General features: G+C 62.2%; 191 protein-coding genes, 5 tRNA genes and 7 pseudogenes (1 of these 203 cut by a window edge). 100 read left to right on the top strand and 103 right to left on the bottom strand.

The features are described 5' to 3' along the window. Positions 1-1,112, bottom strand: partial view of a homogentisate 1,2-dioxygenase gene (gene hmgA / locus LJY18_RS16505; RefSeq protein ID WP_238042886.1) — the 5' portion only. Its footprint begins 193 nt before the window's first position; the window shows 1,112 of its 1,305 coding nt (coding positions 1-1,112); the start codon lies at positions 1,110-1,112; its stop codon lies off the left edge, out of view. A gap of 101 nt (positions 1,113-1,213) precedes the next feature. On the opposite strand from hmgA, the gene LJY18_RS16500 reads away from it, so the two are divergent. After that, a complete protein-coding gene (locus tag LJY18_RS16500; RefSeq protein WP_238042885.1) occupies positions 1,214-2,002 on the top strand; it encodes an IclR family transcriptional regulator in 789 nt (262 codons plus the stop codon). Positions 2,003-2,086: 84 nt separating this feature from the next. Here the strand turns inward: LJY18_RS16500 and hppD (LJY18_RS16495) are convergent, their stop codons facing one another. Together hppD (LJY18_RS16495) and maiA (LJY18_RS16490) are read right to left on the bottom strand one after the other, a co-directional pair. Further along, a complete protein-coding gene (hppD, locus tag LJY18_RS16495; RefSeq protein ID WP_238042884.1) occupies positions 2,087-3,163 on the bottom strand; it encodes a 4-hydroxyphenylpyruvate dioxygenase in 1,077 nt (358 codons plus the stop codon). 137 nt (positions 3,164-3,300) lie between these two features. Further along, positions 3,301-3,933, bottom strand: coding sequence for a maleylacetoacetate isomerase (maiA, locus tag LJY18_RS16490; protein WP_238042883.1), 633 nt, complete (start codon positions 3,931-3,933; stop codon positions 3,301-3,303). Positions 3,934-4,034: 101 nt separating this feature from the next. Between maiA (LJY18_RS16490) and LJY18_RS16485 the strand changes: the two are divergent. After that, positions 4,035-4,300: pseudogene (locus tag LJY18_RS16485) on the top strand (cbb3-type cytochrome c oxidase subunit I); the annotation flags it as partial. A 110-nt stretch (positions 4,301-4,410) separates the two neighbouring features. Here LJY18_RS16485 and LJY18_RS16480 read toward each other — a convergent pair. Beyond that, positions 4,411-4,828: pseudogene (locus LJY18_RS16480) on the bottom strand (DUF1850 domain-containing protein). A gap of 777 nt (positions 4,829-5,605) precedes the next feature. On the opposite strand from LJY18_RS16480, the gene LJY18_RS16475 reads away from it, so the two are divergent. Next, complete coding sequence (locus tag LJY18_RS16475) at positions 5,606-6,154, top strand: 3'-5' exonuclease (protein ID WP_238042882.1); 549 nt, start codon at positions 5,606-5,608, stop codon at positions 6,152-6,154. Here LJY18_RS16475 and LJY18_RS16470 read toward each other — a convergent pair. The 6 genes from LJY18_RS16470 to LJY18_RS16445 all read right to left on the bottom strand — a co-directional run bounded on the left by LJY18_RS16470 (position 6,151) and on the right by LJY18_RS16445 (position 15,681). After that, on the bottom strand, positions 6,151-6,642 hold the full coding sequence (locus LJY18_RS16470; RefSeq protein ID WP_238042881.1) for a Mov34/MPN/PAD-1 family protein: 492 nt from the start codon (positions 6,640-6,642) through the stop codon (positions 6,151-6,153). The genes LJY18_RS16475 and LJY18_RS16470 overlap by 4 nt on opposite strands. Continuing rightward, positions 6,639-8,114, bottom strand: coding sequence for a ThiF family adenylyltransferase (locus LJY18_RS16465; protein WP_330872775.1), 1,476 nt, complete (start codon positions 8,112-8,114; stop codon positions 6,639-6,641). The genes LJY18_RS16470 and LJY18_RS16465 overlap by 4 nt, the downstream gene beginning before the upstream one ends. A 292-nt stretch (positions 8,115-8,406) precedes the next feature. After that, a complete protein-coding gene (locus LJY18_RS16460) occupies positions 8,407-9,660 on the bottom strand; it encodes a nucleotidyltransferase domain-containing protein (RefSeq protein WP_238042879.1) in 1,254 nt (417 codons plus the stop codon). After that, entirely contained in the window at positions 9,660-10,856 is a 1,197-nt protein-coding gene (locus LJY18_RS16455; protein ID WP_238042878.1) for an SAVED domain-containing protein, read from the bottom strand. Before LJY18_RS16455 ends, LJY18_RS16460 begins: the two co-directional genes overlap by 1 nt. 309 nt (positions 10,857-11,165) lie before the next feature. Next, on the bottom strand, positions 11,166-12,416 hold the full coding sequence (locus LJY18_RS16450) for a ribonucleotide-diphosphate reductase subunit beta (RefSeq protein WP_238042877.1): 1,251 nt from the start codon (positions 12,414-12,416) through the stop codon (positions 11,166-11,168). A gap of 361 nt (positions 12,417-12,777) precedes the next feature. Next, a complete protein-coding gene (locus tag LJY18_RS16445) occupies positions 12,778-15,681 on the bottom strand; it encodes a ribonucleoside-diphosphate reductase subunit alpha (protein ID WP_238042876.1) in 2,904 nt (967 codons plus the stop codon). 749 nt (positions 15,682-16,430) lie between these two features. On the opposite strand from LJY18_RS16445, the gene LJY18_RS16440 reads away from it, so the two are divergent. Both LJY18_RS16440 and LJY18_RS16435 read left to right on the top strand, forming a co-directional pair. After that, positions 16,431-17,162, top strand: a complete 732-nt coding sequence (locus tag LJY18_RS16440) for a response regulator (RefSeq protein ID WP_238042875.1) — start codon at positions 16,431-16,433, stop codon at positions 17,160-17,162. 363 nt (positions 17,163-17,525) lie between these two features. Next, on the top strand, positions 17,526-19,130 hold the full coding sequence (locus tag LJY18_RS16435; RefSeq protein WP_238042874.1) for an ATP-binding protein: 1,605 nt from the start codon (positions 17,526-17,528) through the stop codon (positions 19,128-19,130). Between the two features lie 254 nt (positions 19,131-19,384). On the opposite strand, the gene LJY18_RS16430 is transcribed toward LJY18_RS16435, so the two are convergent. The 7 genes from LJY18_RS16430 to minC form a co-directional block, all read right to left on the bottom strand. Beyond that, positions 19,385-19,891: an Hsp20/alpha crystallin family protein gene (locus LJY18_RS16430; RefSeq protein WP_238042873.1), complete on the bottom strand. Its 507-nt coding sequence runs from the start codon at positions 19,889-19,891 to the stop codon at positions 19,385-19,387. A gap of 61 nt (positions 19,892-19,952) precedes the next feature. After that, positions 19,953-20,330 carry an Hsp20/alpha crystallin family protein gene (locus LJY18_RS16425; RefSeq protein ID WP_238042872.1) on the bottom strand — a complete coding sequence of 126 codons (378 nt, stop codon included), beginning with the start codon at positions 20,328-20,330 and terminating at the stop codon, positions 19,953-19,955. A 50-nt stretch (positions 20,331-20,380) separates the two neighbouring features. Beyond that, the gene (locus tag LJY18_RS16420; protein ID WP_238042871.1) at positions 20,381-20,833 is read right to left on the bottom strand and encodes an Hsp20/alpha crystallin family protein; all 453 of its coding nucleotides are present in this window, start codon (positions 20,831-20,833) and stop codon (positions 20,381-20,383) included. A gap of 236 nt (positions 20,834-21,069) precedes the next feature. Beyond that, positions 21,070-21,705: an RluA family pseudouridine synthase gene (locus LJY18_RS16415; protein WP_238042870.1), complete on the bottom strand. Its 636-nt coding sequence runs from the start codon at positions 21,703-21,705 to the stop codon at positions 21,070-21,072. A 95-nt stretch (positions 21,706-21,800) separates the two neighbouring features. Then, complete coding sequence (gene minE, locus LJY18_RS16410; protein WP_238042869.1) at positions 21,801-22,055, bottom strand: cell division topological specificity factor MinE; 255 nt, start codon at positions 22,053-22,055, stop codon at positions 21,801-21,803. Further along, positions 22,055-22,867 (bottom strand): septum site-determining protein MinD, encoded by an 813-nt coding sequence (gene minD / locus LJY18_RS16405; RefSeq protein ID WP_238042868.1) that lies wholly within the window; start codon positions 22,865-22,867, stop codon positions 22,055-22,057. Before minD ends, minE begins: the two co-directional genes overlap by 1 nt. 100 nt (positions 22,868-22,967) lie before the next feature. After that, entirely contained in the window at positions 22,968-23,708 is a 741-nt protein-coding gene (gene minC / locus LJY18_RS16400) for a septum site-determining protein MinC (protein ID WP_238042867.1), read from the bottom strand. Between the two features lie 555 nt (positions 23,709-24,263). Here minC and LJY18_RS16390 point away from each other — a divergent pair. The 10 genes from LJY18_RS16390 to ltaE all read left to right on the top strand — a co-directional run bounded on the left by LJY18_RS16390 (position 24,264) and on the right by ltaE (position 35,859). Next, complete coding sequence (locus LJY18_RS16390; RefSeq protein ID WP_238042866.1) at positions 24,264-25,193, top strand: lipid A biosynthesis lauroyl acyltransferase; 930 nt, start codon at positions 24,264-24,266, stop codon at positions 25,191-25,193. Between the two features lie 66 nt (positions 25,194-25,259). After that, positions 25,260-26,462: a patatin-like phospholipase family protein gene (locus LJY18_RS16385; protein WP_238042865.1), complete on the top strand. Its 1,203-nt coding sequence runs from the start codon at positions 25,260-25,262 to the stop codon at positions 26,460-26,462. A 416-nt stretch (positions 26,463-26,878) separates the two neighbouring features. After that, positions 26,879-28,099 (top strand): aspartate aminotransferase family protein, encoded by a 1,221-nt coding sequence (locus LJY18_RS16380; protein WP_238042864.1) that lies wholly within the window; start codon positions 26,879-26,881, stop codon positions 28,097-28,099. A gap of 181 nt (positions 28,100-28,280) precedes the next feature. Continuing rightward, positions 28,281-29,297 carry an arginine/ornithine succinyltransferase subunit alpha gene (gene aruF, locus LJY18_RS16375; RefSeq protein ID WP_238042863.1) on the top strand — a complete coding sequence of 339 codons (1,017 nt, stop codon included), beginning with the start codon at positions 28,281-28,283 and terminating at the stop codon, positions 29,295-29,297. An 11-nt stretch (positions 29,298-29,308) separates the two neighbouring features. Beyond that, positions 29,309-30,325, top strand: a complete 1,017-nt coding sequence (astA, locus tag LJY18_RS16370) for an arginine N-succinyltransferase (protein WP_238042862.1) — start codon at positions 29,309-29,311, stop codon at positions 30,323-30,325. A 96-nt stretch (positions 30,326-30,421) separates the two neighbouring features. Beyond that, positions 30,422-31,885, top strand: a complete 1,464-nt coding sequence (astD, locus tag LJY18_RS16365; RefSeq protein ID WP_238042861.1) for a succinylglutamate-semialdehyde dehydrogenase — start codon at positions 30,422-30,424, stop codon at positions 31,883-31,885. Then, complete coding sequence (astB, locus tag LJY18_RS16360; protein WP_238042860.1) at positions 31,885-33,231, top strand: N-succinylarginine dihydrolase; 1,347 nt, start codon at positions 31,885-31,887, stop codon at positions 33,229-33,231. The genes astD and astB overlap by 1 nt, the downstream gene beginning before the upstream one ends. Positions 33,232-33,311: 80 nt before the next feature. After that, positions 33,312-33,596: a topoisomerase II gene (locus LJY18_RS16355; RefSeq protein ID WP_238042859.1), complete on the top strand. Its 285-nt coding sequence runs from the start codon at positions 33,312-33,314 to the stop codon at positions 33,594-33,596. Between the two features lie 10 nt (positions 33,597-33,606). Beyond that, entirely contained in the window at positions 33,607-34,623 is a 1,017-nt protein-coding gene (gene astE / locus LJY18_RS16350) for a succinylglutamate desuccinylase (RefSeq protein ID WP_238042858.1), read from the top strand. 231 nt (positions 34,624-34,854) lie between these two features. After that, positions 34,855-35,859, top strand: coding sequence for a low-specificity L-threonine aldolase (gene ltaE, locus LJY18_RS16345; RefSeq protein ID WP_238042857.1), 1,005 nt, complete (start codon positions 34,855-34,857; stop codon positions 35,857-35,859). Between the two features lie 158 nt (positions 35,860-36,017). Here ltaE and LJY18_RS16340 read toward each other — a convergent pair whose 3' ends face one another. Further along, positions 36,018-37,451 carry a M48 family metalloprotease gene (locus LJY18_RS16340; RefSeq protein WP_238042856.1) on the bottom strand — a complete coding sequence of 478 codons (1,434 nt, stop codon included), beginning with the start codon at positions 37,449-37,451 and terminating at the stop codon, positions 36,018-36,020. 106 nt (positions 37,452-37,557) lie between these two features. Here LJY18_RS16340 and LJY18_RS16335 point away from each other — a divergent pair, with 106 nt between their 5' ends. Both LJY18_RS16335 and LJY18_RS16330 read left to right on the top strand, forming a co-directional pair. Beyond that, positions 37,558-37,809, top strand: a complete 252-nt coding sequence (locus LJY18_RS16335) for a sulfurtransferase TusA family protein (RefSeq protein WP_238042855.1) — start codon at positions 37,558-37,560, stop codon at positions 37,807-37,809. Positions 37,810-37,849: 40 nt separating this feature from the next. Beyond that, positions 37,850-38,917 (top strand): AI-2E family transporter, encoded by a 1,068-nt coding sequence (locus LJY18_RS16330; RefSeq protein WP_238042854.1) that lies wholly within the window; start codon positions 37,850-37,852, stop codon positions 38,915-38,917. Between the two features lie 95 nt (positions 38,918-39,012). On the opposite strand, the gene LJY18_RS16325 is transcribed toward LJY18_RS16330, so the two are convergent. After that, on the bottom strand, positions 39,013-39,486 hold the full coding sequence (locus LJY18_RS16325) for a peroxiredoxin (RefSeq protein ID WP_238042853.1): 474 nt from the start codon (positions 39,484-39,486) through the stop codon (positions 39,013-39,015). 10 nt (positions 39,487-39,496) lie between these two features. Beyond that, entirely contained in the window at positions 39,497-40,054 is a 558-nt protein-coding gene (locus tag LJY18_RS16320) for a glycine cleavage system protein R (RefSeq protein WP_238042852.1), read from the bottom strand. A 227-nt stretch (positions 40,055-40,281) separates the two neighbouring features. Here LJY18_RS16320 and dapA point away from each other — a divergent pair, with 227 nt between their 5' ends. The 5 genes from dapA to LJY18_RS16295 all read left to right on the top strand — a co-directional run bounded on the left by dapA (position 40,282) and on the right by LJY18_RS16295 (position 44,793). Then, positions 40,282-41,160, top strand: coding sequence for a 4-hydroxy-tetrahydrodipicolinate synthase (gene dapA, locus LJY18_RS16315; RefSeq protein ID WP_238042851.1), 879 nt, complete (start codon positions 40,282-40,284; stop codon positions 41,158-41,160). A gap of 17 nt (positions 41,161-41,177) precedes the next feature. Then, on the top strand, positions 41,178-42,296 hold the full coding sequence (gene bamC, locus LJY18_RS16310) for an outer membrane protein assembly factor BamC (protein WP_238042850.1): 1,119 nt from the start codon (positions 41,178-41,180) through the stop codon (positions 42,294-42,296). A gap of 86 nt (positions 42,297-42,382) precedes the next feature. Further along, positions 42,383-43,252, top strand: a complete 870-nt coding sequence (locus tag LJY18_RS16305; RefSeq protein ID WP_238042849.1) for a phosphoribosylaminoimidazolesuccinocarboxamide synthase — start codon at positions 42,383-42,385, stop codon at positions 43,250-43,252. Positions 43,253-43,519: 267 nt separating this feature from the next. Next, a tRNA-Ser gene (locus LJY18_RS16300) sits at positions 43,520-43,609 on the top strand. A 320-nt stretch (positions 43,610-43,929) separates the two neighbouring features. Further along, a complete protein-coding gene (locus LJY18_RS16295) occupies positions 43,930-44,793 on the top strand; it encodes a fumarylacetoacetate hydrolase family protein (protein WP_238042848.1) in 864 nt (287 codons plus the stop codon). Positions 44,794-45,279: 486 nt separating this feature from the next. Here LJY18_RS16295 and LJY18_RS16290 read toward each other — a convergent pair whose 3' ends face one another. From LJY18_RS16290 to LJY18_RS16275, 4 genes are all read right to left on the bottom strand, one after another. Then, positions 45,280-45,435, bottom strand: coding sequence for a hypothetical protein (locus LJY18_RS16290; RefSeq protein WP_238042847.1), 156 nt, complete (start codon positions 45,433-45,435; stop codon positions 45,280-45,282). A 407-nt stretch (positions 45,436-45,842) separates the two neighbouring features. After that, positions 45,843-46,187, bottom strand: a complete 345-nt coding sequence (locus LJY18_RS16285) for a YdbL family protein (RefSeq protein WP_238042846.1) — start codon at positions 46,185-46,187, stop codon at positions 45,843-45,845. 11 nt (positions 46,188-46,198) lie between these two features. Then, positions 46,199-46,390 (bottom strand): YnbE family lipoprotein, encoded by a 192-nt coding sequence (locus tag LJY18_RS16280; RefSeq protein ID WP_238042845.1) that lies wholly within the window; start codon positions 46,388-46,390, stop codon positions 46,199-46,201. Between the two features lie 15 nt (positions 46,391-46,405). Continuing rightward, positions 46,406-49,015, bottom strand: a complete 2,610-nt coding sequence (locus LJY18_RS16275) for an intermembrane phospholipid transport protein YdbH family protein (RefSeq protein ID WP_238042844.1) — start codon at positions 49,013-49,015, stop codon at positions 46,406-46,408. Positions 49,016-49,065: 50 nt separating this feature from the next. On the opposite strand from LJY18_RS16275, the gene LJY18_RS16270 reads away from it, so the two are divergent. The 3 genes from LJY18_RS16270 to rmuC all read left to right on the top strand — a co-directional run bounded on the left by LJY18_RS16270 (position 49,066) and on the right by rmuC (position 51,759). After that, complete coding sequence (locus LJY18_RS16270) at positions 49,066-49,275, top strand: hypothetical protein (protein WP_238042843.1); 210 nt, start codon at positions 49,066-49,068, stop codon at positions 49,273-49,275. 519 nt (positions 49,276-49,794) lie between these two features. Beyond that, complete coding sequence (locus LJY18_RS16265) at positions 49,795-50,202, top strand: tetratricopeptide repeat protein (protein WP_238042842.1); 408 nt, start codon at positions 49,795-49,797, stop codon at positions 50,200-50,202. A gap of 69 nt (positions 50,203-50,271) precedes the next feature. After that, entirely contained in the window at positions 50,272-51,759 is a 1,488-nt protein-coding gene (rmuC, locus tag LJY18_RS16260; RefSeq protein ID WP_238042841.1) for a DNA recombination protein RmuC, read from the top strand. An 83-nt stretch (positions 51,760-51,842) separates the two neighbouring features. On the opposite strand, the gene LJY18_RS16255 is transcribed toward rmuC, so the two are convergent. After that, on the bottom strand, positions 51,843-53,099 hold the full coding sequence (locus tag LJY18_RS16255; protein ID WP_238042840.1) for an MgtC/SapB family protein: 1,257 nt from the start codon (positions 53,097-53,099) through the stop codon (positions 51,843-51,845). Positions 53,100-53,293: 194 nt separating this feature from the next. Beyond that, positions 53,294-56,770 (bottom strand): hybrid sensor histidine kinase/response regulator, encoded by a 3,477-nt coding sequence (locus LJY18_RS16250; protein WP_238042839.1) that lies wholly within the window; start codon positions 56,768-56,770, stop codon positions 53,294-53,296. 248 nt (positions 56,771-57,018) lie between these two features. On the opposite strand from LJY18_RS16250, the gene LJY18_RS16245 reads away from it, so the two are divergent. The 5 genes from LJY18_RS16245 (at position 57,019) to LJY18_RS16225 (ending at position 61,933) form a co-directional block, all read left to right on the top strand. Then, the gene (locus tag LJY18_RS16245) at positions 57,019-57,588 is read left to right on the top strand and encodes a GNAT family N-acetyltransferase (RefSeq protein WP_238042838.1); all 570 of its coding nucleotides are present in this window, start codon (positions 57,019-57,021) and stop codon (positions 57,586-57,588) included. Positions 57,589-57,591: 3 nt separating this feature from the next. Beyond that, positions 57,592-58,437: an AraC family transcriptional regulator gene (locus LJY18_RS16240; RefSeq protein WP_238042837.1), complete on the top strand. Its 846-nt coding sequence runs from the start codon at positions 57,592-57,594 to the stop codon at positions 58,435-58,437. Between the two features lie 322 nt (positions 58,438-58,759). Then, entirely contained in the window at positions 58,760-59,470 is a 711-nt protein-coding gene (locus LJY18_RS16235) for an AzlC family ABC transporter permease (RefSeq protein ID WP_238042836.1), read from the top strand. Next, the gene (locus tag LJY18_RS16230; RefSeq protein WP_238042835.1) at positions 59,470-59,799 is read left to right on the top strand and encodes an AzlD domain-containing protein; all 330 of its coding nucleotides are present in this window, start codon (positions 59,470-59,472) and stop codon (positions 59,797-59,799) included. The genes LJY18_RS16235 and LJY18_RS16230 overlap by 1 nt, the downstream gene beginning before the upstream one ends. 256 nt (positions 59,800-60,055) lie before the next feature. Continuing rightward, entirely contained in the window at positions 60,056-61,933 is a 1,878-nt protein-coding gene (locus tag LJY18_RS16225) for an MFS transporter (protein ID WP_238042834.1), read from the top strand. Positions 61,934-61,942: 9 nt separating this feature from the next. Here the strand turns inward: LJY18_RS16225 and LJY18_RS16220 are convergent, their stop codons facing one another. Further along, a complete protein-coding gene (locus tag LJY18_RS16220; RefSeq protein WP_238043050.1) occupies positions 61,943-63,433 on the bottom strand; it encodes an MDR family MFS transporter in 1,491 nt (496 codons plus the stop codon). A 49-nt stretch (positions 63,434-63,482) separates the two neighbouring features. Beyond that, positions 63,483-64,532 carry an HlyD family secretion protein gene (locus LJY18_RS16215; RefSeq protein ID WP_238042833.1) on the bottom strand — a complete coding sequence of 350 codons (1,050 nt, stop codon included), beginning with the start codon at positions 64,530-64,532 and terminating at the stop codon, positions 63,483-63,485. 106 nt (positions 64,533-64,638) lie between these two features. On the opposite strand from LJY18_RS16215, the gene LJY18_RS16210 reads away from it, so the two are divergent. From LJY18_RS16210 to LJY18_RS16175, 8 genes are all read left to right on the top strand, one after another. After that, positions 64,639-65,559, top strand: a complete 921-nt coding sequence (locus tag LJY18_RS16210; RefSeq protein WP_238042832.1) for a LysR family transcriptional regulator — start codon at positions 64,639-64,641, stop codon at positions 65,557-65,559. A gap of 32 nt (positions 65,560-65,591) precedes the next feature. After that, a complete protein-coding gene (gltX, locus tag LJY18_RS16205; RefSeq protein WP_238042831.1) occupies positions 65,592-67,073 on the top strand; it encodes a glutamate--tRNA ligase in 1,482 nt (493 codons plus the stop codon). Between the two features lie 146 nt (positions 67,074-67,219). Continuing rightward, positions 67,220-67,295: transfer RNA gene (locus LJY18_RS16200), tRNA-Ala, on the top strand. A gap of 65 nt (positions 67,296-67,360) precedes the next feature. Then, positions 67,361-67,436, top strand: a tRNA-Glu gene (locus LJY18_RS16195). A gap of 51 nt (positions 67,437-67,487) precedes the next feature. Next, positions 67,488-67,563, top strand: a tRNA-Ala gene (locus LJY18_RS16190). A gap of 50 nt (positions 67,564-67,613) precedes the next feature. Further along, a tRNA-Glu gene (locus LJY18_RS16185) sits at positions 67,614-67,689 on the top strand. A gap of 170 nt (positions 67,690-67,859) precedes the next feature. Beyond that, a complete protein-coding gene (locus LJY18_RS16180; protein ID WP_238042830.1) occupies positions 67,860-68,399 on the top strand; it encodes a TetR/AcrR family transcriptional regulator in 540 nt (179 codons plus the stop codon). An 11-nt stretch (positions 68,400-68,410) separates the two neighbouring features. Beyond that, positions 68,411-69,250: an alpha/beta fold hydrolase gene (locus LJY18_RS16175; RefSeq protein WP_238042829.1), complete on the top strand. Its 840-nt coding sequence runs from the start codon at positions 68,411-68,413 to the stop codon at positions 69,248-69,250. On the opposite strand, the gene LJY18_RS16170 is transcribed toward LJY18_RS16175, so the two are convergent. Then, positions 69,220-71,079, bottom strand: coding sequence for a sensor domain-containing diguanylate cyclase (locus LJY18_RS16170; protein WP_238042828.1), 1,860 nt, complete (start codon positions 71,077-71,079; stop codon positions 69,220-69,222). The two genes, LJY18_RS16175 and LJY18_RS16170, sit on opposite strands and share 31 nt — an antisense overlap. A 363-nt stretch (positions 71,080-71,442) precedes the next feature. Here LJY18_RS16170 and LJY18_RS16165 point away from each other — a divergent pair, with 363 nt between their 5' ends. After that, on the top strand, positions 71,443-71,892 hold the full coding sequence (locus LJY18_RS16165) for an acyl-CoA thioesterase (protein WP_238042827.1): 450 nt from the start codon (positions 71,443-71,445) through the stop codon (positions 71,890-71,892). A gap of 9 nt (positions 71,893-71,901) precedes the next feature. Here the strand turns inward: LJY18_RS16165 and LJY18_RS16160 are convergent, their stop codons facing one another. Then, positions 71,902-72,291, bottom strand: coding sequence for a hypothetical protein (locus LJY18_RS16160; RefSeq protein ID WP_238042826.1), 390 nt, complete (start codon positions 72,289-72,291; stop codon positions 71,902-71,904). Between the two features lie 150 nt (positions 72,292-72,441). On the opposite strand from LJY18_RS16160, the gene LJY18_RS16155 reads away from it, so the two are divergent. After that, positions 72,442-73,425 carry a tRNA dihydrouridine synthase gene (locus LJY18_RS16155; RefSeq protein WP_238042825.1) on the top strand — a complete coding sequence of 328 codons (984 nt, stop codon included), beginning with the start codon at positions 72,442-72,444 and terminating at the stop codon, positions 73,423-73,425. Positions 73,426-73,486: 61 nt separating this feature from the next. Here the strand turns inward: LJY18_RS16155 and LJY18_RS16150 are convergent, their stop codons facing one another. The 3 genes from LJY18_RS16150 to LJY18_RS16140 form a co-directional block, all read right to left on the bottom strand. Beyond that, positions 73,487-74,233 (bottom strand): SDR family oxidoreductase, encoded by a 747-nt coding sequence (locus LJY18_RS16150; RefSeq protein ID WP_238042824.1) that lies wholly within the window; start codon positions 74,231-74,233, stop codon positions 73,487-73,489. 68 nt (positions 74,234-74,301) lie between these two features. After that, positions 74,302-77,979 carry a PAS domain S-box protein gene (locus LJY18_RS16145; protein WP_238042823.1) on the bottom strand — a complete coding sequence of 1,226 codons (3,678 nt, stop codon included), beginning with the start codon at positions 77,977-77,979 and terminating at the stop codon, positions 74,302-74,304. Between the two features lie 93 nt (positions 77,980-78,072). Then, complete coding sequence (locus LJY18_RS16140) at positions 78,073-78,978, bottom strand: LysR family transcriptional regulator (protein ID WP_238042822.1); 906 nt, start codon at positions 78,976-78,978, stop codon at positions 78,073-78,075. 212 nt (positions 78,979-79,190) lie between these two features. Here LJY18_RS16140 and leuC point away from each other — a divergent pair, with 212 nt between their 5' ends. The 14 genes from leuC to LJY18_RS16070 all read left to right on the top strand — a co-directional run bounded on the left by leuC (position 79,191) and on the right by LJY18_RS16070 (position 95,925). After that, complete coding sequence (leuC, locus tag LJY18_RS16135; protein WP_238042821.1) at positions 79,191-80,618, top strand: 3-isopropylmalate dehydratase large subunit; 1,428 nt, start codon at positions 79,191-79,193, stop codon at positions 80,616-80,618. An 11-nt stretch (positions 80,619-80,629) separates the two neighbouring features. Then, the gene (gene leuD, locus LJY18_RS16130; protein WP_238042820.1) at positions 80,630-81,277 is read left to right on the top strand and encodes a 3-isopropylmalate dehydratase small subunit; all 648 of its coding nucleotides are present in this window, start codon (positions 80,630-80,632) and stop codon (positions 81,275-81,277) included. Between the two features lie 87 nt (positions 81,278-81,364). Then, entirely contained in the window at positions 81,365-82,447 is a 1,083-nt protein-coding gene (gene leuB / locus LJY18_RS16125; RefSeq protein ID WP_238042819.1) for a 3-isopropylmalate dehydrogenase, read from the top strand. 55 nt (positions 82,448-82,502) lie between these two features. Beyond that, a complete protein-coding gene (asd, locus tag LJY18_RS16120; RefSeq protein WP_238042818.1) occupies positions 82,503-83,615 on the top strand; it encodes an aspartate-semialdehyde dehydrogenase in 1,113 nt (370 codons plus the stop codon). A 162-nt stretch (positions 83,616-83,777) separates the two neighbouring features. After that, complete coding sequence (locus tag LJY18_RS16115; protein WP_238042817.1) at positions 83,778-84,788, top strand: aspartate-semialdehyde dehydrogenase; 1,011 nt, start codon at positions 83,778-83,780, stop codon at positions 84,786-84,788. Positions 84,789-84,943: 155 nt separating this feature from the next. Then, the gene (locus LJY18_RS16110; protein WP_238042816.1) at positions 84,944-87,763 is read left to right on the top strand and encodes a FimV/HubP family polar landmark protein; all 2,820 of its coding nucleotides are present in this window, start codon (positions 84,944-84,946) and stop codon (positions 87,761-87,763) included. 3 nt (positions 87,764-87,766) lie between these two features. Then, positions 87,767-88,633, top strand: a complete 867-nt coding sequence (gene truA / locus LJY18_RS16105) for a tRNA pseudouridine(38-40) synthase TruA (protein ID WP_238042815.1) — start codon at positions 87,767-87,769, stop codon at positions 88,631-88,633. Between the two features lie 45 nt (positions 88,634-88,678). Then, positions 88,679-89,299 carry a phosphoribosylanthranilate isomerase gene (locus tag LJY18_RS16100; protein ID WP_238042814.1) on the top strand — a complete coding sequence of 207 codons (621 nt, stop codon included), beginning with the start codon at positions 88,679-88,681 and terminating at the stop codon, positions 89,297-89,299. A 221-nt stretch (positions 89,300-89,520) separates the two neighbouring features. Further along, positions 89,521-90,411: an acetyl-CoA carboxylase, carboxyltransferase subunit beta gene (accD, locus tag LJY18_RS16095; protein ID WP_238042813.1), complete on the top strand. Its 891-nt coding sequence runs from the start codon at positions 89,521-89,523 to the stop codon at positions 90,409-90,411. Next, entirely contained in the window at positions 90,408-91,715 is a 1,308-nt protein-coding gene (gene folC, locus LJY18_RS16090; RefSeq protein ID WP_238042812.1) for a bifunctional tetrahydrofolate synthase/dihydrofolate synthase, read from the top strand. Before accD ends, folC begins: the two co-directional genes overlap by 4 nt. Continuing rightward, a complete protein-coding gene (locus tag LJY18_RS16085; protein ID WP_238042811.1) occupies positions 91,699-92,298 on the top strand; it encodes an SPOR domain-containing protein in 600 nt (199 codons plus the stop codon). Before folC ends, LJY18_RS16085 begins: the two co-directional genes overlap by 17 nt. 221 nt (positions 92,299-92,519) lie before the next feature. After that, entirely contained in the window at positions 92,520-93,074 is a 555-nt protein-coding gene (locus LJY18_RS16080; protein WP_238042810.1) for a CvpA family protein, read from the top strand. A 46-nt stretch (positions 93,075-93,120) separates the two neighbouring features. Beyond that, positions 93,121-94,626: an amidophosphoribosyltransferase gene (purF, locus tag LJY18_RS16075; RefSeq protein WP_238042809.1), complete on the top strand. Its 1,506-nt coding sequence runs from the start codon at positions 93,121-93,123 to the stop codon at positions 94,624-94,626. An 87-nt stretch (positions 94,627-94,713) separates the two neighbouring features. After that, positions 94,714-95,925 carry an O-succinylhomoserine sulfhydrylase gene (locus LJY18_RS16070; protein WP_238042808.1) on the top strand — a complete coding sequence of 404 codons (1,212 nt, stop codon included), beginning with the start codon at positions 94,714-94,716 and terminating at the stop codon, positions 95,923-95,925. A 211-nt stretch (positions 95,926-96,136) separates the two neighbouring features. On the opposite strand, the gene LJY18_RS16065 is transcribed toward LJY18_RS16070, so the two are convergent. The 6 genes from LJY18_RS16065 to LJY18_RS16040 all read right to left on the bottom strand — a co-directional run bounded on the left by LJY18_RS16065 (position 96,137) and on the right by LJY18_RS16040 (position 101,420). Further along, entirely contained in the window at positions 96,137-96,790 is a 654-nt protein-coding gene (locus tag LJY18_RS16065; RefSeq protein ID WP_238042807.1) for an HAD family hydrolase, read from the bottom strand. Beyond that, complete coding sequence (locus LJY18_RS16060) at positions 96,790-97,779, bottom strand: ABC transporter ATP-binding protein (protein WP_238042806.1); 990 nt, start codon at positions 97,777-97,779, stop codon at positions 96,790-96,792. Before LJY18_RS16060 ends, LJY18_RS16065 begins: the two co-directional genes overlap by 1 nt. Further along, the gene (locus LJY18_RS16055; RefSeq protein WP_238042805.1) at positions 97,776-98,573 is read right to left on the bottom strand and encodes an ABC transporter permease; all 798 of its coding nucleotides are present in this window, start codon (positions 98,571-98,573) and stop codon (positions 97,776-97,778) included. Before LJY18_RS16055 ends, LJY18_RS16060 begins: the two co-directional genes overlap by 4 nt. Then, on the bottom strand, positions 98,560-99,474 hold the full coding sequence (locus LJY18_RS16050; protein ID WP_442964497.1) for an ABC transporter permease: 915 nt from the start codon (positions 99,472-99,474) through the stop codon (positions 98,560-98,562). The genes LJY18_RS16055 and LJY18_RS16050 overlap by 14 nt, the downstream gene beginning before the upstream one ends. Continuing rightward, positions 99,471-100,274 carry an alkaline phosphatase family protein gene (locus LJY18_RS16045; RefSeq protein ID WP_238042804.1) on the bottom strand — a complete coding sequence of 268 codons (804 nt, stop codon included), beginning with the start codon at positions 100,272-100,274 and terminating at the stop codon, positions 99,471-99,473. The genes LJY18_RS16050 and LJY18_RS16045 overlap by 4 nt, the downstream gene beginning before the upstream one ends. Before the next feature lie 87 nt (positions 100,275-100,361). Next, on the bottom strand, positions 100,362-101,420 hold the full coding sequence (locus tag LJY18_RS16040) for an ABC transporter substrate-binding protein (protein ID WP_238042803.1): 1,059 nt from the start codon (positions 101,418-101,420) through the stop codon (positions 100,362-100,364). A gap of 325 nt (positions 101,421-101,745) precedes the next feature. Here LJY18_RS16040 and LJY18_RS16035 point away from each other — a divergent pair, with 325 nt between their 5' ends. Further along, positions 101,746-102,462 carry a UTRA domain-containing protein gene (locus tag LJY18_RS16035; protein ID WP_238042802.1) on the top strand — a complete coding sequence of 239 codons (717 nt, stop codon included), beginning with the start codon at positions 101,746-101,748 and terminating at the stop codon, positions 102,460-102,462. A 37-nt stretch (positions 102,463-102,499) separates the two neighbouring features. Here LJY18_RS16035 and LJY18_RS16030 read toward each other — a convergent pair. The 4 genes and pseudogenes from LJY18_RS16030 to LJY18_RS16015 form a co-directional block, all read right to left on the bottom strand. Beyond that, positions 102,500-102,850 (bottom strand): annotated as a pseudogene (locus LJY18_RS16030) (GFA family protein). A gap of 2 nt (positions 102,851-102,852) precedes the next feature. Continuing rightward, complete coding sequence (locus tag LJY18_RS16025; protein ID WP_238042801.1) at positions 102,853-104,142, bottom strand: M18 family aminopeptidase; 1,290 nt, start codon at positions 104,140-104,142, stop codon at positions 102,853-102,855. A gap of 72 nt (positions 104,143-104,214) precedes the next feature. Continuing rightward, positions 104,215-104,925, bottom strand: coding sequence for a 4'-phosphopantetheinyl transferase family protein (locus tag LJY18_RS16020; protein WP_238043048.1), 711 nt, complete (start codon positions 104,923-104,925; stop codon positions 104,215-104,217). A 243-nt stretch (positions 104,926-105,168) separates the two neighbouring features. Continuing rightward, positions 105,169-105,378, bottom strand: coding sequence for a DUF6316 family protein (locus LJY18_RS16015; protein ID WP_238042800.1), 210 nt, complete (start codon positions 105,376-105,378; stop codon positions 105,169-105,171). A gap of 265 nt (positions 105,379-105,643) precedes the next feature. On the opposite strand from LJY18_RS16015, the gene LJY18_RS16010 reads away from it, so the two are divergent. Continuing rightward, positions 105,644-106,606 (top strand): DMT family transporter, encoded by a 963-nt coding sequence (locus tag LJY18_RS16010; RefSeq protein ID WP_238042799.1) that lies wholly within the window; start codon positions 105,644-105,646, stop codon positions 106,604-106,606. 42 nt (positions 106,607-106,648) lie between these two features. Here LJY18_RS16010 and LJY18_RS16005 read toward each other — a convergent pair whose 3' ends face one another. From LJY18_RS16005 to LJY18_RS15995, 3 genes are all read right to left on the bottom strand, one after another. Then, a complete protein-coding gene (locus LJY18_RS16005) occupies positions 106,649-107,269 on the bottom strand; it encodes an NAD(P)H-dependent oxidoreductase (protein ID WP_238042798.1) in 621 nt (206 codons plus the stop codon). Then, positions 107,262-108,656, bottom strand: coding sequence for a class II fumarate hydratase (locus LJY18_RS16000; protein ID WP_238042797.1), 1,395 nt, complete (start codon positions 108,654-108,656; stop codon positions 107,262-107,264). The genes LJY18_RS16005 and LJY18_RS16000 overlap by 8 nt, the downstream gene beginning before the upstream one ends. 113 nt (positions 108,657-108,769) lie before the next feature. Then, positions 108,770-109,780, bottom strand: a complete 1,011-nt coding sequence (locus LJY18_RS15995) for a DUF2804 domain-containing protein (RefSeq protein WP_238042796.1) — start codon at positions 109,778-109,780, stop codon at positions 108,770-108,772. A 248-nt stretch (positions 109,781-110,028) separates the two neighbouring features. Here LJY18_RS15995 and LJY18_RS15990 point away from each other — a divergent pair, with 248 nt between their 5' ends. The 5 genes from LJY18_RS15990 (at position 110,029) to LJY18_RS15970 (ending at position 114,490) form a co-directional block, all read left to right on the top strand. Next, the gene (locus LJY18_RS15990) at positions 110,029-110,529 is read left to right on the top strand and encodes a DUF2059 domain-containing protein (protein ID WP_238042795.1); all 501 of its coding nucleotides are present in this window, start codon (positions 110,029-110,031) and stop codon (positions 110,527-110,529) included. Between the two features lie 13 nt (positions 110,530-110,542). Beyond that, entirely contained in the window at positions 110,543-110,836 is a 294-nt protein-coding gene (locus LJY18_RS15985) for a BolA family protein (protein WP_238042794.1), read from the top strand. A gap of 308 nt (positions 110,837-111,144) precedes the next feature. Next, the gene (trhO, locus tag LJY18_RS15980) at positions 111,145-112,083 is read left to right on the top strand and encodes an oxygen-dependent tRNA uridine(34) hydroxylase TrhO (RefSeq protein ID WP_238042793.1); all 939 of its coding nucleotides are present in this window, start codon (positions 111,145-111,147) and stop codon (positions 112,081-112,083) included. A 3-nt stretch (positions 112,084-112,086) separates the two neighbouring features. Continuing rightward, entirely contained in the window at positions 112,087-112,719 is a 633-nt protein-coding gene (locus LJY18_RS15975; protein WP_238042792.1) for a DsbA family protein, read from the top strand. Beyond that, positions 112,712-114,490 (top strand): ABC transporter ATP-binding protein, encoded by a 1,779-nt coding sequence (locus LJY18_RS15970; protein ID WP_238042791.1) that lies wholly within the window; start codon positions 112,712-112,714, stop codon positions 114,488-114,490. Before LJY18_RS15975 ends, LJY18_RS15970 begins: the two co-directional genes overlap by 8 nt. Positions 114,491-114,551: 61 nt before the next feature. Here LJY18_RS15970 and LJY18_RS15965 read toward each other — a convergent pair whose 3' ends face one another. Genes LJY18_RS15965 through LJY18_RS15955 form a run of 3 tightly spaced genes read right to left on the bottom strand, consistent with a single transcriptional unit; the run spans position 114,552 to position 126,270 of the window. After that, on the bottom strand, positions 114,552-116,048 hold the full coding sequence (locus tag LJY18_RS15965) for a TolC family protein (RefSeq protein WP_238042790.1): 1,497 nt from the start codon (positions 116,046-116,048) through the stop codon (positions 114,552-114,554). Between the two features lie 60 nt (positions 116,049-116,108). Then, positions 116,109-125,375, bottom strand: coding sequence for a DUF4347 domain-containing protein (locus tag LJY18_RS15960; RefSeq protein WP_238043057.1), 9,267 nt, complete (start codon positions 125,373-125,375; stop codon positions 116,109-116,111). Positions 125,376-125,427: 52 nt separating this feature from the next. Further along, the gene (locus tag LJY18_RS15955) at positions 125,428-126,270 is read right to left on the bottom strand and encodes a sulfotransferase family protein (RefSeq protein ID WP_238042789.1); all 843 of its coding nucleotides are present in this window, start codon (positions 126,268-126,270) and stop codon (positions 125,428-125,430) included. 172 nt (positions 126,271-126,442) lie between these two features. Between LJY18_RS15955 and cysC the strand changes: the two genes are divergently transcribed. The 3 genes from cysC to LJY18_RS15940 all read left to right on the top strand — a co-directional run bounded on the left by cysC (position 126,443) and on the right by LJY18_RS15940 (position 128,239). Further along, positions 126,443-127,036 (top strand): adenylyl-sulfate kinase, encoded by a 594-nt coding sequence (cysC, locus tag LJY18_RS15950; protein WP_238042788.1) that lies wholly within the window; start codon positions 126,443-126,445, stop codon positions 127,034-127,036. Between the two features lie 260 nt (positions 127,037-127,296). After that, entirely contained in the window at positions 127,297-127,845 is a 549-nt protein-coding gene (locus LJY18_RS15945; RefSeq protein WP_238042787.1) for a phage tail protein, read from the top strand. Between the two features lie 73 nt (positions 127,846-127,918). After that, positions 127,919-128,239 carry a hypothetical protein gene (locus tag LJY18_RS15940; RefSeq protein ID WP_238042786.1) on the top strand — a complete coding sequence of 107 codons (321 nt, stop codon included), beginning with the start codon at positions 127,919-127,921 and terminating at the stop codon, positions 128,237-128,239. Here LJY18_RS15940 and LJY18_RS15935 read toward each other — a convergent pair. The 5 genes from LJY18_RS15935 to LJY18_RS15915 all read right to left on the bottom strand — a co-directional run bounded on the left by LJY18_RS15935 (position 128,232) and on the right by LJY18_RS15915 (position 133,777). Further along, entirely contained in the window at positions 128,232-128,735 is a 504-nt protein-coding gene (locus LJY18_RS15935) for a GNAT family N-acetyltransferase (protein WP_238042785.1), read from the bottom strand. The genes LJY18_RS15940 and LJY18_RS15935 overlap by 8 nt on opposite strands. Positions 128,736-128,801: 66 nt before the next feature. Next, positions 128,802-130,895 (bottom strand): HlyD family efflux transporter periplasmic adaptor subunit, encoded by a 2,094-nt coding sequence (locus LJY18_RS15930; protein WP_238042784.1) that lies wholly within the window; start codon positions 130,893-130,895, stop codon positions 128,802-128,804. Continuing rightward, positions 130,896-132,215: an efflux RND transporter periplasmic adaptor subunit gene (locus LJY18_RS15925; protein WP_238042783.1), complete on the bottom strand. Its 1,320-nt coding sequence runs from the start codon at positions 132,213-132,215 to the stop codon at positions 130,896-130,898. After that, positions 132,212-132,946: an efflux RND transporter periplasmic adaptor subunit gene (locus tag LJY18_RS15920; protein ID WP_238042782.1), complete on the bottom strand. Its 735-nt coding sequence runs from the start codon at positions 132,944-132,946 to the stop codon at positions 132,212-132,214. The genes LJY18_RS15925 and LJY18_RS15920 overlap by 4 nt, the downstream gene beginning before the upstream one ends. Positions 132,947-133,174: 228 nt before the next feature. Further along, entirely contained in the window at positions 133,175-133,777 is a 603-nt protein-coding gene (locus LJY18_RS15915) for a hypothetical protein (protein ID WP_238042781.1), read from the bottom strand. Between the two features lie 493 nt (positions 133,778-134,270). Between LJY18_RS15915 and hppD (LJY18_RS15910) the strand changes: the two genes are divergently transcribed. The 6 genes and pseudogenes from hppD (LJY18_RS15910) to LJY18_RS22755 all read left to right on the top strand — a co-directional run bounded on the left by hppD (LJY18_RS15910) (position 134,271) and on the right by LJY18_RS22755 (position 140,754). Next, positions 134,271-135,353, top strand: coding sequence for a 4-hydroxyphenylpyruvate dioxygenase (hppD, locus tag LJY18_RS15910; RefSeq protein WP_238042780.1), 1,083 nt, complete (start codon positions 134,271-134,273; stop codon positions 135,351-135,353). Between the two features lie 111 nt (positions 135,354-135,464). Then, complete coding sequence (locus LJY18_RS15905; RefSeq protein ID WP_238042779.1) at positions 135,465-136,601, top strand: homogentisate 1,2-dioxygenase; 1,137 nt, start codon at positions 135,465-135,467, stop codon at positions 136,599-136,601. An 81-nt stretch (positions 136,602-136,682) separates the two neighbouring features. Further along, positions 136,683-137,666: a fumarylacetoacetate hydrolase family protein gene (locus tag LJY18_RS15900; protein WP_238042778.1), complete on the top strand. Its 984-nt coding sequence runs from the start codon at positions 136,683-136,685 to the stop codon at positions 137,664-137,666. Further along, positions 137,656-138,315 carry a maleylacetoacetate isomerase gene (gene maiA / locus LJY18_RS15895; RefSeq protein WP_238042777.1) on the top strand — a complete coding sequence of 220 codons (660 nt, stop codon included), beginning with the start codon at positions 137,656-137,658 and terminating at the stop codon, positions 138,313-138,315. The genes LJY18_RS15900 and maiA (LJY18_RS15895) overlap by 11 nt, the downstream gene beginning before the upstream one ends. 360 nt (positions 138,316-138,675) lie before the next feature. Next, positions 138,676-139,896, top strand: a pseudogene (locus tag LJY18_RS22760) (HAMP domain-containing protein); the annotation flags it as partial. Then, the gene (locus tag LJY18_RS22755) at positions 139,873-140,754 is read left to right on the top strand and encodes a methyl-accepting chemotaxis protein (RefSeq protein ID WP_442964499.1); all 882 of its coding nucleotides are present in this window, start codon (positions 139,873-139,875) and stop codon (positions 140,752-140,754) included. The pseudogene LJY18_RS22760 and the gene LJY18_RS22755, both read left to right, overlap by 24 nt. Before the next feature lie 287 nt (positions 140,755-141,041). On the opposite strand, the gene LJY18_RS15885 is transcribed toward LJY18_RS22755, so the two are convergent. The 3 genes from LJY18_RS15885 to LJY18_RS15875 all read right to left on the bottom strand — a co-directional run bounded on the left by LJY18_RS15885 (position 141,042) and on the right by LJY18_RS15875 (position 144,670). Continuing rightward, positions 141,042-142,130, bottom strand: a complete 1,089-nt coding sequence (locus LJY18_RS15885; protein ID WP_238042775.1) for a metal-dependent hydrolase — start codon at positions 142,128-142,130, stop codon at positions 141,042-141,044. 106 nt (positions 142,131-142,236) lie between these two features. Beyond that, a complete protein-coding gene (locus LJY18_RS15880) occupies positions 142,237-144,147 on the bottom strand; it encodes a putative bifunctional diguanylate cyclase/phosphodiesterase (RefSeq protein ID WP_238042774.1) in 1,911 nt (636 codons plus the stop codon). Between the two features lie 4 nt (positions 144,148-144,151). Then, a complete protein-coding gene (locus LJY18_RS15875; RefSeq protein ID WP_238042773.1) occupies positions 144,152-144,670 on the bottom strand; it encodes a hypothetical protein in 519 nt (172 codons plus the stop codon). 258 nt (positions 144,671-144,928) lie between these two features. Here LJY18_RS15875 and arfB point away from each other — a divergent pair, with 258 nt between their 5' ends. Continuing rightward, positions 144,929-145,342, top strand: coding sequence for an alternative ribosome rescue aminoacyl-tRNA hydrolase ArfB (gene arfB, locus LJY18_RS15870; protein ID WP_238042772.1), 414 nt, complete (start codon positions 144,929-144,931; stop codon positions 145,340-145,342). A gap of 62 nt (positions 145,343-145,404) precedes the next feature. Here the strand turns inward: arfB and LJY18_RS22750 are convergent, their stop codons facing one another. Together LJY18_RS22750 and LJY18_RS22745 are read right to left on the bottom strand one after the other, a co-directional pair. Next, complete coding sequence (locus tag LJY18_RS22750) at positions 145,405-146,109, bottom strand: methyl-accepting chemotaxis protein (RefSeq protein WP_372867001.1); 705 nt, start codon at positions 146,107-146,109, stop codon at positions 145,405-145,407. 423 nt (positions 146,110-146,532) lie between these two features. After that, positions 146,533-147,042: pseudogene (locus LJY18_RS22745) on the bottom strand (MCP four helix bundle domain-containing protein); the annotation flags it as partial. 571 nt (positions 147,043-147,613) lie between these two features. Between LJY18_RS22745 and LJY18_RS15860 the strand changes: the two are divergent. Next, positions 147,614-148,510, top strand: coding sequence for a LysR substrate-binding domain-containing protein (locus tag LJY18_RS15860; protein ID WP_238042770.1), 897 nt, complete (start codon positions 147,614-147,616; stop codon positions 148,508-148,510). On the opposite strand, the gene LJY18_RS15855 is transcribed toward LJY18_RS15860, so the two are convergent. The 6 genes from LJY18_RS15855 to gap all read right to left on the bottom strand — a co-directional run bounded on the left by LJY18_RS15855 (position 148,507) and on the right by gap (position 153,059). Continuing rightward, positions 148,507-149,022: a DoxX family protein gene (locus LJY18_RS15855; protein WP_238042769.1), complete on the bottom strand. Its 516-nt coding sequence runs from the start codon at positions 149,020-149,022 to the stop codon at positions 148,507-148,509. The genes LJY18_RS15860 and LJY18_RS15855 overlap by 4 nt on opposite strands. Beyond that, complete coding sequence (locus tag LJY18_RS15850; RefSeq protein WP_238042768.1) at positions 149,019-149,798, bottom strand: HvfC/BufC N-terminal domain-containing protein; 780 nt, start codon at positions 149,796-149,798, stop codon at positions 149,019-149,021. Before LJY18_RS15850 ends, LJY18_RS15855 begins: the two co-directional genes overlap by 4 nt. Then, on the bottom strand, positions 149,795-150,700 hold the full coding sequence (gene bufB / locus LJY18_RS15845; protein WP_238042767.1) for an MNIO family bufferin maturase: 906 nt from the start codon (positions 150,698-150,700) through the stop codon (positions 149,795-149,797). Before bufB ends, LJY18_RS15850 begins: the two co-directional genes overlap by 4 nt. 123 nt (positions 150,701-150,823) lie before the next feature. Further along, positions 150,824-151,138: a BufA1 family periplasmic bufferin-type metallophore gene (locus LJY18_RS15840; protein WP_238042766.1), complete on the bottom strand. Its 315-nt coding sequence runs from the start codon at positions 151,136-151,138 to the stop codon at positions 150,824-150,826. A 307-nt stretch (positions 151,139-151,445) separates the two neighbouring features. Then, a complete protein-coding gene (locus tag LJY18_RS15835) occupies positions 151,446-151,910 on the bottom strand; it encodes a methylglyoxal synthase (RefSeq protein WP_238042765.1) in 465 nt (154 codons plus the stop codon). A gap of 147 nt (positions 151,911-152,057) precedes the next feature. Further along, positions 152,058-153,059 (bottom strand): type I glyceraldehyde-3-phosphate dehydrogenase, encoded by a 1,002-nt coding sequence (gap, locus tag LJY18_RS15830; RefSeq protein WP_238042764.1) that lies wholly within the window; start codon positions 153,057-153,059, stop codon positions 152,058-152,060. Between the two features lie 135 nt (positions 153,060-153,194). On the opposite strand from gap, the gene edd reads away from it, so the two are divergent. From edd to LJY18_RS15780, 10 genes are all read left to right on the top strand, one after another. Next, positions 153,195-155,021, top strand: coding sequence for a phosphogluconate dehydratase (edd, locus tag LJY18_RS15825; protein ID WP_238042763.1), 1,827 nt, complete (start codon positions 153,195-153,197; stop codon positions 155,019-155,021). Continuing rightward, complete coding sequence (locus LJY18_RS15820) at positions 155,018-155,974, top strand: glucokinase (RefSeq protein ID WP_238042762.1); 957 nt, start codon at positions 155,018-155,020, stop codon at positions 155,972-155,974. Before edd ends, LJY18_RS15820 begins: the two co-directional genes overlap by 4 nt. A gap of 78 nt (positions 155,975-156,052) precedes the next feature. After that, positions 156,053-156,781, top strand: a complete 729-nt coding sequence (locus LJY18_RS15815) for a response regulator (protein ID WP_238042761.1) — start codon at positions 156,053-156,055, stop codon at positions 156,779-156,781. Then, positions 156,774-158,219, top strand: coding sequence for an ATP-binding protein (locus LJY18_RS15810; RefSeq protein WP_269137850.1), 1,446 nt, complete (start codon positions 156,774-156,776; stop codon positions 158,217-158,219). The genes LJY18_RS15815 and LJY18_RS15810 overlap by 8 nt, the downstream gene beginning before the upstream one ends. Positions 158,220-158,379: 160 nt before the next feature. Next, positions 158,380-159,633, top strand: coding sequence for an ABC transporter substrate-binding protein (locus LJY18_RS15805; RefSeq protein ID WP_238042760.1), 1,254 nt, complete (start codon positions 158,380-158,382; stop codon positions 159,631-159,633). Positions 159,634-159,904: 271 nt separating this feature from the next. Beyond that, positions 159,905-160,813 carry a carbohydrate ABC transporter permease gene (locus LJY18_RS15800; protein ID WP_238042759.1) on the top strand — a complete coding sequence of 303 codons (909 nt, stop codon included), beginning with the start codon at positions 159,905-159,907 and terminating at the stop codon, positions 160,811-160,813. Beyond that, positions 160,806-161,642, top strand: a complete 837-nt coding sequence (locus LJY18_RS15795) for a carbohydrate ABC transporter permease (protein ID WP_238042758.1) — start codon at positions 160,806-160,808, stop codon at positions 161,640-161,642. Before LJY18_RS15800 ends, LJY18_RS15795 begins: the two co-directional genes overlap by 8 nt. Before the next feature lie 10 nt (positions 161,643-161,652). Next, positions 161,653-162,804, top strand: coding sequence for an ABC transporter ATP-binding protein (locus LJY18_RS15790; RefSeq protein ID WP_238042757.1), 1,152 nt, complete (start codon positions 161,653-161,655; stop codon positions 162,802-162,804). Positions 162,805-162,898: 94 nt separating this feature from the next. Beyond that, positions 162,899-164,167 carry a maltoporin gene (locus LJY18_RS15785; protein WP_238042756.1) on the top strand — a complete coding sequence of 423 codons (1,269 nt, stop codon included), beginning with the start codon at positions 162,899-162,901 and terminating at the stop codon, positions 164,165-164,167. A gap of 21 nt (positions 164,168-164,188) precedes the next feature. Beyond that, positions 164,189-165,094: a D-hexose-6-phosphate mutarotase gene (locus LJY18_RS15780; protein WP_238042755.1), complete on the top strand. Its 906-nt coding sequence runs from the start codon at positions 164,189-164,191 to the stop codon at positions 165,092-165,094. Between the two features lie 29 nt (positions 165,095-165,123). Here LJY18_RS15780 and LJY18_RS15775 read toward each other — a convergent pair whose 3' ends face one another. After that, positions 165,124-165,984, bottom strand: a complete 861-nt coding sequence (locus LJY18_RS15775) for a MurR/RpiR family transcriptional regulator (protein ID WP_238043046.1) — start codon at positions 165,982-165,984, stop codon at positions 165,124-165,126. A gap of 182 nt (positions 165,985-166,166) precedes the next feature. Here LJY18_RS15775 and zwf point away from each other — a divergent pair, with 182 nt between their 5' ends. From zwf to LJY18_RS15755, 4 genes are all read left to right on the top strand, one after another. Further along, positions 166,167-167,636, top strand: a complete 1,470-nt coding sequence (gene zwf / locus LJY18_RS15770; RefSeq protein ID WP_238042754.1) for a glucose-6-phosphate dehydrogenase — start codon at positions 166,167-166,169, stop codon at positions 167,634-167,636. Continuing rightward, entirely contained in the window at positions 167,623-168,336 is a 714-nt protein-coding gene (pgl, locus tag LJY18_RS15765; RefSeq protein ID WP_238042753.1) for a 6-phosphogluconolactonase, read from the top strand. Before zwf ends, pgl begins: the two co-directional genes overlap by 14 nt. A 19-nt stretch (positions 168,337-168,355) precedes the next feature. Then, positions 168,356-169,027: a bifunctional 4-hydroxy-2-oxoglutarate aldolase/2-dehydro-3-deoxy-phosphogluconate aldolase gene (locus LJY18_RS15760; RefSeq protein ID WP_238042752.1), complete on the top strand. Its 672-nt coding sequence runs from the start codon at positions 168,356-168,358 to the stop codon at positions 169,025-169,027. Positions 169,028-169,139: 112 nt separating this feature from the next. After that, a complete protein-coding gene (locus LJY18_RS15755) occupies positions 169,140-170,003 on the top strand; it encodes an aldo/keto reductase (RefSeq protein ID WP_238042751.1) in 864 nt (287 codons plus the stop codon). Between the two features lie 9 nt (positions 170,004-170,012). Here LJY18_RS15755 and LJY18_RS15750 read toward each other — a convergent pair whose 3' ends face one another. From LJY18_RS15750 to cls, 3 genes are all read right to left on the bottom strand, one after another. Next, positions 170,013-170,963, bottom strand: coding sequence for a bile acid:sodium symporter (locus LJY18_RS15750; protein ID WP_238042750.1), 951 nt, complete (start codon positions 170,961-170,963; stop codon positions 170,013-170,015). 137 nt (positions 170,964-171,100) lie between these two features. After that, positions 171,101-171,976: a hypothetical protein gene (locus tag LJY18_RS15745; RefSeq protein WP_238042749.1), complete on the bottom strand. Its 876-nt coding sequence runs from the start codon at positions 171,974-171,976 to the stop codon at positions 171,101-171,103. 29 nt (positions 171,977-172,005) lie between these two features. Continuing rightward, positions 172,006-173,394: a cardiolipin synthase gene (gene cls / locus LJY18_RS15740; RefSeq protein ID WP_238042748.1), complete on the bottom strand. Its 1,389-nt coding sequence runs from the start codon at positions 173,392-173,394 to the stop codon at positions 172,006-172,008. 284 nt (positions 173,395-173,678) lie between these two features. Between cls and LJY18_RS15735 the strand changes: the two genes are divergently transcribed. The 3 genes from LJY18_RS15735 to LJY18_RS15725 all read left to right on the top strand — a co-directional run bounded on the left by LJY18_RS15735 (position 173,679) and on the right by LJY18_RS15725 (position 175,647). After that, a complete protein-coding gene (locus tag LJY18_RS15735; RefSeq protein WP_238042747.1) occupies positions 173,679-173,837 on the top strand; it encodes a DUF3309 family protein in 159 nt (52 codons plus the stop codon). A gap of 204 nt (positions 173,838-174,041) precedes the next feature. Then, entirely contained in the window at positions 174,042-174,776 is a 735-nt protein-coding gene (locus tag LJY18_RS15730) for a Crp/Fnr family transcriptional regulator (RefSeq protein WP_238042746.1), read from the top strand. 163 nt (positions 174,777-174,939) lie between these two features. Then, positions 174,940-175,647, top strand: a complete 708-nt coding sequence (locus LJY18_RS15725) for a Crp/Fnr family transcriptional regulator (protein ID WP_238042745.1) — start codon at positions 174,940-174,942, stop codon at positions 175,645-175,647. Positions 175,648-175,694: 47 nt separating this feature from the next. Here LJY18_RS15725 and LJY18_RS15720 read toward each other — a convergent pair whose 3' ends face one another. Continuing rightward, positions 175,695-177,785, bottom strand: coding sequence for a putative bifunctional diguanylate cyclase/phosphodiesterase (locus LJY18_RS15720; protein WP_238042744.1), 2,091 nt, complete (start codon positions 177,783-177,785; stop codon positions 175,695-175,697). A gap of 88 nt (positions 177,786-177,873) precedes the next feature. Beyond that, on the bottom strand, positions 177,874-178,440 hold the full coding sequence (locus LJY18_RS15715; RefSeq protein ID WP_238042743.1) for a BON domain-containing protein: 567 nt from the start codon (positions 178,438-178,440) through the stop codon (positions 177,874-177,876). Between the two features lie 629 nt (positions 178,441-179,069). Between LJY18_RS15715 and pgm the strand changes: the two genes are divergently transcribed. Continuing rightward, entirely contained in the window at positions 179,070-180,722 is a 1,653-nt protein-coding gene (gene pgm, locus LJY18_RS15710; protein WP_269137848.1) for a phosphoglucomutase (alpha-D-glucose-1,6-bisphosphate-dependent), read from the top strand. Between the two features lie 271 nt (positions 180,723-180,993). Here pgm and LJY18_RS15705 read toward each other — a convergent pair whose 3' ends face one another. Then, positions 180,994-181,728 carry a S1 family peptidase gene (locus LJY18_RS15705; protein ID WP_238042742.1) on the bottom strand — a complete coding sequence of 245 codons (735 nt, stop codon included), beginning with the start codon at positions 181,726-181,728 and terminating at the stop codon, positions 180,994-180,996. Positions 181,729-182,269: 541 nt separating this feature from the next. Next, positions 182,270-183,460 (bottom strand): MFS transporter, encoded by a 1,191-nt coding sequence (locus tag LJY18_RS15700; protein ID WP_238042741.1) that lies wholly within the window; start codon positions 183,458-183,460, stop codon positions 182,270-182,272. Between the two features lie 321 nt (positions 183,461-183,781). On the opposite strand from LJY18_RS15700, the gene LJY18_RS15695 reads away from it, so the two are divergent. Beyond that, the gene (locus LJY18_RS15695) at positions 183,782-184,021 is read left to right on the top strand and encodes a hypothetical protein (RefSeq protein ID WP_238042740.1); all 240 of its coding nucleotides are present in this window, start codon (positions 183,782-183,784) and stop codon (positions 184,019-184,021) included. Between the two features lie 240 nt (positions 184,022-184,261). On the opposite strand, the gene LJY18_RS15690 is transcribed toward LJY18_RS15695, so the two are convergent. Genes LJY18_RS15690 through LJY18_RS15675 form a run of 4 tightly spaced genes read right to left on the bottom strand, consistent with a single transcriptional unit; the run spans position 184,262 to position 193,244 of the window. Then, entirely contained in the window at positions 184,262-190,030 is a 5,769-nt protein-coding gene (locus LJY18_RS15690; RefSeq protein WP_238042739.1) for an EAL domain-containing protein, read from the bottom strand. A gap of 43 nt (positions 190,031-190,073) precedes the next feature. Continuing rightward, positions 190,074-190,616: a response regulator gene (locus tag LJY18_RS15685; RefSeq protein WP_238042738.1), complete on the bottom strand. Its 543-nt coding sequence runs from the start codon at positions 190,614-190,616 to the stop codon at positions 190,074-190,076. Beyond that, positions 190,613-191,956: an HD domain-containing phosphohydrolase gene (locus LJY18_RS15680; protein WP_238042737.1), complete on the bottom strand. Its 1,344-nt coding sequence runs from the start codon at positions 191,954-191,956 to the stop codon at positions 190,613-190,615. The genes LJY18_RS15685 and LJY18_RS15680 overlap by 4 nt, the downstream gene beginning before the upstream one ends. Then, the gene (locus LJY18_RS15675; protein WP_238042736.1) at positions 191,949-193,244 is read right to left on the bottom strand and encodes an ATP-binding protein; all 1,296 of its coding nucleotides are present in this window, start codon (positions 193,242-193,244) and stop codon (positions 191,949-191,951) included. Before LJY18_RS15675 ends, LJY18_RS15680 begins: the two co-directional genes overlap by 8 nt. A gap of 157 nt (positions 193,245-193,401) precedes the next feature. Between LJY18_RS15675 and LJY18_RS15670 the strand changes: the two genes are divergently transcribed. After that, positions 193,402-194,100: a DUF6901 family protein gene (locus LJY18_RS15670; protein WP_238042735.1), complete on the top strand. Its 699-nt coding sequence runs from the start codon at positions 193,402-193,404 to the stop codon at positions 194,098-194,100. Positions 194,101-194,200: 100 nt separating this feature from the next. Here the strand turns inward: LJY18_RS15670 and LJY18_RS15665 are convergent, their stop codons facing one another. From LJY18_RS15665 to ccoN (LJY18_RS15585), 17 genes are all read right to left on the bottom strand, one after another. Further along, positions 194,201-195,019, bottom strand: coding sequence for an ion transporter (locus LJY18_RS15665; RefSeq protein WP_238042734.1), 819 nt, complete (start codon positions 195,017-195,019; stop codon positions 194,201-194,203). A gap of 2 nt (positions 195,020-195,021) precedes the next feature. Next, positions 195,022-195,570 (bottom strand): adenine phosphoribosyltransferase, encoded by a 549-nt coding sequence (locus LJY18_RS15660; protein WP_238042733.1) that lies wholly within the window; start codon positions 195,568-195,570, stop codon positions 195,022-195,024. A gap of 71 nt (positions 195,571-195,641) precedes the next feature. Further along, complete coding sequence (gene fnr, locus LJY18_RS15655; protein WP_238042732.1) at positions 195,642-196,376, bottom strand: fumarate/nitrate reduction transcriptional regulator Fnr; 735 nt, start codon at positions 196,374-196,376, stop codon at positions 195,642-195,644. Positions 196,377-196,540: 164 nt separating this feature from the next. Further along, positions 196,541-197,923, bottom strand: a complete 1,383-nt coding sequence (gene hemN, locus LJY18_RS15650) for an oxygen-independent coproporphyrinogen III oxidase (RefSeq protein WP_238042731.1) — start codon at positions 197,921-197,923, stop codon at positions 196,541-196,543. Positions 197,924-198,097: 174 nt separating this feature from the next. Further along, positions 198,098-198,781 (bottom strand): sulfite exporter TauE/SafE family protein, encoded by a 684-nt coding sequence (locus LJY18_RS15645; protein ID WP_238042730.1) that lies wholly within the window; start codon positions 198,779-198,781, stop codon positions 198,098-198,100. Then, positions 198,774-198,992, bottom strand: a complete 219-nt coding sequence (ccoS, locus tag LJY18_RS15640; RefSeq protein WP_238042729.1) for a cbb3-type cytochrome oxidase assembly protein CcoS — start codon at positions 198,990-198,992, stop codon at positions 198,774-198,776. The genes LJY18_RS15645 and ccoS overlap by 8 nt, the downstream gene beginning before the upstream one ends. A 96-nt stretch (positions 198,993-199,088) precedes the next feature. Then, complete coding sequence (locus LJY18_RS15635; protein ID WP_238042728.1) at positions 199,089-201,497, bottom strand: heavy metal translocating P-type ATPase; 2,409 nt, start codon at positions 201,495-201,497, stop codon at positions 199,089-199,091. 111 nt (positions 201,498-201,608) lie between these two features. Further along, positions 201,609-202,115, bottom strand: a complete 507-nt coding sequence (locus tag LJY18_RS15630; RefSeq protein ID WP_238042727.1) for a FixH family protein — start codon at positions 202,113-202,115, stop codon at positions 201,609-201,611. Between the two features lie 14 nt (positions 202,116-202,129). Next, positions 202,130-203,536: a cytochrome c oxidase accessory protein CcoG gene (gene ccoG, locus LJY18_RS15625; RefSeq protein WP_238042726.1), complete on the bottom strand. Its 1,407-nt coding sequence runs from the start codon at positions 203,534-203,536 to the stop codon at positions 202,130-202,132. A 137-nt stretch (positions 203,537-203,673) separates the two neighbouring features. Then, positions 203,674-204,660 (bottom strand): cytochrome-c oxidase, cbb3-type subunit III, encoded by a 987-nt coding sequence (gene ccoP, locus LJY18_RS15620; RefSeq protein WP_238042725.1) that lies wholly within the window; start codon positions 204,658-204,660, stop codon positions 203,674-203,676. Beyond that, the gene (locus tag LJY18_RS15615; RefSeq protein WP_238042724.1) at positions 204,657-204,842 is read right to left on the bottom strand and encodes a cbb3-type cytochrome oxidase subunit 3; all 186 of its coding nucleotides are present in this window, start codon (positions 204,840-204,842) and stop codon (positions 204,657-204,659) included. The genes ccoP (LJY18_RS15620) and LJY18_RS15615 overlap by 4 nt, the downstream gene beginning before the upstream one ends. A gap of 6 nt (positions 204,843-204,848) precedes the next feature. Further along, complete coding sequence (gene ccoO, locus LJY18_RS15610; RefSeq protein ID WP_238042723.1) at positions 204,849-205,457, bottom strand: cytochrome-c oxidase, cbb3-type subunit II; 609 nt, start codon at positions 205,455-205,457, stop codon at positions 204,849-204,851. Continuing rightward, positions 205,457-206,899 carry a cytochrome-c oxidase, cbb3-type subunit I gene (ccoN, locus tag LJY18_RS15605; protein ID WP_238042722.1) on the bottom strand — a complete coding sequence of 481 codons (1,443 nt, stop codon included), beginning with the start codon at positions 206,897-206,899 and terminating at the stop codon, positions 205,457-205,459. Before ccoN (LJY18_RS15605) ends, ccoO (LJY18_RS15610) begins: the two co-directional genes overlap by 1 nt. Before the next feature lie 355 nt (positions 206,900-207,254). Further along, positions 207,255-208,187, bottom strand: coding sequence for a cytochrome-c oxidase, cbb3-type subunit III (ccoP, locus tag LJY18_RS15600; RefSeq protein ID WP_238042721.1), 933 nt, complete (start codon positions 208,185-208,187; stop codon positions 207,255-207,257). Beyond that, positions 208,184-208,369 (bottom strand): cbb3-type cytochrome oxidase subunit 3, encoded by a 186-nt coding sequence (locus tag LJY18_RS15595; protein ID WP_238042720.1) that lies wholly within the window; start codon positions 208,367-208,369, stop codon positions 208,184-208,186. Before LJY18_RS15595 ends, ccoP (LJY18_RS15600) begins: the two co-directional genes overlap by 4 nt. 3 nt (positions 208,370-208,372) lie before the next feature. Next, entirely contained in the window at positions 208,373-208,981 is a 609-nt protein-coding gene (ccoO, locus tag LJY18_RS15590; protein ID WP_238042719.1) for a cytochrome-c oxidase, cbb3-type subunit II, read from the bottom strand. Beyond that, entirely contained in the window at positions 208,981-210,420 is a 1,440-nt protein-coding gene (gene ccoN, locus LJY18_RS15585; RefSeq protein ID WP_238042718.1) for a cytochrome-c oxidase, cbb3-type subunit I, read from the bottom strand. Before ccoN (LJY18_RS15585) ends, ccoO (LJY18_RS15590) begins: the two co-directional genes overlap by 1 nt. A gap of 104 nt (positions 210,421-210,524) precedes the next feature. Between ccoN (LJY18_RS15585) and LJY18_RS15580 the strand changes: the two genes are divergently transcribed. Next, the gene (locus LJY18_RS15580) at positions 210,525-211,205 is read left to right on the top strand and encodes an alpha/beta family hydrolase (RefSeq protein WP_238042717.1); all 681 of its coding nucleotides are present in this window, start codon (positions 210,525-210,527) and stop codon (positions 211,203-211,205) included. Positions 211,206-211,260: 55 nt separating this feature from the next. Here the strand turns inward: LJY18_RS15580 and LJY18_RS15575 are convergent, their stop codons facing one another. Continuing rightward, positions 211,261-212,199, bottom strand: a complete 939-nt coding sequence (locus LJY18_RS15575; RefSeq protein ID WP_238042716.1) for a DMT family transporter — start codon at positions 212,197-212,199, stop codon at positions 211,261-211,263. A gap of 203 nt (positions 212,200-212,402) precedes the next feature. On the opposite strand from LJY18_RS15575, the gene aceK reads away from it, so the two are divergent. Both aceK and LJY18_RS22575 read left to right on the top strand, forming a co-directional pair. Then, on the top strand, positions 212,403-214,127 hold the full coding sequence (gene aceK, locus LJY18_RS15570; protein ID WP_238042715.1) for a bifunctional isocitrate dehydrogenase kinase/phosphatase: 1,725 nt from the start codon (positions 212,403-212,405) through the stop codon (positions 214,125-214,127). Positions 214,128-214,299: 172 nt separating this feature from the next. Next, positions 214,300-214,434, top strand: coding sequence for a PA1414 family protein (locus LJY18_RS22575; RefSeq protein WP_300657094.1), 135 nt, complete (start codon positions 214,300-214,302; stop codon positions 214,432-214,434). A 77-nt stretch (positions 214,435-214,511) separates the two neighbouring features. Here the strand turns inward: LJY18_RS22575 and LJY18_RS15565 are convergent, their stop codons facing one another. The 5 genes from LJY18_RS15565 to speB all read right to left on the bottom strand — a co-directional run bounded on the left by LJY18_RS15565 (position 214,512) and on the right by speB (position 219,774). Beyond that, positions 214,512-215,246 carry an MBL fold metallo-hydrolase gene (locus LJY18_RS15565; RefSeq protein WP_238042714.1) on the bottom strand — a complete coding sequence of 245 codons (735 nt, stop codon included), beginning with the start codon at positions 215,244-215,246 and terminating at the stop codon, positions 214,512-214,514. A gap of 135 nt (positions 215,247-215,381) precedes the next feature. Continuing rightward, complete coding sequence (locus LJY18_RS15560) at positions 215,382-216,722, bottom strand: purine-cytosine permease family protein (protein ID WP_238042713.1); 1,341 nt, start codon at positions 216,720-216,722, stop codon at positions 215,382-215,384. An 81-nt stretch (positions 216,723-216,803) separates the two neighbouring features. Continuing rightward, on the bottom strand, positions 216,804-217,253 hold the full coding sequence (locus tag LJY18_RS15555; RefSeq protein WP_238042712.1) for a YybH family protein: 450 nt from the start codon (positions 217,251-217,253) through the stop codon (positions 216,804-216,806). 96 nt (positions 217,254-217,349) lie between these two features. Next, positions 217,350-218,744 (bottom strand): YjiH family protein, encoded by a 1,395-nt coding sequence (locus LJY18_RS15550; protein ID WP_238042711.1) that lies wholly within the window; start codon positions 218,742-218,744, stop codon positions 217,350-217,352. 70 nt (positions 218,745-218,814) lie between these two features. Continuing rightward, complete coding sequence (speB, locus tag LJY18_RS15545) at positions 218,815-219,774, bottom strand: agmatinase (protein WP_238042710.1); 960 nt, start codon at positions 219,772-219,774, stop codon at positions 218,815-218,817. Between the two features lie 189 nt (positions 219,775-219,963). On the opposite strand from speB, the gene LJY18_RS15540 reads away from it, so the two are divergent. The 4 genes and pseudogenes from LJY18_RS15540 (at position 219,964) to LJY18_RS15530 (ending at position 223,575) form a co-directional block, all read left to right on the top strand. After that, positions 219,964-220,857, top strand: coding sequence for a LysR family transcriptional regulator (locus tag LJY18_RS15540; protein WP_238042709.1), 894 nt, complete (start codon positions 219,964-219,966; stop codon positions 220,855-220,857). A 124-nt stretch (positions 220,858-220,981) separates the two neighbouring features. Further along, a pseudogene (locus tag LJY18_RS22740) lies at positions 220,982-221,257 on the top strand (PAS domain-containing protein); the annotation flags it as partial. Between the two features lie 309 nt (positions 221,258-221,566). Next, positions 221,567-222,547, top strand: a pseudogene (locus tag LJY18_RS22735) (methyl-accepting chemotaxis protein); the annotation flags it as partial. 425 nt (positions 222,548-222,972) lie between these two features. Then, positions 222,973-223,575 (top strand): tRNA-uridine aminocarboxypropyltransferase, encoded by a 603-nt coding sequence (locus LJY18_RS15530; protein WP_238042707.1) that lies wholly within the window; start codon positions 222,973-222,975, stop codon positions 223,573-223,575. Between the two features lie 231 nt (positions 223,576-223,806). Here the strand turns inward: LJY18_RS15530 and LJY18_RS15525 are convergent, their stop codons facing one another. From LJY18_RS15525 to LJY18_RS15515, 3 genes are read right to left on the bottom strand one after another with little or no spacing between them, the layout of a single operon-like run. After that, positions 223,807-225,165 carry an HlyD family type I secretion periplasmic adaptor subunit gene (locus tag LJY18_RS15525; RefSeq protein ID WP_238042706.1) on the bottom strand — a complete coding sequence of 453 codons (1,359 nt, stop codon included), beginning with the start codon at positions 225,163-225,165 and terminating at the stop codon, positions 223,807-223,809. A 10-nt stretch (positions 225,166-225,175) separates the two neighbouring features. Next, positions 225,176-227,326: a type I secretion system permease/ATPase gene (locus LJY18_RS15520; protein ID WP_238043044.1), complete on the bottom strand. Its 2,151-nt coding sequence runs from the start codon at positions 227,324-227,326 to the stop codon at positions 225,176-225,178. Between the two features lie 31 nt (positions 227,327-227,357). Continuing rightward, positions 227,358-228,713, bottom strand: coding sequence for a TolC family outer membrane protein (locus LJY18_RS15515; protein WP_238042705.1), 1,356 nt, complete (start codon positions 228,711-228,713; stop codon positions 227,358-227,360). A 461-nt stretch (positions 228,714-229,174) separates the two neighbouring features. On the opposite strand from LJY18_RS15515, the gene LJY18_RS15510 reads away from it, so the two are divergent. Continuing rightward, positions 229,175-230,686: retention module-containing protein (locus LJY18_RS15510; protein WP_238042704.1), on the top strand; the 1,512-nt coding region annotated here is incomplete at its 3' end.

Below are 230,686 nucleotides of genomic sequence, written 5' to 3'. Positions count from 1 at the left end.
TCTGGGCCGTGGGCGCTCATGCAGTTGTGCAGTGAGGCGCCGCCTGGCGAGAAGCCATCGGCCTTGGCGTCGTAGCAACCTTCGATCAGTCCCATGAATTCGTTCATGAGGTTGCGGTGGAACCATGGTGGACGGAAGGTGTTTTCCGCCACCATCCAGCGTGGCGGAAAGATCACGAAGTCCACATTGGCCTGACCTTGTACTGCACCCGGGGAAGTAAGCACGGTGAAGATCGATGGATCCGGATGGTCGTAGCTCACCGTGCCGATGGTATTGAAGCGGCGCAGATCGTATTTGTACGGCACGTTGTTGCCGTGCCACGCGACAACGTCGAAGGGCGAGTGCTCAAGCTGGGTGATCCACAGCTCGCCGAGGAACTTCTGTACCAACTCAGTTGGCTCGTCAGTGTCTTGGTAATGGGCGACCGGGGCGACGAAGTCGCGCGGGTTGGCCAGGCCATTGCTGCCGATCGGGCCCAGGTCGGGCAGGCGTAGCGCGCAGCCGTGATTCTCGCAGATGTAACCACGGGCGCTGGCGTCGAGCAGTTCGACCCGGAACTTCATGCCACGTGGCAAAACGGCAATTTCCTGCGGCTCCAGATCCAGCAAGCCCAGCTCGGTAACGACGCGCAGGCGGCCTTGCTGCGGTACCAGCAACCATTCGCCGTCGGCATTGAAGAAGGCCCGCTCCATTGAGGTATTGGCGCGGTAGAGGTGGATGCTTATGCCACTGGCTTGATCTGCCGCAGCGGTGGCGGCGAGAGTGATCAGGCCATCGACAAAGTCGGTGGGAGCTTGAGGTATGTCGAAGGCATCCCAGCGCAGCCGGTTGGGGTTGATTGGGCCGAGCTCCTGGCCCGTGATCTGTTTACCCAGGCGCTGAAAATGAGGATGTGCAGCCGACGGATTGATCCGATAGAGCCAGGTACGGCGTGACTCTGTGCGCGGTACGGTAAATGCCGTGCCGGAGAGCAGTTCGGCATAAAGACCATAGGGGGCTATCTGTGGCGAGTTCTGGCCGACGGGCAAAGCACCTGGCAGGGCCTCGCTGCTGAATTCATTGCCAAACCCGGATTGATAGGTAAGGGGTAGGGAATCAGGTCGTGAAAACATATCGCCACCGTTGCGCGTAATTAGATTACGCATAACGTAATTTGTGTTGCGCCTGACGTCAAGCTATAAAGCAGCCTTCTTACAGTGGGTCAGGGCTAGTCATGGCAAAGGAAATCGAGACTCCCGTAGGTGCGCGGCGACAAAAAGTGCAGGCGGCCGAAGTCGGCACCGACATCCTCAAGGGGCTGGCCGAATTGGCCCCGGCCACATCATTGACGAAACTCGCCGAGCATGTAGGCATGCCCGCAAGCAAGGTGCATCGCTATCTTCAGGCGCTGATCGCCAGCGGGTTCGCCGAACAGGATGTGCTGACCAACCATTACGGTCTTGGCCGGGAGGCGCTGCTAGTCGGTTTGGCTGCCCTGGGTCGATTGGATGTGGTGAAGGTCGCTACGCCGCGCCTGATCGAGTTGCGCGATGCGCTCAACGAGACCTGTTTTTTGGCCGTATGGGGCAACAAGGGACCAACTGTTGTACACGTGGAGCAGGCGCTGGGGGCTGTGACCCTGGTGACCCAGATCGGCTCGGTATTGCCGTTACTAGGGTCGTCGACGGGACTCGTATTCAATGCGTTTCTTCCGGAGCCTGAGACTTCGAAAATTCGCGAACAAGAGGTGGGTAAAGCCAGCGCTGAGCGCTCAGCCGATTTGCACAAGCAAATGGCGTTGATTCGCAAAGCCGGGCTGCATCAGGTGCATGGCTTACTAATGCCGGGCGTGAATGCCCTCTCGGCACCGGTATTTGCCGCCGGTCACAGGCTGGCCGGCGTGATCACGGTGGTAGGGGCGGCCACTGCATTCAGGGCCGACGCTCAAGGCTCCGCAGCTGAATTATTGGTGCAGGCAGCACAGGCAATGAGTTCCAGAATGGGTGGCGTAGCTCCTTCGTAGCGTGCGCATAAAAAACGACAAGCCGGCTATGCCTGTTAGGCAATGGCTGGCTTGTCGTGAGGTAACCGAGTTAAGCGAAGCGCTTTAGTCTGTAGCAAGAACCCCGCGGCGGACTTGATCGCGTTCAATCGATTCGAAAAGGGCCTTGAAGTTGCCTTCACCGAAACCATCATCACCCTTGCGCTGGATGAACTCGAAGAACACCGGCCCCATCAGGGTTTCGGAGAAGATCTGCAGCAGCAGTCGGCGTTCACCGTCGTCTGAGGTTCCATCGAGCAATATGCCGCGTGATTGCAGTTCGTTTATAGGCTCGCCGTGTCCCGGCAGGCGCCCTTCAAGCATTTCGTAATACGTGGCGGGTGGCGCGGTCATGAAGCGCATGCCGAGCGATTTGAGATGATCCCAGGTGCTCAGCAAGTCGTCGCTGAAGAACGCAACATGTTGAATGCCTTCGCCATTGAACTGCATCAAGAACTCTTCGATCTGTCCTGCACCCTTGGACGACTCTTCGTTCAGCGGGATGCGGATCATGCCGTCCGGTGCCGTCATGGCCTTGGAAGTCAGACCGGTGTATTCGCCTTTGATGTCGAAATAGCGAATCTCGCGGAAATTGAACAGCTTCTCGTAGAAGTCCGCCCAGTAGGCCATGCGCCCGCGGTACACGTTGTGGGTCAGGTGGTCGATGAGTTTCAGACCGGCGCCTTTGGGGTGACGATCAACGCCCTCGATAAAAGTGAAGTCGATGTCGTAGATCGAGGTTCCCTCGCCAAAGCGATCGATCAGGTACAGCGGCGCTCCGCCAATGCCCTTGATTGCTGGCAGACGCAACTCCATCGGGCCGGTGGCGATCTCGACAGGCTGTGCGCCTAATTCAAGCGCTCGTGCATAGGCTTTCTGAGCATCCTTGACGCGAAAGGCCATGCCGCATACAGACGGACCATGTTCTGCGGCGAAGTACGATGCAACGCTCGTTGGCTCGTTGTTCAGGATGAGGTTGATCTCGCCTTGGCGGTAAAGGGAGACGTTTTTCGAGCGATGGTTGGCCACTTTGCTGAAGCCCATCATCTCGAAGACAGGTTCAAGTGCATTCGGTGTAGGCGAGGCGAATTCAATGAACTCAAAGCCCATCAGGCCCATAGGGTTTTCAAATAGATCAGCCATTTTTGGCTCCTTTAATTCGAGTGGTGGAAGGCGTGTCAGCGGTCTAAGCCTTCTTTGGCGGAGCACAGGAAACACCCCGGACGCTGCGCGCCAGGAAGTCTCCAAAAATGAGTTGAAACCCCAGTACCTTCATCTGCTCACACAGGTTTGTCTGATTGCGCGTCGGGATGAGCTTTCAGGATTGCCGGGTGCTGCAGTCCCAATTTCTCTACGCGAAGAATCTTCGGATAGGCGGTGAGCTCGACCTTGAAGCGGCGCGCGGCATAGACCTGCGGCAGCAGGTATACATCAGCCAAGCCCGGCTCCTGAAAGCAGAACCTATGTTCGCCGATCAGTGCCTCGACCGCAGTGAAACCTTCGTGGATCCAGTGCGCAATCCAGGCCATGACCTCGGCTTCCTCGACCTGCAACTGACGCAGGCGGTTGAGGACCGCGACGTTGTGCAAGGGGTGGATATCGCAACCTATCAGTGCTGCAACACTGCGTTGCTTGGCCCGCTCGAATGGGTTGTTTGGCAGCAATGGGTATTGCGGGTAACGCTCCTCCAAGTATTCGATGATGGCTGGCGACTGGATAACGATGTCGCCGGCATCTGTACGCAGAGCAGGTACTCGGCCTTGCGGATTGAGCTCCCTGTATGCGGGCTGGCGGTGCTCGCCACCGTTGCTGAGCAGGTTGACCGGTACAGCGTTGTAATCCAGCCCTTTAAGGCCCAGCGCAATACGCACCCGGTAAGATGACGTTGAGCGGTAGTAGGTGTAGAGATTCATTGCGCTAACCGTGATTATTTGCGTAATTAGTTTACGTTTAGCGTAATTTGCTAGATAGGGGATGAGGTGTCAAGGGTATAGGCGATGTTTGGAGGTGCTCAGATGCGCTGTCACACTACACCGATTGGACTATTGGTCATGTGCACGCCGGTGCCCTGGGCTTGGTGGCGATGAGCACCTTCGGCTCGCTCTACCTACCCCCTTATTCCCAGAGTGTTCGGCCGCGCGGATGTTCAGCATCGCCCTAATCAACGCGCACTTCTGGCTGGCCTCCATCGTAACCGTGCTTTACATCGCCTCAATGTGGGTCAATGGCTGGCATCGCCCATTTTGGATTTTTGTGCAAATCCAAGGTAGTTCTGTTTATGGAGCCAGGGCGCTGGCTGCCGGCGCCCTTCGAGTTCCCCCGCCGGCCTGGTCGAACGGGGGCTCCTCTTGGTGCGGCCAGCGCTTGTGACGCTGGGAGCGAAAACGGCGTTAGCCGTTATTCACATCGTTGACCGACATTGGGGAGCCGAGCTCACAGCTCCAGAGTTCCAACGCCGGCCGGGTCGCTTGTGGCGGGCCGAGCCAGTCGCTCATTGAGCGACAACGCTGGTTGAAATACAGTTGGTAATCCCCTGCCTCGGGGGTTCGCCCCAAGCGCAGCGGTTGCAGGGCGCTAGCTGGCGTTGGTAGTGCCAGCTGCCCTCACGCATTTCGGAATCGGCAGGGATTTCCATGCCGGCACCAGACCACTTGATCCGCGCCTCGCCGAGCAACAAGCCCTCTGGCGTAACGCGGTAATCTTCTTCCACGCGTACTTTCTCAATGGTGTGCGTCCAGGCCAGGTGAAGGCCGGTACGGGCAGCTCAGCCCACACCACCCCGGCCAGGCCCATGCACAGTCCGATCACGCCATCGTCGCCTGGGCACGCCGGCCACGCCAAAAGTGCTGAGCGAGGTGCTGAGGATGATGCGTGCCAGGTTGCTCTGTGCCGCTGGGAGAGGGCGGCTGCGTATGAACGACTACAGTTGCGAATGCTCGCCCTCACTCAATACCAATTCGGCTTTCGGCCTGACCTCTACTTTTGGCGAGTGCTAAAAATGGGGGGATTACCGGCTTGCTATTGAGCTTGATATTGGAGCAGGTGATCCTGCAGGATCCAAGCTTTGGGCTACGTGGCGGTGTGAAACCAAAGCGTCGTTTACAAACCATCTTCTGGCAACAAATCCCGTGACGTGTGATTCAGAGCCTCGGCCGGGTAATTGAGGTAGATGTTGGAACGCGTAGCAGCCCAGCCCGGTGAGTGGTTCGATCAAGTACCCGGGCCGGCTTGGGCTCTGCGCTATTCTCCTGTGTTGCCGCTGTCTGCGGCCACTGAAGACCGGAAGGGTAGGTGCTTGTCTCTCCTTGCGGAAGAGCCGTGTCGCAGGGGTTTTCTCAGCCTCAACCCGCGACGTTTCGGTTGCCTCGATCTGCTCTTTACAATGGCGGGCTGAATCGCCGCATTGCATCGAGTTGCTGTCCGAGACGCAACTAAGCGCGAGCATCGTTGCCCTTGCTGAGGCGGTGGAGCCTGTATTTTGTTAACGTATCCGTAAGTATTGGCCCGTTCTGCTCGAGGGGCGGGGCGCTCTAGCGCGGACAGCTAGCACCGTGCGCCAACGAGCTTTGACTATAAGGAAATGGCATGACCAGTGATGAGCTTTATGTCTCCGTCGACGTCGAAACTTCCGGGCCGGTGCCGGGCATTTATAGCCTGCTTTCAATCGGGGCCTGTCTTGTTGCAGAACCTGCCAATTCTATTTATCTCGAGCTTCAGCCTGATGGTTCAAAGCATGATCCAGAGGCAGTGGCCGTGACAGGCCTTGATCTGAAAAGGCTGGAAAGCGAGGGGCTTAGTCCGCAGGTAGCGATGCTCAAACTTGAGCAATGGCTAACCCAGGCATGCCCAGCAGGGCAGAAAGCCATTTTCGTAGGCCTTAATGCTCCATTCGACTGGTCATTCATCAACTACTACTTCCACAAGTATGTTGGGGCAAACCCCTTTGGGTTCACTGCAGTCGACATAAAGGCGTATTACATGGGGGCTACGGGCTGCCGCTGGAAGGAAACTAAATCCTCCCTAATGACAGCTCGGCTCAAGCCCCAAAGCTCACCGAACCATAACGCATTAGACGACGCACGATTTCAGGCAGAGCTATTCGCGCTAATGCTGGCAGAGGGGCGCAATCGCTAATCTGGCCTGTTATCCCTGACAGCTTCAACATAGCGCCCCTCCCTGAAAGACCAAGCCTTTATGCCTTCAGGGCTGTTGGTGTTGCCCACGATGATTGCCATTGGATGTGGCAGATCCCGTGTGTAGCGCGCAGCAAACCTGGAAAAACTCCCGATATCGGTCGGGGAGATCATGGGAATGCTTTGCGGATGTGTATGCCAGTAACCCACCAGGCGGAGCCCTTCAGCGTTGGCACGCTCTATCTCATCCCGGCAGCGGCGGGCATTCAATTCCAGCCAAGTCCTTCCAGCCCGATCGTCTCCATGAGGGGGCGTGGCCAAGGCAAGCACCAATCCGGTTGAGCTAGAAGGGTCTACAAATAGCTGTCCCCCACGCTCCACATCAAACTTCCGTTGGCAATAGCGCTCTAGCAGGCTCGCGACGTCCTGCGATACCAACAGATGAGTGTCCACCCCAGGCCAGCCCCATCGCCAGGCAATTGCCGTCATTGAGCTTTCTCCATTTGCGCCGGCCAACCTCGCTCCAACTGGGCCTGCTGCATTCCAGCAGGTAACTCAGGCCCAAGGTACTTCCCTCCCAGAGTCGCCACATCGTGGGGTCTGTTGATGCTGCTGACCCAGACCGGACTTTCGATGTCACCACTCAATGCCCGTAACGCAGCTTGAGAAACCATAGAAGCAATGTTCACCATCCCCAGAGAACCTCCTGGGATGAAACTCTCTCCGCAGGCGGGAAGGGCGATGACGCCGCCTCCCGGCCATTCGGTGAACTTATGCCTAAAATCACCGTTCTCCATGAACATGTCTCGGGCATCGAATGCACCAGATGGGGCAAGCAGCACGTGTCCCACCTGCGTATGTGGCTCACTCCAGGCCTGGAGTAGGCACCATGAGGTGCCATTCGACTTGGATCTCCAGAGAGCCACCTCCGATGGCCAATCAGCAGTGGTGACCACCACCAAATCCGCTTGTTCGAATACCTCGGGATTCTTGTACATCACCACTTCAGCGAAGGTTGAGAATGCAGCGACCTCTGTGGTGGGTAAGTCTTTGCGGATTCGCTCGTGGAGCGCTTCGGCCTTTGCCCGCCCTAAGTCATCTGCCCCGAGAACATGCCTGCCAAGATTTGCCGACACCAGTTGGTCGTGATCAATGAGTGTCAGATGCCCAACCCCCGAGCGTGCCAACTGCAGGGCAACCGTACTACCCAGCGAGCCCACCCCGACACAAACTACGCGAGCACTTTCCAGGCTCTGGGCCACACCGCTGAGGTCGCGGGATAAAATCTCGGTCCGATCCAGCACGTCCAGTGTCGTTGCGCGGATGAGAACAGGGGAATAAGTGACCGCAACTGCTGGCCGGCGTCGCGCTGATCGCAAATAAAACTTTGACCCGCGATCCAGCTGAGGGCCGTGGGTGCGCACGTTGAGACAGTAGATCGGGGTACTGGCGTCTCCAGGAAGCTTCAAGGCGATCCAGCGGTTAGTTAGCGAACCTCGCTCATTGAACCAGGCCAACAGCTGCGCGCAATCATCGGGATCAAGATGAGGAGCGAGCCATGCGAGCAATAGTTCAGGGGCTGGAATGCGTAGATCTGGATAGCTTTGAAGCTTTGCATAGAAGCCAGGTGCCTCCGGCGCGCGCATGATCGGGGATCGGCCAATCGTTCGTGTGCAGTGCCTTTTTAGTGATGACACATCTGTCGCTAACCAGACTGTTTCTTGGCCAGACGGCAAAGCTTGGCGAGGATCACTTAAGGCAAATAGCCTTGAGGCCGCCTGAGGACGGTCCAGAAGGATGAGGTTCTGTAGCGATAGGCCGTGCTGTCTGGACCAGTAGGACGTGATTTCGCGTTGAAATTCGGCATCCCGAACAGCCGCGCATGATCCCATCCTGGACAAGTTCACGATCTTGCCTAATCGAGAGAAGCTATCTGCCACGACAGACTCAGGAGAGCCCATCACCGGGCGTTCCTGAAAGCCATGCAGGCACAGCCCAACTTCCATGGCGTGGGGCCATATAAGCCACGGCGAGGGCTCGACAATGAGCCTTAAGCCTGCGCGGGGAAAATTCGTCGGAAAGCTGATGCGCAGCCGCCGCTCTGTCCCCGTGTAGTCAACTGGCAGAGGAAAATAGTAGCTCGAAGCTTCGTCAGCCCGCGTGGGGGCAGGCTGAAGAAGTGCAAGTGCAGCGTCTTCACCGAGAGCGCCTCGCAGCGCGGCTATGCCCCGCTGCAGAAGCGTGTTTGCCTGATCAACCAAGACGCTCAACCGGCTTCACGTCCTCCTGAGAACTCGCTGTCCCACTGACACCTCCAAACAGTGCGCCCATTGACGTAGAGTTTCGGGTGGTTCCGTCCGAGCGGCCAGGCATCGTCCAGTTGGACGGAATTTCGCTGTTCACTGCCGAGATGAACGCTGGGCTCATGCCAAAGTTTTCCTTAACTGCCTTGGCAAAAGCCTCCGCGGAATCGAAGCTCTCAAGCCCCAAAGACACAGATGCGCTGGCATTCGAGTGCCAGTCTTGGAAAGCCCGACGGTAGCGATGCCCCTCACTCGGTCTATTCCATTTCTCAGCGAAGTTTTCACCGCTGTCTGCTGGGTTGCAGACCAAGCATTCGTTCCCCCGGTGTTTGACGTGATCCGGCATCCTCCGGACGATCTCGAGGATCGCATCCAGCGGGCTTAGCGGTTTCGACTGAGACTCTTTCGCCACGTCAAGGTAGGCGTGAGTGGCGAGTGTTGTGATGACTGCCGAAATAGGTCGGCAGTCCTCATTCTTCGTTCTGATGGCCCACTCATCACGATGCCGCTTCAGCAGCTTGATCGTTGCCCGAAGTGGGTCTTGATCGAGATACTCCTCATACTGAGGCAACGGATCCTGAGTGGCGGCATCAACGGTGCGCTGACTTTTCGCGACAGCCAGATGCTCCTCCAAGGAAATCGTCTGGGTTGAAGCGACCTGCAACCAATTGGAGTAGGGGATGGGGCTGCTCGCCTTCCATCCTGTCTCCCGGTCTGGAACTTCCAGCTTACCTTCGCCATTGCCTTGAGAGTTCCCATTGATGGCACGCGCTGGCGTGACATCGATATGGAATCCGGGGTTTTCGTCGGCATAGACGATCCGAATGCCGCGACGCAGCGGCTTGATTTCTTCCTGTACACGGCTACCAGCCCTGAATCGCTCCTCGATAGCATCCAGGACTTCTTGAGCTCCCGCCCCCTGGGCATGTGGAAGCCAAATGATGGCGTCCGCATCGATGGTGTCCAAATCTTCGGGAGCGCCAGAAACGGGTTTGATCGTCGTTTTCAGGCGCATGGAGCCCTGAACAAAAATATGCGCCTCCGCCAGTAGCAGATTGTCGGATGCAGAAAGGATCTTCTCCAACTGGGAGTATCGATCGTTGATCTTCTCGTACTGTGCTTCCGACAGTGAGATCTCCCTTGCTGCGCGGAGCAGAAAGTGTTCCCAACTCCCTCGCTTGGTCTGTTCATTGCTCATGGACATCAACGGACCTCCTGGGCCTGAAGGCCCAACTGTAGTGTTGGCGCGAACCTGTTTTGGTTGTCTTTATCTCGATCGAAAATCAGGTAAGGATGCTGGTGTTGCGTGGTAAGCAAGGCACCGAACTCAATCGCCAAAGCAGCTGGAATCGCCGCGAACACATGAATTGTGTCCGCCGTCGCGGCCTCAAGTCGGCTCAAGTGCATTTGTAGGGCGTCGCGAAAAGCGTGAATCACGCGACGGTTCTGAACCATCGCGTAACTGGGTTCTGGGATGCTTAGCTCTGCGATACGTGCGCCAGGTAGTGCCTCCTCGACGTCGCGAAGCGGGACCTGAGCGGAGATAGACAGTACCAGTGCAAGCGGGCCATCCCCAGCCGCCGGGGGGGTGAACAAAAACTCCGGCGGCTCAGCTGACTGATTAGGCCAACGTAGTTGATGCTCGCGATTGAAGGAAAAGAGCAGGCGTTTAGAGCGGTCGCCTATAGCCTGTCCCAATAGCATTAGCGCTGGGATATCAGCCACACCCACGACAGCCAGCGCAGGCGTGTCGCCATAAGTACCCCCACGGCGTTTCAGTTGCTGCTCCAGGTCGTGCTGGATGTCGTCCTTGATTTTCTGCCAATAGAACGCCTCCCTGCCACGAGGTCCGGGAGGCGGGAAAGTGATCTTGATGGGATGGTCGAAGGCCGTTAGTCCCTCGGAAGACATTGCAGTCAGCAGATCGCGAACGGAAATGTCATTGCTCGTCGCGAAGTGCTGGCTCTGAACGATTACGGGAATTGCCCGCCCGCCATCGGGCGTTGTAGCCGCGAGGCGGATGCGTTCGAGGTAGGCCTGGTGCAGGCCACTCAAGTCATTTTCCGGGTAGCCATCCGCGTCACGATCAATCTTGTCGTGGCAGCCCGGGCACAGGAGCATGAGGTTGGCGCAGTCGTTCGTGAGCCCCTGCGCCTTTGCTTCGTCATGAGCCTCACGCCCTCGCGGGCCTTGGGGGCTGGCCGGTAGGATGTGGGCAACCTCACCCCACCTCATCGGCTTGCCTGCGCGATAGTCGAACGTGAGATCGGTGCCGCATAGCTCGCAGTGGCCGGCAGCCTGAGTCCAGACGATTCGTTTCGTTTCGTCGTTGGTGTTGTAGCGCCCATTTACGGGCTTGAGCTTTCCTTGTTCGTCCAATTCGGCGTACCCCTGGTACATCGATATTCTTGGCTTGCAATGGCCAAACGGAATCAAACTTAGGTGGTTAGCTCCAAGGGGAGGGTTACGACAGCTTTTCCCCAAAGCGGAACTGCCCTGCTAGTAAAAAGGCCGCGAGCATTGCTCGCCGGCTCTGTTGTTTACTCTCTGATGTCTGGGGGCCAATGGTCTTGCCCTTTACCTCTGAGCCAGCCTTGATTGGCTGGCACCGCTGTCTCCCCAGGCAGTGGCGGCGCACCGTCTCGGTGCGCCGTTTCAACATTTAGTGAAAAAATTTCAATGTTTGTTGAAAACCTACGGACCCTGGAATCAATCCCAGCTCAACGCCCCACCGGTCTGATACTCAATCACCCGCGTCTCGAAGAAGTTCTTCTCCTTCTTCAGGTCCATGATCTCGCTCATCCACGGGAAGGGGTTGGTGGTGCCCGGGTACTCTTCCTTCAGGCCGATCTGGGTCAGGCGGCGGTTGGCGATGAATTTGAGGTAGTCCTCCATCATCGCGGCGTTCATGCCCAGTACACCGCGCGGCATGGTGTCGCGGGCGTATTCGATTTCCAGCTGGGTGCCTTCCAGGATCATCTGGGTGGCTTCGTCCTTCATCGCGGCATCCCACAGGTGCGGGTTTTCGATCTTGATCTGGTTGATCACGTCGATGCCGAAGTTCAGGTGCATGGATTCGTCGCGCAGGATGTATTGGAACTGCTCGGCGACGCCGGTCATCTTGTTGCGGCGGCCCATGGAGAGGATCTGGGTGAAGCCGCAATAGAAGAAGATGCCTTCCAGCACGCAGTAGTAGGCGATCAGGTTGCGCAGCAGTTCCTTGTCGGTCTCCACCGTGCCGGTTTCGAACTTCGGATCGGAGATCGAGCGGGTGTACTTCAGGCCCCAGGCGGCCTTCTTCGCCACCGAAGGGATCTCGTGGTACATGTTGAAGATCGCGCCTTCGTCCATGCCCAGCGATTCGATGCAGTACTGGTAGGCGTGGGTGTGGATCGCCTCTTCGAAGGCCTGGCGCAGGATGTACTGGCGGCACTCGGGGTTGGTGATCAGGCGGTAGACGGCCAGCACCAGGTTGTTGGCGACCAGGCTGTCGGCGGTGGAGAAGAAGCCGAGGTTGCGCATGACGATGCGGCGCTCGTCGTCGGTCAGGCCGTCGGTGCTCTTCCACAACGCGATGTCCGCGTTCATGTTCACTTCCTGGGGCATCCAGTGGTTGGCGCAACCATCCAGATACTTCTGCCAGGCCCAGTCGTACTTGAAGGGTACGAGCTGGTTGAGGTCGGCGCGGCAGTTGATCATGCGCTTCTCGTCGACCGCGACGCGGGCGGAGGCGCCTTCCAGCTCGGCCAGGCCTTCGGCGATGTCGAGTTGGTCGAGGGCGGCCTTGGCGCGGGCCACGGCGGCGCTGTCGTCAGCGGCGATGGCGCGTGCTTCGACCGCGGCGGCACCGCCGACCTGGTCGAGCTTGTCGATGTTCATGTCGGCGATTTGCGCGGTGGTGTTGCTGGCGACGGCTGCATCTGCGCCGTCTTCCTTGTCGAATTCGTCCCAGCTCAGCATGGCTTGGCTCCTGCTTCAGGGCGGTGAAATAACCGGCCTGTATGGATGTACAGTTAATTCTAGTCCGTTGTCGAGTGCACGCAAACGGCTTGTAATCTGGTGTTTTGATCATGTTTCGCGGGCGGGCTGTGGTTCGCCTCGTTCGCGAAATTTACCTATGCGCAGATTGATGGGTATCGCTGCGCTCAACCCATCCTACGAATTTATCCTTCACGCTTTGCACGCCCTTCGAGCGTGTAGCTGAGCGAGTGAGCGCTAGGCGCCGTGCGGGCCGGCCCCGGGAGTGTACGGCTGTACATGACCGGGGTCGGACCTTGCGGCAACAACGCGGGCGCCGCTCAGATCCACGCGCTGCCGAACACTATTGGCAGGCTTCGCAATCTGGTTCATCAATGGAACAGGCCTTTGGCACCGGTGCCGGGCCGGCGGACATTTCCACTTCCGGGGCCTTGGCCGGCGCTGCGCTGAGGCCGTCGTTGCCACCGTTGGACACGGCGTTGAGCTTGCTGGTGCTGACGGTGGACTTCTCGGTGCTGGTGGCGGCCAGGGCGCGGAGGTAGTAGGTGGTCTTCAGGCCGCGGTACCAGGCCATGCGGTAGGTCACGTCGAGCTTCTTGCCCGAGGCGCCGGCGATGTACAGGTTCAGCGACTGCGCCTGGTCGATCCACTTCTGGCGGCGGCTGGCGGCGTCGACGATCCACTTGGTGTCGACTTCGAAGGCGGTGGCGTAGAGGTCTTTCAACTCCTGCGGGATGCGCTCGATCTGCTGCACGGAACCGTCGTAGTACTTGAGGTCGTTGATCATGACCGAGTCCCACAGGCCGCGGGCCTTGAGGTCGCGAACCAGGTAGGGGTTGATCACGGTGAATTCGCCCGACAGGTTCGATTTCACGTAGAGGTTCTGGTAGGTCGGTTCGATCGACTGCGACACACCGGTGATGTTGGCGATGGTGGCGGTCGGGGCGATGGCCATGATGTTCGAGTTGCGGATGCCTTTCTGTACCCGGGCACGCACCGGCGCCCAGTCGAGGGACTCGGTCAGGTCGACGTCGATGTACTTCTGGCCGCGCTGCTCGATGAGGATCTGCTGCGAGTCGAGTGGCAGGATGCCTTGGCTCCACAGCGAACCCTGGAAGGTCTGGTAGGCGCCGCGCTCGTCGGCCAGGTCACAGGAGGCCTGGATGGCGTAGTAGCTGACCGCTTCCATGGACTTGTCGGCGAACTCGACCGCCGCGTCCGAGCCGTAGGGGATGTGCTGCAGGTACAGGGCGTCCTGGAAGCCCATGATGCCGAGGCCGACCGGGCGGTGCTTGAAGTTGGAGTTCTTCGCCTGCGGCACCGAGTAGTAGTTGATGTCGATGACGTTATCGAGCATGCGCACGGCAGTCTTGATGGTGCGCTCGAGCTTGGCGCGGTCGAGCTGGCCATCGACGATGTGGTTCGGCAGGTTGACCGAGCCCAGGTTGCACACGGCGATTTCGTCGGCGTTGGTGTTGAGGGTGATCTCGGTGCACAGGTTCGAGCTGTGCACGACGCCCACGTGCTGCTGCGGGCTGCGCAGGTTGCACGGATCCTTGAAGGTCAGCCATGGGTGGCCGGTTTCGAACAGCATGCTGAGCATCTTGCGCCACAGGTCTTTGGCCTGGATGGTCTTGAACAGCTTGATCTTGCCGTACTGGGTCAGGGCTTCGTAGTACTCGTAGCGCTCTTCAAAGGCGCGGCCGGTGAGGTCGTGCAGGTCCGGCACTTCGCTCGGGCTGAACAGGGTCCACTGGCCGTCGTCGAACACGCGCTTCATGAACAGGTCCGGGATCCAGTTGGCGGTGTTCATGTCGTGGGTGCGGCGACGGTCGTCACCGGTGTTCTTGCGCAGCTCGATGAACTCTTCGATGTCCATGTGCCAGGTTTCCAGGTAGGCGCAGACCGCGCCCTTGCGCTTGCCGCCCTGGTTGACCGCAACAGCGGTGTCGTTGACCACCTTGAGGAAGGGCACGACGCCCTGGGATTTGCCGTTGGTGCCCTTGATGTAGGCGCCGAGTGCGCGCACCGGGGTCCAGTCGTTGCCCAGGCCGCCGGCGAATTTGCTCAGCAGGGCGTTGTCGCGGATGGCGTCGTAGATGCCGCCCAGGTCGTCCGGCACTGTGGTCAGGTAGCATGACGACAGCTGCGGGCGCAGGGTGCCGGCGTTGAACAGGGTCGGGGTGGACGCCATGTAGTCGAACGACGACAGCAGGTTGTAGAACTCGATGGCGCGGTCTTCTTTCTGCTGCTCTTCGATCGCCAGGCCCATGGCCACGCGCATGAAGAAGATCTGCGGCAGTTCGAAGCGGGTACCGTCCTTGTGGATGAAGTAACGGTCGTAGAGGGTCTGCAGGCCGAGGTAGGTGAACTGCTGGTCGCGCTCGTGGTTGATCGCCCGGCCGAGTTTTTCCAGGTCGAAGGTTTTCAGCACGGGGTTGAGCAGTTCCAGCTCGATGCCCTTGTCGATGTAGGCCGGCAGGGCCTGGGCGTAGAAGTCGACCATCTCATGGTGGGTGGCGCTGGTGGCCACGCCGAGGAAGCCCAGGCCTTCGGCGCGGATGTTGTCCATCAGCAGGCGCGCGGTGACGTAGCTGTAGTTCGGCTCACGCTCGACCAGGGTGCGGGCGGTCATCACCAGGGCGGTGCTGACGTCGCTCTGGGCCACGCCGTCGTAGAGGTTCTTCAGGGTTTCTTTCTGGATCAGCGCGCCGTCGACTTCGGCCAGGCCTTCGCAGGCCTCGGTGACGATGGTGTTGAGGCGGCCCATGTCCAGCGGCGCCACGGTGCCGTCGAGGTGGGTCACGCGCAGGCTCGGGTGCGGCTCGGCGACGTCGTTGCCGCCGCGCTTGCGCTCCTGGCTGCGCGACTCGCGGTAGATCACGTAGTCGCGGGCAACTTTTTGCTCGCCGGCGCGCATCAGGGCCAGTTCGACCTGGTCCTGGATTTCTTCGATGTGGATGGTGCCGCCGGACGGCATGCGGCGCTTGAAGGTGGCGCTGACCTGTTCGGTCAGGCGCTCGACGGTTTCATGGATACGCGACGACGCGGCGGCGGTGCCGCCTTCTACTGCGAGAAACGCTTTGGTGATGGCGACGGTGATCTTGTCGTCGGTGTAGGGCACCACGGTGCCGTTCCGTTTGATCACACGCAACTGGCCCGGCGCGGTGGCGCTCAGGTCCAGGTTGCCATCGTTGGCCTGTGGCGCTTGGCCCTGCGAGTTCTCGCGAGTGGTGTCGGTATGCATGTATGCGTGTCTCCGTGATCTGTAATTTGTCGAGTCGGGCGCTTTGCGGTCTATCAACTGCCGTTCATCAGCTTTCAACAACGCCTGCACGCAGCCAGAGGCTGGGAGCAGGGGGCTTGCAAACTGGCTGGAAGGGTCTGAGTGAAAGCGCCTTCCTGGCTTCATGTCTTGTGTCGGCCATGGCCGGCACTACTAGATGTAGTGATAGGCGCGCAAGGGCTGCCTAGCGTTTGTATGGCTCTGGCAGGCAAGTCGCGCTGCTGGAGCAATGGTCGCTACGCGTGTGCGCGGGCCACCATGGAGGTTCTTTTGTTCACCAATGCGGCTTGGGGTCTAGACCTTTTATGGGCAATTGTGCTTGGGCCATTTTCGAGGTCAAAACCCAACATATAGGTGTTTGCTGCGCTGGAGATACAAGATAGTGCGGTCTTGGGGGGATGGCAAGTCCTCCGGCCTGTGGATAAAGCTGTGGGTTAACTTGGGGTAACTTACGCAAACCCGCGTGTTTGCTGGGGTGGGCCGCACTCTACCGTTCGTCGTTGTTACGCTTTTTTTTCACGTCCATGCGCGAGTTTTTAAGCCCGCCACAGAAACACAATATGTAGTTTTTTTTGTGGCGTTTTGGCCTGCTCTGTGCAGAGGCGCCGCGGCGCTTTTCACGGCTGTGCGGCAGACCTGCGCGGTGGCGTTCGGCATTGCTACAATCAGCGTCTTTTTCGTCGTCGTTGATCTGTCCCCCGGAGGCAGCCGTGCAGCAGCAAGACACCTGGCACATCCTTATCGTCGAAGACGACCAGCGTCTGGCCGAGCTGACCCGTGATTACCTGCAGGGCAATGGTCTGGAGGTGAGCATCGAGGGCGACGGCGCCCAGGCGGCCGCGCGCATCATCAAGGAGCAGCCGGATCTGGTGATTCTCGATTTGATGCTGCCGGGCGAAGACGGCCTGACGATCTGCCGCAAGGTGCGCGACCAGTACGACGGGCCGATCCTGATGCTGACCGCGCGCACCGACGACATGGACCAGGTGCTTGGCCTGGAAATGGGCGCCGATGACTACGTGTGCAAGCCGGTGCGCCCGCGGGTGCTGCTGGCGCGGATCCGGGCGCTGCTGCGGCGCCGCGAGGGCGTCGCGGCGGCTGTCGACGAAGGGCCGCGGCGCCTGGAGTTCGGCCCGCTGGTGGTCGACAGTGCGATGCGCGAGGCCTGGCTGGGCGAGCAGAGCATCGAGCTGACCAGCGCCGAGTTCGACCTGCTCTGGCTGCTGACGGCCAATGCCGGGCGGATTCTCTCGCGCGAGGAGATCTTCAATGCCTTGCGCGGGATCGAGTACGACGGCCAGGATCGCTCGATCGACGTGCGCATCTCGCGGATCCGGCCGAAGATCGGCGACGATCCCATGCATCCACGCCTGATCAAGACCGTGCGCAGCAAGGGCTATCTATTCGTCGCCGAGGCGGCCGAAGCGCTGGCAGGCTGTTGAAAAACTACCTGCGTTGCCGATGCGTTGTTAAAAACAGGCTCAAAATGCTCATTTACAACACGTAAACTGCGCTTTTTCGCCTGTTTTTGCCTGGCCTCGGCTGCCTCGCCTACGTTTTTCAACGGCCCGCTAGGGTCTGTTTAGGGTTAAGTCGTGACCGCGCCGGGCAAGGCATGAGGAGAGAAGTTTGTTCAGCACATCCATGTGCTTCACCCCTTCGGGGCTTGCGCGAAAAAAAGCTCCAGGGGTTTTTGTGGTCATTGCCAATGAACGACGAATAACGCAGCACCGGGCGATAACCGGCCCGGCCCATTGGGTTGCGCAGCAACGCGGCTCGCGACTAAGCCTCAACAGACCCCAACTATGAATTCGATCTTTCTGCGCATCTATGCCGGCATGCTGGCGGTGCTGGTGTTGGTGGCGCTGCTCGGCGTCGGCACCCTGCACCTGGTCAACGAGGTGCGCTCGGAGCAATACCGCGAGCGCCTGGCGCGTGGCACCTTCCGCCTGATGGCCGACAACTTGGCGCCGATGAGCGAGCTCGAGCGGCGGCGCTCCGTGGTGCTGTGGTCGCGCCTGCTGGGCATCCCGCTGACCCTTCAGCCGGTGGCCGAGGCCCCGCTCGATGGCGGTGAGCGCAAGCGTCTGATGCGCGGCCAGGTGCTGGTGCGGCAAACCGGCCCGCATGCGGCGACCGTCTATAGCCAGCTCGATGAACAGCAGCAACTGCTGCTGACCGGCGAGGTGCAGCAGATCAGCGAACAGCTGGCGCGGGCGACGGTTTTTCTGCTGATCGACGAGCTGATCCGTTATCCGCTGAGCGAGCAGCCGCAGCGCCTGGCCGAGCTCAAGGAGGCCAAGCAGTTCGGGTTCGATCTGCACCTGGTCAGCCTCGAGCAGGCGAACCTGGACATCGACCAGCGCCGGCGGGTGGAGGAGGGCGATACCGTGATGGCGCTGGGCAAGGGCGGCGACAGTATTCATGTGTTCTCCGGCATCGCCGGTTCATCCTGGGTGCTGGAAATCGGCCCGCTGTATCAGATGAGCCCCTACCCGCCGCAGCTGCTGGTGTTGATCGGGGCGCTGGGCCTGAGCCTGATCGGCTTGACCGTCTATCTACTGGTGCGGCGACTGGAGCAGCGCCTGGGCGATCTGGAGGGCGCCGCCACCCGCATCGCCAGTGGCAACCTGGATGCGCGGGTGCCCAGCCGCGGCACGGATTCGGTGGGACGGCTGGCGGCGGCCTTCAATGCCATGGCCGAGCACTTGCAGCGCTCCCTGAACATTCAGCGCGAGATGGTGCGCGCCGTGTCCCATGAGCTGCGCACGCCGGTGGCGCGCCTGCGCTTCGGCCTGGAGATGATCGGCGATGCCGAGAGCGAAGTGGCGCGGCGCAAATACATGGACGGCATGGACAGCGATATCCAGGACCTCGACAAGCTGGTCGACGAGATGCTGACCTACGCGCGCCTGGAACAGGGCGCGCCGGCGCTGAACTTCCAGCAGGTCAATCTCGGCCAGTTGATCGACCAGGTGATCGACGAACTGGCGCCGCTGCGCGCCGGCGTGCGGGTCGAGCGCGGCCCGGCACTGGACGCCCTGGATGGCAGCGGGGCGCTGGTCGAGGCGGAATTGCGCTACCTGCACCGCGCCCTGCAGAACCTGGTGAGCAACGCCATGCGTCACGCCGAATCGCGGGTGCGGGTGAGTTACCAGGTCGGCCAGCAGCGCTGCCGCGTGGATGTCGAGGATGACGGCCCCGGGGTGCCGGATGACGCCTGGGAACGCATCTTCAACCCCTTCCTGCGCCTGGACGACAGCCGGACCCGCGCCTCCGGCGGGCATGGTCTGGGCCTGTCGATCGTGCGCCGGATCATCTACTGGCACGGCGGCCGCGCCCAGATCAGCCACAGCGAAGCCCTGGGTGGGGCAAAGTTCAGCCTGGTATGGCCGCGCCAGCAGGCGTGAGTGACATGCGCCGGATTACCCGGGGTTGATTCGGGCTGCCGGCCTCAGGTGCAGGTCGGCGCGGTGCCTGTGCTTGTGGGCGGACGTTGTCCGCCATCGCCGCGGGGTGCGTGACCCACATGGATGTGGGAAATGCCGCAAGCCCGTCAGGAACGGGCGCGGCCCTCCTACAGGGAATGCGCTGTCCGTTGCTCTTCTCTTGTAGGAGGACCCGGGCGGCGTTCCGTACCCCGGCGCGATGCGTTGTTGGCGGGTCAGTCGCCGCGTACTTCGAGGCGCCGGCCGCTGGCCTGTTCCGTCTTGGGCAGTTCGATGCGCAGTACGCCGTTGCGGTAGCTGGCCGAGGCTTTGTCGGCCAGTACCGGCGCCGTCAGCGGGATGCTGCGGTGGAAGCTGCCGAAGGCGCATTGGCGGATACGGTACTGGCCGCTGCTGGACTCCTGTTCATAGCGTTTCTCGCCGCGCACGATCAGCATGTCGCTGCGCACTTCGATATCCAGGTCCTGCTTGTCCAGGCCAGGCACTTCGAGGCGTACCACGAACTTGTCGTTGTCCTCGAACAGGTCGCCGGCCAGCAAGGCCCAGTTGGCCGAGGGGAATTCGGCGGATGTCGGGGTTGTTTCCGGCGCCTTGTGGTTCTTGGCCAGCGGAGTGAAGCGGGTCAGGGCGCCGCTGGCACGCTCGCGCAGGTGGCGCCAGTCATCGCCGAGCGAGTGCCAGGTTTCCTCCAGGCTGTGTTTCAGTTCGGTGAACTTTTCCATGGGGTGATCTCCGGGTTGCGAGCGGCCGCGCGCTGCAACGGGGGGCGGCCGCTCAAGCGGTTCAGGCGACTTTGACCTCGATCTTGCGCGGTTGCGCATGGGCATGCTTGGGGATGCGCAGGTTGAGCACGCCATCGCGCAGCTGCGCGTCGATCCGCGCGGTATCCAGGTCGCTGCTCAGGCTGAAGGCCCGGCGGTAGCGCGACAGGCGCACCTCGGCATACACCGCTTCCATGTTTTCCGGGGTGTCGGGGGCAATGTTGCCTTCGATCAGCAGGGTGTTGTTGTCGATCCGCAGTTCGAGCTTGTCCTTGGGCACGCCCGGCATGTCGACGAGCAGCAGGATGCCGTCCTTGTCTTCGAAGACATCCACTTGCGGCAACAGCGTCTGCAGCTCTTCCTCGGATTCGCTGCGGCGGACTACTTGTTTCTCGTTCATCGCGGTTTCCTCCATCGAGACAGATTCGTGGCTTGGGTGTGACGGCCAGGTCACTGGATGTTGATGCGTTTCGGTTGTGCCGATTCCTGGCGCGCCACCGTGATGTGCAGCACGCCGTTGCGGTACTGCGCCTGGACCTTGTCCGGGTCGGCATCGCTGGGCAGGCTGACGGTGCGCTTGAAGCGGCCGGCGAAACGTTCGTTGGCATAGGTCGACAGGGTGCCGTTGTCTTGTGGCAGGGCGCTCTCGCGCTCGCCGCTGATCGACAGCAGGCCCTGGTGGATCTGCACATCCAGCTTGCTCGCGTCGAGACCCGGGGCGAAGGCATAGATCTCGATTGCCGAAGGGCTGCTGCCGACGTTGAGCGCCGGGAAGGCGCCGCTGGCCAGCGCGCGAATGCTGCCCGCTCGTCCCGGATTGGCAAACTCTTGCTGTAGCTCCTGCTGCAGCCGTTCGAACTCGGCGAGCAGTCCGCCGGGGAAGTTAAGCAGGGACTCGTACATCGCAAACCTCCTGTGGTGTATTGACCAGAGACTTGTTTGCGGTGCTCAAGGCCGGGCCTCAAGCCCCGCTACTGCTTATATGTTGGCGTTCGGCTGCGGCTTCAAGAGCCTGTTTAAGAACGTTATCGAATGATCTGCCGGCAGGTAATAAGCGTTGCGCCGGGTGGCGATCCTGCTCCTGCCTGCGCGGACAGGCAGCCCGGATTGCCTTCGGGCTGCCTGTGTGGCGCTGGTCGCTAGAACGGCGCGGGGCAGTCGAAGCGTAGGCGTTCGCCGCTTTGCGGGTGGCTCAGGCCGAGCATGCAGGCGTGCAGGCACAGGCGCGGGTAGGCGGCCAGGGCCTGGGGCGGGGCATAGAGGGCATCGCCGAGCAGCGGGTGGCCGATCGACAGCATGTGCACGCGCAGCTGGTGCGAGCGGCCGGTGATCGGGGTCAGTTCGACCCGGCAGTAATCGCCACAGCGCTCGAGCACGCGCCAGTGGGTCAGGGCGTGTTTGCCCTGCTCATGGTCGACCACATGTCGCGGCTTGGTCGGCGGGTCGTAGCGCAGCGGCAGGTCAATGCTGCCGCTGTCCTGCTCGGGCTGGCCCCAGCACAGGGCGATGTAGGCTTTTTCGGTTTCGCGGTCATGAAACTGGCGCGACAGCTCGCGGTGACTGTCGACGTCGCGCGCGAGGACGATGATGCCCGAGGTTTCCCAGTCCAGGCGATGGACGATGCGCGCTTCCGGAAAGCCGTTGTCCTGCAGGCGGGTGACCAGGCAATCCTTGTTGTCCTCGGCACGGCCGGGCACCGAGAGCAGCAGGGTGGGCTTGTTGATCACCAGCAGGGCGGCGTCCTGGTGGATAATTTCGATTTGGCTGAGCGGCATGGGGGCTTCCGGGAAACGCAATCGGCGACCGAGGTCGCCGATTCTGTGTGCAGTGGGTATCTCTGTAGGGCCAGTTGGCCCCTACAGCGTGCCGATCAGCGATCCGGCAGGGTGATGTTGAGTTCCAGGATCGAGCAGCTGCCTTGGCTTTCCAGGGCGACCTGCACTTGATCCGAGTCGATATTGACGTACTTGCGAATCACCTCGACCAGTTCCTGCTGCAGGGCCGGCAGGTAATCCGGCTGGCTGCGCTGGCCGCGCTCGTGGGCGACGATGATCTGCAGACGCTCTTTCGCAATGGACGCAGTAGGTTCCTTTTTGCGTTCACGAAAGAAGTCAAAAATATTCATTAGCGAGCTCCAAACAGGCGTTGCATGAGTCCTTTCTTCTGCACATCGAGAAAGCGATGGGTAACTTCCTTGCCGAGCAGACGGTCGACGGCATCGCTGTAGGCCTGACCGGCGTCGCTTTGGTCATCGAGAATGACCGGTACGCCCTGGTTGGAGGCTTTCAGCACCGCTTGCGATTCCGGGATCACACCGAGCAGGCGGATGGCGAGGATTTCCTCGACGTCTTCCACGCCGAGCATTTCGCCACGGGTCACGCGCTCGGGGTTGTAGCGAGTCAGCAGCAGGTGCTCCTTGATCGGCTCTTCGCCTTTCACGGCGCGGCGCGATTTGCTCGCCAGCAGGCCGAGCATGCGGTCGGAGTCGCGCACCGAGGAAACCTCGGGGTTGGTCACGACAATCGCCTCATCGGCGAAGTACATCGCCAGGTGCGCGCCTTTCTCGATACCGGCCGGCGAGTCGCAGACCACGTATTCGAAATCTTTGCGCAGTTCCTCGATGACCTTTTCCACGCCTTCTTCGGTCAGCGCGTCTTTGTCGCGGGTCTGGCTGGCGGCCAGCACGTAGAGGTTTTCCAGGCGCTTGTCCTTGATCAACGCCTGCTTCAGCGTGGCTTCGCCGTTGACCACGTTGACGAAGTCATACACCACGCGACGTTCGCAGCCCATGATCAGGTCGAGGTTACGCAAGCCGACGTCGAAGTCGACGATGACAGTCTTGTGCCCGCGCAGGGCGAGGCCGGTACCGATGGCGGCGCTGGTGGTGGTTTTACCCACGCCACCCTTGCCGGAAGTGACTACGAGGATCTTGGCCAAGGTGATTCACCCCAAAATGTGAAGAAAGACGGGAATCCGACAGCCATATGCGGCTTCCAGATGCCTTTGTTATGTCCCTGAAAATTGGCGGCAGTATCCGTTAAAGGCGGGTGATGTTCAACACGTCACCCGACAAGCTGACTTGTACCGGCTCGCCCCATAAAGGGTCACGGCGCAGGTCTTCGGCGACCTTGTATTGACCGGCGATGGACAGTAATTCCGCACCCATTTGCTGACAGAAGATGCGTGCCTTGGTGTTGCCCTTGATGCCAGCCAGGGCGCGACCGCGCATGGGCGCGTAAACATGGATGTTGCCATCGGCGAGAAGTTCCGCGCCGGAGCTGACCGGCGCGAGGACGATCAGGTCGCCGCCCTGAGCGTAGACCTGCTGGCCGCCGCGCACCGGGCTGGTGATGATCTTGCTCGGCCTGACCTCGGGCTCTGCGGGCTTTTCCGGTTTTTTTGGCGTGGCGCTACCGCCCGTCGGATCGACTGGACGCTCGCGGGCGCCGGAGGGCGGCAGCACCGGCAAATCCAGGGCGCCGGCGGCGGCGATGTCGTCTTCACGATTGGCGCGCACGGCCAGGGTGCGCAGGCCATGGTTACGGCATACGGCCATCAGCGCCGCCAGGTCGAGGCTGCCTTCGCCTTCCGGCAGCTTGTCCAGGGCCAACACCAGCGGGGTATTGCTGAAGAAATTCGGCGCCTGGGCGACTTTCGCCGCCAGTTGCTGGTCGAGGCGCTCGAGGTCGTTGTGCGCCAGTTCCATCACGGTGATGGCCAGCATGCTGCCCTTGAGCTGGAATACGGGGTCTTGCTCGAGTAGATCGGCTTGGCTCATGGTCTGCCTGATACGCCTTGTCGGTCGTGACGAAAGTAGCCCGGACTTATAGCGATAACCCCGCTGGGCTGCAAGCCGCGTCTGGGAGCCTATAAAATGCCGCGCGTTGTCGTTTGTGCGAAATGCGCCATGGACCGTCCTCGTTTTCGTGCCTATTTCCTGCATCCGCGTTTCTAGCTGTTGTGGCGGGGGCTGGCTCTGTTGCGGGTGATCGTGCAGTTGCCTTGCCGGGTGTCGCTCGTGTTGGGCCTACGCTGGGTGCGCCGATGTGCCGGTTTCCGGCAGCCAGCGGGGAGGCCGACAGCCTGTTGATCAATCGGTGGGTCGATCGGGCGATCGCGGGCTATTCCGAGCAGTACCTGGGGAGCCATCGGCGCAACAAGATGCGTCCTGGATCGCACGGGTCGCGCTCCCCTGAAGGCGGGCTTGCGGCATTGCCCCCATTCATGTGGGGCACGCGCCTCGCGGCGCTAGCGGGCAGTCTGACGCCGATGGATCGCAAGCCGGGCCGAGTCCTGTAGAATGCCGGCCTTTGTCGCTTGTGTGGAATCATCCGTGGATCGTCCTCGTTTTCGTGCCTACTTCCTCCATCCGCGCTTTTGGCTGCTGTGGCTGGGGCTCGGTGCGCTGTGGCTGGTTTCGTTGCTGCCTTACCGGGTGTTGATGTGGCTGGGGCGTCGGCTTGGTGGCTTGATGTTTCACCTGGCGCGTTCGCGCCGGCAGATCGCCGCGCGCAACCTGGAGCTGTGCTTCCCCGAGCTGTCGGCCGATGAGCTCGCCAGCTTGTTGCGGGAAAATTTCGCCTCGACCGGCATGACCTTCTTCGAGATGGCGATCAGTTGGTGGTGGCCGGCGGCGCGGCTGGCCAGGTTGGGGCAGGTCGAGGGGCTGGAGCATTTGCGTGCGGCCGAGGCCGAAGGGCAGGGTGTGCTGCTGATGGCCCTGCATTTCACCACCCTGGAAATGGGCGGCGGTCTGCTGGGCATGCGTCAGCACATGTATGGCATGTACCGCGAGCACAAGAATCCATTGTTCGACTATATCCAGCGCCGGGGGCGCGAGCAGCGGCTGCAGGGCGTGATCGAGCGTGACGATGTGCGTGGCATGCTCAAGTTGCTGCGCACCGGCCAGGTGGTCTGGTACGCGCCGGATCAGGACTATGGCGCGCAGCGCAGTGTGTTCGTGCCGCTGTTTGGCGTGCCGGCCGCGACGGTGACGGCGACCAGCAAGTTCGCTCGCCTGGGCCGGGCGCGGGTGATTCCCTTCACCCAGACACGACTGGCCGATGGCTCCGGCTATAAGGTGGTGGTGCACCCGCCGCTGGCTGATTTTCCCGGGGAGAGCGAGGAAGCCGACTGTTTGCGGGTCAATCAGTGGATCGAAGCGGCGATTCGTCAGCAGCCTGAGCAGTACCTGTGGGCGCACCGGCGTTTCAAGACGCGCCCGGCCGGTGAGGCGAAGATGTACCAGAAGCGCCGCGGTTAGGCGCCTGAGTGGCCCGTGGCGTGGTGCGCCCCGGCCAGCCCATCAAACGGACTTTCGGAACGCCCTATGACAGCCGACACCCCCTCCAACGAGCCGGTAACCGGGCTGATTCTCACTGGTGGTGGCGCGCGGGCGGCTTATCAGGTCGGAGTGCTGGCGGCGATTGCAGATTTGCTGCCGGATCCCGCGCAGAATCCCTTTCCGGTGATCGTCGGGACCTCGGCGGGGGCGATCAATGCGGTCGGCCTGGCGTGCGGGGCCTTGCATTTTGGTGACGCGGTTCGCCGGCTGACCGCTGTCTGGCAGGGTTTTCATGCGCATCAGGTGTATCGCAGCGACTGGCTGGGGGTGCTGCGTCAGGCCGCCCGCTTCATCGGTCACAGCTTGCTCGGCCTGGGTAGGGAGGTGCCGGTGGCGCTACTCGACAGTTCGCCGCTGGGCGAACTGATCCGGCGCGAACTGGATTTCTCCGGAATCGCGGCCGCAGTTCGCCAGCGCCAGTTGCGTGCCGTGGCGGTGACGGCCTTCGGCTACGAGTCCGAGCATGCCGTGACCTTCTATCAGGGGCGCGCCACCATCGACCCCTGGATGCGCCATCGCCGGGTCGGCGTACCGACCCGTTTGTCCGTCGAACATCTACTGGCCAGCTCTTCCATCCCGCTGCTGTTTCCGGCGGTGAAGATCAACCGCGAATACTTCGGCGACGGCGCCGTGCGCCAGTCCGCGCCTATCAGTCCGGCCCTGCACCTGGGCGCTAACCGGGTGTTGGTGGTTGGCGTCAGCCATAACCCACAGGCTGAGCACGGCAATGCTGTGATTGGGGCAGTACAGGCTGCCAAGCCGCCGAGCCTGGCGCAAATCGGCGGGCATATGCTCAACAGCACCTTTATCGACAGCCTGGAAGGCGACATCGAACTGCTCGAGCGGCTCAACCTGATGAGCAAGCTGATCCCGCCTGAGCAGCGCCCGCGGGGCCTGGGGCTCAATCCGGTGGAGGTGCTGGTGATCTCGCCGAGTCAGCCGCTGGATGTGATTGCCGCCCGCCATCGCCATGAGATGCCGGCAGCGGTGCGCCTGTTCCTGCGTGGACCGGGGGCGACCAAGGTCAGTGGTGCGGGTGTACTCAGCTATCTGCTGTTCGAGGCCGGCTATTGCAGCGAGCTGATCGAGCTGGGGTATCAGGATGCCATCGCGCAGAAAGTCGCCTTGAGCGATTTTCTCGGCCTGGCTCGCCCACCCGTGGCCCAGGGGCAGCCGATCACGGCTTAGCAGGCCGTTGAAACACGGCTGCGCGCTCACGGCCATCGGCGGGTGCAACGATTCATGCTCATGTGCCGCTCGCCCGCTACGTGCCAGTCCAGGCCGCTTGCCTGGCTGATTCCCCGCCTGGCCTTTGCAACGCTCCCTTTTTCACCGACCTGTTGGCCCGCGCTGCGTTGAATCAGGTGCAAAAACTGGTCGGTCAGCTTGTGGGGAAATTGCGCAAGTTGTACGCGTGTGGGGCGAACAGCATTTAAACTGCGCCTTCCCGACGCTTTCTGTCGCATTTGCGAAAGCTGCGGTTTTCCTCGGGTTGGCGCTATAAGAAGTTGTCGCATGGCGGCAATGCCAGGCCCGAATCAATCCCTACAATCCTTCCCATCGCCTGCCATTCAATGCAGGTGTTACTCGTCAGGAGAGTTCCGATGTCCGTTCAGCACGATCCGGTGCAACGCGCCGATTTCGACCAAGTCATGGTTCCCAACTACGCCCCGGCCAGCTTCATTCCGGTGCGCGGCGCGGGTTCCCGAGTCTGGGATCAAAGTGGTCGCGAGCTGATCGACTTCACCGGCGGCATCGCCGTGAATGCCCTGGGCCATTGCCATCCGGCCCTGGTCGCCGCGTTGACCGAGCAGGCCAACACCCTGTGGCACATTTCCAACGTGTTCACCAACGAGCCGGCCCTGCGCCTAGCGCACAAGCTGGTCGACGCCACCTTTGCCGAGCGGGTGTTCTTCTGCAACTCCGGCGCCGAAGCCAACGAGGCCGCCTTCAAGCTGGCCCGGCGGGTGGCGTTCGACAAGTTCGGCGAAGAGAAGTACGAAATCATCTCGGCGACCAACAGTTTTCACGGGCGCACCCTGTTTACCGTGAGTGTTGGCGGGCAACCCAAGTATTCCGATGGTTTCGGGCCGAAGATCCAGGGCATCAGCCATGTGCCGTACAACGATATCGAGGCGCTGAAAGCCGCGGTTTCCGCCAAGACCTGCGCCGTGGTGCTGGAGCCGATTCAGGGTGAGGGCGGCGTATTGCCGGCCGACCTGGCCTACCTGCAGGCGGCCCGCGAGCTGTGCGACCAGCACGATGCGATGCTGATCTTCGACGAAGTGCAGACCGGCATGGGCCGCAGCGGCTCGCTGTTCGCCTACCAGCATTTCGGCGTGACACCGGACATCCTCTCCAGCGCCAAGAGCCTGGGCGGTGGTTTCCCGATCGGCGCCATGCTCACCACCGAGGCGCTGGCCAAGCACCTGGTGGTTGGCACCCATGGCACCACCTACGGCGGCAACCCGCTGGCCTGTGCGGTGGCCGAGGCGGTGATCGACGTGATCAACACCCCGCAAGTGCTGGCTGGGGTGAAAGCCAAGCAGCAGCGCTTCACGACCACGCTGGAGCGGCTCGGTGAGCAGTACGGCGTGTTCAGTCAGGTGCGCGGCCTCGGTCTGTTGATCGGCGCGGTACTGACCGATGCCTGGAAAGGCAAGGCCAAGGTGATTCTCGATGCCGCCGTGGCGCAAGGCGTGATGGTGCTGCAAGCCGGTCCCGACGTGGTGCGTTTCGCCCCGAGCCTGGTGGTGGAAGATGTTGATATCGAAGAAGGCCTGGCCCGCTTCGAGCGTGCGCTGGTCCAGCTGACGCAAGCCTGAGTCGACAGTCCGGCGGCGACCCCCTTGCGGTCGCCACGGCTGCGCTTGCTCGGCTTATGGATAAGCCGAGCTACTTTCCAGGGATGACTGTCTCCGTGTGTGCTGTGGCCTTCGGGTTACGGTTTTTCCAGGCGGTTCGCGCTGAGCGGCCTGGGATTTTTATTGAGAAAGGAGTGACACCATGCTGGTGATGCGCCCCGCGCAAATGGCCGACCTGAATGAAGTGCAGCGTCTCGCCGCGGACAGCCCGGTTGGTGTGACTTCGCTGCCGGATGATGCCGGTCGCCTGCGCGACAAGATCGCGGCGTCGGAGGCCTCGCTGGCCGCCGAGGTGAGCTTCAATGGCGAAGAGAGCTATTTCTTCGTCCTCGAAGACAGCGACAGCGGACACCTGCTCGGCTGCTCCGGGATTGTCGCCTCGGCCGGCTATTCCGAACCCTTCTACAGCTTTCGCAATGAAACCTTCGTGCACAACTCCCGTGAGCTGAAGATCCACAACAAGATCCATGTGCTCTCGCTGTGCCATGACCTGACCGGTAACAGCCTGCTGACCAGTTTTTACGTCGAGCGGCCGTTGGTGGGCAGCATCTGGTCCGAGCTGAACTCGCGGGCGCGCTTGTTGTTCGTCGCCAATCATCCGGAGCGCTTCGCCGATGCGGTGGTGGTGGAGATTGTCGGCCACAGCGACGAGCACGGCGATTCGCCGTTCTGGGATGCCGTGGGGCGCAATTTCTTCGACATGAATTACGCCGAGGCCGAGCGCCTGTGCGGCTTGAAGAGCCGGACCTTTCTCGCCGAATTGATGCCGCATTACCCGATCTACGTGCCGTTGCTGCCCGATGCAGCGCAGGAGGCCATGGGTCAGGTGCATCCGCGGGCGCAGGTGACCTTCGACATCCTGATGCGCGAAGGCTTCGAGACCGACCATTACATCGATATTTTCGACGGCGGGCCGACCTTGCATGCACGGACCTCGGGGATTCGCTCCATTGCCCAGAGCCGCGTGGTGCCGGTCAGGATCGGCGAGCCGATCCAGGGAGGGCGTCCGTATCTGGTCAGCAATGGCCTGCTGCAGGACTTCCGCGCGATTGTCGCGGATCTGGATTGGGTGCCTGGCAAGCCGGTCACCCTCAGTCTTGAAGCTGCCGAAGCCCTCGGCGTCGGCGAGGGCGCCAGCGTGCGTCTGGTTGCGGTTTAAGGAGTTAGCGCATGATCGTTCGTCCCGTTCGCACAGCCGATCTTCCGGCCCTGATTGATCTGGCGCGCACTACCGGCGCCGGCTTGACCACCCTGCCAGCCAACGAGGAGCGCCTGGCGCACCGCGTCGGCTGGGCGGAGAAGACCTTCACCGGCAAGGCCGAACGTGCCGATGCCGACTATCTGTTCGTGCTGGAGAACGACGCGGGCCAGGTGGTGGGTATTTCCGCCGTGGCCGGCGCGGTCGGTATGCGTGAGCCCTGGTACAACTACCGTGTGGGGCTGACCGTCAGCGCCTCGCAGGAACTGAATATTCACCGGCAGATTCCCACCCTGTTTCTGGCCAACGACCTGACCGGCAACTCCGAGCTGTGCTCGCTGTTTCTGCGTGCCGATCACCGCACGGGGCTCAATGGTCGTCTGTTGTCCAAGGCGCGCATGCTGTTCATCGCCGAGTTCCGCGAGTTGTTCGGCGACAAGGTGATCGCCGAGATGCGCGGCATGTCAGACGAACAGGGGCGCTCGCCGTTCTGGGAAAGCCTGGGGCGACACTTCTTCAAGATGGAGTTCAGCCAGGCGGACTACCTGACCGGGGTCGGCAACAAGGCCTTCATCGCCGAGTTGATGCCCAAGTTCCCGCTCTACACCTGCTTTCTCTCCGAAGATGCGCGCAACATCATCGGCCGTGTTCACCCGGATACCGAGCCGGCGCTGGCCATGCTCAAGGGCGAAGGCTTCAGTTACCAGGGCTATGTCGACATCTTCGACGCCGGCCCGGCCATCGAGGCTGAAACCGCGAAAATCCGTGCGGTGCGCGACAGTCAGGCACTGGTACTGGCCATCGGCACGCCCGGCGATGACGCCACCAGCTTCCTGATTCACAACCGCAAGCGCGAAGACTGCCGTATTACCGTCGGCGCCGCCCGCCTGGCCGCCGGCACCCTGGTGGTCGATCCGTTGACCGCCAAGCGTTTGCAGTTGTCGGTTGGTGATCAGGTCAGAGCGGTACCGCTGTCGGCCCGCGGCTGAATACCCCGAACCGCCTGGAGCTGATCCGGGCCGTTCGCTCGAATAGTGCACCCGGCGCAACGCCGGTCATGAAATTGCTGGGAGTGATACAACAAGATGAGCACTCATTACATCGCCGGTAGCTGGCAGCTTGGTCAGGGCGAAGCCCTGGAATCGTTGAATCCGGTCACTCAGGCCGTGGTCTGGCGTGGCCAGGCGGCTTCTGCCGCCCAGGTCGAGGCGGCCGTGCAGGCCGCCCGCGCGGCATTCCCAGGCTGGGCTGCGTACTCCCTGGACGGGCGCATCGCCGTGCTGGAGCGCTTCGCCGTGGCCCTCAAGGCGCATGCCGACGAGCTGGCTCAGGCGATTGGCGAGGAAACCGGCAAGCCGCTGTGGGAGTCGGCCACCGAGGTGACCAGCATGGCCAACAAGGTCGCCATCTCGATCCAAAGCTATCGCGAACGCACCGGCGAGAAGAGTGGCCCGCTGGGCGACGCCACCGCGGTGCTGCGGCACAAGCCGCATGGCGTGGTGGCGGTGTTCGGCCCCTACAACTTCCCTGGTCACCTGCCCAACGGCCATATAGTGCCGGCGTTGCTGGCGGGCAACTGCGTGCTGTTCAAACCCAGCGAGTTGACGCCGAAAGTCGCCGAACTGACGCTCAAGTGCTGGATCGAAGCCGGTCTGCCGGCGGGCGTGCTCAACCTGCTGCAGGGCGCGCGGGAAACCGGCGTGGCCCTGGCCGGCAATCCCGGCATCGACGGCTTGTTCTTCACCGGCTCAAGCCGTACCGGCAATCTGCTGCACAGCCAGTTCGCCGGACGCCCGGACAAGATCCTCGCCCTGGAAATGGGCGGCAACAACCCGCTGATCGTCGATCAGGTCGCCGATGTCGATGCGGCGGTGTACACCATCGTGCAGTCGGCCTTCATCTCCGCCGGCCAGCGTTGCACCTGCGCGCGGCGTCTGCTGGTGCCGCTGGGCGAGTGGGGCGATGCCTTGCTCGCGCGCCTGGTTCAGGTCGCCGGGCAGCTCAAGGTCGGCCGTTATGACGACCAGCCGGCCCCCTTCATGGGCTCGGTGATTTCCCTGGCGGCAGCTGAACACCTGCTGCAGGCCCAGCAGCAGTTGCTCGGCAAGGGGGCCACGGCGCTGCTGGCGATGACCCAGCCGCTGCCCGGCGCCGCCTTGCTCACTCCAGGCATTATCGATGTGACCGCGGTGGCCGAGCGAGCGGACGAAGAGTTCTTCGGCCCGCTGCTGCAGGTCATCCGCTATGCCGATTTCGAAGGCGCGATCGCCGAGGCCAATAACACCCAGTTCGGTCTGGCCGCCGGTTTGCTGTCGGACTCCAGCGCGCGATACAAGCAGTTCTGGCTACACAGCCGCGCCGGCATCGTCAACTGGAACAAGCAGCTGACCGGCGCCGCCAGCACGGCGCCGTTCGGTGGCATCGGTGCATCCGGCAACCACCGCGCCAGTGCTTACTACGCGGCAGACTACTGCGCCTATCCGGTGGCCTCGCTGGAATGTGAAAGCCTGAGCCTGCCCGCCACCCTGACCCCAGGAGTAAGCCTGTAATGTCCGCGTATGAGATGAATTTCGACGGTTTGGTCGGCCCGACCCACAACTACGGTGGCCTGTCCTACGGCAACGTCGCTTCGCAGAGCAACAGTCAGGCCGCCTCCAACCCGAAAGAGGCCGCCAAGCAAGGTCTGGCGAAAATGAAGGCGCTGATGGAGATGGGCTTCAAGCAGGGCGTGCTGGCTCCGCAGGAGCGTCCGGATGTCGCGGTGCTGCGCCGCCTCGGCTTTACCGGCAGCGATGCCCAGGTCATCCAGCGGGCGGCAAAAGAAGCCATGCCGCTGCTGGTCGCCAGTTGCTCGGCCTCGAGCATGTGGACGGCCAACGCCTGCACCGTCAGCCCCAGCGCCGATACGGCCGATGGCCGGGTGCACTTCACCGCTGCCAACCTCAATTGCAAGTTTCACCGCAGCATCGAGCACCCGACCACCAGCCGCGTGCTCGGCGCCATGTTCGCCAACCAGCAGCATTTCGCCCATCACCCGGCGCTGCCGGCGGTCACCCAGTTCGGCGACGAGGGCGCGGCCAACCACACGCGCTTCTGTAACGGTTACGGCGAAGCCGGGGTGGAGTTCTTCGTGTTCGGTCGCAGCGCCTTCGACAGCCGCTACCCGGCGCCGCAACGCTACCCGGCGCGGCAGACCCTGGAAGCCTCGCAGGCCGTGGTGCGCCTGCACGGGTTGAGCGAGGCCGGGGTGGTCTATGCTCAGCAGAACCCGGCGGTGATCGATCAGGGTGTATTCCACAACGACGTGATCGCGGTGGGTAACGGCGAAGTGCTGTTCTATCACCAGGACGCCTTCCTCGAGACCGACAAGGTGCTGGCCGAGCTGGGCGACAAACTCGCTCGTCGGGGCGGCAACCTGCAGGCGGTGTGCGTACCGCGCGATGCTGTCACGGTCGAGGATGCGGTGAAGTCCTACCTGTTCAACAGCCAGCTGTTGTCACGCGCCGCTGGCGGCATGTTGCTGATCGTGCCGGAGGAGTGCCGCAACAACGCCAATGTGTGGAATTACCTGCAGCAGCTCACCAGCGGCAGCGGGCCGATTCGCGAGATCAAGGTGTTCGATCTCAAGCAAAGCATGCAGAACGGTGGCGGCCCGGCCTGCCTGCGTCTGCGCGTGGCGCTCAAGGACAATGAGCTGGCGGCGGTGAACCCGGGGGTGATCATGACCCCGCAGCTGTACGACACGCTCAACGTCTGGGTCGACAAGCACTACCGCGACAGCCTCAGCGAGAACGAATTGGCCGATCCGCAATTGCTGATTGAATGCCGCACGGCATTGGATGAATTGACCCAGATCCTTAAACTGGGCGCGGTTTATCCTTTCCAATTGAACTGAGCAGGCAAGCGACCAGCCTCAAGCGCACGCTTGGCGTTCTAAACTTGCTGCTTGTGGCTTATAGCGTGGAGCTTTGAATAATGTCCGATGTCCTGCAACTGATCCTCGAAGATGAAGATGGCACCCAGCTGGAAACGACCTGCACGCGCTTTGCGGTGATGTGGCAGGGCAAGGAAGTCTGGTTTCAGCAGGTGGGTAACGGTCAGTTGATGATCGGCGTGGACGTGGCGGAGGGTGACAGCGAGTACGCGAATCTGCTGCTGCGTCCGCTGGCCACCAATCTGGTCAGCCTGGAGCTGGAGATGGAAGCGGCCGAGCTTGGCGACGACGAGCACGTGCACGGCCCTGACTGCAATCACGATTGAGGTAACTCCTATGCTTGCCCTCGGCAAACTGCTTGAATTGACCCTGGCCGGCCACGAACCGGCAGCGAAGATCCAGCTGACGCCCGAGGGCGCGCGCATGCGCTGGCTGGCCGAGGGTGCGCTGGAAGTGACGCCGCCAGCGGCCAGTGATAACGGCCTGGATCTGCTGCTCTCGGCCGGCATCCACGGCAATGAAACCGCCCCCATCGAATTGCTCGACCGCCTGCTGCACGCCATTGCCCGTGGCGAGCTGAAGCCGCGCGCACGAATCCTCTTCCTGTTCGGCAACCCGCCGGCGATCCGCCGCGGCGAGCGCTATATCGAGCAGGACATCAATCGCCTGTTCAACGGCCAGCACGAACAGCATGCCGGGGCCGAGGCCATGCGTGCCTGCGATCTTGAACACCTGGCCGCCACATTCTTCAGCAAGCCCGAGCGCACGCGCCTGCACTACGACCTGCATACCGCGATCCGCGCCTCCAAAATCGAGCAGTTCGCCCTCTATCCCTGGCAGGAGGGTCGACCGCGCAGCCTGCGTGAGCTGGCCCGGCTGAATGCCGCGGGGATCGAGGCGGTGCTGCTGCACAACAAGAGCTCGATCACCTTCAGTGCCTACACCTACACGCAACTGGGGGCGGAGTCGTTCACCCTGGAGTTGGGCAAGGCGCGTGCCTTTGGCCAGAACCAGGGGGTCAATCTGGGGCGGCTCGAAGAGCGTCTGCAGCACATCATCGCCGGCTGCGAACCGGAGCCAGGGCAGCCAGGCACCGAGCTGGACGGGCTGCAATTGTTCGCCGTGGCGCGGGAAATCATCAAGCACAGCGATACCTTCAAGCTGCACCTGCCGGCGGATGTGGAAAACTTCAGCCAGCTGCCGGTCGGCTACCTGCTTGCCGAGGATCTGGCCGGCACTCGCTGGGTCGTGGAAGAGCCGGGTGCGCGGATCATCTTCCCCAACCCCAAGGTGAAAAACGGTCTGCGTGCCGCCATCCTCGTCGCCCCCGCCGAAGACGTGCAGCTGGCCTGAGCGGCGGTGAAAGGCGCTCGTCTACTGCGCCCGCTGCGGCGTGGCGCGCTTTGTGATGAACGGCTGGAGACAGTCTCGCGCCGGCACTCGCGATGTTCAGCGCCTCTGAGCGCTCATTTACCGACCCTGGGTGCCTGCGCAAGGTCTGCGACTGTTCCCGCAGAACTGTACCTTGTGTGCCCGTCACCGGCGCCTTAGCATCGGTTTTTTCGTCACTTCAAGGAACCCTCCATGCCCGTCATCGACTTGCGCAGCGATACCGTAACCCAGCCAACCTCGGGCATGCGCGAGGCCATGCTGGCGGCCGAACTGGGCGATGACGTCTACGGCGAGGATCCCACGGTCAACCGCCTGGAGCAGTACCTGGCGGCCGAACTGGGCTTTGCCCGCGCACTGTTCGTGCCGACCGGCACCATGAGCAACCTGCTCGGCCTGATGGCCCATTGCGAGCGCGGCGACGAATACATCGTCGGCCAGCAGGCGCACACCTATAAATACGAAGGCGGCGGCGCCGCAGTGCTGGGCTCGATCCAGCCGCAGCCGATCGAGGGCGAAGCGGATGGCTCGCTGGACCTGGCCAAGGTCGAGGCGGCAATCAAGCAGGACGACTTCCACTTCGCTCGCACTCGCCTGCTGGCGCTGGAGAACACCATGCAGGGCAAGGTCCTGCCGTTGACTTATCTGGCCGCTGCCCGCGAGCTGACCCGCAGGCGTGGCCTGGCCCTGCACCTGGACGGCGCGCGGCTGTACAACGCGGCGGTCAGGCAGGGCGTGCCGGCCAGGGACATCACCCGGCACTTCGATTCGGTTTCGGTCTGTTTGTCCAAGGGTCTGGGCGCGCCTGTGGGGTCGGTGCTGTGTGGCAGCGACGAACTGATCGGCAAGGCGCGGCGTTGGCGCAAGGTGGTGGGCGGCGGCATGCGCCAGTCCGGCGTGCTGGCTGCCGCCGGACTCTATGCCCTGGAGCATCAGGTGGCGCGCCTGGTCGAGGATCACGCCAATGCCGAACGCCTGGCAGACGGGCTACGCGGGTTGGGCTACGCGGTCGAGCCGGTGCAGACCAATATGGTCTATGCCCAGGTCGGCGAGCAGGCCGGCGCACTCCAGGCCTTCTGCGCCGAGCGCGGGATCAAGCTGACGGCCGCGTCGCGTCTGCGCATGGTCACGCATCTGGATGTCAGTGCCGAGGACATCGAGCGGGTGCTCGAGGCCTTTTCTGCCTTCGCGCGGGCCTGAGCGTTTTTTCACAACCTCTGGGCCGGTTCGCCAGGCCGTAGCTGCCGAGAGCTTGACTGTCTGCCATCCTGGGGGCGCCTGTGACTTCAGGTTCGCCCAGGTCGAGGGTGGCTCATCTCGGTGCTGTCCGCTCCGGCCGTGCAAGTGTTCCCGCCGGCCTAGCGCAGCATCTGCTCGATGATGCGCTGGTCTTCCAGCAGTTCGCGTTGCCGCGCGTCGATGCGTGAGGCGAGCGGGAAGTTGTTGGTCGCACGGCGTTTGGCGAAGTCGAGTTGTTCGATCGCCTGATCGTAGTCGCCGACCAGGGCGAAGTATTCCGCACGTGCCTGGTGCAGGCCGATGGTGTTGCCACTGAGGCCGCGCACTTCGGCGACCTGGTACCAGACGTCGGGGTCTTTCGGGCGGCTTTTCAGCAGCTCGTCGAGGGCGCGCTCGGCCTCCTGGGGGCGTGCCTGTTTCATCAGCACGTCGATGCGCGCCTGCTGCAGTGGGTAATTGTTCGGGTAGTTACTCATGAGTCGCTCGATGCGGCTCTGTGCTTCCGGCAGGTGGCTGGAGGCGCTGTCCAGTTCGATCTGGGCCAGGTTGTAGGCGATATTGTCGGGCTCCGCCTGCAGCAAGGGTTGCAGGCTCTCGCGGGCCTTCTGGTGCTGGCCGCTCTTGATCTGCGCCAGGGCCAGGCCGTAGCGGGCGGCGTGCAGTTTTGGGGTTTCATCGAGCAAGGCGCGAAAACGCTTGGCCGCCAGTCCCGGAGTATCTTCGTAGTTGAGCTGCACGCGGGCGCGCATCAACTGGTAGCGCGCGCTGTCGGTCACACCGCCGGCCTTGGTTTGTGCGGCGCGGTTGCGGGTGTCGGCGATGCGCGACTCGGATACCGGGTGGGTCAGGAGGAATTCCGGCGGCATGCGGTCGTAGCGATATTGGCGCATCAGGCGTTCGAACATGCTCGGCATGGCGCGGGGGTCGTAGCCGGCTTTCTCCAGATTGACCAGGCCAATCCGGTCCGCCTCCTGCTCATTCTGTCGGGAGAAGCGCCGCTGCTCTTGAATGGCTGCCGCCTGAGTCGAGGCGATGGCCGCTATGCCGACATCGCCTGCCCCTGCCGCCGCGGCCACGATCCCGGCGAGCATTGCGGCCATCAGCGGCAGTTGCATGCGCTGCTGGGCTTCCAGGCCGCGGGCAAAGTGGCGTTGCGACAGGTGGGCGAGTTCGTGGGTCATGACCGAGGCATATTCAGCTTCGGTCTGGGCATAGAGGAACAGGCCGCCGTTGACCCCGATGATTCCGCCGGGGGCGGCGAAGGCATTGATTTGCGGGCTGTCGAGCAGGACGAATTCCAGGCGCCGATCCTTCAGTTCGCTGGTTTCTCCCAGGCGATAGACACTGCTCTCGACGAAATCCTTGAGCTGCGGGTCCGACAGTTGGCGGGTCTGGCCGCGCAACAGGCTCAGCCAGGCACGGCCAAGCTGATGTTCTTGCTGGGGCGAGACAATCGCGGAGCTGGCGTCGCCGAGTGACGGTAGATCGCTGGCCAGGCCCGGCTGAGCGGTCAGGCAGGCGAGCGTCAACAGGATGGGGCGCAGAACATTCATGCACAGAGCTCTTGGCGAACAAAGTCGTTACTGTAGCCGGGCAAGCGCTCACCTGGCCAGGGTTGCACGGACTTGGGTATCCTTGGCGCTGTTTAGGAGGGCTCGAATGAACGATGGACAAGAGTGGGACGGTGCCTGCGACGCCGAGTTGGATGCCAGTGGATTGAATTGCCCGCTGCCGTTGCTCAAGGCCAAGCTGGAGTTGAATCGCCTGGCAAGCGGTGCAGTGCTCAAGGTCATTGCCACGGATGCCGGCTCGCAACGGGATTTTCGTGCCTTCGCCAGGCTCGCAGGCCACGGCCTGCTGCGTGAAGAGGAAGAGGCGGGTGTGTATCGCTATTGGTTGCGTAAAGCCTGACACGCGTTCTGCGTGGGCTGTTTCGATCTAAGGACTATTGATGATTAAGGTGTTACGCGGGTGGATGCACCGCTATTTTTCCGACGAACAGGCGGTGGTCCTTGCGGTGCTGCTGGTGCTTGGTTTCGCCGCCGTTCTGACCCTCGGTGGCATGCTGGCGCCGGTGTTGACCGGTCTGGTGCTGGCGTTTCTGATGCAAGGGCTGGTCAATGCCCTGGAGCGCCTGCGCCTGCCGCGGATGATGGCGGTGGCGCTGGTGTACCTGCTGTTCTTGAGCTCGCTGGTCTTGTTCCTGCTGGTGTTGATGCCGCTGATCTGGCGCCAGTTGAGCACCCTGTTCAACGAGCTGCCGCGCATGCTCGGCGAGTGGCAGGCGCTGTTTCTGCTGTTGCCGGAGCGTTACCCGAATCTGATCAGCGATGCCCAGGTGTTGCAGTTGACCGAGGCGATCAGCGGCGAGGCCGGTAAGTTCGGCCAGTGGGCGCTGTCGTTCTCCCTGTCCAGCCTGCCAATGTTGGCCGGGATCATGATCTACCTGGTGCTGGTACCGATCCTGGTGTTTTTCTTCCTCAAGGACCGCGAGGTGATAGGTACCTGGTTTCGCGGCTACCTGCCCCGTGAACGTACCCTGATTACCCAGGTCGCTCAGGAAATGAACCAGCAGATCGCCAACTACATTCGTGGCAAGTTCATCGAGATCATCATTTGCGGCGTCGTCACTTACATTGCCTTCGCCGCGCTGGGACTCAACTATGCGGCGCTGCTGGCGTTGCTAGTGGGGTTGTCGGTGGTGGTGCCGTACATCGGCGCGGTGGTGGTGACGGTGCCGGTGGCGCTAATCGGTCTGTTCCAGTGGGGCTTCGACGATCAGTTCCTCTACCTGATGGTGGTATATGGGGTGATCCAGGCGCTGGACGGCAACGTGCTGGTGCCGCTGCTGTTCTCCGAGGCGGTCAACCTGCACCCGGTGGCGATCATCTGCGCGGTATTGCTGTTCGGCGGCTTGTGGGGCTTCTGGGGGGTGTTCTTCGCCATTCCGCTGGCGACCCTGTTCAAGGCCGTGCTCAATGCCTGGCCGCGCAAGGAGCTGGCGTTGCGCGAGGAGTGAGGATGGCGCTTGTGGGATAGCCGGGCCAGGCGCGGCCGCAGCAAAAAGGCCGCTTGCGGGAACCCCGGCAAGCGGCCTTTTGCGTACGTGCGGCTTCAGTCGTTGTGCAGCGCCTGGGCGGCGGCCAGCACGGCCTCGACATGACCCGGTACTTTCACCCCACGCCATTCCTTGCGCAGCACACCGTGCTTGTCGATCAGGAAGGTGCTGCGGTCGACGCCCAGGTACTCCTTGCCGTAGAGCTTCTTCAGCTTGATCACGTCGAACAACTGGCAGAGCGCCTCATCCTTGTCCGTGATCAGCTCGAAGGGGAACTGCTGCTTGCCCTTGAAGTTCTCGTGGGACTTGAGGCTGTCCCGCGATACGCCGAACACCAGGGTGTTGGCGGCCTGGAAGTCCGGGTAGTGATCGCGAAAGCCCTGGCCTTCGGTGGTACAGCCAGGAGTGCTGTCCTTCGGATAGAAATAGATCACCACCTGCTGGCCTTGCAGTGCCGACAGCTGAACCTGCTGGCCGCTGGTAGCCGGTGCCTGGAAATCTTCAACCGGGGTGTCGAGTGCTACGGCCATGACAGCTTCCTTATGGGTTTTGTGGGCGCCAGGGTTCGATCAGGGCGTCCAGATTCAAGGCGTCGGAGAAATCGAGGAACTGATCGCGCAACCAGCTGATCTGGGTGCCAGCCGGCAGCGTCACGGTCAGCGTCGCATTGAGCATGGTGCCGCCGGTCTGCGGGGCCTGGTAGGTATCGCAGGTGAGGCTTTCCAGTTCGACGTTGTGGTCGATGAAGAACTGGCACAGCTCATTGAGGATATCCGGGCGGTAGGCCGAGCTGACATAGGCCACGTAGGGCAAGGCCTGGGGGCGATTCTCCGCCGCGGCACTGCGCGTCACGTTGACCGTGAAGGCGTGCTTCTTGGCCAGGGCAGGCAGGCTCGACTCCAGGCGCGCCAGGGCGTCCCAGCTGCCGGAGACCTGCAGCACCAGGGCGCTGAACTCGCCATGCCGGCTCAGGCGGGTGCTGACGACGGCGCAGCGGTTTTCATTGCTGGTGCGGCACAGCACATTGGTCAGCTCCATGGCGTTGGGGCCGAGTGCACTGATGACGAGGAATTGTTCGCGAACTGGGGGGGTGGACATGCAGCATTCCTAGAGCGATGAACGCTCGGCCCACAATGAGTACCGAGCAAAGCGGGAAGGGTAGCGAAAAGCGCAGCTCAGGGGAATGCCAGTCAATGGATGAGTGAAAGGAATAGCGGGCTGCTCGCCCAGTCACCGCGCTGGCCGATCGGCCTTTTCCTTCGCTTGTACAAGGTGGGTGGCGCCAGTACCATTACCGCTCTCTTTTTTCCGGCAGGAGTGGTTGCATGATTGCGGGCAGTATGGTGGCACTGGTCACGCCCATGGATGCACAAGGTGGTCTCGATTGGGACAGCCTGAGCAAACTGGTGGATTTCCACCTGCAAGAGGGCACCAACGCCATCGTCGCGGTCGGTACCACCGGCGAGTCGGCCACGTTGGAAGTTTCCGAGCACATCGAAGTGATCCGACGTGTGGTCGACCAGGTTGCCGGGCGCATCCCGGTCATCGCCGGCACGGGTGGCAATTCCACCCGCGAGTCGGTCGAACTGACGCGCGCCGCGAAGGATGTGGGCGCCGATGCGTGCCTGCTGGTCACGCCTTATTACAATAAGCCCACACAGGAAGGCCTGTATCTGCACTTCCGGCATATCGCCGAGTCAGTGGCCATCCCACAGATTCTCTACAACGTGCCGGGTCGCACCGTGTGCGACATGCTGCCAGAGACGGTCGAGCGTCTGGCGAAGATCGCCAACATCATCGGAATCAAGGAAGCCACTGGCGACCTGCAGCGCGGCCAGGAAGTCCTGGACCGGGTGAGCAAGGATTTTCTGGTGTATTCCGGCGATGACGCCACTGCCGTCGAGCTGATGCTGATGGGCGGCAAGGGCAATATCTCGGTGACCGCCAACGTTGCGCCGCGCGCCATGAGCGAGTTGTGTGCCGCTGCCATGGCTGGCGATGCCGTGACTGCGCGAGCCATCAACGATCGCCTGATGCCGCTGCACAAGGCCTTGTTTATCGAGTCCAACCCGATTCCGGTGAAGTTCGCCCTGCATGAAATGGGCATGATGCCGGACGGTATCCGTTTGCCGCTGACCTGGCTCAGCCCGCGTTGTCATGAACCGCTGCGTCAGGCCCTGCGCCAGTCCGGCGTTTTGGTTTAATTGAGGAAATACTACGCATGAAGCGACTGGGCGGACTCTCCGCACTTGCTCTGATCATCTCCAGTACCAGCGGTTGTGGCTGGATCTATGGTGAAGATGGCTATTTCCGTGATCGCGGCAGCGACTACCTCTTGGCTCGGCAAACCGCCCCCATGCAGTTGCCGGCGAACGTCGAGGCTAAGCGTCTCGATCCGTTGTTGCCGGTGCCGGCTCAGGTTGCCAGCAGCACGTCCGAGGGTGAATTCGAAGTCCCGCGCCCGCAGCCTCTGGCCGTACGTGCCGATGCCAGCGAGTTCAGCTTGCAGAAAAGCGGCGAATCACGCTGGCTGGTCGGCCAGCGCGTGCCGGGCGAAGTCTGGCCGATCGCACGCCAATTCTTCGAAGACAACGGTTTCAAGATTGCCAATGAGCGTCCGCAGATCGGCGAATTCGTCACCGCGTGGCAGCGCGTTGATCAGCTGTCTGCAGCCATGTCGCGGCGCCTGAGCAGTCGTGTCTCGGGCCTGGCGGCAGATGCCGAAACCCGCGTGCGGGTGCGTGTCGAGCCTGGCGTGCAGCGCAATACCAGCGAAGTCTTCGTGCTCAGTGCCGAGCGACCAGCTGGCAGCACTGCCGATGTGGCCTTCGCCAGTGGCAGCGGCAATGCCAGCCTGGAAGCCGCGCTGCTCGACGAAATGCTGGTGAGCATGGAGCGCAGTGCCGAGCAGGGCGGTTCCGTATCGCTGCTGGCTGCACGCGACTTTGATGCGCCGAGCCGCGTCAGCCTGTCGGAAGACGGTAACGGCAACCCGGTGTTGAACCTGGGTGCCGATTTCGATCGCGCCTGGTCCGGTGTCGGTCGTTCCCTGGAAGCGGCCGATGTGCGCATCGACGACCTCAATCGTAGCCTCGGTGTGTACTACATCAACCTGGCCGAAGGGGCGCAGAAGAAGGGCGAAGAGCCGGGCTTCTTCTCTAATCTGTTCGGTGGTAAGCCGGACAAGGAAGAAATCGATGCGCGTGCCGAGCGTTACCAGGTGCGCCTGACCGCCGTCGGCGACAGCGTCCAGGTTACCGTGGAAAAAGACCTGAACACCGTGGCGCCAGCCGATGTGGCACGTCGCATTCTGGAGCTGATTCAAGAGAACCTAGGCTAAGCCCTGGTTGTTCCTGCGTCGTAATACCGATAGGCGAAACCCACCGGGTTTCGCCTGTTTCGTTTGCTAAAGGCGGAAATCCCGACATGACCACTCCTGCAACCCTGAGCCTGAAGAAGATCTACTCGGGCAAAGTCCGCGACCTCTATGAAATCGACGACAAGCGCATGCTGATGGTCGCCACCGATCGCCTCTCGGCCTTCGACGTGATCCTCGCCGAGCCAATCCCGGACAAGGGCAAGATCCTCACCGCGATCTCCAATTTCTGGTTCGACAAACTGGCCGGCCTGGTGCCCAACCACTTCACCGGCGACAAGGTGGAAGACGTGGTGCCGGCCGCCGAATTGCCGCTGGTCGAGGGGCGCGCGGTAGTCGCCAAACGCCTCAAGCCGGTTGCCGTGGAAGCCATCGTGCGCGGATACATCGCCGGTTCCGGCTGGAAGGAATACCAGAACAGCGGCACCGTCTGCGGTATCCAGCTGCCAGCCGGGTTGCAGGAAGCCTCCAAGCTGCCGCAACCGATCTTCACTCCTTCGACCAAGGCCGCCGTTGGCGACCACGACGAGAACATCTCCTTCGAGCAGTGCGCCGCGATCATTGGCGACGAACTGGCGGCCAAGGTGCGTGACACCTCTATCGCCCTGTACAGCGCCGCCGTCGAGTACGCCGCCACCCGCGGCATCATCATTGCCGACACCAAGTTCGAGTTCGGTCTGGACGAAAACGGCACCCTGACCCTGATGGACGAAGTGCTGACCCCTGACTCCAGCCGCTTCTGGCCGGCCGACAGCTACGTCGAAGGCAAGAACCCGCCTAGCTTCGACAAGCAGTTCGTGCGCGACTGGCTGGAATCCACCGGCTGGAACAAAGAACCCCCGGCCCCGGCCGTACCGGCTGAGGTCGCGCAGAAAACCGCCGACAAGTACCGCGAAGCGCTGACTCGGCTGACCGCCTGATCGATTGCTGTGCGGCACAGGAGAGGCGCTTAGGCGCCTTTTCTGCTTGATGGGCGTTGTAAGCGTGTTGCATGGGGCATCTGTCCCCCTGTAGACCCGGAAGGGGTGCCTGGTCTTCATCCGCCAAGCATTGCTTCTCGATAGCGAGCGGGACGTTTCCGACCACGCGCACCCAGGGCACCAGCGCAAGCATCTGAATGTATGTGAAAAATTCTAGCATTTGGGCTTCGCCAAACGTGTTTGTGCTGCTATGATGCGCGCCGCCACGGGAAGATGCCGGAGTGGCCGAACGGGACGGATTCGAAATCCGTTGTGTTAGCGATAGCACCTAGGGTTCAAATCCCTATCTTCCCGCCATATGTGTAAACGCCAAGCCCCTGATTTCTCAAACGACTTCAGGGGCTTTTGCGTTTCTGGTGTGCCGGTCAGGCGAAAGCGGTGTTCTGCCGGCCGCTTCATTGCGGTCTGGACCTGCCTAAAGCCCATCATCCGCGAAACCACTTGCGCCAGGCGCTCCGCGTCCGGGATTAGTTGACCTCTACTGTGCCGTAGGCTGCCGTTCTCGGCGAGAATAGGCCGGCAGCTGGTCGTTCGACTGGAGCAGGAAGAGCGTTGACCCGGTTTGCCGGGGTTACTGAGTTCCGCTACATAGCGGGCATGAATTCAAGGGTGGTGTGATGAGGCTAGTAACTTTCCAAGCGGGCGAAAGGGTCGGGCTGGGCAAGGTTGTCGGTGATCGGGTTATTCCCCTGGCGGCGGCATTGCCAGACCTGCCTGGCAGCATGGCACGCCTGCTGGCGGCCGGCCCCGAGGCATTGGCGCGGGTCGCCGCGCTGCAGCCGGACAATGACAGCCTGGCGCTGGATCAGGTGCACCTGCTGGCGGCGGTGACCGATCCGCAGAAGTACCTGGCAATCGGCATGAACTATCGCGCCCACGCCGCCGAGGCCGAGCGTAACGGCGTGCCGATTCCCAAGTCGCAGCTGTGGTTCAACAAGCAGGTCTCCTGCCTCAACGGCCCTTATGATCCTATCGACCTGCCGAGGGTCTCGACCAAGCTCGATTACGAGGCCGAACTGGGCGTGGTCATTGGCAAGCGCTGCCGACATGTATCGGTGGAGGATGCGCCATCGGTGGTTGCCGGTTATCTGGTCGCTAACGACGTCAGCGTGCGTGACTGGCAGATGCGCAGCCCGACTTTCACCCTCGGCAAGTCCTTTGACAGTCACGGTCCTATTGGTCCGTGGCTGGTCACCGCCGATGAGGTGGCGGATCCCCATGCACTGATGATGCGGGCTTATGTGAACGGCGAAAAACGTCAGGAAACCAGTACCGGCGACATGATCTACAACATCTGGGAGCAGATCGCCTACCTGTCGACGGTGATGACCCTGGAGCCCGGCGATATCCTGGCTACCGGCACGCCGGCCGGGGTCGGCGTCGGCTTCACGCCCAAGCGCTTCCTCGTCGTAGGTGATGTGGTACGGATCGAGATCGACGGTCTCGGCCATATCGAGAACACCGTGGTCGCCGAGGCCTGAGAGGCGGGAAGAAAACGCCCGGCTATTGCGACCGCCGCCGATGTTGCACCAGGCAAGCAATGGGGCCATTCAGCTCTCTGGGCGCCGCCTGTTTTTTGCCTGGCAGCCGGTGGTCGGCGAACTGTTCGGTCAGGCTTGGCCTGTGTGCTCGATGGCGACTGAAAACGGCTGGCTGCAGTGCGCCGCTGCTCAGGCGGACGCCATGAGTGGCCGTGGCACGGCCTGGGGGAGAATCACGGCGAGCCATCGATCCGTCTTTCCGCTACCGACAGCGTTTGGCAGGGGCTTGAGCCTATGGATACGGCCACTGGCCACATTTTTGGCGGCCTGTTGATTGGCTGCGGGCTATTTCCGGTTCAGCTTGCAGTGACTTTCTGCTCCGGATATCTGACCAGGTTTGCGCCGTTTACTCGGGGCGTTAACGCAGAAAACCGGCAAATGCCGGTTTTCTGGAGTTGCGGATACTGCAGTCGATTCAATCGAATCTCAGCAGTTACCCTTTTTTCCTTGGCCAGGTGGGCAGTGGGAGGAGCCGCCACCACCATCGTGGCCGCCAACATCGACGCCGATGCCGGGTAAGCGCAGGCTACAGCCTGAGATCAGCAAGCCTGCAAAAACAACAGCCATGATACGTACTAACATTTAGCAATTCCCTTTCATACGATGCCCGGAGTGGGCAGAGGTGGACGCCATGACAGCGGCCACCAGGATTTTCAGCAGTACAACGCCTGCATGTGTCGTCCGCACCTGAACGCTTCGCGCTGGGGCGAGCCCAATCAAGGTTGGGTTTCTCATGGTGCATACGCCGCAAGTCACTAGGGGCAAGCGGGCGTAATGGATCTGGCGGGATGATTCAGGCGTAACCTTACACGAAGTAAGACAAGGTGCATCGTCACTCGTTCAGTAGCGGTCAAAAAACTTTGGCGAATATATGGGTGGACCGTTATGACTACCTGGATCTGTTCGGGGAATATCCCCGGCAAATTGAAAAACCCCTGAGGCGCTGGCCTCAGGGGTTTTGGTTTTGCGGTGCGGGCTTGTCCGTTTAGCTACTTGCGTCGCCACTGGCCTTGCCATTGGATGAACTGGCCGGGCGGGGTCTTGTCGATGGCTTTCTTTCCGGCGATGGCTTCCACGTCGCTGAGCTGGATACCATTCTGGGTCGCCAGCTTCTGGTATTCGGCGCGGCGGGCCTGGTTGATCAGGCGGGCGATTTCGTCCACCTCAGGGCCGGGCTTGACCACACCGAGGTAGCCGTTGGGCATTTCGCCGAGTTGGCCGCTGGCCTTGGCGTCGCCGAGGGCGGACATGGCTTCGTTGAGGTTCAGGGCCAGCACCGGCAGGCTCAGGCTGAGCAGCAGGAGCAGGCTGGCGATTCGTTTTGACAGGGTCATGGTGTGGCTCCTTAGAACAGTCCGCTGGACTCACTGAACATGCCGTCCAGCGCCTTATCCACCTTGATGTAGATTTCGTGCTCGATCTTCACGTTGAGGTTGATGTTGATCGGCTCGTTGGGCATCGCCAGCTGCACCGTCGGGGTGCAGGCTACGCTCATCAGGCCCATCAGCAGGGCCGCGAAACAACTACGCAAGCGCATGGCGCTTCTCCTTGATTAAGGCTCCTTCGGGGAGGCTGCATTGCGCCTCAGCATACGCTGTTGCACCCGCTGCTTGATGATCTCATTTACCTTATCGGTCAATTGCAAGCTGGCCAGCAGGGTCGGGATATCTTCCTCCAGGTTGATATTGAAGTTGATCGGGCGGCCCTGTTCAATCGCCGGGTTGCGGCCTTCCAAGCGCACGGCCAGGAGCAACTTGCCTTCGCGATCATAGTTGACCTGGCTGCTCAGTGTCGTGAACTGAAAGTTTTCCAAAGATTGCGTTACCAGTTGCATGGCTGGGTTGCTGCGACCCAGTGCCCTGATGCGCTCCGATTGAAATTCCAGGCGTCCGCCCGGCGCGCGCGCGAGCAGTTGTCCCTGTTCGATCTCGATGCCGGCGGGGCCGATGCTCAGCGGCAGTTGGCCGTCGATGAGGCCGCTGCCCGCCAGGCCCTCGGCCGGGTAGAGGGTAAAAAGCTGATTGAGGTCGAGGCCTTGCAGGTGCAGGGGAAACACCTGCGTGCTCTGCTGCAGATCCCACTGGCCGGGAGCGAGCCGGAGCATGCCGCCCATTACCGAGGCCTGGGCCTCTTGCACCTTGAGCAGCCCCAGGTCCGGTTGCATGCGGGCTGCCGTGTAGGTGCCGCGTAGCAGCGCCGGGCCGATGGGCATGCCCGGGTTGACTTGCTCCACACGCAGCTCGGTCAGGTCGAGATAGAGCTGGCGCTGATCGACGCGCAATTGCAGGCGCGTATCCAGACCGCTGATTTCGCTGCGGTCATAGATACCGGCCAGGCCTTTGCCGTTGAGCTTGAGTTGTATGTCGGGCGAGGTGCGGCCCGGGGCGAGGCTGAGGCTGGCGTTGCCGCTCAGGCGGCCGTTGTTGAAGTCGAGCAGCGCCGGCCAATCAGCCAGGGTTTTAGCCAGCGGATTGCCGGCACGCAGAAAGACTTCTGTCAGCTGCGCCTTCAACTGCAGGCCCTTGCTGCTGTTGTGTTGCAGTTGCACGGCCATCTGCAGATCGGCATCTGCCGACACCTGGCCGCTCAGGTCGAGCCGTTGCTGGCTGGCCGCTAACGTGCCCTGCCAGCGCCAGCCCTGCGGCTTGAGGGTCGCCTGCTCGAGACGTTGGGTTGCCAGCGTGGCGGGGCCGTGCAGATTCCACGTCTGCACGGTGCCGGCCTGGTGCTGCGCTTGCAGCTGCAAGTCCTGAGTGAGGGCGCTGACCTGCAGCAGACGCAGTTCTGCACCCTTCAGTTCGCCCAGTTCGAGTTGCGAGCCTTTGCTCAGGTCGAGGCGCAGTTGTTCAGTGTCCAGGTAACCGTTGAAGTTCAGCCTGGCTTGCAGGTCGCGCAGTTGCCAGTCGCCGACAGCAAAGCCAGGGCTGCTGACGCTGAGCTGCCCATTGCCCAGCTGTGCGGCCCAGGGCGGTGCGTTGGTCAGGGCCAGCGTGGCCTGCAGGTCGAGCTGGCTGGCGCCGCTGCTGGTCAGGCTGATCGCCAGTGGCAGCGAGTGCTCGGCCAGGTTGTCGGGAAGCTCGGCGAGTGGGCTTGTGGGTTGAATGCGCAGGTGCAACGAGTCGGGGTGCAGGGCTGGCGGCAGCTCGCTCAGCCACTGGGCGGGCAATCGATCCAGCTGCAGATCGGCCTCCAGGCGTTCGGCGAACCATTGGCCCGCGACGCCGCGGGCGGCGATACCAAAACTGCCTTGCACCTGGCCCGCGCCAGGGATTGGCCAGGGTTGCGGTAGGGAGGCGCTGGCGTCGAGCTGGCCACTGGCGCTGCGCAGTCGCTCCAGGCTCAGGGCGCCGGAGGCCAGCTGGAGTTGCCAGGTCGCCGAGAGTCGCGCGGCGCTCGGGGCGCTGGGCAGCCGAGCGTCAGGGGCAAGGGTCCACTCGCTGAGCCAGTCTTGCAAGGCCACGGCCTGGCTGAGGTCGGGGGCATCCAGCTTGCCGCTCCATACTGGTCCGGCAGGGCTGTTGCGCAGGCTGCTGTGCAGGCTCAGTTGGCTGTGTCCGTCGACTGCCAGGTTCAGGCGCAGGTCGGCCGCCTGAGCGTCGCCCTGCAGGTGTGCACGCCATGCCAGCTGTTGCTCGCGGTGTTGCAGGTTGAGCAGCAGTTCCAGTGCCCGCGGGGCATCTTGCGTCCGGTTCAGTTGCAGGTCGCCTTGCAGCGTACAGCGCCCGCTGGCGCAGGGCAGTTCGGCAGTGAGCTGCTCGATGTGCAGGCTGAGCGGCAGCCAGGCCAGCGCTGCTGCCAGTTGCTGCAGGTCGGGTGCAGTAGCGCTGGACTCCTGCTGGTTATCCTGTGCGGCGGGTTGCCAGGCAACGGCGAGACGCGCGAGGCGAATATGCTGCCAGAAGGGCGGCGTCAGGCTGAATTGCTGCCAGCCCAGATGCAGATCTTGCGCCGTGAGTTGGGTGCTGCCGGCACTGTCACGCTGCTCCAGGTCGAGACGAGCCAGGCCGATGCCGGTTAGCGACAGACGTGTTCCCTGCCAGTCGAGCCGGTGAATGGCGTGACGCTCCAGCAGGCGCAGCCAACTGAAGTAGCTATAACCGCCAAGCAGCGCCAGGAGTATGAGCACGCTGATGATTCGCAGCCCGGAACGCCGGCTGATCATGAGTACATTTCCATTGTGATAAAGGCAGGGTGCTGCCTGGACGTTAACCCATGAGCCTGGGGCTGCCAATCAGCTGCTGGCGGGTCGTTGCAAAAACCGTCGCATCGACCGGCGCGGTCCATGGCTATTGCGTGCGGTTGGTGGAAGGCCGCGACCATCAGTCGCAGCTCGATGAGCTGGCCAGCGTTGCCGCGTCAGGGTCAGGCGGACAGATCATAAGGCATGGCGTGTGCCTGTTGCCGGCGATAGCCGGTTTTTAGCCGCTATTTGCCTGAAAATACCCGGTAACTCGCTCAAAAATCACTGTCAGACGAGGTTGGTGAGGGGGTCGTGGCGGGCAATATTATCCTGGGCTGAAGACTCGGTTCCATTGGAACCCAGTGATTACTGCGCGACCGCTTGAGGCGTACGTCTTGGCCGGTAAATGCCCCTAAACAGGGCGTTCGGGCGCACCGGCGGAAAAACTTGTGCACATTTACGATGCACCTTGTCAAGGCTGAATTTGTGATTGCTGTAAATCCTTGATTCTGCATGGAGATTTTTTAAGTCAATGAAAAATATGGTTTTTTTGAGCTGGTGAAAAAATCATCAGTTTGACCTGAGGCCCCATGGCATAGGCGATCAGGCGTCTTGCGCCCATGTTATCCACTGAGTTATCCACAGCTTCTGTGGATTGTCGCAAGCGTTCGCTCTGGTCCGCTCTCGCGCGCATTTATCGGGGCTTTACCTCGGCGAAAAAAGGAGTAGAGTTCGCGCCTTTCCCGCTACAGCTGCTTCTTATGTCACGCGCATTGCCCCGTTTATCCACTGCAAAATCCCCTGCCAGTCCTCGCTTGCCAATACGTGTTGCGCTCTGGCTGCTGGACAGCCCGCGCTTCGGTCATGCGCCTAGCGTCAAACGCTTCGCCGGCCAGTTGCTCAAGCAGCCGGCGCGTGAGGGTGTGGTGCTGGCCCAGAGCCGGCTTGGGCAATTGCTCTGCCGCGACTGTGGCAATACCCGCGATCGGCGTATCGGCTTCGAATTGCTGCGCCAGGCTGCACGTTCCGGCGATCGCCGCGCCCAGCTGGAGCTGGGAAGGCTGTACAGCCAGCCGCGGCGCAATGAACCCTTGCAGGCGCGGCACTGGCTGGAGCTGGCAGCCGCACAGGGTTCGGCTGAAGCCAAGCAACTGCTGACCGGTCTCTGATCCCCGCCTGAGCGTTCTGCGCGGGGCCGGGCTGGGTATACTGCCCGGCAATCTTGCGCGGAGCCGCTTATGCCAATCGATTTCCCTTTCCAGCTGCCTGCGCTGCTACTCGGCTTGGCCGCTGCGGGCGTGCCGCTGCTGGCGCTGGCCTGGTCGCTGCAACGGCGTGCAGCCAGTGCGCAACTCGAATCCAGCCTCTTGCAGGAGCGCCTGAGTAGCGCGCAGTTGACTCAGGCTGGCCTGGGTGCGCAGCTCGATGAATGCCGCGAGGAGCTCGCCGAGATCAGCGAGATCAAGGCCGACCAGCAAGCCGAGCTGGCGGCCAAGCGGCGCGAGACCGAACTGCTGCAGCACGAACGGCAGATCGCCCGCGAGGCCGCGCTGGCCTGGCAACAGCAGCGTGAACAGCAGGAAGCCGAATTGCGTCGCCTGGGCGCCGAGCGGGCGGCCCTGAGTGCCGAGTTGCGCGAGCAGCAGGGTAACCACCAGCAACGCCTGGACGACCTGCAGGGCTCGCGCGATGAGCTGCGTGCGCAGTTCGCCGAGCTGGCCGGGAAGATCTTCGACGAACGCGAGCAGCGCTTTGCCGAGACCAGTCAGCAGCGCCTGGGTCAGTTGCTCGATCCGCTCAAGGAACGCATCCAGTCCTTCGAAAAACGCGTCGAGGAGAGCTACCAGCAGGAAGCCCGCGAGCGCTTCTCCCTGGGCAAGGAGCTCGAGCGCCTGCAGCAGCTCAATCAGCGTCTGGGTGATGAAGCGACCAACCTGACCCGCGCCCTGCAAGGGCAGAAGACCCAGGGCAACTGGGGTGAGCTGGTGCTGGAGCGGGTGCTGGAGCATGCCGGTCTGGAGAAGGGCCGCGAATACCAGACCCAAGTCAGCCTGAAGAGCGCCGACGGTCAGCGTTTCCAGCCCGATGTGCTGATCCAGTTGCCCGGCGAGCGGCAGGTGGTGGTAGATGCCAAGGTCAGCCTGACGGCCTATCAGCAATATATCGCCGGCGAAGACGAGCCAACCAGGCAGCAGGCCCTGAAGCAGCATGTGCTGTCGTTGCGTGGTCATTTGAAGGGGTTGTCGCTGAAGGATTACCAGCGCCTGGAAGGCCTGCACAGTCTGGATTTCGTGCTGTTGTTCGTGCCGATCGAGGCAGCCTTCGCCGCGGCACTGCAGGCCGACACCGGCCTGTTCCAGGAGGCCTTCGAGCAGAACATCGTGATCGTCAGCCCGACCACCCTGCTGGCGACCCTGCGGGTGATCGACAGCCTCTGGCGCCAGGAGCGACAGGGCCAGAACGCGCGCGAGATCGCCGAGCGCGCCGGGGCGCTGTACGACAAGTTCGTCGCGTTCATCCAGGATCTGGATGAAGTCGGCGCGCGCCTGCAGCAACTGGACAAGGCCTATGCCGCAGCGCGCAACAAGCTGTGCGACGGCCGCGGCAATATCATCAGTCGGGTGGAGAACCTCAAACTGCTCGGCGCCCGCGCGAGCAAGAGCCTGCCGCCCGAGTTGCTCGAACAGGCGGCCGGGGTGGCGGTGTTGGATGAGACGGCGCAGTAGGGCGTGTCTAACCTGTTCGGGGTTGCCTGAGCGTTCGCGGCTGAAGCGAAGCGCCGGCCGGGCGCTCCTGTGCGCGGTGTTGCTCAAACCAGCAGCAGTACTGTTGCACCCGCCAGCAGGCCGGCGGCCATCACCGGCAGGGTCCGCAGGGCCAGCTGACGGCCGCCGATCAGGGCGATCAGCAAGCCCTTGATCAGGCTGTTACTCAAGACCGCGAGGTAGATGCCATGCACCGCGACCTGGGGCGCCAGCTCGGCTTTGGCGCTGCGCGCCAGGGTCAGGGTGATGGGGTCCACGTCGGCAAGTCCGGAGAACAGCGCCACCAGATACACGCCCGCATCGCCAAGCCAGCGCCGGGCGCCTTCCGCGAGAAACAGGATCAGCACCAGCAGTGCAGCGAAGCGCAGCGCCGAGCCCAGCTCGAAGGGGTTCTTCAGGGGGGGGGCGGCGTTTTCCTCCGGCATGCTGCCGGCCAGGCGATAATAGGCCAGCGCGCCCCCGGCATAGATCAGGGCCGCCACGCCCAATGGCCAGAGCAGGCGCGGCAGCAATTGAGCATTGATCAGGCCGACTTCCAGCAGCACACGGGGAAACATCAGTGCCGAGGTTGCCAGCAGCCCGCAGGCCAGTATGGCGTGCAGGCCGCGCTGCTGGTTCAGGCGGGCGAGGGTGACGGTCATCGCGGTGGAGGAGACGATGCCGCCCAGTAGCGCGGTGATCAGCAGGCCATGGCGGGTGCCGACCAGGCGAATTGCCACATAGGCGGCGAAACCGAGGCCGGCGATCAATACCACCATCCACCAGGTGATATAGGGATTGAATACCTGCCAGGGGCCATAAGCCTGATTGGGCAGGGCAGGCAGTATTACCAGGGAGATGAACAGCAGCTGGAGCGCACCGGACAGTTCGAGCTCGCTCAGTTGCTGTAGCGAGTAGTGCATGACTCGCTTTAGGCTCAGCAGCAGAGCCACCGCCACGGCACCGGCAGCGGCAAGGGGCGGGTGTCCGGCGACTGCCAGGCTGCCGAGGATGAAGGTGATCAGCATCGCCACTTCGCTGGTCAGGCCGCGGTCGCCTAACTGCAGCAGGTCGCCGAAGTACGAGGCGAGTACCAGCGCGGCGAAACCGACGAAGATGACCGCCCAGGCGACCATGCCGAAGCGCTCGCCGAGAAACATGGCGAAGCCACCGAGCAACCCGGTCAAGGCAAAGGTGCGGATGCCGGCGACACGGCCGCCTTCCTCTACTTTGCGCTGGTGCCAGCCACGCTCGGCGCCGATCAACAGGCCGATGGCCAGAGCGCTGGCGAGGTTCAACAGGGTATCCAGAGTCTCGGGCATGCTGCGTCCTTGAGCGGGGCGGGTTGTTGGCAGTTTAGCCAGTGGGCGAGCGCGGCGCATTGCGGCAGGTCAGTGGGCGAGCGTCGCGGCCACTGGCAATCGTGGCTGAAGCCGCTTCCACGGGGAGCGCGCGTTACATCGAGCATTACATCTTGTGGGAGGGGCTTCAGCCGCGAGCGGTTCGCGCGGCCAGCCTAGCGCAGCGTCAGGTGGCGGCTGAGCAGGGCGCGCAAGGCTGCGGGTTTGACTGGCTTGGCCAAGTAATCGAGGCCTGCGGCGTGGACTTCGGCAATCACTTCGGGGCGGCCGTCGGCGCTGATCACCACACCGGGCACCGGCTCGCCCAGACGGGTGCGCAGCCAGGCCATCAACTCGGTGCCGGTTTCGCCTTCGTCGAGGTGGTAGTCGATCAGGGCCAGGTGCGGGCGGACGTCCTCGCTGAGCAGGTGTTCGCATTCCAGGCGATTGCGCGCAGTCCATACCTGGCAGCCCCAGCGTGACAGCAGGCTGTGCATGCCGGTGAGGATGCTGTCCTCGTTGTCGATGCACAGCACCTGACTGCCGGTCAGCAGCTGGCCGTTGAGTTCGGCGCTGGCCGGCTTGGGCTTGGCCACTGGAGTGCGGGCCAGTGGCACGGTGACGCTGAACATGCTGCCCTTGCCCGGCCAGGACTGCACCTCCAGCTTGTGCTCAAGCACCCGGCACAGGCCGTCAGCAATTGCCAGGCCGAGGCCGAGGCCTTTTTCGGCGCGGGTCTGGTGGCTGTCCAGGCGCTTGAATTCCTCGAAGATCACTTTGCGCTTGTCTTCCGGGATACCGGGGCCGCGATCCCAGACTTCCAGGCGCAGTTGCCCGCCTGAGCGGCGCACGCCCAGCAGCACGCGACCCTTGGCGTAGCGGAAGGCGTTGGTGAGAAAGTTCTGCAGCACCCGGCGCAGCAGTTTGCTGTCGCTGTCCACGCGCAGGTGACTGCCGCGCAGGCGGAAGTCGACGCCGCATTCGGCGGCCAGTACCTTGAATTCGGCGCCCAGGGTGTCGAACAGGTTGTTGAGGACGAAGGCGTTGCGGTCCGGGGTGATGCGGCCATTCTCCAGGCGCGAGATGTCCAGCAAGTCGCTGATCAGGTCTTCCGCCGAGCGCAGCGAGCTGTCCAGATGGCGCACCAGTTCCTTGGCTTCGCGCGGTAGCGCGTCCTCCTGATGGGAGAGTGCGGCGGAGAACAGCCGCGCGGCGTTCAGCGGCTGCATCAGGTCGTGGCTGACGGCGGCGAGAAAGCGGGTTTTCGATTGGTTGGCCGCCTCGGCCACGCCCTTGGCCTCGGTCAGCGCCTGGTTCAGTTGCGACAGTTCATGGGTGCGTTCGGCGACCCGCTGTTCCAGGCCTTCGTTGGCGTCCTTGAGCGCTCGCTCGGCTTCGCGGAACTCGGTGATGTCGGTGAAGCTCATGACGAAGCCGCCGCCGGGCATCGGGTTGCCGATCAGTTCGATCACCCGGCCATTGGGGAAGGTGCGCTCATAAGTGTGGGCGGTGCCCTGGCGCATCCAGTGCAGGCGCCTGGCGATGCTTTCCTCGACATCGCCGTCGCCGAGCATGCCGCGTTCGGCGTTGAAGCGGATGATCTCGGCAATCGGCCGGCCGACATAGATCAGGCCTTCCGGGTAGTCGAACAGCTCGACATACCGATGGTTCCAGGCCACCAGACGCAGCGCCTGGTCGACCACGCTGATGCCCTGGGTGATGTTCTCGATCGCACCTTGCAGCAGGGCGCGGTTGAACTGCAGCACCTCGCTGGCTTCGTCGACGATACGCACCACATCCTCGACCTGCATCTCGCGCCCCTCGATGGCCGCCTTGACCACCGCGCGGGTCGAGGAGGCGCCGAGTACCCCGGCGAGCAGGCGTTCGGTGTGGGCGATCCACTCGCTGTTGGCCGGCAGGTTGGGGTTGAAACTCTGGCCCTGGCGGTAGGCGCAGCGCATGAAGCTCTGTCGGGCGCGCTCCTCGCCGACGAAGCGGCTGGCGAGTATCAGCAAGTCGTTGACCTGAACCGCCAGCAGGCTGCGGTTGCTCGGTTTGGCACCGAAGTCGTGACCGATGAAACGGCCGGCTTGCCAGTGTTCGGAAACCCGCGTACGGGAGAAGTAGGACACCCAGGCGAACAGCAGGAAGTTGCCGGCCAGCGATAGCACCACGCCGCGAGTCAGGGGGTCGACCTCGAAGCCGATCGGCGCGTAGAGCAGGCCTTGTAGGCCTGGCAGGCTGTCCAGCGACCAGCCGAGGCCGCGTGCCACCAGCGGCATGATCAGGGTGTAGAACCAGATCAGTGCGCCGAGGGCCATTCCGGCAAATACGCCGCGGCGGTTGGCCTGCTTCCAGACCAGGGCGCCGAACATCGCCGGCGCCAACTGGCTGATGGCGGCGAACGAGACCTGGCCAATGGTTGCCAGGCTGGCGTTGGAGCCCAGCAGGCGGTAGCAGACATAGGCCAGCAGCAGGATCAGCACGATGCTCACCCGGCGCGCCGTGAGCATCCAGTGGCGGAAGGCCTCGAATGGCCGCTCGGTGTTCTGCCGATGCAACAGCCAGGGCAGCAGCATGTCGTTGGAGATCATGGTCGACAGAGCCACCGAGGCGACGATGACCATGCCGGTGGCGGCCGAGGCGCCACCGATGAAGGCCAGCACGGCGAGAGCCGGGTGCGCTTGGGCCAGCGGCAGGCTGATCACGAAGGAGTCTGGCGTCACGCCGGCCGGCAGAATCATCTGCCCGGCCAGGGCAATGGGTACGACGAACAGTGCGGCCAGCACCAGGTAGGCCGGAAATACCCAACGGGCCAGGCGCAGGTCCCGGGGTTCAATGTTTTCCACCACAGTGACGTGGAACTGTCGCGGCAGGCAGATGATAGCGATCATCGACATGCCGGTCAGCGTCATCATGGCTGGCCAGTTCACCGCCTCGGCCCAGAAATCGTCGAGTGCGGGGGTGCTGCGGGCCTGGTCGAACAGATCGCCGAAACCGTTATAGAGGCCGTAGGTGACGAACGCGCCGACAGCGAGAAAGGCCAGCAGTTTGACAATCGATTCGAAGGCGATCGCCAGCACCATGCCGCGGTGATGCTCGGTGACGTCCAGGTTGCGGGTGCCAAACAGGATGGTAAACAGCGCCAGAACCAGCGATACGATCAGCGCGGTGTCCTGCGCGCGGGTGCCCACGGAGTCGGCGCCAGCGCCGATCAGCAGGTTGACACCGAGGACGATGCCTTTGAGTTGCAGGGCAATATAGGGCAGCACACCCACCAGGCAGATCAGCGCCACGACTACCGCCAGGGCCTGGGATTTACCGTAGCGCGCCGCAATGAAGTCAGCGATCGAGGTGATGTTCTCCTCTTTGCTGATCATCACCATCTTCTGCAGCACCCAGGGGGCGAACAGCATGAGGATGATCGGCCCGAGGTAGATTGGCAGAAATGACCAGAGCTGCTCGGCAGCCTGGCCGACCGCGCCGAAGAAGGTCCAGCTGGTGCAGTAGACCGCCAGAGACAGGCTGTAGACCCAGGCGCGCATGCGCGGCGGCAAGGGCGCGCGGCGGCGGTCACCATAAAAGGCGATGGCGAATAGAATGGCCATATAGGTCAAGGCGACTGCAGCGATCAGTCCGCTGGACAACGACATGGGTACTCCGACAGCAAACTATATGGGACTTGCCCGGTCTTAATTCAGGTGCTGACTACAGCCCCTTTGAGACGAGACCATACTTCAAATGAATCCTCAGCAGTGTCGCAGTAAAGTGCCGTGCCGTCAGGCGCTACCAAGGTCGCAGGCCGGGACAACAACCAGTCGGCTGCTACCTCCTGGTAATTGTGGTCGGGCGTCTGCCCTGTTAGCGTGGCGCGCTTGCGTCTAGTCGGAGGAGGGACCCCATGTTCAAGCCGCAATTGATTACCCTGCAGCGCGGCGCGCTGCGTATCGAACCGATGCTCGATGCCGATATCCCGGCGTTGGTCGCCCTGGCCGAAGCCAATCGCCAGGAGCTGAACCACATGAGTGGCGCCCAGCGCCTGGATTGGTACCGCCAAGGCCTGATCGACCAGCGTGAAGGCAAGGCGCTGCCGTTCGTCATCCGCCTCGGCGACCAGCTGGTGGGCACGACCCGTTTCGGCGACTTCATGCCGGCGCTGCCCGCCACCGAAATCGGCTGGACCTGGCTCGATCACAGTCAGCACGGCACCGGCCTGAACCTCATGGTCAAGTACCTGATGCTGCGCCACGCCTTCGAGAATTGGCGCATGGTGCGCGTGCAGTTGAAAACCGCCGCCAGCAACCTGCGTTCGCAGCGTGCCATCGAAAAACTCGGTGCGCAACGCGAGGGCGTGCTGCGCAATCATCGCCGGCTGGCCGACGGGCGCCTGGACGACAGCGTGCTGTACAGCATCACCGATCAGCAATGGCCGTCGCTCAAGCAAGAGCTGGAGGCGCGTTTCGGTGCCTGACCCATGCAGCCGCTGACGGGAGAGGAGCGCGCACGCTTCAGTACCAGTGAAGATTTGCACGGGCTGGAGCTGTTGTCCGCGCGTTTTATCGAGCACCGTTTTGCTCCGCATGTGCATGACAGTCATGTGATCGCCGTGCTTGAAGCCGGTGCCGAACGTTATCGCTATCGCGGCGTCGAGCACCTGGCGGGTGCTGGCAGCATCGCCCTGCTCAACCCGGACGAAGTGCACACCGGCTCCAAGGGCGTCGAGCAGGGCTGGCAGTACCGGGTGTTCTACCCGCCGCCCGGTACGCTTGAGACGCTGTTGGTCGAACTCGATTTGCCCCATGCCGCGCCGCCAATGTTCCACGATGCCGTGCACCAGGACCCGGCTTTGGCGTCGCGTTTGAGTGCGCTGCACCGACTGCTGGAGGAGTCGCAGGCCTGCACCCTGCAGCGCCAGACCCTCTGGCGTGAAGTGATTCTCGAGTTGCTGCAGCGCTATGCGCGCCTACCGTCACCGGGAGGCGTCGCTCAGGAGCCGCGCGCCGTGGCGCTGGGCAAGGAACTATTGGCCAGTCAGTTGTGCGACCCGCCGTCGCTGGAGCAATTGGCGGCCGTGGTCAATCTCTCGCCGTTTCATTTCGCCCGGGTATTTCGTCGCGCCACCGGCTTGCCGCCGCATGCCTGGTTGATGCAGCGGCGCCTGGAGCGGGCGCGTGGCCTGCTGAAAACCGGCTGCGCGCCCCTGAGCGTGGCTATGCAGCTGGGCTTCGCCGACCAGAGCCACCTGAGCCGGCAATTCAAGCAGACCTATGGCGTCGGCCCGGGCGCCTACCGCAAGGCCTGCTGCGGCCTCCCCGCGTAGGGTGCGCTCTGCGCACCGTTGACGGGTATTTGGTGCGCGCGGCCTAGGCGGCCCCGCACACCCTACGGGTCGAAGTCATCCTGGCAATGATTTCGCGGTGGTTTTCTAGCGGCCTGTCCGAGAATGGCAATTGGCTGCAAATCGTAGGTTGGCGCTGAGAAACGAAGCCCAACAAAATAAGGGTGTTGGGCTTCGCGAAACTCAGCTTGCGCCGCCCGGCCGCTCAGGCCCCATGCAGGCGCCCCGTCACTGTTTGACTGCGCAAGATCGTTCAAGACCGTCTTCGAGCTGCGGTGTAACCTGCGCAGCCCAAGGAGGCTCCATGTCCCGTCAACACGAATTTGCCCAGGGCGCCCGCGACATGCTGCCGATGCTGCTTGGCGCCATGCCCTTCGGCATCATCTTCGGTAGCCTGGCCGGCGCCGCCGGCCTGAGCCCCTGGCAGACCCTCGGCATGTCGTTGCTGGTGTTCGCCGGTTCGGCGCAGTTCATCGCCATCAGCTTGCTTGGCGCCGGTACCGGCCTGGTCGTGTTGCTGCTCACCACCCTGGTGGTCAACCTGCGCCACGCCCTGTACAGCGCCAGCCTGCAGCCCTTTGTCCGTCATCTGCCCAAGCGTTGGCGCATGCCGCTGGCCTTCTGGCTGACCGACGAGGCCTACGCGGTGGTGCTCCAGCGCTACACCGCGGCGGACAGCTTGGCGCACAAGCACTGGTACTTTCTCGGGGCGGCCCTGGCCATGTACCTGAACTGGCAACTGTGCACCCTGATCGGCGTGCTGTTTGGCCAGCGCGTGCCGAACCTGGCCGCCTGGGGGTTGGACTTCGCCATGCTGGCGACCTTTATCGGCATCGTCGTCCCCATGTTGCGCAATCGCCCGCAAGTAGCGGCGGCGCTGGTGGCCGGTGCGGTGGCGCTGGCCTGCCATGCCTGGCCGTACAAGCTCGGCTTGCTGGCTGCGGCGTTCAGCGGGATCGTCGTGGGCGTGCTGCTGGAGCGGCGTAATGAACGGTTCGAAGAGGAGCTGGCCTGATGGATAACTGGTGGCTAATCCTCGGCATGTTGGCGATCACCTTTTCGATTCGCTACAGCCTGTTCGCCTTTCCCGATTTGCGCTTCCCGCCGTTGGTACGTCAGGGCCTGCATTTTGTGCCGACCGCGGTGCTGACCGCCATCGTGCTGCCGGGCATGTTGCTGCCGGATGGTCAGCACTGGGCGTTGCGCCTGGACAACGCCTACCTGTGGGCGGGGCTGGCGACTATCGCCATCGCCGCCATCACCCGGCATTTGCTGACGACCATCGGCGGCGGTCTGCTGCTGTTCTTCCTGATGCGCTGGGCCATGGGCCAGTTGCCGCTCTGAGCGCTGGTGAAAAAACACCCACCTACTGCGGCCGTCTGCAAACGTCCGCAGCGCGCCTTGCCGCGAACGCCTGGAGGTGGCCTCGCGTTGGCGCTCGATACTTTCACACCCGTTGCGGCGGTTTTGCCGCAAGCCTGGCAAAAGTCGTCGATCGTTGTGGCTTTGCCAGGGCTTGTTGCAGTCCAATGCTGGACCGGCGCCGAGGCGCTTGTGGAATTCCCGGCCCTGCACGGCCCTACTGCCAGGTACATGGACGATGACCCAACACTCGCAATTCAGCCTGCTCGGTACAAGGCGTTTCCTGCCGTTTTTCCTCACCCAGCTGCTGGGCGCCTTCAATGACAACATCTTCAAGCAGTCGCTGATCCTCGCCATCCTCTACAAGCTCAGCTCCAGCGCGGACAGCAGTCTGCTGGTCAATCTCTGCGCGCTGCTGTTCATCCTGCCGTTCTTCCTGTTTTCCGCGCTCGGCGGGCAGTTCGGTGAGAAGTTCGCCAAGGACAGCCTGATCCGGGCGATCAAGTTCGCCGAGATCCTGATCATGCTGGCCGGCGCCGCCGGGGTGCTGCTGGGCAACCTGCCGCTGATGCTCGCCGTGCTGTTCTGCATGGGCACCCAGTCGGCGCTGTTCGGTCCGGTGAAGTATTCGATCCTGCCGCAGCACCTGCACGAAGAGGAGTTGGTCGGCGGCAACGCGCTGGTCGAGATGGGCACCTTCCTGGCCATTCTCGCCGGCACCATCGGCGCCGGCATCATGATGGCCAACAGCGGCTACGCCAGCCTGGTCGCCGGTACCGTGGTCACGGTGGCGGTGCTTGGCTATCTGGCCAGTCGCGGCATTCCCCGCGCCCATGCGGCGCTGCCTGAGTTGATGCTGGACTGGAATATCTTCCGCCAGTCCTGGCGCATCATGCGCCTGGGCCTGGCCGAGCAACGCCCTTCGGTCTCGCGCTCGTTGGTCGGCAGCTCCTGGTTCTGGTTTCTCGGTGCGGTCTACCTGACCCAGATCCCGGCCTATGCCAAGCAGTGGCTGTACGGGGACGAAAGCGTGGTGACCCTGATTCTCACCGTGTTCTCGCTGGGCATCGCGCTGGGGTCGATGCTGTGCGAGCGCATGAGCGGGCACAAGGTGGAGATCGGCCTGGTGCCGTTCGGCTCGATCGGTCTGACCCTGTTCGGTGTGCTGCTCTGGTGGCACTCGGGCGGCTTTCCGCAGGGCATCCAGGCCCACGACTGGCTGGCGGTGCTGGGATACGGCCAGGCCTGGTGGGTACTTTCCTCGATTCTCGGTATCGGCCTGTTCGGCGGCTTCTACATAGTGCCGCTGTATGCGCTGATCCAGTCGCGCACCGCGGAACACGAGCGGGCGCGGGTGATTGCCGCGAACAACATCCTCAACGCGCTGTTCATGGTGGTTTCGGCGCTTGTCTCGATCCTCTTTCTCAGTGTCGCCGAGCTGTCGATTCCGCAATTGTTCCTGGCGATTTCCTTGATGAATGTCGCGGTCAACAGCTACATCTTCAAGCTCGTCCCCGAGTTCAGCATGCGCTTCCTGATCTGGCTGCTCGGTCACTCGATGTACCGGGTCGAGCATCAGGGGCTGGATGCCATCCCCGAGGAGGGTCCGGCGGTATTGGTGTGCAACCACGTGTCCTTCGTCGACGCGCTGCTGATCGGCGGGGCGGTACGCCGGCCGGTGCGCTTCGTCATGTACTACAAGATCTACAACCTGCCAGTGCTCAATTTCATCTTCCGCACCGCCGGCACCGTGCCGATTGCCGGGCGCAGTGAGGATCTGCTGATCTACGACGCGGCGTTCAAGAAAATTGCCGAATACCTGCGCAACGGCGAGTTGGTGTGCATCTTCCCGGAGGGCAAGTTGACCGCTGATGGCCAGATCAACGAGTTCAAGAGCGGCATCGAACGCATCCTCGAGGAAAATCCGGTGCCGGTGATTCCCATGGCGCTGCAAGGCCTGTGGGGCAGCTTTTTCAGTCGAGATCCGCACAAGCGCTTCTTCCGGCGTCTGTGGTCGCGGATCAAGCTGGTGGCGGGCGCGCCGCTCGGCGCCGAACAGGCCGACCGGCAGCTGTTGCAGGCACAGGTAGCGGCGTTGCGTGGCACTGTGCGCTGAACGCCAGGATCAATGCACCGCGCCACCGGTGGTGCCGGCAGGTAGGCGGCGGGTCAGCAACACGGCCAGCATGCTGGTGGCGAGGGCGATACCGATGCAGTGGAAGGCATCGTTGTAGGCCATGATCGCCGCCTGCTGATGGGTGATCTCGCTCAGTTCGGCCAAGGCCGCCTGCTCGCTGCCCAGTTTCTCGCTCAGCAGCGCCAGGCGCTCGGCGACCTGCGGGTTGCTCGGCACCAGGGCCTCGCGCAGGTAGTCGAAATAGACCTTGGCGCGGCTGTCGAGCAGGGTCGCCAGCAGGGCGATGCCGATGGCACCGCCGAGGTTGCGCAAGATGTTGAACAGGCTCGAGGCCGAGCCGGCATCCTGCGGCAGCACGTAGGCGGTGGCGATCAGCGAAATGGTCACCATCACCAGTGGCTGGCCGAGGGCGCGGATCAGCTGGATATGATTGAACTGCTCGCCGGCGAAGTCCGGATTGAGCACGCCGGAGGCGAAGCTGGCGGCGCCGAACAGGCCGAAACCCAGGGCGCAGAGCATCTTCGGCGTGACCACTTTCATCAGCAGTGGCACCAGGGGGATCAGGAATAACTGCGGAATGCCCATCCACATGATCACCTCGCCGATCTGCAGGGCGTTGTAGCCCTGGATCTGCGCCAGATACAGCGGCAGTACATAGATGGAACCGTACAGACCCATGCCCAGGCCGACGCTGGAGATGCTCGACAGGCCGAAGTTGCGCTCGCGCAGCACGCCGAGGTTGATCAACGGGTTGGGCCGCGAGACTTGTAGGATGATGAACAGCACCAGGCTGATTGCCGCGATGCTGCCGAGCCCGGCGATCAGGCTGGACCCCAGCCAATCCTTGCGATGGCCTTCCTCAAGAAACACCTGCAGGCAACCCAGGCCCAGGCCGAGGGTGAGAATGCCGGCATAGTCGCTGGTTTTCAGCAGCTCCCAGTGCGGCGCTTTCTTTTCCAGACCGTAGAGCAGCCCGGCGATCATCAGCAGGCCAGGCAGCACGTTGATATAGAAGATGTATTTCCAGCCGAAGTTTTCCGTGAGCCAGCCGCCCAGGGTCGGCCCGATGGACGGGGCGAAGGTCGCTGTCAGGGCGAACAGTGCCATGCCTTTGGCGCGATGGTGCTCGGGCAGTTTGATCAGGATCAGGGTGAACGCCAGGGGGATCAGTGCGCCGCCGGTAAAACCCTGCAGGGCGCGGAACACAATCATGCTCTCCAGGCTCCAGGCCATCGAGCAGAGCAGTGAGGCCGCCAGGAACCCTATGGATACCCACACCGCCAGGCGTCGCGCGGAGAGCAGCTGGACCAGCCAGGCGGTCATCGGAATCATGATGATTTCGGCAACCAGGTAGGAGGTGGAGATCCACGAGCCTTCCTCCAGGGTGGCCGACAACGCACCCTGGATATCCTTGAGCGAGGAGTTGGTGATCTGGATGTCCAGCACCGCCATGAAGGCGCCGAGCAGGGCGCTCATCACCGCGATCCAGTCGCGCCGGCTGGGTTCGCCAGTGGGGCGAATCAGCGCATCAGCCGCCATGCTGGAGGTCGGCCTGGATGTCGACCTTGACCTCTACCGACATGCCCGGACGAATCAGGCCCTGGAGCGGATTGTCCACGGCGAAGGTCAGTTTGATCGGGAAGCGCTGGACCACCTTGGTGAAGTTGCCGGTGGCGTTGTCCGGTGGCAGCAGGCTGAACTGGGCGCCCGAGGCGGCGAACAGGCTGTCGACCCGGGCCTCGATGGGGGTGTCGGGGAAGCTGTCGAAAGTCAGTTCGGCGCTTTGTCCAGCTCGCATGCGGCTGATCTGGGTCTCCTTGAAATTGGCTTGGACCCAGATGTCCTGGTCTGGCACCAGTGACAGCAGGTAGGCGCCAGGCTGCACGACCTGGCCGTTGCGTGCAGCACGCTGGCCGATAAAGCCGCTGATGGGGGCGTGGATCTCGGTACGCGCGAGGTTGAGTTCAGCCTGGGCCAGGTCGGCGCGGGCGCTGGCGATCTGCGCGTCCAGGCTCTTGATCTGGGCATCGAGGGTGTTGATTTGCTGGCGCTGGACCTCAAGGTCCGCCTGCGCCTTGCTCACCTGTGAGCGCGCTATGCGGCTGTCGGCGGCCAGGGTAGTCACCCGTTCTTCGGAGACATAGCCGGGTTTGCGCAGGGTCTGCGCCCGGTTCAGGTCGATCTGGGTCCGACTGAGGGTTGCTTGGCTGGCCGCGACATCGGCCTGACTGGAGGCGATCAGGCTTGCCTGCTGCTGGAGCTTGCTGCGGGCCTGGGCCAACTCCGCCTCGCGGGTGGCCAGGGTAGCGAGGGCGCGCTGCTGCGCCAGTTCGAAGTCGGCGCTTTCCAGAACCACCAGGAGGTCGCCTTGTGCCACGTGCTGGTTGTCCCGCACCAAGACCTGCTCTATGCGCGCGCCAAGCTGGCTGGAGACGCGGGTGATCTCACCCTGCACATAGGCATTGTCGGTGCTTTCGAGATAGCGCTCGACGAGCAGCCAGCGGGCGGAGAAGGCCGCAGTGATCAGGCCGAGTACGACCAGAAATATGAGGAGTCGACGTTGCAGTTGGGCAGGCATGGCAGGCGCTCGAAGCTCGGGCAAAAGTATCAGCGAATCTAGCAGCGTTCCTTTCCTGGCTGTAGTCGTTAGACTTCGGAAACTTTGTTGCTTATGGGGAACAATCATGGGGCTGGATGATGCGCTGATCTTTACCCGTGTGGTCGAGTGCCACAGCTTTACCCTGGCGGCCCAGGGATTGGGCATGCAGAAGTCCACTGTCAGCCGCCGCATCGCCCTGCTGGAGGAGCGACTCGGTGTACGTCTGCTCAATCGCACCACGCGCAAGTTGCGCCTGACCGAGGTCGGTCAAGCCTATTTCGAACGTTGTCGGCAGATCATGCTGGATTTCGCCGAAGCCGAGCAGGCGGTCATGCAGTTGCAACAGGCGCCGTCCGGCTTGTTGCGGATCAGTGCGCCGATTGAGTTCGGTCAGCTATTTCTCGGTCGGGTGTTGGGCAACTTCATGCGTCAGTACCCGCAGATCAGCGCGGAAGTGGAACTGACCTCGCGGCCTGTGGACCCGGTGGAGGAGGGGGTGGATATCGTCATCCTGGTAGGCCAGCCGCAAGACTCGACGCTGGTGGCGCGCAAGCTCTTCGAAACCGAGCGGGTACTGTGCGCCAGTCCAGACTACCTCGTCGATCATGGCACGCCGCTCACTGTGCTGGAGTTAGTCGATCACCGGGCTGTCCTGCTGCCACACGACTCGCCGCGTTACTGGCCGTTGCTTGGTGAGAGCATTCCCTGCCAGCGCGTACTGACAAGCAACAACATCACCTTTGCCCGCGAGGCAGTGCTGGCTGGTGCCGGAATTGCCGCGCTGCCGAGCATGATCTGTCAGGAGGCGCTGCAGGCTGGCCGTTTGGTGCAGTTGTTGCCGGCTGCTCGGCTGCCTGTCGGCGAACTCTATGCGGTCTATCCTTCCAGGCGGTTCCAGGCGATGAAGGTGAAAACCTTTCTCGATTTTCTAATGGCTTGCTTGCCGGTCGGACATGGGCTGCGGCTGGAGCCAGCAGCGGCAGGCCTGTTAATATCGGCGCCTTAATCGATTTCCGCTTCAATTCTTCGAGACTCTCCATGACCACCGTCCGCACCCGTATCGCGCCATCGCCCACCGGCGATCCGCATGTAGGCACTGCCTATATCGCCTTGTTCAACCTGTGCTTTGCCCGTCAGCACGGTGGCGAGTTCATTTTGCGTATCGAGGACACCGACCAGGTGCGTTCGACCCGCGAGTCGGAGCAGCAGATTTATGATGCCCTGCGCTGGCTCGGTATCGAATGGAGCGAAGGCCCGGATGTCGGCGGCCCGCACGGCCCGTATCGGCAGAGCGAGCGTGGGCATATCTACCAGAAGTACAGCGCCGAACTAGTGGCCAAGGGTCATGCCTTCCACTGTTTCTGCAGCGCCGAGCGCCTGGATCAGGTGCGTGCCGAGCAGATGGAAGCCAAGCAGACGCCGCGTTACGACGGTCACTGCATGCATTTGCCCGCTGATGAAGTGCAGCAGCGCCTGGCGGCTGGTGAGCCCAACGTGGTGCGCATGAAAGTGCCGACCGAGGGCGTCTGCGTGGTGCCGGACATGCTCCGCGGCGAGGTCGAAATCCCTTGGGATCGCATGGACATGCAGGTGCTGATGAAGACCGATGGCCTGCCGACCTACTTCCTGGCCAACGTGGTCGACGATCACCTGATGGGGATCACTCATGTATTGCGCGGTGAAGAGTGGTTGCCGTCGGCGCCCAAGCTGATCCTGCTCTACGAGTACTTCGGCTGGGAACAGCCGCAGCTGTGCTACATGCCGCTGCTGCGCAATCCTGACAAGAGCAAGCTGTCCAAGCGCAAGAACCCGACCTCGATCACTTTCTACGAACGCATGGGCTTTCTGCCCCAGGCGATGCTCAACTACCTCGGGCGCATGGGCTGGTCGATGCCCGACGAGCGTGAGAAGTTCAGCCTCGCCGAGATGATTGAACACTTCGATATCCAGCGGGTGTCCCTGGGTGGGCCGATCTTCGACCTGGAGAAGCTGTCCTGGCTCAATGGTCAGTGGATGCGCGAACTGAGCGTCGAGGAGTTTGCCGCTGGCGCGCAGCAGTGGGCATTCAACTCGGACTACATGATGAAGATCGCCCCGCACGTACAGGGACGGGTCGAGACCTTCAGTCAGATCGCGCCGCTGGCCAGTTTCTTCTTCGCCGGTGGCGTCAACCCCGACGCCAAGTTGTTCGAGCACAAGAAGCTGGCGCCAGACCAGGTGCGTCAGGTCATGCAGTTGATCCTGTGGAAGCTGGAGGCGCTGCGTCAGTGGGAAAAGGACAGGATCACCGCTTGCATCCAGGCGGTGGTCGAGCATCTGCAGCTGAAACTGCGTGACGCCATGCCGCTGATGTTCGCCGCGATAACCGGTCAGGCCAGCTCGGTATCGGTACTCGATGCGATGGAAATTATCGGCCCGGACCTCACCCGTTTCCGCCTGCGCCAGGCTATCGAGTTGCTCGGTGGTGTGTCGAAGAAGGAAAATAAGGAGTGGGAAAAGCTGCTGGCATCCATCGTCTAAGCAGCCTGTTATCCCGCTCGGACCGCCATGTTGTCGATTGAGATAGGGTAAGTGGTTGTTCTGTCAGCATAAAGAATGCAGCTATAGATAAAAATTTTGTTGACAGTAGAGGGGCGCGCTCTTAACATGCGCCCCGTCCTTGAGATGGGGCTATAGCTCAGCTGGGAGAGCGCTTGCATGGCATGCAAGAGGTCGACGGTTCGATCCCGTCTAGCTCCACCAATCTCAAAGCCGAAAGGCTTGCCACAGTCAGCTCTCGAGTTGGCTGAGTTTTGAAGGGTATTTGCGTCCCCTTCGTCTAGTGGCCTAGGACACCGCCCTTTCACGGCGGTAACAGGGGTTCGAGTCCCCTAGGGGACGCCACTATTTAAAAAGCAGCTCCGTTGGGGTTGTGAGCCGAGAGGCGATAAATCTGGGGGTATAGCTCAGCTGGGAGAGCGCTTGCATGGCATGCAAGAGGTCAACGGTTCGATCCCGTTTATCTCCACCAATTTCCACGATAAGGCCAGCGTAAAGCTGGCCTTATTCATCGAAGGTTACGTCCCCTTCGTCTAGTGGCCTAGGACACCGCCCTTTCACGGCGGTAACAGGGGTTCGAGTCCCCTAGGGGACGCCATTTTTGCCCGCTCTGCGGGACTTTAAAGGGTCATTCTTTGCGGAGTGGCCCTTTTGTTTTTTGGCTTCGGCTTTCCTTTCGATCATTCAGCCCGACCAGCGGTACGGTTTTCTGCTTGCTTAAATTTATTACGAGCATAATATTTCAATCGTAATATTTTGGAGGTGAGCATGAACGACAAGAAAGCCCAAACCCGTGAACGCATTCTTTCTGCGGCCAGTGCCGCATTGGTGCAGCGCGGCCCCGCCGAACCGAGTGTCGGTGAGGTGATGGGGGCTGCCGGGCTGACCGTGGGCGGTTTCTATGCGCACTTTGCGAGCAAGGATGCGCTGATGCTGGAAGCGTTCAGGCAGCTGCTCGGTCAGCGCCGCGAGTTGATTAAGCAGGTGGAGAGCGATCTGCCAGCCGACGAGCGGCGGGCGCTGATCGCAGCGTTCTACCTGTCACGCAAGCACCGCGATGCGACCGAGCATGCCTGCCCGCTACCGAGTTCGCTGGGCGAGCTGACGCGTCTACCCGAGGGCTTTCGTACGGCCCTGGCCGAGCATCTGGAGTTAATGGTGGCGCAATTGTCGGCAAGCCCCGAGGACGCTCCCCGCGTGCTTGCCGATATCGCCTTGATGGTTGGGGGGTTGGCGCTGGCGCGGGCGCTGGGTCCCGGCGAGTTGTCTGACCGCGTTCTGCGTGCCGCCAAGACGGCGATCGTTTGAGGAGAAGGGCAATGAGCAATTTGAGCTGGGTTCGTGGGTTCAATGCCACCGTCGGCTGGGTGGCGCCGCAGGCAGTGGCAAGCAAGATGCGTCGCCAGTTCATGACGCCGCGCGAGTTGCCGCCGCGGGATTGGGAGCTGCCGCTGCTGGCTCAGGCCGAGCGCATCACCCTGCGTTTCGGGCTTTCGGCATTGCGCTGGGGCAGTGGTCCGACGGTGCTGTTGATGCATGGCTGGGAAGGCCGGCCGACCCAGTTCGCCGAGCTGATCAAGGCCCTGGTGCAGGCCGGCTACGGTGTGGTTGCCCTGGATGCCCCCGCGCATGGACGCTCGCCGGGGCAGGAGGCAAATGTGGTGGTGTTCGCCCGCGCCCTGCTCGAGGCCGCCGGAGAATTGCCGCCACTGCAGGCGGTGATCGGCCATTCGATGGGCGGCGCCAGCGCCTTGCTGGCGACGCAGATGGGCTTGCGTGCCGGCGCCGTGGTCAGCATCGCGGCGCCGAGCCGGATTCTCACCATGCTGCGGCTTTTCGCCCGCTATATGGGCTTGCCTGCCCGGGCAGGGGCGCATTTCGTCCGCCTGGTCGAGGAAAAGGCCGGCATGCCGGCCGGGCATCTCGATGTGACGCGTTACCAGCTGGATTTTCCAGGGTTGATCGTGCACGCCGCCGATGACCCGGTTGTGCCCTATGGCGAGGCGCAGGCGATCCATGAGGCCTGGTTCGACAGCCGCTTGTTGCGTCTCGAGCAGGGCGGGCACCAGCGGGTCTTGTCTGACCCGCAGCTGGTGCAGGCGGTTATGCAGCTATTGGCGGCGCTGCGTCAGACCTCGTCAAGTGAGCTGGCTTCATAGCTTTCCACGCGATTGCGGCCGGCTGCCTTGGCGCGATAGAGGGCCTGGTCGGCCTGCTGTAGCAGCTGTTCGCTGTCCGCACTGGCGGGTAGCCCGGCCCACACCCCGATGCTGGTGGTCAGGTCGATGGTCTGGCCTTGATAGGTGCAGGGATGGCGGGCCAGATCAGCACGCAGCTGTTCCGCGAGGTCATGGGCGCCGGCCTGATCGGTATCGTTGAGTACGGCGACGAACTCTTCGCCGCCGAAACGGGCGAGCAGGTCGCCGGCGCGCAAGCGTTGCTGCAGGCGTTGGGCAGCGTGGTGTAGGCAGGCATCGCCGGCTAGATGGCCATAGTGATCGTTGATCTGCTTGAAGTGGTCAAGGTCCATCATCAGGATGGCCATAGGGCGCCGGCTGCGCACGGCCTGGGCCAGGCTTCGATGCAACTCTTCGTTGAGGGTCTGGCGGTTGAGCAGGCCGGTCAGGCTGTCCCGACGGTTCTGCTCGGACAGTTGCTGATGGGCGCCGGACAGTGCCTTCAGGGCTTGTTCCAGTTCCGCTGTGCGCTCCTTGACGCGGATCTCCAAGCCCTCGTTGAGCTGGCGTTGCAGGCTCAGGCTCCTGGCTTGTTCCACGCTCAGCTGTTGCTCCTGGGCGAGCAGTTGCGTCTGGGCCAGGCGTTGGGCGTGCTGCGCCTGACGGATGCGCACGGCCAGGGCGATGGAGAACACCACCAGCTCGATCAGTCCGCCGATCTGTTGTGCGTGCAGGGTCAGCAGCGAATTGGCGATCAAGCCGGTGCCGCTGAGGATGCTGAACAGGCTGGCGCTGATCAGCACGAACCAGCCGATGGCGAACAGGCGGGCGGGTTTATAGCCCTCGCGCCAGCGCAACAGGGTGAACAGGCAGGCGAGTGCGGCGCAGACGATGACCAGGGCGAAACCGCCGAACAGTGCCATCTGGTAGGGCGCGAACAAGGACAGGCCGATGACCAGCCAGGTGCAGCCCAGCAGCACGTGCACGATCTGCGTGTAGCGCGGCGATGCGTGCCGGAGGTCGAGCACGCCGTAGGCGAACAGGATTCCGAACAGGGTGGCCACTGCCGAGCTGAGCGGGAAACTCAGCTGGTGCCAGTCAAGCGCTTGCGGCCAGAGCCATTGCAGGGCGAAGCCGAGCTGGATGAACTGGTAGCCGCCGAAGCTGGCGACGAACAGGCTGTACCAGAGGTAGTCGCGGTCGCGGGTGATGACGAAGATCGACAGGTTGTAGACGAACAGCGCCGCCAGCGCGCCGAAGAACAGGCCCTGCAGGAGCAGCATGCGTTGTTCATGGCGGTCGAAGGTTGCGCTCGTCATCAGGCTGGCGCTGAGGTTGGCCGAACCTTCTGTCTGCATGCGCAGGATCAGTTCGCGGCTTTCCCCGGCGGCCAAGTGTAGCGGTAGCAGCAGTTGCCGGTGCTCGATCCAACGCGCGGCGAACGGACGCTGATCGCCAGCGCGGTAGACCTGCTCGCCATCCAGGCCATAGGCATCGAGGTAGTCCAGCAGCGGGTTAGCGATCAGCAGTACCCAGTCCATGTTGCGGGGTTCGGGGTTATGCAGTTGCAGGCGCAGCCAGTAGGCGCTGCCGCTGTAGCCGAAGCTGGCATCGCGGCGGGCAACCGGCTGCCAGGCTGAGTCGGGCAGGCTGCGTACATCATCAATATCTGCCTGCTTTTGCGGATCTTGCCAGACCTGCATGAAAGGCCCCGGCAGCACGACGTGCTCTGCAGCGGTCAGGGTCAGGACGCCCGCCTGGCTTAGGGTGGGCAGGAGTAACAACAGCAACAGGCGTAAGGTTGCAATCAAAGTGCACGGCTCTCGGGTCAGTGACGGTCTTGATGACGCGGCGCAGGTCGATGTCCACATGGCCTGCGGGGTCATAGCCTAGTGGCTTCGGCCGATTTACCAAAATACTTTAGGCCGATTAGTCGCGCGCAGGCTGTGGATTCTTTCAGGCACGCGGGGGAACTGGCGTGTGCGGCATGGAGTTGCTGCGCCTTTAGCGCCTAGAATGGGGCGCCAGCCAACCTGGCAGTCCATCATTTGAAGATTCAGGAGCAAGCCCATGAGCCCGATGGCGAGGATCAATCAAGCGCTGCCCGTGTGGGGCTGGCTGCCGTCTTTTGCCGTGCTTGCGTGCGCGCTGAGCGGCAATCCGGAGCAGTCGCGATGAGGTGGGACCTGGCTAATCCATTTGTGCTCGACGTCAACGTGGTTGCCGACGACATAGATGGCCTTGGGCATGTCAATAATGCGGTCTATGTCAGCTGGCTGGAGCGCTGCGCCTGGCGCCACTCGCAATACCTGGGCCTGGACCTGGCCGAATACCGGCGCCTCGACCGTGCCATGGCGGTGCTGCGCCATGAGATCGATTACCTGGCCAGCGCTTATGAGGATCAGGAGCTGCAGATGGCCACCTGGATCGTCGAGTCGGATCAGCGTCTGAAGATGGATCGGCGCTTTCAGTTGATCCGTCCAGCGGATGGCATCACCTTGTTGCGGGCCAAGACCACCTTTGTCTGCATCGAACTGTCCAGTGGCAAGCCCAAGCGCATGCCGGTCGAGTTCGTCGAAGGCTACGGCCGTGCTTTGCAGCTCCCCTTTCCGCTGGAGCTCTGACTCGCGCCGTTAGTGCAGTTGCGGGGCCAGGAACAATGCGTTGTTGTCGAGCATTACCAGGTACTGCCGGGTCTCTCCGGGTTCGAGCAGAACCGACTGGCCGCTGGCCAGGCCGGCTGCATCGCAATTGTCAGCTGGCTTCAGTCGAGCCCTGAGGTAGAGCGTGCCGGCCGGCACATCCAGGCTCACCGTTTTTCCGGTCGGCAGTTGTGCCACTGGCTTCTTCTCCACAAGCAGTTCGACAGCGCAGGCGTTCGGCACCTTGTGGTCGCGACCGATGATCAATTTGGCCATTTCTTCGGCTGCGGGCTGCTGTCCGGCTGCACCTGGCGCCAGTGCCTCTGCATGGCTCAGGCCGAGACTGCTGTACAGGCTGGCGAGCAGTATCAGGATGCGCATGTTCGTCCTCCGGGGCATTTTTGTGTCCCGATAGTGGACTCCCTGATACCGGCGGCGTTCCATCTCGCTGGGTGGTGCCTGTCTTGGCGGGCATTTCATTCAGGGCAATTCGCCGCGTAAACTACGCGACGTTTTTTCGAGAATGTTGCTATGCAGATCGCCCTTGCACCGATGGAAGGATTGGTCGATGAAATCCTTCGCGATGTGCTGACCCGGGTCGGCGGCATCGACTGGTGCGTGACCGAGTTTATTCGTGTCACCGAGCGGGTGCAGCCCGCCTCGACCTATCAGAAGCTGGCGCCGGAACTGTTCAGTGCTGCGCGAACGGCGGCCGGTACGCCAGTGCGTGTGCAGTTTCTTGGTTCTGATCCGCAGTGCCTGGCGGATAACGCCGCCTTTGCCTGTGGCCTCGGCGCGCCGGTGATCGACCTCAATTTCGGCTGCCCGGCGAAAACCGTGAACAAGTCCCGTGGCGGCGCGGTGTTATTGAAAGAGCCGGAACTGCTCCATGCCATCGTCCGCGAGGTGCGCCGTACGGTGCCGGCCGGGATTCCGGTAACGGCCAAGATGCGCCTGGGGTTCGATCACAAGGACTACGCCCTGGAGTGCGCCGAGGCCCTGGCCGAGGGCGGGGCCTCGCAGCTGGTGGTGCATGCGCGGACCAAGGTCGAGGGCTACAAGCCGCCGGCGCATTGGGAGTGGGTGGCGCGGGTGCAAGAGGTGGTCAAGGTGCCGGTGTTCGCCAATGGCGAGGTGTGGACGCTGGACGACTGGCGGCGCTGCCGTGAAATCAGTGGCGTCGAGAACATCATGCTCGGCCGCGGGCTGGTGGCGCGGCCGGACCTGGCCCGGCAGATCGCCGCGGCGCGGGCCGGACAGACCGTGGTTGCAATGGACTGGGCCGCGTTGCAGCCCTTGCTCGCCGATTTCTGGCAGCAGGCACGGCGCAAGATGTCCCCGCGCTATGCCCCGGGGCGCCTGAAGCAATGGCTGGCGATGCTTACCCGCAGCTATCCCGAGGCGTTCGCGTTGTTCAATTCGCTGCGTCGGGAGAACGATTGCCTGCGGATCGATGCCTTGCTTGGCGTCGATGTTCCGATTGCCTCGCGCCAGGAACAATGGACCATCGCTTGAGAACAAGGCGCCTGCAGGAACCAGCAAGTTGGCGCCTGCAGGACAGATGCTGGCGGCGTGCTCAGCGTCCGCCGCTGACATCCAGCAGGGCGCCGCTGGTGTAGGACGCCTGTTCGCTGGCCAGCCAGAGAATCGCCTGGGCGACTTCCTCGGCCAGGCCGCCGCGGCCCATGGGTACGCTCGGGCTGACCCGGGCGACCCGTGCCGGTTCGCCGCCGCTGGCGTGGATCTCGGTGTCGATCACCCCGGGGCGCACGGCATTGACCCGAATGCCGTCGCCGGCGACTTCCTTGGCCAGGCCCAGGGTCAGGCTGTCGATGGCGCCTTTGGCGGCGGCATAGTCGATGTATTCGCCGGGCGCGCCGAGGCGGGCGGCCACCGACGACAGGTTGACGATGGCACCGCCACTGCCGCCACGGCGGGTCGACATGCGATTCACCGCCTCGCGGGCACAGAGAAAGCTGCCGAATACGTTGACGGCGAAGACTCGCTGCCAGCGGCCGAGGTCCATCTGTTCGAGGCGCATCTGCTGCTCCAGTATGCCGGCGTTGTTGACCAGCACGTCGAGGCGGCCGAAGTGCCGGTCGAGGCTGGCGAACAGCCGCAGTACCTGAGCTTCATCGGCAACGTCGGCCTGCACGGCGATGGCCTGTCCGCCAGCCGCGACGATTTGGTCCGCCAGCGTCTCGGCGGCCTGGCTGTGCTGGTGGTAATTGAGGCAAAGGGCATAGCCCTGGGCCGCTGCCAGCCTGGCGGTGGCAGCACCGATGCCGCGGCTGGCGCCGGTGATCAGCATGACTTTACGCATAGGGCGGGTCTCCGGGGCGGTCTGGGCGCGGTCGGCGTCGTGGCGCAGGTGTTTCGCTGCGCGGCCCTTCAGGACGCCGCCGGACGCTGTCGAGTGTGTGCCAGCAGGGCACGGAATTCGGGCAATGGCAGCGGCTTGCTGAACAGGTAGCCCTGGTACAGGTGGCAGCCCTGTTGTTCGAGAAAATCCAGCTGTTCCTGTTGCTCGACGCCTTCGGCAATGATCTCCAGGCCCAGGCTGCGTGCCATGGCGACGATGGCGCGAATGATTTCAGCATCGTTGGCGTCATGGGGGGCGTCGCGGACGAAGGATTGGTCGATCTTCAGCAGGTCCACCGGCAGGCGTTTGAGGTAGGTCAGCGAGGAATAGCCCGTGCCAAAATCGTCCATGGCGAAGCTGACGCCGAGCTTCTTCAGGCGATTCATCTTGGCAATGGTGTCCTCGATGTTCTGGATGACAATGCCTTCGGTGATTTCCAGCTTGAGCATCGGTCTGGGTAAGGTGCTACTGCGCAGGCTGCATTCCACGCGCTCGACAAAGTCGTTATGGCGGAACTGGCGCGGGCTGATGTTGACGCACAGGCTGAAGTTCTGTGCATCGATCAGCCCTTCTTCGAGCAATTGCGCGCAGGCATGGCAGGCTTCGGCGAGCACCCAGCCACCCACTTCGAGGATCAATCCGCTTTCCTCCAGCACGTGGATGAACAGTGCCGGTGACTGCGGGCCAAGGGTTGGGTGGAGCCAGCGCAGGAGTACCTCGGCGCCGATGATCTGGCCGGAGCGGGCATCCGCCTGGGCCTGGAAATACAGCTCGAACTCGCCGCGCGCCAGAGCCTGGCGCAGGTCATTTTCCAGGCGTAACCGTTCGCTGGCGGCTTCCTGCATGGTCCGCCGGAACAGCTGGACGGTATTGCGCCCGGAGTCCTTGGCGCGATAGAGGGCGATGTCGGCGCGTTTCAGCAGGTCGGCCGGAGTGGCGCCGTGGTCAGGGATCAGGGCGATGCCGATGCTCGGTGTGACCTGCAGGCGATGGCCGTCGATGAGCATGGGTTCGGCCAGCAGCTTGCGCAGTTTCTCCGCGACCATGTGGGCCTGGCGGGTGACGGCCGAGCGTTTGCCCTCGAGGCCGGAGAGCAGGATAACGAACTCGTCACCGCCGAGGCGGGCGACCGTATCTTCCAAGCGTACGCTGGCTTCCAGGCGAGCGGTGATCAGTTTGAGCACGCTGTCGCCGACCGGGTGGCCGAGCGAGTCGTTGATGTGCTTGAAGTGGTCGAGATCGAGAAACAGCAGGGCGCCGCGCAGGTCGTGGCGCTTGAGCAGGGCGATCTGCTGGGTCAGGCGGTCCATGAGTAGGGCGCGGTTGGGCAGGTTGGTCAGCGAGTCGTGGTAGGCCAGGTGCTGGATCTGCGCCTGGGCTTCCTTCAGCAAGCTGATATCGCGGGCGGTCAGCAGCAGGCAATCGAGGCCGTTCAGGTCAATCGGCTCGACCGAGACCTCCACCGTCTTGATACTGCCGTCGCGGTGTTTGCCGAACATTTCCCGGTGCGTTATGCGGCCGTCACGCTGGAGCGTTTCGAGCATCTCCAGGCGCTGTCTGGGCTCGGCCCAGATATTCAGCTCCAGGGCCGAGTGACCGATGACCTCCTCGGCGCGGTAGCCGGTGAGGCGGAAGAAGCCCTCGTTGACCTCGATGTAGCGAGCCGTATCGCGCTCGGTGATGGTGATGGCGTCGGGGCTGGAGTGAAAGGCCTTGGCGAATTTTTCCTGGCTGGCCTTGAGTGCTGCCTCGGCTTGCAGGCGTTCGCTGACGTCGCGGAAGGTGGAGAGGATGCACAGCTGGCGGTCGACCCGGATGTAACGGCAGGACACCACGCAGGTCAGCTCATCGCCCGTCCGGGTACGGTAACGGGCCTGCTCGTTGTCCAGGCCCTGGTGCGCGGCGAGCTTGTCGTACAGGCGCCGGCGTTCGTCGCAGTCGATCCAGAAGCCGGCCTCCGGGCCGCTGCGGCCGACGATCTGCTCGGGTGTCCAGCCGAAGGTCTGGCTGAAGCTGTCGTTGATTTCGACGAATACGCCGTCGCGGATGCGCGACACGCAGATAGGGTCGGGGCTGGCCTGGAACAGGGTGGCGAATTTCTCTTCCGAGGCCGACAGGCGTTGTTCGCGCTGCACCCGTTCACTGATGTCGATGAGAATGCCGGCCATGCGCAAGGGCTTGCCTTGTTCGTCGCGGTAGAGCTTGGCGGTGCTCTCGAGAAAGTGCACTTTGCCATTGCCATAGGTTGCTCGGTAGGTGACCTGGGAGTCCTGGCCAGTACCTTCTACCAGCTCGCGGTAGGACTGGCGCATGGCCAGCCGGTCGTCCATGGGGACATGGCCGAAGAACTCGCGAAAATCACCATGAAAGGGCGCCTGGCTGAAGCCGTGCAGCGTTGAGGCGCGGGCCGAGGCAAACAGCATGTTGCTGGGGATGTGCCAGTCCCAGGTGCCCAGGTCGGCGGACTCCAGGGCCAGGGTCAGGCGTTCCTGGCTGTTTTTAAGGGCCTGCTCCTGGGCGCGCTGCTGGGTGATGTCGCGTACTGTCAGCACCAGGCAGGTGTGTCCGTCCAGCTCGATTTCGCCGCCGAACAGCAGGTTGTCGCTGACGCTGCCATCGCGGCTGTGCAGGCGTACCTCCAACTCGTCCAGGCGACCTTGATGCACCGCCTCAAGCATCCGCTGGCGGTCCTTGGGATCGGCCCAGATACCCAGCTCCAGCGAGGTGAGCCCCAGGGTTTCGCTATTGTTCCAGCCGAATTGCCGTTCGAAAGCCGGGTTGACCTCGATAAAGCGCCCGGTTTCCTTGTCGGTGATCACTACCGCGTCGGGGGTGTGGCAGAACGCTTGGGCGAATTTCTCCTCGCTGCTGCGTAGCGCCGCTTCGATGCGCTTGCGTTCGCTGGTATCGAGAAAGGTGCTGAGCAGAAAGGCTTGACCGTCCAGCTCGATGTACTGGCTGGACATCACGCCGTCGAGAATGCGCCCGTCGCGGGTACGCATCTGCACTTCCTGGGTGGCCGGTTCACGGCTGTTCGGCGCCGTGCGGCGCAGATAGTCGCGCTGCTGCTCATGCACCCAGAGGTTCAGGTCGAGGGTCGAGCGGCCAACGGCCTCGTCGACCGGCCAGCCGAAGATGCTGGCGAAATGCTGGTTGGCCTCTGTGATCAGGCTGTCGGCGAAACGCACCAGCAGGATCGCGTCCGGGCTGAGGTGAAACAGAGTGGAGAAGCGCTGTTCTGAGTTGAGCAGCGCCTGGGCGCGCTGCTGTTGTGCGGTGATGTCGCGGATGACGCCGAACATCTGTTGCTTGCCACTGTCATCGATCTGCAGGCTGCCGCTGATCTCCAGCCAGTGCAGGCTGCCGTCCGGCCAGCGAATGCGATGCTGCAGGGCATGGCTGCTGGGTACGCCGTCGAGCACGGCCTGGAACATCTGCAGGACTTGGTGGCGGTCTTCCTCCGGGATCAGTTCGATGTAGTCGACCCGGGTGCGCAAGGGGCGGCTCGGGTCCAGGCCGAACAAGGCCTGGGCGCCCCGCGACCAACTGACCTGGCCGCTTGGCACATCCCAGTACCAGGCGCCCAGTTGCGCGCCGTTGAGTGCCGCCAGCAGGCGCGGGGCGTCGTTCCAGGTGTTCTCGAACACGACCGGATCCAGGGCAGGAATGTGCGGCAGCGGTGGCCGGTTGTCACTGGCGTTGGCCATTGGCAGCCTTTTGGTTATGGGATGAGCTGTGCTGGGTAGTGAAATGATAGTGGTTCAGGGTCATGTAACGGGCCCTTTTTTATCGTTATCCGGTCACGTTAGCCTTTGCGCAGGCGCCTGTGCAAGGTCGTCGCGCTGGGCATCGAGCAGCTGCATGAAGGCGCGTGCGGCATTCGATAAGGTGCGCTCGGTGTGCGAGATGTAGCCGAGTTGCCGCGACAGCTGGATACCGGGCAGCGGCAGACGGGCGACCTGCTCGTCGAGCATGGTACGGGGTAATACGCTCCAGGCCAGGCCGATCGACACCATCATCTTGATGGTTTCCAGATAGTTGGTGCTCATGGCGATATTCGGCGTCAGTCCCTGGGCTTCGAACAGGCGCCGCACGATGTGGTGGGTAAAGGTATTGCCGCCCGGAAATACTGCCGGGTGCAGGGCTACGTCGGCCAGGCTGATCGCTTCGCTGCGTGCCAGCGGGTGTTCGGGCGCTGCAACGAAATCCAGGGGGTCGTCCCACACCGCGACCGCATGTACCGGTTCGCGGGTGTCCGGGGCCAGGGTGATCACCGCCAGCTCGGCGCGCCCGTGGAGGACTTCTTCGTAGGCCACTTCGGAATCGAGAAACTGGATGTCCAGCTTCACCTGCGGGTGCTCACGGGTGAAGGCGCGCAGCAAGGGCGGCAAACGATGCAGGCCGATATGGTGGCTGGTGGCCAACGTCAGCCGGCCGCTGACTTCGCCGCTGAGGTTGGTCAGGGCGCGGCGGGTATCGTCCAGCACATTGAGAATCTGGTAGGCACGTGGCAGCAGGGCGCGGCCGGCCTCGGTCAGGCTCACCTCACGACCCAGGCGGTCGAACAGGCGCACATTCAATTGCTGCTCCAGGCTGGCGATGCGTTTGCTCACGGCCGGCTGGGTCAGGTGCAAGCGTTCGGCGGCCTCGGAGAAGCTGCCAAGCTCGGCGATGGCGATAAAGGCATTGAGGGTGGCGAGATCCATGGCAATAGCTCCAGGCGGTGGGCCTTGCGCGGCAAGGGCAAGCAGTGAGCCCTTGCTTGCGGTCCAAGGGTTATAGTGTATCTCTATTCCCTAAAGGAATCCTTTGGATAAAAAATATGAATTTGAGTAATTCAATCCAAGCTCATAGGATCACCATATAAATAAAGGGCTATCCGTCCTTGAATAGAAACACGCTGATGAGGGAATCGCTGATGGCCGGCAAAACGCTCTACGACAAGCTCTGGGAAATGCATGAGGTGAAGCGCCGTGACGATGGTTCGTCGCTGATCTACATCGACCGCCATATCCTCCACGAAGTGACCTCGCCGCAGGCCTTCGAAGGGCTGCGTCTGGCGGGTCGCAAGCCGTGGCGCATCGATGCCAACATCGCCACCCCGGATCACAATGTGCCGACCACCAAGGCCGAGCGCCAGGGCGGTCTGGAGTCCATCGCCGATGAAGTCTCGCGCATTCAGGTGCAGACCCTCGATGAGAACTGCGACGAGTTCGGCATTCTCGAGTTCAGGATGAACGATCTGCGTCAGGGCATCGTCCACGTGGTCGGCCCGGAGCAGGGCGCGACCTTGCCGGGCATGACCGTGGTCTGTGGCGACTCGCACACCTCGACCCACGGCGCCTTCGGCGCTTTGGCCCACGGCATCGGCACCTCCGAGGTCGAGCATGTGCTTGCCACCCAATGTCTGGTGGCGAAGAAGATGAAGAACATGCAGGTCCGCGTGGAGGGGCAGTTGCCCTTCGGCGTGACCGCCAAGGACATCGTCCTCGCAGTGATCGGCAGGATCGGCACCGCCGGCGGCAACGGCCATGCCCTGGAATTCGCCGGCAGCGCGATCCGCGAGTTGTCGCTGGAAGGGCGCATGACCATCTGCAACATGTCGATCGAGGCGGGTGCCCGCGTCGGTCTGGTGGCGGTGGATGAGAAGACCATCGCCTATGTGGAAGGTCGCCCCTTTGCGCCCAAGGGCGCGGATTGGGACAAGGCGGTCGCCCAGTGGCAAGACCTGGTGTCCGACGCCGACGCGCATTTCGATAAAGTCGTCGAGTTGCGTGCCGAGGACATCAAGCCGCAAGTCAGCTGGGGGACTTCGCCGGAAATGGTCCTGGCCGTCGATCAGCGCGTGCCGGACCCGGCGGTCGAGGCCGATCCGGTCAAGCGCGACTCCATTGTCCGTGCCCTCAAGTACATGGGCCTGAGCGCCAATCAGGCGATCACCGACATCCAGCTCGACCGGGTATTCATCGGTTCCTGCACCAACTCGCGCATCGAAGATTTGCGCGCCGCTGCCGAAGTTGCCAAGGGCCGCAAGGTTGCCACGACCATCAAGCAGGCCATGGTGGTGCCGGGCTCCGGCTTGGTTAAAGCCCAGGCCGAGGCGGAAGGGTTGGACAAGATTTTTGTCGAAGCCGGCTTCGAGTGGCGTGAGCCGGGCTGCTCCATGTGCCTGGCGATGAACCCGGACAAGCTCGGCAGTGGCGAGCATTGCGCCTCCACTTCCAACCGCAACTTCGAAGGCCGTCAGGGCGCCGGTGGACGTACCCATCTGGTCAGCCCGGCCATGGCGGCGGCGGCGGCGGTGACCGGCCACTTTATCGATGTGCGCGAATTGATCCAGGCCTGAGGAGTCCGAATATGAGAGCTTTTACTCAACACACAGGCTTGGTTGCGCCGCTCGATCGCGCCAACGTCGACACCGATCAGATCATTCCCAAGCAGTTCCTCAAGTCGATCAAACGCAGCGGCTTCGGCCCCAACCTGTTCGATGAGTGGCGTTACCTGGATGTCGGCCAGCCCAATCAGGACAGCTCCAAGCGTCCGCTGAACCCGGATTTCGTGCTGAACTTTCCGCGTTACCAAGGCGCCAGCGTGCTGCTGGCGCGGGAGAACTTCGGTTGCGGCTCGAGTCGCGAGCACGCCCCCTGGGCGCTGGAAGAATATGGTTTTCGCGCGATCATCGCGCCGAGCTTTGCCGATATTTTCTACAACAACAGCTTCAAGAACGGCTTGCTGCCAATCATTCTCGACGAGCGTGATGTCGATGAGTTGTTTCAGCAGAGCGAAGCCTGCGAAGGCTACCAGCTGACTGTCGACCTGGGCGCGCAGACTGTGACTCGCCCGGATGGCAAGCAGTACCGTTTCGACGTCGACGCATTCCGCAAGCACTGCCTGTTCAACGGTCTGGACGATATCGGCCTGACCCTGCAGGATGCCGAGGCGATCAAGGCCTTCGAAGTCGGTTACCAGCAGCACAGCCCCTGGCTGTTCGGCGCGATCAAGTAGGCTGTGTGGGGCCGCCTAGGCCGTGCGCACTATCGAATAAAAGGTCTGGTGCGCACGGCGCACCTTGCAGATTGAGTTGGGGACACTATGAGCAAACAGATTCTGATTCTGCCCGGCGACGGTATCGGCCCGGAAATCATGGCCGAGGCAGTCAAGGTGCTGCAACTGGCGAACGAGAAGTTCGACCTGGGCTTGGCGCTGTCATTCGACCAGCTGGGCGGCGCCGCCTATGAGCAATACGGCGTGCCTTTGGCCGATGAGACCCTGGCGCGGGCCCGCGCCGCCGATGCGATCCTGCTCGGCGCGGTGGGTGGGCCCCAGTGGGATGCCATCGATCCGGCCCTGCGTCCCGAGCGCGGCCTGCTGAAGATCCGTTCGCAACTGGGCCTGTTCGCCAACCTGCGTCCGGCCATCCTCTATCCGCAGTTGGCCGATGCCTCGTCGCTGAAGCCTGAAGTGGTGGCCGGTCTGAACATCCTGATCGTGCGTGAGCTGACTGGCGGCATCTACTTCGGCAGTCCGCGTGAATCCCGCGTGCTGGAGAATGGCGAGCGCATGGCGTTCGACACCCTGCCGTACAGCGAAAGCGAGATCCGCCGCATTGCCCAGGTCGGCTTCGACATGGCCCGTCTGCGCGGCAGCAAACTATGCTCGGTGGACAAGGCCAACGTACTGGCCTCCAGTCAGCTGTGGCGCACCGTGGTCGAAGAAGTGGCCAAGGATTACCCGGACGTCGAACTCAGCCACATGTACGTCGATAACGCGGCGATGCAGCTGGTGCGCGCGCCCAAGCAGTTCGACGTGATGGTCACCGACAACATGTTCGGCGACATTCTGTCGGATGAGGCTTCCATGCTCACCGGTTCTATCGGCATGCTGCCGTCTGCTTCGCTGGATGCCAACAACAAGGGCATGTACGAGCCGTGCCATGGTTCGGCGCCGGACATTGCCGGGCAGGGCATCGCCAATCCCCTGGCGACCATCCTCTCGGTCTCCATGATGTTGCGCTACAGCTTCAGCCAGAGCCAGGCCGCCGATGCCATCGAGCAAGCCGTCAGCAAGGTGCTGGATCAAGGCCTGCGCACCGGCGACATCCATTCCGCCGGTACGACCAAGGTCGGCACTGCGGCCATGGGTGATGCGGTAGTCGAGGCGTTGCGTAGTCTGTAATCTTCCAGGTTCTCCGGAACGTTTTCGGCGGTCTGTTCATATAGGTGTAGTGGTTATGAAACGTGTAGGTCTGATCGGTTGGCGTGGCATGGTCGGTTCCGTGCTGATGCAGCGCATGCTGGAAGAGCAGGATTTCGACTTGATCGAGCCGGTATTCTTCACCACCTCCAATGTGGGTGGTCAGGGTCCGGCCATCGGCAAGGACATCGCCTCGCTGAAAGATGCCTACAGCATCGAGGAGCTGAAGAGCCTGGACGTGATCCTCACCTGTCAGGGTGGTGACTACACCAGTGAAGTCTTTCCCAAGCTGCGTGAAGCCGGTTGGCAGGGCTACTGGATCGATGCCGCATCCTCGTTGCGCATGGCCGATGACGCGGTGATCGTGCTGGATCCGGTCAACCGCAAGGTGATCGATCAGCAACTGGATGCCGGGACCAAGAACTATATCGGCGGCAACTGCACCGTCAGCCTGATGCTGATGGCTTTGGGCGGCCTCTATGAAGCCGGTCTGGTCGAGTGGATGAGCGCCATGACCTACCAGGCGGCGAGCGGTGCCGGCGCGCAGAACATGCGTGAACTGATCAAGCAAATGGGCGCAATCAACGGCGCTGTCGCCGATGAGCTGGCCGATCCGGCCAGTGCCATCCTGGATATCGACCGCAAGGTGGCCGAAGCCATGCGCGGCGAGTCCTTCCCGGTGGACAACTTCGGTGTGCCCCTGGCCGGCAGCCTGATTCCCTATATCGATAAGGAACTGCCCAACGGCCAGAGCCGCGAAGAGTGGAAGGCCCAGGCGGAGACCAACAAGATTCTCGGTCGCTTCAAGAACCCGATTCCGGTGGATGGTCTCTGTGTGCGCATCGGCGCCATGCGCTGCCACAGCCAGGCGTTGACCATCAAGCTGAACAAGGATGTGCCGCTGTCCGACATCGAGGGTCTGATCAGTCAGCACAATCCATGGGTCAAATTGGTGCCGAATCAGCGTGAAGCCAGTATCCGTGAGCTGGGGCCAACTGCCGTTACCGGCACCCTGAGTGTACCGGTCGGGCGTCTGCGCAAGCTGAACATGGGCTCGCAATACCTGGGTGCCTTCACCGTGGGCGACCAGCTGCTGTGGGGGGCCGCCGAGCCGCTACGGCGCATGCTGCGGATTCTGTTGGAGCGTTGATAGCGACTGCAGTGAGTTTTACCTGAGCATGTCCGGCGCTAATGAATAGGAGCGAGTGGTGTCGATGATCGAGGTGTCGAGCGATCATCGGTACAGCTGGCTCCTTTGCATTTGTGGGGCTGCGCTATACAGTGCGGTGCTTATTTCGTCAGAAGCCTGTCCATGACCCGTACCTTTGATATTGCCGTGATCGGTGCCACCGGTAGTGTTGGCGAAACCCTCGTGCAACTGCTTGAAGAGCGCGATTTTCCCGTGGCCAATCTGCACCTGCTGGCCAGCGGCGAGTCGGCCGGGCGTTCTCTGTCTTTCAAGGGCAAGAATCTGCGGGTGCGCACCCTGGAATCCTTCGATTTCTCCAGCGTCGGCCTGGTTTTCTTTGCTGCCAGTGAAGCGATTACCCGCAGCTATGCGCCCAAGGTGCATGCGGCCGGTTGCACGCTGATCGATCTGGCTGCCGCTTTGCCGGCCGAGCAAGCGCCTCGCGTTGTGCCTGAAGTCAACCCGCAGGTCTTGAGCACGCTCAGCGCCCCCTATCAATTGACCAGTCCGAGTCCCTCGACGATTGCCGTGGCAGTGGTGCTGGCCGCCCTGCGCGAGCAGATCAAGGTGCTGCGTGTGGCAGTCACGGCTTGCCTGGCTGTTTCCAGTCGCGGGCGTGAAGGGGTGTCCGAGTTGGCGCGGCAAACCGCCGAACTGCTTAACGGTCGTTCATTCGAGCCCCAGTTATTCGACCGGCAAGTTGCATTTAACTTGCTGGCTCAAGTGGACGCACCGGATAGCGACGGCCATGGTGCTTTGGAAAAACGCTTGGTCAGTGAGCTCAAGGAGCTGTTTGCTCAGCCGCAGTTAAAGGTTTCGGCAACTTGCATCCAGGCGCCGGTGTTCTTTGGCGACAGCCTCAGCGTGTCGCTGCAGGCAGATGCTGCTGTCGATCTGCCGGCGATTTGTACGGCTTTGCAGGCATGTGCCGCCCTGGAGTACATCGAGCCGGGTGATTATCCGACGGCTGTAGGTGATGCGGTGGGTCAGGATGTGGTGTATGTCGGCCGCGTTCGTGGCGGGCAGGATGACCCTGCAGAGCTCAATTTGTGGATTGCGTCTGATAATGTGAGGAAAGGCGCCGCCTTGAACGCTGTGCAATTGGCTGAGTTGTTGATAAAACACTATCTGTAAAAGATACTTAGCTAGAAATCTGAATAATCTTTCGAGCTTAGCAACATTGGCTGAGTTGGTTGCTGAATGGGGAGCCGCCTTCGGGTGGATACAGGCAGCAGCTATCAAGACCCTCTCGGATACCGAGAAAAAAAGATAAAACAAGGGATAACGCTATGGTTCGGGTTCGCAAACTGGTGCTGGCAATCGCAGCTGCTTCGGCACTGTCCTCCGGTATGGCGCACGCGCTGGGGCTGGGTGAAGTGACCCTGCAGTCGGCGCTGAATCAGCCGTTGGTGGCTGAGATCGAATTGCTGGAGGTGCGCGATCTGGCTTCCAGCGAGTTGCTGCCGAATCTGGCGTCCCCTGAAGAGTTCACCAGGGCTGGGGTTGATCGTCAGTACTTTCTGACTGACCTCAAATTCACGCCGGTACTCAAGCCGAATGGCAAGAGTTACATACGCGTGACCTCAAGCAAGCCGGTACGTGAGCCTTACCTGAATTTCCTGGTCGAGGTGCTGTGGCCCAATGGCCGCCTGCTGCGCGAGTACACATTGCTGCTCGATCCGCCTCTCTACTCGCCGCAAACCGCTGCCGCGGCTGCGCCGCGGCTGCCAGTAGCAGCTCCGGCGCCACGCCCGCTGGCCGCTCCCGTTCAGCGTTCAGCTGCGCAAGCCAGCGCTCCGGTAGCGCGTGCGCCTGTCGCTGCGCCAAGTGCCCTGCAAGGCACTGAATACAAGATCACCGCCAATGACACTCTGTGGGAAATCGCCCAGCGTGTGCGCGGTAGTGGCAGCGTGCAGCAAACCATGCTGGCCATTCAGGATCTGAATCCGGATGCCTTCATCGGTGGCAATATCAATCGCCTCAAGAGCGGCCAGGTGTTGCGTCTGCCCGAAGACCAGCAGATCAAAAGCCGTGCCCAGACCGAAGCCGTGGCCCAGGTTGCTGAGCAGAATGCAGCCTGGCGCGAGGGGCGTAGCGTCGCTGCCAGCGCCCGCCAGATAGATGCGACCCGGCGCAGTGTCGCCGGTGCCGCACCGGCTGAGGTCAAGGCTCAGGACAGCCTGAAGCTGCTCTCTGCCGATGCCGGCAAGGCCGCCAGTGGCAGTGACGCTGGTGCCGTCGACAGCAAGGCACTGAGCGACAAGTTGGCGGTGACCCAGGAAGGCCTGGATTCCACCCGCCGCGAGAACGAAGAGCTGAAAGGGCGCATGAGTGACCTGCAGGGTCAGCTCGAAAAATTGCAGCGTTTGATTCAGCTGAAAGATGATCAACTGGCCAAGCTGCAGGCGGATCTGGCCACGCAAGGGCAGGCTCCTGCCTTGGAAGCCCCTGTCTTGGAAACCCCGGCCTTGGAGACCCCTGCCGTGGCGGCAGTGCCTGCGGCTGCGCCGATTGTCCCCGATGAAGCCGAAGCCCCGGATTTTAACTACAGCGAGGAGCCTGCGGCTCCAGCAGCTGAACCCCAGCAGCCGGTTGCTCAGCCTGCAGCGGCGCCCGTCGCCGAGCCGGCGCCAGCGCCGGTGGTAAAAGCTGCTGCGCCAGTGGCTCCGGCCAAGCCTGTTGAGCAGCCGCCACAACTCAGCACTATTGATGATCTGCTCGCCAATCCCATGCTTCTTGGGATTGCCGGTGGTGGCGCCCTGTTGTTGCTGTTGGTCGGGCTGATGATGGTGTCGCGCCGCAACGCATTGAAGGAAGCCGAGTTACAAGAGAGCCTGGTTGCCGAGAACAATGGCGCTAATTTCGATAGCGATATGGAGCTGCCGGCCGACAGCTTCCCCGATGACTTTGTCGACAGCGCCGACAGCGTTGAGCCAGGCGATGAGCGTGTGATTGCGCAGACCAACGATGCGCTGGGCGAGGCGGACATCTACATCGCCTATGGTCGCTTCAATCAGGCTGCCGAGTTGCTGCAAAATGCCGTCAATGATGAACCGCAACGCAGTGACCTGCGACTCAAGCTGATGGAGGTTTACGCCGAGCTGGGTGATCGCGATGGTTTCGCCCGTCAGGAAAGCGAATTGCGCGAAATAGGCGGTTCCTCCGCCGAGGTCGATCAATTGAAAGGCAAATATCCGGCAATAGCCGCTATTGCCGGTGTGGGTGCCGGTGTGGCTGCCTCCGCCTTGGCCGATGATGATTTTTCCAGCTTCAGCCTGGATGACCTGAGCCTGGATGAGCCTGACCAGCCGGCCGCAGCAGCAGATGATCTGGATGATTCCTTCGACCTGAGTCTGGATGATCTTGAGTCCGATCTTGAAGCCGATCTTGAGCGTGAGCAGCAAGCGCCTGGCGCCGATGCCTCGCTGGCCGACTTGGGCAGCCTGTCATTGGATGGTGATCTGGATTTGACTGCCCCGGCCGAGTCGGTGGCGGATGAACACGATGATCTGGAATTCGACCTGAGCCTCGACGACGGGTCTGCCGATGGCATGGCGCTGGAGCAGGATCTGGCGGATTTCAGCCTGGATCTGGATGCCGAGAGCAAGCCGGCAGTAACCGAGGCTGAAGAGGATGAATTTCTGTTGAGCCTGGACGACGAACCGACTGCCGCGTCCGCAACTGATGAGCTGGCCGGGTTGAGTCTCGATCTGCCGAGCGATACCGAGGGTGGCGACTTCGACCTGTCCGACGATTTCGATCTGTCGCTGAGCGATGAGGCGCCGGCTCAGCCCAGCAGCGATAGTTTCGCTGCTCAGCTCGAGGAAGTGACCGCGGAACTGGATCAGTTGTCTGAGAGCCTGGATCAGCCCGCAGAGTTGACCCAGTCTGCGCCTGTCGCGGCGCTGCAAGGGGTGGATCTGGATGGCGATGATGATTTCGACTTCCTCTCGGGCACCGATGAAACCGCGACCAAGCTCGACCTGGCTCGCGCCTATATCGATATGGGCGATACCGAGGGTGCGCGTGACATTCTCGATGAAGTGATCGCCGAAGGTAACGATGGTCAGCAGCAGGAAGCGCGTGAGCTGATCGCTAACTTGGTTTGATACATGTCTGATGCATTACCCGCTGCGGCAGCCGATTCGGCTGCCGTTGGCATTTACAGAGTCGCCCTCGGTGTCGAATACAAAGGCTCGCGTTACTGTGGCTTTCAACGCCAGCGTGCCGGTGTGCCGACCATTCAGGGCTCTCTGGAAAAAGCCTTGTCGAAAGTCGCTGGTGGCGCGCCGGTCACCCTGAGCTGTGCCGGGCGCACCGATGCGCTGGTGCATGCCAGCGCTCAGGTGGTGCATTTCGATACGCCGGTCGAGCGTTCCATGCTTGCCTGGGTCATGGGTGCCAACAGGAATCTGCCGACCGATATCAGTGTGGTGTGGGCCAAGCTGATGCCGGCGCATTTCGATGCGCGCTTCTGTGCCAAGGCCAGGCGCTATCGCTACGTGATCTACACCGATCAGATTCGCCCGGCGCACATGGCCGAGGAAGTGACCTGGAATCATCGGCCTCTGGATGTTGGGCGCATGCGCGAAGCCGCGAAAGCCTTTGTCGGGACGCACGATTTCAGTGCCTTTCGCGCCCGCCAGTGCCAGGCCAAGTCGCCGATCAAGACGGTGCACCACCTGAAGCTGATCGAACATGGTCGTTTCATCGTGCTGGATATCCGCGCCAATGCGTTCCTCCATCACATGGTGCGTAACATTGCCGGGGTATTGATGACCATTGGCGCGGGCGGGAAGCCGGTGGAGTGGGCGCGTGCGGTGCTGGAGACTGGAGTGCGGCGTACTGGCGGTGTGACCGCTCATCCATACGGGCTTTATCTGGTGCAAGTCGACTACCCGCAGGAGTTCGACTTGCCCACGCGCTATCTCGGGCCACACTTCCTCTCGGGACTGCCGGATGTGGCGGAAGACGCCTAGACATTCCTTTGCTACCATCGGTCCTTTGCTGGAGGTATTCGCCTGTTGTCAGTCGTTCGCTGCAAGATCTGTGGAATTACCCGCGTAGAAGATGCATTGGCTGCTGTTGAGGCCGGTGCCGACGCTCTTGGTCTGGTGTTTTATGCCAAGAGTCCGCGAGCCGTAACGGTGCCGCAGGCGCAGGCGATCCTCGCGGCGTTGCCGCCGTTCGTGACCACCGTGGGGCTGTTTGTCGACATCCCTCGCGGCGAGTTGAACGCAATTCTCGATGCCGTGCCGCTGGATCTGCTGCAGTTCCATGGCGATGAAGCACCAGTTGCGTGTGAGGGCTTTCGGCGTCCCTACATCAAGGCGCTGCGGGTCAAGCCGGGCGACGATATTGCTGCGCGGATCGGGCTCTATGGCTCTGCGGCGGGTGTTTTACTGGATACTTTTGTTCCCGGCGTGCCGGGCGGTACCGGCGAGGCGTTCGACTGGTCACTGGTGCCGCGCGGCCTGCATGTGCCGATTATCTTGGCGGGAGGCCTGACGCCTAGAAATGTGCGCGCCGCCATCGAACAGGTGCAGCCCTATGCGGTGGATGTCAGCGGCGGCGTCGAGGCGAGCAAGGGTGTGAAGGATCGCGACAAGATTCATGCGTTCGTGCGTGCAGTCAGGAGTGCCTGAGCCGATGCTGATGCGATGTGACGACGCTGCAGGCTTGGCCGTCCATACCCCTGTTGCAGGTACTGTAGTGACCGCCTTTGGCAGTCGAGGTCAAGGTGGCGGGTGTTGCGCTTGCGGATGCCGGCCCCTATTGATACTGCCTTCGTGAATTTGCTTGGATGTGCTGACAAGGCCCTGTGCAAGACGCCTGTTCGAGCCCACAGTTTTGGAGAATCAAGAGCATGAGCAACTGGTTGGTAGACAAACTGATCCCATCGATCATGCGGTCCGAAGTCAAGAAGAGTTCGGTACCCGAAGGCCTCTGGCACAAATGCCCGTCGTGCGATGCGGTGTTGTACAAGCCTGAATTGGAGAAGACTCTGGATGTCTGCCCCAAGTGCAATCACCACATGCGCATCAATGCGCGTGCGCGCCTGGATATATTTCTCGATACCGAGGGCCGCGTAGAAATTGGCGCGGAACTGGAGCCGGTTGATCGTCTGAAATTCCGCGACAGTAAGAAGTACAAGGATCGCCTGACGGGTGCGCAAAAGCAGACGGGCGAGAAAGACGCGCTGATTGCCATGCGCGGCACCCTTGAAACCATGCCGGTGGTGGCCTGTGCCTTCGAGTTCTCCTTCATGGGTGGTTCGATGGGGGCGATTGTTGGCGAGCGCTTTGTGCGCGCCGCCAATGTGGCCCTGGAGCAGCGTTGTCCGTTCGTGTGCTTCTCCGCTTCGGGCGGTGCGCGCATGCAGGAAGCGCTGATTTCCCTGATGCAAATGGCCAAGACCTCTGCGGTGCTGGCGCGTCTGCGCGAAGAAGGCATTCCGTTTATCTCGGTGCTGACCGACCCGGTCTATGGTGGCGTTTCCGCCAGCCTGGCCATGCTTGGTGATGTCATCGTCGCCGAACCCAAGGCGCTTATCGGCTTTGCCGGTCCGCGGGTGATCGAGCAGACGGTGCGAGAAAAGCTCCCGGAAGGTTTCCAGCGCAGCGAGTTCCTCATCGAACACGGTGCCATCGACATGATTATTCATCGCGAAGAATTGCGCGCGCGCCTGGCCAGGCTGCTGGCCCAGATGATGGGGCTGCCGTCGCCTGTTACTGCTGCGTTGCCGGTCACCGCATGACCGAACGCTCCCTGGCCGATTGGCTGGCATACCTGGAGCAGTTGCATCCAAGTGCCATAGACATGGGGCTGGAACGGGCCGGGGTCGTGGCGCATCGCCTGGCCTTGTCCAGGCCTGCGTCGCGGGTGATTACGGTCACCGGTACCAATGGCAAGGGTTCCACCTGTGCGTTTCTTGCTGCCTTGCTGCAGGAGCAGGGTCTCAAGGTCGGGGTGTACAGCTCACCTCACCTGTTGCGTTACAACGAGCGAGTGCAGATTGCTGGTGTCGAAGCCAGCGATGCCGAGCTTTGCCAGGCATTCGCCGCGATCGAGGCTGCGCGCGGCGAGATTTCCCTGACCTATTTCGAGATGGGTACCCTGGCGGCTTTCTGGCTGTTTCAGCGCGCAGCGCTGGACGCCGTGGTACTGGAAGTTGGGCTGGGCGGACGACTGGATGCGGTCAATCTGATCGACGCCGATCTGGCCTTGGTAACCAGTATCGGCATTGATCATGCCGAATGGCTGGGCGATAACCGTGAAGCGGTGGCCTTCGAGAAGGCCGGTATCTTTCGCGCTGGCAAGCCGGCGTTGTGCGGTGATCTCGATCCGCCGCAGACGTTGCTGGATCAAGTGGCGCTTCTGGAGGCGCCGTTTTTTCTGCGTGGCCGCGATTACGACCTGAGCATCGACGGGTCAGGCTGGTCCTGGTTTGGCTTGAATGTGAGGGGCGAGGTCTTGCGGCTGGAGGGCTTGCCGTTGCTCGACCTGCCGATGGAGAACGCCGCACTGGCTTTGCAAGCCTATGCCTTGCTCGATCTGCCCTGGCAGACTGAACAAATCGTCAGTGCCCTGACGCGCACGCGAGTAACGGGTCGTCTGGATCGCAGAGTACTGAATTGGCAGGGTAAGCCACTCACGTTGCTGCTGGATGTTGGGCATAATCCCCACGCGGCAGAGTATCTGGCGCGGCGCTTGTCTGGCAGGCCGTTGGCGGGCAAGCGGCTTGCGGTATTCGGCCTGCTGGCTGACAAAGACCTGGCGGGGGTGGTATCACCCTTGCTCGATGAGGTCGTGGATTGGGCCGTGGCGCCGCTGCCGACCAGCCGCACGCGCTCGGCTGGCGAGTTGCAGGCGTATTTACACAATCGTGGCGCGCAGGTGACAGCCTATGCCGATGTACAGGCGGCGTTGCAGGCGCAATGTACGCGGGCGGCGGCTGGAGATGAAATACTGCTGTTCGGGTCTTTTTACTGCGTGGCCGAGGCCTTGGACTGGCTGGCCCGCCATGCCAAGGGGGATGTGCAGGATGGCTTTGCTGGATAAAGGATTGAAGCAGCGCATTGTTGGCGCTTTGGTGTTGGTGGCCTTGGCAGTGATCTTTTTGCCCATGCTGCTGTCGCGTGAAGACGAGTTACAGCGGGTAGTGGTCGATGCACCGGCGATGCCGCAGGCGCCGGCCATGCCGCAGATTGAAATGCAGCCCGTGATCGTGCCTGAGCCTGAGGTGTTGTCCGAGGATTTTCCGTCGGATGAGCCCGTTGTCGAGGTCCAGGCCCCTGTAGCTGCGACACCGGTGCTCGCACCAGAGCCTGAGCCGGTGCTGACGCCCCCTGCGCCAGTCAGTGCTCCGGCACAAGCTCCCGCCAGTCGCCTGGATGCCAATAGCCTGCCGGTCAGTTGGTCGGTGCAGTTGGCCAGTCTGTCCAGTCGCGCGGGGGCGGAAACTTTGCAGAAAACCCTGCGCAGTCAGGGATACAACGCCTATATCCGCCAGGTGGATGGGATGAATCGGGTGTTTGTCGGGCCCGTGATCGAGCGAACCGAAGCCAATCGCTTGCGTGAGCAGTTGAAGCGTCAGCACAAGCTCAGCGGCTTTGTCGTGCGCTTTCAGCCTGAGAGCAGTTAGCGGCTTATCGCGCCATTCTGTGGGCTGGCGAGTCGGCGGCGCTCGCATGGCGCAGGTGCTGCAAGCTGTCAGCGCCGTCGTGATCAGCGGGATTTTCTCGCGCGCGCTCTGCCTTGGCGTCACCGCGTACGGTAATTTTCCTGCGGCCTGATAATCCTTTGCTTACCCCATGCGAGGGGCTCTGTTAAAATGCAGCGCCTTTTCCGTAGGTAACCTGCATCGTGGCATTCACTTGGGTCGATTGGGCGATTATCGCCATCATCGCCGTATCGAGCTTGATCAGTTTGAGCCGTGGTTTCGTCAAGGAAGCCTTGTCCTTGCTCACCTGGATCATTGCCGGCGTGGTTGCCTGGATGTTTGGTGGCGCCTTGTCCGAGCACCTTGGCGCATGGATCGAAACCCCTTCGGCGCGGGTGATAGCAGCTTGCGCCTTACTCTTCATCGTCACCTTGCTGGTTGGTGCGCTGGTCAATTACCTGATCAGTGAACTGATTCGTGTCACCGGACTTTCCGGCACCGATCGTTTGCTCGGTATGGTTTTCGGCGCCGCCCGGGGTGGCTTGCTGGTCGTGGTGCTGGTCGGGCTGCTCAGCCTGGCGCCGGTGCAGCAGGATCCGTGGTGGCAGCAATCGACGCTGCTACCGCATTTTTTAATGGTCGCGGACTGGTCGAAGAACCTCATTCTTGGGGTGTCCAGCGAGTGGCTTGCCAGCGGTATCAGCGCACCTGCTGAGCTGCCGTTCAAAGAAGCGCTGATGCAGCATAAACTGCCTTAAACGCATTCAGAATTAGCCTGTTCCACTTCAGTAGGGGTTGCGTCACATGTGTGGCATTGTCGGTATCGTCGGTAAATCGAACGTCAATCAGGCGCTGTATGACGGCCTAACCGTCCTCCAGCACCGCGGCCAGGATGCTGCCGGTATTGTAACCAGTCACGATGGGCGGCTGTTTCTGCGCAAGGACAATGGCCTGGTACGCGATGTGTTCCATCAGCGTCATATGCAGCGCCTGGTTGGCCACATGGGCATTGGCCATGTGCGCTATCCCACCGCCGGCAGTTCCAGTTCGGCCGAGGCGCAGCCCTTCTACGTCAACTCGCCCTATGGCATCACCCTGGCGCACAACGGCAACCTGACCAACGTCGAACAGTTAGCCAAGGAAATTTACGAATCCGACCTGCGTCATGTGAACACCAACTCCGACTCGGAAGTGCTGCTCAACGTCTTCGCCCACGAACTGGCCCAGCGCGGCAAGTTGCAGCCGACCGAGGAGGACATCTTCGCCGCGGTCAGTCAGGTGCATCAGCGCTGCATCGGTGGTTACGCGGTGGTGGCGATGATTACCGGTTACGGCATCGTCGGTTTCCGCGACCCCAACGGCATTCGTCCGATCGTCTTCGGGCAGCGCCACACCGATGAAGGCGTGGAGTACATGATCGCCTCGGAAAGCGTGTCGCTGGACGTGCTCGGCTTCACCCTGATTCGCGATCTGGCACCGGGCGAAGCGGTGTACATCACCGAGGACGGCAAACTGTCGACCCGGCAGTGTGCGAGCAATCCGCATCTCTCGCCGTGTATATTCGAGCATGTCTACCTGGCGCGTCCGGATTCGATCATGGACGGTGTCTCGGTGTACAAGGCGCGCTTGCGCATGGGCGAGAAACTGGCCGAGAAGATCCTGCGCGAACGACCGGATCACGACATCGACGTGGTCATTCCGATTCCCGATACCAGCCGTACCTCGGCGCTGGAGCTGGCCAATCACCTGGGCGTGAAGTTCCGCGAAGGCTTCGTCAAGAACCGCTATATCGGTCGTACCTTCATCATGCCGGGCCAGGCTGCGCGGAAGAAATCGGTACGCCAGAAGCTCAACGCCATCGACCTGGAGTTCCGCGGCAAGAACGTGTTGCTGGTGGATGATTCCATCGTGCGCGGCACCACCTGCAAGCAGATCATCCAGATGGCGCGTGAAGCCGGGGCGAAGAACGTCTACTTCTGCTCGGCCGCGCCAGCAGTGCGTTACCCGAACGTGTATGGCATCGACATGCCGAGCGCCCATGAGCTGATCGCCCATAACCGCAGCACCGAGCAGGTCGCCGAGCTGATCGGCGCCGATTGGCTGGTGTACCAGGACCTGTCCGATCTGATCGAGGCGGTAGGTGGCGGCAAGATCAAGATCGAGCACTTCGACTGCGCGGTATTCGACGGCCAGTACATCACCGGCGATGTCGATGAGTGTTACCTGAACAAGATCGAGCAGGCGCGTAATGACGTCACCAAGGTCAAGTCCCAGGCGGCCAGCGCGATTATCGATTTGTACAACGACTAAGCGGCAGCGTTAAGTCACAGGCGGCAATAATCTGACCCGGATCTAATCCGGGCCACGGTTGGGTGCCGAAGGCGGAGAACAAAGGCAATGACGATTGAATGGGATGCGGGTCGCCTGGATAGCGATCTCGATGGGGTAGGTTTCGACACCCTGGCGGTACGCGCCGGCCAACATCGCTCGCCTGAGGGTGAGCACAGCGAGGCGATTTACCCGACGTCCAGCTATGTGTTCCGCACCGCTGCCGATGCAGCTGCACGCTTTGCTGGTGAAGTACCGGGCAACGTCTACTCGCGTTATACCAACCCCACGGTGCGCGCCTTCGAGGAGCGTATCGCCGCGTTGGAAGGTGCCGAGCAAGCCGTGGCGACCTCGTCCGGCATGTCGGCGATCCTGGCCATGGTCATGAGCCTGTGCAGCGGCGGCGACCATGTTCTGGTATCGCGCAGTGTGTTCGGTTCGACCATCAGTCTGTTCGAGAAATACCTCAAGCGTTTTGGGGTGCAGGTCGATTATGTGCCGCTGGCCGATCTGCAGGCCTGGAGCGCTGCGTTCAAGCCCAACACCAAGCTGCTGTTCGTCGAGTCGCCATCCAATCCGCTGGCCGAACTGGTGGACATCGGCGCGCTGGCAGAAATAGCCCACGGCAAGGGCGCTCTGCTGGCGGTGGATAATTGTTTTTGCACGCCAGCGCTGCAGCAGCCGCTCAAGCTGGGGGCGGATATCGTCATGCATTCGGCGACCAAGTACATCGACGGTCAGGGTCGCAGCATGGGAGGCGTGGTCGCCGGCAAGGCAGAACTGATGAAAGAAGTGGTCGGTTTTCTGCGTACCGCAGGGCCGACCCTCAGCCCGTTCAACGCCTGGATCTTCCTCAAGGGCCTGGAAACGCTGCGTGTGCGCATGCAGGCGCATTGCGCCAGCTCCCAGCTGTTGGCCGAGTGGCTGGAGCAGCAGCCGGGTATCGAGCATGTCTACTATTCGGGGCTGCCCAGTCACCCGCAGCATGAGTTGGCCAAGCGTCAGCAGAGTGGCTTCGGGGCGGTGGTCAGTTTCGAAGTCAAGGGCGGCAAGGACGCGGCCTGGCGCTTTATCGACGCGACCCGGGTGATTTCGATTACCACCAATCTGGGTGATACCAAAACCACCATCGCGCATCCTGCGACCACCTCCCACGGTCGTCTGTCGCCGGCTGAGCGCGCCAGCGCCGGTATCCGCGACAATCTGATTCGGGTGGCCGTGGGTTTGGAGGACATCGTCGACCTCAAGGCCGATCTGGCTCGCGGATTGGCGGTGCTCTGACAGGTCGTTGAAACAGGCCAGGGCGCTTGGGTTCTGGCCAAATAGCGATCATGTTCTGCCGGCCTGCACCGAGAAGGACGCCGATGCACTCAGCCTCGGCGTCAGCCGCAGCCGGCCTTTATTCTCGATCCCTATAGGCGCAACCGGCAGTCTCAGCGCCCAGCCAGGGCAGGCCACGGCCCTGCATCAATGGGGCTGCGCACGGCGGTGCTCAGTTCCAGCTCAGAATCGGCCAGCCGGCTAGTTCGGCATGCCGGCGCAGCACCGGGTCGGGGTTGACCGCGTGCGGTTTGCTCACCAGTTGTAGCAACGGCAGGTCATTGCGCGAGTCGGAGTAGAAGTAGGCGCCGTCCAGGCTTTCACCCTGTTCTTCGAGCCAGGCCTGCAGGCGCGTGACTTTGCCCTCGCGGTAGGTCAGCACGCCTTGGGTGCGGCCGCTGTAGGTGCCGTGTTGCTCTTCGATGTCGATGGCCAGCACTTCCTCGACCTTGAGGTGTGCGGCGATGGCGCTGACCAGAAAGTGCGCGGAAGCGGAGATGATCAGGATGCGGTCACCGGCGGCGCGGTGGTTGGCCAGGCAACGGGTCGCGTCGCTGTAGAGCAGCGGTTCGATCACCTCTTCGACATAGGGCCCGACGACGAAGGCGACTTCCGCTGCACTGCGCCCGACCAGGGGCGAGAGGCTGAAGGTCATGTAATCCGCCATCGCCAGTTTGCCTTCGGCATAGAGCGCCATCAGCTCATGGTCTTTCTTGATGAAGCTCTCGCCGTCGACCCAGCCGAGCTTGGCCATTTCCGCACTCCACAGGCTGGCGCAGTCACCGTGAATCAGGGTTTCGTCCAGATCGAAGATTGCCAGGGCCATTACGCCACCTCCCGGATCGCATTGGCTTCGATGGTCAGGGCAATGGCTTGACCGCTGCCGTGCATGTCCTCGACCGAGCGGTTCAGCACATCGACCAGCAACTCGACACCGCGGGCCTCGATGCGGTAGCGGATGACGTTGCCGAGCAGGCTGTGGCTGCGGATTTTTCCCTCGATGCTGCCCTGACTGCCGATCCGGATGGCCTCCGGGCGAATGGCCACACGGCTGCCGATCGGCCGACCCAGCAGGCGGCTGGCGGCATCGGCGTCGAGCAGGTTGTAGTTGCCGATAAAACCGGCGGCGAAGGCGTCGATTGGCGCGGTGTAGAGGGTTTCCGCATCGCCGCTCTGGACGATCTTGCCGGCATTCATCAGGAAGATGCGATCAGACATGACCAGGGCTTCTTCCTGGTCGTGGGTGACGAAGATGGTGGTCAGACCGAGCTCCTGCTGGATGGCGCGGATCTGTTCGCGAAGGTGTTTGCGGATGCGTGCGTCCAGGGCTGACAAAGGTTCGTCGAGCAGCAACAGACGCGGGCGGGTCACCAGGGAACGGGCCAGGGCCACGCGCTGGCATTGGCCGCCGGACAGTTGATGCGGGTAGCGCGTGGCGAAGTCGCCGAGTTCGACCATGGCCAGGGCTTCCTGCACACGCTGGAGGCTTTCTTCCTTGCCGACCTTCTGCATGCGCAAGCCGAAGGCGACGTTCTGCTGCACGGTCATGTTTGGGAACAGCGCGTAGCTCTGGAACACCATGCCGATCCCGCGCTTCTGTGGTGCTTGCGGCACCAGGTCTTCGCCATCGAGGAGGATCTGCCCACCGCCCACTTCGGTCAGGCCGGCGATGCAGCGCAGCAGCGTGGACTTGCCACAACCCGAGGGGCCGAGCAGGGTGACGAACTCGCCTTTGTCGATTTCGCAGTTGATATCGCTGAAGATCGAGATATCGCCATAGCTTTTGTGCAGGCTCTGGATGCTCAGGTAGCTCATGACTTGTCCTTGTTCAGGCGATTGGCGGCCCAGGTGAAGACCAGCACGAAGAAGAAATAGGAAATCACCAGGGCGCTGTTGAAGTGGCCGCTGCTGTTTTTCATATTGTTGAGGTAGACCTGCAGGGTTTCATAGCGGGTGCCGACCAGCATATTGGCGAACACAAACTCGCCGAACAGAAAACTGAAGGACAGAAACAGCGACACCATCAGGCCCTTGCGCAAGTTCGGCAGCACCACCAGATATGCCGCCTTCCAGGTGCTGGCGCCGAGCAGGTGGGCGGCATCCATCAGGTCCGGCAGGTTGATCGCCTGCAGGTTGTTGGTGATGGCGCGGTACATGAAGGGCAGGGCGATGGTGAAGTAGCAGCCGATCAGGATCCACGGCGTGCCAGTCATCGCCAGCGGACCCGAGCCGTACAGTTGCAGCAGGCCCACCGAGGACACCACCGGCGGCACGGCGAACGGCAGCAGGATCAGGATGTTCATCAGCCCGTCGAGCTTGGGGAAGTGGTAATGCACCACGAACAGCAGCGGCAGAATCAACACCACCGACAGCGCCAGGGCGCCGAAGCACACCAGCAGCGAGCGACCGAAGGCATTGAGAAAACGCTCATCGCTCCACAGCGCCAGGTACCACTTGAAGGTCAGGCCATCGGGCAGGATGGTCGCCGACCAACTGGTGGACAACGAATAGAGCAGGGTGCCGGCCAGCGGCAGCAGTAGGATAAGGAATAGCAGCCAGACCACGACGCGGTGGTAGAGCGCCACTGGAGCAGGGTTAGCGCGAGACATGCTTGCTCCTCTTCAGCAACAGTTGATGGGCCACGGTGATCACCGCCATCAGGCCGACCAATATCATCGCCAGGGCGCTGGCCAGGTTCGGGTTGAGGGAGATGTCGCCCGATACCAGGCCGGCGATGCGGATCGGCATCACGTTGAAGTTGCCGGTGGTCAGGTAGTACACGGTGGCGTAGGCGCCCAGCGCATTGGCCAGGAGGATGACGAAGGTGCCGAGCAGCGCCGGGGTCAGCACCGGCAGGCCGATATGTCGCCAGAAGTCCCAGGTGTTGGCGCCGAGCAGTGCGGCGGATTCGCGCCAGTCCTCACGCAGGGCATCGAAGGCCGGGTACAGCAGCAGCACGCCCAGGGGGATCTGGAAGTAGGTGTAGAGCACGATCAGGCCGTTTTTCGAGTAGAGGTTGAAACTCTCGATCAGGCCGATCTTGATCAGCAGCAGGGTCAGTGCGCCGTTGAAACCGAGCAGGATGATGAAGGCGAAGGCCAGCGGCACGCCGGCGAAGTTGCTGGTCATGTTGGAGAAGGCCATGACGAAGTCGCGCAGCTTGGAGTCCACCTGGCGTAGCGAATAGCTGCCGAGGATCGCAATGCTCATACCGAACAGGCTGGACCAGAAGGAAATCTGCAGGCTGTGTTTGATCGCCTGCAGGTAGAACCTGGAGTTGAACACCTTGGCGAAATTGGCCAGGCCCCAGCCTTCGGCGCTGTTCAGACTGTTGGTCGCCACCCACAGCAGCGGCGCGATCTGGAACAGCAGAAAAAACACGGCGAAGGGCAGCAGGCACAGCGCTGCCAGCCATTTTCCTCTCAGCCGTGGCGACAGGCGCGCGCGCGGTGCGGTCAGCGGCTGCGCTGCGCCCGGTAGCTTGGCGCTACGTTCGAGTGACGCACTCATTTCAATAGTTCCCTGCAGACGGGTTTGTCGTGGGCTGCGCCGAGCAGCTGGCAGATGGTGCCGCACAGTTCGGTCTGCTTCGGCCGGGCGTCGCGGTCCAGGCTGAAGGCCGAGCCGAGCACGAATAGCGGCACTTCGCGTTCTTCGACGAGCAGGCCGTTGTGCGAGCGATCGTTGTTCATGCCGTGGTCGGCGGTGACCAGCACCTGGTAGCCGGCATCGAGCCAGCCTTGCAGGTAGTCGGCCAGCAGAATGTCGGCGACCCGCGCGCTGTTGCGGTACTGCGCACTGTCGAGGCCGTGCTTGTGGCCGGCGTCGTCGATGTTCATCGGGTGCACCAGGAGGAAGTTCGGACTGTGGCGCAGGCGCAGACTTTCCGCGTCGGCGAACAGGTGGGAATCGGGGTAATGGTCGGCGTAGTAGAAGTGGCCATGCTGGATCGGCAGGTTGGGGTCATCGATATGCCGGTCGCGGGCGGCGTCGAATGGGGCACGGTTATACAGCTCGCTGACCCAGTGATAGGCCGCGGCAGCGGTGCACAGGCCGGCATCCCGCGCGTAGTGAAAGATGCTGCGCTGATTGGACAGGCGCACCACCTGGTTATGCACCACGCCGCTGTCGATTGGCCTGACGCCGGTGAGGATGCATTCGTACAGCGGACGGGACAGTGAGGGCAGCTCGCAGTCGAGCTTGTACAAGGCTGCGCGCTCGGCGCCGCAGTAGGCCTGCAGATGCCCCAGCGCGTGCCGGGCCACCTCGTAATTCAGGCCATCCAATACCACCAGGATGACGTTGTGCATGCGCTGCCTCTTCCTTGCGTTGCGAAATAGCGGGTGGAGCCAGTGACGTAGCCCGGATTGCATCCGGGCTACGCGTGGGCCGAGCAGTTACTCCATGTTGATGATGACGTTTTCCTGCCATTGCTGCGGCAAGGCCTTGGAGGTGGCCTCCCAGGCGGCGGCATCCTTGATCGGCTGGACATTGACGTACTGCGCGTTAGGCAGCAACTTGGCCTGAACCTCAGGCGGCAGGCTCAGGTGCTCGGCGCGGATCGGTCGGGCATTGCCTTTGGCCAGGTTGATCTGCCCGGCGTCGCTGAGGATGTACTCGCGCGCCAGTTTGGCGGCGTTGGGGTTCTTCGCGTACTTGTTGATGATGGTGGTGTAGCCGGAGATCACCGAACCGTCGGAGGGGATCAGTACTTCGAAGCGGCTTGGGTCGATCTGGTCGCGGTAGGAGAGACCGTTGAAGTCCCAGACCACGCCCACTTCCACTTCACCTTTCTCCAGGGTCTGGATAGTCGGGTTGGCCAGCGACAGGCGGCCCTGTTCGGCGATTTCGGCGAAGAAGTCCAGGCCTGGCTGGATGTTCTTCTCGTTGCCGCCGTTGGCAATGGCCGCGGCCAGTACGCCATTGACCGCCTGGGCGGCGGCGCTGACATCGCCGATGGCGACCTTGTAGGTGCCCTGTTTCAGCTCGGCCCAGGAGTGCGGGATGTCCTTGACCAGTTGCTTGTTGACGATGAAAGCGATGGAGCCGGTGTAGGCGAGCATCCAGTGGCCGTCGGCGTCCTTGGCCCAGCCCGGGATCTGTTCCCAGGTGCTCGGTTTGTAGGCTTGGGTAACACCCTGCTGCACCGCAATGGGTCCGAACGCCGCACCAACGTCGCCGATATCGGCACTGGCGTTGTCTTTCTCGGCGGAGAATTTGGCGATTTCCTGGGCCGAACTCATGTCGGTGTCCATGTGTTTGAGGCCATAGAGTTTCTCCAGGTCCACCCAGGTGTCCTTCCAGTTGGCCCAGCTGTCCGGCATGCCCACGCTGTTTACCGCGCCTTCTGCGCGTGCGGCTTGTGCCAGCGTTTGCAGATCCGTGTCGGCAGCCATGGCCGAGGTTGCCAGGGCGATGGCCGTGCCCATCAATGAAGCCAGCAGCAGTTGTTTCATTGGAAACTCCTTTGCGATGAGAGTGTTGGTCTAGATCAGCAAGACCCACGCCAATTTAGGCCCGGCAAGTGACAGTTTTATGATTGCCGGTTCCTCGTGGATGTCCAAGCGCTTGGCGAAGCCGCGCAGAACAAGCGTAGACCATAGATAAGTGGCTGATTTTGTGGCGCACACTGTAATTTCTGCTGGCATGGGGCGTGCTTGCTAGTCTTCTGTCATCGGCTGGTCATCTGCTATGCCTAGCCTTGCAACATAGTCAGTGCGGTTTAATCCGCTGGTTCAGGCCTTGTAAAGAGGCTGGACTAGTCCAAAAGAGGAAATCTTGATGCGCGATGTAGCGCCGCGTGCCGTCACCACCATCTGCCGGGCCTTGCAAGAACAGATCGAGCATGGCCTGTTGGCGTCCGGCAGCCAGTTGCCGGCCGAGCGCAAGCTCAGTGAAGTCTTCGATACCACCCGCATTACCCTGCGTGAGGCGCTCGGTCAGTTGGAGGCGCAGGGCCTGATTTATCGTGAGGAGCGCCGCGGCTGGTTCGTCTCGCCACCGCGGCTGGCCTACAACCCGCTGGTGCGCTCGCATTTTCATGCAATGGTCGCCGGGCAGGGGCGAGTGCCGGCCACCGAAGTGCTCTCGGCACGACTGCTCCCGGCTCCGGTGGAAATCTGCGAGCTGCTGGAATTGCCAGCGTTGTCCAGCGTGATCCAGATTCGCCGGGCACGGCGTATCGATGGCCGCCTGGTGCTGTATGTCGAGCACTACCTCAATCCGAGCTATTTCCCCGGCGTGCTCGACTTCGATCTGACCCTGTCGCTGACCGAACTGTATGCCAGCGAATACGGCATCCATTACGGTCGGGTGCGTTTCGATATGGTGCCTACCGCACTGCACAGTGAAGCTGCGGCGGCGTTGAAAGTGGCGGTGGGCAGCCCGGCGTTGCGCATCGTACGGATCAACCGCGACCAGCACGGCCGTATCATCGATTGCGACCTGGAGTTCTGGCGCCACGATGCGCTGCATGTCAGCGTCGAGGTGCCGGAGTGATTCAGTGGCCCGGTGGCCACTCGGCATAGATCGGCAGTTAGTCGCAGGTCAGCCAGGGGCGGTCATGGCTGGTCTAGATGTACTGGGCCGGGCGCGCGCCGGGGTCCTGATCGAGGCTAGCCACACGGACGATGAAATGGGCCTGGCCGGTGCGTGGGGCGATCAATTGCGAACCGCAGATCGCGCAGAAATGGCGCAGTTTGCTGGGCGATGATTGGTAGCTCGACAGTTTTCCTCGCCGCGCAACCAGCGGAAATCTTCGCGCAGAACCCCGGCGGTGCTGGCGAAGGCCGCTGCATGTGCTTTCTGGCAGGTCAGGCAGTGGCAATGACCGGTCGGCTTGTCCAATCGCTCGGGCCACCGCCCCGCACAGACAGCTGCCGCCGATCTTCAGGGCAACTCGCGGCTCGCATAGAACGCCGTCAGCACCTTGACCAGGTGCGCCAGGTCGTGGCTGCCGGCCAGTTCGCGGATCGAGTGCATGGCGAAGGTCGGCAGGCCGATATCCACGGTGCGCACACCCAACTGGCTGGCGGTGATCGGGCCGATGGTCGAGCCACAGCCCATGTCACTGCGGGTCACGAAGCTTTGTACCGGCACTTCGTTTTCCAGACACAGGTGACGGAAGAAGCCGGCGGTTTCGCTGCTGGTGGCGTAGCGCTGGTTGCTGTTGATCTTGATCACCGGGCCGGCGTTGAGCTTGGGGCCGTGGTTGTCGTCGTGCTTGTCCGGGTAGTTGGGGTGAACCGCATGGGCATTGTCGGCGGAGACCAGCAGCGAGCGCTGGATGCTTCGGACGAAACCGTCGCCCTCCGGCAGCACGCGGCGCAGCACCTGTTCGAGCATCGGCCCGTCGGCACCGCAGGCCGAACTGGAGCCGACCTCTTCATGGTCGGTACACACCAGCACGCAGCTTTCCTCGTCCGGGGCTGCGAGCAGGGCTTGCAGGCCGGCGTAGCAAGAGAGCAGGTTGTCCAGCCGTGCACCGGCGATGAAGTCGCCGTTCAGGCCGATCACCGCGGCAGCCTGGGTGTCATAGAAACTCAGCTCGAAATCGAGCACTGCATCGGCACTGAAATCGTGTTCGCGCGCCAGCTGCTCGGTGAGCAGGGCGCGGAAATCCGCCGCCTCCGGCATTCCTAGCTGGGCCAGGATCGGCGGCAGCTCGTTCTGCGCATTGATCGCCCAGCCCTGGTTGGCCTCGCGGTTGAGGTGAATGGCCAGGTTGGGAATGACGGCGATCGCACACTGAAAGTCGATCAGCTGGCTCTCCACCTTGCCGTCGCGGCGGTAGGTCACGCGTCCGGCCAGGGACAGGTCGCGGTCAAACCAGGGCGAGAGCAATGCACCGCCATAGACTTCCACGCCGAGCTGGAAGAAGCCCTGGCGCTGCAGTTCCGGCTGCGGCTTGACCCGCAGGCAGGGGCTGTCGGTGTGGGCGCCAACCAGGCGAATTCCGCCTTCCAGCGGTGAGCGCTGGCCCAGCTTGAAGGCGATGATCGAAGAGTCGTTGCGGGTGACGTAGTAACGCCCGCCGGCTTCAGTATGCCAGGGCGCACGTTCGTCGAGGTGCAGGTAGCCGGCGGCTTCCAGGCGCTGGGCCAGGCTCGCGGTGGCATGAAATGGGGTGGGCGAGGCCTTGAGAAAGTCGATCAGGCCTTGGTTGAGTTCTTCGCGCATGGGGCACTCCTGGCGGCAATGGCCGGAGTTTATCGGATTTGCCCGGCGGATTGGGCCGCACTCTGCAAGGGATCAGGCCGGGATGGCAATCAGGCTGAGTAGAAAACCGTCGAACTCGACGAACTGGCCTTCCAGTTCGCTGCCGGCCGGCCAGTCGCTGCCCAGCTTGATCAGTAGGCGCAGTCGCGCGCTGCCGTCGGCGTGGCAACTCAACAGCTCGGCGTCCTGGAAGTAGAAACGCTGCAAGACCAAGGGGTAGAGCGCCTTGAACAGGCTTTCCTTGAGCGAGAAGGTCAGGCTGATCCGCGCTGCGCGCAGCTCGGGCGCCAGGTCCTGCAGCTGCTGCAATTCGGCAGGGGTGAGGATCTGCGCAGCCAAGCGTTCGGCGCGCGCCGGCGCCAGTCTGCGCTCGACATCAAGGCCCAGGCCACGCCAGGTGCTGGCGTGGCCAGCCATGGCGCCGGCCCAGCTGCTGCCGTGGGTGATCGAGCCGCTAACTTCGGCCGGCCACTGCGGTGCGCGGTCGGCGCCGACTGCCGGCACCGAGGCTATGCCGGTCACGCGGCGCAGGGCTTCGCGTGCGCACAGGCGGCCTGCGAGGTATTCGGTCTGACGTTTGGCCACACCGCTGACGGCCGCTATGCCGCTGCGCTCGAAGTCCTCGGCATGGAGCTGCGCGGGGTCGAAGCGCGTGCTGATCAGCTGTACGCCGGACAGCGCCAAGGGCAGAGGCCAGTGATCGCTCAGTGTGGTACAGCAGGGGGGCAGGTAGAGGTCGCTCATGCCGGCATTCTGCCGGTTGCCGTGGCGGCCTACCAGCAGCATGCGGGGTTACATTTCTTTGCACAGCAGCAACAAAGCTAAACCCATGGGTGTGGGGATTTTTGTCAGACTAGGGGCTGCGTTGCTTCGGGAGCGCAGGTGAGGTAGTTGTTGCGCGCGGTGTGAGCCGAGTGCGACTTTTCTCTGAGAATGAGTACGGGAGCCCGTTTGGGCTCCCGTTTTTTTTGAGCCGCGTTTGCTCGGTCAGAGTGCTCGATTCTCGACGGTGCCGCTGGCTTGCATCATGCGGCGAATATAGGAGCCGATTTCACGCTCAGCGTCGATGCGCGTGTAGTAGGGGCCTTCTAGCGTGCCTTCGCGGGTGGCAAAGAAATACTGGCCGTTGACTGCACTAACCCGCTCGCTGCGGTAGTGCGTGCCGGGGCCGGGGTCGATGGTGCGTTGACCGTACATGGCGAGAGCCTCATGCAATAAGCCGAATAATTGCAGTCTAATCCGCGCCGATGGACTCGTTTGAGTTGACGACCAATGGTTGTTTTTTGACTCTTTTCGCGCGTTTTTACGTTTGTTTTTGGTTTTTTGGCGTCAACTGTATGGCTTTACGCCTTTCGTCAGCAATACAGTTTGCGCATGCAACCCCGCTGAACTGTGACTGTGTCGGTTGACCATGACGACATAAAATAGCGCTTTGCGCCGTTAGCTTGCGCTTGAGGCAGTCATGCATATCTCTTCCGGCCGTTGGCTCTACGGCCTGTTTCTGGCACTGATTACCGCTCTGCTCTGGGGCGTGTTGCCGATCAAACTCAAAGAAGTGCTTCAGGTGATGGATCCGGTCACTGTCACCTGGTATCGACTGCTGGTGTCCGGTTCAATTCTGCTGGCTTATCTGGCTGCATCTCGTGGGTTGCCACGTTTCCGTCCACTGGGGCGCAAGGGCGGTTGGCTGCTCGCCTTGGCGATTGCCGGGTTAACTGCCAACTATGTGCTCTACCTGATGGGGCTGAACCTGCTCAGCCCCGGCACCACGCAATTGGTGATCCAGGTCGCGCCGATCTTACTGCTGATCAGCAGTCTGTTCGTCTTTCGCGAGCGTTTCAGTTTCGCCCAGGGCATTGGCCTGACCGTCCTGCTGTGCGGTTTTGCGCTGTTTTTCAATCAACGCCTGAGCGAATTGTTGACGTCGTTGACCGATTACACTGCCGGGGTTCTGATCGTGCTACTGGCGGCGTTTGTCTGGGCGTTTTATGGCTTGGCGCAAAAGCAGTTGTTGACGGTGTGGAACTCGTTGCAGGTGATGATGGTGATCTACCTGGCCTGTGCGCTGCTGCTGACGCCTTGGGCGCAGCCGCAGCAGGTCTTCGAGCTGAGTTCGTTGCAGGCATGGCTGTTGTTTGCCTGCTGTCTGAACACCCTGGTGGCTTATGGCGCGTTCGCCGAGGCGTTGGCGCACTGGGAGGCCTCGCGGGTCAGCGCGACGCTGGCGATCACGCCGCTGGTGACGTTCGGTTCGGTAGCGCTGGCAGCAACCTGGTGGCCGGAGCATGTCCAGCCCGAACAGATCAATTGGATTGCCTATGGCGGCGCAGCTTTGGTGGTGCTGGGCTCGGCCCTGACGGCCCTGGGCCCATCGCTGATGACCAGTTTGCGTGCCCGTCGTGCCCGTCTGGCGGCGCAGCTGTAGGCTGAAACGCAGGCTGGCCCTATGCCCAGCCGGGCTGATATGTCAGGCGCGGCTGCCAAGTGTTTCGGCCTGGCGTAGCCAGCTCTGCCGTTGTTCCTCGGACGAAGGCCGCACCGGGGCGAACTCGTTCAGGCGACGGGTCTTGATGCCGCTGAAACCGAGGATGGTGCGCGTCATCTGCCGGTGCGCCGGTGCGCCATAGATCCAGCGAAAGTACCAGGGTGGCGTGTCCAGGGTCACCAGCAAGTCGGCGGTACGGCCGCTCAGCAGTTTGTCCCACAGCTGTGAGCGGCCGCGGTACTTGAAGGCGAAACCGGGGAGAAACACCCGGTCGAAGAAGCCCTTGAGCAGTGCCGGCAAGCCGCCCCACCAGACCGGGTAGACGAACACCAGGTGCTCGGCCCAGTGGATCTGCCGTTGAGCCTCGAGCAGGTCCGGCTCCAGGGGCTGGCTCTGGTCATAGCCGTCGCGCAGCACCGGGTCGAAGCTCAATTCGCCGAGTTTCAACTGCCGCACCACATGCCCTTCGTTACGTGCACCCTGGGCATAGGCTTCGCCGAGGGCGTGGCAGAGGCTGCTGGTTTTCGGCGTACCGAGGATCATCAGGATGCGTTTGCCGTCGCCTTCGATTGGGGTGGCGCCGCTTTTGGCTGCTTCAGTCATGGTTGCCAGCCTCCAGCATGGTTTCGGGGCGGACCCAGGCGTCAAATTGTTCTTCTGTCAGATAACCCAGCAGCAGCGCGGCTTCGCGCAGGGTGCTGCCGTCCTGATAGGCTTTCTTGGCGATTTCCGCCGCCTTGTCATAGCCAATATGCGGGTTCAGGGCGGTCACCAGCATCAGGCCGCGCTCCAGGTGCGCCGCCATCTGCGCCGCATCCGGTTGCAGGCCGGCGATGCAGTGCTGCTGAAAGTTGCGACAGCCATCGGCGAGCAAGCGAATCGATTGCAGCAGGTTGTGGATGATCACCGGCTTGAACACGTTCAGCTGCAGATGCCCTTGGCTCGCGGCAAAACCGATGGTGACATCGTTGCCCAGGACCTGGCATGCCAGCATCGACAGCGCTTCGCATTGGGTCGGGTTGACCTTGCCCGGCATGATCGAACTGCCAGGTTCGTTGGCTGGCAGCTTGACCTCGGCAAACCCTGCGCGCGGGCCTGAGCCGAGCAGGCGCAAGTCATTGGCGATTTTCATCAGGGCCACGGCGAGGGTTTTCAGCGCGCCGGAAAGACTGGTCAGGGGTTCGTGACCGGCCAGGGCAGCGAATTTGTTGGGCGCGCTGACCAGTGGCATGCCGCTCAAGGCGGCGAGTTCGGCGGCGATGGCTTCGGCAAAGCCCTGGGGCGAGTTGAGCCCGGTGCCGACGGCGGTGCCGCCTTGAGCCAGTTCGCAAACCGCTGGCAAGCTTGCCCGGATCGCCCGCTCGGCATAGTCGAGCTGGGCGACGAAAGCCGACAGCTCCTGACCGAAGGTGATCGGCGTGGCATCCATTAGGTGGGTGCGTCCGGTCTTCACCAGTTGGCTGTGGCGGGCGGATTGCTCGGCCAGGCCGCCGGACAGTTCGGCCAGGGCTGGCAGCAAGTCATGCAGCACAGCGCTGGCAGCGGCGATGTGCATGGCCGTGGGGAAGCAGTCGTTGGAGCTCTGTGCGCGGTTGACGTGATCGTTGGGGTGCACCGGACTCTTGCCGCCGCGTGCGCCACCGGCCAGTTCGTTGGCGCGGCCGGCGATCACTTCGTTGACGTTCATGTTGCTCTGGGTGCCGCTGCCGGTTTGCCAGACCACCAGCGGGAATTGCTCATCATGCTGACCGGCGATGACCTCGTCGGCGGCTTGCTCAATCAGCCGGGCGATATCCGGCGGCAGGTCGCCGATGCGGTCATTGACCCGTGCCGCGGCTTTTTTGATCAAGGCCAGGGCATGCAGCACGGCCAGCGGCATGCGCTCATCGCCGATGGCGAAATTGATCAGCGAGCGCTGGGTCTGCGCGCCCCAGTAGGCTGATTCAGGCACTTCGATGGGGCCGAGGCTGTCGGTTTCGGTGCGGCTCATAGAACTCTCCGGAAGGCGCTTCAGCAAGTTTAGGCTGTCGCAACCGCTCACAGGTTCCCTAACGGACTGTCGGGCTTGCGTAAGCGCTGCGGGTAATCCGCAACACTACAGGTTTACCAGTGCGCATGGGTCGCGCCCAGCCAGCCCAGCGCTCTATGCACCGGCACGCATATGCCGTGGGGGCCACGCAGTATGCCGTCAAAGTGGCCAAACCATTGCTGGGTGTCGGCGTAGAAGGGCCCGAAGCGTGGGCAGGCTTGATGCAGCTGCTGCGGAGTGAAGGTCAGCTCGACCCGCTGGTCGAGGCTGCTCAGGCGCCAGGAGGCCATGGGTGCTTTATTGTTTTGCTGGATCAGCACCGGTGTATCCAGGTGCAGCAGTTCGCCACCAAACCACAAGGCGTTTTCCGATAGTCCGCTGTGATCGGTCCAGCCCGCGCCGAAATTGCCGGCAATGCCGCCCGGTGCGGCAAAGGCGGCGCGGGTCCAATGGCTGCGCCATGGCCAGACGCCGCGGCCAAAGTCCATGGCGGCAAAACTCTGTCCGGCCACGCAGCTGTAGTGGCGGTTGCCGAGCTGCACGCTGCCACTGGCAGGCAGCCCCATTTGTCGGCAGGTGGCATGAAAGTGCCGTCGGCCGAGCGGGGCGATCAGGTTGACCGAGTCGAGGTGGGCGGGACGCTGGATATCCAGGTCAACCTGCAGCGGTTGCCCGCCGATGTCGGGCGCCGCGACGGTCAGGCGCAGGCGCCCCGGTTGTTCGATGACCCGCAGCTGCAGGCGCGGGTGGCAGAATTCATGGCTTTGCTCGGGCTGATCCGGCAGCCCGCAATCTCGTGCAAGCACGCGTAGTTGGCTATGCGCGACCGCCTGGCCGCTGCTCAGGTCGAGAAAATAGGCAGCGCCGTAGCCGATATAGTCGAGGTCAGCCTGAGTCAGCGAAAGCATCCAGTGCGGCGTGGTGATGCACCAGTGGTTCCAGCGTTTGCGGCGGCCCGCGTGTCCGGGCAGTGCACAGTCAACCTGGGGGCGGGGAGACCAGCCGATGGCCTCTGGATTGAGTCGGCCTCGGGCGTCGCACAGCGCTAGCGCGGCAGTGGCGTGTGGGTGGGCGAAGCTGTTCATCAGGCACGTCCATGTGTGTGCTGTTGCAGATGACGCAGTGAGATTACCGTCATCGAAGAGCGTAGAGGCTTACTGAGATAAGTCGAGCTTGCCCGCACCTGCTGAGTTGGGCAAGTGCTGGCAGTTTGATCTGCCGGCAAACAGGCGATAGATAAGGGGTGAGCATGCTTGAGTGGCGGGCGGGCTTGGGCACAAAATGGCCGGCCATGGGTCATATACGACTCGACCCATCAAATCCGGAGCATACAATGTCGCGTTTATCTGCCCTCTGTGCCGTCGCCGTGTTGACCTGCGGCAGCGCCCAGGCGTTTGCCGATGCCAGCAGTCATGCCGCCGAGGCCGAGCGCTTCCTGCAATTGGCTCGGGCTGACAAATTGGCCGTGCCGGTCTATGCCCAGGTGCAACAGATGTTCGCCCAGCGTTTCGCCGAAAGCGGCGCGGGCAAGGGCAAACAGGCTCTGCTGGAATCCTACCAGGCCAAGGCCAATGCCGAGCTGGATCGGGCGGTGGCCTGGGACAAGCTCAAGCCGGATATGGTCAAGCTCTACACCCGCAATTTCAACGAGCAGGAGCTGCAGGAATTGATCAGCTTCTACCAGTCGCCAGTGGGCCAGAAGGTATTGGAGAAGATGCCGATGTTGACCGCACAAGCGGCGCAACTGACTCAGGGTAAACTGCAAGTCGCGGTACCGAAAGTGAATAAACTGCTGGCGGAAATGTCCGCCAAGCTGGAGCCGAAAAAGCCGTGAATGGAGTTTGAATATGTCGAAACTAGCTCAGCTGCAGGCTGCCTTGGCTGCACTTGACCCCCAGCACCTCGAGGTGCTGGACGAAAGCCACATGCACAGCCGCGGGCTGGAAACCCATTACAAGGCGGTGATTGTCAGCCCCGCATTTGCCGGCTTGAATGCAGTGAAACGCCACCAGAAGGTTTACGCCAGCTTGGGCGAGTTGATGAGCCAGGTGCATGCCCTGGCGTTGCATACCTATACCCCCGAGGAATGGGCGCAACAAGGCGCCGCCCCTGATTCGCCGACCTGTAAGGGCGGACATTGAGGCCGGCGAGAGTGCAGCAGGCGTTGACCCGGTAGACCCCATGTTTATGCGCAAGGCCCGCGGCACCTCAGGGTGGCTGGATAAAGGGTCATCCACCCAGCTCTCTTCACCCGGGTGCGTTTCAGCGTCATCCGCGGCCACGCCAGGCTACCGAGCTATGCAGCGCTTCTGCCGACGGTGAGTCAATCCGCCCCTACACGGCAAGCGCCAAGAAAAGTAAACTAGGCACTGCGCCGGCTAACGCCGGCGTGTTCGTTTGTAGACCCAGTCCGCCCTTTACGTGGGCGACTACTGAAGGAATAAGTTCGATGAGTGACAAGATAGTCGTGGCCGCGCTGTACAAGTTCGTCTGCCTGCCGGATTACCAGGAGCTGCGTGAACCCCTGCTGCAAAGCATGCTGGCCAACGGCGTCAAGGGCACCTTGCTGCTCGCCGAAGAAGGCATCAATGGCACCGTCTCTGCCTCGCGTGCCGGTATCGATGGCCTGCTCGCCTGGTTTGCCCTGGACCCTCGCCTGGCGGATGTCGACCATAAAGAGTCGTACTGTGACGAGCAGCCGTTCTACCGTACCAAGGTCAAGCTGAAGAAGGAGATCGTCACCCTGGGTGTGCCGGGCGTCGATCCCAACCAGCAGGTCGGCACCTATGTCGAGGCCCACGACTGGAACGCGCTGATCAGCGATCCCGAAGTGCTGCTGATCGACACGCGCAACGACTATGAAGTGGCCATCGGCACGTTCGAGGGAGCGGTCGACCCCCAGACCAAATCGTTTCGCGAGTTTCCCGACTACATCAAGGCGCACTTCGATCCGGCCAAGCACAAGAAAGTGGCGATGTTCTGCACCGGCGGCATTCGCTGCGAGAAGGCGTCCAGTTATATGCTCGGTGCCGGCTTTGCAGAGGTGTTCCATCTCAAGGGCGGGATCCTCAAGTATCTGGAGCAGGTGCCCCAGGAGCAGACCAAGTGGCGGGGTGACTGCTTCGTCTTCGACAATCGGGTCACTGTTCGTCATGACCTGACTGAGGGCGATTATGACCAGTGCCATGCCTGCCGCACGCCGATTTCCGTGCAAGACCGCCAGTCCGAGTACTACACCGCAGGGGTAAGCTGTCCGCATTGCTGGGATTCGCTGCCCGAAAAGACCCGCGCCGGTGCCCGTGAGCGACAAAAGCAGATCGAACTGGCCAAGGCGCGTAACCAGCCCCATCCTCTGGGTTACAACCCACGCCAAGTCAACGAGGGCTAGACCATGCACGCACGCTTGCTCTACGTGATGGACCCGATGTGTTCCTGGTGCTGGGGGTTTGCCCCGGTGCTCGCGTCGCTCGCTGAGCAGGCGGCTCTGGCCGGTGTGCCCTTGCAACTGGTACTCGGTGGCCTGCGTCGTGATGGTGTGGCCATCGACGCGGTGGCGCGGGTGCGTTATCTGGGTTACTGGCAAGCGGTCAATGCCAGCACTGGCCAGCTATTCAATTTCGTCGACGGCTTGCCCGAGGGCCTGGTCTACGATACCGAACCGGCCTGCCGGGCGCTGGTGACCGCGCGCAGCCTCGATGCGGACAGTGTCTGGCCACTGGCGCAGTTGATCCAGCAAGCCTTCTACACCAGCGGTGTGGACGTCACCCGGGCCAGCGTATTGGTCGGGTTGGCCGAGCAAGCCGGGATTCCGCGTATCGAGTTCGCCGGCGCATTCGACAGTGCCGAGCAGCGCGAAGCCACTATGGCCGATTTCAGCTGGGTGCAGGATTTGGGCATATCCGGCTTTCCCACCTTGCTGGCCGAATGCAACGGACAACTGGCGCTACTGACCAATGGCTATCAGCCGCTTGAGGTTCTCGCGCCCTTGCTCGGTCGCTGGCTGGAGCGCGCGCTGCATGCCTGATCGGTTGAGTTGGGCGGAAATCCGCCGCCTGGCCCTGCATCACAAGAAAGCACTGCTTCTGGCCAACCTGGTGGCGTTGTTCGCCACCCTGTGCAGTGTGCCTATCCCCCTGCTATTGCCATTGTTGGTCGACGAAGTATTGCTCCACGATGGCGACAGCGCGCTCAAGGTGATGGACCGCTTTCTCCCGGCCGGCTGGGAAACCGCAGTCGGCTATATCGGCCTGATGCTGGTGCTGACCTTCCTGCTACGCAGTTCGTCACTGATCTTCAACGTGCTGCAGGCGCGCCTGTTCGCCGGTCTGTCGAAAGACATCATCTACCGCATTCGCATTCGTCTGATCGAGCGGCTCAAGCGTATTTCCCTCAGTGAATACGAGAGCCTTGGCGGCGGCACGGTGACCACGCACCTGGTCACCGACCTGGAGACCCTGGACAAGTTCGTCGGCGAAACCCTCAGCCGCTTTCTGGTCGCCGTGCTGACGCTGGCCGGCACCTCGGCGATTTTGTTGTGGATGCACTGGCAGCTGGCGCTGTTGATCCTGCTCTTCAATCCGCTGGTGATCTACGCCACGGTGTTGTTGGGCAAGAAGGTCAAGTACCTGAAAAGGCTGGAGAACGACAGCACCTCGCGCTTTACCCAGGCGCTCACCGAAACCCTCGAGGCGATCCAGGAAATCCGTGCTGGCAATCGCCAGGGTTACTTCCTCGGTCGGCTCGGTAGGCGAGCCCAAGAAGTACGCGACTACGCGGTGGCCTCGCAATGGAAGACCGATGCCTCGAACCGCGCCAGCGGCTTGCTGTTCCAGTTCGGTATCGACGTGTTTCGCGCAGCCGCCATGCTCACCGTGCTGTTCTCCGACCTGTCGATCGGCCAGATGCTCGCGGTGTTCAGCTACCTGTGGTTCATGATCGGACCGGTCGAGCAGTTGCTCAACCTGCAATATGCCTTCTATGCCGCCGGTGGGGCGCTGGCGCGGATCAACGAGTTGCTCGCGCGTCGTGACGAGCCGCAGTACCTGGGTACTGTCGATCCGTTCAAGGGGCGTGACACCGTCGGCATCGAGGTGCGCGGGCTGACGTTCTCCTACAACGACGAACCGGTGCTGGCAAACCTTGACCTGAGCATTGCGCCGGGTGAAAAGGTGGCCATCGTAGGCGCCAGTGGCGGCGGCAAGAGCACTCTGGTGCAGCTGTTGCTCGGCCTCTATACGCCGCAGGCGGGGATTATTCGCTTCGGTGGCTGCAGCCAGCAGGAGATCGGCCTGGAAACCGTGCGCGATCAGGTCGCGGTGGTGTTGCAGCATCCGGCGTTGTTCAACGACACGGTACGCGCCAACCTGTGCATGGGCCGCGAGCGCAGCGATGAAGCCTGCTGGCGTGCCCTGGAGATCGCCCAGTTGGCCAGCACCATCAGCGCACTGGCCAATGGCCTGGACAGCATCGTCGGGCGTTCCGGTGTGCGCCTGTCCGGCGGCCAGCGCCAGCGCCTGGCCATCGCCCGCATGGTCCTGGCCGAGCCGAAAGTGGTGATTCTCGATGAAGCCACCTCGGCCCTCGATGCCGCCACCGAGTACGCATTGCATCAGGCCCTGGGCCAGTTTCTCAACGGCCGCACCACCCTGATCATCGCCCATCGCCTCTCGGCGGTGAAACAGGCGGACCGGGTGCTGGTATTCGATGGCGGCAGCGTCGCCGAGGATGGCGATCACCAGCAGCTGATCGCCGTGGGCGGGCTCTATGCCAAGCTCTATGGGAATCTGCAGCACTGAATCGCGGATACGGGAAGAGCGCTGATGTAGCGCTCTTCCCGGTTTTCAGGCGCCAGCGGTGTTACTCGCTGGGTGCCAGATTGCCTTGCTGCCAGCGTGTGTCACTGTCGGCAAATGCCTGGGCGATGACCTTCAACTCGGTCGATGGCAACTCGCGTGGCAGCGGGTCCAGACCGGCGCTGGAGTACAACTGGCCATAAGCATTGCGCATTTCGGCGTAGGAGAGGTCGCGCCGCAGGTCGGCTTGCAGGGTATTCAACTCGCCCTGGATCAGCTCAAGCTCACCAATTCCCTGCGCCTGGTAGCGGTTGCGCAATTGCTCGACGATCTGCCTGTCCAGACTCGCCAGTTCTTGGCTGGTCCGGAACTGGCGTTGCGCCTCGTTGAAGTTGGCATTGGCCACGTAGAGCTGGGCGAGCACCGCGATGGACATCGCCTGGCGCCTTGCCGTCGCTACATCCTCACCTGCCTTGGCGACATTGATGGCCGCTGGGGCAGAGAGCACGTTGAACAGGTTCCAAGTCACTTTAACGCCATAGTCGGCCCAGCTCTGGTTGACCAGAAAAGAGTTGCTGTCGTAATGGCCGCCCGCCGAGAACTCGAGGCCTGGTAGCAGGCGCAACATCGCCTTGCGCGTTTCCGCCGCGCTGATGCGTGACTGGTAATCCTGTTCGCGCAACTCCGGGCGGTTGACCAGCGCTTGCTGCTCTAAGCTGGCGAGTTCTACCTTGAGTTCCGGTATCTCGTAATCATCCGGTGAGATGAGAGTAAACGACGTGCCCAACGGCAGGTTGATCAGGGTCGCCAGTTCGGTCTTGGCCAGCGAAAGCGCGCGGCGCTGCTGTTCCAGTTGACGGGTCGCCTCGATCAGGGCGCGCTGATAGTTGAGTGCTTGGATCGGGTCGCCGATACGCTGCTCGCTCATGCTGCGGCTGTTGTCACGGGCTTGGTCGACGCGGGTCATCAAGGTGTCGATTTTACCCAGCAGCCGATCTGCAGCTACCGCACGCCAGTAAGCGGAGCGCACATCCTGGGTGATGGTATGGATCACCTTGCGTCGGCGCTCCTGCACGATCAAGCGCTGGTCGGCCTGCTGTTTGGCGCTGACATAGCTGACCCCGAAGTCCAGTATGTTCCAGACCATGGTCAGGTCCGCCACGTCGCGGTCGCGGTCCTGGGAGGTGGAGGGTTCCAGCGACTGAGTGCCGGTGTTGACGCTCTGGCTGCTGGAGGCACTGACGTTACTACGCCCGACGTAGCCGGCCGAAGCCGCCATGCGCGGCAGCATGTCGAAGCTGGCCAGGTCAATCTGATGCTCGGCCAAGGCCTCTTCCATGACCTTTAGGCGCGCCTCGAGGTTGTATTTCACTGCGCGTGCCATGGCTTCGTGCAGTGTCAATGTACCTGCGAGGGGCTCTTGGTCCTTGAACATGTTGAGCAGGTCGTTTTTGGCACGCTGCTCGCTGATACTGCGATCGATCGGCTGGCTGGTCACGGCGCAACCGCTGATAGCCAGCGCCAACAGGCTGACGCCGAACATTTTTTGGCTTTTATTCATCCTTGGCCGCCCCCTAGTCACGGCACAATCCATCTTTTTTTAATGTACTCATCGTGTGGCTCAGGCTTTTGGCTTAGCGCCTTCGAACTGGTCAAGCGCCAGGGCAAGCTCATATAGCTGGCGCTGCTCAGTGCTGCGCATGTCCTGGAGTTGCTGGCCCAGCGTAGGTGCGCCCAACACACCCTGTGGCATTTGGCTGCCATCTTCGTCCCATTGTGGGTCATCGAAAATATTCAGCGGTGTCGAGTCGGGTAGCGAGTCGACACCGAAGATATTCGACAGGGTGCTGGCGCCGAATACGCCGCCATCACCACCGCCGAAGCCGAGGAAACCGACACCAGAACCGTTGCCAGCGGCATCGCCGGAATTGCTGGCAAAAACCTGAGCGAGGAAGCTTGGAGCCAGTGCACCGTTATTGATGAAGATGTTGCCCAGAGTCGGAATACCGCTCCCCAGAGTCGGTTGTTCGAACAGCGGTGTAGGCAACAAAGGCGAGTCTGTCAGGGGGGAGGGCAGCGGCGGAGGCACAGGCGATGGCGCTGGGCTCGGCGGCAGCATATAAGTCACGGTTGGACTGGACTTGAACTCTGGATCGCCAGTGGTGCTGGCGATCAGATAGTCCTCCCCGATAATGCTCGTGGTCAATGCGTTGCCGGCAGCATCGGCAATACCGCTGCCAGTGGCATTCAAGCTGACGCCCAGTGAACCATTGCCAGCAATATCGCCGACGGTGATCTGGTAGGTTCGGCCATCGATCTGTTGCACGGATTGGATAGTGCCGAGCGCATTGCCGGTGCTGGTCAGCGAAAAGTCATTGGCGTCTACACCGGAAACGGCTTCGTTGAAAGTGAGGATGAAGCGTACGGTGTTCGCTGACGTGGGTGAAGGGTCTAGGCGTACCAGGTTTTCTGCGAGCGGAGCCGTGGTATCGACGATCACCCCGGTACTGCTGCCGGCGCCATTCAGTGTCAGCACCAGGTTGTTGCCCACACCATCACGGGCAGTGGCGCCATTCAGATCCAGGCTGCTGCTCAGTGCGATGCCGTCGATGTCGGTGTCGCCGGCCTGCACGCTGTACTGGAACACCAGTGCTGTACTGCCGGAGCCGGAAACATAGTTGGCGTAACGGCTCACGCCGCCGATATCCAAGGCTAGGCGCGGCGTGCCGCCGGCAGTGTCGACGAACACCGCCTCGCTGGCATTGACGGTAAAGCTCATTACATCGCCAGCGTTATAGGCGGCGCTTGCCGGCACGCTGACCGAGGTCACCACCGGGTCGACGGCATCTACCCGCACGTTGCTGGTGGCGCCGATGCCGTTCAGGGTGCTGTTGGTGTCGTTACCCACCGCATCGCGCAGGGTGCCGCCGTTACTGTCGATGTTGGCGCCGACGCTGATGCCGTTGCTGTCGAGTTGGCCGCTGACGACGCTCAGGCGGAAGCTGAGGGCATTGCTGCCGGAACCGGCTAAGTAGTCGGCGAAGACGGTGCCTCCTGTATCCAGGGCCACGGCGATACGCGGCGTACCGCTGCTGCTGTCAACTATCACCGTCTCGCTGAAATTGACGGTGAAATCGAGGTTCTGCCCCGCCACGTAAGTGCCGTTGGCCGGCACCGACACTGAGCTTACGCTCGGAGCCACGCCGTCGATGACCAGATCGTGCTGGCCGGCGATGGAGTCGACGCCACCAGTGGTTGGCAAGGCGATAATCGCATCGTCACTGGTGACGTTGCGAATGGTCGCGCCGTTCAGAGCCAGGGCGCCAGTGGATTGGTAATCGAGATCGGCGCTGAGGTCGCCTGCCTGCACCGTGTAGCTGAAGGTCAGGGTATCGCTGCCGGAGCCGGACATGTAAGTGGCCAATCGGTCGGTGCTGCCGGTTTCCAGCAGCAACGTGGGCGAGCCGCCGGCGGTATCCACGGTCACCGCCTGGTCGAGGGTGACCGTAACCGCAATGCTGTCGCCGATCTTGTAGCTGCCGTCCGGATTGGTCACGTTGACCGAGGTGATTTCCGGATTGATGCTGTTGACCGTGATGGCGATGGTGTCGCTATCGGTCTGGGTGCCGCCGCTACCGCTCAGTCCAAGGTCGCTAGTAACGACCTGCAAACTGGCCGCGCCGTTGTAGCCCGGGGTGGGAGAGAAGATCAGCCCATTCAGCGCCGCGTTGATGTCGGCAATGGTGCCTTCGAAGGTCATAGCGCCATCGTTGGCGCCGCTGCCAACGATAAAGCTCAAGCCGGTGGTGTCGGGCAGCGTGATCAGGCCATTGCTGCCGCTCAGGGTCACACGCAGGGTGCCGCCGCCCGCGTCGACATCGCCGATGGAAATCAGATTGCCGTTGCCGCCGCTGAAGATCAGTGCGGCGTCCTGATCGACCGCCTGGGCGCCGGGCACGCCATTGACTGGAGCATCGTTGACGGCCGTCACCAGCAACGTGACAATCTCGTTGTCGTTGAGATTGCCGCCAGTGCCGCTGTTGCCGCCATCATCGATAGCGACCGTCAGGGTGACATCGCCGGTGGCGTTTCCGGCCGTGGTGAAGCCCAGGCTGCTAGCCGCAACAAAGGCGTTGATGTCGGCAATCGAGCCCGTCAGGGTCACGCTAGCGGTACCGCTCCCGGCGACAGTCACACTGCCGCCACTGGTGGCAGAAAGGCTTCCCGAGCCGACGGAGAAAGTAGCAGTTACCGTGCCGCTGGCGGCATCAACATCGGCGAAGCTGATGCCGGTCAACGCGCTGGCGACATCCTCAGTCACGCCGATGGAACCCGGTGCAGTGATGACCGGTGCATCGTTGACGCTGGTCACCGCAACGGTGGCGGCGATCGAGACGGCGCCACTGTCCACACCTCCGTTACTGGTGCCGCCGTTATCGGTAATGCTGGTGAGTGTCACCACACGGCTGGTGGTGACGGGCGCTTCACTGGCATTGCGGTAACCCATGCCATCGACCAGGGTCTGCGCCGCCGCGCTGCTCAAGCCTCCGGCCACACTTAGGGTGACGGTGGCGGTACTGCCGGTCACGCTGACGCTGTAATCGATGGCGTTGCCGCCCGTGGTGGTGCCGCTGGTGCCGTTGGTCAGTGCTATATCGGTGCCATCGACACTGAATATTTCGCTGGCGCCATCGGCCAGATTGCTGACCGTCAGGGTCAAGCCGGTGATGGTCTGACCAGCTTCGATGGTGCCAATGCTCACGCCGCTGAACAGATCGACCGCGGCGCCGTTCTCGGTATAAGTCGGAGTGCCTCCGGTAGCCGAAAGCGTCGGCGCATCGTTGACGCCGGTGACGCCTACGGTGGTATCAACCGAACTGCTCGCACCATCGCCGTCGCTGACGCTGATGTTCACAGTGCGAGCGCTGGTATTCGGCTCGGTAGTATCGCTGTTGCCGTAAGTGAGCGCCTGAACCAAGGTGGTAACCCGGGCGGCTGTGGCGTTGCTGTTGAACGTCACGATCAGGTTGTCGCTACCCGAACCCGTGCCCCCTGCGGCAATGGTGCCGATGGTTACACCGCCGACGGACAGGCTGCTGCCCACAGTCATCCCAGCTGACAGTGCCACCGCACCGCTGGTATCGATGGCCAAAACATCCTCACTGGCCTGTTTGTTGGCCGTGATCGACACGGTCAGATTGCCGCCGTTGAAATCCGCCGAATCGCTGTCGGTTATGACCACGGCAGTTCCGGTGTCGAGGAATACGGCGCTACCGTCCTCGGTATAATTCGGGTTATCACCGGCCAGATTGTTGATGCTGGGCGCCGCATTGGTATTGCTGGCAGTGATGCCGTTGCCGGTCAGATCGGCCACGGTTGCAGCCGCATCGGCGCCGGCGGCCCAATCTTCAGCAGCGGCCAGGTTGTAGGTCGTCGAGTCCGTGGAGCTGCCGCCATCCTTATTGATGACCGCCAGCAAAGCCGCCTTGTCGGTTGCACTCAGGGTGAGGATAAAGCTGCTGCCGGAGACGATCTCGACATTGCTGGTATCGGTCAGGGTATAGGTCGCGCCACCCTCACCGGTGAAGGTGAACTTGTTGGCGACAATATCGTTGCTGGCACCGCTACTGGACAGCAACCCGGTGCCGGTCACCACCACCGTGCCGGTGCTGGCGTCGTAGGTGGCGCTGGTAATGGTCGGGACCGCGACGTTGCTGACGGTAACCCCGTTGCCGGTCAGATCGGCCACGGTCACGGCCGCATCGGCGCCCGCTGCCCAGTCTTCGGCCGCCGCCAGGTTGTAGCTGGTGGCGTTGGTGGAGCTGGTGCCGATCTTGTTGACGATCTGGTTGAGCGCGGCTTTGTCGGTCGCGCTCAGGGTCAGGGTGAAGCTGGCGCCGGAGGTGATCTCAACATCGGCCGTGTCGGCCAGCGTGTAGGTCGTGCCGCCCTCGCCGGTGAGGGTGAACTTGCTGGCGTCGATATCGTTGCTGGCACCGCTACTGGACAGCAACCCGGTTCCGGTCACCACCAATGTGCCGGTGCTGGCGTCGTAGGTGGCGCTGGTGATAGTGGGGACCGCGACGTTGCTGGCGGTCACGCCGTTGCCGGTCAGATCGGCCACGGTCACGGCCGCATCGGCGCCCGCTGCCCAGTCTTCGGCTGCCGCCAGGTTGTAAGTGGTGGCGCTAGTGGAACTGGTACCGATCTTGTTGGCGATCTGGTTGAGCGCGGCGCGGTCGGTGGCGCTCAGGGTCAGGGTGAACGCGGTGCCGGAGGTGATCTCGACATTGGCCGTGTCGGTCAGTGTGTAGGTCGCGCCGCCTTCGCCGGTGAGGGTGAATTTATTGGCGACGATGTCATTGGTCGCGCCGCTGACCGACAGGAACCCGCTGCCGGTCACCACCAATGTGCCGGTGCTGGCGTCGTAGGTGGCGCTGGTGATGGTTGGGACCGCGACGTTGCTGACGGTGACGCCGTTGCCGGTCGCGTCGACCACATTCACCGCTGCATCGGCGCCCGCTGCCCAGTCTTCAGCCGCCGCCAGGTTGTAGGTGGTGGCGCCGGTCGAAAGGCTGCCGTTCTTGTTGACGATCAGGTTGACGCCGGCCTTGTCGGTCGCGCTCAGGGTCAGGGTGAACGCGGTGCCGGAGGTGACCTCGACATTGGCCGTGTCGGTCAGCGTGTAGGTCGCGCCGCCCTCGCCAGTGAGGGTGAACTTGTTGGCGACGATGTCGTTAGTGGCGCCCTGCCTGGACAGCAACCCGGTGCCGGTGACGGCCAGCACCCCGGTGCTGGCGTCGTAGGTGGCGCTGGTGATCGTGGGGATAGCCACGTTGCTTGCAGTGAATGGATTGAGACTGTCTGCCACAGTCAGTGCAGCGTCCGCTCCGGCTGCCCAGTCTTCTGCCGCGGTGAAGCGGTAGCTCGAGATGTCGGTCGAAAGGCCGCCGTTCTTGTTGACGATCAGGTTGACGCCGGCCTTGTCGGTGGCGCTGAGCGTCAGGGTGAACGACGTGCCCGAGGTGATCTCGACGTTGGCCGTGTCGGTCAGCGTATAGAACGTGCCACCTTCACCTCTGATAGAGAACTTGTTGGCGACGATGTCGTTGGCGGCGCCGCTGGCCGACAGCAACCCGTTGCCGGTCACCACCAATGTGCCGGTGCTGGCGTCATAGGTGGCGCTGGTGATGGTGGGGACCGCGACGTTGCTGACGGTCACGCCGTTGCCGGTCGTGTCGACCACATTCACGGCTGCGTCGGCGCCCGCTGCCCAGTCTTCGGCGGCCGCCAGGTTGTAGGTGGTGGCGCCGGTCGAACTGGTGCCGTTCTTGTTGGTGAGCTGGTTGACGCCCGCGCGGTCGGTGGCGCTCAGGGTCAGGGTGAACGCGGTGCCGGAGGTGACCTCGACATTGGCCGTGTCGGTCAGCGTGTAGGTCGACCAGCCTTCGCCGGTGAAGGTGAACTTGTTGGCGACGATGTCGTTAGTGGCACCCTGCCTGGACAGGAACCCGGTGCCGGTGACGGCCAGGGTACCGGTGCTGGCGTCGTAGGTGGCGCTGGTGATCGCGGGGATGGCTACGTTGCTTGCAGTGAATGGACTGAGGCTGTCTGCCACGTTCAGTGCGGCATCCGCCCCCGCTGCCCAGTCATCTGCCGCGGTGAAGCGGTAGCTCGAGATGTCGGTCGAAAGGCTGCCGTTCTTGTTGACGATCAGGTTGACGCCGGCCTTGTCGGTGGCGCTGAGCGTCAGGGTAAACGACGTGCCCGAGGTGACCTCGACATTGGCCGTGTCGGTCAGCGTATAGAACGTGCCGCCTTCACCTCTGATAGAGAACTTGTTGGCGACGATGTCGTTAGTGGCGCCCTGCCTGGACAGCAACCCGGTGCCGGTGACGGCCAGCACCCCGGTGCTGGCGTCGTAGGTGGCACTGGTGATCGTGGGGATAGCCACGTTGCTTGCAGTGAATGGATTGAGACTGTCTGCCACAGTCAGTGCAGCGTCCGCTCCGGCTGCCCAGTCTTCGGCCGCGGTGAAGCGGTAGCTCGAGATGTCGGTCGAAAGGCCGCCGTTCTTGTTGACGATCAGGTTGACGCCGGCCTTGTCGGTGGCGCTGAGCGTCAGGGTGAACGACGTGCCCGAGGTGATCTCGACGTTGGCCGTGTCGGTCAGCGTATAGAACGTGCCACCTTCACCTCTGATAGAGAACTTGTTGGCGACGATGTCGTTGGCGGCGCCGCTGGCCGACAGGAACCCGCTGCCGGCGACGACCAGGGTACCGGTGCTGGCGTCATAGGTGGCGTTGGTTATGGCGGGGATCGCGACGTTGCTGGCGGTCATCCCGTTGCCGGTCAGATCGGTCACGGTCACGGCCGCATCGGCCCCCGCGGCCCAGTCTTCGGCAGCCGCCAGGTTGTAGGTCGTGGCGCTAGTGGAGCTGGTGCCGATCTTGTTGACGATCTGGTTGAGCGCGGCTTTGTCGGTCGCGCTCAGGGTCAAGGTGAAGCTGGTGCCGGAGGTGATCTCGACATCGGCCGTGTCGGTCAGCGTGTAGGTCGCGCCGCCCTCGCCGGTGAGGGTGAACTTGCTGGCGTCGATATCGTTGCTGGCTCCGCTACTGGACAGCAACCCGGTGCCGGTCACCACCAAGGTGCCGGTCGATGCGTTGTAAGTGGCGCTGGTGATGGTGGGTACCGCGACGTTGCTAACGGTTACGCCGTTGCTCGCATCCGAGGTGTCGCCACTGGTAACGTTGGTATCCCAATCATCTGCGGCGGCGAGGTTGAAGGTTGTGCCGCCGGTGGAGCTGGTGCCGTTCTTGTTGACGATCTGGTTGAGCGCGGCACGGTCGGTGGCGCTCAGGGTGATGGAAAAGCTGGTGGCGCTGCTAGCCGTCACGTCGCTGCTATCGGTAAGCGTATAGGTTGCCCCGCCTTCACCGGTCAGCGTAAGGGTGCTTGCGTCGATGGTATCACCGGTGGTCATGTTGGCACCGGTCACCACCAGCACGCCGGTCGCGGCATTGTAGGTGGCGCTGGTAATGCTGGGCGGGGCAATGAAGTTGGTATCGAGCGTCCCCAGGTTGTAGATATTGGTAGTGGCCCCGCCGGCTGTCCCGTCTGAGCCAGGGCCTGGGGCCAAGCCCCCGCTTCCCCCGCCGCCCGTATTGGTCGCTAGGTTAGAATTGCTGGTGGAATCGAGATTGAGGGTTGCGCCCGCGGCATTCCAGATTCCCCCCACCCCGCGGCCACCGGCGCCGCCAGCACCCGGCTGACCCGTGTAGCCGCCGCCACCACCACCACCAGCGGCGCCTACGTTATTGGAAACCGTGGACGACAGAATGGTTAACGTGCCCGCGTTGTAGATTGCGCCAACGGCATTGCCACCCCTGCCACCGCTCGCGTCATAACCAGCGCCGCCGCCGCCGCCACCGATGGAGAGCGTGCCATTGTTGGCCGACCCACCCGTTCCGCCACCTGCATAACCAGCGCCCCCGCTAGCACCGGTACCACCAGCAGTCGAACCGCCACCGCCCCTCAGGTAGCCGACGCCACCACCGCCCACACCACCGGTACCGGAACCGCCGGCACCGCCGGTATTGAGACTGGCATTGCCACCATTGCCGCCACCAATGCCCGCCAAGCCGCCGCCGCCACCACCGCCGCCACTGCCGCCCAGTCCTGCATTCGCGTTGCCACCGCCGCCACCACCACCAGCAGCACCACTCGAGGTCACGGTCACGCCGCTCAGGGTCAAGGTTCCGGCATTGCGTATGGCGCCACCCAGTGCTTCGCCAGCCGCCACGGCAGGATCGCCAGTATCGCTGCCATTACCGGATACCAACCCCTCACGGAGCGTCAAATCGGAGATGGACGCCGTACCCGCGCGCACTTCTAACACCCGGCCGAAATAGTTGGCATCAACGCTAAAGCCGCCACCAACAATGGCCAAGTTCTGGCCGTCGGTAATATTGATATCAATAAACGTACGTTGTCCGTCGGTCACACTGGTGATCATGTCGCCAATGCCGGTGGCGCTGATATTGCCAAGGAAGGTGATGGTATCGGCGACGCCGTTGGATGCGGAGGTTGACAATGCGGTACGCAGCTCACCAATGGTGCTGACCGAAAATGTGGCGAGGTCATAGTTGTAGGTCTGCAAGCTGGCGATATCAAACACCGCGCTAGCGGCCACGTCGCCTACAGCTATTTCCAGGTCCCAGTCGCCACCACGGCTGCTGCTGCCGGTGGTGTCATTGGAGGCGCTGACGTCGGCACCGGTTGCCCCAGCGATAGCCGCGACGAACGCCTCACCTGTGCTACCGGCCGCGACATCGCAGCCATACAGCAGAATATCGCCGTCGGCTTTCAGTGCCGCGCCTATTTCGCTCAGCTGGACGGCATAGGCGTCTATGTTGCCGCCATGCAACGCGGCATTGCCCAACAGCAGCACGCCATCGTCGCCGTGAGAAACGATATGGATGGCATCAATATCAGTACGCCCAGCCAGGGCATTGGCGATCTGTTGCACACCGTTGCCTTGACTGTCGATCAGAATGACTTCGGCAGCGGGGGAGACCGCTGCGGCAATCTGCTGGTAGTCGGGCAGGCGCGTATCAACGAATACCACATCCTTGCGTTCGCCAGGCTGGCTGGCCACAGCCAGACTGACTTGATCGGCAAGCGTCTGGTTACTGTCGGTGTTCGCGTCGTTTGAATCAGTCGATGACATGGCGCTGGCGTCGACGGCTACCGCCGCCGCGTCGACGACCATCGCACCATCGAACATCATTCGCGGTTCAAGCGATTGAATCAGCGAAGGTCGTTGCGCCGAGAGTTTCTCGCCAGCTTTTTTTGGGCATGGATTACTGCTTTTACTCCACCACATGATCGCCTCCTTGCAAGTGCCCTGAGGCGCCGCAACGGTTGTTCTTGTTGTCTCAACGCGCTGCGCTGAACTCCTCGGATTTGGTCCGTATTACGCTCGCAGTGCTACCCGTACCGTCGTTCCAGAACGATAACGCAGAATACTGCTGGAACAGATCGGGCGGCAGAATGGTTCGCCTGGTTTGTGCGGCAACCTTAGGACGCACTCGATGCAAGCCCGAAACCCCCAGTGCCTGGTCGAACTCAGGGGCATCGTAGTGCACATTGTCGAAATCGTGCTGATACCACGGAGCCTCGATAAAGTCGTACACCAAGCGCAGCACCTTCTCGGGTGCCTGCGTCAGCAAATCATAGTCAACGAGCAGCAATGAGCTAGCATGTTCACCGTAATAGGCTTCCTTCAGCGCGGCCCAAGCGAAGCCGACCAAGCGGTTACGCTGGGCCAGGGTATCGACCCGGCTGTAGACGGTATTCCGCTCAACGTCATCGGCGAAAAGCTTGGTGTTCTCATAGGGATTAGCGCGATAAAGCCGCTCAAGGCTGTCCATCACCCAAGCGACATTGCGCACGCAGGCAATAACCTTGGTGGACGGGAACAGATCGAGTAGTGCGGGGAGCTTGGCGCACCATTGCCGGTTGGTGTCGAAAACGATGTCTTTACCGGCCTGTTCGGCGTAATAGTTGCTGAACAACCCGGCCAGCAGTCGCTTGCGCTGTTCCTGGGTGAGCATGGGGCCGAACTCGCTACCGGCACTGAATTGGTCCAGCATCGAGGAGAACAGGCTGCCTACCGGGCTGGTCATGCCGGCGTGAAACCGCGGATTCTGCAGCAAAAGCGCAGATAACAACGTGGATCCTGAACGAGGTAAACCTGAGATGAAATGAAACTTCGGCACTACATATCCCTCGTTGCCCAATCCTTAATCGCTTTTACCTTAGCTGCAACGTTTGATTCTTACCAGCACACAGAGATAAGTTCCTTTTAAGAAGAAACCTGCGGACCTGCGGACCTGCGAGCCCGATTGCAGTCAGCCCCTTACGCGAGACTTTTTTATGTCACAGGATGGAATGCTTACGCCCCCCGACCGCGAACAGCGTGAAGCACGCCATGGTCATCGCGGAGTCGCCATCCTGTTGACGGGGTTGCCCGCTGCTGGCAAGTCGACCTTGGCCCGCGCCCTGGATGCGCGCCTGTTCGCCCTAGGCGCGCAGTGCCTGGTGCTCGATGGCGACCACCTGCGCTCAGGGCTCAACCACGGCCTGGGCTTCAGCGAAAGCGAACGTGAGGAGAATCTGCGCCGCGCCGCAGAAGTGGCTGTCCTGTTGGTGGAGGCGGGTGTGATCGTGCCTATGGCGATGATCGCGCCCTTGGCCCGACATCGACTCCTGCTGGCCGAACGACTGGGCGCCGATTACCGCGAGGTCTGGTGCCGAGCCGAGCTGCATATCTGCGAGCGGCGGGACCCCAAGGGCCATTATGCGCGTGCCAGGGCCGGCAAAATTGCCAGTTTCACCGGTGTTTCCGCCCCTTACGAGTCGCCGCAGTCCCCAGCACTGATACTCGATTGTGAAACCTGCAGCGTGGCGGAAAACGTCGAGCGGCTGCTGCAGTGGTTGGGGACCGAAGGGCTGCTCGCCTTGCCTATGCAGAACACCCGATAGCGCCGTCCTGGCCCCTTGCTTTAGGCGCCGTACGCCTGCGGAGTCTGGGCGGCGAAGCCCAGCGATGACCCCTAAAAGACCGGCCTGCGGCGCCAACGGTCTGCCTGTCAACGAACAAGCTAGACATAACCGAGCATTTACTTCTGGATTTTTTCGACTACAACTTTCCGAGCAGCTCTTCAGCGTGCTCAGCAAACCGTCTGCTGAATAAGCCGTCCCTCTGATGCGGGTCGACCATCCAGGAACCAGGAGTAGCCTTCATGGAAGTATTTATCGGCACTATTCAACCCTTCGCCTTCAACTTCGCTCCACGAAACTGGGCGCTGTGCAACGGCCAAATCATGTCCATCCCCCAGAACTCTGCGATGTTCGCGCTGCTGGGCACCATCTATGGCGGCGACGGCCGAAGCACCTTCGGCTTGCCCAACCTGCAGGGACGGATGCCCATCGGCATGGGCCAAGGCACGGGCTTGCCGGACTACAGTATCGGCAAGGCATCAGGCTCCCCGTCGAGGGCGCTTACCAGCAACCAGATGCCGGCGCATACCCACGCGGTGCAGGTACAAGTTGGTGGAGTGCCATCCAATCCCGCCGTCACCCCCAGCGAAAGCAATCAGTATCTCGCCGCCTCCAGCCCAGGCGGTCCGGTCGCCGCGGCGATCTGGTCGGATGCGTTGTCCACCCCCGTCAACATGGGTGGCGCACAGGCCGGTTTGGCTGGCGGCAACCAACCCATGGACATCATGAACCCCTACCTGGCACTGAATTTCAGTATTGCCATTCTAGGCCTGTTCCCTTCGCGCGACTAAGCCGACTCACTTTCACGTTATACCGGCGGCGGCTTTTCGCGCCGCCACTACCACACCTGAAGGAACCATAAAAATGCTGGATCTGATCAGCGCGGATCATTTTCGCCAACTGCAAGGCCAGGTCTGTGAGTTCGTCACGGACAGCGGTGAAAAACTGCTGCTACGGGTGGACTCGGTCAACTTGAAACCCAACGCGCGTATGCCCAGCGCCGCAGCGGAAGCGCGCGTGCCGTTTTCGGTGGGGCTGACCGCCGTGCAACCGACCGGCTTCATGGACGGCGGCTGCACGGTGGAACTGCCGCAACTGGGCCAGGTATCGCATTTGATGGTGTTGCGTGAAGCGGCGCTGGATCGCGATCCCAAGCAACACTACTTCCAGATACTGTTCAACTGAACGCAACCGAGGGATACCACACCAGGCGGTCGGCCACCGGTTGGGTTTCCTCGACGCGGAATCCCAGTTCCAGGTACAGCCGCCTGGCCTGCAAATTGTTGCGCCAAACCACAACCGCAACCGGGCTGGCGACTTGTTGCGCCGCAAGCTGCACAGCCTGCAGGACGACCTTGCCGTAACCCCGCCCGCGCGCAGCGGGAATCAGGGCGAGATAGATCAGGCGTACCTCGTTATGGCCAAAATCAACCGTCACGGCGCCAATCGCCGAACCGGTTTTTTCGACAATCAAATGCATGGCATTGGGATACTGGTTACCCATCCCCGCCTGCTGTACCTGGTATTGGCTGGCGACTACGGTGTCGATCAGTTCGGCTTCGCCATCGATCCATTGCAGATCCGCCCGGCTGGATTGATACAACCCCTGCAAAAACGGTTCGTCGCTCGGCTTGGCCGGCCGCAGGGCGATGCCGTCTGCCAGGGATGAGAAATTGCTCATGCAGGACTCCTTAAGATGAACAGGGCCTATTGACTGTGCGCGCGGTGTAGCCTGACACCAGGCCGGCTAAAACCCGCTTTCGCGCACGCCCAACGCGGCCAAGCGGCGCCAGGCCGCGCCGAGATAAGACTCAGATCGGCCAGTCAACTGCACGGTGCCTCGCTGAGTCTGCGACGGTGCCGCCTGATCGTCCAGCACCTGCAGGCGTACCGCATATTGCCCCTGCACCGGCTGCGCGCCCCTGTCATTGCGGCGCACAGCAATAGGGCCATCGCGATCTGAGGCCAGGACTTCGATATCTAGATAGTCGCTGCTGGTGGTATCGACTTCTTCCAGACGTACCTGCAACGTGGAACGTAGCGGGTTATCGGCAATAAACCGTCCTTCGGCGCCCGGCTCAACTCGCCACAGCAGCGCTTCCTCCAGATAACCGCGCAAGCGCACCTCGTCGCCCAGCACACGCACCAATACCCATTGCGAGGATAACCAACGTCCCGGTGTCAGATCCGTCAGCAGGTCGCGCACCACACCCGAATGGGGCGCACGCACTTGCAGGCGTGCCCGCTGCGCGGCCAAGCCGCGGTATTGTGCCAGGGCTTCGGCCAACCGCTGTTCGAGCACAGCCACATCGGCCACGGTTTCGCTACGCCCGGCCTGGCGACGTAGTTGTAACTGCAATATGCGAATCTCCTGAGCAGCGATCCCCTGGCGCGCCTCCAAGTCGGGCGACTCCAGTTCCAGTAGCAAGTCACCCGCTTGCACCCGTTGCCCCTCGCTTACGTTCAAGCGCAGCAGACGTGATGGCAAGGGCACATGGAGGGTGCTGTTGGGGCTGGCTTCGAGCAGTGCAGGTACGGTCACCTGGCTCTGCCAAGGTAGCGCTAAAACTCCCAGAGCTATCACCAGTGCCAGCAAGTTGCGCAGTTGCTTGCGGGTATGCATCTGATCGCGCCGCTGCCACCACTCGCGCATTTCACGCCAGACGGGCAGGCCAATGAACCAGGCCAGCTCCACCAGCATCAGGAAACTGCCGAGCAGCTTGAAAAAGAGGTGGTAGACGATCAGCGCGATGGCAAAAAACAGCGCCGCCCGCCATAGCCAAGCGCTGTAGCCCCAAATCAGTAGTCGTCGGGAGAGGGGAGGGGGGCAGGGCGCAGGCATCGGTTCGCCGTAGCCGAACAGGGCCTCGCGAAGGCGCCAGCGGCATAGGGCGAAAGCGCGCTCCTGGAGGTTTTCCACCCGCCACAGGTCGCTGAGCAGGAAGTAGCCGTCGAAACGCAGGAAGGGGTTGAGATTGACCACCAGAGTGGTCAGCCAGGTAGCGCTGGCGAGCATGAAGGCAGCCGTGCGCCAGGGACCGTCCGGCAGCAGCGACCAGGCTAGCAGGGCAATGGCCGCCAGCAGCAGCTCGGCCAGCATGCCGCCGGCGCCAATCAGCAGGCGGGAGCGTCGGTCATTCACCCGCCAGGCATCGCTGACGTCGGTGTAAAACAAAGGGAACAGCACCATAAATGCCAGCCCCATGCTTTGCACCCGGCAGCCCGCCCGCTTGGCCATGTAGGCGTGGCCGAATTCGTGGCAGAGTTTGGCGAAAACCAGGGCAATGCCGAAGGTCAGGGCTCCGCCGAGGCTGAACAGGTGCGGGAAGGTTCCAAGGAAGCGCTGCCAGTCGCGGGCTACCAGAAACAGCCCGAGCCCAAGGACCAGCGGCAGCACGGTGCGCAGCAAAAGAGGGCCGTGGCGCTCGAGCCAGGGCCAGGTGCGATCGAGAAAAGCGTCCGGACGCCACAGCGGAATACGGAAGAACAGGTACTGGTGCAACACGCGCATCCACAGGCTGCGCTGCTGGGCGGCGGCTTTTCTGGCATAGCTGTCGCGCTGCTCGGCATCTGCTGCGGCGATCAGGTCGTGGCGGCGGAGAAAATCTAGCAACTCCTGGAGGTCCGCATCGCCCAGCGGAGCACCCGGCTCCGCATTGGCGGCACCCAGCACTCGCTGCCCATCACCCAGTGGCCAGTTTCGTAGTAACCGCAGTGCGGCAGCGCCGAGCTTGAAGTAGCGTCCACGTAGCGGGTCGGCCAATGTCCATTGTGGCGAGCCATCTAGCGCCGTCGCGGCGGATGTTAGCTGCAAGTCATTGCGTAGTGCCGGTAGACGCATCTATAGGCCCACACTCTGGCGCAACGCGGCTAGTGGCCGGCGCAGCAGGTATAGGGCCAACGGCACGCGCTGCCCGAAGAGTTTCGCGGTACCGCGTAGGCCAATGCGCGGAGGTGTCGCGGTGAATCGGGCGTCCAGGCGGTAGGCCAGTTGCCCCGCTGCACTGGTTTGTGCCTCATAGGCTAGACGTTCGAGGCGGGCGGCTTGACGGTTAAGCGGATCACTGTCGAGGAACAGCGCCACCTCGTCTCCAGCGTTCAGTTCGATGGCATCACCCACAGCTAGCTCGATACGTAACTCGGCCTGGTGAGGATCAGCTATCGCCATAAGTCGCTCACCGGTTTGCACCGGCTTGCCGGTCCAACGTTCGGCGTCGGCGAATACCGCGATACCATTGCGTTCGGCGCGTACTTCGCTGCGCGCCAACAGATTTAGCGCGTAATCACGTTCGGCACGCTTCTGCTCGACCCGTGCCGCTAACAGATCCAGTCGTGTCTTGGCTTCTGCATCGGCGAAGGCGCGTTGGGAGTTACTCCTCAGTTCAGCCTCAGCTACATCCAGGCTGCGTTCGGCGACGTCTGCCTGTGCCTTGAGCGAGGTCGCGTCGAAGCGCAGCAGCAGATCGCCGCTATTGACCGTCTGATTGGGCTTGACCAGAAACTCGGCGATCACCCCGTCCAGCGGCGCAGCCACCACTCGGCCGTTTAGCGGCACCACTTCGGCTGGCGCCAACACTGATTGGCGCACCGGCACCATCAGCAGCAGCGCGACAACAGCCGCAACGGCAAGGATTTTCTTGCGTGGCCAGCGCAGGCGCCAGGGTTTGCGCGGTTGCAGCGCCAGCCAGGCGTGGCTGTAGCAGTCGCCCAATTGCGTCAGCAGCGCCAGCTCGGGTTCGCTCCAGGGCTGCTCGCGAGCAATCCACAAACCGCCGAAAAGCACCTTTTGGCGATCAAGCAGCGGTATCCATAGAGCGGAGCCGGCAGACAGACTCTGCCAATCGGTAAGTGTTTGCTCTTTCAGCAGGGCGGCATTCACGACATGGGGTTTGTCTGACAGGCTTTGTGCCAGCAACTGGTTCGCCGCGCTTTCGACGAACGCGACGAAGGGCGCGTGGGGCTCGACCACGCTGATGCCGGTGACCGCCCTGACCTTGCCGGCAATCAGCAGGGCGGCGTGGCGGTAGTCAAACAGTGGTTGAGCGTCGTTGACCAGCACATAGGCCAGGTTGTCGATATCCGTCGCCGCCCGCGCCTGGTTTTGCAGTGCGAGCAGTTGGGCGAACACGCGTTCGGCAGGACCTGGCACTTGAGCCGTCATGGCGCTTCCAGGAAGCGTGCGCTGCCGCTCATGCCGGCCAATAGACCAGGGGCGTCCTGGGGCAGTGCACCGATCAGCAGTAGGGTCTGGCTGCCTTCGTCTATTCGAGCACCCAGGCGTTTGATTTCCACTTGCAAGGGTTGGCCGGTTTCGTCCGGAATGAACTCGAAAAGTCCACCTGGCTGGAGCGAGCCTAGCCAACTTGACGGCACCAGCAAGTGAACTTCCAACGTGCGGTTATCGACTATTTCCAGCAGCGCAGTCCCGCCGGCAACGCTCTCGAATGGTTGCACACGGCGTGCGACCACGCGGCCATCGAAGGGGGCAATCACTGTGCAGCGATTGACCTGTACCCGGTAGACCTGGGCTTGGGCCTGGGCTTCGGCTTGGCGGGCCTCGGCCAGGGCGACCTGAAAGCGTCCGACGGAATTCAAGGAGGCCAGCTGCTTGTTGTGTGCCAGTTCTTCGCGGGCGGCACGCAGGCCTGCCTGCGCGGCGTTCAACTGGGCCTGGTAGGCACTGCAGTCGAAGCGTACCAGCACCGCGTCCTTCTTGAAGTCCTGCCCATCGCTATAGGGCATCTCGGTGATACGGCCGGCCAGTTCGCTAGACAGCGTGGCCTGGTTACGGGCTCGCAGAACGCCGCGCGCGGTGCGATCAGCGGAAGGCGCTGCGTCAAGGTTGCCGAGAAGAGGGTCGTTTCCCAGCGTACCTGCCTGGGGGGTACTCATCCAGAGTAGCCCCAGGGCAAGACCTGCCCAACGCATCGTTCGCCGCATGGTTGCTCTCCCTGCAAAGTTCAATCGGGCGAGTGTACGGGAGAAGCTCAACGGTGCAAAACACTGCGCGGTGTCTGGGTACATTGGCGGGTATCGGCACACCCCTTGCCGGTAGCGCCCAGTAAGCCGCTGCAGCGCCGGCTTCTAATAGGGCTCGGCGCGTGTGGAAAGGTTTAGGTGTCAGGGAACGTTCTTAACGCGTGTCTCGATCTTGGGCGGGTCTGCCGCGCTCTTGCCGGCGGTCCATTGCTGTAAGTCCTTTTCCCGCAGCTGGCTTTCAGCCAGTTGCTTGTCCAGTGCCTCCTGGTAGTCGCTGAGCCAGCTGCGTGAGCCGGCGATCATGCCGGCGAGGTCGCGCATGCCGTTTTTCAAGGCGGCAAGACTCTTCTGGAAGCTCTGCTCCTGGCCGATCAGGGTTTGTGCCACTTGCTGCAGCACGGCTCGGTTGTCGCCGTTGGTCAGCGTCACCGCAGGCTTGCTGCTTTGCAGGGTGCTCAGCTGATCGCCCTGCTGGCTCAGTCTCTGTTCGAGCTCTGCGACCTGTGTGTGCAATGCCGCTGTCTGTTCTTGCAAGCGCTGGAGTTGCTCGGCGCCGGGACTTGCGTCCTGCTCGCCGGACGGGCTGAGCAAGCCTATGGTCAGCCAGCTGGCGAGCGTCATCGCCAGCACCGCGGCAAGGATGAAGAGCAGGATGCGGTCGAGTCGGCGGCCTTTCTCCAGGAGTTCCAGGCGTTGTTCTGCGCTGATGGGTTCGCCGCTACTTTCTTCTGGTTCATTGCTCATGGCTTTTCCGTCGCGAGGTTGTGCAGCTCGAAGTGGCAGGCTCTTGAGTGGCATTGTGCCACTAATCGAGTGTGGCTGACGCTTCGCTTTTTTAGCTGTAGCCGGCCCTGAATAGTCAGCAGTTGCTGGGGTGGGCCACTGTTCAGTGGCAAGCGTTCAATTATTTTTGCGCAGGGCATGTACAGTTGTGCCTGACCGAGTTGGTTGCCAGTGTATGCCGCAGCAATCGGCAGAATCCGTGCTTGATTGGCAGTTAAATGCGCCGCTTTGTAAATAAATCGTTACGAGTTGGCCGAATTTCTACCGGGTACTGGACGCTTTGGCTGGCGTTTATCAGGTTGTAAGGTTTTATTGCCAGCGGGCATCCAAAGTGCCACTGCACGGCGCCTGGGCCATCTTGTGGGGGGCGCTTGCCTCGGTTGTCATGGAGTTATCCGCATCGTCCTGTGTGTGTGCGAGGGCGCTGGATCCACAACAACAACGAGGAGGCGTAATGACCGCCGTGAACAAGATCGAACAGCACAATCCCATCGGTACCGACGGCTTCGAATTTGTCGAGTACACCGCGCCGACCCCCGAAGGCATTCAGCAATTGCGTGAACTGTTCACCGCCATGGGCTTTACCGAAACCGCCAAGCACCGTTCCAAGGAAGTCTGGTTGTTCCAGCAGAACGACATCAATTTCGTGCTCAATGGCAGCCCCACCGGGCATGTCCGCGAGTTCGGCCTCAAGCACGGGCCAAGTGCCTGCGCCATGGCTTTTCGCGTACAGAACGCGGCGCAGGCGGCGGCCTATGTCGAGTCGCAAGGTGCCACGCTGGTCGGCAGTCATGCCAACTTCGGCGAGTTGAATATTCCCTGCGTCGAAGGCATCGGCGGTTCCTTGCTGTACCTGGTCGACCGTTATGGCGACAAGAGCATCTATGACGTCGATTTCGAGTACATAGAAGGCCGTACGCCGAACGACAACTCGGTCGGCCTGAAAGAACTGGATCACCTGACCCACAACGTCAAGCGTGGGCAGATGGATGTCTGGTCGGGTTTCTACGAGCGGATTGCCAACTTCCGCGAGATCCGCTACTTCGATATCGAAGGCAAGCTGACGGGTCTGGTTTCGCGGGCCATGACCTCGCCTTGCGGCAAGATTCGCATCCCGATCAACGAGTCGTCCGACGACAAGTCGCAGATCGAGGAATTCATCCGCGAGTATCACGGCGAAGGCATTCAGCACATTGCCCTGAGCACCGATGACATCTACGCCACCGTGCGCCAGCTGCGCGCCAGCGGCGTGGACTTCATGAAAACCCCGGGCACCTATTATGACAAGGTGGACACCCGCGTGGCTGGGCATGGCGAGCCGACCGAGCTGCTGCGCGAGTTGAACATCCTGATCGATGGCGCGCCGGGAGATGACGGCATCCTGTTGCAGATTTTCACCAATACGGTGATCGGCCCGATCTTCTTCGAGATCATCCAGCGCAAGGGCAACCAGGGCTTCGGCGAGGGCAACTTCAAGGCGCTGTTCGAGTCCATCGAGGAAGACCAGATCAAGCGCGGCGTGCTCAAGGCCGATTGATCCGCAAACCGTAAGGTGGGTTAGGGCGCGCATGAGTCCGCCATGAGCTGGCCAGCGCAGGACGCGCCTAACCCAGCCTACGAAAAACGCCGAACTGAGGAGACACCGGCCATGAGCCGTAAATGGATCAGCTTCCCCCTACGTGAAGGCGAGTGCTCGCACCAGGCACACTGCGATTTCCCCGCGGGCACCTACGAGCGCGAGATGGGTCGCGAGGGCTTCTTCGGCCCGACCGCGCACCTGCACCACAAGCATCCACCGACTGCCTGGATCGACTGGCAGGGGCCGTTGCGGCCGCACGCCTTCAACTTCAACGACATCGCCAGCGAGCGCGACTGCCCGCTGGAGGCGCCGCTGACCCTGCACAACGCCGATATGAAGTTGCGCCTGTGGAAGACCCATGGCGCCATGCGCCACTTGGTGCGCAATGCCGATGGCGACGACCTGTTGTTCATCCATGAGGGCGCAGGGCACTTTTATTGCGACTTCGGTCATCTGGAGTACCGCGACGGCGATTACCTGGTGATCCCGCGCGGCACCGCCTGGCGCATCGAGACCAGCACGCCGACCTTCATGTTGCTGATTGAGAGCAGCGATGGCGCTTACCAGCTGCCGGACAAGGGGCTGCTCGGCCCCCAGGCGATCTTCGATCCGGCGGTGCTCGAGCATCCGAAACTGGACGATGCCTTCAAGGCGCAACAGGATGAGAACACCTGGCAGCTGCGGATCAAGCGGCGCAACCAGGTCAGCACCGTGACTTACCCCTACAACCCACTGGACGTGGTCGGCTGGCATGGCGACAACACCGTGGTGCGTCTCAACTGGCGCGATATTCGTCCGCTGATGAGCCATCGCTACCACCTGCCGCCGTCGGCGCACACCACCTTCGTCGCCAATGGTTTTGTCATCTGCACCTTCACCCCGCGGCCGGTGGAGAGCGATCCGGGGGCATTGAAAGTGCCCTTCTATCACAACAACGACGATTACGACGAAGTGCTGTTCTACCACCGCGGCAACTTCTTCAGCCGCGACAATATCGAGGCCGGGATGGTCACCCTGCACCCATGCGGCTTCCCTCACGGCCCGCATCCCAAGGCGCTGAAGAAGAGCCAGGAGGCGCCGGCCACCTTCGTCGACGAGGTGGCGGTGATGATCGACACCCGCCGCGCCCTGGAGATAGACCCGGCCGCCGCGCAGGTCGATGTGCCCGAATACGTCAACTCCTGGCGTGCGCCTGGCTTGAAATAGGGCGCGCGGGGCCGCTTAGGCCGCGCGCACCAACCTGACAGATATCTGTGGTGCGCACGGCGCACCCTACGAGGTTTGAGCATGAAACTCGCATCACTGAAGCAAGGCCGTGACGGTCTGCTGGTCGTGGTCTCCCGCGACCTGACCCATGCGGTAAAAGTCCCGGCCATCGCCGCCACCCTGCAGGCCGCGCTGGACGACTGGGCGCGCACGCGCCCGCAGCTGGACGCGGTCTACCAGCGTCTCAATGACGGTCTGGAACAGGGCTCATTCGCCTTCGACCAAGCGGCCTGCCACAGCCCCTTGCCGCGGGCCTACCATTGGGCCGACGGTAGCGCCTACGTTAATCACGTCGAACTGGTGCGCAAGGCGCGGGGGGCCGAGATACCGGAGAGCTTCTGGCACGATCCGCTGATGTACCAGGGTGGCGCCGACTGCTTCATCCCGCCGCAGGCCCCGATACAGATGGCTGACGAGGCCTGGGGTATCGACCTGGAAGCCGAGATCGCGGTGATCACCGACGACGTGCCGATGGGCGTCACGGCCGCCGAGGCTGCGCAGCACATCCAGTTGCTGATGCTGGTCAACGACGTGTCGCTGCGCAACCTGATTCCCGGCGAGCTGGCCAAGGGCTTCGGCTTCTACCAGAGCAAGCCGTCTTCAAGCTTCTCGCCGGTGGCCATCACCCCGGACGAACTGGGTGATTGCTGGAAAGACGGCAAGGTGCATCGGCCGCTGGTCTCGCACATCAACGGCGCGTTGTTCGGCCAACCGGATGCCGGCACCGACATGACCTTCAACTTCCCGACCCTGCTGGCCCATGCCGCCAAGACCCGGCCGCTGGGCAGCGGCACTATCATCGGTTCGGGCACGGTATCGAACTATGACCGCAGTGCTGGCTCGTCCTGCCTGGCCGAGAAACGCATGCTGGAAATCATCGAGCAGGGCGAGGCCAGCACACCCTTCCTCCAATTCGGCGACCGGGTGCGCATCGAGATGTTCGATGCCGCCGGCCATAGCCTGTTTGGCGCTATCGACCAGGCGGTGGAGCGCTATGAGCGCTGAGTTGCTCCTGTATGGCTACTGGCGGTCCAGCGCCGCCTACCGGGTGCGCATCGCCCTCAACCTCAAGGGGCTGGACTACCGCCAGGTGCCGGTTCATCTGGTCAGCGAGGGCGGCCAGCAGCACTCTGCGGAGTACCGCGCGCTCAATCCGCAGGAGCTGGTGCCGCTGTTGGTGGACCAGGGCAATGCTGGGGTGCGTATCGCCCAGTCCATCGCCATTCTCGAATACCTGGAGGAGAGCTTTCCGGTGCCGGCGCTGCTGCCCGCCGATCCGGCGCAACGCGCCCAGGTTAGGGCGCTGGCGCTGCACATCGCCTGCGACCTGCACCCACTGAACAACCTGCGTGTGCTGCAGTACCTGAGCGCCGAACTGGGCGTGAGCGATGCGGGCAAGGACGCCTGGTACCGCCACTGGCTGCACGCCGGCCTGGCCGCGGTTGAGCAGGGTCTCGAGGTGTTTGCTGGGCGGCTGTCGCTGGGCGATCGGCCGGGTTACCTGGAAGCCTGCCTGATTCCCCAGCTGTACAACGCGCGGCGTTTCAACTGCGACCTCGCGGGCTATCCGCGGATCCTCGCCATGGCTGCCCGCTGCGAGGCCCTCGAGGCCTTCAGGCAGGCGGTTCCAGAGGTGCAGCCCGACGCAGCATGAGCCGATGGCGCTGAAGTGGTGACCCACGATGCGCCGCGTTTGGCCCAGCTGTTGCGCCATGGGTTATAGGGCGGTTGAGCGACTCCAATCCACTAGAGGGCGTACGGCAGCCAGTCGTACGCCCTTTTTGTTGGATGCACGATGGCCGTTGGCGCTGCCGCCGAGGTGCGGCGATAACCCGCCATCAATGGGCGGCAGTGGCGAAAAACCGCCTCTCTGAACCGGCGTGCATCGTCGGAAGGCCTGCGAATGTGCTGTCGGGCATAGGCCTTTGCCCAGGCAAACGGCCCTAAGCCCAGGCGGCGCCTGGGCGCCGTCGTCTGTGAGTTACTGCGGCTAAGGCATCGGCAAGGTGCGCCGATGCCAGGTGAAGGAGATCGACAAGTTGGTACAGGGATTGCGTTGATCTACTCACCGCTAGCGATCTCGCGCCTTAGGGCCGGCGTGGTTGGCGCGCCTAATAACAAGAATGGAGTTGTGCCTATGTCATCGTCAGCCGCCCGCCTGTTCACCGACCTTGCCGTCGGCAAGAAACTGCTCTGTGGCTTTGGCCTGGTGTTGCTGCTTACCGTCGCCGTGGCCGGCAGTGGTTTTGTCGCGGTGCAGGCGGTGTTGCAGGGGCATGACCAGGCCAGTCGATTGGCCTTGATCGGTGCACAGATTCTCCAGGCGAGCCGCCTCGAGCGCGACTTTGCCCTGAACCGGACGCCCGAGAGTGCCGCGCAGATGCGCAGTCAGCTCGGCATGGCTCGCGAGTTGTTGAGCAAGCAGATCCAGGCTGCAGGGCAGACGGGCAAGGCCCGCTTGCAGGCCATGGATCAGGCGATGCAGGACTATCAGACGCAGTTCGACGCTTTCGTCCAGCAGCAGGCCAGGGCCCGCGAGGCGCGCGAGCAGATGAGCGAGGCCGCCGGGCAGGCGCGCGATCAATTCGAGGTAATCGAGTTGGACATGTACGACGCCGTGCGCGAGTTGCGCCTGCAAGGCGACAAACTCCGCGGCAGCGATCCGCTGACCCTGGCGGAAACGGCCTCCGGTCTGAACAAGCGCATGCTTGAGCTGCGCGGTTTCGAGAGCCTCTACATCATCGACGGCTCGGCCAAGGCGGTGGAGGAGTGGACCTACATCAGCACGGACCTGCAAAGCGTGGCCAGTAGCTTGATGGTCTGGCTGGATGACGATCAGAAACGTGCAATCGAGCAAGCCTTGCAGGCATTGACGGTGTATCAGCAGGCCTTTGCCAACTACCAGCAGGTGCGCGCACAGAGCCAGGCCAGCGAAGTGGCGATGGTCGAGCAGGCGCGTAACGTATTGGCGTTGACCAAGGAGGTGCAGGCAAGCGAAGAGCAATACATGGCTGACGACAGTCGACAGGCGCTGCTCATGCTGGGCGTCATGGGCGCCGCAGCTGTGGTGCTGGGTTTGTTCGCCGCGCTGCTGATCTCTCGGTCGATTGTCAGCCCCTTGCGACAGAGCGTAGCCTTTGCCCAGCGGATCGCCGAAGGTGACCTGAGCCAGGATTTGCCGTTGCAGCGCAAGGACGAACTGGGCCAGCTCATGGCGGCCATGCAGGGCATGACCGGCAGCCTGCGCAATCTGGTCGGCCGCATTGGTGGCGGCGTAGGTCAGATTGCCGCGGCGGCCGAGCAGCTGTCGGCGATCACCGCGCAGACCAGTGCAGCTGTGCAGAACCAGAAAATGGAAACCGAGCAGACTGCGACGGCCATGCATGAAATGGCCGCCACCGTGCAGGAAGTGGCACAGAACGCCGAGCAGGCGTCCATGGCGGCCCGCGAGGCCGACCGTGAGGCGCAGCAGGGCAATCGGGTGGTGCAGCAGGCGGTGACGCAGATCGACAGTCTGGCGCTGGAGGTCGATCAGTCGGCCGCCGCGATCCAGGCACTGAATCAGGAGAGTGCCCGCATCGGTGGCGTATTGGAGGTGATCCGTGCGGTCGCCGAGCAGACCAATCTGCTGGCACTGAATGCGGCCATCGAGGCCGCCCGGGCGGGCGATCAGGGTCGCGGCTTTGCCGTGGTTGCCGACGAAGTGCGGGCCCTGGCGCGGCGCACTCACGATTCGACGGAAGAAATCGAAGGCCTGATCGCCAGCCTGCAGCGCATGGCAGGCGGCGCAGTCGAACAGATGGAAAGCAGCCGCAAGCTGACCCAGCGCACCGTCACCCTGGCCGGTCAGGCGGGTGATGCCCTGGGCCGCATCACTCAGGCGGTGAGTACCATCGAACAGATGAATCAGCAGATCGCCGCCGCCGCCGAAGAACAGAGCGCGGTGGCCGATACCATCAGCGAAAGCATTACTCGAGTGCGCGATATCGGCGAGCAGAGCGCCAGTGCCAGCGAGCAAACCGCCGCCTCCAGCGCCGAACTGGCACGCCTGGGTGTCGAGTTGCAGGGCCTGGTCGCGCAGTTCCGTATTTGAGGTAAACCAAGGGGCTTGGCGTACTCCGGGAGCGCTCGCAACATCGGGCCTGGACGCCTGTTCGACAACCACATACCTCAAGCAGTCCGCGAACCGTATGGTGTCAATCGCCGCAGGCAGTGCAGCGTCGATCGCCGGTACTGCACAGATCCGGCGGTTGTCGCTTCGCTGCGAAAGGGTCGCCGCCCGGACGAGCCAGGTTCTGTTTCGAGCGAACCTCAGCGCTGGATATGCTCACCACCTCTGTACCTGATCTTGCCCTGCTGCGATCCAGCGCCTGCCCGCTGTCAGCAGTCGTCGCGTTGCTCGGCACAGGTTTGCCGGGCGGCGCTGAGCAGGGGTTTGCCCAGCTCGTTGGCCCAGGCCGTCAGGGGCACCTGCAGCCCCGGCTGCCAGATGCGTCGCCACAGCACTTGCAGGCGTTGCAGGTCGACCCGCTCCATTGGCCAGAGCTCGATCTGCGGATTGAGCTGCCAGGCGCCATTGTGGCGAACGGCGAAGTCGAAGCGGAAGGGGTGGGTGCCGGTCATGCCCAGGCGCAGATCGGTGACCACCAAGTGCTCGCCGATCTGGTCGTAGCGCAGCACACCATCGGTGAACCAGGCCAGGCGCTGGTGCGCGGCCGAGTCCGCGAGCCCCTCGGCCAGCGCAGTGCCGCGGGGGAGGCGGCTGAGCCGCGGCGGCTGTTGGTCGAACCAGCCGACCAGGGCTTCGTGGTAATACGCGCCATCGAGCACGATCACGCGCCAGAGCAGGCTGTTGAGCGGGGTCGGGGTGCTGAACAGTGCTTCGGCCTGGATGCCCTGGCGCGCCAGTTGCGCCTCGACGCGTTGCTCGGCCATGGCTTTGCCGGCCAGGGTCGAGCCCAGATAAAGGGTCGACAGGGCCAGGGCGACCAGTGGCGCCTTGGCCATTTTGTCGCGCAGGCCGAAGGCCAGTCCCAGTAGCACGGCGGTGAGCAGCGGCACCGTGTAGAGCGGGTCGATGATGAAAATACTCGACCAGGCCGTGGGCGTCGGCATCAGCGGCCAGAACAGTTGGGTGCCGTAGCTGGTGAAGCTGTCGAGCAGGGGGTGGGTCAGCAACACCAGTGCCAGGGTGGCGAACAGTCTTTGCGTCGAATAGCCGGGGTGCGGGCGAAAGCGGCGGATCAGCCAGGTCAGCAGCAGGGCCACGCCGAAGAGGACAATAAGCGAATGGCTGAAGCCGCGGTGATAGGTCATCTGCGCCACGGCGTCGCCATAGTCGATTACCACGTCGAGATCGGGCAGGGTGCCGAGGACGGCGCCATACAGCAGCGCCTTGCGGCCTTGCCAGCGACCGAGCATGGCACCCTGAATAGTCGCGCCGAGCACCGCCTGGGTAATCGAGTCCATCGCTGTTCGATCCACTATGGAAGAACGATTACGGTACACCGTGAGCCGTCCAGGCGGATGTCTGGAATTCAAACCAAAGATTTCAACAAGCGGCTGCAGTGGCGCCTCAGCGGCTCAGCTGCACGACTGCTGCCGGTGCGGCAGGCTGCTCGAGGTAGTCGCCATGCCAGTCGATCAAGGCCAGCAGGGGCATGGGCCGGCCATACCAGTAACCCTGGGCATGATCGCTGCCCAGTTCGCGTACTTTCCGGGCATCCTGCTCATCCTCGATGCCCTCGCAGGTCACCTGGAAGCTGAAGGTATGGCACAACTCGATGATGCTGCGGACCACGCTCTGCAATTGCGGATTCTGGCTGATGCCCTGAATGAAGGATTTGTCGATCTTGATCCGCTGCACGCGCAGTTCGCGCAAATAGGACAGCGATGAATAGCCGGTGCCGAAGTCGTCGAGCGCTACCTGGACCCCCAGTTCGTTGAGCCGGCCCAGGATGTGGGAGCCGTCATCAAAGTTGGCGATGGAAATGGACTCGGTCATTTCCACGATCAGTTGCCTGGCCTGGATAGGGGCTTCGGCAAGCCAGTGGCCGAGTTCATCGGGCAGGTTCAGGCCGAACTGAGAGGCGGAGATGTTGATCGAGAAGTACAGCGAGCTGCGCAGGTTGTGCGGTAGGGTCAGCAGGTCCTGCTTCAACTGGCGCAGGATCCATTGTCCCAGGACTGGGCCCAGTTGATGGTTTTCCGCCAGCTCCACCACTTCCAGCGGGGGAATATAGCCGAGCTGCGGATGCTGCCAGCGCAGTAACACCTCGACCCCCAGATCGGCTTCAGTCAGCTGGACGATGGGCTGGTAATGCAGGCTCATGCCCGTGCTCGAGGGGGCAGCCAGCGCGCGCTTGAGATCGCCTAGCAGTTGCTGGCTGCGCAGGTAGCGGCTGCTGATCGCCTCGCTGAATACTTCAATGCCTCTGGTTTTTTTCAGGCCGAGCTCGCGCAAGGCGAGGCTCGCGAAGTAGTAGAGCTTCTGTAGGTTAAGGCTGTTGCCGGGGTTGTAGCTCAGGCCAATCCGGGTCGCCACCTGGAACAGGTGTTTGTCGTTTTGGAAGTCGAAGGTCAGTGCGTAGCTGAGGCTGTGCAGGGTGCCGATGACCAGTTCTTCGGGAAAACCTTCGGGAAAGGTCATGACGAACTCATCGCCGGCCATCCGGGCGACGAAGCTGTCCTTGGGCTTCAAGCGATTGAGCGTCTCGCCGATGCGACTGAGCAACAGGTCGCCGGCCTCGTGACTGATGTTTTCGTTCAGAGCGCGAAAATTACTCAGCTCGATCACCGCCAGCGCGCGGCAAGCGCAAGCGCTCGAGTCGTTCTGTTGGGCCTGAAAACTGTTGCGGTTGGGCAGGTTGGTCAGGGTGTCGAAGCGGGCCATGAAGCGATTCTTGCGTGCCTCGAGGTACAGCAACAGGCTGAGTCCGCCGCCGCAGAGCAGCATGCCGAGCAGGAGGAGTTGGCTCAGATTCTGGCTGCTGCGCAGGCCGTCGACGATCCGGGCAGCATCCGGCCCGGTGAAATTTTTGATCATCAGTTGCCTGAGCGGCGGCTGATAGGTGTCGTAGCGTTCGATGGCCTGGTCGATTTCAGGCCCGGGTTCTAGTCCGGGGCGGAATATCAGGGCTTCATCGCTGCGTAGCTGGACAAACAGCTGCTTGACCAGGGCTTCGGCGTTGAAACGCTGGCGGATCAGCTGATTTTCTTCGCCAGCCAGGAATACATCGAGACGACTCCATAGCAGGTTGTAGGCCAGCTTCAGCTTTTCCTGGGAGCTGGCACCTGCTTTGAACAGTTGCAGGGTATTGAGAAAACGCAGGTGTTCGAACTCCAGCTGGGCGAGCGACCAGGCGGAGGTCTGGATCCGGGCGGAGGCCTGTTCAGTCATGCGCTGGTTATAGACCAGGGAGGTCCCAATGCCCACGGCAAAGGCCAGGGTGACCAGGGCGAGGAGCGCATAGCGCAAGCGGCTCATCGGCTTACCGTCCGAGGTGCAAGGTTTTCAGTTGCCAGACCATCGACTGTTGATGTTCTTCCTTGCGCAATTCGGGGGAATCGCTCAAGGGGTAGAGGATCCAGATCGGCCCCTTGTCGCGCACGCTCATGGGTTGGCCATTCTTGTGGGTCGCCAGGATCACCGGGTATTGCCGGGCGGCCATGAGGTTGAAGCGGGTGGCGTAGTCGTTCAGGGCGGTTGCCTCGAGCCATTCGCCGCGTCCCTGGAGGCTGTCGATCAACACGCTGAGCCTGGGGCCGCGGTAGTTGTCCTGCTGATCGGTCCAGGGCGTCTGGGTCCTGACCTCGACTTGCGGCAGGGCCTGCAGGCGCTCCAGGTCGAACAGCGCCTGGCCACTTGGGCAGCAGCCGAGTTCGCCGGTCACTGTCAGGATTACCGGATGCCGAGGCGCATCCTGCCAGGTGTCGCTTGCGCTAATGATCGGGCTGGTCAGCACCAGGGTCGTCAGCAATAGCATCGGCAGGGGACGGGCAAAGGACATGGCGAATAACCGAAATGATAGGGGCGATGCCGCAGCGAGTGTCCGACATGGCCATTTCTTATTATTGAGTGCCGCGCTCAGGCATGCACGTTATGCCGGGAGTGTACGGTGTGGTCTCAGCTGCTGCCAAGCGGCCGATGGGACTGATGTCTCAAGCGCTGCCGATGCCTGGCTGCGCCATGCCGTGGTGGTCAGGGCCAAGCGGCAGCCTTTGTCAGGGTATATCCTTGTCCCTCAGTCGCCGCCGAAACCTTTGCCATGCTGGAAATTTCCAATAGCGTCCACCTGCCCGATGCTGAAATCGAACTGACCGCCATCCGCGCCCAGGGCGCCGGAGGGCAGAACGTCAACAAGGTTTCCAGCGCGATGCATCTGCGTTTCGACAGTCAGGCCTCGTCCTTGCCGGCGTTTTACAAGGAACGCCTGCTGGCGCTGCGCGACAGTCGCATCACCGCCGAGGGCGTGGTGATCATCAAGGCCCAGCAATACCGTACCCAGGAGCAGAATCGCGCCGATGCCCTGGAGCGCCTGGCCGAGCTGATCCGCAATGCCGGTAAGACCGAAAAGGCCCGGCGCCCGACCAAGCCGACCTTCGGCTCGAAAAAGCGCCGTCTGGAAGGCAAGACCAAGCGCGGAACAATCAAGGCGGGGCGCGGCAAGGTCGATTTTTGAGGCATGTCGAACCGGTCTCAGCTACAACCGAGCGACCTCTGCCGCTTGGCTGTAGGCGCCGATCAGACTTTGAAGAAGCTGACTTTCTCGGTCAGATCCTTGGCCAGGGTCGCCAGTTCGCGGCTGGCTGAGGCCACTTGATCGGACCCTGCGGAGGTTTCCAGGGTGGCGCTGTGGATCCGATTGATGTTCTGGTTGACCTCTTCGGCTACCGCGCTTTGTTCTTCCGAGGCGCTGGCGATCTGCGCATTCATGTCGTTGATGGCGCCGACTTCATGGCGGATCTTGTTCAGTGCGGTCTCCGCCAGGCTGGTCTGTTCGACGGTCTGCTGAGCCAGCTGACGGCTGTCGCGCATCACCTCGGCGGCCTTGCTGGCACCTTCCTGCAACTTGCCGATCATGCCGCGTATCTCCCGGGTCGAGTCCTGGGTGCGATTCGCCAGCGAGCGTACTTCATCGGCTACTACTGCAAAGCCGCGCCCGTGCTCGCCGGCACGGGCGGCTTCGATGGCGGCGTTCAAGGCCAGCAGGTTGGTCTGCTCGGCAATGGCGGTGATCACGCCGATGATCTTCTCTATGTTCTCGCTGTCCAGGGAGACCTGCTGCACGCTTTCGGCGGCGTTTTCGAGGATCTTCGCCAGGTTGTGGATGGCGTTGGTGGTTTCGCCGACCACGCGGTTGCCGGTGGCCACTTCACCGTCGGCATTGCGCGTGGCGGAGGCTGCGCTTGAGGCATAACCGGCCACTTCGTTGACTGTGGCCGCCATCTGATTGATGGCCGTGGCCATCTGCTCGGCTTCGCTGGATTGCAGGCGCAGCTGCTGGTTGTTGTTGGCCGAAGTAGTCAGTAACTGGTTGGCTGACCGAGTCAGTTCGCTGGCGGCCGCGCGCACCTGGGTGATGGTCTCGGACAGGTGCCTGACCATGTCCTGTACCGCGCCCATCACGCTGTCAGGGTAGTTGGTGTCGATGCGTTGATTGAGTTCACCACGGGCCAAGCGGTGGATGATGTCTGCTACTTCATGCGGTTCGGCGCCGAGGGTGGCTTTCAGCTTGCGAATGATCATGGTCGAGACCAAGGCGCTGAGCACGATAGCCGCAGCGGTAACCAGCAGGATCAACAGCTGGAAGCCGCCAGCCGCCTCGCGTACAGCGTCAATGTCCTTGCCGATGCTGCCCTCTTCGTAGTCGATGAAGGCGTTTACCCGCTTTAGCCACTCTCCATAGGCGGGGGACACCTCGCGCAACAGGAGGGCCTGGGCGCCGGCGATGTCGCCTTGCTGGCGCTGGCTGATCAATTTCTCGGTGAGCGCCATGGTGCTGCGCTCGATATCCTTGATGCCGTTCAGCAGATTCTGCTCGGTCGGCGTTGGGTGTTGCTCGGCAAACAGTCTGTCCATTGGCTTGGCCGAGTCCTGGTAGTACCTGTCCAGGCGCTCGATATTGTTCAAATGGCTGCTCAGATCCTGATTGTTATCGACCAGCACTGCGTCGCGAATGGCGATGGCGCGGTCATGCACACTGCCGCGAAAGTTGATGGCGTAGCGCTGTTTTATCGAGGCTTCGTCACTGATGGTTGTCAGGGTGGTGTCGATGAAGCTCACCCGCTGCACGCCGATCAGGGTGATCAACAGCATCAGGGAGAGGATCAGGCCAAACCCCAGGCCGAGGCGTTGGGCAATAGTCAATTGAGCGTGCATGGGGTGATCCCTGTGGCTGGGTTTTTATGGTGCTGTCTAATGACGGGGAGCCGTTGTCTACTTTGCGACTGCATCGGGTCTTTGTGCTGTGCGAATCCTATACAGATTAATAAAATTGTATAGCTTTATATTGTGCGTATTGGCTGCGCCAACCGCCACTATTGCCGCGGCAATAGTGGCGGTTGCAGCTACGCTTGTCGCGTCTCCTTGGCTTGATGGCCGGATTTATCAGGCATCTTTCAGGTTCTTGCGATCCGCAAAGGTTACGCCAGCCAGGTCAGGATAGCTGCGTGTGGGTATGCGCAAAGCTGTTCGGGTTTGTACAAGTTGTGCAGCACTTTGCCGGTGGGTATGGCTGCGCCAGTGGCTGCGAAGAGAGCGTAGTGGTTGATCAGTAGGCCGGCGATAGTGGGCTCAGTGGGGCCGATGGCGAAGGCGCTGAGTGCAGGTGCCAGATGGGCAATGGGTTGGGCAGGAGCTCCAGGGGACGCGGTGAGGTGCGCGCTGTCGCCCTGCTACTCATGCGGACAAATAGGGTTGTTAGCACGAGTTAGTTGACTAATATGCACGAATGAAAACGACCCTCGATGAGTTGCTGGCCTTTGTCAGCGTGGTGGACAGCGGCTCTATAAGCGCGGCGGCCGAGCACCTGACGCAGACCGCGTCCGGCGTAAGTCGTGCCCTCAGCCGGCTGGAACAGAAGCTGGAGGTCACCCTGTTACGCCGCACCACTCGCCGTCTGCAGCTGACCGAGGAAGGCCAGGCCTTTCTCGCCCAGGCGCGCAAGATCCTCGATGCGGTCGAGAGTGCCGAAGAGCAGATGAAAGTACGCCGGCAGAAACCCGCCGGGCGTTTGCGGGTGAATGCCGCCGCGCCGTTCATGCTGCATGTGGTGGTGCCGCTGATCGCGGGCTTCCGCGCGCAGTACCCGCAGATCCAGCTGGAGTTGCACAGCAGCGACCAGATCATCGATCTGCTCGAGCAGCGTACCGATGTGGCCATCCGCATCGGCGCGCTGCGCGACTCGACCCTGCATGCCCGCCCGTTGGGCAGCAATCGTTTGCGCATCCTCGCCAGCCCGGCTTACCTCGAGGCTCGGGGCGCGCCGCACAGTGTCGAGGCGTTGCGCGACCACAGCCTGCTCGGCTTTACCCAGCCGGACAGCCTCAACCAGTGGCCGCTGCGCCATCCGCTTGGCGATACCCTGGCGATCAGCCCCGACCTGTCCGCTTCCAGTGGCGAAACCCTGCGCCAGTTGGCCCTGGCCGATGCCGGTATCGTCTGCCTGGCCGACTTCATGACCCGCGCCGACCGCGCCCGTGGCGAGCTGGTGCAGATCCTGGCGCAGCACACGGTCGAGGTGCGTCAGCCGATTCATGCGGTCTACTACCGCAATACCGCACTGGCTTCGCGCATCACCTGTTTTCTCGATTACCTGACGGGCCAGTTGGACGGCCAGGCGGATTAGCCGAGGTCGCCATAGCGCCGGGCAATCAGGTGGTCGATGGCCAGTATCCCCGGGCCCTTGGCCACGAGCATCAGCAGCACGGCCGCCCACACGCCATGGGTCGGGTAGGCATCCGGGTAGACGAACAGCTGGATGACCAGGGTCATGCCGAACAGCGCCAGGGCGGAGAAACGGCTGGCCAGGCCAAGCAGGATCAATAGCGGAAACAGGTGCTCGCTGAAGGCGGCCAGTTGCGCCGCCAGTTCCGCCGGCAGCAGCGGCAGCCGGTATTCTTCCTCGAACAACGGGACGGCCGAGGCGGAGAGTCGCGGCAGGCCGAATTCGAAAGTGCCTTCGATGAGATCGATGGCCAGGCCTTCGATCTTGGTCTGTCCGGATTTCCAGAAGGTCGCGGCAATCGAGAAGCGGGCGAGGAAGGCGACCAGGCTGTAGGGGATCAGCTTGCACAGCTCGATCGCGCGGGCGATCAGACGAACCGGGGCATTGGGGCGAGTCAGGGCGTGATGGGTCATGGCAGTGGCCTTTGGGGGTCATAAGCGCAGTGGGTAATTGCACCTGCGCGCAGCAGGTGGGCCAGGCAAGTGCCGAGGTCGAAAGCGCTGTCGAGGGCGAGGGCGCGCTGCGCCGCGTGGCCCAGGGGCAACCCCTGTTGCAGCGTTTGCAGGAACAGGGCGTCGCCCGGGCGGATGCCGAACACTTCAACCTCCAGGCCGTTGCGCAGCACCAGGGCGCACTGCGCCTGGTAGGGGTCTACCTCGGCAAGCGTCAGCGCACCTTGGTGGGCGGCCCACAGTGAGACCACCGCGAAGGCTGATTCGAGCAGGCCGAACGAGGGATGCAGCCGGAGCAGCAAGCTGGCGAGGCGGTCCGGCGAGGCCAGTGCCTTGGTCAGCGCATCCGCTGCCAGGGGCGCTGCGTCGGCCGCGTGGTAGGCGCGGATGCGCAGCCGTTCAAGGCGCGCGACGTCCGCCAGGTACGGCAGGCTGCTGGCGGGGGCAAACGCCTCGATGAACGCGGGGAGGTCGGCGCCATAGTCGGCCAGGATGCGCGTGCGCGGCGGCGAGTGGCGCGCGTAGACGGCCGCCATGGCGCGGAAGAACTCCTCGCCGAGCAATTGCTGCACCACCGGAAAACTGGCGGCCAGGGCGTCGATCAGCGAGCTCAGGACGTTGTTGCGGTAGACGGCGAAGCGTACCGCCGGGTCCGAACCGTTCCAGGCCGTCAGCTGCGCCGGGCAAGCGCGCTCGGGATCGAGCAGGGCGGCGACAAAATCTTCCTGGGCGTTCATGCCAAGGCCTGCCGGCGAGTCGGGCGAGTCGCTTCGAGCAGGGTCTGCGCACGCTGCGCTTCCTGCACCCATACCTCTAGGGGCGGGATGGCATTGTCCCGCTCGAGCAGGGTCGGGGTTGGCCCGATCAGCTGCAGGACCTCCGTGTACAGTCGCCACACGGCGTCGTCGACAGGCGCGCCATGCGTGTCGATCAGCAGGCGATCGCCTGCCGCGTCGCGGTCTTCGGCGAAGCCGGCGAGATGGATTTCGCCGACCGCCTGCAGCGGCAGGGCGCGCAGGTAGGCCTGCACGTCCCAGTGGTGGTTGATGCTGGACACGTAGGCATTGTTGACGTCCAGCAGCAGGCCGCAACCGGTGCGGCGCACGACTTCGCCGATAAACGTGGCTTCGTCCATGCTCGAGTTGGAAAATTCGACATAGGTCGCCGGATTTTCCAGCAGTAGCTGGCGCTGCAAGCGGTTTTGCACCTGATCGATATGCTCGCAGACCCGGGTCAGGGTCGCGGCGTCGTAGGCAAGCGGTAGCAGGTCATTGAGAAATACATCGCCATGGCTCGACCAGGCCAGGTGTTCGGAAAAGGCCTGCGGCTGGTAGCGCTCGAGCAGCGTGGCCAGGCGCTCGAGGTGCTCGCGGTCGAGCGCTTGTTCGGCCCCGATCGACAAGCCGACGCCGTGAATCGACAGCGGGTAGCGCTCGCGAATCAGGCCCAGGTAATGATGAAAAGGCCCGCCCGCCACCAGGTAGTTCTCGGCATGCACCTCGAAGAAGCCGACTGCCGGGCTTGTGTCGAGGATCTGCTGGTAATGCTGCGATTTCAGGCCGATACCGGCCCGGCAGGGCAGCTGCGGGCAGAGCGCGGCAGCGTTGTGGCTAGGCTGGGCTGGCGAGACGGTCATCATCGGCGCTCCTGCAGGGGCTCAGCGGTTGTGAACATGGCGCACGCCCTGGCGAGACCGACTCCAGGCATTCGCGGTAAGGCGCCTGGAGACGGTCGCAACAGGCGAGCGTTGTTGCAGCCTCGATCAGGACTTCTTCACTGCCTTGAAGGCTTCGAGCTGGCCGAAACCGGTCGGCGAGGCTGGCGAGGCGGTCTGCTCGCAGGTGCCCTTGGGCACAAATTTCCAGGCGTTGCCCTGGTAGTCGACCTTGGCGGTGCCGGCACAGGTGGTACCGGGGCCGGCGGCGCAATCGTTCTTGCCCTTCATGGCCACACCGAAGCACTTTTCGTTGTCCGCCGCCTGGGCGGTGAGAGGCGCGCTGGAAATCGCCAAGGCGGCACCCAGGGCAAGGGCGAGCGCGGCGGCCGAAACAACGGTATGGGAGGCGGTGGTGTTCATCTGGGTAGCTCCGTTTTAGCGATTGAGGTGATGCATGGGTGATCGTCTGGAACGCTATGCAACCGCGGGTGTTGGGTCGTGGCCACGCTTGCCGTTCTTACTTCTAGAGACGCGGCGACTGTGGTTTTGTTACAGGCACGCTCGAACAATTACGCCCTCTGGCGTTGGATCGGCTGGGGCGTGGCAAGATTTTCGGGAGGGGCTTGAGCGGTGCGGGTGAGGCCAAGGGCGCCGACCCTGGCGCCGCCGCGCGGTGCGCGCGGCATTGGGGGAGCTGTATTGAGGGTGGCTCGGTGGCCTGTGCCGGTTAACTGCGGGCGGCGAGGTAGGTGCTGTAGTCGGGGATCCGGTAGTCGTGGGCCTGATCCAGCAGCGCGCTGCTGAGCATGTAGTCGGCGCTGCTCTCGGTGCAGGCCACCGGGATATTCCACACCGCCGCGACCCGCAGCAGGGCCTTGATGTCCGGGTCGTGGGGCTGCTGCTCGAAGGGGTCCCAGAAGAACACCAGCATGTCCACGCGCTGCTCGGCGATGCGCGCGCCCAGTTGCTGGTCGCCGCCCAACGGGCCGCTGAGCATGCTTTCGATCGGCAGGTCCAGGCGCCGGCCGAGCAGCAGGCCGGTAGTGCCGGTGGCCAGCAAGTGGTGCCTGGCCAGTTTGTCGCGCTGGCGCTCGCTCCAGTCGAGGAGGAACTCCTTGCAGTGGTCGTGAGCGACCAGGGCGATGCGCTTGCGCGCCGGCAGGGTGGCAGTGGTGAAGCTGATACGGCTCATGGGGCGATTCCCGGAGTTGGCTGGGTAGATCCTAGGTTCATGTGCGGGGGCTGCGACACCGTAGGGTGGATGACGCCTTTTTCATCCGCCAATCGCGATGGTGGATGGGTGGAGCGTCATGCCCGCCAGCGCGTCGGCGCAGTAGTTTCAGGGCGCTTCGCACAGGGCCAGGCAGGTATCGAGCATGCGGTTGGAAAACCCCCATTCGTTGTCGTACCAGGCCATGACTTTCACCAGCCTGCCGCTGACCTTGGTGTGGTTGGCGTCGAAGATCGATGACAGCGGATTGTGGTTGAAGTCGCAGGAGACCAGCGGCAGGCTGTTGTAGCCGAGCACCGGCGAGTGCTGGCTGGCGGCCTGGAGCAGGGCGTTGATCTCATCGCTGCTGGTTTCGCGCTTGACCTGCAGGGTCAGGTCGACCAGCGAGACGTTGATCACCGGCACTCGCACGGCCATGCCGGTCAGCTTGCCGGCCAGTTCCGGCAGTACCAGGCCGACCGCTTCGGCGGCGCCGGTCTTGGTCGGGATCATCGACTGGGTGGCCGAGCGTGCGCGGTAGGGGTCGCTGTGGTAGACGTCGGACAGGTTCTGGTCGTTGGTGTAGGCGTGGATGGTGGTCATCAGGCCGTGTTCGATACCCAGCTCGCGTTGCAGCACTTGGACCACCGGGGCCAGGCAGTTGGTGGTGCACGAGGCGTTGGAGATTATCTGCATCGACTGGCGCAGAATGTCGTGATTGACGCCAAAGACGATGGTGGCGTCGGCGCCCTTGGCCGGTGCCGAGATGATTACCTTGCGTGCGCCGGCGGCGAGGTGGGCGGCAGCCTTGTCACGCTCGGTGAACAGGCCGGTGCATTCGAAGACCACATCGACCTTGTGCGCCTGCCACGGCAGGTCGGCCGGGTTGCGAATGGCGCTGACGGCGATACGATCACCGTTGACCGTGAGGCTTTCGTTGTCGCTGTCGACGCTGCCGTCGAAGATCCCGTGCACGCTGTCGTATTTGAGCAGGTGGGCATTCATCGCGCTGTCGCCGAGGTCATTGATGGCCACGACCTGCAGCTGTTGGCGGTAGTCTTGGCTGTAGAGGGCGCGGAGCACGTTGCGGCCGATGCGGCCAAAACCGTTGATTGCGATGCGGATAGTCATGGATGAGGCCCTGGTCTGATTTTGTTGTTGGAATTACAAGATTATGCCCGTAAGTATAGAAATCAAGTGTTTTAAGTGGCAGTATTTTTGTATTAAGTACAAAATATCGCTATTCGCCAGCCTGGAGTCAACCACATGCATCCCCGCGTACTTGAGGTAACCGACCGCCTGATCGCCCGCAGCCGCGCCACGCGCGAGCCCTATTTGGCGATGATTCGCGCGGCGGCCAGCGAAGGCCCGCAGCGCGGCAAGCTGCAATGCGCCAATTTCGCCCATGGTGTGGCCGGCTGCGGCAGCGAAGACAAGCAGACCCTGCGCCTGATGAATGCGGCTAACGTGGCGATCATTTCGGCTTACAACGACATGCTCTCGGCCCACCAGCCCTATGAGAACTATCCCGAGCGGATCAAGCAGGCCCTGCGCGAAATCGGTTCGGTCGGCCAATTCGCCGGCGGCGTGCCGGCCATGTGCGATGGCGTGACCCAGGGCGAGCCGGGTATGGAGCTGGGCATCGCCAGCCGCGAGGTGATCGCCATGGCCACCGCCGTGGCGTTGTCGCACAACATGTTCGACGCCGCGCTGTACCTGGGGATTTGCGACAAGATCGTGCCCGGCCTGATGATGGGCGCCCTGCGTTTCGGTCATCTGCCGAGCCTGTTCGTGCCGGCAGGTCCCATGCCGTCCGGGCTGTCGAACAAGGATAAGGCCGACGTGCGCCAGCGCTATGCTGAGGGCAAGGCGACGCGCGACGAGCTGCTGGCCGCCGAGATGGCCGCCTACCACAGCCCCGGCACCTGCACCTTCTATGGCACCGCCAACACCAATCAGTTGCTCATGGAAGTGATGGGCCTGCATCTGCCGGGCGCCTCCTTTATCAATCCCAACACGCCGCTGCGCGATGCCCTGACCCGCGAGGCGGCGCAGCAGGTGACTCGCCTGACCAAGCAGAGCGGGCAATTCATGCCGCTCGGCGAGATCGTCGACGAGCGCTGCCTGGTCAATTCCATCGTCGCCCTGAGTGCCACCGGCGGTTCGACCAACCACACCCTGCATATGCCGGCCATCGCCCAGGCCGCGGGGATTCAGTTGACCTGGCAGGACATGGCCGACCTCTCGGCGGTGACGCCGACCCTGGCCCACGTCTATCCCAACGGCAAGGACGATATCAACCATTTCCAGGCCGCCGGCGGCATGGCCTTCCTGATCCGCGAGCTGCTGGATGCCGGGCTGCTGCATGAAAACGTCAACACCGTGGCCGGTCACGGCCTGAGTCGATACACCCGCGAGCCCTTCCTCGACAACGGCCAGCTGGTCTGGCGCGACGGCCCGAGCAAGAGCCACGACGAAAACGTGCTGCGCCCGGTGGCTAATCCCTTCTCCGCCGAAGGCGGTCTGCGCCTGATGCAGGGCAATCTCGGTCGCGGGGTGATGAAGGTCTCCGCCGTGGCCCTGGAGCACCAGTTGGTCGAGGCCCCGGCGTTGGTGTTCGAGGATCAGCAGGAGCTGGCCGATGCCTTCAAGTCCGGCGAGCTGGAGCGTGACTTCGTCGCGGTGATGCGCTTTCAGGGCCCGCGCAGCAACGGCATGCCGGAACTGCACAAGATGACTCCGTTCCTCGGCGTGCTGCAGGATCGCGGCTTCAAGGTGGCGCTGGTTACCGACGGGCGCATGTCCGGCGCCTCGGGCAAGATCCCGGCGGCCATCCATGTCTGTCCCGAGGCATACGGTGGCGGGCCGCTGGCGCTGGTGCGCGACGGTGACATGATTCGGCTCGACGGTCACACCGGCGAATTGCAGCTGCTGGTCGATGCCGCCGAACTGGCGGCGCGCGAGCCGGCGGTCGGCACCCTGGACAATGCCGTGGGCTGCGGCCGCGAGCTGTTCGCCTTCATGCGTCAGTCCTTCAGCTCGGCAGAGCAGGGCGCCTGCGCCTTCACCACTAGCCTGGAGTCGCTGAAGTGAAACTGGCCCTGGTCGGTGATATTGGCGGCACCAACGCGCGCTTCGCCCTGTGGCGCGACGAGCAACTGGAGTCGGTGCGGGTGCTGGCCACCGCCGACTATCCGGGCCCGGAACAGGCGATCCGCGCCTACCTGGGCGAACTCGGCCTAGCGCTTGGCGCGGTCGATTCGGTGTGCCTGGCCTGCGCCGGCCCGGTCAACGGCGACCTGTTCCGCTTCACCAACAACCAGTGGCGCATCAGTCGCTCGGCCTTCTGCCGCGAGCTGCAGGTGCGCGAGTTGCTGCTGGTCAACGACTTTACCGCCATGGCCCTGGGCATCACCCGCCTGGGTGATGACGAGCGGCTGCAGGTCTGTCCCGGCGTGGCCGAGTCGGATCGTCCGGTAGTGGTGATCGGTCCGGGCACTGGTCTGGGCGTCGGTACCCTGCTGGCCCTGGCTGACGGCAGCTGGCGGGCCTTGCCCGGCGAGGGCGGGCATGTCGACCTGCCGATTGGCACTCCGCGCGAGGCGGAGCTGTGGCAGCAACTCTACCGCCAGCTCGGTCATGTTCGCGCCGAGGATGTGCTCAGCGGCAGCGGCTTGTTGCTGCTCTATCGCGTCATCTGCGCGCTGGATGGCCATGCAGTGCGCTTGCACTCGCCGGCCGAGGTGACGGCGGCGGCGCTGGCTGGCGATGCCGTGGCCGTCGCAGTGCTGGAGCAGTTCTGCTGCTGGCTCGGTCGCGCCGCCGGCAACAACGTGCTGAGCCTGGGTGCGCGCGGCGGGGTGTATATTGCCGGTGGTGTGGTGCCGCGCTTTGCCGATTTTTTCCTGGCCAGCGGCTTCGCCCGCTGTCTGCGCGACAAGGGCCGCATGAGCGATTACTTCGACGGTATCCCGGTGTGGTTGGTGACGGCCGAGTACCCGGGCTTGATGGGCGCGGGCGTAGCCTTGCAGCAGGCTTCTGTGTAGGGTGCGCCCTGCTGGCGCGCGCGGCGCACCCTAAGGGTCTCAAGCGCGTTACCCCAACAAGAATAAGGACGGCGGACCATGAGCCAGCCCGGAAAATCGATTCTGCTGGTCGACGACGACCAGGAAATTCGCGAACTGCTGCACACCTACCTGAGCCGTGCCGGCTTTCAGGTGCGCACCGTCGGCGATGGTGCCGGCTTTCGCCAGGCCCTGTGTGCCGAGTCGGCGGATCTGGTAATTCTCGATGTGATGCTGCCCGACGAGGATGGTTTCAGCCTGTGCCGCTGGGTGCGCGAGCATCAGCGTTTTGCCCAGGTGCCGATCATCATGCTCACCGCCAGTTCCGATGAGACCGACCGGGTCATTGGTCTGGAGTTGGGCGCCGACGATTACCTGGGCAAGCCGTTCAGCCCGCGCGAGTTGCTGGCGCGGATCAAGGCGCTACTGCGCCGTGCGCATTTCACCCAGGAGCGCGGCAGCGAGGTGCTGGCGTTCGATGAGTGGCGTCTGGACATGGTCAGCCACCGGCTGTTCCATGAAGACGGCGAGGAGGTGATCCTCTCCGGCGCCGACTTCGCCCTGCTCAAGCTGTTTCTCGATCACCCGCAACAGATCCTCGACCGCGATACCATCGGCAATGCCACCCGCGGCCGCGAGGTGATGCCGCTGGAGCGTATCGTCGACATGGCGGTCAGCCGCTTGCGCCAGCGCCTGCGCGATACCGGCAAGCCGGCACGACTGATCCGCACCGTGCGCGGCAGCGGTTACCAGTTGGCCGCGGCGGTCACCCCCCATAACCATGTTTAGCCTGCGCAAGCTGCTGCCGGTGCCGCGCTCGCTGCTCGGGCGCATGTTGCTGCTGACCCTGCTGGTGGTGTTGCTGGCCCAGGCGCTGTCGAGCCTGATCTGGGTTTCGCAGTTGCGCGCCAGTCAGATGGAAGGCTTGCTTGCCAGCTCGCGCAGCCTGGCGCAGTCAATGGCCGCCAGCGTCAGCTATTTCCGCTCCTTGCCCCTGGGCTACCGGCCCCTGGTCCTCGACCAACTGCGCAATATGGGTGGCACGCGTTTCTTCGTCTCGCTCAACGACAAGCCCCTGAGTATGCAGGTGCTGCCGGAAACCCCGCGCAAGCGCGCGGTGCTCGATGCGGTCGATGCCAGCCTGCGCGAGCGCCTGGGCAAGGATCTGGACCTGCTGGTGCAGTTTGTCAGTCCAGACGATTTGCGCATCTTCAATAGCGCCCTGAAGCTCGACGAACTGCCGCGTTCCTGGGCGCATTACGCCTTGAGCCTGGAGCCGCTCAATCCGCCGGTACTGGTGACGCAGATCCAGATCGCTCCGGGGGAGTGGTTATACCTCGCCTCGCTGCTGCCCGAGCCCTATGCCGGCCTGGAGCAACAGGGCCTGCCGCTGCAGCAACTGTGGTTCATCATCCTCACCAGCAGTTTTCTGCTGCTGTTCATCGGCGTACTGGTGCACTGGCAGAGCCGCCCGCTCAAGCGCCTGGCACTGGCGGCGCGGGATATGTCCCTGGGTAGCGAGGTCGAGCCGCTGCCCGAGGCCGGTGGCAGCGAGGTGGTCGAGGTCAGTCGTGCGTTCAACGCCATGCGCGAGCGTATCGGTCGCTACCTGCGCGAGCGCAGCCAGTTGTTCAGCGCCATTTCCCATGACCTGCGCACGCCCATCACGCGCCTGCGTCTGCGTGTCGAGCTGCTCGACGACGAGGCCGTGCAGGCCAAGTTCAGCCGTGATCTGGACGAGCTGGAGATGCTGGTCAAGGGCGCCCTGCAGTGCGTCAAGGACACCGACATTCACGAGAATATCGAGCCGGTCGACATCAACCAGTTGCTCCATTACGTGGTCGAGCCGTACCTGGCACCGGCCGGCAATGGTCGGGTGACCCTGGATGGCCAGGCGGGCGCGGCCTATCCCGGTAAACCCCTGGCACTCAAACGCTGCATCGGTAACCTGGTGGACAACGCCCTGAAGTACGGACAAAACGCCCACCTGCATATCGAGGACGATGGCCAGGCCTTCGTCCTGCACGTCGATGACGAGGGGCCTGGGGTGCCCGAGCAGCGCCTGGAGCAGGTGTTCGAACCGCACTTTCGCCTGGCCGGACAGCAGCAGGGTTACGGCCTGGGCCTGGGTATCGCACGCAACATCGCCCACAGCCACGGCGGCGAACTGAGCCTGTGCAACCTGCGCGAGGGCGGCCTGCGAGTGACCCTGCGTCTGCCGCGATGATGGGGGCGCAGGGCGCACCCTGCGGTGTGCGTACTTTGTAACCAGTCTGTGACTTTCCCGCATCCCTTCGTTACCCGCCGGACACCCGGCCTTGGTTAGACTCGATTCCAGCGCAAGCACCAGACTTGCCCGTGAATAACAACAAGAAAGGAACCTGCTCATGAATGCGATCTCTCGCCTGGCCACTGCTGTGTCCCTCGCTTATCTGCTGCCCCTGACAGCCCTTGCCGGGGAAGTCGAAGTCCTGCATTGGTGGACCTCCGGTGGCGAAAAGCGCGCCGTCGATACCCTGCAGAAACTCATCGAAGACCAGGGTCACACCTGGAAAGACTTTGCCGTCGCCGGCGGTGGTGGTGAAGCGGCCATGACCGTGCTCAAAACCCGCGCGGTTTCCGGCAACCCGCCTGCCGCCGCGCAGATCAAGGGGCCGGACATTCAGGAGTGGGGCGAGCTGGGCTTGCTCGCCGACCTCGACGATGTCGCCAAGCAGCAGCAGTGGGATACATTGCTGCCGCCGCAGGTGATCGAGGTGATGCAGTTCGGCGGCCATTACGTGGCGGTCCCGGTCAACGTGCACCGGGTCAACTGGTTGTGGATCAATCCCGAGGTGTTTGCCAAAGCCGGCGCCACTGCGCCGACTACCCTCGACGAATTCTTCGTCGCCGCCGACAAGCTCAAGGCCGCCGGCTTCATGCCCCTGGCCCATGGCGGCCAGCCCTGGCAGGACAGCACCGTGTTCGAGGATCTGGCCTTCGCCGTGCTCGGTCCCGAGGACTTCAGCAAGGCCTTCGTCGACCTGGACGAAAGCGTGCTGACCAGCGCCAAGATGGTTGAGGTATTCGCCGCCCTGCAAAAACTCCACGGTTATGTCGATGCCAATGCCGCAGGGCGCGACTGGAACAGCGCCACCGCCATGGTGATCAACGGCAAGGCCGGCATGCAGATCATGGGTGACTGGGCCAAGAGCGAGTGGACCGCTGCCGGCAAGGTCGCCGGAAAGGACTATCAGTGCCTGCCGTTCCCCGGCACCCAGGGCAGCTTCGCCTACAACATCGACTCCCTGGCGATGTTCAAGTTGAGCGATGCGGAAAATCGCAAGGCCCAGGAAGACCTGGCGCGCACCATCATGGCGCCTGAGTTCCAGCAATTCTTCAACCAGAGCAAGGGCTCGATCCCGGTGCGTACGGATATGGACATGAGCAGCTTCGATGCTTGCGCGCAGCAGTCCATGCTCGACTTCAAGGAAGCCGCCGCCAGCGGCGGTCTGCAACCGAGCCTGGCCCACGGCATGGCCGCCTCCAGCTATGTGCAGGGCGCGGTGTTCGACGTGGTGACCAACTTCTTCAACGACCCCGAAGCCGATCCGAAGAAGGCTGCCCAGCAGTTGGCCGCGGCTATCCAGGCCGTGCAGTAAGTCAGTCCCGGCCGCCGGTGCGCCGGCGGTAACCCCGCACGTTTGACCTGCCTATCCCAGGCGCATGCCCTCCGGCGCGCGCCACGGGATCGGTCGTGCCGAAATTCAGGTTTTTCGCAGTGGATCGCGGTCCGCAGGGCGTCTGGTGACGCAGTACGCCAGCAGTATGGGTCGAGGGGGCGGATTGTTCGCTGCGCTCCTGAATCCGCCCTACGCGTGACCGGCATTGCGGGGCAGTTTCATGCGTCATCGCTACATTCTGGAGAGTCTTATGAGTTCAATCGCGGTTTTTACCAAGGCCTCACCGCTCGATGCGCTGCAACGCTGGCTGCCCAAGCTGGTGTTGGCGCCGAGCATGCTGATCATCCTGATCGGTTTCTACGGCTACATCCTCTGGACCTTTGCGCTGTCGTTCACCAGCTCGCGCTTCATGCCCAGCTATTCCTGGGTTGGCCTGCAGCAATATGCACGCTTGTGGGGTAACGACCGCTGGTGGGTAGCGAGCCAGAACCTGCTGGTCTTCGGCGGCCTGTTCATCGGCATCAGTCTGGTGGTCGGTGTGCTGCTGGCGGTGCTGCTGGATCAGCGCATCCGCCGCGAAGGCTTTATCCGCACCATTTTCCTCTATCCCATGGCGCTGTCGATGATCGTCACCGGCACCGCCTGGAAATGGCTGCTCAATCCCGGCCTGGGGATCGACAAGATGCTCCGCGACTGGGGCTGGGAAGGCTTTCGTTTCGACTGGCTGGTGGACCCGGATCGGGTGGTCTACTGCCTGGTAATCGCGGCAGTCTGGCAGTCCTCTGGCTTCGTCATGGCGCTGTTTCTCGCCGGTTTGCGCGGGGTCGATCAGTCGATCATTCGCGCCGCCCAGGTCGATGGCGCCAGCCTGCCGAACATCTACCTGCGCATCGTCCTGCCGAGCCTCGGTCCGGTGTTCTTCAGCGCCCTGATGATCCTCTCGCACATTGCCATCAAGAGCTTCGACCTGGTCGCCTCGATGACCGCCGGCGGCCCCGGCTACTCCTCGGATCTGCCGGCGATGTTCATGTATGCCCACACCTTCACTCGCGGCCAGATGGGCCTCGGCGCCGCCAGTGCGATCCTGATGCTCGGCGCGGTGCTGGCGATCCTGGTGCCGTACCTGTACTCCGAACTGCGAGGCAAGCGCCATGACTAGCCGTTCCCCGCTCAGCCTGAGCCGCGTGGCGATCTACGCCACCCTGTTAGCCGCCTGCGCGGTCTATCTGATCCCGCTGATCATCATGTTGCTGACCAGTTTCAAGAGCCCGGAAGACATCCGCACCGGCAACCTGCTGTCCTGGCCCGAGGTGTTCACCGCCATCGGCTGGCTGAAGGCCTGGGACGGGGTCGGCGGCTACTTCTGGAACTCGGTGAAGATCACCATTCCGGCGGTGCTGATCTCCACCGTGATCGGCGCGTTGAACGGTTATGTACTGGCCATGTGGCGTTTCCGCGGTTCGCAACTGTTCTTCGGCCTGCTGCTGTTCGGCTGTTTCCTGCCGTTCCAGGTGGTGCTGCTGCCGGCGTCCTTCACCATCGGCCAGCTCGGCCTGGCCAACACCACCAGCGGTCTGGTGCTGATCCATGTGGTCTACGGCATGGCCTTCACCACGCTGTTCTTCCGCAACTACTACGTGAGCATCCCAGATGCCCTGGTACGGGCGGCGCGCCTGGATGGCGCGGGCTTCTTCACCATCTTCGGCCGCATCCTGCTGCCCATGTCGACCCCGATCATCATGGTCTGCCTGATCTGGCAGTTCACCCAGATCTGGAACGACTTCCTGTTCGGCGTGGTGTTCGCCAGCGGCGATACCCAGCCGATCACCGTGGCCCTGAACAACCTGGTCAACACCAGCACCGGGGCCAAGGAATACAACGTCGACATGGCCGCGGCGATGATCGCCGGGCTGCCAACCCTGGTGGTCTACGTACTGGCCGGCAAATATTTCCTGCGCGGGCTGACTGCCGGCGCCGTCAAAGGCTGAGGTAACAACAATGGCAACCCTCGAACTGCGTAACGTCAACAAGTCCTACGGCAGCGGCCTGGCGGACACCCTGAAAAACATCGAGATCTCGATCGACTCCGGCGAGTTCCTGATCCTGGTCGGTCCTTCCGGTTGCGGCAAATCCACCCTGATGAACTGCATCGCCGGCCTGGAGGACATCAGTGGCGGCGCCATCCTGGTCGACGGCCAGGACATCAGCGGCATGGGTCCCAAGGACCGTGACATCGCCATGGTCTTTCAGTCCTATGCGCTGTACCCGACCATGACCGTGCACGGCAACATCGCCTTCGGCCTGAAGATGCGCAAGATGGCCCCGGCCGACATCGAGGCGGAAGTGGCGCGGGTGGCCAAACTGCTGCAGATCGAGCACCTGCTGGCGCGCAAGCCCGGCCAGCTATCCGGCGGCCAGCAGCAGCGCGTGGCCATGGGCCGGGCGCTGGCGCGGCGGCCAAAAATCTACCTGTTCGACGAGCCGCTGTCGAATCTCGACGCCAAGCTGCGGGTGGAGATGCGCACCGAGATCAAGCTGATGCACCAGCGCCTGAAGACCACCACGGTCTACGTCACCCACGACCAGATCGAAGCCATGACCCTGGGCGACAAGGTGGCGGTGATGAAGGACGGCATCATCCAGCAGTTCGGCACCCCCAAGCAGATCTACAACGACCCGGCCAACCTGTTCGTGGCGAGCTTTATCGGCTCGCCACCGATGAACTTCATCCCCTTGCGTTTGCAGCGTCGCGACGGTCAGTTGCTGGCCCTGCTCGACTCCGGCCAGGCGCGTTGCGAGCTGCCGCTGGGGGCGATGGAGGCGGGGTTCGAGAATCGCGAGGTGATCCTCGGTATTCGTCCAGAGCAGATCCTCCTGGCCACGGCCGAAAGCCGCAATCAGTCGTCGATTCGAGCCGAGGTCGAGGTCATCGAACCCACCGGGCCGGACACCCTGGTGTTCGTCGAGCTCAACCAGACCAAGGTCTGCTGCCGCCTGGCCCCGGACGATGCGCCGCAGGTGGGGCAAACCCTGGAGCTGCAGTTCGATCCGAGCAAGGTGCTGCTGTTCGACGCCAAGACCGGCGAGCGCCTGTTGCCGGGCAAGCCGCAACCACTTGAGCGCAAGGTCGCCCAATTCAAGGCCGGTTAGTGCGGTGCGCCTGCGCGCCGCTGGGTTTCACAACATCCGTCGCTTCGGCGGTTCTCCGCAGCACTTCACACAATAAAAACAATCAGGAGCAGCTATGAAAATCAGTCTTAACCCTGTGGTATCCCGTCGGCTCACCGGTGCGCGCGGCGCCCCCTACCTGATCGCGCTGGCTTTCGGCCTGGCAGTGCCCCAGGCCCAGGCCCTGGAGTTCAGCGGCTATGTGCGCAGCGGCGCGGGCAGTAGCGAAAACGGCGGCAGCCAGTCCTGCTTCCAGTTGCCCGGCGCCCAATCGAAGTACCGTCTGGGCAACGAGTGCGAGCAGTACTCGGAGCTGGATCTGCGTCAGGATCTGCTGACCCTGGATGACGGTTCGGTGGTCAGCGTCGAAGGCATGGCGCAACTGTTCAACGAGTATGGCCATACCCCGGAGTTCACCGGTGAACATGGTTTTTCCCGGATGAGTCAGGCATTCGTCGAGTGGAGCAAGGTGCCGGCGCTCAATGGCGGCTCGCTGTGGGCGGGGCGGCGTTACTACAAGCGTAACGACATCCATATCAGCGATTTCTTCTACTGGAACCAGAGCGCCACCGGTGCCGGTATCGAGGACTTCGAACTGGGCGGGCTGAAGTACAGCTACGCCATTTCGCGCAAGGACAGTGTGTTCCAGAAGGAATATATCAATCGTCACGATTTCAACGTTGCCGGTTTCCAGACCAATCCGGGCGGCGAGCTGGAGTTTGGCTTGAGTTATATCGCCAAGCCGCGCCATATCGAAGGCGCCAACAGCGGCTGGTCGCTGACCGCCCAGCACAAGCAGACGGATTTTCTCGGCCTTGGCGGCAAGAACACCCTGGCTCTGCAATACGGCCCCGGTCCCGGCACCGCGCTGGGTTCTACTGGCGATGTCGGCCTGGACAGCAGCGCCAAGCGTTATCGGCTGGTGGAGTTCTTCGACTGGCAGGCCACGCCGCGCTGGGGTGGTCAGGCACAGTTCGTCTACCAGAAGGACACGCGCGCGAATAACGACGATGAGCAAAACTGGCTGTCGGTCGGCGCCCGTACCAGCTATGCCTTCACCGACCAGTTCAAGCTGGTTGGCGAGGTCGGTCACGATCAGGTCGAGGCCGCCGATGGCACGCGCAAGCTGAACAAGTTCACCGTGGCGCCAACCTGGTCGCCGACCGGCCCCGGTTTCTGGGCCCGTCCGGAAGTGCGTCTGTACTACACCTATGCCAGCTGGAACCAGGCGGCGCAGCGTGCAGCCAGCGAATTGGCGGCGGGCTCGGCCCTGTCTGACAGCGGCGCCTTCGACACTGCGCGGCACGGCTCCAATTTCGGCGTGCAGGTCGAATACTGGTGGTGATCGCCTGTTTCGAGCGGGTCGATGCTGCCGGCTAAGCCGCGGCGTTCGTCCGGCCTGGCGACAACACGGCCGGGGGCTGCTGCAGAGCATCCCCTGGCCGGGTTGTTTCTGTCGTCCACCGGGCAAGGCCTGCGCTGGGTGACCCATCAGGAGCGTGAGTTGCTGCTGATCGAGCATTCACGTTTTCAGGCGGTGTTCAGTCGCCAGGGCGGCCAATTGCTGCATTTCCAGCCACATGGTCAGCGCCCCTGGTTGTGGTGCGCCAGTCATTGGCCGCGCGGCGGGGCGATTCGCGGTGGGGTGCCGGTGTGCTGGCCCTGGTTCGGTCGCCATCCCGGCGAGAGTGGTTGGCCGTCCCACGGCTGGGCGCGGCTGAGTGACTGGCACTTGCTCGGCAGCGAGGTGGACGAGCAGGGCATGCGCCTGACCTGGCAGCTGGAGCTGTGCGACTGGCGGGTGACCCTGGAAGCCGAGCTGGGCGAGCAGATGCGGCTGCGTCTGCGCACCTCTCATCAAGACAGCGAGTCCTGTCAGCTCAGTCAGGCCTTGCACGCCTATTGGCGCATCAGCGATGTCGCGCGGGTGGCGCTGCTGGGGCTGGATGGCGCTGTAGGCCGGGATTTGCTGGCGCGAGCTGAGTGCCGGCAGCAGGGCGAGCTGCGCATCGAGGATGGCTGTCACCGGATTTTTCGCCACGGCGCGCTCGTCCAGGTGCAGGATCTGGCCTGGCAGCGGCGTCTGCTGGTCGACACTCGCGGCGGCGCCAACAGTGTGGTCTGGCATCCCGGCAGTCGGCCCTTGACCGATGTCGGCTGGCGCGAGGCGCTGGGTTTTGTCTGTGTCGAAGCCGCCAGTTGCGGCGCCGACAGCCTGATCCTCAAGCCGGGCGAGGAGGCCGTGCTGGAGTTGCAGGCACGGTTGGGATAGCAGTGGATTGCAGGTTGTTCAGCCGTGGATCAGCTCGGTTCCTCGTCCAGCGGATAGCGGCTGGCATTGAGGCTTTCCTTGATCTTGCGCAGGTGCGGTTGGAAGTCCACGCCGCGGCGCAGGGTCATGCCGGTGGCCAATACGTCGAGCACGGTGAGCTGGATGATCCGCGAGGTCATCGGCATGTATATGTCGGTGTCTTCTGGTAGCGGGATGTTCAGGCTCAGGGTACTGGCCTTGGCCAGTGGCGAGTCGGCGGCGGTCAGGCCGAGCACCGAGGCACCGTTTTCCCGGGCCAGGCGTGCCACTTCCACCAGTTCGCGGGTGCGTCCGGTGTAGGAGATGATCACAAACAGGTCGCCGGTGTGCGCCACCGAGGCCAGCATGCGTTGCATCAGGACATCGGCGTGGGCCGATACCGCCAGGTTGAAACGGAAGAATTTGTGCTGGGCATCCAGGGCCACCGGCGCCGACGCGCCAAGGCCGAAGAAGTGGATCTGCCGGGCCTGGATCAGCAGGTCGACCGCGCGGCTAACCAGTTGCGGGTCGAGGGATTGGCAGGCGCTGTCCAGCGAGGCGATCGCGCTGCCGAAGATCTTGCGGGTATAGGCTTCGGGGGCGTCGTCGGCTTCCACTGCGCGGCTGACGTAGGCGGCGCCGCTGGCCAGGCTCTGCGCCAGCTGCATTTTCAGCTCGGGGTAGCCACTGACGCCGAACGAACGGCAGAAGCGGTTGACCGTCGGTTCGCTGACCAGGGCGGCTTGCGCCAGTGCGGCGATGCTCAGGCGGGTGGCTTGCTGCGGGTTGCGCAGAATCACCTCGGCGACTTTGCGCTCGGCCTTGTTCAGGCTGTCGAGTCGACCCTGGATCTGTTCCAGAAGGTTTCGCACGCGATCCATTTTTTTCTTCCTAAGCCTGCACTGAAATTGCTGGCCTATCGTACTGATGGGTTCAAGGGGCTACCACTAGAAAGTGTTTTTTAGCAAAATGTTGTTTTTATTACAACATATGGCCTTGATAAAATCCGAATGACAGGGTATTTCTAGCTTAACTTGATAAAAGAACCAACATCATGCCTTCGATAAACGTTGAATCCTGTACTTTTGCCTTGTTCGGCGCGCTGGGTGATCTGGCGTTGCGCAAGCTGTTCCCGGCACTCTACCAGCTCGACCGCGCCGGGCTGTTGCATGCCGATACGCGGATTTTCGCCTTGGCGCGCGAGAATGGCGAGGCGCAGCAGCACCTGGCCTCGATCGACCGTCACCTGCGCCGCTATGTGCCGGCCGGCGAGATCGACGAGGCAGTGCTGCAGCGCTTTCAAGCGCGCCTCAGTTACCTGACCATGGATTTCCTCCAGGCTGACGACTACGACGCACTGGCCGAACAAGTCGGAACGGGCGAACGAGTGATCGCCTACTTCGCCACACCGGCCTCGGTCTATGGCGGTATCTGCGCCAACCTGGCGCGGGTCGGCCTGGCCGAACGGGCGCGGGTGGTGCTGGAAAAACCCATCGGCCACGATCTGCTCTCCTCGCGCGCGGTCAACGACGCGGTGGCGCAGTACTTCCCGGAAACCCGCATCTACCGTATCGACCACTACCTGGGCAAGGAGACGGTGCAGAACCTGATTGCCCTGCGTTTCGCCAACAGCCTGTTCGAGACCCAGTGGAACCAGAACCACATTTCCCACGTGGAAATCACCGTGGCGGAGAAGGTCGGCATCGAGGGGCGTTGGGGCTACTTCGATCAGGCCGGTCAGTTGCGCGACATGATCCAGAACCACCTGCTGCAACTGCTCTGCCTGATTGCCATGGATCCGCCCAGCGAACTGTCCGCCGACAGCATCCGTGACGAGAAGGTCAAGGTGCTCAAGGCGCTGGAGCCGATCACCGCTGCGCAGCTCAGCCGCCAGGTGGTGCGTGGTCAGTACGTGGCCGGCAGCAGCGATGGCAAGGCGGTACCGGGTTATCTGGAGGAGGAAAACTCCAACACCCAGAGCGATACCGAAACCTTCGTCGCCATTCGGGCGGACATCCGCAACTGGCGCTGGGCCGGGGTGCCTTTCTACCTGCGTACCGGCAAGCGCATGGCGGAAAAAATGTCGCAGATCGTCATCCACTTCAAGGAGACGCCGCACTACATCTTCGCCCCGGAGCAGCGCCAGTTGATCGGCAACAAGCTGGTCATTCGCCTGCAACCGGACGAGGGCATCGCCCTGCAGGTGATGACCAAGGATCAGGGCCTGGACAAGGGCATGCAGTTGCGCAGTCACGCGTTGCAGTTGAATTTCTCCGATACCTACCGCAGCGCGCGCATCCCCGACGCCTATGAGCGCTTGCTGCTGGAAGTGATGCGCGGCAATCAGAACCTGTTCGTGCGCAAGGACGAGATCGAGTGCGCCTGGCTGTGGTGCGATCAGCTGATCGCCGGCTGGAAGCAACTCGGCGACGCACCGAAACCCTATGCCGCCGGCACTTGGGGGCCGATGGGCTCGATTGCCCTGATCACCCGCGACGGGAGGTCCTGGTATGGCGATCTCTGATCTCGATTTACCCACGGGTGTGCTGGCTCGCAGCCTGAGCAATCCGGCGCAGCTGGCCAAGGCCCTGGCCCAGGCGGTCGCCGAGACGCTGCGCGTGGCGATCGAAACCCAGGGGCGAGCGACCCTGGTGGTGTCCGGTGGGCGCAGCCCGATCGCCTTTTTCGAGCAACTGGCGCAGCAGCCACTGGACTGGGCGCAGGTCGTGATCAGCCTGGCGGACGAACGTTGGGTGCCGGTCGCCCACCCTGATAGCAACGAAGGTCTGCTGCGTCGCCACCTGTTATGCGGGCCGGCCGCCGCCGCGCGTTTTGTCGGCCTGTATCAGCCGGCTGCCGACTTGCAGCAAGCGGCGCTAAAAGCCGATCAGGCTTTGGCCGAGTTGCCGCCGATCGATGTGCTGGTGCTGGGCATGGGCGATGACGGCCATACCGCTTCGCTGTTTCCCAACAGCCCGCATCTGCACGACGCCTTGCAGCCTGACTGCCCGCGCCGCTGCCTGCCGATGCTGGCGCCCAGCGTGCCGCATCAGCGCCTGAGCATGACCTTGCCGCTACTGACTTCTGCACGTTTGCCACTGCTGGCCCTGCAGGGCCAGGGCAAGCTCAAGACCCTGGCCGCAGCGTTGGCTGTGGGCGAGGCGGCGAGCATGCCGGTGCGCGCATTTTTGCATTCCCCTCTTGAGATTTACTGGTGCCCCTAGGGCCGATGGAGCAGCCGATATGACGACTAACGACAACAGCCAGCACGCCCGCATGGCCGAAAAAATCGCCCAGATCGACAGCCTCTGTGCCCGTGCGCGGATCATGCCGGTGATCACCATTGCCCGCGAGGCGGACATCCTGCCATTGGCCGATGCGCTGGCGGCCGGTGGCCTTACGGTACTGGAGATCACCTTGCGTTCGGTGCATGGCCTCACCGCCATTCGCCTGCTGCGCGAGCAGCGGCCCGAACTCTGTGTGGGCGCGGGTACCGTACTCGACCTGCAGATGCTCGCCGCCGCCGAGGAGGCCGGGGCGCAGTTTATCGTCACTCCAGGCTCGACCGCCGAATTGCTCAAGGCCAGCCTGGACAGCCCAGTGCCAATGTTGCCCGGCACCAGCAGTGCCTCGGACATCATGCTCGGCTATGCCCTCGGCTATCGCCGCTTCAAGCTGTTCCCCGCAGAAGTCTGCGGTGGCGCCGCGGCGCTCAAGGCCCTCGGTGGTCCCTTTGCCGATGTGCGGTTCTGCCCCACCGGCGGCATCAACCCCGGCAACCTGCAGCGTTACATGGCGCTGGCCAATGTGATGTGCGTCGGCGGTACCTGGATGTTCGACAGTGAGTGGGTCAAACAGGGCGATTGGGCGCGCATTCAACAATGCAGCGCCGAAGCCCTGCAACTACTGAACTGACCCAGTAAGAGGGCGCGCGGGGCCGTCCAGGCCAGGCGCACCCTCGAATCAGCACGCTGCGCCCTGCAGTTCGCACGGCGCCACTGCGATTAATCGCGATCGAGCCTCCCCCATGACCCATTCCCCGATCGAGCAGCCATTGCTGCTCGGCATGATGCGCCTGCTCGATTATCCCGAGCTGGCGACCCCACAGGCCCTGCTGGGCTTTGTCGAGCGCTGCGTCGAGCAGGGCTTGAACGGTTTCGATCACGCCAACATCTACGGTCTGGGCCAGTGCGAAGCGCACTTCGGCGCGGCCTTGCGCTTGCGTCCGCAGTTGCGCTCCCAGCTGCAACTGATCAGCAAGGCCGACATCGTCCCGGCGCTGCTGGACGGCTCGCGCTGGCGGGTCAAGCACTACAACACCGGCGCGGCCTATCTGACCGCCGCAGTCGAGGCTTCGCTGACGCGTCTGGGCGTCGAGCGCCTGGATGGCTTTCTCCTGCATCGTCCCGATCCATTGCTGTGCGCCGATGAAGTGGTGCGTACCCTGCAGGCCCTGGTCGAGAGCGGCAAGGTCGGCTGGCTCGGGCTGTCCAACGCCGCGCCGCTGCACTGGCAAAGCCTGGGCCGCGAGTTGCCGCTGCGTTGCAACCAGATCGAGTTGTCGCTGATGGTCCAGCACGCCGCCTGGGATGGCCAGTTGCAGGCCATGCAGGGCGATGGCTTGCAGGTCCTGGCCTGGTCGCCGCTGGCCGGCGGTGCTTTTCCCCCAGCCTTGCAGCAGGCCCTGGCCGAGGTGGCGGATGCCTTGCAAGCAACCCCCAACCAGGTCGCCCTGGCCTGGTTGCGCCGTTTGCCCGGCAGCCCGCGGCCGATTCTCGGCAGCCTGCGCTGGTCGCGGATCGAAGAGGCTTTGAGCGGAGCGGCGCTGCAACTGGACGCCCCGACCTGGTTCTACCTGGCCGAAGCGGCGCGCGGCCACAAGGTGCCCTGAGAGGATCTGCTAGCGAAACAGCCGGCGCGGCAGCCAGCACAGATACCCCAGCATGCCGAACAGTTCGACCACTGACTGCACGACTATCACCACTGCCGCCACTTCCCAGCCGTGCGGCAAGCTCAGGGCGAAGGGTAGCACCACGAAGGAATTACGCGTGCCCAGGCTGAAGGCGAGGGTGCGGCCGTGGCTGGCGGGTAGCTGCCAGGCCCGCGTCAGCAGCTTGGCGATCAGTGCTGCCGCCAGCAGGTAGGCGATGAACACCGGCACCAGCACCGGCAGCAGCTCCAGTGCATCCTGCACCGCTGCCACCTGTGCGCCGGCGATCAGCAACACCACCAGGCCCAGCAGCGGCACCGGCCACCAGGCCAGGCGCTGGCGCAGGGCATCGCGTTCGGGCCGCGCCTCGAACCAGCGCTCGCTAAGGGCGGCGAGCAGCAGGGGCACCAGCACGACCAGCAGTGCCGGCAGCACATCCTTGGGTGCCAGTACGCTGGCCAGCTGTGCGTCTGCCAGCAGCCACAGGTAGACGGGCAGAAGCAGCAATTGCAGGAGCAGGTTGATCGGCGTCACGGCCACCGCGCGCGGCACATCGCCGCCGCCCAGCTGGGTGAAGGTGATGAACCAGTCGGTGCAGGGCACCAGCAACACCAGCAGCACCCCGACACGCAGTACCGGATCATCCGGCACCCAGTGCAGCAGGCTCCAGACCAGCAACGGCACCAGCAGGAAGTTGCCGACCAGCAAGGCGCTGATGAAGCGTCGATCGGCGAAGGCTGCACGCAAGTGCAGCAACGGCACCTGCGCGAAGGTCGCATAGAGCAGCACCAGCAGCGTCGGCCAGAGCAGGGCTTCCAGGGTCGGGGCGAGGCCCGGCCACCGGCTGCCGAGCAGCAGCCCGGCGATGATGGCCACCAGGTAAACCCAGACTTGCCGGCGTTCCAGTGTCAGACGATCCAATGCGGCGTTTCCGTAGGTTCAGGTGGTCGCGGGCAGCCAGCGGTCAGCCAGGCACCAGCGGTTTGGCCGGGCCATCTTAGACGGTTTTTTTGCGCAAACTCGCAGTAGAAGGGGCGCGCTGAAACAGCCCTTGGCGCTCATTCGCTGGCCGCGTTGGCCTGCTGGCGCTGGATTTCCTTGTGTTTCATCTCCAGGTATTGGCCAAGCTCGAGTTCGTGCAGTTGCGCCGGGTATTGCTCGACAGCGCTGTGCCAGAGGTTCAGCCGTTTTTCCAGGCGCGTCGCTGGCGGCGCCGACAGGGCGTTCAGGTAGGCTTCGATCGCCAGGTAATAGCGCATGGTGTTGCGCTCGATCACCCCGCGCATGCCGCCGATGTAGACGGGTTGCCCCTCGGCGTCGCGCTCAAGGATGCTGAAACCCACCTTGTTGCGTCCCAGCGTCGCCAAGTAACTCTGCACGGCGACGCTGGCCGCCAAGCCGTAAGCATAGGAGTAGGACAGGTGCAGGAAGCTGCGCCGGTCATCGAGTGCCACTGCTTCGAGCTTGATGCGGTAGCGGCTGGTGCCCAGCGGTCCATCGGGGGCATCCAGCAGGACCTGCAGGAAGTCGGGCGTAGCCGTGGCGACCCGGTAGGCAAACTCGAACAGGTGGGCATCGGCCAGCGCCTGCTCGAACTTGCGGCCGATATGGAGGCGCAGGACCTCACCATCCGGAGCCGATGAGACGCGGCAGCTTTTCACATTCAGGTGCAGGATGAGGATGTCGCACCAGTGCGTGCTGCCTTGCAACGCCGGGCCGACCACGGCATAGGGCTGCTCGATCACGGCGTAAATATCGCCATGCAAGGTGTCTTCTGTTTGCCGGGACTCGAGATGCAGCGGGCGTTGGAACGGGTTGTCGCCCAGCTGTTCAGCCAGGGCGGCATGCCGGGCCTTGAGTGATTCCGGGTCCTGAGCGTAGGCCTGCGCGGCAATCAGCAGCGCCAACAGCACGACCGCGCGAATCCACTGCAAACAGCCTGCGTTGGCAGGCCGGAAACGCCTCACAACCAGTATTCCCACAGGCGCCCGAGCAATTCCTTGACCCTCGCGTCGAGGGGGCGGCGCCGCCATTTTCCCAGGGTGATCTGCTCCGATTTATCCAGGTCGGCGAGAAAGGCGGCGCGCATCTTGCCGCCGAAATCTGTGCCGAGTACCACCGCATTGACCTCCTGGTTGTGCAGGAAACTGCGCCAGTCAAGGTTGGTCGAGCCGACGGTCGACCAGACTCCATCGATCACGGCGGTCTTCGCATGCAGCAAGGCATCGCGGCGTTGGTGCAGCTTGACCCCGGCCTTGAGCAATTCGCTGTAGTAGGCGCGGCCGGCATGCAATACCAGCCAGGAGTCGGTGCTGCTGGGCAGGATCAACTGCACGTCGACGCCGCGCGCCGCCGCCTGCTTGAGCGCCGCGAGCAGCTGTGGATCGGGCACGAAGTAGGCGTTGGTCAGCCAGATTTCGCTTTGGGCGCTGTGCAACGCCGAGATCAGGGTGACGTAGATCAGGCTGTAGGGATCGTCCGGCGAGCTGCCGACCGCTCGTACCACATCATTACCCTGATGCTGGCTGACCGGGAAGTAATCGCGTGGGGCGAGGGGGGCGCCTTGCTGCTTTTCCCAGGTTTCGATGAACAGCTTTTGCAGCTCGCCCACCACCGGGCCTTCGAGCTGCAGGTGGGTGTCGCGCCAGGGCAGCGCAGCGTCGGGGCGATCGATCGATTGCGGGCTGAAGGAGCCGCCGGAATAGACGCTGCTGATGTTGACGCCGCCGAGAAAGGCGATACGCCCGTCGACGATCAGTAGTTTGCGATGGTCGCGCTGGTTTACCGACCAGCCGGCCTTGGCAGTCAGTGGGTTGACCGGGTTGAACTCCATTACCTGGATACCGGCGGCGCTGAGGCGAGAGAAGAACGTACTCGGTGTGCCGAGGGTGCCGACGCTGTCGCGGATCAGGTTGACCTGCACACCGGCCCGCTGCTTGGCGATCAGTGCGTCGGCGAAGCGCTGGCCGACCTCGTCATCTTCGATAATGAAGGTTTCCATGTTGATGTGATCGAGTGCGGCGTCGATTGCGTTGATCATTGCCTGATAGGTGTCGGGGCCGTCCTGCAGCAGTTCGACCTTGTTGTCGATGGTCAGGGGGCTGCCGACGATGGCTTCTTCGACCGCCAGGTGCAGGTTGAAGATGTTGGTCTCGACACCGCGTGCCTGCAGTCGATCGAGAATGGCCTTGCTCCGCGCGGACGAGAGTGGCCCACGTGGCCCGTCGAGTTGTACTGGCGGCGCATCACGGCGCGCCATATCGGGCGTGAGGGTTGGCAGTGAGCTGCAAGCACTCAGCGCCAGGCTGAGGATTGCCGTGATACACCGCTTCCAGCAATACGCAGCTTGCATTGGCCATCCTCGCGGCAAGGTGTCTCGCGCTGCAGCCGGATGGCCGTCGAAACGCTACATTCGCCTGAATGTACACGCAAAAGGATCGTCGTGACGCCATATTCAACAGAGAGGACAGCGTTCGGCGCCCGTCACGGGATGACGGCTATGTTCGATAACGCACCGAACTGATTGCGTAATCCGTTCAAGCTGCCCGGTGCCGGTCGAGAACATTCGACCATAGTCGTTCAGCGCAGATCGACATGGCTCGTGGCGGTGAGCGTGAACCATTCAAGGAGATCGTCATGAGCTTGGGAACGATTCTGTTAATCGTACTGATTCTGATGCTGGTGGGGGCAATACCCGCTTGGCCGCATAGCCGGAGCTGGGGCTATGCCCCCACTGGCGGCTTGGGCCTGGTGTTGATCATCGTGCTGGTACTGCTGTTGATGGGCCGGCTGTGAAAGCGCTGCCTTCTGCGCCGCGTATCGATTGACGCCGTCAATGTGAGCCCCGCAGTTCTCGACACGCTATGTGCGATAGCGCACAGATGGCATGGTGCCACTATATGCCACCATGTTCGACAGCGTACATATAACCCTATCTATTAATACCGATAAGCTGATCCTGAGGGGTGGCTCTGTCCCCCCTCATTTATAGAGTGTGAGATGCCTGAGTTGTCCGCAACACCACAGAAAAATCATCTTTTGGCTGCCTTGCCTCTGGACGTTCAAAATCGCTTACAACCTAAGCTGGAGCTGGTGCCACTGCCCTTGGGCAAGGTCCTGTATGAGTCCGGCGATACCTTGAGCCACGTGTATTTTCCAACCGATTCGATTGTCTCGCTGCTCTACGTGATGGAGAACGGTGCGTCGGCGGAAATTTCCGTCGTCGGCAATGAAGGGTTTATTGGCGTCGCCGTGTTCATGGGCGGCGAGAGCACCACCAGCCGTGCCATCGTGCAAAGCGCCGGATACGCGTATCGACTGCCGTCGCGGCAGTTCAAGGATGAGGTCAATCGCTACAGCGAGATGCTGCACCTGATGCTGCGTTATACCCAGGCGCTGATCACGCAAATGGCGCAGACGGCGGTGTGTAACCGCCACCATTCGATTGACCAGCAACTCTGTCGCTGGTTGCTACTGTCGCTCGATCGCTTGCCAACCAATGATCTGGTCATGACCCAGGAACTGATCGCCAATATGTTGGGCGTGCGCCGCGAGGGCGTCACCGAGGCGGCTGGCAAGCTGCATCGATCAGGGGTGATCGAATACAGTCGCGGGCGCATCAAGGTGATCAACCGACCCATGCTCGAGCTGATGAGCTGCGAGTGCTATGCCGTGGTAAAGAAGGAAACGGATCGCCTGCTACCCTTTGCGGTGCAAGCGGTGGCGCTGGGTTAATGGGTTGGGCAGCACACCATATTCCATGCCAATCAAGGTATTAGCGCCATCCGTACCATAGCGAACAGACAAGCCAGCGTTGCTCTATCAGACTGCCGAATCGGGACTGTTCGGCACCTTTCCTGTGTCGCTTCCCGACTTTCTCGTGCTGCAGGACGCAGGAATGTCAGCAGCAATCAAGGCTCCCGTGGTTAACCAGCTGCTTGCAAGTTTGCCGCACAAGGAGTCGCAACGATTCCTGGAGTGCTGCGAGCCAGTCGATCTAGTGTTCGGCACCATCCTCTGCGAGCCGGAGCAAACCCTACGCCACCTGTACTTTCCGCTGACCGGGTTTATCTCGCTGGTGACCACGCTGCGTGATCATCAGCCACTGGAAATGGGCCTGATCGGCAATGAAGGCATGCTCGGCGCGACCCTGGTTCTGGGCGTGAACAGTGTGCCGATGCGCGCGGTGGTGCAGGGCGCCGGCACTGTATTGCGGATCAACGCTGCACATTTTCGTCGCGAGCTGCAGGAGTGTCCGGAGCTGCTGCGCACACTCAACCGCTACCTGTATGTACTGATGGCGCAGCTGTCGCAAACCGCCGCCTGCACCCATTTCCATGAAATCGAACCGCGTCTGGCACGCTGGTTGCTGATGACCCATGATCGCGCGCACGCCGATCACTTCTACCTTACCCACGAATACCTGGCCGACATGCTCGGGGTGCGCCGAAGTGGCGTCACCGTCGCCGCAGGTGTCTTGCAGCTGCGCGGCCTGATTCACTACACCCGTGGCGAGATCAGCATCCTCGACCGCAAAGGGCTAGAGGCCGCCTCTTGCGAGTGTTACGAGGCGGCCATCGATGACTACGCGCAGTTGCTGAAGTAGGCCGCAGGTCTCGGTTCGCTTGGTACAACAGACTTCTGCAGCATTGCCTAGAGCGTTGTGCCAAGGCCCGTCTGCAGAAGTCTGGAGAACTGCTCTGCAACCAGCGGCCGGCCGAAATAGTGGCCCTGTCCTTCCTCACACCGCTGTTCTTGCAGAAATGCCAGTTGTGCTTGCTGCTCGACGCCTTTGGCGATCACTCGATGATTGAGACTGGCACCCATGGCGATTACGGCACGGATGATTGCGCCATTATTGCCCTTCGTTGAGCCAATGGCATGGACGAATGACTGGTCAATTTTCAAGAAATCGATCGGGAACTGACTCAGGTAGCTCAAGCTAGAGCAGCCGATACCGAAGTCGTCCACCGCAGTCTGGATGCCCATCTCCTTGAGTTGATGGAGTATCGCGATGCTGCCCTTGGCATCGCGCATCAGGACGCTTTCGCTCACTTCCAGTTGTAGGTTGCCAGGCGCCAATCCGCTGTCGCTCAAGATGGCGTGAACGCCTGCAACGAAATCCTGATGGCGAAACTCTTCTGCGCAGAGGTTGACTGCAACCGGTGTGGCCCGCGCGGTGACGTCTTGCCAGCGTTTGGCCTGGGCACAGGCTTCGCCTAGCACCCAGCGACCAATTGGCACAATCAGGCCGCACTCTTGCGCAATCGACACAAAACGGCTGGGCAAAACCAGCCCCCATTGCGGGTGGTTCCAGCGCAGCAGTGCCTCCGCACCCATGATCGTGCCGCTAAGCAGATTAACCTTGGGTTGATAATGCAGGACGAACTCCTGCCGCTCCAAGGCCGCGCGTAAATGGCCTTCGATGAGTTGCCGCTCGTGCGCGTGGACGTTCATCTCATTCTTGAAAAACTGGAAGTTGTTACGACCATGCTCCTTGGCCCGGTACATCGCGGTGTCGGCATGCTTGATCAAGCTTTCTGCGTTCAGGCCATCGCTTGGATAAATGCTGATGCCGATACTGGTCGTCACGTGCAGTTCATGCGCCGTAATGTGGTGTGGCCTTGCCAGTGAACTGAGGATCTTTTCTGCCGTTAGGGCGGCGTATTCAGCCTGATGCTCTTGCGCGACCAGCACCACAAACTCGTCGCCCCCCAGGCGACTCACAGTGTCGGAGCTACGTACGCAAGCACACAGGCTCTGAGCAACCGATTGCAGCAGTTGGTCACCGATGGCGTGGCCCAGTGAATCGTTGATGTGCTTGAAGTTGTCCAGGTCGAGGAAAAGTACGGCGAGATTGGTGCCGTGGCGTTCGGCCAAGGTTATCGCTTGTTCGATACGGTCATTGAGGAGCAGGCGGTTGGGTAGATTGGTCAAGAAGTCATGTTGCGCCAAGTGGGCCATTTTCACGGTCATCGCCTGCGCGGCGCTGATGTCATGGAACACGATCACGGCGCCGCTGATCTTTCCGCTGGAGTCGTGGATTGGCGCGGCGGAGTCTTCGATCATGGCTTCGCTGCCATCGCGTTTGATCAGGATCGTACCTGCGGCCAGGGTCTGCGGCTTGCCCTGCTCGAGTACCCGCTTGATCGGGTTGTGCACCAACTTGCGCGTCGTACTGTTGACGATATGCATTACTTCGGCGATGGGGCGGCCGCCAGCTTCCTGCCGAGACCAGCCAGTCATCTGCTCGGCCGCCACATTCAGGTAGTCGACATTGCCTGCCAGGTCCGTGCCGATGACCGCATCGCTGATCGAGTTGAGGGTGGTCTCGGCGCGCGCCTTTTCTATCAAGATGCTTTCCCTGACGGCACTGCGCTGGATGATGTTACGCAGCGATTGCGCGACCAGGTAACTGCCAAGATGACCTTTTCCCAGGTAGCCATGTGCGCCCCGTTGTACCGCTTGCTCCGCGAGGTCTTCATCCGCTTCGCAGAGGGCCATGATGGGCGTGTGGGGTACCAGGGCGAACAGCTTGTCGAAAGTCTCCAGACCTTGGCAATCAGGCAGCGAGAGCGCCGTCAGGATCGCGTCGATATCGCCGGTGTTGAGCCTTTCCAGGGCATCGGCAAGACAGGTCAGCCATTCGATGATGAATAGACCGTCTTTGGCCTTGCCCAGTACCTCTCGCAACACCGCTGCATCAGCGGCGTCAGCGCTGATGATCAGGATTCGATTGGCCATGTCGTATTCACTCCTTTGAACCATCTCCATGGCATAGCGAGCCTATGCCTACAGCATGCAACAGCGCCATCAGCGATCACCCGCTGAACTAAAACCTGAATGCATCAGGATAAAGACTTTTAAGTTCGGGCAAGGGCCGTGGCCGTTCTTGCGCCGTGGAAAATGTGGCGCGGTTGGCTGGCCTGTCGCCCGGCTTTCTCACTGTGCCGCGGTCAAGCGGAGTAAGGGGGGGACTTGTACCGTTGGTGTGCAAGAAGGCCGACTGCTCTGGATCGCTGATCCAGCGGCCGTTGTCAGGTTGTTCGGTGCCAGCCCGGACCTGGCTGTCGACCTCGATCAGCTTCGTTTGCACCACTATCCGGTTATCCACGGCGACGATTCCGTGGACGCTCAGCGCGATGGCTTTGGCCAGCGTCTTGTTGGCGGCGGTCTCTACCTCGCCGCTCAGGGTGGCCTTGCCATTGAGCACGGACACCTCAAGGGCGTCAGCGCTTAAATGTGGATTCAGCGCATAGGCTTTCCAGACTTGGGTTTCCTGCCGGGCATCGGCAACGTCCTGAGAGAGTGGCTGCGCGCCGACTATGTTGCTTATTGTTGCGACTATGGCAAAGCCGAAGCCGGCTGTGAGAGCGTTTTTGCATGGGTGCAAGGGCATGTTGCTTCTCCACTGGGATCAGCAGTGCAGTGGGTTGTGCTTTCGCCGCGTTGTTGCCATGAACTGTTGTTAACCCGGACGTAGTCCTGGGGGCCACCGTTCTGGGTTGGCGGTTCGGCAGGGCAGTAATTGGGGACTTGATCTTTTCCTGTTCGGGCATTCGGCATGAATTGCACCGCCCGCAAAAAATCAATTGTCGTGCGATTGTCACGATGTCCATGGCGAGACGAATCGTCTGTGCGGTGGCGCACTTAGCCGCCGGAAATCAGGGTCATTGCTGATGCAGCCTTACGGCGCAAGTACGTTCTTCAGCGCGACTGTTGGGCACCGGCGTGAACCGCAATACCTGGCATCGAGTGCTCTGCGGTTAGTTTGATGATTAACGGTATCAGGGGGGAGCCGTTCAGCTGCCGTCGACACCCGGAGAGATTTACACCCGCCGCTGCCCAGCAGTTGGTCGACGACCAACTGCTGGGCAGCGGCGCTATGTCGAGGGCGCGGCGAAGATCTGCCGCAGATTTCCCCGTGGCTCTGGTTGGCTAAAAGGGATTGAGCGGCGGCGGGGCGGTCGGCGATTGTGTCGGCGCCTGTTAGGCTAGGGGCTGTACACGTTATTCAGGGAGACAATTTTGAGTTCACGCATCCATCCTTTGGCCGGCCAGCCGGCGCCTGCAGAGATGTTGGTCGATATCGAACAACTGCTGGCCGCTTACTTCGATCTGCAGCCCGATCCCAGCGTGGCCACCCAGCGCGTGGCCTTCGGCACCTCGGGGCACCGCGGCAGTTCGTTGGCCTCCAGCTTCAACCAGTACCACGTGCTCGCCATCAGCCAGGCGATCTGCGATTACCGTGAAGCGCAGGGCATCGACGGCCCGCTGTATATCGGCGCAGACAGCCATGCCCTGTCGCAGCCAGCGCTCGACACGGCGCTGGAGGTGCTGGCCGCCAATGGCGTTCAGACCATGATTTCCGCCGGTGGCGAATTCACCCCGACCCCGGCGATATCCCACGCCATTCTGGTGCACAACCGGGGGCGCGCCACGGGCCTGGCCGACGGCATCGTGATCACCCCTTCGCACAATCCGCCGGACAGCGGCGGCTTCAAATACAACCCGTGCAATGGCGGCCCGGCTGACAGCGACATCACCAACTGGGTGCAGAACCGCGCCAATGCCTTGCTCGAAGGTGGCCTCAAGCAGGTCAAACGCATGCCGCTGGCCCAGGCACGTCAGGCGCCGACTACCCATGAGCACGATTACCTGGCGGCCTATGTCGGTGACCTGGGCAGCGTGATCGATTTCGCGGTGATCCGCGCGGCCGGGCTGCGTATGGGCGTCGATCCGCTGGGCGGTGCGGGCGTGCATTACTGGTCGCGTATCGCTGAGCAGTATGGGCTCGATCTGCATGTGGTCAGCCAGGTCGTAGACCCGCAGTTCGCCTTCATGAGCCTGGATTGGGACGGTCAGATCCGCATGGACCCTTCGTCGAGCCACGCCATGCAACGGCTGATCGGCCTCAAGGATGGCTACGACATCGCCTTTGCCTGCGACACCGACTACGACCGCCACGGCATAGTCGCGCCCAGCGTCGGCTTGCTGCCGGCCAACCACTTTCTCAGCGTGGCCATCGATTACCTGTTCCAGCATCGCCCGCAGTGGAGCGCTTCAGCGGCAGTGGGCAAGACCCTGGTCAGCAGTGCCATGATCGATCGGGTCAGTGCCCGTCTGGGTCGGCCGCTGCTGGAAGTGCCAGTCGGCTTCAAGTGGTTCGCCGGTGGCCTGTTCGACGGCTCGCTGGGCTTTGCGGGTGAGGAAAGCGCCGGTGCTACGTTGTTGCGCCGTGACGGCAGCGTCTGGACCACCGACAAGGACGGCATGGCGCTGGCCCTGCTGGCCGCGGAAATGACCGCCAGTTGCGCTCGCGACCCGGGCGAACTGTATCGCGGCCTGACCGAGGAGTTCGGCGAGATAGTGGCCGACCGCGTCGATGCGCCGGCCACCCCCGTGCAGAAGAAAGCCTTGAGCCAGCTCTCGCCGCAGCAGGTGCACAGCACTCAGCTGGCCGGCGATGCGATCACCCAGGTGCTCGACAAGGCGCCGGGCAACGGCGCGGCGCTGGGCGGGATCAAGGTGATCAGCGCTGGCGGCTGGTTCGCCGCGCGGCCATCGGGTACCGAGGACATCTACAAGATCTACGCCGAGAGCTACCGCGACCCGGCGCACCTGCAGCGGATTCTTGGCGAGGCGCAGCAGATCGTCGACGTGGCACTGGCCACGGGCTGAGTTCGGCTTCCTTGGTAACACCCCATAAACCCGCGGCAATCCCTCTCGGCCTGCCCGGGTTTATCCGGCTTCGGTAATACCGAGCGTATGCATGGGCCGGGGGACTGCTCTGTCTGGGTGATCGAGCGCCGTCGCGAGACTGCCTTGAGGCGTTCGCGGCAAGGCTCGCTGCGTGAAAGGCGGGGGAGTTTAGCGAGCTAAAGGACTCTGCTTTTCACCTGGTGCAATGCCGTCGCGGGCATTTGCAGGCGGCCGCGCTAGGCGAGAGTTCTCAGTTCTCGGTGAGGGTCAGCAGGATGTCGGCGTACCAGGTGCAGTTGAGCCCGAGTGCTTCGTCCAGTTGCAGGTCGCGGGTGCCCACATCGAGGCGGGCCGAGTGCACGCCCAGGAGCATCCATGGCAGGTCGCCGAGGCCATTCTCTGGAGTATTGGCGACCCGCGTCACCACGGGCGCGCCGCTGATGCCGCGGTGCGTCCGGGCATCGCTGAGAAAGTAGCCCTTGCTCTGAAAGCGCAAGCCGAACGAGGAGGCGATCACCGCCTGGCGCACCACGGGCATGTGGTGCAGGGTGTCGTGGAAACCCAGGGGGAAACCGACCACCAGCAGGGAGGTGCCGACCTCGACCTCGGCGGTCGGGCCATACAGGTGTGCAGGGGTAAAGGCACGGTAGAACGCGGTTGCGGGCAAGGCGGCGCGATCCAGTTCGATCACTGCCACATCGATCTCGCCAGTGGAGTCCAGGCCCTGGCGCCACAGGCTTTCGCCGTCGCGGTAGAGTGGGATCGAGATGCCGATGGACTGGGCGATATTGTCCGGGTCGGTATGCAGTTCGATTTCAATACGATCCGGGAAGTGCTGGTTCTGCGCATCAATCATCACGTGCCGGCTGGTGACGAGGAACAGGCGCTCGTCGCGGGCGAAGAAAAAGCTGCTGGCATTGGTCAGCTGCTTGTGCTGATTGAAGGTACAGAGGCGGGCTGCAGTGAGCAAAATGGGTTCAATCATCATGGTGTCCTTGAATTATCCAGGTTGGCTGGGCTGCAGCACAGACACCGGGGGAGCTCTCGCTTCCGCGGGTCATGACGCTATTCAGTAAACTGTGGCTCTGCCCGTCCATGGACGCGCGTAAACCACCCTCTGCAGGGCTGATAGGCACATCAGTCGAACTGGGTAGATAGCGCGACAACGTCGCGCGGGGTTAGCCACCTTGATCCGGCCGAGCCCATTAAAGGGACGCTACGGATTCCTTCCGGCGAAGCCGCAGAGGCCGCTTCGGGCTACTGTCCTTCACCGCACTGGTCTTTTGCATCTGCAGAACTGGGCCGTGCCCTGGTGCAAATTCAGCGGCGTCGATGTGGCGCGCAGCGCTGCTAGAGTGGTCCTCTCATCAGGAAGGCTGCTGCCGATGAACTCGTCCGACGATACAGCAAAGGCATGACGGTTGTCTGGCCGCGAATTGGCCCGGTTTGTTCAGGGCTGGCGTGGATTTCCGACTGACAGTACTGGCCACGGCAACGACCTGTGGCGAGCAGGACGGGTTGCATCCTCATTGACCAATCCGTCTGAGCCCGAGCAGGAACAGAGCGGCGGCAGCCAGGCCGGCGCCGGCATAGAAGGTCGCGGCGGCGCCATAGGACTGCCACAGCCAGCCGGCCGTCGCGCTGGCCAGTAGTACGGCGATACCGCTGACCAGATTGAACAGACCAAAGGCGCTGCCTTTGAGATCGGCTGGTGTGGTATCCGCCACCAGCGCTGCCAGAATGCCCTGGCTGAAGCCCATATGCAGGCCCCATAGGGCGACGCCGAACATAACTGTGATGACCGATTCAGCGTAGGCCAGCAGTAGATCGGCGAGGATCAGCAGCAGCAAGCTGGCACCCAGCAACGTGCTGCGGTCGATGCGATCCGACCACTGGCCCGCCGGGTAGGCCGAGAGCATGTAGAACGCGGCCATCACCACCATGACGAGGGGCACCCAGGCGAGGGGGAGGCCCAGCTGCGCGGCGCGCAGCAGCAGAAAGGCTTCGCTGAAGCGGGCCAGGGTGAAGACCGCGCCTATGCCGACCACCCACCAGAATCCCTGGGAGAACAGCGCTAAGGATTTCAGTCGCACAGGCGAGTGCAACGGCAGGGCATGCGCTGGCCGTGCCGGTTCGCGGACACCGGTCCAGAGCACTGCCACCGCCAGCAGTGCGGGGATCGGCGCAAACCACAGCACCAGGGTGATGTCCCCGCTGAACCAGAGCATCAGCAGGATCGCCAGGATCGGCCCGAGAAAGGCACCTGCAGTATCCATCGACTGACGCAGGCCGAAGCAGGCGCCGCGGCTAGCGGCCGGGGCCACGTCGGCGATCAATGCATCGCGCGGAGCGCCACGAATGCCCTTGCCGATTCTGTCCAGCAAGCGCGCGGTGAAAACCGTTTCCGCCGATCCGGCCAAGGGAAACAACGGTTTGCTCAGCGCGGCAAGGCCGTAGCCGAACAGCAGCAAACCTTTGCGTCGGCCGATGAAGTCGCTGAGCGCGCCGGAAAACACCTTGACCAGCAACGCGCTAGCCTCGGCGAGCCCTTCGATCAGCCCGACAGTAAGCATGCTGGCGCCCAGCGTACCCACTAGAAACAGCGGCAGCAGGCTGTGTACCAACTCCGATGACATATCCATGAACAGGCTGACAAATCCCAGCGCCCAGATCGTGCGCGGGATGCCATGGGCGGTTTTGACTGCAAATGTTGGCATGCTGCTGCTTCCTGGGAATCTGGTGCGTCCCGATGGCTGCCGTTTGTGGCCATCTTCAGCCTTGAACAAGGCGACGACATGCCTGTCGTGCCAGACCAAGCCGTACTAGTCTATTCACAGATTTGGCCAGCAAGGGGATGCCGGGAGCTGGTGAAAAAACTCTCGCCTCCTGCGGCCGACTTCAAACGCACTGTCCTGCGCCTTGCCGAGAACGCCTTGAGCCGGCATCGTGACAGCATTCGATGTTTTCACAGCCTCTGCACCCATGAGGCTGTCAGGTGAGTTCACTGCCAGTAAGGCAGGATGACATGGAGTACGCCAATGGTCAGTCATGACAATTCCGACATTTCCCTTGAAGACCTGGCGCTCGAACCCCTTGCTGAGCAAGTCGGCGAGGAGGTGAGCAAGGGTCGAGCAAAGTACCAGATCGATACGCGCAGTGGCGGCGAACGCCGTAAAGCGCAGGAGCGCCGCGCCGATATCCGCTTCCAGGAAGAACGACGGAGTAACAAGGATCGCCGCGTCGGCAGCAATCCCTGGGCGCCGGGCGTGGATATCTGATTTCAGCAGCAGATGATTTGTATACCAGAGTCTGTGCTTGGCGCCTTGCCCAGCACCGTGCTGGATGAAGTCCGGGCAAGCCCTATGCCTGCAGACTGCCCCGAATTGCTTGCAGGCTCCTCGCCGAGGGTGCTCGCATCTTCTTGGCGAATGGTGGTTGGCTGCCGCTAGCGAAGGGCAGGAAGCCCTGCTGGCCCGCGTGGCCAGCCATGGGTTCGGTGAAGCCATTCTGGCGCACTGTCAGTCTATTCGGAGCCATGGATTATCTGCTGGCGCTGGCGCTGAGTAGTCGTCTTTTGGCTGGGCCAGTACCTGGTGCTGGAACGCCTGGGCGACAGTGGCTCGCAATTGCGCGTCGTCCCAAGGTTTGGTGAGGAACTTGTAGATGGCGCCCTGGTTGATCGCCTCGGTCACCGATGTCAGGTCGGTATAGCCGGAGAGCACGATGCGGATGGTATCTGGATAGAGGTCCTTGACTTGGCTGAAGAACGCGGTGCCGTTCATTTCCGGCATGCGCTGGTCGGAAATGATGACTTGTACCTCGTGCTTTGCCAGGAGGGCGAAGGCATCTTGTGCCCGGCTCGCAGTAAGGATTTTATAACCGTCGCGCCTGAGTACCCGGGTCAGGGCACGCAGAATATTCTCTTCGTCATCGAGCAGTAGCAGGGTCTGTGTGCCGTTTTCGGCAACACCGCCTGGTGCTGGCAGGCGATGCTGGGCGCGCTGCTGCTGAAGATAATGTTTCAGCGTTGCCAGCGGAATGGGTTTGGCGAAGTAGTAGCCCTGGAATTCATCGCAGTGGCTTTTCTTCAGGAAGGCGACCTGCTCCTCGGTTTCCACGCCTTCGGCGATCACCTTGAGCTTCAGGTGGTGGGCCATGGAAATGATGCCTTGGGTGATCGCCGCATCATGCCGGTCGCTGATCACGTCCTGGATGAAGGAGCGGTCGATCTTGACCTTGCCGATGGGCAGGCGCTTGAGGTAGTTGAGGCTGGAGAAGCCGGTGCCGAAGTCATCGAGGGCAATGCGTACGCCTAGGTCTCTCAGGGCGTGCAGGGTGAAGATGGCTCTGTCGGCATTAGCCAACAACACGGTTTCGGTGATTTCCAGCTCTAGCAGTTCTGCCGGCAACTGGGCCTGGGCGAGACTGCTGCGCACGAACTCGACGAAGTTGGCGCGTTGGAACTGCACGGGGGAAATGTTCACGGCCATCACCGCACCATCGAACCCTTGATCGAGCAGCAAACGGGCATCGCGGCAGGCGGTTTTGAGCACCCACTCGCTGAGCGGAATGATCTGTCCGGTATCCTCGGCTATGGGCACGAATTGCGCCGGCGAAATGAATCCCTGCTCGGCATGCTGCCAGCGCAACAGCGCCTCGTAACCAATCACCCGGCCACTGCGGCTGTCGATCTGCGGCTGGTAGTAGAGTTCGAAGGCTTCGGTGTCGATGGCTTTCTGTATCTGGTTGCGCAAGGTCACCCGCTCGCTGACCTTCTGGTTGAGATCCTCGGTATACCATTGATAGTTGTTGCGGCCTTGCTGCTTGGCTTTGTACATGGCCAGGTCGGCCTGCTGGATCAGTTGCATGGGCTGCTCGATGCTGCCGTCGTTGAGCGTGATGCCGATGCTTGCGGTGATGTGCAGATCGACGCCGCCGACCGTGTAGGGCCGTGCGATGCTCTCCATGATCCGGTCTGTTACCAGTAGCACGTCCTCTTCGCGGGCCAGGTCCGGCAGGATAACGATGAACTCGTCGCCACCAAGACGCGCCACGGTGTCGCCTGGACGTACCTGCAGGTTCATGCGTTGCGCCACTTCGATCAGGATCAGGTCGCCGGCACCGTGACCCATGCTGTCGTTGATCGGCTTGAAACCATCCAGGTCGATGAACATCACCGCCAGGCTGCGCTTGTAGCGGCGGCTGATCTGGCAACCCTGGCTCAGGCGATCCTCCAGCAGCGAACGGTTGGGCAGGCCGGTGAGAACATCATGGCTGGCGTTGTAGGCCAGTTCGGATTCGTAGCGTTTCTGCTCGGAAATATCGCTCTGTACGCCGATGAAGTGGGTGATGTTTCCCTCTTCATCAGGCACTGGGGCGATATACAGGTCGTTCCAGAATGGCGTGCCGTCCTTGCGAAAGTTGCGCAGGACCACGTGGGTATCGCGCTTTTCCGCCAGGCCCTGGCGAATTTCGGTAATGCCCGCTTGAGCGTGTTCAGACCCTTGGAGAAAGCGGCAATTTCGACCGATGACTTCTGCCGCGCTATAGCCAGTGATGCGCTCAAAGGCCGGGTTGACGTAGATGATCGGCTGGTCTTCGGCCAGCGCATCGCAGACCAGCGCACCGTTGTAGCTGGCTTCCAGGCTGCGCTTGAGCAGGCGCAGTTGCTTGTCCGCCTCCTTCTGCGCGGTGATGTCGCGAAAGGCGACCACCCAGCCCTGGGGGGCATCGTCATCGAGCAGGGGGGCGCTGTCGTAGGCGATATGACGCTCGCCCTGCGCTGTCAGCGACAGACTGATCTCACCGTGGTAACTGCTGGTTCGTTCGTTATGTTCGCTGTCGTTGAGTGCCAGTGGCAGGAAGCTCGCCAGGGCCTGGCCCAGCAGCGTTTGGGCCGGTTGGCCGAGCAGTTCGGCAGCTGTAGGGTTGACGAAGCTCAGCAGGCCCTGGCGATCTACGGCAAGCAGGCCCTCGGCAATGCTGTTGGTGATCGCCGAGGTGAACTCCAGCTGGGTTTTCAGGCGTCGCTCGCCGGTGATCACTGCTTGCATCAGGCGGTTATTCTCCAATACCGCCACTGCCATCTGAGCAAACTGCTGGGCAATCGCCAAGTCGTCCGGGTTGAATTCGCCGGCGTATTTGTCCGATAACTGCAACAGGCCGAAATGGGTTCCGCTATGGTCGCTCAGGGGCACGGCCAGCAAGCCGCGCATGGGCAGTTGGTGCTTGTCGGCGCTGCTTAGCTCAGGCCAGCACGGGTGCTGTTCCAGTTCTGCCTGGCTCAGCAGGATCGGCTGATTGGTCTCGCCGGTCAGGGTGCGGATTGCGCTGTCACCGAACGGGGTGCTGGCGTCATGCCAGGCCGCGTACTTTTCCGAGAGCGAGACGGCGTTGATCGACAGTGTCCAGTTGTTGCCCCGGTTCAGGCTCATGGCCGACTGATGTGCGCCGAGCAGCAAGCGCAGGCGTTCGCTCATGTAGTCCAACAGCGATTGGGTGCCCATGATGCTGTTGATGTTGACGGCGGTTTCACTCAGGCCGCGCAGCAGTTCGGCCTGGTGTTCGGAGTGCTGCAACGCTTCGCGCAGGGCGCGGGTCATGCGGTTACGTTCGCCGATGTCCTTGGCGATGCCGAACACTCCGACGATCTGCTCGTCGATGATGATCGGCAGGTTGGTGATGTCCACTTCCACTAGTTGCCCATCACTGTTGCGGCAGCGGACTTCGTAACTTTGGGTGCCTCCGCTGCTGGCAGAGTCGATGTAGTCCTGGACCAGTGCCAGGTCTTCGTGGTGTACCAGCATCGACATGTGTTGTCCGAGCAGTTGCGCTTCGCTGTAGCCCGATAGCTGGCAGCCCGCCTGGTTCATGCTTTCGAAATTGCCCTTCAGGTCGAACGAGAACACCGGGTTGGGGTTGAAGGTGAACAGTGAGCGGTAGCGCTGTTCGCTTGCCTGCAGGCGCAGGCGGTCGTGCTGGCGTTCGATGGCGATGGCGGCCAGCTGGCCAACGGTGGCCATCAGTTGCAGATGGTTGTCGTTTGGGCTGCCGGGTTGGTGGCTGTAGATGGCGAAGGTGCCGAGTACATCGCCGTGGTGGGAGATCAGCGGGATCGACCAGCAGGCACGCAGGTCATGCTCCAAGGCAATGTCACGAAACTCATGCCACAGCGGGTCGCTGTCGATGTCTTCGACGATGACCACTTGGCGGCGATACACGGCGGTGCCGCAAGAGCCGACACTGGGGCCGATGGCGATGCCATGCATTGCCTGGTTGAAACGGTCTGGCAGGCTCGGCGTAGCACCATGAATCAGGTGTTTCTGCTCCTTATCGACCAGTAACACCGAGCACAATGTCTCAGGGGCCTGCGATTGGGCCAGCAGGCAGATGGTTTTGAGAATCTCCGGCAGCGCTTGGTCGGTGGAGATCATGCTGAGAATGTCGCGCTGATCCTCGGCGTAGGCTTCGTTGTACACCAGACGGGTGACGTCGTGGGCCACGGCAAACAGGGTGCGGTCGTTCTCCGACCAGCCGGCGGACCAGAGCAGGTGGACAATGCTGCCATCCTTGCGGCGAGAGCTGTTGCGAAAGCCGTGATGGGATTCGCCCGCCATGATGGCGTCGACCGTGGCCTGAGTACGTTCGCGGTCTTCGGGCGCGATGAATTGCAAGTAGGGGCGCCCGATCAACTCTTCTGGCGAGTAGCCGAGCACCTTACTGGCGGACGGGCTGAGTTGGGTGAAGCAGCCTTGGGCATCGATCGAGCAGAGCACGTCCATGGAGTAGTCCATGATCCGTTGATTGAGTGCCTGCAGTTCGGCCTGGCGGCGCAGGCTCTGCTCAAGCACCCGGTTACTCTGCTGCAGGTGCTTCGAGTGCTCGATGGCCAGAAGGGCCAGGCGTTGACTGACCATGATGACGAGGCTGAAGGCCAGGCCGAACAGCACCACGATCCCGGGCAAGTGGTCGGTGGTCCGGCTGGTCGTACTGGCGTCTTGGTAGCTGACCAGCTGCCAGTTGTTGGCGGTCGGCCCGAGCATCTTGCTGGCCCCGGTCTCGCTGGGCGGGGAGCCGGTGTTGTCGAACAGCAAATGCTCGCCTTGATAGACCTGTATGCCGTTGTCATTCGGCTCCCTGCCCAGGCCGTCCTGCAGGGTGCGGGTGAGGTCCAGGCCGGCTACCAGCGTCCAGGCAGGCTTGTTCGGCAAGGTCAGGTGGATTGCTATCAGTCCCTGCGGTTGGGTGGCGAGGTCATATGCCTCGCTCATGTGTGGCTTGCCGTCCTGGGGCAGGTGCTCTAGCCAGGCGCGCGGGTTGGCTTGGCTGAGCAGGGTGGTCAGCCGTTCGGTATCTGCAAGGCTGCGGCCAAGCAGCCGTTGGGGGCGCAGGTGCTCATCGAACAGGGCAATCACCCCGATATCGGCAAAATCGCGCAGAGTGTTGCGGCTCTCTTGTTGCCATTGGGCGTGAGTGGGCAGATTCTCGTTGACTGTCCAATGTTCCGCTGTGCGCTGGATCAGCGAGAGACGAGTAACCAGGGTGTTGGTGATCGCGTTCTGTTGGTTGACCAGCCGCAGTTCGCTTTGTCGGCTGTTCGATTCGATGTTCTGCACACTGAGCAGATACCAGACGCTGCAGGTGATGAGGGTGCCGAGGGCGCCGATCAGGATGGTGCTGCGCAGGAGCAAGTGGTTGCGCTCAGCAGGCAGTCGAGTGAGGAAAAGCAGCGCAAGGCTGGTGGACAAGGCGAACAGATTGGCCGGGCGGCTGATGCTGGTGTTGAAACCCAGGCGCCAGGCATCGAACTCCGGCAGCCAGGATGACAGCAGCGACAGGCCGGCCAGCGCCAACGCGAGTGCTACGCATCCGACCATACAGCTCAGGCGCTTGCTTTTGCTGCCCAACTGGCTGCTCAGCAGGCCAATGGCGAGCACGCTGAATAGCAGGGCCAGAGGGCTGCGCATGCGCTGATAAGCGCTGATCAGCGATTGGCCTTGCTCCGAGCTGCCGCTTAGCAGGTTGTGCGCCAGACTGTAGAGCGCCATCCCAAGCAGCAGGCTGAGGGTCAATTTGGCCAGTCGAGGCTTCTGCTGGATGCAGCCCAGGAGTCCAAACCCGAGCAACAGCCCGGCCAGGGCGCTGTCCGGCAGGAGCACAATCTGGGCCGTATTGGGCTGCCACCAGAACAGGTAATCCAGCAGGCTGATGCCGCTGAGGGCCAGAATGCAGAAGGCCAGAATATGCAGATAGGCCTGGTAGATCAGATGGCGGGTCTTGATGTCCATCCTCGCGTCCTTATCGATCTGCGCTGGGTAGCGCGGATGATCATCAGTTGGCTTGTGCGTCGTCCAGCTCGTCGATCAGCACGGAACCATCGCTGTCGCGGCGTACTCGGGTAAGGCCTGGATGTTCGACTTCCAGGCGCAGCAATTCCTGTTGCTGGCGATCAATGGCGCTTTGCTGCTGGCGCACCTGCATCAGCAAGCGCTGGTTTTCATCGCGCAGGAGAAACAGATCGATGGCGCCGCGCAAAGCGACTTCGATCTCGAAGTCTTCCCAGGGCTTGGAGATGAAGCGGTAGACCTCAGCCTGGTTGATCGCCTGCATCATCAAATTGCGGTCGCAATGGCCGGTCAGCAATATGCGCATGGCATTGGGCTGACGCTGCTTGGCAAATTGCAAATAGGTGACGCCGTCCAGGTGCGGCATCTTGAAGTCGGAGACGATCACCGCGTATTCATGCTCGGTCAGCGCATCCAGGGCCTCCTGTACGTCGCTGAAGGCATGCACTTCCCAGTCGTGAGGGCGCAGCACCCGCTGCAGTGCCTTGAGAATCTGCGGTTCGTCATCCAGCAGTTGAATCTTGATCATGGCGTCTTCTCCGTGGCGAGCGTGGCATCCTCGGCGGTGCGGACAAACAGAGTGTAGTGGCCACTTTCACTGGCCTCGAAGGCGAGCAGCTTGTCGATCAAAAGCGTGGTCAGCGGTTTGCCCTCATTGAGCAACAGCATGCCATTGTCGGCGTGCAGGTTGCGCGCCAGCACCATGCCAGGCTCGAGGCGACGGGTATCCAGGGCGAGAATGCTCGGGTCAGCGAGGGTGATGTCCGGTGCCAGTTCGGTGCAGAGGCTGATGAATTGCTCGCACAACTGCGGATCGTAGAGGCGTCCGCTGTATTTATTGATCAGCAGCAGGGCTTCATCGCGGCTCAATCGGCGCTCGAGAATGCTACCGCGCTGCAATTCGATGAAATCCACGGCCAGTTTCAGCAGGCGTGAGCCAAAGGGCGTGGCTTCGCCCTTGAGGTGGTCGGGGAAGCCGCTGCCGTCCCAGCGCTCCTGGTGATGACGGATCAGGCGGGCCGCATCCTGCAGCGGTTCCAGGGTCATCAGCAGGTTCTCACCCTGAACCGGGTATTGTCGGTAGCGGTCGCGCTCCTGCTTGTAGAGCAGGTCGGCAGGGCGGCTGAGCAGTTGATCGTCCCAGGTCAGCTTGCCGATGTTGTAGAGCGCGGCGGCCATGGTCAGGTCGTTACTGGGGGCTGCGTCGAGGCCGTGCAATTCGGCGTAGGCGCGAACCAGGGCAATGATTTGAGTATTGGTCTGCTTGTCCTTGGGGATGCGCTGGTTGACCAGGCTGGAGAACACCTCGGTTGCCGTGACATAGCTGCGCTTGAGCTCCTCGTATGCCAGGTCGAGCATGTCTGCGGTCTGCTCCAGCTCGGCGGTGCGCGCCATGACCCGCTGTTCCAGGGTTTCGTTGAGTTCCTGCAGGCGCTGGTTCTGTTCCAGGCTCAGCGCTTCCAGGCGCTCACGCTCGCGCTCCGAGTGCTGGTAGGCCAGGGCCTGGCGAATGGTCAGGCGCAGTTCGTCGTCGTCCCAGGGCTTGCTGATGTAGCGGTAGATCTGCCCTTGATTGATGGCGCGGATGGTGGTGCTGATGTCGGCATAGCCGGTGAGCAGGATGCGTATGCTCGAGGGCCAGTGCTTCTGCACTTCGGCCAGCAGGGCCGCGCCATCCATGCCCGGCATGCGGGCGTCTGAAATAACCAGGTCGATTGGTTGGCTGCGCAGTATTTGCAGCGCCTGCTCGCCGCCGTTGGCGATCTGCACGTTGTAGGCTTCGCCCCTGAGCACTCGGCGCAGGCTGCTGAGAATGTTCTCTTCGTCGTCGACCAGAAGGACGTTGGCGATACTGTTCGGTTCATTCATGGTGTACAGCGTCCTCCGTGACCTGTGGCTGTGCTGGCTGCCGGGCCGGTAACCAGACTCGGAAGCGCGTGCCCTGGCCAGGCGTGCTGAAGACCTCTATGCGGCCATTGTGCTTGTTCACGATGTTATAAGACAGCGACAAGCCCAGGCCGGTGCCTTTGCCTACCGGTTTGGTGGTGAAGAAGGGTTCGTAGATACGGTTGAGCAGGTGCGGCGCAATGCCTTGGCCGGAATCCTCCACTTCCAGCCAGACCCAATCGCCTTCGTGCCCGCTGCGCAGGGTAATGCGGCCGAACTGCTCGATGGCGTGGGCGGCGTTGACCAGCAGGTTCATCATGACCTGGTTGATTTGCGAGGGCATGCATTCCACCGCAGGCAGCTGGCCGTAATCCTTGACCACTTCGGCCTTGTACTTGAGCTCGTTGTTGACCACGTTGAGGGTGGTGTCGAGGCCGCGATGCAGGTCGGCGAAGCGGAATTCATCCTCCTCGAAGTGGGAAAAATCCTTGAGCGCGGTAATGATCTTCTTGACCCGCTCGATACCATCCTCGGATTCGCCGATCAGCGCCTCGACATCGCTGCGGATATAGTCATATTCCAAGCTGCGCTTGAGCTGGCGCAACTCCTCCAGACTGACCGCGCCATCCACCGCATCGATGATGCGCAGCAGGTCATGGACGTAACCGGCGAGGGTCTGCAGATTGGAGAATACATAACCGATCGGGTTGTTGATCTCGTGCGCCACGCCCGCAGCGAGCTGGCCGATGGCGGCGAGTTTTTCCGATTGCATGAGCTGGGCATTGGCTTGCCCCAGTTTGGTGATCAGCAATTCCTGCTCGACTTGCTTGTTGCTCAAGGTATGCAGGGCGGCATCCAGCTGCTTGTTGTCGCGGGCGAGTGCGCTGCTGTCGTACAGCAGCAAGCCGAGTAGCGGCTGATCATCGCTGCGCTTGAATGGAAACAGCAGGGTAGTTTGTGGCGTCAACGGGGCCGGTTCCCCGGACATGTCGAATGGCAGATGAATCAGGTAGGGGGGGGCGTGCCACTCGGTGTAGACGTGCTCGCCATGATCGCGGGCCGAGACCAGCATCTTGCTCAGGCAGGGGGTGTCGGCTTCCGGAAAGATCAGGGTTAGCGGCTGTTTTCGCGACCGCTCAAGTGCCTTACCGCTACACTGGCTAACGAAGCTGTTCCAGTGCTGAATACGCAGCTCGGCATCGAGGATGATGACGCCGATTTCGATTCGCTCAACAAGAGCGGAAGCCAATTCACGTTGTCTGCTATCCATGGCGAACTCCGCTTGGCGATCAGGCCGTAAGTTATTTTTTTGCCTGGGTTGCGCTTGGTAATCCGGCCTATAGACTTTATTTTGACGTCGAAATTATGGCGGCGCTGGCCGTTCGCTGCCACACTTATTTCAATCACCCTGCCACTCAGGTTAGCCCATGGTGCAGCCAGCAACGGATGATTCGGTCATCCACTATCACTTCGAGTTTGCCGACGGCCACAGTTGGCAGCACAAGGTTGATTTGGCGGCGCCCTCCGGCGCGCCAGACGCTGATCCTCCAGACTGGGCACGCCTTGAATTCCAGCAATGCGGACATTGCCCGCTGCGTGATGCAGACACGCCCTACTGTCCCTTCGCCGTAGCATTGGTCAAGCCTGTCGAGGTGCTGGCGCAAATGCCATCCTATGAGGAGGTGGCTGTGCGTGTGCTGTGGCGCGGCCGGGATATCCGTCAGCGAACCTCGTTGCAGCGTGCTTTCGGTTCGCTGCTTGGTGTGCTTGGCGCCGCCTCGGGCTGTCCGCACACGCGACAACTCAAAGCCATGGCCTGGTTCCATCTGCCGTTCAGCGGTACCGACGAAACCCTGTACCGGGTGTTCGGCACCTATTTGCTTGGGCAATACCTGCGCCAGCAGCGAGGCATGAGTGCGGACTGGTCGCTGACCGACTTGCGTGAGGTGTATCGCAACTTGCGCATGGTCAATCTGGGTATGACGGCGCGATTACGCGCCGCGGCCGGCGAAGATTCGGGGCCCAATGGCATGATCCTGCTCGACCTGCTGGCGGCCGACACCCTGTATTCGCTGGATCAGTACGAGGGTGAGCTGGATCGTTTCTTCGAGGCGTTTTTCGAGTAAGCCCGAGCTGGTAGAGGCAGCCGCTTCGTAGGTACCGTCTTGCCTCTCAGCCGGCAAGACGGTAGCTGCTCCATCACCCACTAGTCGCGGGGGCGTTGAGTCAGGGGCGGAGTGCGCGCAGTTCGGCGATGTCTGCGCGCAGGGCTTTCAGTTCATCGAGCAGCAATTGTTCGGTTTTCGAGGGCGGCGCCTGGAGGGCTTCCTGATCGTGGGTGGCTTGCATGGCATTGACCACTACCGCGATGAACAGGTTGAGCATCATGAAGGTGGCGATCAGGATGAAGGGCAGGAAGTACATCCAGGCCAGCGGGAACTGCTCCATCACCGGGCGTACGATACCCATCGACCAGCTTTCCAGGGTCATCACCTGGAACAGGGTATAGAGGCTGGCACCGAGGCTGCCGAACCATTGCGGAAAAGCCTCGCCAAACAGTTGGGTAGCCATTACCGCCGCCACGTAGAACACCAGGCCGAGGAGCATGGCGATGCTGCCCATGCCCGGCAGCGAAGACAGCAGAGCCTGCACCACCCGGCGCATATTCGGGTTGATCGAAATCAGCCGCAACACTCGCAAAACCCTCAGTGCGCGCAGCACGGCGAATGGGCCGCTGGCTGGCACCAGGGCGATGCCCACCACCAGGCAATCGAATACCGCCCAGGGGTCGCGCAGCAGGCCGGCGCCGCGGGCAATGAAGCGCATTGCCAGTTCGAGGATGAATATACCGAGTATCAGCTTGTCCAGTGCCTGCAGCAGGCTGCCCCAGTCGGCCATCAGGCTTGGCGAGGTTTCCATGCCGAGAATTGCCGCATTGAGGATGATCAGGGTGGTCACCAGGCGGGTGATGCCTGGGCTTTCCATCAGTTCGGCCAGGCGCTCGCGCCAAGTGACGTAGCTCGGGGTCAGGGTATTTTCGGGCATGATTAGCGGTCGTCGAGGGCGAAGGCAGTGAGGGTAAAGGTTGGAATGCCAATGTCTTGCAGTTTTTCCGAGCCGCCCAGTTCAGGCAGGTCGATGATCGCGGCGGCTTCATAAATGCTTGCGCCCATGCGCCGTACCAGTTGCGCGGCCGCCAGCAGGGTGCCGCCGGTGGCGATCAGGTCGTCGAACATGAGTATTTGGTCACCTTCGCAGAGGCTGTCGGCGTGCACTTCGAGAAAGGCCTCGCCGTATTCGCTCTGGTAGCTCGCGCGCAGCACTTCGCCTGGCAGTTTGCCCTGCTTGCGAAACAGGATCAGCGGCTTGTTCAGTTCATAGGCCATGATCGAGCCAATCAGGAAGCCACGGGCGTCGAGGGCGCCGATATGGCTGAACTCGGCTTCGACGTAGCGCTGGATAAAGCTGTCGGCGACCATGCGCAGGGCGCGTGGCGATTGCAGCAGCGGGGTGATGTCACGAAAAGTCACCCCGGGCTCGGGAAAGTCGGCGACCGGGCGGATCAAGGTTTTGATACTGAATTCGTCGAAAATCATGGTGAGGCTCCTGTCTCTGCCTGAAGTGAAGGCAAGTCACCAGCGGGTGGCAACCGACGCTCATGCTTCGGTCAGCCGTCGAGGTTGCCACCGGCCAGGGCGCACAGCTCGATGGGGTCGAGAATATGCACCGATTTGCCTTCGGCTTCGAGCAACTGGTTTTGCTGGAAGCGGGTAAATACCCGGGAGACGGTTTCCACCGCAAGGCCTAAATAGTTACCAATTTCGTTGCGCGACATGGCCAGGCGAAACTGGTTGGGCGAAAAGCCCCTGGCGCGAAAACGGGCAGACAGGTTGACCAGAAAGGTGGCGATACGTTCGTCGGCGGTTTTCTTCGACAGCAGCAGCATCATCTGCTGGTCGTCGCGGATTTCCCGGCTCATCACCCGCATCAGCTGGCGCCGCAGTTGTGGCAGCAGAATCGACAGCTCATCGAGCCTTTCAAAGGGGATTTCACAGACCGAGGTGGTCTCCAGTGCTTGCGCGGATACCGGGTAGGTCTCGGTGTCCATGCCGGACAGGCCGACCAGTTCGCTGGGCAGGTGGAAACCGGTGATCTGTTCTTCGCCACTGTCGCTCAGGCTGAAGGTCTTCAGGGCGCCGGAACGCACGGCGAACACCGAATCGAAGACATCGCTTTGGCGAAACAGGAACTCGCCTTTCTTCAGCGGGCGACCACGCTTGACGATTTCGTCCAGCGAGTTCATGTCTTCCAGATTAAGTGAAAGCGGTAGGCACAAGGTTGCCAGGCTGCAATCCTTGCAATGAGCTTGATGTGGGGTATGCAGCTTGATGCTTCCGGACATCGGCGTCGATTCCTAGGTAAAACACGCAATGCTCGTAAGGTTACAGCAGGGGGGCGGCCTCAGCCAGTCGAGGAAAGTCTTAATTGGTTAGCGGAATACAGCTTTACAGTGCCGGAAAATGACCGCTCGTCTGCGTTCACCGATAAAACGCGATCCATATACCGCTAGATCACCCGCGATAAGCGCTGGTGATTGTCCAGATTGAGGTAGTGATCGAACAGCATGCACAGGGAGCGCGCCAGTAGGCGACCGGCTGGGCGCACCTCGATGCCTGCGGCGCTGAGGTCGATCAAGTCATCCCGGGCCATTTGCTCCAGTTGTGGCCAGATTTCGGCAAAGTACGCGCGGAACTGGATGCCGTGGGCCTGCTCGATCTCGGCAAAGTTCAGGCAGTAATGGCAAGTCAGCTGCTGAATCACCGCGCGCCGGACGCGGTCATCGGCATTGCAGTGCAGCCCACGCTGGGTGGCCAGTTGGCCGCTGGCCAGGGTTTGCTGGTACTGGCCCAGTTCGCTGTCGTTCTGGCAGTAGAGGTCGCCGATCTGGCTGATGGCCGATACGCCGAGGCCGATCAGGTCGCAATGGCCGTGGGTGCTGTAGCCCTGGAAGTTGCGCTGCAGTCGGCCGTCTTCCTGGGCGCTGGCCAGTTCGTCATCGGCCAGGGCGAATTGATCCATGCCGATATAACGGTAACCCGCAGCGCTGAGCTGGGCGATGCTGCCCTGCAGTATCGCCAGTTTGTCTGCTGGGCTGGGCAGGTCGCTGCTGTCGATGCGTCGCTGCGGCATGAACCGTTCGGGCAAGTGTGCGTAGTTGAAGAGTGACAGTCGGTCGGGCTGCAGGGCGATGATTTCGTCCAGGGTCAGGGCGAAGCCTTGCGGGGTCTGCTTGGGCAGGCCATAGATCAGGTCGATATTGACCGAGCGGAATTGCAGGGTGTGGGCGGCTTCGACGATCGAGCGGGTTTCTTCTAGGGTTTGCAGGCGATTGATCGCACGCTGCACCGCCGGGTCGAGGTCTTGCACGCCGAGGCTGACCCGATTGAAACCCAGTTCGCGGAGCAGGCCCATGGTCGACCAGTCGGCTTCGCGTGGGTCGATCTCGATGCTGTAGTCGCCGGAGTCGTCATCCAGCAGGTTGAAGTGCTGGCGCAGCTGGCTCATCAGGTGACGCAGTTCGTCATGGCTGAGAAACGTCGGCGTGCCACCGCCAAAGTGCAGCTGCTCGACGCGCTGGCGACGATCGAGGTGGTGGCCGATGATGGCCATCTCGTGTTCCAGCGCACGCAGATAGGGCTGGGCGCGCCCGCGATCCTTGGTGATCACCTTGTTGCAGGCGCAGTAGTAGCAGACGTGTGCGCAGAATGGCACATGCACATAAAGTGACAGCGGGCGCAATTCCTTGCGGCTGTCGCGCATCGCGTGCAGCAGTTCGAATGAGCCGACACCGCTGTTCATCTGCACGGCGGTGGGGTAGGAGGTGTAACGCGGCCCGGCCTGATCGTAGCGACGGATCAGGTTTGTATCCCAGTGGATGGCGTCAAGCATACGGGTAATCCCCGATCCAACTATCAAGGTCGGGAGTCTATGCAAGCGTGCTTTCGGGCGTCTTGACCTGTGTCAACGGGAGTTCGGGGGAGAGGGCAAGGCCACGGGGATCAGGGATGGGTCGCGCGTGGACCAGGTGGAGCCCGCCACCCCATTGGCTTACCTGCCAAAGCCTCAATGCCCCATCAGCCAGTGCTGATGCGGACCGGGCAGGGTCCACAGACCGAAGAGGATCACCAGTAGGCCACCGGCCATGCGCACGCCCTGTTTGCGCAGCAACACAGTCACGCGTTCGGCCGCCATACCGGTGGCCAGCAGCACCGGCAGGGTGCCGATGCCGAACGCCAGCATCAGTGCGGCGCTGTCGAACGCATCACCCTGGCTCGCCGCCCAGAGCAGGGTGCTGTAGACCAGGCCGCACGGCAGCCAGCCCCATAGGCCGCCGAGGAGCAGGGCGCGAGGTAGGCTGGTGACCGGCATGAAGCGTCGGGTCAGTGGTTGAATATAGCGCCACAGGCCGCGTCCCAGTGCTTCGATGCGGGTCAGGCCACTCCACCAGCCGGCCAGATACAGGCCCATGGCGATCAGCAGCAGCGCGGCGACAACCCGTAACAACATGGCCGCCGGGCTGCTGGCCAGGGCCCAGCCGGCCATGCCGAGGAGCAGGCCGGCGGTGGCATAGCTGAGAATCCGCCCGAGGTTGTAGGACAGCAATAGCTGAAAACGTTGCGCGCGCTGTTCAGCCGGTATGGCCAGGGTCAGTGCGCCCATCAGGCCGCCACACATGCCCAGGCAATGGCCGCCGCCGAGCAGGCCGAGGATCAGCGCGGACAACAGCAGGGGCGCCAGTTCAAGCACGGGGCGGCTCCTGGTCGTCGGTTGGCTCGTCGGGCTTTTGCGCCTGGCTGACGCCGGCCTTGTGCATGGGGTCGTCGTCGTCGAACAGAATGCTGTGGGCCGGGCCGTCGAGGTCGTCGTACTGGCCGCTGTCGACAGCCCAGAAGAACAGCCAGATGGCGAAGCCGACCAGAGCAATGGCAACCGGGATCAGGATGTAGAGCGCAGGCATGGGGTCTCCGGGGCCAATAAAAAGCGGGGTAGGTTGGGCTGTGTTCCGCAAAGCCCCGCAAGCTGAATTTGATGGGCTTCGTTCCTCGGCAGCAACCTACGGATTGGGGCTGCGGGTCAGGCGTAATGCATTCACTACCACCAGCAGCGAGCTGAGCGACATGCCCAGCGCGGCCCAGATCGGCGTGATCCAGCCGATGGCGGCGAACGGCAGTACCAGGCCATTGTACAGGCTGGCCCAGACCAGGTTCTCGATGATGATCCTGCGGGTGCGCCGGGCCAGGCTGAAGGCCTGTACCAGGCTGCTCAGGCGGTTGGATAGCAGCACCGCATCGGCACTGGTTTTCGCCAGGTCGGTGGCGCTGCCCATGGCCACGCTGATATCGGCGCCGGCCAGCACCGGCACGTCGTTGACCCCGTCACCGAGCATCAGGACCCGGCGACCCTGTTCATGCAATTTGTGCAGTTCAGCCAGTTTGGCGTCGGGGGTCATGCCGCTGCGGGCGTCCTCGATGCCCAGCTGGCGAGCCACTTCACCGACCATCGGCGAGTTGTCGCCCGAGAGCAGCAGTACCTGCCAGCCGCGCGCGCGGCAGGCGGCGAGGAGGGCGGGGGCGTCGTCGCGCAGGCGGTCATCAAGGACGAACCAGGCGAGCGGGCCGTGGCTGTCGCCGAGCAGCAGCCACTGGCCCTGTTCGCCGGGGATCTCCGGCGCGGCCTGGCCACTCAACTGGCTGACGAAGTCGGGCTGACCAATGCGCAGCTGGCGTCCTTCAACCAGGCCCTGCAATCCCCGCCCGGGAATACTGTCGACCTGTTCGGCGGCTTGGGCGGCGCGGCCAAAGGCGCGCGCGATCGGGTGTTCCGAGCGGTTTTCCAGGGCGGCGGCCAGGGCCAGGCAGGCATCGCTGTCCAGCGCGCCGAGTGGATGGATGGCGTTCAGGGTCAGGCGGCCTTCGGTCAGGGTGCCGGTCTTGTCGAAGATCACCGTGTCGATCTGGTTGAGGCCTTCCAGCACATGGCCGCGGGTCAACAGCAGGCCAAGCTTGTGCAGGCTGCCGGTGGCGGCGGTCAGGGCCGTCGGGGTGGCCAGGGCGAGGGCGCAGGGGCAGGTGGCGACCAGCAGGGCCAGTACTATCCAGAATGCACGTGAGGAATCGATCTGCAGCCAGGCCAGGCCAACCACGGCGGCCACCACCAGCACGATCAGCAGGAACCACTGCGCCACCTGGTCGGCGATCTCCGCCAGGCGTGGCTTCTCGCTTTGGGCGCGTTCAAGCAGACGGACGATGGCCGACAGCCGGGTGGCATCGCCAAGCGCCTGCACTTCGACCGTCAGCGGCCCTTCGACGTTGAGGGTGCCGGCGGTCACGCTGTCGCCCACGCCGCGTGCTTGCGGCAGGTATTCGCCAGTCAGCAGCGATTCGTCGACGCTCGACTGGCCGCTGAGAATGCGGCCATCGGCCGGCAGCAGGGCGCCGGGCGGCACCAGCACCTGCTCGCCTGTGCGCAGTTCGCTGAGCAGGATCCGCTGGCTCTGGCCGTCGGCATCCAGGCGCAGGCAGGAGGCTGGCAGTAGCTGCACGAGCTGCGCAGTAGCCGCCGCCGTGCGCTCGCGGGCGCGGCGTTCCAGGTAGCGGCCGGTGAGCAGGAACAGGGCGAACATGCCGACCGCATCGAAATACAGCTCGCCCTGGCCGCTGACGGTCGACCAGATGCCGGCGACATAGGCGCCGCCGATGGCCAGTGACACCGAGACGTCCATGGTCAGGTGGCGGGTGCGCAGGTCGCGCAGGGCACCGCGGAAGAACTGGCCGCAGCAGTAGAAGACGATCGGGGTGGTGAGGAACAGGCTGACCCAGCGCAGGATCATGTCCAGCTCGGGGCTGAGGTCGATGTTGAATTCTGGCCAGGTGGCCATGGTCGCCATCATCACCTGCATCCACAGCATGCCGGCCACGCCCAGTTCGCGCATGGCCCGGCGATTTTCCCGTTGCAACTGCTCGGCGGCGGCATCGGCCTGCCAGGGGTGTGCGGCATAGCCGATCTTGCGCAGCTCCTTGAGCAGCTGGCTTAGCGGCAGCTGACTATCGGCCCAGCGCACCTGCAGGCGGTGGTTGGACAGGTTGAGGTGGGCCTCGGCAATTCCCGGTACATCGCGCAGGTGTTTCTCGATCAGCCAGCCGCAGGCGGCGCAACTGATGCCTTCGATCAGCAGGCAGGTTTCGCTCAGCTCGCCGTGCTGCTCGACAAAGGGCTGCTGCACGTCGGCGCGGTCATACAGCGCCAGCTCATCGGGCAGGGCCTGCGGCAGGCTTTGCGGGTTGGCGGAGCTTTCGCTGCGGTGCTTGTAGTAGTGCTCCAGCCCGCCGGCGACTATGGCCTCGGCCACCGCCTGACAGCCCGGGCAACACATGGCACGAGTCTCGCCCAGCACCTGGGCGAGAAAGCGGCTGTCGGCAGGGACCGGCAGGCCACAGTGGTAACAGGGGGTCGGGCTAGCCATGGGGGCGGAGTCGTGTACCTGGCGTTGCGATATAGCCTGTTAACGATGGCGGCGGGGTGCAGTCTGCGCGCCGAGGCGTTTCACCAGCAGCACTGTTGTCGCGACAGCACACTACTGGGCATCCCCGAGGCGGATGGTCTTGCCGCTTTCCAGGGTTTCTTCCTCGAACAGGCGCCAGTCCTTGCCACCTTCCTGGCCGATCAGCTCGACGAAGCGCCGACCCTGCACCACATCCTGCATCTGCCCGCGGTACAGACCTTGGCCTTGTGGCTGCAGAATGATGCGCCGGTCGCGCTCCGGTTGGGTGGGCGAGATCAGATTCAGCACCAGTTGTGCCGGGCCGCTATTGCCGTGCAACTGCAATTGGGCAAGGCCGGTTTCGTCGTCGAGGTCGAGGGTGGCGTGCAGTTGCAGTTGCAAGGCCAGGGATTCGCGCTCCAGCGACTGGTTGATGCCTTTGCCGACATCGTAGTAGTCATCGGAGATCAAGCCCGGCGGATTGCGCGTGGCAATGGTCAGCAGGGTCAGCCCTTGCACGACCGAGTAACCCAGCAGGGCAATGAGGAACCAGGGCCAGAACTGCTTGAACCAGGGTTTGATCGGTGCTTCGTCAGACATGCTTGGCCTTTTGATCAGCGGACGCTCGGGCCGATAAAGCGGCTGGCGGCGTCGTTGTTGATGCTCGCATCGTCCGCGGAGCGGATGTGGAACATGATTTCATTGGTGCTGGACGGCAGTTTTTCCGGGTCAATCGACAGTTCGACCGGTAGCGACAGCACTTCACCGGCGAGGGCCTTGATTTCACGCTTGCCTTCGTAGACCAGGCCGTCGAGGCCATCGGCTGCGATCAGGTAGGTGACCGGTTGCTGGGCCTTGTTCATGATCTTCAGGGTGTAGACGTTCTCGATTCGGCCTTGCTCGTTCTCGCGGTAGAGCACGCGATCCTTGAGCACGTCCAGTTCGACCAGTGAGCGGCTGGCCACGGCCCAGGCGAAGACGGCCATCATCGCCAGCAGGGCGATGGCGTAGCCGATCAGGCGCGGGCGGACCAGCTGGGTCTTTTGTCCCGACAGGTTGTGTTCGGTGGTGTAGCTGATCAGCCCTTTCGGGTAGTTCATCTTGTCCATGATGCTGTCGCAGGCGTCGATGCAGGCTGCACAGCCAATGCACTCGATCTGCAGACCGTCGCGGATGTCGATGCCAGTCGGGCAGACATGCACGCACATCTTGCAGTCGATGCAGTCGCCCAGTCCTTCGGCCTTGTAGTCGGCGTCGCGTTTGCGCGGGCCGCGCTGCTCGCCGCGACGTGGGTCGTAGGACACGATCAGGGTGTCCTGGTCGAACATCACGCTCTGGAAGCGTGCATAGGGGCACATATAGATGCACACCTGCTCACGCAGATAGCCGGCGTTGCCGTAGGTCGCCACGGTGAGGAAACCGACCCAGAACAGTGCCCAGCCGCCGGCCTCGAGGGTGAAAAGTGCGGGAATCAGTTCGCGGATTGGCGTGAAATAGCCGACGAAGGTGATCGCCGTGATCAGCGATACACCGGCCCAGATGCCATGCTTGGCCAGTTTGCGCAGGAATTTCTGCGCAGTCATCGGCGCTTTGTCGAGTTTCATGCGTTGGTTGCGGTCACCTTCAGTGACCTTTTCCGCCCACATGAACACCCAGGTGAATACGCTTTGCGGGCAGGTGTACCCGCACCAGACGCGGCCGGCATAGACGGTAATGAAGAACAGGCCGAAGGCGGCGATGATCAATATGGCCGACAGCAGGACGAAATCCTGGGGCCAGTAGGTGGCGCTGAGGATATGGAATTTGCGCTCTGGCAGGTTCCACCAGACGGCTTGACGGCCATTCCAGGTGAGCCAGACAGTGCCGAAATAGAGGATGAACAGCAGTGCGCCGCCGAGCATGCGCAGATTGCGGAAGATGCCGGTGAAGGAGCGGGTGTAGATTTTTTCGCGATTGGCGTAAAGGTCGACGGTATCGACCTTGGCCGGGGTAACGTCTTTAACGGGAATCTGCGTGCTCATCAGTGTGTACCACGGCGGTTGGTTGGCTGCCCCGGCCGATACATGCCGGCCGAGGTCATTCTCGCTATTACGCTATGGTACGCCTGGCTTGCCCGGGTTGGGTGCGACCGGAGGTCGCGCTCAACTCAGGGGGAGAATTACTTCTCCTCGGGTTGTTGCGACAGGCTGTACACATACGCCGCCAGCAAGTGCACCTTGTCATTGCCGAGGAAGTCTTCCTGGGCAGGCATCTTGCCGTTGCGACCATAGCGCAGGGTCTGCTGAACCTGAGCGAAGCTGGAGCCATAGAGCCAGGTCCGGTCGGTCAGGTTCGGCGCGCCCATGGCCTGTTGCCCCTTGGCGTCAGCACCATGACAGACTGCACAATTGGCGGCGAAGATGTTTTGACCTGCGGCAACGTCTACCTGGATACCTTCCGGGTTTTTCAGGCCCGACAGGCTGCGCACGTAACCGGCGACATTGCGGATGCCTTCTTCGCCAAGTGCGGCCAGTTGCGCAGGCATCATGCCCTGGCGACCGCCCATGATGGTGGTCTTGATGGTTGCAGCATCGCCACCGTACAGCCAGTCGTTGTCGGTCAGGTTTGGAAAGCCGTAGGCACCTTTGGCGTCGGAGCCATGGCATACCGAGCAGTTGGACGCGAACAGGCGGCCACCCATCTTAAGTGCTTGCTCGTCCTGTGCGACCTGTTCGATTGGCATGGCTGCATACTTGGCGAAAAGCGGCCCGTATTGAGCGTCAGCCCTGGCCATTTCCTTTTCCCACTGATGCACGCCGGTCCAGCCTGCATTTCGCACGCCGTCACTGATTTGAATGTCGGTGGCGAACGGCGTCTTGGCTTCGTTATCGAGGTACTCGTAGCCTGGCAGCAGGCCTTTCCAGTTGCCCAGGCCCGGATAGAGCACAAGGTAACCCAAGGCGAAGATGATGGTGGCGAGGAACAGCATGAACCACCACTTGGGCAGTGGATTGTCGTATTCCTCGATGCCATCGAAGCTGTGCCCGACAGTCTCTTCGGTAGCTTCCTGGCGCTGGCCCTTGCGAGTGCCAAAGATCAGCCAGGTCAGCGCGAAGATGGTGCCTAGGGAGAGGATTGTTACGTACCAACTCCAGAACGTGGTCATTGGTTATTGCTCCTGGAAGATTTCTCGTCACGCTCACTGGATTTGGGGTCGTCAGCGAAGGGCAGATTGGCTGCTTCGTCGAAGTTCGATTTACGCTTGCTGCTATAGGCCCAGAGCACAACGCTGATAAAGGCGATGAACACCACTGCCGTGCCTATGCCGCGAATAGTCCCGATGTCCATTGCGCGTTACCGTTTGTTCTTGATTGAGGTGCCGAGAACCTGCAGGTACGCGACCAGTGCGTCCATTTCGGTCTTGCCCTTCACTGCGTCCTTGGCCCCGGCGATGTCTTCATCGGTGTAGGGGATGCCGAAACCGCGCATGACTTCAAGCTTCTTCGCGGTGTCCTTGCCGTCGAGTTTGTTCTCGACCAGCCAGGGGTAGGCCGGCATTTTTGACTCGGGCACCACGTTGCGCGGGTTGTACAGGTGCGCGCGCTGCCACTCGTCCGAGTAGCGGCCGCCGACCCGGGCCAGGTCCGGGCCGGTGCGCTTGGAGCCCCAGAGGAACGGGTGGTCATAGACGCTTTCGCCGGCGACCGAGTAGTGGCCGTAGCGCTCGGTTTCGGCGCGGAACGGACGGATCATCTGCGAGTGGCAGCCGACGCAGCCATTGGCGATATACACGTCGCGGCCTTCCAGTTGTAGCGCGGTGTAGGGCTTGAGACCTTCCACCGGCTCATTGGTGACGTCCTGGAAAAACAGCGGGACGATCTGGGTCAGGCCGCCGATGCTGACGGCGAGTACCATCAGCAGCGCCATCAAGCCGATATTCTTCTCGATGATTTCGTGTTTCATCAGTGGGCGCTCCCAGCGGTGAACTGCGCGGCCGCTTCGTATTCAACCGGCTTGGCGGCTCGCACGGTGCGGTAGGTGTTGTAAGCCATCAGCAGCATGCCGGTGACGAAGAACATGCCGCCGACCATGCGCACCACGAAACCAGGATGGCTGGCTTCCAGCGCTTCGACGAAGGAGTAGGTGAGGGTGCCGTCCTGGTTGACTGCGCGCCACATCAGGCCCTGGGTGATGCCGTTGACCCACATCGAGGCGATGTAGAGCACGGTGCCGATAGTGGCCAGCCAGAAGTGCAGGTTGATCAGCGCGATGCTGTGCATCTGCTCGCGGCCGTAGACCTTGGGGATCATGTGATACAGCGCACCGATGGAGATCATGGCTACCCAGCCGAGGGCGCCGGCGTGTACGTGGCCGATGGTCCAGTCGGTGTAGTGCGACAGGGCGTTGACCGTCTTGATCGCCATCATCGGGCCTTCGAAGGTCGACATGCCGTAGAACGCCAGCGAGACCACCAGAAAGCGCAGGATCGGGTCGGTGCGCAGCTTATGCCAGGCGCCCGACAGGCTCATCATGCCGTTGATCATGCCGCCCCAGCTCGGCGCCAGCAGAATCAGCGACATCGCCATGCCCAGCGATTGCGCCCAGTCCGGCAGCGCGGTGTAGTGCAGGTGGTGCGGGCCAGCCCAGATATACAGGGTAATCAGTGCCCAGAAATGCACGATGGACAGGCGATAGGAGTAGATCGGGCGCTCGGCCTGCTTGGGTACGAAGTAGTACATCATCCCCAGGAAGCCGGTAGTCAGGAAGAAGCCCACGGCATTGTGGCCGTACCACCACTGGATCATCGCGTCGGTCGCGCCGGAGTACATCGAGTACGACTTGAACAGGCTCACCGGCATGGCGGCGCTGTTGACGATGTGCAGCATCGCGGTGACCAGGATGAAGGCACCGTAGAACCAGTTGCCTACATAGATGTGCTTGGTCTTGCGCTTGACCACGGTGCCGAAGAACACCACCGCATAAGCGACCCAGACAATGGTGATCAGTACATCGATCGGCCATTCCAGTTCGGCGTATTCCTTGCTACCGGTGTAACCCATTGGCAGGGTGATGACTGCCAGCACGATCACTGCCTGCCAGCCCCAGAAAACGAAAGCGGCTAGTCCGTCGGAGATCAGGCGGGCCTGGCTGGTGCGTTGCACCACATAGAAGGACGTGGCCATCAGCGCACATCCGCCGAAGGCGAAGATCACCGCGTTGGTGTGCAGCGGACGCAGACGGCCGAAGCTCGTCCATTCCAATCCCAGGTTGAGTTCCGGCCACACGAGTTGTGCGGCGATGAACACACCTAGAAGCATGCCAATGACTCCCCAAATCACCGTCATCACGGCGAATTGGCGAACCACCTTGTAATTATAAGCAGTCTGACTGATTGCTGTGCTCATGCTGGGTTCCACGGTTAATGGATTTTTATAGGGGGTAAAAATCGGCGGCAAGTATGGAGAAGGCAGGTAGCCAATGCAACGCCGTAGACCCACTGGGTCGTGCCTTCAAGGGCTTTTGGCAAGGGTTTCGCGGGGGCTCTGCAGTGTCTTGTCGACAACAAAAAAGCCGGGCGAAGATGGCCTTGCCCCGAGTTATGGCGGCTGGCGACTGCTGGCAAGCTTAACTCAAATCAAGAAATGACCAAGCCGCAGCTGGTCGATGCGACGTTGCGTCGCACCTGCTGCGGGCTGACAGAATGTGGAGTCGGGGAGGAGTTGGCGACAGTTTTCTGTCGCCAATTTTGCAGGAGGGAACTTACTCGGCTCGCTGTTGCGCCTGACTCAGGCTCAGCACATAGGCAGCCAGCAGGTGCACCTTGTCGTTACCCAGGTACTGCTCCTGGGCTGGCATCTGGCCGTTGCGGCCGTGGCGGATGGTCTGCTGCAGTTGCACCAGGCTGCTGCCATAGATCCAGCCAGCGGACTTGGTCAGGTCGGGCGCGCCGAGCATGGCCATGCCTTTGCCTTCTGCACCGTGACAGGCTTGGCAATTGCCGGCGTATATCTGCGCACCCTGCTGCAGGTCGAAGGACTTGTCGGCAGGCAGTGGCAGGCCGGCCAGGTCATGGCGCACGTAAGCCGCCACCTGTTGCACGCCGTCCTCGCCGATCACCTGGCCCCACGCGGGCATCATGCCCATGCGGCCATTGAGGATGCTGGTCTTGATCGCGGCAGGCTCGCCACCCCAGCGCCAATGCTTGTCGGCCAGGTTGGGGAAGCCCGCCGAGCCCTTGGCGTCGGAGCCATGGCAAACCGAGCAGTAGGTGGCGAACATGCGGCCGCCCATTTTCAGTGCCTGCTGATCTTTAGCCACTTCTTCCAGGGGCATGGCGGCATATTTGGCGAAGATCGGCCCGTATAGCTCGTCGGCCTGATCCACTTCGCGCTGCCACTGGGCAACCTGGGTCCAGCCATCTGCGTAGCCTGGCAGCACGCCTTTCCAGTTGCCCAGGCCGGGGTAGAGCACCAGGTAGCCCACGGCGAAAATCAGCGTGCCAATGAACAGCATGAACCACCACTTGGGTAGCGGGTTGTCATATTCCTCGATGCCATCGAAGGAGTGACCCATGGTCTGCTCGGTCTCGTTCTTGTGCGTCTCGCTCTTGCGGGTCGCGAAAATCAGCCAGAACAGGGCGAGCAGGGTGCCAACGGTCAGCAGGGTTACATACCAGCTCCAGAAGGTACTCATGGGGTGTTGCTCCTCGATGCAGCGGACGTGGGTTCATCGGCAAAAGGCAGGTGTGCCGCCTCGCTGAACGTGGCGCGACGCTTGCTGCTGTATGCCCAGAGCGTCACGCAGACAAAGGACAGCATTACCAGTGCCGTACCTATGCCGCGAAGGGTGCCGATATCAATGTTTGCGAATGACATGGCCTACCTCTTGCTCTTGATGGCAGTGCCGAGTACTTGCAGGTAGGCGACCAAGGCATCCATCTCGCTTTTGCCCTCGACCGCTGCCGCGGCGCCGGCGATGTCCTCCTCGCTGTAGGGCACGCCGACCGTGCGCAGCGCCTTGAACTTGGCCGCGGTGTCCTGGCCGTCCAGGGTGCTTTCCACCAGCCACGGGTAGGACGGCATCTTCGACTCCGGTACCACGTTGCGCGGGTTGTACAGGTGGGCGCGGTGCCACTCGTCCGAGTAGCGGCCGCCGACCCGGGCCAGATCCGGGCCGGTACGCTTGGAGCCCCAGAGGAACGGATGGTCGTAGACGCTTTCACCGGCGACCGAGTAATGGCCGTAGCGCTCGGTTTCGGCGCGGAACGGCCGGATCATCTGCGAGTGGCAGCCGACGCAGCCTTCGCGGATATAGATGTCGCGACCTTCCAGTTGCAGCGCGGTATAAGGCTTGAGGCCGGCCACCGGCTCATTGGTGACGTCCTGGAAGAACAGCGGGACGATCTGGGTCAGGCCGCCGATGCTCACGGCGAGCACCATCATCAGTGCCATCAGGCCGATATTCTTCTCGAGTATTTCGTGTCTCATCAGTGGGCTCCTTCAACCGAATACTGTGCAGCAGCTTCCAGCTCGGCTGCCTGGGTATGGCGCACGGTCTGCCAGACGTTCCAGGCCATCACCAGCATGCCGCTGAAGAAGATTGCGCCGCCGATCAGCCGCACCACAAAGCCCGGGTGGCTGGCTTCCAGGGCTTCGACGAAGGAGTAGGTGAGAGTGCCGTCTTCGTTGACTGCACGCCACATCAGGCCCTGGGCGATGCCGTTGACCCACATTGAGGCGATATAGAGCACGGTGCCGATGGTGGCCAGCCAGAAATGCACGTTGATCAGGCCGATGCTGTGCATCTCATCGCGTCCGAAGACCTTGGGGATCAGGTGATAGAGCGAACCGATCGAGACCATGGCGACCCAACCTAGGGCGCCGGCATGGACGTGACCGATGGTCCAGTCGGTGTAGTGCGAGAGCGCGTTGACGGTCTTGATCGCCATCATCGGGCCTTCGAAGGTCGACATGCCGTAGAAGGCCAGCGACACCACCAGAAAGCGCAGGATCGGATCGGTGCGCAACTTATGCCAGGCGCCCGACAGGGTCATCATGCCGTTGATCATGCCGCCCCAGCTGGGAGCCAGCAGGATCAGCGACATCACCATGCCCAGGCTCTGCGCCCAGTCCGGCAGTGCGGTGTAGTGCAGGTGATGCGGGCCGGCCCAGATGTATACGGCGATCAGCGCCCAGAAGTGCACGATGGACAGGCGATAGGAGTACACCGGACGCTCTGCCTGCTTGGGCACGAAGTAATACATCATGCCGAGGAAGCCGGCCGTCAGGAAAAAGCCCACCGCGTTATGCCCGTACCACCACTGGATCATCGCGTCGGTCGCCCCGGCGTAGGCCGAGTAGGACTTGGTAAAAGTCACCGGAATGGCCATGTTGTTGACCAGGTGCAGGATGGCCACGGTGAGGATGAAACCGCCGAAGAACCAGTTGCCCACATAGATGTGGCTGACCTTGCGCTTCATGATCGTGCCGAAGAACACAATGGCGTAGCTGACCCAGACCACCGTGATCAGGATGTCGATCGGCCATTCCAGTTCCGCGTACTCCTTGGAGCTGGTGTAGCCAAGCGGCAGACTGACGGCCGCCAGCACGATCACCGCCTGCCAACCCCAGAAGGTGAAGGCCGCCAGCTTGGGCGCGAACAGGGTAGCCTGGGAGGTGCGTTGCACCGCGTAGTAGCTGGTGGCAAACAGTGCGCAACCGCCGAAGGCGAAGATCACCGCGTTGGTGTGCAACGGGCGCAGGCGACCGAAGCTGGTCCACGGCAGGTCGAAGTTAAGTGCGGGCCAGGCCAGTTGCGAGGCGATCAGTACGCCGACCGCCATCCCGACTATGCCCCACACCACCGTCATGATGGCGAACTGGCGCACCACCTTGTAGTTGTAGGCGGAACTGATTGTAGTGTTCATGTCTGGGTTTCCATCCACGGTTATGGGCAGATCATTCAAAACAGTCGGCCTCGCGTGAGCATGAGCTCTGACGCGGGCCGAAGGACTTCTAAAGCGAGGCAAGCATGAGCAAAGGGCAAAGTGCCGGTATTGACGGGGGTCAATGTGCGCAGCCGGCGAGGCATGATGAGTGGCTGTGGAATCGGCCTGCCGCGGCAGCGCAAGCCACCCTGATCCTCGCCCACGGCGCGGGGGCGCCAATGGACAGCGAATTCATGACGCAAATCGCGCAACTGCTGGCCGCGCGCGGGATTGCAGTGCTGCGCTTCGAGTTCGACTACATGGCCGCACGCCGTCTGGATGGCAAGAAACGCCCACCCAACCCCCAGGTCAAACTGCTGGAAAAGTGGCGTGCGCTGTATGCCCAGGTGCGCCAACAAGTCGCAGGGCCACTGGCCATCGGCGGCAAGTCCATGGGCGGGCGCATGGCCAGCCTGCTGGCCGACGAACTGGGTGCCGATGCACTGGTCTGCCTGGGTTATCCGTTCTATGCCGTTGGCAAAGCGGACAAGCCCCGCGTCGCGCACCTGGCCGAACTGCACACACCGACCCTGATCGTCCAGGGCGAGCGCGACGCCCTCGGCGACCGGCAGACGGTCGCCGGTTATCAATTATCCAAGGCGATAACGCTGCACTGGCTGGCAAGTGGCGATCACGACCTCAAGCCGCTTAAGCGCTCAGGCTTCAGTCATGAACAACACATGCAGGCTGCGGCAGATAGCGTGGCAGGCTTTCTCTCGCGCTAAGGGGCCCCGCAGGGCGAGCGAAATGCGTCATCTGGCAGTCGATAACGCATGTTTCTTATGGGTGACGCTCAAGCCTGGCGGGTTTCTCGACTGGAATGCCGGGCGTTTTCATGGCCGTGCTCGGGCGTACCACCAGCCACAGGGCGATGGCGATCAATATGCCGCCATACAGATAGGCCCAGGACAGTGGTTCGTCGAGCAGCAGGGCGCCCCATAACACACCGAACGGCGGGATCAGAAAGGTGGTGGTCGATGCCTTGATCGGGCCGATATCAGTCAGCAGGCGAAAATACAGCACGTAAGCGAAGGCCGTGCAGATAAAGCCAAGCCCGGCCAGGGACAGCCATTCCTGCAGGCCGCCCCAACTCGCTGGCGGTTGTACGATCAAGCTGCCCGCGAACAGGGGCAGGAGGAACAGGCTGGCGCCGCAGAGGCTGCTGAATGCGGTGAGGCGATTGTCCAGGCCGCCCTGTTGACCGATCCAGCGCCGGGTGAGAAAGCCGGCAAAGCCGTAGCAGGTAGTGGCGATCAGGCAGGCCGCAGCGCCGAGCAGCAGTTGCTGATCGACCTCGACCGGGCCAGTCCGGGTCAGTACGGCGACGCCAAACAGACCAAGCGCCACTCCAGCGGCTTTGCTCAGCGTCAGTGCCTCGGCAAAGAACAGCATGCCGATTAGCACACCCATCATCGGCGTGGTGGCGTTGAAAATCGCCGAGTAGCCGGCCGGCAGCACCAGCGCCGCCAGGCAATACATGGCCGACGGCAGACCTGCATTGATCACCCCGAGCACCAGGCAGTGCTTGAGCTTGCCGCGAAAGTCCCACTGCACACGCATGATCAGCAAAATCGCCAGTAGGCCGAGGGTGCCCAGGCTGGCGCGGAAGAATGCGGTCGGCATGCTGCCGAGTACGGGTGCCACGATCCGCATGAATAGAAAGCTGGCGCCCCAGATGGCGGCGAGCAATAACAGGCGCAGCAGGTCGGCGAGGCGCACAACGAACTCCAAGTCGGGTAGGGGCGGGCAGTGTTGCCGGGCATGCCAGGCAAGGCAATGCGAAAGCAGCTTTTAAATTCGCCAGTCAGCAATATTTAGCCGCGATACAGCCGTTTTGCCGTTTCCGGCTTTTCCTCGGGGCGGTCACTGGCTAAGCTCGGCAGTTCATCCAGTCGGTTTATATTTTCCCTAGAGGTCTGCCCATGTCGCAGCAATGGCCCGCCAGCGCTATCGCCACGCTTATCCTCGACGGTTTTGACGATTATCGTGAGCAGTTCCGGCAGATTACCAACGGGGGGCGGGAGCGTTTCGAGCAGGCGCAGTGGCAGGAAATCCAGCAGGCTGCGGCCGCGCGTATCGCCCTTTACGAAGATTTCGTCAGCGAAGTCAGTCAGCGCCTGCACAAGGCCTACCCGGCTGAGGTGCTGCTGGATGTGGCGCAGTGGCCGCTGGTCAAGTCGGCCTATATCAGCCTGATCGACGTGCGTTGCGACGACGAACTGGCGGAGACCTGGTTCAATTCGATCTTCTGCGGGCTGTTCAGCCATGACCAGATCAACGATGGCTGCATGTTCATTCACACCACGCGCCCGGCCCTGCGCGCCAATGTTCCGACGCCGCTGACCCGGATCTACCGACCCCAGGGCAATATCGAGCAGGCGCTGCGGCAGATCGTCGAGGATTACCGTTTCGAGGTGGCTTACGATAACGTCGAGCGGGATCTTGCGCGGCTGATCAAGCAGGTGCACGAGAACTTGCCAGACTGGGTGTGCAAGGATCCCGAGCTGCGTATCGAGCTGTTCTCCTCGCGCCTGTACCGCAACAAGGGTGCCTACCTGGTCGGGCGCATCAATACCCGTGACGAACAGTGGCCGTTGGTGATCCCGCTGTTGCACCGCGAGGGCCAGGGTATCCAGATCGATACGCTGATCACCGATGAGGCCGAGGTGTCGATCATCTTCTCCTTCACCCGTTCCTATTTCATGGTACGGGTCGACTATCCGGCTGAGTTCGTCGGGTTTCTCAAGCGCATCTTGCCGGGCAAGCATATTGCCGAGTTGTACACCTCGATCGGCTTCTACAAGCATGGCAAGTCGGAGTTCTATCGCGCGTTGATCAATCACCTGGCGAGCACCGACGACAAGTTCATCATGGCTCCCGGCGTGCGTGGCATGGTCATGAGCGTGTTCACCCTGACCGGCTTCAATACCGTGTTCAAGATCATCAAGGACCGTTTCGCCCCGTCGAAGAACGTCGACCGCAATACGGTGATTGAGAAGTACCGCCTGGTGAAGCGGGTCGACCGGGTCGGCAGGATGGCCGATACCCAGGAATTCGCCGATTTTCGCTTCCCCAAGGCCAAGTTCGAGGCGGATTGTCTGGCCGAACTGCTGGAGGTGGCGCCATCGACTGTCGAGGTCGACGGCGATACCGTGCTGATCCGCCACTGCTGGACCGAGCGGCGCATGACGCCGCTGAACATGTATGTCGAAAATGCCAGCGAAGCCCAGGTGCGCGAAGCGCTCGATGATTATGGCCTGGCGATCAAGCAGTTGGCCGCCGCCAACATCTTCCCCGGCGATATGCTGCTGAAGAACTTCGGCGTGACCCGTCATGGCCGAGTGGTGTTCTACGACTACGACGAAATTTGCTTCCTCACCGAAGCCAATTTTCGGCATATCCCGCCACCGCGCTACCCGGAGGATGAGATGGCCTCCGAACCCTGGTATTCGGTGGCGCCGCTGGACGTGTTTCCCGAGGAGTTCCCGCCGTTTCTGTTCGCCGATATGAAGCTACGCCGCTTGTTCAGCCAGCTGCACGGCGAACTGTATGACGCCGATTACTGGAAAAGCCTGCAGGATGCGATTCGCGCAGGCAAGGTGATCGACGTGTTCCCCTACCGGCGCAAAGCCGAGCAGATCGAATAGGGCAGCTGGCAAAGCGCCAGGCCTCTGACGCAGTTTTTGCCCGGGCCGACAGCCGGTCATGCTCAGGGCGGTTTGATTTGCATCAAGCCTCGGCGGTTGCGCTAGGGTTAATCTATGTCGAGATAAGGTGCATTCGGGTGCCTTATCGAAGTCCTTGGCAGGAGGTAATTCCATGATGGCCAAGTTGCATAACGCCTTACACGACCTGTTGGTTGCCTTGGGTTTGCTTGATCGGCCGAAACTGCAGCCTGTGCCTGTGCGCGACGACGATCAGCGCCGCCCACAAGCGCCTCGCCGCCGTCGTTAATAGTTCAAGGTAGGGTGGGCATTAGCCCACCAGGGGCGAGCATTGGCAACCACTGCTTAAGGTGCGCCTTATGCAGGTTAGGTCAGTTGCGGGTGATCGTTGAACCATTGCCCAATCAGTTCGTGCATGCGTTCACCGGAAAAACTCGGGAAGTGCCCGCCATGTACGTTGCGTACCGGTAGTTGGCGCAAGCGGGCCAGACTTTGGGCGTAATCCTGCAGGTTCGAGTGATAAGCATCTTCAATCAAGGGGCCGTCATAGAGAATATCGCCGGTAAACAACGTCTGCGTTGCCGCCTCCCACAGGCTGATACCACCTGGTGAATGACCGGGGGTATGCAGCACCTGCAATACCCGATCGCCCAAATCCAGCACATCACCTTCCTCGATCAATCGGGTTGCCGGCGCGGCCTTGACCCGGTACTCGGCATAGCACAGCGGACAATCCGGATGCGCCTCGAACATCTCGTCGCCGACGAAGTCGCTGGCCAGGGTATTGGCCCCGGTTGGCGCCGCCAGTATGTCCGCTTCGGCGGGATGCACCAGACGCTCAGGGAACTCATGGTGCCCGGCGATATGGTCGAAGTGACAATGGCTGGCCACCGCCAGCAACGGCCGCTCGGTGAGCCAGGGTAATTGCTCGCGCAGGCTGACCAGGCCGGAGCCGGAGTCGATCAAGGCATCACGGTCACGGCCTTGTATATGCCAGAGGTTGCAGCGGTAGAAGGGCCGGATATAGGGCTCGTGGATCAGGCAGATGCCGTCATGGCGATGCTCCACCTCAAACCACTGGTCGCGGCTGACTATTTTCATGGTGGCTTCCTGGGGCTGGTCTGCAACGTTGAGCGTGTTCTGGCGCGCAGGGCGCACCTTGCCTTGACGGATATTTGTAGGGGGCAGCGTGCGCAGCGAAACCCGCTAAATAGGTCCCGCTGCAATTAACCAAACCTACGCCAACTGTGCCTTGGGCACCAGCACCCAGCGGCGCAATACGGTGTAGCTGGCGGCGGTGATCAGGAATACCGGCAGCGAGGCACCAAATGACAGCGGCGCCACCCAGCCCCAGTAGTAGGCCAGCAGCGCGCCCAGGCCATAGGCGGCAAACGCGGCCGGGTTGATGCCGGCCAAATATCGGTAGCGTCCGCCGTCCTCGCTGAGCAGGTCGCCTACGTTGTAGTGGCCGCGATGGATCAGGTAGAAATCGGCGATCAGTACGGCGAAGGCCGGGATAAACACGCTGCCAATGATCAGCAGAAAATTCTGGAAGTTGTCGAGAATGCCGGGGATCTGCGAGCCGAGGATCGACAGCACGCCGATGCACAGGGCTGGCTTCCAGAACTTGGTCTTCGGGCTGATATTCAGGTACGACAGTGAGGCGCTGTACACGCACATCACGTTGGTGGTCATCACCGAGAGGAAGACGACTATGGCCGCCGGCAGACCGAAACCGAAGCCGGCCAGCAGCACTGCCGGGTCATAGGTCTGCTCCATGCCAGTGAGCACGCTGAAGCCCGATACCGTGGCACCCAGGCCCATGGCCAGCAGGGTGGCGGCGACATAGCCGACCCAGGTGCCGATAGCTGCCACGCCCTGGCTACGGCAGTTGCGGTTGTAGTCGGCGGCCAGGGGAATCCATGAAAACGCCGTGGCGATGACGATATCGAAGGCGATGCCGGGGGTGATCCCGTTGCGCGGCTCGGTCGACAGGCTCAGCAGGCCGCTGAATTCGAACTTCTGTCCCATCACATAGAACACTGCGCCGGCCAGAATGAGCATGCCGATGGCCGCCCAGCGCTCGACCCGCTCGATGCCCAGGTGACCGCGCAGGGCGATCAGCAGTACCAGGGTCTCGCAGAGGATGGTGAACAGCGGCAGGTTGGAGTAGCCGGTCATGTGCTCGACCGCATAGTTCAGGCTCATGCCGGCCAGCAGCGCCTGGATCCAGCTCCAGGCCAGCAGGGTCAGCAGGTTGACCAGCGACGGCAGTTTGGCGCCCAGCGGGCCGTAGCTGCCCCGTGCCAGAACCATGGTGGTGAGGCCGCTGCGTTGGCCCATCAGACCGACCAGCACCAGCGGCAGGATACCGATGCCGGAGCCGACCAGGACGATCAGCATGGCCTGCAGGAATGGCAGGTCGGGTACCAGCAGCATGCCGGTAAGGATAGTGGTGACGACCACGTTGGCACCCAGCCACAGGGCGGTGGTGCCGCTCAGGCCGAGGCTGCGATGTTCGCTGGGGGTAGGCGCAAGGCCATCCTGACCAAAGTAGTGGGCTAGGTTCTTGAGCACGCGGGTGACTCCCCTGATTGTTGTGGCTATTGATTCACTAGGTGTGGTGCGTGGCAGTCTGCAGCTAAGGCTATGCCGGCTTTAGTCGCCGGGTAGCAGGGACAGGTGTTCGTGGCAGGCCAGCCAGTGGCGGCTGCCAGGCTGTCGGCGGAAGACAATGCTTTCACGCTCGCGGCTATGCAGTTCTTTGCCTGCAAGGCGCAAGTGGGTACTGACTTCATGGACGAAGATCGCAGTGTCTCCGTGTAGGGTCAGCAGCGGCTTGCTAGAGCTGCAGGCGAGCACGACAAAGCCCTCGGTCTGCCAGCTGGCCCAGAGTTGGCGATAGGCGTCGAGGTTGGCCAGTACCGTGGGACAACTGTGGAAGACAAAGCTGGCGTCCTCGCTGAACGCTGCGAAATACGCCGCGCTGTCGTTGTCGGCGAAGGCCGTGACCAAGGCGGCCGCAGCTTGCAGCACATCGTTACGGTCGGCGCACTCTGGCTGTGGGGCTGCGCCTGGCGTCAGGGTTGCTGCAGTGTTGGTGATCATTTCGGCCCCTTGTATATGGTTGGCGGTGTTCTTCCAGCGGCCCAGATCGGGGATGCAAATGCGCTTATCCGGGCCGCTGGTTCGCTCGCTCTTTGCCTAGCCGACGATCCAGTGCGCCATCAACGCGATGATCGGCAGGGTGATCAGGGTGCGGATGATAAAGATGGCGAACAGCTCGAGTAGGTTCAGCGGCAGCTTGGCCTTGATGATCAGCACGCCGACTTCCGACATGTAGATCAGCTGGGTCAGCGATACGCAGGCCACCACAAAGCGGGTCAGTTCGCTCTCGATGCCCTTGCCCAGCACCGCCGGCAGGAACATATCGGCAAAGCCCACCAGCATGGCCGGTGCGGCCTTGGCGGCTTCCGGCAGTTGCAGCAGTTCCAGCAGTGGCACCAGGGGGTAGGACAGCCAGTTGAACACCTGGGTGTATTCGGCAATCGCCAGGGACACGGTGCCGATGGCCATTACCAGCGGCAGCAGGCCGAGCCAGATATCCACCACGTTGTGCACGCCGACCTTGACCATCTGCGCTGGCGACGGGTTGGTGTTGGCGCGTTTGACCGCCTGCAGCACGCCCCAGCGCAGCAGTGAACTGCCAGTGGGGACGTCTTCCTTGATCTGCTTGCCGACGCCGGCGACGTACTCGTCCTTTTTCCACGACAACGGCGGGATGCGTGGGGTGATGATGGCGGCGGCGAGGCCGGCTACCACTACTGTCAGGTAGAAAGGCACGAACAGGTGGTCGAGCTTCATGAAGCTGGTGATCAGCAGGCTGAAGGCGATTGAGGCGACGGAGAAGTTGGTGGCGATCACCGCCGCTTCCCGCGCACTGTAGAAGCCCTTCTGATATTGCTGGGCGGTGATCAGTACGCCGACGGTGCCCGAGCCGAGCCAAGAGGCGATGGCGTCGATGGCCGAGCGGCCCGGCAAACCAAAGACCTTGCGGAACACGTTGCGCACCAGGGTGCCGCAGAATTCCATCAGGCCGAAGTCGGTTAGCAGCGGCAGGATCAGGCCCGCGACCAGGAAGAAGGTGATCAGCACTGGCGCCAGATCCTTCAATACCACACCGCCGGTGTTGGCATTCCAGACCCATTCCGGGCCGAACTGCCAGAAAGTCATGGCCGCGAAAACTGCACCGAGCACACGCAGGCCAAGCCACAGCGGGTGCAGGTTGAACAGTTCGTTGAGGGCGTGGCGCTGGGTGAGCCAGCGCGGCTTGAGAGCCGAACCGAGCAGGCCGAGGGCGGCGGAGAACAGCAGCAGTCCGGTGGCGATAGCCGGCAACCAGGCGCTCAGCGAGGCTTTGAGGGCGTCAGCCATGACGCCGAGGCCGATGGTGACCTTGCCGTCGTAGACAACCGGGGTAAGAAACAACAGGACGCCGAGCAGCGAGGGGATCAGGAAGATTAGCAGCTGGCGCAGATTGTATGAGCTGTCTGCCGGCGGTTGGTCGTCCAGCAGGGGCATGGCTTGTTCGTGGTTCATCTTGGCACCCAATTTATTGTTGTTGTGCACGGGTACCGCACGCGGTACCCGTTGAATATGAAAGGCCTGTTCAGCGGTGCTGGACACCCGGCAACACGCAGAGCATTTCATAGAGAAGGTTGGCGCCGAGCAACGAGGTGTTGCCGGTGGTGTCGTAGGGCGGGGAGACCTCGACCAGGTCGCCACCGATCAGCTCCAGGCCCTGGCAGCCGCGAATGATCTCGATCGCCTGGATAGTGGTCAGGCCGCCGATTTCCGGGGTGCCGGTGCCGGGCGCCCAGGCCGGGTCGATGCCGTCAATATCGAAGCTCAAATACACCGGGCCACCATCGACCTTGGCGCGCACTTCTGCCATCAAGGGGGCCAGCGACTTGTGCCAGCATTCCTCGGCCTGGACCACGCGGAAGCCCTGCTTGCGGCTCCAGTTGAAGTCTTCGGCGGTATAGCCCTGGGCGCGCAGGCCGATCTGCACCACGCGGTCGCAATCTAGCAGGTCTTCCTCGACAGCGCGGCGGAAGGTGGTGCCGTGGGCAATTTTCTCACCGAACATGTGGTCATTCACATCGGCATGGGCATCGATATGGACCAGGCCGATCTTGCCATGCTTCTTCTTCAGTGCGCGCAGGATCGGCAGGGTGATGGTGTGATCGCCGCCGAGGGTCAGCGGGATGATGCCGTGCTCGAGGACGTTGTCGTAGAACTCCTCGATGATGCGTACCGCTTCCAGCATGTTGAAGGTATTGATCGGGACGTCGCCGATGTCGGCCACGTTCAGTGAATCGAAGGGCGCGGCGCCGGTGGCCATGTTGTAAGGGCGAATCATCACCGACTGGGCGCGAATCTCACGCGGGCCGAAGCGGGTACCGGAGCGCAGCGAGGTGCCGATGTCGAGTGGTACGCCGATAAAGCCGACATCGAGGTCGTGCTGCTCGGCGGACGTCTGGATGTGCGGCAGGCGCATCATGGTGGCTATGCCGCCGAAACGGGGCATCTCATTGCCGCCCAGGGGCTGGTGCAGAATCTTGTCCATGGGAAGGCCTCACGGTTGTTATGGTTGTAATAGTCGTCGGGGCGGATTGTTGGACAGGAGGGTGGAAGGAAAAATCGCTGAAGACAAAAACTTAGTTCAGATATTTCTAAACTAATGGCCCCGTCCTACACTGGCGACCTTTGTGCTGTGCGCGGCGCATTGATCTCTGTAAGACCTGACGAGAAAACCATGAACCACGCCTTGCCTGATCTGAAGCTGCTGCGCATTTTCGTCTGCGTGGTGCGCCAGCAAGGTTTCGCCGCGGCGCAGCAGGAACTGAACCTGTCGACTTCGGCGATCAGCACCTACATGAGCCAGCTGGAAGGCCAGCTCGGCCTGAGCCTGTGTCATCGCGGTCGCGGCGGCTTCAGCCTGACCAGCAAAGGTGAGCTGTTCTACCAGGAAACCCTGCGCCTGCTCGGCGAGCTGGAAGGATTCGAGCGCTACTCCGCCGCCCTCAAGGGCGAACTGCGCGGCACCCTGAACCTCGGTGTGCTGGATTCAACCGTCAGCGACCCGGCCCTGCCGTTAGCCGAGGTGATCGGTGCCTATAGCCAGGAGCACCCGGCCGTACACCTGCACCTGTCGGTGATGAGCCCTTACGAGCTGCAACTGGCAGTACTGGATAATCGCCTGGACCTGGCCATTGGCGCCTTTTCCACTCGGATGAATGGCCTGGTCTACCAGCCGCTGTACCGTGAGCAGCACTGGCTGTACTGCAGCGAGCGCCACTCACTGTTTGGCGAGCGGCGCATCCCCGAGGAGGTGATCGCCCAGCAGCGCATGGTCGGCCGTGGTTACTGGAGTCAGGCCGAACTGGCGCGGCACGGTTTCAAGCACAGCGCGGCGACGGTGGAGTCGATGGAAGCGCAGCTGATCCTGGTGCTGTCCGGCGCCTATATCGGCTATCTGCCGGAACACTATGCCCATCCCTGGGTTGAGCAAGGGGGGCTGCGCGTACTACTGCCGGCGACCTTTGGCTATCAGGCGCCGTTTTCCCTGATTCTGCGCCGTGGCCGTTCGCGCGAGCCGCTGATTCAGACCTTCAGGGACTTGTTGAAGGCCCAGCTCAGCGCTCGCTGACACGCTTCCTGTCACTTCAGTCAAATTAACTTAATGCCGAGGTGGCATAGTGCTTTCGCTGTGCTAGAAATAAACGTTATGAGCGTCGACGGACAGGATTTATCAACGACAGGGACTGCATACGATGCGCCAGAATCTTCCAGTGACACAGCGGGAAAGAACCTTTGCAGCCCACGAACGGCTGATTTCAACCACCGACCTCAATAGTAACGTCACCTACTGCAACGATGCTTTCGTCACCATCAGCGGTTTCACCCGGGAAGAGCTGATCGGCAAGCCGCACAACCAGGTGCGCCATCCCGATATGCCGCCAACGGTATTTGCCCATATGTGGGAAACCATCAAGCAGGGCAAGCCCTGGATGGGTATCGTCAAGAATCGTGCAAAAAACGGTGATTTCTACTGGGTCAGTGCCTATGTCACGCCGATCTATGAAGGCGGTCAGATGTCCGGCTACGAGTCGGTTCGCACCTTGCCCAGCGAGGCGCAGAAGCGCCGGGCTGAGGCGCTCTATGCAAGGCTCAGGGCTGGCAAGGCGGCGACACCTGCTCTCGAATACTGGACCCACGGCCTGGTCCGCTCCTGGCCACTGATTCTCGCCGGCTTGGCGATTCTGGGGGCACATTCGCTGGTCGAAGGCCCCTGGTTGCTAGCCTTCATCGCGGCAACCCTGTTTGCCTTGGGTGTTTATCAACTGTCCAGCAGTCGCCAGTCGATTCGACAGACCTTGGCCGATCACCCCAAAGCCTTTACCAGCAGTTTGGTGGCCTTGACCTATAGCGATAATCGCGGTGCCCAGGCCCTGCTGGATATGGCGATGATCAGCGAAGAGGCGCGCCTGCAGACGGCGCTTACCCGCCTGGAAGATGCCGGTATCAACGTCAAGAAACATGCGGCGCAATCGGCGCAGCTGTCCCGTTCCGGTGCCGAGATGCTCGATCAGCAGCGCAGCGAGGCCGACCAGTCGGCCACCGCGATCAACCAGATGGCCGCGACCATTCAGGAGGTCACGCACAATGTACAGAATACCTCCCATGCCGCCGAAGAAGCCGATGGGTTGGCCAAGCAAGGCCTGCAACTGGCCGCAGACAGCCTGCTCTCCATGCAGCATATGGCCAAATCGGTGGTCGATATTGGCCAGGCGGTGAATGACCTGGCCAGTTCGACCCAGTCGATTGGCAGCGTAGCCGATGTGATCACCTCGATTGCCGAACAGACCAACCTGCTCGCTCTCAATGCTGCCATCGAAGCGGCGCGTGCGGGTGAACAGGGTCGTGGATTCGCCGTGGTAGCCGACGAGGTGCGGGCACTGGCCGCGCGTACGCGCGAGTCGACCGAACAGATTCACCAGATCATCGCCTCCCTGCGAGCTGGTGCCGAGCGGGCGGTGGTTACCGCCGGAAGGGGCGAGGAGATCTCACGCGAGAGTGTGCAGAGCGTCGAAGCGGTACGTTCGGCGCTGGATGGCATCAGTGCGTCGGTCAGCCATATCACCAGCATGAGTCAGCAGATGGCCACCGCCTCCGAGGAGCAAAGCCACGTCGCGGAAGACATCAGCCGGCAGATCACCCGGATTGCCCAGCTGTCAGACCAGAGTGCCGGGCAGGCGCACCAAGGCGCGACAGTCGGCAAGGAGTTGGAGCAGATGGCCGAGTACCTGCACAGCCTGGCCGAGCGCTTCAATCGCTGATAGCGGACTGCTAGCTCGCGGTGAATTCCAACGACCGCTATCTGCAGTGCCGCATCAACAAGGCGCAAGCAAGGCTGTTAAACAGTCTTGCGGGGTGGGGAGTGAGCTGGCCTGCTCATCTGCAAGGACCGGCAGTCAGGCCTTGCTGTTCATTTAGCCCGGGTGAGCGGTATTTTTTGAACCCAATGAAAACCGGGGAAATCCTGCGCCTGCACCCTGCCTCCGATCGTATCCAGGCTAGCCGCAGGACGTGGGCCCCGGAGTAGGTGCAATCCCATACGTCGGTAGCATCGCGTCAGGGGATCGCTTGGCACTGATGACGACATCATCCAGCACGCGGGCATGGCGAAAACCACCTTTCGATAGGCGCGGGCAAGTGGCTTGTAGTCAGGCCTGTGGCAAACTGTTCGGCCAAGGAGATGCCGATGTCACGCCCCCACTGCCCGCGCTGTAGTCGCCCGCTAGACCACTGTTTATGTGCGCTGATTCCCCGGTTGTCGAGCCGCACACGGGTGCTGATTCTGCAGCACCCGAGCGAAGTCAGGCATGCGTTGAATACCGCACGCTTGGCGGCGCTGGGCCTGAGCAATGCCGAGCTGCGCGTTGGCGAGGTGTTCGAGGACTTGCCGGCGCTGTTGGCGCAGACCGGTTATCGGGCGTGTTTGCTGTTTCCCGGGGAGCAGGCTCAGCCTTTGCCGCAGTTCGCGACGCAGCTGGACGGGTTGCCGGCGCTGTTGATAGTGCCCGATGGCACCTGGCGCAAGGCGCGCAAACTGCTGCATTGCAATCCGCTGCTGGCGGCGTTGCCACGGGTGACCCTGATGGATGGGCTGGAGTCGCGCTATCGGTTGCGCAAGGCGCCGATGCCGGGGGCTTTGTCGACTGTCGAGGCGGTTGTCAGTGCGCTGGATATCCTGGAGGCGCCGGCGCAATTCGATGCGTTGCTCAAGCCGTTCGAGGCCTTGATCGAAGGGCAGATCGAGGCGATGGGTGCTGAGACGTTTCGGCGCAATCATCAGCGTGGTTGAGGGCGCGGGCAGGGTTACGCGGATGCACCTGGGGAGCTGGGCATGACTTGAGAGCCTTCCCCGCTTGAATGGGGACATGGGCTCTACGAGGGGATTGCAGCCAGGTAGGAGCAGATCCATCCGTGAAGGGGGCTGCGGCCACGGCATCGATTTGCAGAAACGTCCGCTCCCTCCGAAGTCCAGGCCCGGCTGCGGTGTGCAAGCGCTGGCTGCTTACGAAATGCCCCCGCTTCAGCGCTCGCGCAATGCTTCAGCGCGGGCCTTGAGCACGGGTTTGAGCAGGTAGTCCAGCACGCTTTTCTCGCCGGTAATGATGTCTACGGTGGCGATCATGCCGGGAATGATCAGTAATGGGTGCTCATCGCTGCCCAAGTGGCTTTTATCGGTACGTAGCTGGATCAGGTAGAAACTCTTGCCTTCTTCATCGGTGATGGTGTCGGCGCTGATCAGTTCCAGGTTGGCCTTGAGTCCGCCATAGATGGTGTAGTCGTAGGCGCTGAACTTGACCATGGCCTTCTGCCCTGGATGGAGAAAGGCCACATCCTGCGGGCGCACCTTGGCCTCTATCAGCAGATTGTCCTCCAACGGTACTATTTCCAACATGTCGCTGCCCGGCTGGACGACGCCGCCAATGGTGTTGATCTTCAGCTGTTTGATGATGCCGTTGACCGGAGACACCACGGTGGTACGGCTGACCCGGTCCTGAATGGCCGAACTGGTGGCGGTGATTTTCTTAAGTTCGGTGCGGGCATCATTAAGCTCATTGAAGGCGTCTGAGCGAAAGCCCAGCTCGGATTCCTCGATCTTGCTCTTGATCTCGTTGACCGCCGCTTCCGCTCTGGGGATGGCCAGGGTCGTGGCATCCAGTGAACCACGCACTTCGACTGCGCTTCGACGCAGGCGGAGTATTTCCACCTGGGAAATTGCCCCGGCGGCTACCAGGGGTTGCGACATGTTCAGCTCTTGCTGGATCAGGCCCAGGCTGGAGCGGTATTGCCGAGCCTTGGAGCGGAATTCCGCGAGCTCCTGGCTTTTTTGCAGCAGCTGTTCGCCGAGGGTGCGTTGTTCGCTGTGCAGGCGCTGTTGTCGCGAGTCATAGAGTGCCAGTTCGTCCTCGGCCAGTTGCGCTGCCGTGCGGGTGATTTCTTCGGGCATGGCGATGGCCCGGCCTTCGGCTTCGGCGGTCAGTCGTTCGATGCGGGCAATCAGCGCCAGGCGGTCGGCTTCAGTTTCGCCCTTGTTCGAGAGAAAGCGGGTGTCGTCGAGGCGCAGCAATACATCGTCCTTGTTTACCAGCTGGCCTTCGCGCACGAATATCTCACTGACGATGCCGCCCTCGAGGTTCTGGATGACCTGGATTTTGCTCGAGGGAATCGCTTTGCCCTCGCCGGTGGTGACTTCTTCGAGCACGGCAAAATGGGCCCAGAGCAAGGCCGCGATCAGGCAAGCACAGACCACCCAAATGGTGATTCGCGACATCCAGGGCGAATCCTCGAGAATCGCGCCCTCGACCTCCGGCATGAACTCTGTGTCCTGCTTGCGCCGGCCCAGGCTGGCGAAGTAGGCGAGGATGGCTTGATGCGGTTGCATAGGTACCTTCCTATACCGCTGTCGGGCCGACGCGGCCCTTGCGCAAGGCTTCGATCACCACCTCTTTCGGGCCATCGGCGACGATGTGGCCGTTGTCCAGCACCACCAGGCGATCGACCAGGCTGAGCATCGAGCTGCGGTGGGTAATCAGCAGCATGGTTTTACCTTGGACCCAGGTATGCAGGCGGCTGCGCAGAATTTCCTCGCTGGTATTGTCCATCGCGCTGGTCGGCTCGTCGAACACCAGGATTTGCGGATCAAGCAGCAGAGCGCGGGCCAGCAGCACGGCTTGGCGCTGGCCACCAGAAAGTTGTTGGCCACGTTCGCCGACCGGGCGATCGAAGCCTTGCGGGTGTTGCCGAGCCAGTTCACTGACACCGGTCATTTCGGCCACTTCGAGCATGCGCGCGTCGCTGACATAGCGTGCGCCGAGAGTCAGGTTGTCGCGCAGGCTGCCAGCCAATAATGGCAGGTCGTGAGCAACGTAGCCGATCTGGTGGCGCAGGTCGGCTACGTCGAGCTGGCGCAGGTCCAGGCCGTCGAGCAGGATTTGCCCTTCGTCCGGCGTGTAGAAGCCCATCAGCAGGCGCGCCAGGGTGCTCTTGCCCGAGCCGCTGCGGCCGATGATGCCGACGCGCTCGCCAGCGTTCAGGCGCAGGCTGACCTTGGCCAGTGCCGGACTGCTCTGTCCGGGGTAGCTGAAGCTGACCTGACGCACATCGAGGGCCCCCTTCAGCAAGGTACGTTCCAGCGGTCGCTGCTGGCTCTGGCGTTCTTGTGGCAGTCCCATCAGGGCGTCGGTACTTTTCATGGTCAGGCGCGCCTGCTGGTAGCGGGTGATGAGTCCGGCAACCTGGCCGAGCGGGGCCAGCACCCGGCTATTGAGCATGTAGCAGGCGATCAGCGCACCGACACTCATGTCGCCAGCGATGATCGCGTAGACCCCGGCGATGATGATGGCCATGCCTGCGCACTGCTGGAGAAACAAGGTGCCGTTGGTGGCCAGGGATGAGAGGAAGCGGGCGTGTGCATCCAGCCGGGTCAGGGCGCCATGGGTGGTTTCCCATTGGTGTTGGCGTTCGCTTTCTGCGCCGCAGGCCTTGAGGGTTTCCAGGCCGCCGAGGGTTTCGATCAACAGTGCCTGGCGCTCCGCACCTAATGCCAGGCTGCGTTGCACGGTGTCGCGCAGGCGGCTCTGAATGATCAGGGCGAAGATTGCCGTGAGTGGAAAGGCCAGCAGCGGAATGGCGACCAACGCACCGCCAAACAATCCGATCACCATAATCATCAACAGGGCGAAGGGCAGGTCGATCAGGCTGGTCAGGGTCACTGCGGTAAGGAACTCGCGCAGGCCTTGGAAGTCATGGATGTTCTGCGCGAAGCCGCCGATAGAGGCCGGGCGCGCCTTCATGGACATGCCGGTGATGCGTTGGAACAGGGTGGCCGAAAGCACCACATCGGTCTTCTTGCCGGCGCTGTCCAGCAGATTGGCGCGCAGCACCCGCAGCAGCAGTTCAAAGGAGGTGCCGATGAACAGGCCGATGGCCAGCACCCAGAGAGTGGAGGTGGCTTGGTTGGGCACCACGCGGTCGTAGGTCTGCATGACGAACAGAGGCACCATCAGGCCAAGCACGTTGACCAGCAGGCTGGCCAGCATGGCATCGGTATACAGCCCGCGGGACAGCTTGAGGGTGTCGCGGAACCAGGCATCGATGCGTGGCAGCAGTGGTGAACGAGCGTCTTCCAGCTCATGTCGTGGCCGGGCGAAGAACGCCTGCCCACTGTAACCCTCGGCCAGTTGCTCGCGCGTAACGCGCTGTTCACCACCGTCTGCTTCGCACGGCAGAATTAGCGCCTGATCGTTGGCCAGCCACTTGCGCAGGACTGCGCTGCGGCCGTTCTTGAGCAATAACAGTACTGGCAGGTTCAGAGCGGAAATGGCATTCAGTTCGCGGCTTAGCAAGCGACCTTGCAAGCCGGCCCGTGCTGCTGCGCGAGGTAGCAGGTCGGCGCTCAGGCGTTGCTTGGACATCGGCAATCCAGCGCTCAGGCTGCCACGGCTGGCACTACAACCGTGGAGCTTGCAGAGGATCAGCAGGCCATCGAGCAATGGGTCGTCATGACTCAAGCGTGGATCGCTGGCGGGTCCAGTCCTTTCCATTGTCGTCACGGTTACTGCTCCTTGACCGGTATTACTTCATTGCCGGTAGGCGTGCCTCGGTCTTTACATCGGAAAGGGCTACTGCCTCGGTCGGCACAATCACTTGCTGGTGGCGCAACAAATCGCCCATGGCAGCAAGCACGCGGTACATGGCGAACTCTTCGGTGTAGCGCACTTCGGCGTAGCGACGGTTGGCGGTGAAGAGTTCGTTCTCACTGTCCAGCACGTCGAGCAGGGTGCGCTGGCTCAAGCTGAATTGCTGCTGATATGCCTCGCGAACCCGTGTGTTGTAGTCAGCATAGTCGCGCGCTTTCGGTGTTTGCAGGCGAGCGTTGTCCATGGCGTTCCAGGCTAGCGCCAGATTTTCGTTGAGCACGCGCAGCGCGTTGTTGCGAATGTCCATCGATTCGTTGATCTGGTGGGCGGAGGATTGCAGGCGTGCCTTGTCGCGCATGCCGTTGAACAGGTTGTAGTTCATCACCACTGCGGCGCGCCAACTGTTGTAGTGGCCTTCATCGCCCTGGATGTTGTCATCGGCGTTGGTCGCCAGTTCGACATCGAAGCGTGGGTAGAATGGGGACTTGGCAACCTCATATTGCTGCTCTGCGGCCTGCACGTCGGCTTGCGCTGATTTCAGGTAGGGGTTGTTTTGCATAACTGCCTGCCGGGCAGCGTTCAAGTCTACTGGTAAGGCGCTGCGGACCGAGACCGGGGCTACCAGTTCGTCTGGCATGAGCCCGGTAATGCTGATGAAGTTCGCCTTGGCATCCGCTAGATTGACCTGCTCGGTGTAGAGGTTGTTTTCCGCCAGGGCCAAGCGTGCGTTGGATTGGTCGAAATCGGCTGTGCTGCCGACGCCTTGACGACTGCGCAGGTCGATTTGATCGGTGATGCGATGGTGGGCAAGCAGATTGTTTTTTGCTAGGTCGACCAGTTCACGGCGTTTCAGGATATCCAGATAAACCTCCACGGTGCGCAGCGCCAGGCTTTCTGTCGTGCCAAGTAACCGGTAGGCCCGCGAATTCACTACCGCTTCGGTTCGCGCGACTTCATTGGGGGTATTGAAACCATCGAACAGCATCTGCCGTAGACGCAGTTCGGCGTTGCGCGCGTTGAGTGTTTCGGTGTTATGGCCACCCTGTGCGCGGGTGCTCGGGCTATCGGTGTGTTCCCGACCGTAGCCGACCAGCAGATCGACTGTCGGCAGGTAGCCACCTTTGGCCATCTTCACTTCTTCATCCGACGAAAGACGGTTGTTGATCCCCGCATGGATTTCCGGGTGATTGTCCAGGGTGCTTTGAATCGCTTCCGAGAGGGTCATTGCTTGAGTCTGAGTGCAGGCCAGGGCCAGTAACATACTGCTCCACAGCGGATTTAAAGCGCGCATGTGATGAATCTCCTTGATAGGTATTCTATTTTTGTCGCCAATTTTCTGGCAAAAGCCCCGGTGCAACTGTTCCACTCTTGTAACAGTAGAGCTAAGAACATCTTTATGCAGAGGCTAAGAAAAATTTGTCACAAGGTTTATGAAGAAAAAATCTTATGCAGCCAGGGAAAAGCAGCACATTGTTTCTTGTATGAGCCATGTATTAATTGGTTAACAGTCTGTTGCATGGCAAACGGAATAGGCGGTCAAGCACGACTTACAACGCGTAGGGCGGGTTTCTGAATAGGCGTAGTACTGCGGTGGAGAACGCGACATTATTTTGTCGTGCATGGTTTTTTTGATTGCTCCTGCCATTTCACTTCACTCAGTCGCCTCTTGAGCAGCGCCCCAAAGTCGCAGTGGTGTCTTGACTCTTTTCAGGCATGTCGACGCTGGTCGGCAGCTGCGGTGAGGAAGAAATCATGGCTACTTTGATTGGTGTCGTCAGTCAGGTTATCGGCGAGGTTTTTGCGGTAGCTGGCAATGGAGAGCGTCGAACTCTGGCAGAAGGTGATCGGGTGTTTGCCGGTGAGCAGTTGGTTACCGGTGCGAGCGGTGCAGTTGCCATCGCCTTGGTCGGAGGAGGGGAGTTGACCCTCGGCCGCGACAGCAACCTGATGCTCGACACGCAACTGCTGGCGGGCGCTCGTGGCGACGGTTCGGCTGCCGCGGCCCAAGGCGTGGAAAGCGCACCCAGCGCCCAGGACCTTGCTGAGGTCGAGCAGTTGCAGGCTGCCATCGAGGCGGGTGAGGATCCGACCGCCAGCTTGGCTGCCACGGCCGCGGGGCCTGGTGCCGGTGCCGCTGGTAATGCCGGCGGCGGGCATTCCTTCGTCTTGCTGGACGAAACTGCGGGTGCGCTCGACCCGGTCATTGGCTTCCCTACCGAGGGCCTGGGTTTCATTCCGCAGTTTCCCGATCCGGATATCGAGGCGGCGGATATAGCGCCGAGTACTCCTCAGATCATTTTGGGTGAACGTCAGACGGTGTTCGAGTCCGCCTTGGCGACGGGGTCGAATGCGGATTCGGACGGGGAGTTCGTCAGCGGCACCTTCACGTTGGCGCATCCCGATGGGACAAGCGTTCTGCAGAGCCTCACCATTAACGGCATGACGGTGCCCATCGTTAGTCTGGTGGGCGCAAGTTTCGTCGGTGAGCATGGCACGCTCACCATCACCGGCTACGACAGTGCCACTGGGGTGGTCAGCTACAGCTTTGAGCTGACCAGTTCCTTCAGCCACAGCGCCGATATCGGAGCCGGTGTATTCACGCTGAGCGCCTCGGACGGCACGCTGTCCTCGGCGCCTACAACTCTCGTCATCGATATCTTCGACGATGCGCCGAACGCGGTGGACGACGGCAACAGCCTCAGTGAGGACTCCGTAGCGCCGATCACCGGCAGCGTGCTGGACAACGACCTGCATGCCAACGGCCAGCCGGGCGCGGACACCCCGAACAGCTTCGTGTCCTGGAGCAGCACCGCGGCCAGCTACGGCACCTTCAGCGACACCGGCAACGGCACCTACAGCTACACCCTGAACAACGCCAATCCGGCGGTGCAGGCGCTGGACAGCGGTGAAACCCTGACCGAGACCTTCACCTACACCATGCAGGACGCCGACGGCGATACCGATACCGCGACCCTGAGCATCACCATCACCGGCAGCAACGACATCCCCGGCATCAGCGTCGATCCGGGCAACAAAGGGGGTAACGATCAGGTGTTCGAAGCCGGCTTGGCCAGCGGCTCCAATGCCGCCGGCAACGGCGAGTTTGCCAGCGGCACCTTGACCCTGAGCGACGCCGACGGCCTGGACGATATCCAGAGCGTGACCATCAATGGCGTGACCGTAGCCATCGGCAGCCTGGCCGGCAGCACCTTTGCCGGTACGAACGGTACCTTGACGGTGACCGGCTACAACGCGGCCACCGGG

Source organism: Pseudomonas sp. MMS21 TM103, assembly GCF_022132145.1.
In the GTDB taxonomy this organism is placed as follows: domain Bacteria; phylum Pseudomonadota; class Gammaproteobacteria; order Pseudomonadales; family Pseudomonadaceae; genus Aquipseudomonas.
Note: the sequence above shows the minus strand (reverse complement) of the source record. Positions and strands in the feature narration are given on the sequence as shown.

Bases quoted from the DNA above. Each gene is read 5' to 3' on its own strand.
- LJY18_RS16500 (WP_238042885.1), top strand. From the start codon at position 1,214: ATGGCAAAGGAAATCGAGACTCCCGTAGGTGCGCGGCGACAAAAAGTG.
- hppD (WP_238042884.1), bottom strand. From the start codon at position 3,163: ATGGCTGATCTATTTGAAAACCCTATGGGCCTGATGGGCTTTGAGTTC.
- maiA (WP_238042883.1), bottom strand. From the start codon at position 3,933: ATGAATCTCTACACCTACTACCGCTCAACGTCATCTTACCGGGTGCGT.
- LJY18_RS16475 (WP_238042882.1), top strand. From the start codon at position 5,606: ATGACCAGTGATGAGCTTTATGTCTCCGTCGACGTCGAAACTTCCGGG.
- LJY18_RS16470 (WP_238042881.1), bottom strand. From the start codon at position 6,642: ATGACGGCAATTGCCTGGCGATGGGGCTGGCCTGGGGTGGACACTCAT.
- LJY18_RS16465 (WP_330872775.1), bottom strand. From the start codon at position 8,114: ATGGGCTCTCCTGAGTCTGTCGTGGCAGATAGCTTCTCTCGATTAGGC.
- LJY18_RS16460 (WP_238042879.1), bottom strand. From the start codon at position 9,660: ATGTCCATGAGCAATGAACAGACCAAGCGAGGGAGTTGGGAACACTTT.
- LJY18_RS16455 (WP_238042878.1), bottom strand. From the start codon at position 10,856: ATGTACCAGGGGTACGCCGAATTGGACGAACAAGGAAAGCTCAAGCCC.
- LJY18_RS16450 (WP_238042877.1), bottom strand. From the start codon at position 12,416: ATGCTGAGCTGGGACGAATTCGACAAGGAAGACGGCGCAGATGCAGCC.
- LJY18_RS16445 (WP_238042876.1), bottom strand. From the start codon at position 15,681: ATGCATACCGACACCACTCGCGAGAACTCGCAGGGCCAAGCGCCACAG.
- LJY18_RS16435 (WP_238042874.1), top strand. From the start codon at position 17,526: ATGAATTCGATCTTTCTGCGCATCTATGCCGGCATGCTGGCGGTGCTG.
- LJY18_RS16430 (WP_238042873.1), bottom strand. From the start codon at position 19,891: ATGGAAAAGTTCACCGAACTGAAACACAGCCTGGAGGAAACCTGGCAC.
- LJY18_RS16425 (WP_238042872.1), bottom strand. From the start codon at position 20,330: ATGAACGAGAAACAAGTAGTCCGCCGCAGCGAATCCGAGGAAGAGCTG.
- LJY18_RS16420 (WP_238042871.1), bottom strand. From the start codon at position 20,833: ATGTACGAGTCCCTGCTTAACTTCCCCGGCGGACTGCTCGCCGAGTTC.
- LJY18_RS16415 (WP_238042870.1), bottom strand. From the start codon at position 21,705: ATGCCGCTCAGCCAAATCGAAATTATCCACCAGGACGCCGCCCTGCTG.
- minE (WP_238042869.1), bottom strand. From the start codon at position 22,055: ATGAATATTTTTGACTTCTTTCGTGAACGCAAAAAGGAACCTACTGCG.
- minC (WP_238042867.1), bottom strand. From the start codon at position 23,708: ATGAGCCAAGCCGATCTACTCGAGCAAGACCCCGTATTCCAGCTCAAG.
- LJY18_RS16385 (WP_238042865.1), top strand. From the start codon at position 25,260: ATGACAGCCGACACCCCCTCCAACGAGCCGGTAACCGGGCTGATTCTC.
- LJY18_RS16380 (WP_238042864.1), top strand. From the start codon at position 26,879: ATGTCCGTTCAGCACGATCCGGTGCAACGCGCCGATTTCGACCAAGTC.
- aruF (WP_238042863.1), top strand. From the start codon at position 28,281: ATGCTGGTGATGCGCCCCGCGCAAATGGCCGACCTGAATGAAGTGCAG.
- astA (WP_238042862.1), top strand. From the start codon at position 29,309: ATGATCGTTCGTCCCGTTCGCACAGCCGATCTTCCGGCCCTGATTGAT.
- astD (WP_238042861.1), top strand. From the start codon at position 30,422: ATGAGCACTCATTACATCGCCGGTAGCTGGCAGCTTGGTCAGGGCGAA.
- astB (WP_238042860.1), top strand. From the start codon at position 31,885: ATGTCCGCGTATGAGATGAATTTCGACGGTTTGGTCGGCCCGACCCAC.
- LJY18_RS16355 (WP_238042859.1), top strand. From the start codon at position 33,312: ATGTCCGATGTCCTGCAACTGATCCTCGAAGATGAAGATGGCACCCAG.
- astE (WP_238042858.1), top strand. From the start codon at position 33,607: ATGCTTGCCCTCGGCAAACTGCTTGAATTGACCCTGGCCGGCCACGAA.
- ltaE (WP_238042857.1), top strand. From the start codon at position 34,855: ATGCCCGTCATCGACTTGCGCAGCGATACCGTAACCCAGCCAACCTCG.
- LJY18_RS16340 (WP_238042856.1), bottom strand. From the start codon at position 37,451: ATGAATGTTCTGCGCCCCATCCTGTTGACGCTCGCCTGCCTGACCGCT.
- LJY18_RS16335 (WP_238042855.1), top strand. From the start codon at position 37,558: ATGAACGATGGACAAGAGTGGGACGGTGCCTGCGACGCCGAGTTGGAT.
- LJY18_RS16330 (WP_238042854.1), top strand. From the start codon at position 37,850: ATGATTAAGGTGTTACGCGGGTGGATGCACCGCTATTTTTCCGACGAA.
- LJY18_RS16325 (WP_238042853.1), bottom strand. From the start codon at position 39,486: ATGGCCGTAGCACTCGACACCCCGGTTGAAGATTTCCAGGCACCGGCT.
- LJY18_RS16320 (WP_238042852.1), bottom strand. From the start codon at position 40,054: ATGTCCACCCCCCCAGTTCGCGAACAATTCCTCGTCATCAGTGCACTC.
- dapA (WP_238042851.1), top strand. From the start codon at position 40,282: ATGATTGCGGGCAGTATGGTGGCACTGGTCACGCCCATGGATGCACAA.
- bamC (WP_238042850.1), top strand. From the start codon at position 41,178: ATGAAGCGACTGGGCGGACTCTCCGCACTTGCTCTGATCATCTCCAGT.
- LJY18_RS16305 (WP_238042849.1), top strand. From the start codon at position 42,383: ATGACCACTCCTGCAACCCTGAGCCTGAAGAAGATCTACTCGGGCAAA.
- LJY18_RS16295 (WP_238042848.1), top strand. From the start codon at position 43,930: ATGAGGCTAGTAACTTTCCAAGCGGGCGAAAGGGTCGGGCTGGGCAAG.
- LJY18_RS16290 (WP_238042847.1), bottom strand. From the start codon at position 45,435: ATGTTAGTACGTATCATGGCTGTTGTTTTTGCAGGCTTGCTGATCTCA.
- LJY18_RS16285 (WP_238042846.1), bottom strand. From the start codon at position 46,187: ATGACCCTGTCAAAACGAATCGCCAGCCTGCTCCTGCTGCTCAGCCTG.
- LJY18_RS16280 (WP_238042845.1), bottom strand. From the start codon at position 46,390: ATGCGCTTGCGTAGTTGTTTCGCGGCCCTGCTGATGGGCCTGATGAGC.
- LJY18_RS16275 (WP_238042844.1), bottom strand. From the start codon at position 49,015: ATGATCAGCCGGCGTTCCGGGCTGCGAATCATCAGCGTGCTCATACTC.
- LJY18_RS16270 (WP_238042843.1), top strand. From the start codon at position 49,066: ATGAGCCTGGGGCTGCCAATCAGCTGCTGGCGGGTCGTTGCAAAAACC.
- LJY18_RS16265 (WP_238042842.1), top strand. From the start codon at position 49,795: ATGTCACGCGCATTGCCCCGTTTATCCACTGCAAAATCCCCTGCCAGT.
- rmuC (WP_238042841.1), top strand. From the start codon at position 50,272: ATGCCAATCGATTTCCCTTTCCAGCTGCCTGCGCTGCTACTCGGCTTG.
- LJY18_RS16255 (WP_238042840.1), bottom strand. From the start codon at position 53,099: ATGCCCGAGACTCTGGATACCCTGTTGAACCTCGCCAGCGCTCTGGCC.
- LJY18_RS16250 (WP_238042839.1), bottom strand. From the start codon at position 56,770: ATGTCGTTGTCCAGCGGACTGATCGCTGCAGTCGCCTTGACCTATATG.
- LJY18_RS16245 (WP_238042838.1), top strand. From the start codon at position 57,019: ATGTTCAAGCCGCAATTGATTACCCTGCAGCGCGGCGCGCTGCGTATC.
- LJY18_RS16240 (WP_238042837.1), top strand. From the start codon at position 57,592: ATGCAGCCGCTGACGGGAGAGGAGCGCGCACGCTTCAGTACCAGTGAA.
- LJY18_RS16235 (WP_238042836.1), top strand. From the start codon at position 58,760: ATGTCCCGTCAACACGAATTTGCCCAGGGCGCCCGCGACATGCTGCCG.
- LJY18_RS16230 (WP_238042835.1), top strand. From the start codon at position 59,470: ATGGATAACTGGTGGCTAATCCTCGGCATGTTGGCGATCACCTTTTCG.
- LJY18_RS16225 (WP_238042834.1), top strand. From the start codon at position 60,056: ATGACCCAACACTCGCAATTCAGCCTGCTCGGTACAAGGCGTTTCCTG.
- LJY18_RS16215 (WP_238042833.1), bottom strand. From the start codon at position 64,532: ATGCCTGCCCAACTGCAACGTCGACTCCTCATATTTCTGGTCGTACTC.
- LJY18_RS16210 (WP_238042832.1), top strand. From the start codon at position 64,639: ATGGGGCTGGATGATGCGCTGATCTTTACCCGTGTGGTCGAGTGCCAC.
- gltX (WP_238042831.1), top strand. From the start codon at position 65,592: ATGACCACCGTCCGCACCCGTATCGCGCCATCGCCCACCGGCGATCCG.
- LJY18_RS16180 (WP_238042830.1), top strand. From the start codon at position 67,860: ATGAACGACAAGAAAGCCCAAACCCGTGAACGCATTCTTTCTGCGGCC.
- LJY18_RS16175 (WP_238042829.1), top strand. From the start codon at position 68,411: ATGAGCAATTTGAGCTGGGTTCGTGGGTTCAATGCCACCGTCGGCTGG.
- LJY18_RS16165 (WP_238042827.1), top strand. From the start codon at position 71,443: ATGAGGTGGGACCTGGCTAATCCATTTGTGCTCGACGTCAACGTGGTT.
- LJY18_RS16160 (WP_238042826.1), bottom strand. From the start codon at position 72,291: ATGCGCATCCTGATACTGCTCGCCAGCCTGTACAGCAGTCTCGGCCTG.
- LJY18_RS16155 (WP_238042825.1), top strand. From the start codon at position 72,442: ATGCAGATCGCCCTTGCACCGATGGAAGGATTGGTCGATGAAATCCTT.
- LJY18_RS16150 (WP_238042824.1), bottom strand. From the start codon at position 74,233: ATGCGTAAAGTCATGCTGATCACCGGCGCCAGCCGCGGCATCGGTGCT.
- LJY18_RS16145 (WP_238042823.1), bottom strand. From the start codon at position 77,979: ATGGCCAACGCCAGTGACAACCGGCCACCGCTGCCGCACATTCCTGCC.
- LJY18_RS16140 (WP_238042822.1), bottom strand. From the start codon at position 78,978: ATGGATCTCGCCACCCTCAATGCCTTTATCGCCATCGCCGAGCTTGGC.
- leuC (WP_238042821.1), top strand. From the start codon at position 79,191: ATGGCCGGCAAAACGCTCTACGACAAGCTCTGGGAAATGCATGAGGTG.
- leuD (WP_238042820.1), top strand. From the start codon at position 80,630: ATGAGAGCTTTTACTCAACACACAGGCTTGGTTGCGCCGCTCGATCGC.
- leuB (WP_238042819.1), top strand. From the start codon at position 81,365: ATGAGCAAACAGATTCTGATTCTGCCCGGCGACGGTATCGGCCCGGAA.
- asd (WP_238042818.1), top strand. From the start codon at position 82,503: ATGAAACGTGTAGGTCTGATCGGTTGGCGTGGCATGGTCGGTTCCGTG.
- LJY18_RS16115 (WP_238042817.1), top strand. From the start codon at position 83,778: ATGACCCGTACCTTTGATATTGCCGTGATCGGTGCCACCGGTAGTGTT.
- LJY18_RS16110 (WP_238042816.1), top strand. From the start codon at position 84,944: ATGGTTCGGGTTCGCAAACTGGTGCTGGCAATCGCAGCTGCTTCGGCA.
- truA (WP_238042815.1), top strand. From the start codon at position 87,767: ATGTCTGATGCATTACCCGCTGCGGCAGCCGATTCGGCTGCCGTTGGC.
- accD (WP_238042813.1), top strand. From the start codon at position 89,521: ATGAGCAACTGGTTGGTAGACAAACTGATCCCATCGATCATGCGGTCC.
- folC (WP_238042812.1), top strand. From the start codon at position 90,408: ATGACCGAACGCTCCCTGGCCGATTGGCTGGCATACCTGGAGCAGTTG.
- LJY18_RS16085 (WP_238042811.1), top strand. From the start codon at position 91,699: ATGGCTTTGCTGGATAAAGGATTGAAGCAGCGCATTGTTGGCGCTTTG.
- purF (WP_238042809.1), top strand. From the start codon at position 93,121: ATGTGTGGCATTGTCGGTATCGTCGGTAAATCGAACGTCAATCAGGCG.
- LJY18_RS16070 (WP_238042808.1), top strand. From the start codon at position 94,714: ATGACGATTGAATGGGATGCGGGTCGCCTGGATAGCGATCTCGATGGG.
- LJY18_RS16065 (WP_238042807.1), bottom strand. From the start codon at position 96,790: ATGGCCCTGGCAATCTTCGATCTGGACGAAACCCTGATTCACGGTGAC.
- LJY18_RS16060 (WP_238042806.1), bottom strand. From the start codon at position 97,779: ATGAGCTACCTGAGCATCCAGAGCCTGCACAAAAGCTATGGCGATATC.
- LJY18_RS16055 (WP_238042805.1), bottom strand. From the start codon at position 98,573: ATGTCTCGCGCTAACCCTGCTCCAGTGGCGCTCTACCACCGCGTCGTG.
- LJY18_RS16050 (WP_442964497.1), bottom strand. From the start codon at position 99,474: ATGAGTGCGTCACTCGAACGTAGCGCCAAGCTACCGGGCGCAGCGCAG.
- LJY18_RS16045 (WP_238042804.1), bottom strand. From the start codon at position 100,274: ATGCACAACGTCATCCTGGTGGTATTGGATGGCCTGAATTACGAGGTG.
- LJY18_RS16040 (WP_238042803.1), bottom strand. From the start codon at position 101,420: ATGAAACAACTGCTGCTGGCTTCATTGATGGGCACGGCCATCGCCCTG.
- LJY18_RS16035 (WP_238042802.1), top strand. From the start codon at position 101,746: ATGCGCGATGTAGCGCCGCGTGCCGTCACCACCATCTGCCGGGCCTTG.
- LJY18_RS16025 (WP_238042801.1), bottom strand. From the start codon at position 104,142: ATGCGCGAAGAACTCAACCAAGGCCTGATCGACTTTCTCAAGGCCTCG.
- LJY18_RS16020 (WP_238043048.1), bottom strand. From the start codon at position 104,925: ATGAGCGACCTCTACCTGCCCCCCTGCTGTACCACACTGAGCGATCAC.
- LJY18_RS16015 (WP_238042800.1), bottom strand. From the start codon at position 105,378: ATGTACGGTCAACGCACCATCGACCCCGGCCCCGGCACGCACTACCGC.
- LJY18_RS16010 (WP_238042799.1), top strand. From the start codon at position 105,644: ATGCATATCTCTTCCGGCCGTTGGCTCTACGGCCTGTTTCTGGCACTG.
- LJY18_RS16005 (WP_238042798.1), bottom strand. From the start codon at position 107,269: ATGACTGAAGCAGCCAAAAGCGGCGCCACCCCAATCGAAGGCGACGGC.
- LJY18_RS16000 (WP_238042797.1), bottom strand. From the start codon at position 108,656: ATGAGCCGCACCGAAACCGACAGCCTCGGCCCCATCGAAGTGCCTGAA.
- LJY18_RS15995 (WP_238042796.1), bottom strand. From the start codon at position 109,780: ATGAACAGCTTCGCCCACCCACACGCCACTGCCGCGCTAGCGCTGTGC.
- LJY18_RS15990 (WP_238042795.1), top strand. From the start codon at position 110,029: ATGTCGCGTTTATCTGCCCTCTGTGCCGTCGCCGTGTTGACCTGCGGC.
- LJY18_RS15985 (WP_238042794.1), top strand. From the start codon at position 110,543: ATGTCGAAACTAGCTCAGCTGCAGGCTGCCTTGGCTGCACTTGACCCC.
- trhO (WP_238042793.1), top strand. From the start codon at position 111,145: ATGAGTGACAAGATAGTCGTGGCCGCGCTGTACAAGTTCGTCTGCCTG.
- LJY18_RS15975 (WP_238042792.1), top strand. From the start codon at position 112,087: ATGCACGCACGCTTGCTCTACGTGATGGACCCGATGTGTTCCTGGTGC.
- LJY18_RS15970 (WP_238042791.1), top strand. From the start codon at position 112,712: ATGCCTGATCGGTTGAGTTGGGCGGAAATCCGCCGCCTGGCCCTGCAT.
- LJY18_RS15965 (WP_238042790.1), bottom strand. From the start codon at position 116,048: ATGAATAAAAGCCAAAAAATGTTCGGCGTCAGCCTGTTGGCGCTGGCT.
- LJY18_RS15960 (WP_238043057.1), bottom strand. From the start codon at position 125,375: ATGTGGTGGAGTAAAAGCAGTAATCCATGCCCAAAAAAAGCTGGCGAG.
- cysC (WP_238042788.1), top strand. From the start codon at position 126,443: ATGCTTACGCCCCCCGACCGCGAACAGCGTGAAGCACGCCATGGTCAT.
- LJY18_RS15945 (WP_238042787.1), top strand. From the start codon at position 127,297: ATGGAAGTATTTATCGGCACTATTCAACCCTTCGCCTTCAACTTCGCT.
- LJY18_RS15940 (WP_238042786.1), top strand. From the start codon at position 127,919: ATGCTGGATCTGATCAGCGCGGATCATTTTCGCCAACTGCAAGGCCAG.
- LJY18_RS15935 (WP_238042785.1), bottom strand. From the start codon at position 128,735: ATGAGCAATTTCTCATCCCTGGCAGACGGCATCGCCCTGCGGCCGGCC.
- LJY18_RS15930 (WP_238042784.1), bottom strand. From the start codon at position 130,895: ATGCGTCTACCGGCACTACGCAATGACTTGCAGCTAACATCCGCCGCG.
- LJY18_RS15925 (WP_238042783.1), bottom strand. From the start codon at position 132,215: ATGACGGCTCAAGTGCCAGGTCCTGCCGAACGCGTGTTCGCCCAACTG.
- LJY18_RS15920 (WP_238042782.1), bottom strand. From the start codon at position 132,946: ATGAGTACCCCCCAGGCAGGTACGCTGGGAAACGACCCTCTTCTCGGC.
- LJY18_RS15915 (WP_238042781.1), bottom strand. From the start codon at position 133,777: ATGAGCAATGAACCAGAAGAAAGTAGCGGCGAACCCATCAGCGCAGAA.
- hppD (WP_238042780.1), top strand. From the start codon at position 134,271: ATGACCGCCGTGAACAAGATCGAACAGCACAATCCCATCGGTACCGAC.
- LJY18_RS15905 (WP_238042779.1), top strand. From the start codon at position 135,465: ATGAGCCGTAAATGGATCAGCTTCCCCCTACGTGAAGGCGAGTGCTCG.
- LJY18_RS15900 (WP_238042778.1), top strand. From the start codon at position 136,683: ATGAAACTCGCATCACTGAAGCAAGGCCGTGACGGTCTGCTGGTCGTG.
- maiA (WP_238042777.1), top strand. From the start codon at position 137,656: ATGAGCGCTGAGTTGCTCCTGTATGGCTACTGGCGGTCCAGCGCCGCC.
- LJY18_RS22755 (WP_442964499.1), top strand. From the start codon at position 139,873: ATGGCGGCCATGCAGGGCATGACCGGCAGCCTGCGCAATCTGGTCGGC.
- LJY18_RS15885 (WP_238042775.1), bottom strand. From the start codon at position 142,130: ATGGACTCGATTACCCAGGCGGTGCTCGGCGCGACTATTCAGGGTGCC.
- LJY18_RS15880 (WP_238042774.1), bottom strand. From the start codon at position 144,147: ATGAGCCGCTTGCGCTATGCGCTCCTCGCCCTGGTCACCCTGGCCTTT.
- LJY18_RS15875 (WP_238042773.1), bottom strand. From the start codon at position 144,670: ATGTCCTTTGCCCGTCCCCTGCCGATGCTATTGCTGACGACCCTGGTG.
- arfB (WP_238042772.1), top strand. From the start codon at position 144,929: ATGCTGGAAATTTCCAATAGCGTCCACCTGCCCGATGCTGAAATCGAA.
- LJY18_RS22750 (WP_372867001.1), bottom strand. From the start codon at position 146,109: ATGGCGGCCACAGTCAACGAAGTGGCCGGTTATGCCTCAAGCGCAGCC.
- LJY18_RS15860 (WP_238042770.1), top strand. From the start codon at position 147,614: ATGAAAACGACCCTCGATGAGTTGCTGGCCTTTGTCAGCGTGGTGGAC.
- LJY18_RS15855 (WP_238042769.1), bottom strand. From the start codon at position 149,022: ATGACCCATCACGCCCTGACTCGCCCCAATGCCCCGGTTCGTCTGATC.
- LJY18_RS15850 (WP_238042768.1), bottom strand. From the start codon at position 149,798: ATGAACGCCCAGGAAGATTTTGTCGCCGCCCTGCTCGATCCCGAGCGC.
- bufB (WP_238042767.1), bottom strand. From the start codon at position 150,700: ATGATGACCGTCTCGCCAGCCCAGCCTAGCCACAACGCTGCCGCGCTC.
- LJY18_RS15840 (WP_238042766.1), bottom strand. From the start codon at position 151,138: ATGAACACCACCGCCTCCCATACCGTTGTTTCGGCCGCCGCGCTCGCC.
- LJY18_RS15835 (WP_238042765.1), bottom strand. From the start codon at position 151,910: ATGAGCCGTATCAGCTTCACCACTGCCACCCTGCCGGCGCGCAAGCGC.
- gap (WP_238042764.1), bottom strand. From the start codon at position 153,059: ATGACTATCCGCATCGCAATCAACGGTTTTGGCCGCATCGGCCGCAAC.
- edd (WP_238042763.1), top strand. From the start codon at position 153,195: ATGCATCCCCGCGTACTTGAGGTAACCGACCGCCTGATCGCCCGCAGC.
- LJY18_RS15815 (WP_238042761.1), top strand. From the start codon at position 156,053: ATGAGCCAGCCCGGAAAATCGATTCTGCTGGTCGACGACGACCAGGAA.
- LJY18_RS15810 (WP_269137850.1), top strand. From the start codon at position 156,774: ATGTTTAGCCTGCGCAAGCTGCTGCCGGTGCCGCGCTCGCTGCTCGGG.
- LJY18_RS15805 (WP_238042760.1), top strand. From the start codon at position 158,380: ATGAATGCGATCTCTCGCCTGGCCACTGCTGTGTCCCTCGCTTATCTG.
- LJY18_RS15800 (WP_238042759.1), top strand. From the start codon at position 159,905: ATGAGTTCAATCGCGGTTTTTACCAAGGCCTCACCGCTCGATGCGCTG.
- LJY18_RS15795 (WP_238042758.1), top strand. From the start codon at position 160,806: ATGACTAGCCGTTCCCCGCTCAGCCTGAGCCGCGTGGCGATCTACGCC.
- LJY18_RS15790 (WP_238042757.1), top strand. From the start codon at position 161,653: ATGGCAACCCTCGAACTGCGTAACGTCAACAAGTCCTACGGCAGCGGC.
- LJY18_RS15785 (WP_238042756.1), top strand. From the start codon at position 162,899: ATGAAAATCAGTCTTAACCCTGTGGTATCCCGTCGGCTCACCGGTGCG.
- LJY18_RS15780 (WP_238042755.1), top strand. From the start codon at position 164,189: ATGCTGCCGGCTAAGCCGCGGCGTTCGTCCGGCCTGGCGACAACACGG.
- zwf (WP_238042754.1), top strand. From the start codon at position 166,167: ATGCCTTCGATAAACGTTGAATCCTGTACTTTTGCCTTGTTCGGCGCG.
- pgl (WP_238042753.1), top strand. From the start codon at position 167,623: ATGGCGATCTCTGATCTCGATTTACCCACGGGTGTGCTGGCTCGCAGC.
- LJY18_RS15760 (WP_238042752.1), top strand. From the start codon at position 168,356: ATGACGACTAACGACAACAGCCAGCACGCCCGCATGGCCGAAAAAATC.
- LJY18_RS15755 (WP_238042751.1), top strand. From the start codon at position 169,140: ATGACCCATTCCCCGATCGAGCAGCCATTGCTGCTCGGCATGATGCGC.
- cls (WP_238042748.1), bottom strand. From the start codon at position 173,394: ATGCAAGCTGCGTATTGCTGGAAGCGGTGTATCACGGCAATCCTCAGC.
- LJY18_RS15735 (WP_238042747.1), top strand. From the start codon at position 173,679: ATGAGCTTGGGAACGATTCTGTTAATCGTACTGATTCTGATGCTGGTG.
- LJY18_RS15730 (WP_238042746.1), top strand. From the start codon at position 174,042: ATGCCTGAGTTGTCCGCAACACCACAGAAAAATCATCTTTTGGCTGCC.
- LJY18_RS15725 (WP_238042745.1), top strand. From the start codon at position 174,940: ATGTCAGCAGCAATCAAGGCTCCCGTGGTTAACCAGCTGCTTGCAAGT.
- LJY18_RS15720 (WP_238042744.1), bottom strand. From the start codon at position 177,785: ATGGCCAATCGAATCCTGATCATCAGCGCTGACGCCGCTGATGCAGCG.
- LJY18_RS15715 (WP_238042743.1), bottom strand. From the start codon at position 178,440: ATGCCCTTGCACCCATGCAAAAACGCTCTCACAGCCGGCTTCGGCTTT.
- LJY18_RS15705 (WP_238042742.1), bottom strand. From the start codon at position 181,728: ATGATTGAACCCATTTTGCTCACTGCAGCCCGCCTCTGTACCTTCAAT.
- LJY18_RS15700 (WP_238042741.1), bottom strand. From the start codon at position 183,460: ATGCCAACATTTGCAGTCAAAACCGCCCATGGCATCCCGCGCACGATC.
- LJY18_RS15695 (WP_238042740.1), top strand. From the start codon at position 183,782: ATGGTCAGTCATGACAATTCCGACATTTCCCTTGAAGACCTGGCGCTC.
- LJY18_RS15690 (WP_238042739.1), bottom strand. From the start codon at position 190,030: ATGGACATCAAGACCCGCCATCTGATCTACCAGGCCTATCTGCATATT.
- LJY18_RS15685 (WP_238042738.1), bottom strand. From the start codon at position 190,616: ATGATCAAGATTCAACTGCTGGATGACGAACCGCAGATTCTCAAGGCA.
- LJY18_RS15680 (WP_238042737.1), bottom strand. From the start codon at position 191,956: ATGAATGAACCGAACAGTATCGCCAACGTCCTTCTGGTCGACGACGAA.
- LJY18_RS15675 (WP_238042736.1), bottom strand. From the start codon at position 193,244: ATGGATAGCAGACAACGTGAATTGGCTTCCGCTCTTGTTGAGCGAATC.
- LJY18_RS15670 (WP_238042735.1), top strand. From the start codon at position 193,402: ATGGTGCAGCCAGCAACGGATGATTCGGTCATCCACTATCACTTCGAG.
- LJY18_RS15665 (WP_238042734.1), bottom strand. From the start codon at position 195,019: ATGCCCGAAAATACCCTGACCCCGAGCTACGTCACTTGGCGCGAGCGC.
- LJY18_RS15660 (WP_238042733.1), bottom strand. From the start codon at position 195,570: ATGATTTTCGACGAATTCAGTATCAAAACCTTGATCCGCCCGGTCGCC.
- fnr (WP_238042732.1), bottom strand. From the start codon at position 196,376: ATGTCCGGAAGCATCAAGCTGCATACCCCACATCAAGCTCATTGCAAG.
- hemN (WP_238042731.1), bottom strand. From the start codon at position 197,923: ATGCTTGACGCCATCCACTGGGATACAAACCTGATCCGTCGCTACGAT.
- ccoS (WP_238042729.1), bottom strand. From the start codon at position 198,992: ATGCCTGCGCTCTACATCCTGATCCCGGTTGCCATTGCTCTGGTCGGC.
- LJY18_RS15635 (WP_238042728.1), bottom strand. From the start codon at position 201,497: ATGGCTAGCCCGACCCCCTGTTACCACTGTGGCCTGCCGGTCCCTGCC.
- LJY18_RS15630 (WP_238042727.1), bottom strand. From the start codon at position 202,115: ATGTCTGACGAAGCACCGATCAAACCCTGGTTCAAGCAGTTCTGGCCC.
- ccoG (WP_238042726.1), bottom strand. From the start codon at position 203,536: ATGAGCACGCAGATTCCCGTTAAAGACGTTACCCCGGCCAAGGTCGAT.
- ccoP (WP_238042725.1), bottom strand. From the start codon at position 204,660: ATGACCACGTTCTGGAGTTGGTACGTAACAATCCTCTCCCTAGGCACC.
- LJY18_RS15615 (WP_238042724.1), bottom strand. From the start codon at position 204,842: ATGGACATCGGGACTATTCGCGGCATAGGCACGGCAGTGGTGTTCATC.
- ccoO (WP_238042723.1), bottom strand. From the start codon at position 205,457: ATGAAACACGAAATCATCGAGAAGAATATCGGCTTGATGGCGCTGCTG.
- ccoN (WP_238042722.1), bottom strand. From the start codon at position 206,899: ATGAGCACAGCAATCAGTCAGACTGCTTATAATTACAAGGTGGTTCGC.
- ccoP (WP_238042721.1), bottom strand. From the start codon at position 208,187: ATGAGTACCTTCTGGAGCTGGTATGTAACCCTGCTGACCGTTGGCACC.
- LJY18_RS15595 (WP_238042720.1), bottom strand. From the start codon at position 208,369: ATGTCATTCGCAAACATTGATATCGGCACCCTTCGCGGCATAGGTACG.
- ccoO (WP_238042719.1), bottom strand. From the start codon at position 208,981: ATGAGACACGAAATACTCGAGAAGAATATCGGCCTGATGGCACTGATG.
- ccoN (WP_238042718.1), bottom strand. From the start codon at position 210,420: ATGAACACTACAATCAGTTCCGCCTACAACTACAAGGTGGTGCGCCAG.
- LJY18_RS15580 (WP_238042717.1), top strand. From the start codon at position 210,525: ATGAGCAAAGGGCAAAGTGCCGGTATTGACGGGGGTCAATGTGCGCAG.
- aceK (WP_238042715.1), top strand. From the start codon at position 212,403: ATGTCGCAGCAATGGCCCGCCAGCGCTATCGCCACGCTTATCCTCGAC.
- LJY18_RS22575 (WP_300657094.1), top strand. From the start codon at position 214,300: ATGATGGCCAAGTTGCATAACGCCTTACACGACCTGTTGGTTGCCTTG.
- LJY18_RS15565 (WP_238042714.1), bottom strand. From the start codon at position 215,246: ATGAAAATAGTCAGCCGCGACCAGTGGTTTGAGGTGGAGCATCGCCAT.
- LJY18_RS15555 (WP_238042712.1), bottom strand. From the start codon at position 217,253: ATGATCACCAACACTGCAGCAACCCTGACGCCAGGCGCAGCCCCACAG.
- LJY18_RS15550 (WP_238042711.1), bottom strand. From the start codon at position 218,744: ATGAACCACGAACAAGCCATGCCCCTGCTGGACGACCAACCGCCGGCA.
- speB (WP_238042710.1), bottom strand. From the start codon at position 219,774: ATGGACAAGATTCTGCACCAGCCCCTGGGCGGCAATGAGATGCCCCGT.
- LJY18_RS15540 (WP_238042709.1), top strand. From the start codon at position 219,964: ATGAACCACGCCTTGCCTGATCTGAAGCTGCTGCGCATTTTCGTCTGC.
- LJY18_RS15530 (WP_238042707.1), top strand. From the start codon at position 222,973: ATGTCACGCCCCCACTGCCCGCGCTGTAGTCGCCCGCTAGACCACTGT.
- LJY18_RS15525 (WP_238042706.1), bottom strand. From the start codon at position 225,165: ATGCAACCGCATCAAGCCATCCTCGCCTACTTCGCCAGCCTGGGCCGG.
- LJY18_RS15520 (WP_238043044.1), bottom strand. From the start codon at position 227,326: ATGGAAAGGACTGGACCCGCCAGCGATCCACGCTTGAGTCATGACGAC.
- LJY18_RS15515 (WP_238042705.1), bottom strand. From the start codon at position 228,713: ATGCGCGCTTTAAATCCGCTGTGGAGCAGTATGTTACTGGCCCTGGCC.